This is a genomic window from Pseudomonas sp. LB3P25 (assembly GCF_054897985.1).
In genome coordinates, this window is record NZ_CM142711.1 from 6,653,400 (window position 1) to 6,884,085 (window position 230,686).

Annotated in this window: 204 protein-coding genes, 1 pseudogene and 1 riboswitch (2 of these 206 only partly in view); of the genes and pseudogenes, 101 read left to right on the forward strand and 104 right to left on the reverse strand. The window is 59.9% G+C overall.

All coding sequences use genetic code 11. The features are described 5' to 3' along the window. The 5 genes from ACYZTW_RS30695 to rarD all read left to right on the forward strand — a co-directional run. Positions 1–707: the 3' portion of a ComF family protein gene (locus tag ACYZTW_RS30695; RefSeq protein WP_462002992.1), read on the forward strand. Its footprint begins 34 nt before the window's first position; only the last 707 of its 741 coding nucleotides appear in the window; the start codon falls outside the window, past its left edge; it ends in the stop codon at positions 705–707. 184 nt (positions 708–891) lie between these two features. Beyond that, positions 892–1,656, forward strand: coding sequence for a TOBE domain-containing protein (locus tag ACYZTW_RS30700; RefSeq protein ID WP_462002993.1), 765 nt, complete (start codon positions 892–894; stop codon positions 1,654–1,656). 230 nt (positions 1,657–1,886) lie between these two features. After that, positions 1,887–3,788, forward strand: coding sequence for a PhoX family protein (locus tag ACYZTW_RS30705; protein WP_462002994.1), 1,902 nt, complete (start codon positions 1,887–1,889; stop codon positions 3,786–3,788). Between the two features lie 208 nt (positions 3,789–3,996). Next, positions 3,997–4,971 carry a serine/threonine protein kinase gene (locus ACYZTW_RS30710; protein ID WP_462002995.1) on the forward strand — a complete coding sequence of 325 codons (975 nt, stop codon included), beginning with the start codon at positions 3,997–3,999 and terminating at the stop codon, positions 4,969–4,971. Positions 4,972–5,172: 201 nt separating this feature from the next. After that, complete coding sequence (rarD, locus tag ACYZTW_RS30715) at positions 5,173–6,060, forward strand: EamA family transporter RarD (RefSeq protein ID WP_462002996.1); 888 nt, start codon at positions 5,173–5,175, stop codon at positions 6,058–6,060. A gap of 216 nt (positions 6,061–6,276) precedes the next feature. Here the strand turns inward: rarD and ACYZTW_RS30720 are convergent, their stop codons facing one another. Beyond that, positions 6,277–6,795: a glycine cleavage system transcriptional repressor gene (locus ACYZTW_RS30720; protein ID WP_046029919.1), complete on the reverse strand. Its 519-nt coding sequence runs from the start codon at positions 6,793–6,795 to the stop codon at positions 6,277–6,279. Positions 6,796–7,396: 601 nt separating this feature from the next. On the opposite strand from ACYZTW_RS30720, the gene ACYZTW_RS30725 reads away from it, so the two are divergent. Then, on the forward strand, positions 7,397–9,586 hold the full coding sequence (locus tag ACYZTW_RS30725; RefSeq protein WP_462002997.1) for a malate synthase G: 2,190 nt from the start codon (positions 7,397–7,399) through the stop codon (positions 9,584–9,586). 191 nt (positions 9,587–9,777) lie between these two features. Here the strand turns inward: ACYZTW_RS30725 and ACYZTW_RS30730 are convergent, their stop codons facing one another. After that, positions 9,778–10,224, reverse strand: a complete 447-nt coding sequence (locus tag ACYZTW_RS30730; protein WP_462002998.1) for a response regulator — start codon at positions 10,222–10,224, stop codon at positions 9,778–9,780. 252 nt (positions 10,225–10,476) lie between these two features. Between ACYZTW_RS30730 and ACYZTW_RS30735 the strand changes: the two genes are divergently transcribed. From ACYZTW_RS30735 to ACYZTW_RS30750, 4 genes and pseudogenes are all read left to right on the forward strand, one after another. Beyond that, on the forward strand, positions 10,477–12,417 hold the full coding sequence (locus tag ACYZTW_RS30735; RefSeq protein WP_462002999.1) for a putative nucleotidyltransferase substrate binding domain-containing protein: 1,941 nt from the start codon (positions 10,477–10,479) through the stop codon (positions 12,415–12,417). Continuing rightward, positions 12,414–13,121 (forward strand): 3'-5' exonuclease, encoded by a 708-nt coding sequence (locus ACYZTW_RS30740; RefSeq protein WP_462003000.1) that lies wholly within the window; start codon positions 12,414–12,416, stop codon positions 13,119–13,121. Before ACYZTW_RS30735 ends, ACYZTW_RS30740 begins: the two co-directional genes overlap by 4 nt. 277 nt (positions 13,122–13,398) lie before the next feature. Continuing rightward, positions 13,399–13,662: pseudogene (locus ACYZTW_RS30745) on the forward strand (sigma factor); the annotation flags it as partial. A gap of 369 nt (positions 13,663–14,031) precedes the next feature. Then, positions 14,032–14,661 carry a glutathione S-transferase family protein gene (locus ACYZTW_RS30750; protein WP_462003001.1) on the forward strand — a complete coding sequence of 210 codons (630 nt, stop codon included), beginning with the start codon at positions 14,032–14,034 and terminating at the stop codon, positions 14,659–14,661. A 210-nt stretch (positions 14,662–14,871) separates the two neighbouring features. Here the strand turns inward: ACYZTW_RS30750 and creD are convergent, their stop codons facing one another. The 4 genes from creD to rloA2 form a co-directional block, all read right to left on the reverse strand. Continuing rightward, positions 14,872–16,242 carry a cell envelope integrity protein CreD gene (gene creD, locus ACYZTW_RS30755; RefSeq protein WP_462003002.1) on the reverse strand — a complete coding sequence of 457 codons (1,371 nt, stop codon included), beginning with the start codon at positions 16,240–16,242 and terminating at the stop codon, positions 14,872–14,874. A gap of 276 nt (positions 16,243–16,518) precedes the next feature. Further along, complete coding sequence (gene creC / locus ACYZTW_RS30760; protein ID WP_462003003.1) at positions 16,519–17,940, reverse strand: two-component system sensor histidine kinase CreC; 1,422 nt, start codon at positions 17,938–17,940, stop codon at positions 16,519–16,521. Next, positions 17,940–18,620 carry a two-component system response regulator CreB gene (gene creB, locus ACYZTW_RS30765; RefSeq protein ID WP_462003004.1) on the reverse strand — a complete coding sequence of 227 codons (681 nt, stop codon included), beginning with the start codon at positions 18,618–18,620 and terminating at the stop codon, positions 17,940–17,942. Before creB ends, creC begins: the two co-directional genes overlap by 1 nt. A 74-nt stretch (positions 18,621–18,694) precedes the next feature. Continuing rightward, complete coding sequence (rloA2, locus tag ACYZTW_RS30770) at positions 18,695–19,201, reverse strand: retropepsin-like aspartic peptidase RloA2 (protein WP_033053442.1); 507 nt, start codon at positions 19,199–19,201, stop codon at positions 18,695–18,697. 335 nt (positions 19,202–19,536) lie between these two features. On the opposite strand from rloA2, the gene ACYZTW_RS30775 reads away from it, so the two are divergent. Next, positions 19,537–20,469, forward strand: coding sequence for an acyltransferase (locus ACYZTW_RS30775; RefSeq protein WP_462003005.1), 933 nt, complete (start codon positions 19,537–19,539; stop codon positions 20,467–20,469). On the opposite strand, the gene ACYZTW_RS30780 is transcribed toward ACYZTW_RS30775, so the two are convergent. Then, entirely contained in the window at positions 20,419–20,970 is a 552-nt protein-coding gene (locus ACYZTW_RS30780) for a DUF2780 domain-containing protein (protein ID WP_462003006.1), read from the reverse strand. The genes ACYZTW_RS30775 and ACYZTW_RS30780 overlap by 51 nt on opposite strands. Positions 20,971–21,184: 214 nt before the next feature. Here ACYZTW_RS30780 and ACYZTW_RS30785 point away from each other — a divergent pair, with 214 nt between their 5' ends. The 3 genes from ACYZTW_RS30785 to ACYZTW_RS30795 are packed head-to-tail and all read left to right on the forward strand — an operon-like array spanning position 21,185 to position 23,136. After that, a complete protein-coding gene (locus ACYZTW_RS30785) occupies positions 21,185–21,775 on the forward strand; it encodes a fasciclin domain-containing protein (protein ID WP_462003007.1) in 591 nt (196 codons plus the stop codon). A gap of 54 nt (positions 21,776–21,829) precedes the next feature. Further along, positions 21,830–22,465, forward strand: coding sequence for a sigma-70 family RNA polymerase sigma factor (locus tag ACYZTW_RS30790; RefSeq protein WP_462003008.1), 636 nt, complete (start codon positions 21,830–21,832; stop codon positions 22,463–22,465). Continuing rightward, on the forward strand, positions 22,462–23,136 hold the full coding sequence (locus ACYZTW_RS30795; RefSeq protein WP_462003009.1) for an anti-sigma factor: 675 nt from the start codon (positions 22,462–22,464) through the stop codon (positions 23,134–23,136). Before ACYZTW_RS30790 ends, ACYZTW_RS30795 begins: the two co-directional genes overlap by 4 nt. Before the next feature lie 254 nt (positions 23,137–23,390). Here ACYZTW_RS30795 and fdhA read toward each other — a convergent pair whose 3' ends face one another. The 8 genes from fdhA to ACYZTW_RS30835 form a co-directional block, all read right to left on the reverse strand. Beyond that, positions 23,391–24,590, reverse strand: a complete 1,200-nt coding sequence (fdhA, locus tag ACYZTW_RS30800; protein ID WP_007947729.1) for a formaldehyde dehydrogenase, glutathione-independent — start codon at positions 24,588–24,590, stop codon at positions 23,391–23,393. A gap of 224 nt (positions 24,591–24,814) precedes the next feature. After that, a complete protein-coding gene (gene purU, locus ACYZTW_RS30805) occupies positions 24,815–25,672 on the reverse strand; it encodes a formyltetrahydrofolate deformylase (protein WP_008147101.1) in 858 nt (285 codons plus the stop codon). A gap of 212 nt (positions 25,673–25,884) precedes the next feature. Further along, on the reverse strand, positions 25,885–26,517 hold the full coding sequence (locus ACYZTW_RS30810; RefSeq protein WP_462003010.1) for a sarcosine oxidase subunit gamma: 633 nt from the start codon (positions 26,515–26,517) through the stop codon (positions 25,885–25,887). A 148-nt stretch (positions 26,518–26,665) separates the two neighbouring features. Then, a complete protein-coding gene (locus ACYZTW_RS30815; protein ID WP_462003011.1) occupies positions 26,666–29,683 on the reverse strand; it encodes a sarcosine oxidase subunit alpha in 3,018 nt (1,005 codons plus the stop codon). Beyond that, positions 29,680–30,009, reverse strand: coding sequence for a sarcosine oxidase subunit delta (locus ACYZTW_RS30820; protein WP_046045315.1), 330 nt, complete (start codon positions 30,007–30,009; stop codon positions 29,680–29,682). The genes ACYZTW_RS30815 and ACYZTW_RS30820 overlap by 4 nt, the downstream gene beginning before the upstream one ends. Positions 30,010–30,023: 14 nt before the next feature. Further along, positions 30,024–31,274: a sarcosine oxidase subunit beta gene (locus ACYZTW_RS30825; RefSeq protein ID WP_007947735.1), complete on the reverse strand. Its 1,251-nt coding sequence runs from the start codon at positions 31,272–31,274 to the stop codon at positions 30,024–30,026. A gap of 23 nt (positions 31,275–31,297) precedes the next feature. Continuing rightward, the gene (gene glyA / locus ACYZTW_RS30830) at positions 31,298–32,551 is read right to left on the reverse strand and encodes a serine hydroxymethyltransferase (RefSeq protein WP_033053962.1); all 1,254 of its coding nucleotides are present in this window, start codon (positions 32,549–32,551) and stop codon (positions 31,298–31,300) included. A 283-nt stretch (positions 32,552–32,834) separates the two neighbouring features. Beyond that, a complete protein-coding gene (locus tag ACYZTW_RS30835) occupies positions 32,835–33,554 on the reverse strand; it encodes a TraX family protein (protein WP_462003012.1) in 720 nt (239 codons plus the stop codon). 131 nt (positions 33,555–33,685) lie between these two features. Between ACYZTW_RS30835 and ACYZTW_RS30840 the strand changes: the two genes are divergently transcribed. Next, the gene (locus ACYZTW_RS30840) at positions 33,686–34,726 is read left to right on the forward strand and encodes a threonine aldolase family protein (RefSeq protein ID WP_046045314.1); all 1,041 of its coding nucleotides are present in this window, start codon (positions 33,686–33,688) and stop codon (positions 34,724–34,726) included. A gap of 256 nt (positions 34,727–34,982) precedes the next feature. Continuing rightward, complete coding sequence (locus ACYZTW_RS30845; RefSeq protein ID WP_462003014.1) at positions 34,983–35,807, forward strand: SDR family oxidoreductase; 825 nt, start codon at positions 34,983–34,985, stop codon at positions 35,805–35,807. 236 nt (positions 35,808–36,043) lie between these two features. Here ACYZTW_RS30845 and gbcB read toward each other — a convergent pair whose 3' ends face one another. Beyond that, a complete protein-coding gene (gene gbcB / locus ACYZTW_RS30850) occupies positions 36,044–37,144 on the reverse strand; it encodes a glycine-betaine demethylase subunit GbcB (RefSeq protein WP_462003015.1) in 1,101 nt (366 codons plus the stop codon). Between the two features lie 286 nt (positions 37,145–37,430). Here gbcB and gbcA point away from each other — a divergent pair, with 286 nt between their 5' ends. Further along, the gene (gene gbcA / locus ACYZTW_RS30855; protein WP_462003016.1) at positions 37,431–38,726 is read left to right on the forward strand and encodes a glycine-betaine demethylase subunit GbcA; all 1,296 of its coding nucleotides are present in this window, start codon (positions 37,431–37,433) and stop codon (positions 38,724–38,726) included. A 108-nt stretch (positions 38,727–38,834) separates the two neighbouring features. Here the strand turns inward: gbcA and ACYZTW_RS30860 are convergent, their stop codons facing one another. From ACYZTW_RS30860 to ACYZTW_RS30910, 11 genes are all read right to left on the reverse strand, one after another. Beyond that, positions 38,835–40,085, reverse strand: coding sequence for a metallophosphoesterase family protein (locus tag ACYZTW_RS30860; protein WP_462003017.1), 1,251 nt, complete (start codon positions 40,083–40,085; stop codon positions 38,835–38,837). Between the two features lie 26 nt (positions 40,086–40,111). Then, the gene (locus ACYZTW_RS30865) at positions 40,112–41,980 is read right to left on the reverse strand and encodes a c-type cytochrome (RefSeq protein ID WP_462003018.1); all 1,869 of its coding nucleotides are present in this window, start codon (positions 41,978–41,980) and stop codon (positions 40,112–40,114) included. Between the two features lie 159 nt (positions 41,981–42,139). After that, entirely contained in the window at positions 42,140–45,592 is a 3,453-nt protein-coding gene (locus ACYZTW_RS30870) for an alpha/beta fold hydrolase (protein ID WP_462003019.1), read from the reverse strand. Positions 45,593–46,569: 977 nt separating this feature from the next. Further along, positions 46,570–47,769 (reverse strand): retropepsin-like aspartic protease, encoded by a 1,200-nt coding sequence (locus ACYZTW_RS30875; RefSeq protein ID WP_462003020.1) that lies wholly within the window; start codon positions 47,767–47,769, stop codon positions 46,570–46,572. Between the two features lie 79 nt (positions 47,770–47,848). Beyond that, positions 47,849–48,415: a GNAT family N-acetyltransferase gene (locus tag ACYZTW_RS30880; protein ID WP_462003021.1), complete on the reverse strand. Its 567-nt coding sequence runs from the start codon at positions 48,413–48,415 to the stop codon at positions 47,849–47,851. Positions 48,416–48,540: 125 nt separating this feature from the next. After that, positions 48,541–49,311, reverse strand: a complete 771-nt coding sequence (gene etfB / locus ACYZTW_RS30885; RefSeq protein ID WP_462003022.1) for an electron transfer flavoprotein subunit beta — start codon at positions 49,309–49,311, stop codon at positions 48,541–48,543. A 15-nt stretch (positions 49,312–49,326) separates the two neighbouring features. Then, a complete protein-coding gene (gene etfA / locus ACYZTW_RS30890; protein WP_462003023.1) occupies positions 49,327–50,547 on the reverse strand; it encodes an electron transfer flavoprotein subunit alpha in 1,221 nt (406 codons plus the stop codon). After that, on the reverse strand, positions 50,547–52,496 hold the full coding sequence (gene dgcB, locus ACYZTW_RS30895) for a dimethylglycine demethylation protein DgcB (RefSeq protein WP_462003024.1): 1,950 nt from the start codon (positions 52,494–52,496) through the stop codon (positions 50,547–50,549). Before dgcB ends, etfA begins: the two co-directional genes overlap by 1 nt. A gap of 171 nt (positions 52,497–52,667) precedes the next feature. Further along, the gene (gene dgcA / locus ACYZTW_RS30900) at positions 52,668–54,728 is read right to left on the reverse strand and encodes a dimethylglycine demethylation protein DgcA (protein ID WP_415765785.1); all 2,061 of its coding nucleotides are present in this window, start codon (positions 54,726–54,728) and stop codon (positions 52,668–52,670) included. A 15-nt stretch (positions 54,729–54,743) separates the two neighbouring features. Beyond that, the gene (locus ACYZTW_RS30905; RefSeq protein ID WP_008033249.1) at positions 54,744–55,274 is read right to left on the reverse strand and encodes a DUF5943 domain-containing protein; all 531 of its coding nucleotides are present in this window, start codon (positions 55,272–55,274) and stop codon (positions 54,744–54,746) included. A 169-nt stretch (positions 55,275–55,443) separates the two neighbouring features. Next, positions 55,444–56,421, reverse strand: a complete 978-nt coding sequence (locus tag ACYZTW_RS30910) for a dipeptidase (RefSeq protein ID WP_008033250.1) — start codon at positions 56,419–56,421, stop codon at positions 55,444–55,446. Positions 56,422–56,657: 236 nt separating this feature from the next. Here ACYZTW_RS30910 and ACYZTW_RS30915 point away from each other — a divergent pair, with 236 nt between their 5' ends. The 4 genes from ACYZTW_RS30915 (at position 56,658) to ACYZTW_RS30930 (ending at position 58,283) form a co-directional block, all read left to right on the forward strand. Next, complete coding sequence (locus ACYZTW_RS30915) at positions 56,658–57,059, forward strand: lysozyme inhibitor LprI family protein (protein WP_462003025.1); 402 nt, start codon at positions 56,658–56,660, stop codon at positions 57,057–57,059. A gap of 213 nt (positions 57,060–57,272) precedes the next feature. Further along, a complete protein-coding gene (locus ACYZTW_RS30920) occupies positions 57,273–57,527 on the forward strand; it encodes a type II toxin-antitoxin system RelE family toxin (RefSeq protein WP_218538403.1) in 255 nt (84 codons plus the stop codon). Beyond that, entirely contained in the window at positions 57,511–57,834 is a 324-nt protein-coding gene (locus ACYZTW_RS30925) for a helix-turn-helix domain-containing protein (RefSeq protein ID WP_462003027.1), read from the forward strand. Before ACYZTW_RS30920 ends, ACYZTW_RS30925 begins: the two co-directional genes overlap by 17 nt. A 32-nt stretch (positions 57,835–57,866) precedes the next feature. Further along, complete coding sequence (locus ACYZTW_RS30930; RefSeq protein WP_462003028.1) at positions 57,867–58,283, forward strand: DUF3010 family protein; 417 nt, start codon at positions 57,867–57,869, stop codon at positions 58,281–58,283. 138 nt (positions 58,284–58,421) lie between these two features. Here the strand turns inward: ACYZTW_RS30930 and ACYZTW_RS30935 are convergent, their stop codons facing one another. Continuing rightward, positions 58,422–59,381 (reverse strand): GlxA family transcriptional regulator, encoded by a 960-nt coding sequence (locus ACYZTW_RS30935; RefSeq protein ID WP_462003029.1) that lies wholly within the window; start codon positions 59,379–59,381, stop codon positions 58,422–58,424. A gap of 209 nt (positions 59,382–59,590) precedes the next feature. On the opposite strand from ACYZTW_RS30935, the gene choX reads away from it, so the two are divergent. The 6 genes from choX (at position 59,591) to ACYZTW_RS30965 (ending at position 65,155) form a co-directional block, all read left to right on the forward strand. Beyond that, positions 59,591–60,535, forward strand: a complete 945-nt coding sequence (choX, locus tag ACYZTW_RS30940; protein WP_462003030.1) for a choline ABC transporter substrate-binding protein — start codon at positions 59,591–59,593, stop codon at positions 60,533–60,535. Positions 60,536–60,609: 74 nt separating this feature from the next. Further along, a complete protein-coding gene (locus tag ACYZTW_RS30945) occupies positions 60,610–61,497 on the forward strand; it encodes a 3-dehydrocarnitine:acetyl-CoA trimethylamine transferase CdhC (RefSeq protein ID WP_140674841.1) in 888 nt (295 codons plus the stop codon). Positions 61,498–61,640: 143 nt separating this feature from the next. Further along, the gene (locus tag ACYZTW_RS30950; protein ID WP_462003031.1) at positions 61,641–62,606 is read left to right on the forward strand and encodes an L-carnitine dehydrogenase; all 966 of its coding nucleotides are present in this window, start codon (positions 61,641–61,643) and stop codon (positions 62,604–62,606) included. Between the two features lie 241 nt (positions 62,607–62,847). Continuing rightward, positions 62,848–63,324 (forward strand): thioesterase family protein, encoded by a 477-nt coding sequence (locus ACYZTW_RS30955; RefSeq protein ID WP_462003032.1) that lies wholly within the window; start codon positions 62,848–62,850, stop codon positions 63,322–63,324. A 14-nt stretch (positions 63,325–63,338) separates the two neighbouring features. Beyond that, entirely contained in the window at positions 63,339–64,502 is a 1,164-nt protein-coding gene (locus ACYZTW_RS30960; RefSeq protein ID WP_462003033.1) for a gamma-butyrobetaine dioxygenase, read from the forward strand. 389 nt (positions 64,503–64,891) lie between these two features. Beyond that, a complete protein-coding gene (locus tag ACYZTW_RS30965) occupies positions 64,892–65,155 on the forward strand; it encodes a hypothetical protein (protein WP_401354025.1) in 264 nt (87 codons plus the stop codon). A 106-nt stretch (positions 65,156–65,261) separates the two neighbouring features. On the opposite strand, the gene gbdR is transcribed toward ACYZTW_RS30965, so the two are convergent. Together gbdR and ACYZTW_RS30975 are read right to left on the reverse strand one after the other, a co-directional pair. After that, on the reverse strand, positions 65,262–66,365 hold the full coding sequence (gene gbdR / locus ACYZTW_RS30970; RefSeq protein WP_129440478.1) for a choline metabolism transcriptional regulator GbdR: 1,104 nt from the start codon (positions 66,363–66,365) through the stop codon (positions 65,262–65,264). A gap of 548 nt (positions 66,366–66,913) precedes the next feature. Further along, positions 66,914–68,290: an L-serine ammonia-lyase gene (locus ACYZTW_RS30975; RefSeq protein ID WP_462003034.1), complete on the reverse strand. Its 1,377-nt coding sequence runs from the start codon at positions 68,288–68,290 to the stop codon at positions 66,914–66,916. Between the two features lie 435 nt (positions 68,291–68,725). Between ACYZTW_RS30975 and ACYZTW_RS30980 the strand changes: the two genes are divergently transcribed. The 3 genes from ACYZTW_RS30980 to choV all read left to right on the forward strand — a co-directional run bounded on the left by ACYZTW_RS30980 (position 68,726) and on the right by choV (position 71,760). After that, entirely contained in the window at positions 68,726–69,673 is a 948-nt protein-coding gene (locus ACYZTW_RS30980; protein ID WP_462003035.1) for a choline ABC transporter substrate-binding protein, read from the forward strand. 66 nt (positions 69,674–69,739) lie between these two features. Further along, positions 69,740–70,585, forward strand: coding sequence for a choline ABC transporter permease subunit (gene choW, locus ACYZTW_RS30985; protein ID WP_046045293.1), 846 nt, complete (start codon positions 69,740–69,742; stop codon positions 70,583–70,585). Further along, on the forward strand, positions 70,582–71,760 hold the full coding sequence (choV, locus tag ACYZTW_RS30990; protein WP_462003036.1) for a choline ABC transporter ATP-binding protein: 1,179 nt from the start codon (positions 70,582–70,584) through the stop codon (positions 71,758–71,760). Before choW ends, choV begins: the two co-directional genes overlap by 4 nt. A gap of 285 nt (positions 71,761–72,045) precedes the next feature. Here the strand turns inward: choV and ACYZTW_RS30995 are convergent, their stop codons facing one another. After that, positions 72,046–73,995 carry a BCCT family transporter gene (locus ACYZTW_RS30995; protein ID WP_462005868.1) on the reverse strand — a complete coding sequence of 650 codons (1,950 nt, stop codon included), beginning with the start codon at positions 73,993–73,995 and terminating at the stop codon, positions 72,046–72,048. Positions 73,996–74,374: 379 nt separating this feature from the next. Between ACYZTW_RS30995 and betI the strand changes: the two genes are divergently transcribed. From betI to yccS, 9 genes are all read left to right on the forward strand, one after another. Next, positions 74,375–74,968 (forward strand): transcriptional regulator BetI, encoded by a 594-nt coding sequence (gene betI, locus ACYZTW_RS31000; RefSeq protein ID WP_462003038.1) that lies wholly within the window; start codon positions 74,375–74,377, stop codon positions 74,966–74,968. 107 nt (positions 74,969–75,075) lie between these two features. After that, the gene (betB, locus tag ACYZTW_RS31005) at positions 75,076–76,548 is read left to right on the forward strand and encodes a betaine-aldehyde dehydrogenase (protein WP_462003039.1); all 1,473 of its coding nucleotides are present in this window, start codon (positions 75,076–75,078) and stop codon (positions 76,546–76,548) included. A 155-nt stretch (positions 76,549–76,703) separates the two neighbouring features. Next, positions 76,704–78,407: a choline dehydrogenase gene (gene betA, locus ACYZTW_RS31010; protein ID WP_462003040.1), complete on the forward strand. Its 1,704-nt coding sequence runs from the start codon at positions 76,704–76,706 to the stop codon at positions 78,405–78,407. Positions 78,408–78,694: 287 nt separating this feature from the next. Next, positions 78,695–80,137 (forward strand): TldD/PmbA family protein, encoded by a 1,443-nt coding sequence (locus tag ACYZTW_RS31015; RefSeq protein ID WP_462003041.1) that lies wholly within the window; start codon positions 78,695–78,697, stop codon positions 80,135–80,137. Further along, positions 80,137–81,474: a TldD/PmbA family protein gene (locus ACYZTW_RS31020; RefSeq protein WP_462003042.1), complete on the forward strand. Its 1,338-nt coding sequence runs from the start codon at positions 80,137–80,139 to the stop codon at positions 81,472–81,474. The genes ACYZTW_RS31015 and ACYZTW_RS31020 overlap by 1 nt, the downstream gene beginning before the upstream one ends. A gap of 210 nt (positions 81,475–81,684) precedes the next feature. Next, entirely contained in the window at positions 81,685–83,112 is a 1,428-nt protein-coding gene (mdtD, locus tag ACYZTW_RS31025; protein WP_462003043.1) for a multidrug transporter subunit MdtD, read from the forward strand. A gap of 231 nt (positions 83,113–83,343) precedes the next feature. Continuing rightward, on the forward strand, positions 83,344–84,681 hold the full coding sequence (dbpA, locus tag ACYZTW_RS31030; RefSeq protein ID WP_462005869.1) for an ATP-dependent RNA helicase DbpA: 1,338 nt from the start codon (positions 83,344–83,346) through the stop codon (positions 84,679–84,681). 144 nt (positions 84,682–84,825) lie between these two features. Next, on the forward strand, positions 84,826–86,004 hold the full coding sequence (locus tag ACYZTW_RS31035; RefSeq protein WP_462003044.1) for a BaiN/RdsA family NAD(P)/FAD-dependent oxidoreductase: 1,179 nt from the start codon (positions 84,826–84,828) through the stop codon (positions 86,002–86,004). A gap of 250 nt (positions 86,005–86,254) precedes the next feature. After that, positions 86,255–88,438 carry a YccS family putative transporter gene (gene yccS, locus ACYZTW_RS31040; RefSeq protein ID WP_462003045.1) on the forward strand — a complete coding sequence of 728 codons (2,184 nt, stop codon included), beginning with the start codon at positions 86,255–86,257 and terminating at the stop codon, positions 88,436–88,438. Between the two features lie 114 nt (positions 88,439–88,552). Here yccS and ACYZTW_RS31045 read toward each other — a convergent pair whose 3' ends face one another. Further along, on the reverse strand, positions 88,553–89,290 hold the full coding sequence (locus tag ACYZTW_RS31045) for a substrate-binding periplasmic protein (RefSeq protein WP_462003046.1): 738 nt from the start codon (positions 89,288–89,290) through the stop codon (positions 88,553–88,555). 257 nt (positions 89,291–89,547) lie between these two features. Here ACYZTW_RS31045 and ACYZTW_RS31050 point away from each other — a divergent pair, with 257 nt between their 5' ends. After that, the gene (locus tag ACYZTW_RS31050; protein WP_462003047.1) at positions 89,548–90,000 is read left to right on the forward strand and encodes a GNAT family N-acetyltransferase; all 453 of its coding nucleotides are present in this window, start codon (positions 89,548–89,550) and stop codon (positions 89,998–90,000) included. Between the two features lie 222 nt (positions 90,001–90,222). Here ACYZTW_RS31050 and ACYZTW_RS31055 read toward each other — a convergent pair whose 3' ends face one another. The 3 genes from ACYZTW_RS31055 to ACYZTW_RS31065 all read right to left on the reverse strand — a co-directional run bounded on the left by ACYZTW_RS31055 (position 90,223) and on the right by ACYZTW_RS31065 (position 93,286). Beyond that, positions 90,223–90,519 carry a winged helix-turn-helix domain-containing protein gene (locus ACYZTW_RS31055; protein WP_007894945.1) on the reverse strand — a complete coding sequence of 99 codons (297 nt, stop codon included), beginning with the start codon at positions 90,517–90,519 and terminating at the stop codon, positions 90,223–90,225. Between the two features lie 106 nt (positions 90,520–90,625). Continuing rightward, entirely contained in the window at positions 90,626–91,117 is a 492-nt protein-coding gene (locus tag ACYZTW_RS31060) for a M48 metallopeptidase family protein (RefSeq protein ID WP_462003049.1), read from the reverse strand. A gap of 45 nt (positions 91,118–91,162) precedes the next feature. Further along, the gene (locus tag ACYZTW_RS31065; RefSeq protein WP_462003050.1) at positions 91,163–93,286 is read right to left on the reverse strand and encodes a putative bifunctional diguanylate cyclase/phosphodiesterase; all 2,124 of its coding nucleotides are present in this window, start codon (positions 93,284–93,286) and stop codon (positions 91,163–91,165) included. A 322-nt stretch (positions 93,287–93,608) separates the two neighbouring features. Between ACYZTW_RS31065 and ACYZTW_RS31070 the strand changes: the two genes are divergently transcribed. Continuing rightward, on the forward strand, positions 93,609–94,277 hold the full coding sequence (locus ACYZTW_RS31070; protein ID WP_462003051.1) for a polysaccharide lyase family 7 protein: 669 nt from the start codon (positions 93,609–93,611) through the stop codon (positions 94,275–94,277). A 661-nt stretch (positions 94,278–94,938) separates the two neighbouring features. After that, positions 94,939–95,232, forward strand: coding sequence for a fructose-bisphosphate aldolase (locus ACYZTW_RS31075; protein ID WP_462003052.1), 294 nt, complete (start codon positions 94,939–94,941; stop codon positions 95,230–95,232). A gap of 69 nt (positions 95,233–95,301) precedes the next feature. On the opposite strand, the gene fba is transcribed toward ACYZTW_RS31075, so the two are convergent. The 6 genes from fba to tkt form a co-directional block, all read right to left on the reverse strand. Then, entirely contained in the window at positions 95,302–96,366 is a 1,065-nt protein-coding gene (fba, locus tag ACYZTW_RS31080) for a class II fructose-bisphosphate aldolase (RefSeq protein ID WP_149416425.1), read from the reverse strand. Between the two features lie 129 nt (positions 96,367–96,495). Continuing rightward, entirely contained in the window at positions 96,496–96,828 is a 333-nt protein-coding gene (locus ACYZTW_RS31085; RefSeq protein WP_462003053.1) for an MliC family protein, read from the reverse strand. 56 nt (positions 96,829–96,884) lie between these two features. Then, entirely contained in the window at positions 96,885–97,106 is a 222-nt protein-coding gene (locus ACYZTW_RS31090) for a hypothetical protein (RefSeq protein ID WP_462003054.1), read from the reverse strand. Between the two features lie 34 nt (positions 97,107–97,140). Then, on the reverse strand, positions 97,141–98,304 hold the full coding sequence (locus ACYZTW_RS31095) for a phosphoglycerate kinase (protein ID WP_033060390.1): 1,164 nt from the start codon (positions 98,302–98,304) through the stop codon (positions 97,141–97,143). 12 nt (positions 98,305–98,316) lie between these two features. Continuing rightward, a complete protein-coding gene (gene epd, locus ACYZTW_RS31100) occupies positions 98,317–99,384 on the reverse strand; it encodes an erythrose-4-phosphate dehydrogenase (RefSeq protein ID WP_462003055.1) in 1,068 nt (355 codons plus the stop codon). Between the two features lie 151 nt (positions 99,385–99,535). Next, positions 99,536–101,533: a transketolase gene (gene tkt, locus ACYZTW_RS31105; protein WP_462003056.1), complete on the reverse strand. Its 1,998-nt coding sequence runs from the start codon at positions 101,531–101,533 to the stop codon at positions 99,536–99,538. Between the two features lie 273 nt (positions 101,534–101,806). Between tkt and ACYZTW_RS31110 the strand changes: the two genes are divergently transcribed. The 5 genes from ACYZTW_RS31110 (at position 101,807) to ACYZTW_RS31130 (ending at position 108,270) form a co-directional block, all read left to right on the forward strand. Beyond that, positions 101,807–102,802: an ArsR/SmtB family transcription factor gene (locus ACYZTW_RS31110; RefSeq protein ID WP_462003057.1), complete on the forward strand. Its 996-nt coding sequence runs from the start codon at positions 101,807–101,809 to the stop codon at positions 102,800–102,802. An 18-nt stretch (positions 102,803–102,820) separates the two neighbouring features. Beyond that, positions 102,821–104,011, forward strand: a complete 1,191-nt coding sequence (gene metK, locus ACYZTW_RS31115; protein ID WP_462003058.1) for a methionine adenosyltransferase — start codon at positions 102,821–102,823, stop codon at positions 104,009–104,011. A 512-nt stretch (positions 104,012–104,523) separates the two neighbouring features. Continuing rightward, positions 104,524–105,816, forward strand: a complete 1,293-nt coding sequence (gene ltrA / locus ACYZTW_RS31120) for a group II intron reverse transcriptase/maturase (protein ID WP_462001131.1) — start codon at positions 104,524–104,526, stop codon at positions 105,814–105,816. A 285-nt stretch (positions 105,817–106,101) separates the two neighbouring features. Next, a complete protein-coding gene (gene ligB, locus ACYZTW_RS31125) occupies positions 106,102–107,775 on the forward strand; it encodes an NAD-dependent DNA ligase LigB (RefSeq protein ID WP_462003059.1) in 1,674 nt (557 codons plus the stop codon). A 99-nt stretch (positions 107,776–107,874) separates the two neighbouring features. Beyond that, positions 107,875–108,270, forward strand: a complete 396-nt coding sequence (locus ACYZTW_RS31130; protein ID WP_282483221.1) for a DUF1090 domain-containing protein — start codon at positions 107,875–107,877, stop codon at positions 108,268–108,270. Positions 108,271–108,280: 10 nt separating this feature from the next. On the opposite strand, the gene ACYZTW_RS31135 is transcribed toward ACYZTW_RS31130, so the two are convergent. Further along, positions 108,281–108,730, reverse strand: coding sequence for a c-type cytochrome (locus ACYZTW_RS31135; RefSeq protein ID WP_462003060.1), 450 nt, complete (start codon positions 108,728–108,730; stop codon positions 108,281–108,283). Positions 108,731–108,858: 128 nt separating this feature from the next. Here ACYZTW_RS31135 and mltA point away from each other — a divergent pair, with 128 nt between their 5' ends. Continuing rightward, the gene (gene mltA, locus ACYZTW_RS31140; protein WP_462003061.1) at positions 108,859–110,031 is read left to right on the forward strand and encodes a murein transglycosylase A; all 1,173 of its coding nucleotides are present in this window, start codon (positions 108,859–108,861) and stop codon (positions 110,029–110,031) included. Between the two features lie 89 nt (positions 110,032–110,120). On the opposite strand, the gene ACYZTW_RS31145 is transcribed toward mltA, so the two are convergent. Both ACYZTW_RS31145 and ACYZTW_RS31150 read right to left on the reverse strand, forming a co-directional pair. Continuing rightward, on the reverse strand, positions 110,121–110,504 hold the full coding sequence (locus ACYZTW_RS31145) for an MAPEG family protein (protein ID WP_462003062.1): 384 nt from the start codon (positions 110,502–110,504) through the stop codon (positions 110,121–110,123). Between the two features lie 40 nt (positions 110,505–110,544). Next, positions 110,545–111,378: an EamA family transporter gene (locus ACYZTW_RS31150; RefSeq protein WP_462003063.1), complete on the reverse strand. Its 834-nt coding sequence runs from the start codon at positions 111,376–111,378 to the stop codon at positions 110,545–110,547. Between the two features lie 286 nt (positions 111,379–111,664). Here ACYZTW_RS31150 and ACYZTW_RS31155 point away from each other — a divergent pair, with 286 nt between their 5' ends. Beyond that, the gene (locus ACYZTW_RS31155) at positions 111,665–112,834 is read left to right on the forward strand and encodes an MFS transporter (RefSeq protein WP_462003064.1); all 1,170 of its coding nucleotides are present in this window, start codon (positions 111,665–111,667) and stop codon (positions 112,832–112,834) included. A 178-nt stretch (positions 112,835–113,012) separates the two neighbouring features. Here the strand turns inward: ACYZTW_RS31155 and ACYZTW_RS31160 are convergent, their stop codons facing one another. Beyond that, complete coding sequence (locus tag ACYZTW_RS31160; protein ID WP_462003065.1) at positions 113,013–113,900, reverse strand: formate/nitrite transporter family protein; 888 nt, start codon at positions 113,898–113,900, stop codon at positions 113,013–113,015. Between the two features lie 205 nt (positions 113,901–114,105). Next, the gene (locus tag ACYZTW_RS31165) at positions 114,106–114,510 is read right to left on the reverse strand and encodes an acyl-CoA thioesterase (RefSeq protein ID WP_462003066.1); all 405 of its coding nucleotides are present in this window, start codon (positions 114,508–114,510) and stop codon (positions 114,106–114,108) included. 355 nt (positions 114,511–114,865) lie between these two features. Next, positions 114,866–114,968: riboswitch (S-adenosyl-L-homocysteine riboswitch) on the forward strand. 23 nt (positions 114,969–114,991) lie between these two features. On the opposite strand from ACYZTW_RS31165, the gene ACYZTW_RS31170 reads away from it, so the two are divergent. From ACYZTW_RS31170 to ACYZTW_RS31190, 5 genes are all read left to right on the forward strand, one after another. Then, positions 114,992–116,401, forward strand: coding sequence for an adenosylhomocysteinase (locus tag ACYZTW_RS31170; protein WP_462003067.1), 1,410 nt, complete (start codon positions 114,992–114,994; stop codon positions 116,399–116,401). A 171-nt stretch (positions 116,402–116,572) separates the two neighbouring features. Then, complete coding sequence (gene metF, locus ACYZTW_RS31175; protein ID WP_462003068.1) at positions 116,573–117,418, forward strand: methylenetetrahydrofolate reductase [NAD(P)H]; 846 nt, start codon at positions 116,573–116,575, stop codon at positions 117,416–117,418. Positions 117,419–117,494: 76 nt separating this feature from the next. Further along, on the forward strand, positions 117,495–118,577 hold the full coding sequence (locus ACYZTW_RS31180) for a hypothetical protein (protein WP_462003069.1): 1,083 nt from the start codon (positions 117,495–117,497) through the stop codon (positions 118,575–118,577). Positions 118,578–118,665: 88 nt separating this feature from the next. Then, positions 118,666–119,481 carry a substrate-binding periplasmic protein gene (locus tag ACYZTW_RS31185; protein ID WP_462003070.1) on the forward strand — a complete coding sequence of 272 codons (816 nt, stop codon included), beginning with the start codon at positions 118,666–118,668 and terminating at the stop codon, positions 119,479–119,481. 222 nt (positions 119,482–119,703) lie between these two features. Next, entirely contained in the window at positions 119,704–121,578 is a 1,875-nt protein-coding gene (locus tag ACYZTW_RS31190) for a DEAD/DEAH box helicase (RefSeq protein WP_462003071.1), read from the forward strand. Between the two features lie 252 nt (positions 121,579–121,830). Here the strand turns inward: ACYZTW_RS31190 and ACYZTW_RS31195 are convergent, their stop codons facing one another. The 3 genes from ACYZTW_RS31195 to ACYZTW_RS31205 all read right to left on the reverse strand — a co-directional run bounded on the left by ACYZTW_RS31195 (position 121,831) and on the right by ACYZTW_RS31205 (position 125,023). After that, positions 121,831–122,424: a YceI family protein gene (locus ACYZTW_RS31195; protein WP_462003072.1), complete on the reverse strand. Its 594-nt coding sequence runs from the start codon at positions 122,422–122,424 to the stop codon at positions 121,831–121,833. 32 nt (positions 122,425–122,456) lie between these two features. Then, positions 122,457–123,008, reverse strand: a complete 552-nt coding sequence (locus ACYZTW_RS31200) for a cytochrome b (RefSeq protein ID WP_462003073.1) — start codon at positions 123,006–123,008, stop codon at positions 122,457–122,459. 263 nt (positions 123,009–123,271) lie between these two features. After that, on the reverse strand, positions 123,272–125,023 hold the full coding sequence (locus ACYZTW_RS31205) for a flavin monoamine oxidase family protein (protein WP_462003074.1): 1,752 nt from the start codon (positions 125,021–125,023) through the stop codon (positions 123,272–123,274). Between the two features lie 223 nt (positions 125,024–125,246). On the opposite strand from ACYZTW_RS31205, the gene ACYZTW_RS31210 reads away from it, so the two are divergent. Further along, positions 125,247–126,653: an adenosylmethionine--8-amino-7-oxononanoate transaminase gene (locus ACYZTW_RS31210; protein ID WP_462003075.1), complete on the forward strand. Its 1,407-nt coding sequence runs from the start codon at positions 125,247–125,249 to the stop codon at positions 126,651–126,653. 147 nt (positions 126,654–126,800) lie between these two features. Continuing rightward, positions 126,801–127,520 (forward strand): 16S rRNA (uracil(1498)-N(3))-methyltransferase, encoded by a 720-nt coding sequence (locus ACYZTW_RS31215; RefSeq protein WP_462003076.1) that lies wholly within the window; start codon positions 126,801–126,803, stop codon positions 127,518–127,520. A gap of 85 nt (positions 127,521–127,605) precedes the next feature. On the opposite strand, the gene ACYZTW_RS31220 is transcribed toward ACYZTW_RS31215, so the two are convergent. The 3 genes from ACYZTW_RS31220 to ACYZTW_RS31230 are packed head-to-tail and all read right to left on the reverse strand — an operon-like array spanning position 127,606 to position 130,146. Beyond that, the gene (locus ACYZTW_RS31220; RefSeq protein WP_462003077.1) at positions 127,606–128,508 is read right to left on the reverse strand and encodes a transporter substrate-binding domain-containing protein; all 903 of its coding nucleotides are present in this window, start codon (positions 128,506–128,508) and stop codon (positions 127,606–127,608) included. A gap of 27 nt (positions 128,509–128,535) precedes the next feature. Next, entirely contained in the window at positions 128,536–128,886 is a 351-nt protein-coding gene (locus ACYZTW_RS31225) for a RidA family protein (RefSeq protein WP_462003078.1), read from the reverse strand. Between the two features lie 18 nt (positions 128,887–128,904). Beyond that, positions 128,905–130,146: a D-amino acid dehydrogenase gene (locus tag ACYZTW_RS31230; protein ID WP_462003079.1), complete on the reverse strand. Its 1,242-nt coding sequence runs from the start codon at positions 130,144–130,146 to the stop codon at positions 128,905–128,907. Positions 130,147–130,253: 107 nt separating this feature from the next. Between ACYZTW_RS31230 and ACYZTW_RS31235 the strand changes: the two genes are divergently transcribed. Next, positions 130,254–131,216: a LysR family transcriptional regulator gene (locus ACYZTW_RS31235; RefSeq protein ID WP_462003080.1), complete on the forward strand. Its 963-nt coding sequence runs from the start codon at positions 130,254–130,256 to the stop codon at positions 131,214–131,216. A gap of 73 nt (positions 131,217–131,289) precedes the next feature. On the opposite strand, the gene trhA is transcribed toward ACYZTW_RS31235, so the two are convergent. Beyond that, positions 131,290–131,907, reverse strand: a complete 618-nt coding sequence (trhA, locus tag ACYZTW_RS31240) for a PAQR family membrane homeostasis protein TrhA (protein ID WP_282483202.1) — start codon at positions 131,905–131,907, stop codon at positions 131,290–131,292. 138 nt (positions 131,908–132,045) lie between these two features. Here trhA and ACYZTW_RS31245 point away from each other — a divergent pair, with 138 nt between their 5' ends. Then, on the forward strand, positions 132,046–132,966 hold the full coding sequence (locus tag ACYZTW_RS31245) for a LysR family transcriptional regulator (protein ID WP_462003081.1): 921 nt from the start codon (positions 132,046–132,048) through the stop codon (positions 132,964–132,966). A gap of 185 nt (positions 132,967–133,151) precedes the next feature. Here the strand turns inward: ACYZTW_RS31245 and madM are convergent, their stop codons facing one another. The 9 genes from madM to mdcA form a co-directional block, all read right to left on the reverse strand. Next, complete coding sequence (gene madM, locus ACYZTW_RS31250) at positions 133,152–133,916, reverse strand: malonate transporter subunit MadM (RefSeq protein WP_462003082.1); 765 nt, start codon at positions 133,914–133,916, stop codon at positions 133,152–133,154. A 1-nt stretch (position 133,917) separates the two neighbouring features. Then, positions 133,918–134,334 (reverse strand): malonate transporter subunit MadL, encoded by a 417-nt coding sequence (gene madL, locus ACYZTW_RS31255; protein WP_462003083.1) that lies wholly within the window; start codon positions 134,332–134,334, stop codon positions 133,918–133,920. Between the two features lie 65 nt (positions 134,335–134,399). Further along, a complete protein-coding gene (gene mdcH / locus ACYZTW_RS31260) occupies positions 134,400–135,311 on the reverse strand; it encodes a malonate decarboxylase subunit epsilon (RefSeq protein ID WP_462003084.1) in 912 nt (303 codons plus the stop codon). Next, positions 135,308–135,928 (reverse strand): malonate decarboxylase holo-ACP synthase, encoded by a 621-nt coding sequence (locus ACYZTW_RS31265; RefSeq protein WP_462003085.1) that lies wholly within the window; start codon positions 135,926–135,928, stop codon positions 135,308–135,310. Before ACYZTW_RS31265 ends, mdcH begins: the two co-directional genes overlap by 4 nt. After that, the gene (mdcE, locus tag ACYZTW_RS31270; RefSeq protein ID WP_462003086.1) at positions 135,922–136,725 is read right to left on the reverse strand and encodes a biotin-independent malonate decarboxylase subunit gamma; all 804 of its coding nucleotides are present in this window, start codon (positions 136,723–136,725) and stop codon (positions 135,922–135,924) included. The genes ACYZTW_RS31265 and mdcE overlap by 7 nt, the downstream gene beginning before the upstream one ends. Next, the gene (locus ACYZTW_RS31275; RefSeq protein ID WP_462003087.1) at positions 136,722–137,573 is read right to left on the reverse strand and encodes a biotin-independent malonate decarboxylase subunit beta; all 852 of its coding nucleotides are present in this window, start codon (positions 137,571–137,573) and stop codon (positions 136,722–136,724) included. Before ACYZTW_RS31275 ends, mdcE begins: the two co-directional genes overlap by 4 nt. Continuing rightward, positions 137,566–137,865 (reverse strand): malonate decarboxylase subunit delta, encoded by a 300-nt coding sequence (locus ACYZTW_RS31280; RefSeq protein WP_008026217.1) that lies wholly within the window; start codon positions 137,863–137,865, stop codon positions 137,566–137,568. The genes ACYZTW_RS31275 and ACYZTW_RS31280 overlap by 8 nt, the downstream gene beginning before the upstream one ends. Further along, a complete protein-coding gene (locus tag ACYZTW_RS31285; protein WP_462003088.1) occupies positions 137,865–138,740 on the reverse strand; it encodes a triphosphoribosyl-dephospho-CoA synthase in 876 nt (291 codons plus the stop codon). The genes ACYZTW_RS31280 and ACYZTW_RS31285 overlap by 1 nt, the downstream gene beginning before the upstream one ends. Next, positions 138,740–140,410 carry a malonate decarboxylase subunit alpha gene (gene mdcA, locus ACYZTW_RS31290; protein ID WP_462003089.1) on the reverse strand — a complete coding sequence of 557 codons (1,671 nt, stop codon included), beginning with the start codon at positions 140,408–140,410 and terminating at the stop codon, positions 138,740–138,742. The genes ACYZTW_RS31285 and mdcA overlap by 1 nt, the downstream gene beginning before the upstream one ends. 765 nt (positions 140,411–141,175) lie before the next feature. Between mdcA and ACYZTW_RS31295 the strand changes: the two genes are divergently transcribed. After that, positions 141,176–141,562, forward strand: coding sequence for a DUF6124 family protein (locus ACYZTW_RS31295; protein ID WP_462003090.1), 387 nt, complete (start codon positions 141,176–141,178; stop codon positions 141,560–141,562). 114 nt (positions 141,563–141,676) lie between these two features. On the opposite strand, the gene ACYZTW_RS31300 is transcribed toward ACYZTW_RS31295, so the two are convergent. The 6 genes from ACYZTW_RS31300 to pilG form a co-directional block, all read right to left on the reverse strand. After that, complete coding sequence (locus ACYZTW_RS31300) at positions 141,677–142,132, reverse strand: chemotaxis protein CheW (protein WP_283182021.1); 456 nt, start codon at positions 142,130–142,132, stop codon at positions 141,677–141,679. Then, the gene (locus ACYZTW_RS31305; protein WP_462003091.1) at positions 142,125–148,031 is read right to left on the reverse strand and encodes an Hpt domain-containing protein; all 5,907 of its coding nucleotides are present in this window, start codon (positions 148,029–148,031) and stop codon (positions 142,125–142,127) included. Before ACYZTW_RS31305 ends, ACYZTW_RS31300 begins: the two co-directional genes overlap by 8 nt. Before the next feature lie 37 nt (positions 148,032–148,068). Next, positions 148,069–150,126 carry a methyl-accepting chemotaxis protein gene (locus ACYZTW_RS31310; RefSeq protein ID WP_347802091.1) on the reverse strand — a complete coding sequence of 686 codons (2,058 nt, stop codon included), beginning with the start codon at positions 150,124–150,126 and terminating at the stop codon, positions 148,069–148,071. A 140-nt stretch (positions 150,127–150,266) separates the two neighbouring features. Beyond that, positions 150,267–150,815, reverse strand: a complete 549-nt coding sequence (locus tag ACYZTW_RS31315; RefSeq protein WP_462003092.1) for a chemotaxis protein CheW — start codon at positions 150,813–150,815, stop codon at positions 150,267–150,269. 10 nt (positions 150,816–150,825) lie between these two features. Next, positions 150,826–151,191, reverse strand: coding sequence for a twitching motility response regulator PilH (gene pilH / locus ACYZTW_RS31320; protein WP_007897961.1), 366 nt, complete (start codon positions 151,189–151,191; stop codon positions 150,826–150,828). A gap of 57 nt (positions 151,192–151,248) precedes the next feature. Continuing rightward, positions 151,249–151,653: a twitching motility response regulator PilG gene (gene pilG / locus ACYZTW_RS31325; RefSeq protein WP_008152601.1), complete on the reverse strand. Its 405-nt coding sequence runs from the start codon at positions 151,651–151,653 to the stop codon at positions 151,249–151,251. Positions 151,654–151,887: 234 nt separating this feature from the next. Between pilG and gshB the strand changes: the two genes are divergently transcribed. The 7 genes from gshB to ACYZTW_RS31360 all read left to right on the forward strand — a co-directional run bounded on the left by gshB (position 151,888) and on the right by ACYZTW_RS31360 (position 157,935). Further along, entirely contained in the window at positions 151,888–152,841 is a 954-nt protein-coding gene (gene gshB / locus ACYZTW_RS31330) for a glutathione synthase (protein WP_462003093.1), read from the forward strand. A 77-nt stretch (positions 152,842–152,918) separates the two neighbouring features. Further along, complete coding sequence (locus ACYZTW_RS31335) at positions 152,919–153,818, forward strand: energy transducer TonB (RefSeq protein WP_462003094.1); 900 nt, start codon at positions 152,919–152,921, stop codon at positions 153,816–153,818. A 192-nt stretch (positions 153,819–154,010) separates the two neighbouring features. Beyond that, a complete protein-coding gene (locus tag ACYZTW_RS31340) occupies positions 154,011–154,583 on the forward strand; it encodes a YqgE/AlgH family protein (RefSeq protein WP_046045231.1) in 573 nt (190 codons plus the stop codon). Beyond that, positions 154,583–155,020 carry a Holliday junction resolvase RuvX gene (ruvX, locus tag ACYZTW_RS31345; RefSeq protein WP_005792259.1) on the forward strand — a complete coding sequence of 146 codons (438 nt, stop codon included), beginning with the start codon at positions 154,583–154,585 and terminating at the stop codon, positions 155,018–155,020. Before ACYZTW_RS31340 ends, ruvX begins: the two co-directional genes overlap by 1 nt. Positions 155,021–155,131: 111 nt before the next feature. Beyond that, a complete protein-coding gene (gene pyrR, locus ACYZTW_RS31350; RefSeq protein WP_033060467.1) occupies positions 155,132–155,635 on the forward strand; it encodes a bifunctional pyr operon transcriptional regulator/uracil phosphoribosyltransferase PyrR in 504 nt (167 codons plus the stop codon). Positions 155,636–155,662: 27 nt separating this feature from the next. Next, positions 155,663–156,667 (forward strand): aspartate carbamoyltransferase catalytic subunit, encoded by a 1,005-nt coding sequence (locus ACYZTW_RS31355; RefSeq protein WP_462003095.1) that lies wholly within the window; start codon positions 155,663–155,665, stop codon positions 156,665–156,667. Further along, the gene (locus tag ACYZTW_RS31360) at positions 156,664–157,935 is read left to right on the forward strand and encodes a dihydroorotase (protein ID WP_462003096.1); all 1,272 of its coding nucleotides are present in this window, start codon (positions 156,664–156,666) and stop codon (positions 157,933–157,935) included. The genes ACYZTW_RS31355 and ACYZTW_RS31360 overlap by 4 nt, the downstream gene beginning before the upstream one ends. Positions 157,936–158,031: 96 nt before the next feature. Here ACYZTW_RS31360 and ACYZTW_RS31365 read toward each other — a convergent pair whose 3' ends face one another. Then, positions 158,032–158,463, reverse strand: coding sequence for an NINE protein (locus tag ACYZTW_RS31365; RefSeq protein ID WP_462003097.1), 432 nt, complete (start codon positions 158,461–158,463; stop codon positions 158,032–158,034). A gap of 250 nt (positions 158,464–158,713) precedes the next feature. Here ACYZTW_RS31365 and ACYZTW_RS31370 point away from each other — a divergent pair, with 250 nt between their 5' ends. Continuing rightward, a complete protein-coding gene (locus ACYZTW_RS31370; protein WP_462003098.1) occupies positions 158,714–159,334 on the forward strand; it encodes a C40 family peptidase in 621 nt (206 codons plus the stop codon). Between the two features lie 150 nt (positions 159,335–159,484). Here ACYZTW_RS31370 and ACYZTW_RS31375 read toward each other — a convergent pair whose 3' ends face one another. Next, positions 159,485–160,519, reverse strand: coding sequence for a type IV pilus twitching motility protein PilT (locus tag ACYZTW_RS31375; protein WP_462003099.1), 1,035 nt, complete (start codon positions 160,517–160,519; stop codon positions 159,485–159,487). A gap of 196 nt (positions 160,520–160,715) precedes the next feature. Between ACYZTW_RS31375 and ACYZTW_RS31380 the strand changes: the two genes are divergently transcribed. The 10 genes from ACYZTW_RS31380 (at position 160,716) to ACYZTW_RS31425 (ending at position 167,834) form a co-directional block, all read left to right on the forward strand. Next, positions 160,716–161,402, forward strand: a complete 687-nt coding sequence (locus ACYZTW_RS31380) for a YggS family pyridoxal phosphate-dependent enzyme (protein WP_462003100.1) — start codon at positions 160,716–160,718, stop codon at positions 161,400–161,402. A 33-nt stretch (positions 161,403–161,435) separates the two neighbouring features. After that, the gene (gene proC, locus ACYZTW_RS31385) at positions 161,436–162,254 is read left to right on the forward strand and encodes a pyrroline-5-carboxylate reductase (RefSeq protein ID WP_462003101.1); all 819 of its coding nucleotides are present in this window, start codon (positions 161,436–161,438) and stop codon (positions 162,252–162,254) included. 10 nt (positions 162,255–162,264) lie between these two features. Further along, positions 162,265–162,855, forward strand: coding sequence for a YggT family protein (locus tag ACYZTW_RS31390; protein ID WP_017341276.1), 591 nt, complete (start codon positions 162,265–162,267; stop codon positions 162,853–162,855). Between the two features lie 4 nt (positions 162,856–162,859). Next, positions 162,860–163,156, forward strand: a complete 297-nt coding sequence (locus tag ACYZTW_RS31395) for a DUF167 domain-containing protein (protein ID WP_033060477.1) — start codon at positions 162,860–162,862, stop codon at positions 163,154–163,156. Positions 163,157–163,443: 287 nt separating this feature from the next. Further along, positions 163,444–164,586, forward strand: a complete 1,143-nt coding sequence (gene metX, locus ACYZTW_RS31400; protein ID WP_462003102.1) for a homoserine O-succinyltransferase MetX — start codon at positions 163,444–163,446, stop codon at positions 164,584–164,586. A gap of 25 nt (positions 164,587–164,611) precedes the next feature. After that, complete coding sequence (gene metW, locus ACYZTW_RS31405; protein ID WP_008152632.1) at positions 164,612–165,232, forward strand: methionine biosynthesis protein MetW; 621 nt, start codon at positions 164,612–164,614, stop codon at positions 165,230–165,232. A 26-nt stretch (positions 165,233–165,258) separates the two neighbouring features. Next, entirely contained in the window at positions 165,259–165,693 is a 435-nt protein-coding gene (locus ACYZTW_RS31410) for a DUF4426 domain-containing protein (protein WP_462003103.1), read from the forward strand. Continuing rightward, on the forward strand, positions 165,690–166,286 hold the full coding sequence (rdgB, locus tag ACYZTW_RS31415; RefSeq protein ID WP_282382291.1) for an RdgB/HAM1 family non-canonical purine NTP pyrophosphatase: 597 nt from the start codon (positions 165,690–165,692) through the stop codon (positions 166,284–166,286). Before ACYZTW_RS31410 ends, rdgB begins: the two co-directional genes overlap by 4 nt. Continuing rightward, positions 166,283–167,488 (forward strand): radical SAM family heme chaperone HemW, encoded by a 1,206-nt coding sequence (hemW, locus tag ACYZTW_RS31420; RefSeq protein WP_462003104.1) that lies wholly within the window; start codon positions 166,283–166,285, stop codon positions 167,486–167,488. The genes rdgB and hemW overlap by 4 nt, the downstream gene beginning before the upstream one ends. Positions 167,489–167,510: 22 nt before the next feature. Further along, a complete protein-coding gene (locus ACYZTW_RS31425; RefSeq protein ID WP_046045220.1) occupies positions 167,511–167,834 on the forward strand; it encodes a DUF3392 domain-containing protein in 324 nt (107 codons plus the stop codon). A 132-nt stretch (positions 167,835–167,966) separates the two neighbouring features. On the opposite strand, the gene trmB is transcribed toward ACYZTW_RS31425, so the two are convergent. From trmB to ACYZTW_RS31445, 4 genes are all read right to left on the reverse strand, one after another. Beyond that, positions 167,967–168,692, reverse strand: coding sequence for a tRNA (guanosine(46)-N7)-methyltransferase TrmB (gene trmB, locus ACYZTW_RS31430; protein ID WP_462003105.1), 726 nt, complete (start codon positions 168,690–168,692; stop codon positions 167,967–167,969). A 9-nt stretch (positions 168,693–168,701) separates the two neighbouring features. Beyond that, positions 168,702–169,496 (reverse strand): thiazole synthase, encoded by a 795-nt coding sequence (locus ACYZTW_RS31435; protein WP_007897902.1) that lies wholly within the window; start codon positions 169,494–169,496, stop codon positions 168,702–168,704. A 60-nt stretch (positions 169,497–169,556) separates the two neighbouring features. Continuing rightward, complete coding sequence (gene thiS / locus ACYZTW_RS31440) at positions 169,557–169,757, reverse strand: sulfur carrier protein ThiS (RefSeq protein WP_007897898.1); 201 nt, start codon at positions 169,755–169,757, stop codon at positions 169,557–169,559. Between the two features lie 90 nt (positions 169,758–169,847). Further along, the gene (locus ACYZTW_RS31445; protein ID WP_462003106.1) at positions 169,848–170,219 is read right to left on the reverse strand and encodes a DUF423 domain-containing protein; all 372 of its coding nucleotides are present in this window, start codon (positions 170,217–170,219) and stop codon (positions 169,848–169,850) included. A gap of 74 nt (positions 170,220–170,293) precedes the next feature. On the opposite strand from ACYZTW_RS31445, the gene mtgA reads away from it, so the two are divergent. Next, positions 170,294–171,016, forward strand: coding sequence for a monofunctional biosynthetic peptidoglycan transglycosylase (gene mtgA / locus ACYZTW_RS31450; protein ID WP_462003107.1), 723 nt, complete (start codon positions 170,294–170,296; stop codon positions 171,014–171,016). Between the two features lie 230 nt (positions 171,017–171,246). Here the strand turns inward: mtgA and rpoH are convergent, their stop codons facing one another. The 4 genes from rpoH to ftsY form a co-directional block, all read right to left on the reverse strand. Then, the gene (rpoH, locus tag ACYZTW_RS31455) at positions 171,247–172,101 is read right to left on the reverse strand and encodes an RNA polymerase sigma factor RpoH (protein WP_007897890.1); all 855 of its coding nucleotides are present in this window, start codon (positions 172,099–172,101) and stop codon (positions 171,247–171,249) included. Between the two features lie 113 nt (positions 172,102–172,214). Beyond that, on the reverse strand, positions 172,215–173,237 hold the full coding sequence (gene ftsX, locus ACYZTW_RS31460) for a permease-like cell division protein FtsX (protein ID WP_123368502.1): 1,023 nt from the start codon (positions 173,235–173,237) through the stop codon (positions 172,215–172,217). Further along, positions 173,234–173,905, reverse strand: coding sequence for a cell division ATP-binding protein FtsE (gene ftsE / locus ACYZTW_RS31465; protein WP_008152655.1), 672 nt, complete (start codon positions 173,903–173,905; stop codon positions 173,234–173,236). Before ftsE ends, ftsX begins: the two co-directional genes overlap by 4 nt. Beyond that, positions 173,902–175,416: a signal recognition particle-docking protein FtsY gene (ftsY, locus tag ACYZTW_RS31470; RefSeq protein WP_462003108.1), complete on the reverse strand. Its 1,515-nt coding sequence runs from the start codon at positions 175,414–175,416 to the stop codon at positions 173,902–173,904. Before ftsY ends, ftsE begins: the two co-directional genes overlap by 4 nt. Before the next feature lie 344 nt (positions 175,417–175,760). Between ftsY and ACYZTW_RS31475 the strand changes: the two genes are divergently transcribed. From ACYZTW_RS31475 to ACYZTW_RS31495, 5 genes are all read left to right on the forward strand, one after another. Continuing rightward, on the forward strand, positions 175,761–177,116 hold the full coding sequence (locus ACYZTW_RS31475) for a M16 family metallopeptidase (protein WP_462003109.1): 1,356 nt from the start codon (positions 175,761–175,763) through the stop codon (positions 177,114–177,116). After that, the gene (locus tag ACYZTW_RS31480; protein WP_462003110.1) at positions 177,109–178,599 is read left to right on the forward strand and encodes a M16 family metallopeptidase; all 1,491 of its coding nucleotides are present in this window, start codon (positions 177,109–177,111) and stop codon (positions 178,597–178,599) included. The genes ACYZTW_RS31475 and ACYZTW_RS31480 overlap by 8 nt, the downstream gene beginning before the upstream one ends. Next, the gene (gene rsmD / locus ACYZTW_RS31485; protein ID WP_033060498.1) at positions 178,599–179,210 is read left to right on the forward strand and encodes a 16S rRNA (guanine(966)-N(2))-methyltransferase RsmD; all 612 of its coding nucleotides are present in this window, start codon (positions 178,599–178,601) and stop codon (positions 179,208–179,210) included. The genes ACYZTW_RS31480 and rsmD overlap by 1 nt, the downstream gene beginning before the upstream one ends. Before the next feature lie 63 nt (positions 179,211–179,273). Next, positions 179,274–180,272 (forward strand): hydrolase, encoded by a 999-nt coding sequence (locus tag ACYZTW_RS31490; RefSeq protein WP_462003111.1) that lies wholly within the window; start codon positions 179,274–179,276, stop codon positions 180,270–180,272. 4 nt (positions 180,273–180,276) lie between these two features. Next, a complete protein-coding gene (locus ACYZTW_RS31495; protein WP_462003112.1) occupies positions 180,277–181,116 on the forward strand; it encodes an AraC family transcriptional regulator in 840 nt (279 codons plus the stop codon). A gap of 209 nt (positions 181,117–181,325) precedes the next feature. Here ACYZTW_RS31495 and ACYZTW_RS31500 read toward each other — a convergent pair whose 3' ends face one another. Both ACYZTW_RS31500 and ACYZTW_RS31505 read right to left on the reverse strand, forming a co-directional pair. Next, complete coding sequence (locus ACYZTW_RS31500) at positions 181,326–182,180, reverse strand: sulfurtransferase (RefSeq protein WP_462003113.1); 855 nt, start codon at positions 182,178–182,180, stop codon at positions 181,326–181,328. A gap of 45 nt (positions 182,181–182,225) precedes the next feature. Beyond that, on the reverse strand, positions 182,226–182,897 hold the full coding sequence (locus ACYZTW_RS31505; RefSeq protein WP_134098681.1) for a TetR/AcrR family transcriptional regulator: 672 nt from the start codon (positions 182,895–182,897) through the stop codon (positions 182,226–182,228). Between the two features lie 146 nt (positions 182,898–183,043). Here ACYZTW_RS31505 and ACYZTW_RS31510 point away from each other — a divergent pair, with 146 nt between their 5' ends. From ACYZTW_RS31510 to ACYZTW_RS31530, 5 genes are all read left to right on the forward strand, one after another. Beyond that, positions 183,044–184,474, forward strand: a complete 1,431-nt coding sequence (locus ACYZTW_RS31510) for a coniferyl aldehyde dehydrogenase (protein WP_462003114.1) — start codon at positions 183,044–183,046, stop codon at positions 184,472–184,474. A 28-nt stretch (positions 184,475–184,502) separates the two neighbouring features. Beyond that, positions 184,503–185,048 (forward strand): twin-arginine translocation pathway signal protein, encoded by a 546-nt coding sequence (locus ACYZTW_RS31515; RefSeq protein WP_462003115.1) that lies wholly within the window; start codon positions 184,503–184,505, stop codon positions 185,046–185,048. 133 nt (positions 185,049–185,181) lie between these two features. Next, a complete protein-coding gene (locus ACYZTW_RS31520; protein WP_462003116.1) occupies positions 185,182–186,777 on the forward strand; it encodes a GMC family oxidoreductase in 1,596 nt (531 codons plus the stop codon). 115 nt (positions 186,778–186,892) lie between these two features. Beyond that, on the forward strand, positions 186,893–187,372 hold the full coding sequence (coaD, locus tag ACYZTW_RS31525; protein ID WP_462003117.1) for a pantetheine-phosphate adenylyltransferase: 480 nt from the start codon (positions 186,893–186,895) through the stop codon (positions 187,370–187,372). A gap of 121 nt (positions 187,373–187,493) precedes the next feature. Continuing rightward, positions 187,494–187,745, forward strand: coding sequence for a YfhL family 4Fe-4S dicluster ferredoxin (locus ACYZTW_RS31530; RefSeq protein WP_056738918.1), 252 nt, complete (start codon positions 187,494–187,496; stop codon positions 187,743–187,745). 153 nt (positions 187,746–187,898) lie between these two features. Here the strand turns inward: ACYZTW_RS31530 and ACYZTW_RS31535 are convergent, their stop codons facing one another. From ACYZTW_RS31535 to ACYZTW_RS31545, 3 genes are read right to left on the reverse strand one after another with little or no spacing between them, the layout of a single operon-like run. Next, positions 187,899–188,222: a multidrug transporter gene (locus ACYZTW_RS31535; protein ID WP_462003118.1), complete on the reverse strand. Its 324-nt coding sequence runs from the start codon at positions 188,220–188,222 to the stop codon at positions 187,899–187,901. A 52-nt stretch (positions 188,223–188,274) separates the two neighbouring features. Then, positions 188,275–189,087 (reverse strand): bifunctional DNA-formamidopyrimidine glycosylase/DNA-(apurinic or apyrimidinic site) lyase, encoded by an 813-nt coding sequence (gene mutM, locus ACYZTW_RS31540; protein ID WP_462003119.1) that lies wholly within the window; start codon positions 189,085–189,087, stop codon positions 188,275–188,277. A 28-nt stretch (positions 189,088–189,115) separates the two neighbouring features. Then, a complete protein-coding gene (locus ACYZTW_RS31545) occupies positions 189,116–189,931 on the reverse strand; it encodes an HDOD domain-containing protein (protein ID WP_462005870.1) in 816 nt (271 codons plus the stop codon). Between the two features lie 323 nt (positions 189,932–190,254). On the opposite strand from ACYZTW_RS31545, the gene ACYZTW_RS31550 reads away from it, so the two are divergent. The 6 genes from ACYZTW_RS31550 to ACYZTW_RS31575 all read left to right on the forward strand — a co-directional run bounded on the left by ACYZTW_RS31550 (position 190,255) and on the right by ACYZTW_RS31575 (position 198,681). Continuing rightward, positions 190,255–191,451: a class I SAM-dependent rRNA methyltransferase gene (locus tag ACYZTW_RS31550; protein WP_462003120.1), complete on the forward strand. Its 1,197-nt coding sequence runs from the start codon at positions 190,255–190,257 to the stop codon at positions 191,449–191,451. A 424-nt stretch (positions 191,452–191,875) separates the two neighbouring features. Then, complete coding sequence (locus ACYZTW_RS31555) at positions 191,876–192,955, forward strand: SagB family peptide dehydrogenase (RefSeq protein ID WP_462003121.1); 1,080 nt, start codon at positions 191,876–191,878, stop codon at positions 192,953–192,955. Continuing rightward, positions 192,952–193,929, forward strand: coding sequence for a diiron oxygenase (locus ACYZTW_RS31560; RefSeq protein WP_462003123.1), 978 nt, complete (start codon positions 192,952–192,954; stop codon positions 193,927–193,929). Before ACYZTW_RS31555 ends, ACYZTW_RS31560 begins: the two co-directional genes overlap by 4 nt. Further along, complete coding sequence (locus ACYZTW_RS31565; RefSeq protein ID WP_462003124.1) at positions 193,922–195,130, forward strand: MFS transporter; 1,209 nt, start codon at positions 193,922–193,924, stop codon at positions 195,128–195,130. Before ACYZTW_RS31560 ends, ACYZTW_RS31565 begins: the two co-directional genes overlap by 8 nt. 258 nt (positions 195,131–195,388) lie before the next feature. After that, positions 195,389–197,230, forward strand: a complete 1,842-nt coding sequence (ilvD, locus tag ACYZTW_RS31570; RefSeq protein WP_149416336.1) for a dihydroxy-acid dehydratase — start codon at positions 195,389–195,391, stop codon at positions 197,228–197,230. 119 nt (positions 197,231–197,349) lie between these two features. Continuing rightward, positions 197,350–198,681 carry an IS4 family transposase gene (locus ACYZTW_RS31575; RefSeq protein WP_462000820.1) on the forward strand — a complete coding sequence of 444 codons (1,332 nt, stop codon included), beginning with the start codon at positions 197,350–197,352 and terminating at the stop codon, positions 198,679–198,681. A gap of 54 nt (positions 198,682–198,735) precedes the next feature. On the opposite strand, the gene ACYZTW_RS31580 is transcribed toward ACYZTW_RS31575, so the two are convergent. Together ACYZTW_RS31580 and ACYZTW_RS31585 are read right to left on the reverse strand one after the other, a co-directional pair. Next, a complete protein-coding gene (locus ACYZTW_RS31580; protein ID WP_462003125.1) occupies positions 198,736–199,950 on the reverse strand; it encodes an SGNH/GDSL hydrolase family protein in 1,215 nt (404 codons plus the stop codon). A 178-nt stretch (positions 199,951–200,128) separates the two neighbouring features. After that, the gene (locus ACYZTW_RS31585; RefSeq protein WP_462003126.1) at positions 200,129–201,184 is read right to left on the reverse strand and encodes an HAD family hydrolase; all 1,056 of its coding nucleotides are present in this window, start codon (positions 201,182–201,184) and stop codon (positions 200,129–200,131) included. Between the two features lie 255 nt (positions 201,185–201,439). Here ACYZTW_RS31585 and ACYZTW_RS31590 point away from each other — a divergent pair, with 255 nt between their 5' ends. After that, positions 201,440–202,831, forward strand: a complete 1,392-nt coding sequence (locus ACYZTW_RS31590) for an L-cystine transporter (protein WP_462003127.1) — start codon at positions 201,440–201,442, stop codon at positions 202,829–202,831. A 117-nt stretch (positions 202,832–202,948) separates the two neighbouring features. Here ACYZTW_RS31590 and ACYZTW_RS31595 read toward each other — a convergent pair whose 3' ends face one another. Then, entirely contained in the window at positions 202,949–203,461 is a 513-nt protein-coding gene (locus ACYZTW_RS31595; protein WP_462003128.1) for a dihydrofolate reductase, read from the reverse strand. 85 nt (positions 203,462–203,546) lie between these two features. Between ACYZTW_RS31595 and ACYZTW_RS31600 the strand changes: the two genes are divergently transcribed. Both ACYZTW_RS31600 and ACYZTW_RS31605 read left to right on the forward strand, forming a co-directional pair. Continuing rightward, positions 203,547–204,926, forward strand: a complete 1,380-nt coding sequence (locus tag ACYZTW_RS31600; RefSeq protein WP_462003129.1) for a DUF2868 domain-containing protein — start codon at positions 203,547–203,549, stop codon at positions 204,924–204,926. Then, a complete protein-coding gene (locus tag ACYZTW_RS31605; RefSeq protein ID WP_462003130.1) occupies positions 204,919–206,304 on the forward strand; it encodes a GTPase/DUF3482 domain-containing protein in 1,386 nt (461 codons plus the stop codon). Before ACYZTW_RS31600 ends, ACYZTW_RS31605 begins: the two co-directional genes overlap by 8 nt. A gap of 221 nt (positions 206,305–206,525) precedes the next feature. Here ACYZTW_RS31605 and ACYZTW_RS31610 read toward each other — a convergent pair whose 3' ends face one another. The 7 genes from ACYZTW_RS31610 to ACYZTW_RS31640 all read right to left on the reverse strand — a co-directional run bounded on the left by ACYZTW_RS31610 (position 206,526) and on the right by ACYZTW_RS31640 (position 215,608). Next, entirely contained in the window at positions 206,526–207,095 is a 570-nt protein-coding gene (locus ACYZTW_RS31610; RefSeq protein WP_462003131.1) for a phosphonate degradation HD-domain oxygenase, read from the reverse strand. Beyond that, entirely contained in the window at positions 207,095–208,228 is a 1,134-nt protein-coding gene (locus tag ACYZTW_RS31615; RefSeq protein ID WP_462003132.1) for a TIGR03364 family FAD-dependent oxidoreductase, read from the reverse strand. Before ACYZTW_RS31615 ends, ACYZTW_RS31610 begins: the two co-directional genes overlap by 1 nt. 146 nt (positions 208,229–208,374) lie before the next feature. Then, entirely contained in the window at positions 208,375–209,400 is a 1,026-nt protein-coding gene (locus ACYZTW_RS31620) for a putative 2-aminoethylphosphonate ABC transporter substrate-binding protein (protein ID WP_462003133.1), read from the reverse strand. A gap of 32 nt (positions 209,401–209,432) precedes the next feature. Continuing rightward, entirely contained in the window at positions 209,433–211,157 is a 1,725-nt protein-coding gene (locus ACYZTW_RS31625) for a putative 2-aminoethylphosphonate ABC transporter permease subunit (RefSeq protein WP_462003134.1), read from the reverse strand. Next, a complete protein-coding gene (locus tag ACYZTW_RS31630) occupies positions 211,157–212,233 on the reverse strand; it encodes a putative 2-aminoethylphosphonate ABC transporter ATP-binding protein (protein ID WP_462003135.1) in 1,077 nt (358 codons plus the stop codon). The genes ACYZTW_RS31625 and ACYZTW_RS31630 overlap by 1 nt, the downstream gene beginning before the upstream one ends. A gap of 209 nt (positions 212,234–212,442) precedes the next feature. Next, positions 212,443–213,306 (reverse strand): LysR family transcriptional regulator, encoded by an 864-nt coding sequence (locus tag ACYZTW_RS31635; protein WP_123361013.1) that lies wholly within the window; start codon positions 213,304–213,306, stop codon positions 212,443–212,445. Positions 213,307–213,322: 16 nt separating this feature from the next. Next, positions 213,323–215,608: a heavy metal translocating P-type ATPase gene (locus ACYZTW_RS31640; protein ID WP_462003136.1), complete on the reverse strand. Its 2,286-nt coding sequence runs from the start codon at positions 215,606–215,608 to the stop codon at positions 213,323–213,325. A gap of 85 nt (positions 215,609–215,693) precedes the next feature. Here ACYZTW_RS31640 and cadR point away from each other — a divergent pair, with 85 nt between their 5' ends. After that, entirely contained in the window at positions 215,694–216,143 is a 450-nt protein-coding gene (cadR, locus tag ACYZTW_RS31645) for a Cd(II)/Pb(II)-responsive transcriptional regulator (protein ID WP_140675167.1), read from the forward strand. Between the two features lie 125 nt (positions 216,144–216,268). Here the strand turns inward: cadR and ACYZTW_RS31650 are convergent, their stop codons facing one another. The 3 genes from ACYZTW_RS31650 to ACYZTW_RS31660 all read right to left on the reverse strand — a co-directional run bounded on the left by ACYZTW_RS31650 (position 216,269) and on the right by ACYZTW_RS31660 (position 218,959). Continuing rightward, positions 216,269–217,240, reverse strand: coding sequence for a thymidylate synthase (locus ACYZTW_RS31650; protein ID WP_462003137.1), 972 nt, complete (start codon positions 217,238–217,240; stop codon positions 216,269–216,271). A gap of 48 nt (positions 217,241–217,288) precedes the next feature. Next, entirely contained in the window at positions 217,289–218,095 is an 807-nt protein-coding gene (lgt, locus tag ACYZTW_RS31655) for a prolipoprotein diacylglyceryl transferase (protein ID WP_462003138.1), read from the reverse strand. Between the two features lie 81 nt (positions 218,096–218,176). Continuing rightward, on the reverse strand, positions 218,177–218,959 hold the full coding sequence (locus tag ACYZTW_RS31660; RefSeq protein ID WP_462003139.1) for a sulfite exporter TauE/SafE family protein: 783 nt from the start codon (positions 218,957–218,959) through the stop codon (positions 218,177–218,179). A gap of 125 nt (positions 218,960–219,084) precedes the next feature. Between ACYZTW_RS31660 and ACYZTW_RS31665 the strand changes: the two genes are divergently transcribed. Continuing rightward, entirely contained in the window at positions 219,085–219,831 is a 747-nt protein-coding gene (locus ACYZTW_RS31665) for an NRDE family protein (protein ID WP_462003140.1), read from the forward strand. A 210-nt stretch (positions 219,832–220,041) separates the two neighbouring features. Here the strand turns inward: ACYZTW_RS31665 and ptsP are convergent, their stop codons facing one another. Together ptsP and ACYZTW_RS31675 are read right to left on the reverse strand one after the other, a co-directional pair. Further along, positions 220,042–222,321, reverse strand: coding sequence for a phosphoenolpyruvate--protein phosphotransferase (ptsP, locus tag ACYZTW_RS31670; RefSeq protein WP_462003141.1), 2,280 nt, complete (start codon positions 222,319–222,321; stop codon positions 220,042–220,044). Between the two features lie 22 nt (positions 222,322–222,343). Next, entirely contained in the window at positions 222,344–222,823 is a 480-nt protein-coding gene (locus ACYZTW_RS31675; RefSeq protein ID WP_008150514.1) for an RNA pyrophosphohydrolase, read from the reverse strand. A 143-nt stretch (positions 222,824–222,966) separates the two neighbouring features. Here ACYZTW_RS31675 and ACYZTW_RS31680 point away from each other — a divergent pair, with 143 nt between their 5' ends. Then, the gene (locus ACYZTW_RS31680) at positions 222,967–223,623 is read left to right on the forward strand and encodes a histidinol-phosphatase (protein ID WP_462003142.1); all 657 of its coding nucleotides are present in this window, start codon (positions 222,967–222,969) and stop codon (positions 223,621–223,623) included. 103 nt (positions 223,624–223,726) lie between these two features. Here ACYZTW_RS31680 and ACYZTW_RS31685 read toward each other — a convergent pair whose 3' ends face one another. Together ACYZTW_RS31685 and ilvA are read right to left on the reverse strand one after the other, a co-directional pair. After that, on the reverse strand, positions 223,727–224,152 hold the full coding sequence (locus ACYZTW_RS31685; RefSeq protein WP_462003143.1) for a DUF2269 domain-containing protein: 426 nt from the start codon (positions 224,150–224,152) through the stop codon (positions 223,727–223,729). A 39-nt stretch (positions 224,153–224,191) separates the two neighbouring features. Beyond that, positions 224,192–225,706: a threonine ammonia-lyase, biosynthetic gene (gene ilvA / locus ACYZTW_RS31690; RefSeq protein WP_462003144.1), complete on the reverse strand. Its 1,515-nt coding sequence runs from the start codon at positions 225,704–225,706 to the stop codon at positions 224,192–224,194. Between the two features lie 306 nt (positions 225,707–226,012). Between ilvA and rpiA the strand changes: the two genes are divergently transcribed. Beyond that, positions 226,013–226,687: a ribose-5-phosphate isomerase RpiA gene (gene rpiA, locus ACYZTW_RS31695; protein WP_462003145.1), complete on the forward strand. Its 675-nt coding sequence runs from the start codon at positions 226,013–226,015 to the stop codon at positions 226,685–226,687. Between the two features lie 124 nt (positions 226,688–226,811). Here rpiA and ACYZTW_RS31700 read toward each other — a convergent pair whose 3' ends face one another. The 4 genes from ACYZTW_RS31700 to ACYZTW_RS31715 all read right to left on the reverse strand — a co-directional run. Next, positions 226,812–227,729: an SdiA-regulated domain-containing protein gene (locus ACYZTW_RS31700; protein WP_462003146.1), complete on the reverse strand. Its 918-nt coding sequence runs from the start codon at positions 227,727–227,729 to the stop codon at positions 226,812–226,814. Positions 227,730–227,935: 206 nt separating this feature from the next. Continuing rightward, positions 227,936–228,865, reverse strand: coding sequence for an SdiA-regulated domain-containing protein (locus ACYZTW_RS31705; RefSeq protein ID WP_462003147.1), 930 nt, complete (start codon positions 228,863–228,865; stop codon positions 227,936–227,938). Between the two features lie 258 nt (positions 228,866–229,123). Then, complete coding sequence (locus tag ACYZTW_RS31710) at positions 229,124–229,789, reverse strand: fumarylacetoacetate hydrolase family protein (RefSeq protein ID WP_462003148.1); 666 nt, start codon at positions 229,787–229,789, stop codon at positions 229,124–229,126. Positions 229,790–229,825: 36 nt separating this feature from the next. Beyond that, positions 229,826–230,686, reverse strand: partial view of an FAD-binding oxidoreductase gene (locus ACYZTW_RS31715; RefSeq protein WP_462003149.1) — the 3' portion only. Its footprint extends 534 nt past the window's final position; only the last 861 of its 1,395 coding nucleotides appear in the window; its start codon lies beyond the right edge, outside the window; it ends in the stop codon at positions 229,826–229,828.

Genomic DNA, 230,686 nt, shown 5'->3' on the forward strand with positions numbered 1-230,686 from the left:
ACATCTGGTTAAAAAACGACCAGCCCTGTTTGCTCTGCACAGAACCCACCGATGAAAGCACACCCATCTGCATGGCCTGTGAAACGGAGTTGCCCTGGATGGGCGATCAATGCCAAACCTGCGCCCTGCCGTTGCCCGCCGCTGGCCTGACCTGCGGCCAATGCCTGAAACAACCGCCAGCCTTCGAACGGGTCGCCGCGCCCTGGGCTTACAGCTTTCCGGTGGACACGTTGATCACGCGCTTCAAACATTCTGCAAAGTGGCCGTTTGGCCGCCTGCTCGCCGAACTTCTCGCGCAATTCCTGCAAAATCGCTTCGATGAGGATCTAGAACGGCCCGACGCCCTGATCCCAGTGCCGCTGGCCACCAAACGCCTGCGCCAACGGGGTTTCAACCAAGCGGCGATGCTCGCTCGCTGGCTCAGCACCAGCCTCGACATACCGTGCGATGAAACGCTGCTGCTGAGGGTTCAGGACACCAGCGCGCAACAGGACCTGAATGCCGAGGCCCGCAAAAAGAACCTGCGTAACGCCTTCGCTCTGGCACCCGGTGCTGTCATCAATGGTCGTCACCTGGCGCTGGTGGATGACGTACTGACCACCGGCGCCACGGCCCAAGCCCTGGCTCGTCTGTTGATGGACACCGGCGCCGCTCGGGTGGACGTCTATTGCCTGGCCCGTACACCCAAACCCGGCGACTTGGTTTGACCTAAGGACACAAAGCCTGTGGGAGCGAGCCTGCTCGCGAAGACGGACTGGCTTTCAACATAGATGTCGACTGAACTGACGCCTTCGCGAGCAGGCTCGCTCCCACAGGGACATAGCCTGACTTGACTCCCACGCGCCAAGCCGCCAACGTCCTCACCATCGTCACAGCCCAAAGCGTCTTGCCATGTCCTTGCCTACGTTGTTGTCCCAGCACATCGTCCGTCGTCCGCAGCGCATCGCGTTGCTGCAACACATCGCCGAACAAGGCTCGATTACCCGCGCTGCGAAAAGCGCGGGGCTGAGTTACAAAGCAGCCTGGGACGCCATCGATGAGCTGAACAACCTCGCGCAAAAACCGTTGGTGGAGCGCAGTGTTGGCGGCAAGGGCGGCGGTGGCGCCAAACTCTCCAGCGAAGGCGAGCGCGTATTGCGCCTGTATCAAAAGCTGCAAGCCTTGCAGGCTCAGGTGCTGGAAGCCGCCGAAGATGCCAGCGATCTGGACCTGCTCGGTCGACTGATGCTCAGAACCAGCGCACGCAATCAACTGCATGGCAAGGTCGTGGCAATTGATAACCAAGGGCACAACGACTGTATTCGTCTCGAATTGGCCGAAGGCTTGAGCATCGATGCGCAGATCACTCACGACAGCACCACGCGCCTGGAGCTGGAAACCGGCACCGAAGTGGTCGCACTGATCAAGGCCGGTTGGCTGGAGTTGCTAGGCATCGATCAAGTGGCAACACCCGGCAATAATTGCCTGAAGGGCATCATCGAGGAAATTCTCGACGCTGAAGACGGCCCCTGCGAAGTGCGCATCGGTCTGCCCAATGGCCAGACACTCTGCGCGCTGGCCGAACCGCTGCACTTGAAAACCCTCGGATTGACCGCTGATAAACCGGTGTTAGTGCAGTTCGCGCCATCCAACATCTTGCTCGGCACACCGCTCTAAATCAGGTGTTCCGCAACCCGTGTAGCAGCTGCCGAAGGCTGCGTTCGGCTGCGAAGCAGTCGTAAAACCGACACCGCGATTCTGAATGGGTATTGAGTTAACCGGCTGGCGACTGCTTCGCAGCCGAACGCAGCCTTCGGCAGCTGCTACAAGGATCGTGGCGAGTGACTGCAACAAAAGCGTCATCGATGCTCATTAAGGTGACTGCAAAAACCCGCAGGGAGCCTGATGTGAGCCTATTAGAAGACAACCAATCCACCGACCTCGAGAACATGGTCGGCCTCAGCCGCCGAGGTTTCATCAGCGCCGGCGCCCTTTGTGGTGCAGCGATGTTCCTGGGTGGCAACCTGCTGAGTCGCAGCGTGCATGCCGCCAACGTCAGCGCCGGCTCCAGCAAACTGTTGGGTTTTGACAGTATTCCCGCCGCCACCAGCGACGCCATCACCCTGCCGCCAGGCTACAAATCCTCGGTATTGATCAGCTGGGGCCAACCCCTGCAGAAGAACGGCCCGGCATTCGACCCGAGTGGCAACGGCTCGGCCGAACATCAGGAAGTCCAGTTCGGCGACAACAACGACGGCATGAGCCTGTTCGAATTTCCCGGTGACCACAACCGGGCGCTGATGGCGATCAACAACGAATACACCAACTATCGCTACCTCTACGACCACGGCGGCATGCCTCAGTCGGCTGCAGACGTGCACAAGGCGTTGGCCTGTGAAGGCGTGTCGGTGATCGAAGTCCAGCGCCAGAACGGCCAGTGGCAGTTCGTCCAGGGCTCGCGCTACAACCGACGCATTCACGGCAACGCGCCGATCAGCCTGGGCGGTCCGGCCGCCGGCCACGAACTGTTGAAAACCAGTGCCGACCCACACGGCAAGAACGTCCTTGGCACCTTCCAGAACTGCGCCAACGGCAAGACGCCGTGGGGCACTTATCTGACCTGCGAAGAAAACTTCACCGACTGCTTCGGCAGCAGCAATGCCGAACAAAAGTTCGACGCCGCGCAAAAACGCTACGGCGCGGTGGCGGCCAGTAAAGAGATCAACTGGCACCCACACGACGAGCGCTTCGACCTGGCGAAAAACCCCAACGAACTCAACCGTCATGGCTGGGTGGTGGAAATCGACCCGTTCGACCCGCAATCGACGCCAGTCAAACGCACCGCGTTGGGTCGTTTCAAACATGAAAACGCCGCCCTGGCCGAAACCGGTGACGGTCACGCCGTGGTGTACATGGGCGACGATGAGCGCGGCGAGTTCATCTACAAATTCGTCAGCCGCGACAAGATCAACCATAAAAACCCCAAGGCCAACCGCGACCTGCTGGACCACGGCACCTTGTACGTGGCGCGCTTCGACGCGGGCGACGGCAATGCCAATCACCCAAAAGGCCAGGGCGAATGGATCGAACTGACCCACGGCAAAAACGGCATCGACGCCAGCAGCGGGTTTGCCGATCAAGCCGAAGTGCTGATTCACGCGCGCCTCGCGGCTAGCGTGGTGAAAGCCACGCGCATGGACCGTCCGGAATGGATCGTCGTCAGCCCCAAGGATGGCCAGGTCTATTGCACGCTGACCAACAACGCCAAGCGGGGTGAGGATGGGCAACCGGTGGGCGGACCGAACCCTCGCGAGAAGAACGTCTACGGACAGATTTTGCGCTGGCGCACTGACCGTGACGATCACGGTGCCAAAAGCTTTTCCTGGGACCTGTTTGTGGTCGCCGGCAACCCCGGTGTTCACGCCGATACGCCTAAGGGCGGCTCGTCGAACATCACGCCGCAGAACATGTTCAACAGCCCGGACGGCTTGGGTTTCGACAAGGCTGGGCGCTTGTGGATTCTCACCGATGGCGATTCGAGCAATGCCGGCGACTTCGCGGGCATGGGTAACAATCAGATGCTGTGTGCCGACCCGGTAACCGGGGAAATTCGTCGCTTCATGGTCGGGCCGGTGGGCTGCGAGGTGACGGGGATCAGCTTCTCACCCGACCAGAAGACCTTGTTTGTCGGGATTCAGCATCCAGGGGAGAACGGTGGGTCGACGTTCCCTGAGCATCTGCCGAATGGCAAGCCGCGGTCGTCGGTGATGGCCATTTCCCGTGAGGACGGTGGGATCGTCGGCGCCTGATAAGCCCCTTCGCGAGCAGGCTCGCTCCCACATGGGGTCTGCGGTGTGCACAGGATTTGTGACACACAGGAGATCCCTTGTGGGAGCGAGCCTGCTCGCGAAGGCGTCACCCCGGAAAACACTCATCTCAAGCGTTAACACTAAAGAAGCCCCGTCTGCGCTACCATGCTTGGCCGGACGCGGCAGCCTGCCGCGCGCAGGAGTCAGCATGGCCCACCCGTTTGCAACCCTCACCCCAGACCTCGTGCTCGATGCCGTCGAAAGCATCGGCTTTCTCAGCGACGCGCGCATTCTGGCGCTCAACAGCTACGAGAACCGTGTCTATCAGGTCGGTATCGAAGACTCCGAGCCGCTGATCGCCAAGTTCTACCGCCCCCAGCGCTGGACCAACGAAGCGATTCTCGAAGAACACCAATTCACCTTCGAACTCGCCGAGTGCGACGTTCCGGTGGTTGCGCCGATGATTCACAACGGTGCCAGCCTGCACGAACACAATGGTTTCCGATTTACCCTGTTCCCCCGCCGTGGTGGCCGTGCGCCGGAGCCTGGTAATCTCGATCAACTGTATCGCCTGGGGCAACTGCTCGGTCGCTTACACGCCGTCGGCACTACAAAACCGTTCGAACACCGCGAAGCGCTGGGTGTGAAGAACTTCGGTCATGACTCGCTGACGACATTACTCGAAGGCAATTTCGTACCCAAAAGTCTGCTGCCGGCCTACGAGTCCGTGGCCCGCGACCTGCTCAAACGGGTGGAAGAGGTCTACAAGGCCACGCCGCACCAGAACATCCGCATGCACGGCGATTGCCACCCCGGCAACATGATGTGCCGCGACGAGATGTTCCACATCGTCGATCTGGACGACTGTCGCATGGGCCCGGCGGTGCAGGACATCTGGATGATGCTTGCCGGTGATCGTCAGGAATGTCTCGGTCAGTTGTCGGAATTGATGGACGGCTACAGTGAGTTCCACGACTTCGATCCGCGGGAACTGGCGTTGATCGAACCGCTGCGCGCCTTGCGCCTGATGCACTACAGCGCCTGGCTCGCCCGGCGCTGGGATGACCCGGCGTTCCCGCACAGTTTTCCGTGGTTCGGTACGGAGCGGTATTGGGGGGATCAGGTGTTGGCGTTACGTGAACAACTCGCCGCACTCAACGAAGAGCCGCTAAAACTCTTCTGACCCAACAGCCCCCTGTGGGAGCGAGCCTGCTCGCGATGACGGCGACACATTCAGCACATCAGTAGCTGACACACCGCCATCGCGAGCAGGCTCACTCCCACAGTCAGGTGTTCACAATTGCCCAACCTATTCATGCAGGACACTCGTAGACAAATCTCCTTACAATCCCCTCTTTGTTAGCTGCCTAAGCAAGGATTCTGCATGCAAGCCGCCAACCCGCGTCGCGGGTACATCCTGGGCCTGAGTGCCTACATCATCTGGGGACTTTTCCCGCTCTACTTCAAAGCCATCGCCAGCGTGCCCGCCGTGGAGATCATCATCCACCGAGTGCTCTGGTCCGCGCTGTTCGGCTCCATGCTGCTGATGGTGTGGAAACATCCGGGCTGGTGGCGCGAGTTGCGTGACAACCCGAAACGCCTGGCGATCCTGGCCCTGAGCGGCACGCTGATCGCAGCCAACTGGCTGACCTACGTCTGGTCGGTGAACAACGGGCGCATGCTCGAAGCCAGTCTCGGTTACTACATCAACCCGCTGGTGAACGTGCTGTTGGGCATGCTGATCCTTGGCGAACGACTGCGGCGCATGCAATGGCTGGCGGTTGGCCTAGCGGCGGTCGGCGTCGCGCAGCAGGTCTGGCAAGTCGGCAGTCTGCCGTGGGTGTCCCTGGTGCTGGCGCTGACCTTCGGCTTCTACGGACTGATCCGCAAGCAGGCACCGGTCAAGGCGCTGCCGGGGCTGGTGGTGGAAACCTGGATGCTGGTGCCGATTGCCGTCGCGTGGTTGCTGTTCAACCCCACCGCGACCAGCGCTCAGGCCGAATTCTGGACCACGTCCGAAGCCTGGTGGCTGGTGGCCGCCGGTCCGGTGACGCTGGTGCCGCTGGTGTGTTTCAACGCCGCTGCACGGCATTTGCCCTACACGACCCTGGGATTCCTCCAGTACCTGGCGCCGACGCTGGTGCTGTTGCAGGCCGTTCTGCTGTTTGGCGAGCATTTGTCGTCGAGCACACTGGTAGCGTTCATCTTTATCTGGGCAGGCCTGGCGGTTTACAGCGTCGACGCGTGGATAAGTCTGCGCCGCCGTAGCTGATCAAAAAACGCACAAACCTCTGCAGGCCACGGCAACCGTGGCCTGCATCGATCCTTCCCAAGGTTATCCACAGCGTGATCCCCGGCGTTTGTGCGCAAGTCCCTGAAACTGCTGGTTTTTTGATCAAATCCTGAAGAACCCCGGCCGACGTGGCCTGGCGAGCTGTCTCTACAGGTTATCCACAGGCAGGTGCACGTATAACTTGGATAACCTTATTCAGGGCTCACTGCGCAGCACCAATTCGACCATCAAATCGTCCGCCAGGGTTTCCAGGCGCGATTGCAGCACGTCCAGGGACAACGTCAGAGGCACGGCCAGAATCGCTTCAGCGTGGAATAAAGGCTCGCTGCTCATCGGCGCCGGACGTACTTCGGTCACCAGACGTTCCAGGTTCACCCCCTGTTCACTCAGCAGACGCGTGATGTCGCGTACGATCCCCGGGCGGTCATTGCCTACCAGTTCCATGGCAATCGGTTTCCAGGTGCAGGATTGCTCGATACCGCTTTCGGCGATCAACACACGAATGCCTTGGGCGGACAACGCCTGTAGGGCATCGACCAGTTCATCGTAGGCCTCGGCCGGCACGCCCACGCGAAGAATCCCGGCGAACTGCCCGGCCATGCGCGACATGCGGCTCTCCAGCCAGTTGCCGCCGTGCTCGGCGATGCATTGGGCAATGCGCTCGACCTGCCCTGGCTTGTCCGGAGCGAAAACAGTGAGTACGAGGTGGTCCATGGCGCATCCCTCTTGTCATGACTTTTGTTATAGAAGACCAAGTATAGGCAAGGCGCCGGAGTCAGCTCAGTAAAGCTTTTCTGTGGCGAGGGAGCTTGCTCCCGTTCGGCTGCGAAGCAGTCGTGAATCAGCTAACGCGGTCTGTCTGAATTATGTAGGGGCCGCTTCGCGCCCCAGCGGGAGCAAGCTCCCTCGCCACAAAAGCAACTCCCCCATAGCCGTACAGCAAAGATTATGTGTACAAGTTTTTATATTTAACTGGAACAATCCAATAGTTTTTTGAGAACATCCCGTTCCCCGACGTGACTGCAATGCGTCATGGCGTCGCAGAACGACGTAATTAGTCTAATTTTCACAAGCGCAATTCATCATGTAGTATGCCGCAGCGCGCACTACATAACGTTGGATCGATGTCTGCCACAGGCACAATCGCAGCCCTGAAAGCCCTATCAGCAAGGCCTCAAAGCCGTTGATCGGTTCCATCCCAGCCGCCCGAAATGGCATGTACTGGTGGAAAGGGTTTGTGGTTTAAATAGCCAGAGGCTTCATTGTTAAATTGAAGAGCTGAAAAGCGAAATAGCTGAGCAGAGTGAGGCAAGCAATGACTGAACACGTTCAAGTCGGTGGCCTGCAGGTCGCCAAAGTCCTGTTCGACTTCGTGAACAACGAAGCCATTCCCGGTACCGGCCTCACCGCCGATAAGTTCTGGGCCGGTGCCGACAAGGTCATTCATGACCTGGCGCCGAAGAACAAAGCCCTACTCGCCAAACGCGATGATTTCCAGGCTCGTATCGATGGCTGGCACCAAGCGCGCCGAGCTCCTGAGAAAGCCCAGGTGCATGACGCCGTGGCTTATAAAGCCTTCCTGCAAGACATCGGTTATCTGCTGCCAGAAGCGGCCGATTTCCAGGCAACGACGCAAAACGTCGATGACGAAATCGCCCGCATGGCCGGTCCACAGCTTGTGGTTCCGGTGATGAACGCCCGTTTCGCGCTCAATGCCTCGAACGCCCGTTGGGGTTCGCTGTATGACGCGCTCTACGGCACCGATGCCATCAGCGAAGCTGACGGCGCGGAAAAAGGCAAAGGCTACAACAAGGTTCGCGGCGACAAGGTCATCGCCTTCGCCCGTGCCTTCCTCGACGAAGCCGCGCCATTGGCTGCCGGCACTCACGTCGATTCCACCGGCTACAAGATCGTTGACGGCAAACTGGTGGTCGCCCTTAAAGGTGGCAGCAACAGCGGCCTGCGCAACGATGTACAGCTGATCGGTTTCCACGGCGATGCAGCCGCACCGACCGCGATCCTGCTGAAAAACAACGGCCTGCACTTCGAAATACAGGTCGACGCCAGCACCCCGGTCGGCCAGATCGATGCTGCCGGCCTCAAAGACATCCTGATGGAAGCCGCGCTGACCACCATCATGGACTGCGAAGACTCCGTCGCCGCCGTCGATGCCGATGACAAAGTGGTGATCTACCGCAACTGGCTCGGCCTGATGAAGGGCGATCTGTCGGAAGAAGTCTCCAAGGGCGGTCAGACCTTTACCCGCACCATGAACGCCGACCGCACTTACACCGCCCTCGATGGCAGCGAACTGAGCCTGCATGGTCGTTCGCTGCTGTTCGTGCGCAACGTCGGTCACCTGATGACCATCGACGCGATCCTCGATAAGGATGGCAACGAAGTGCCGGAAGGTATCCTCGACGGTCTGGTCACCAGCCTCGCGGCAATCCACAGCCTCAACGGCAACAACTCGCGCAAGAACAGCCGCACCGGCTCGGTCTACATCGTGAAACCGAAGATGCATGGCCCGGAAGAAGCGGCGTTCACCAACGAGCTGTTCGGTCGCATCGAAGAAGTGCTCGGCTTGCCAGGCAACACGCTGAAAGTCGGAATCATGGACGAGGAACGCCGTACCACGGTCAACCTCAAGGCCTGCATCAAGGCAGCCAGCGAGCGTGTAGTGTTCATCAACACCGGTTTCCTCGACCGTACCGGTGATGAAATCCACACCTCCATGGAAGCCGGCTCGATGGTGCGCAAGGCGGACATGAAGGCTGAGAAGTGGATCGGCGCCTACGAGAACTGGAACGTCGATATCGGTTTGAGTACCGGCCTGCAAGGTCGCGCCCAGATCGGTAAAGGTATGTGGGCCATGCCGGACCTGATGGCAGCGATGCTCGAACAGAAAATCGCTCACCCGATGGCCGGCGCCAACACCGCCTGGGTTCCCTCGCCAACCGCTGCTGCGCTGCACGCGCTGCACTACCACAAGGTCGATGTGTTCGCCCGTCAGGCCGAACTGGCCAAACGTGCACGCGCTTCGGTGGATGACATCCTGACCATCCCGTTGGCCGTCAATCCAGACTGGACTGCAGAACAAATCAAGAACGAACTGGACAACAACGCCCAGGGCATTCTCGGTTATGTGGTGCGCTGGATCGACCAGGGCGTCGGTTGCTCGAAAGTGCCGGACATCAACGACGTCGGCCTGATGGAAGACCGTGCGACGCTGCGTATTTCCAGCCAGCACATCGCCAACTGGCTGCGTCACGGCGTCGTCACCGAAGATCAGGTTATGGAAAGCCTCAAGCGCATGGCGCCGGTGGTTGACCGTCAGAATGCCAATGACCCGCTGTATCGCCCGCTGTCACTGAACTTCGACAGCAACATCGCCTTCCAGGCGGCGGTCGAACTGGTGGTCGAAGGCACGAAGCAGCCGAACGGCTACACCGAGCCGGTTCTGCACCGTCGCCGCCGCGAGTTCAAGGCTGCCAACGGCCTGTAACCAAGTGCTGACACCGGACAAAAAAAAGCCCTGATCGAAAGATCAGGGCTTTTTAATTTGCGAATGCGATCCCTGTGGGAGCGAGCCTGCTCGCGAAGAGGGAGTGTCAGTCGATATAAACGTTTGCTGTCACACCGCCTTCGCGAGCAGGCTCGCTCCCACAGGGAATGTGCGAACCAGACAGGTCTGAACTAAGGCTCCATGCCTAATTCATGCTTGACCAGCGCCAACAGCTTGCCGGTATCGACAGGCTTGAGCAGGAAATCGACCACGCTCAAATGCATTGCAGCGATCGCATCTTTCACGTCTGCATCACCGGAAACAATGATGACCGGCATTGCCGCCCGAACCGACTCACGAACCTGGCGGATCAGGTCCAGGCCATCGACATTTCCCATCCGCAGATCGGTAATCACCAGGCCAATCGATGGCGTCGTGTCCAACAGCTTGAGTGCAGTTTCGCCACTGGCGGCGGTCATGCAGCGCACCCCGTCTAGCGCCAGAATCTCCGACAGCAGCTCACGCGCGTCTTTATCGTCATCGACGATCAGCACCCGCTGTGGCGGCAGGTCAGGCTCCAGCATGACGGCACTCAGCGCCTCGCGCTCGGCGTCACTCAAAATATCGTGGTCGGACATAGCTTTCTCTACGTTTTCAATTCAATTGCCATCACTTCCGTGTGACATCACCCAGCAGACCTTCAGGGTGCACTTCGTCGGAAAGTATTCCTATAGCCAATGTAGGAGGTTTTTCCCACAGTTGCGTCAGACATTTCCCAAATACCGACAGCTTCATTGCCTACCTAGACTTACGTCCAATGGGCACCCTGCGCGCAGGGGCCGACCATGGCTGAGTCATCCGACAACAACAATTCAAAAAAGACTGCGGTAATGGTTATGAGTAAAGCGGACGCCTTCACACAGGCAGGGAAAACCGCGGTGTTGCAGAACATCCAGGGCACTTTGCAATTCCTTCAGCGCTTCCCGCCCTTCAATCAAATGGAACACGCCCACCTGGCGTACCTGGTCGAGCAGTGTCAGCTGCGTTTTTATGCACCTGGCGAGAGCATCCTCAAGCCCGCCGACGGCCCGGTTGAGCATTTCTACATCGTCAAGCAAGGCCGGGTCGTGGGTGAGCGTCCCCACACGGCTAAGGGTGGGACCGAAACCACCTTCGAAATCACCACCGGCGAGTGTTTCCCCCTCGCCGCCCTGCTGGGTGAGCGCGCGACTCGCACTGAACATCTGGCCGCCGAAGATACCTTTTGCCTACAGCTGAACAAGCTGGCGTTCATCAAACTGTTCGCGCTTTCCAACGCGTTTCGCGACTTTGCCCTACGCGGCGTGAGCAGCCTGCTGGATCAGGTCAACCAGCAAGTCCAACAAAAAGCCGTGGAAACCCTCGGCACCCAGTACTCACTCAATACCCGCCTGGGCGAATTGGCCATGCGCCATCCGGTGACCTGCAGCCCGACCACTCCATTGCGTGAAGCCGTGACCCTGATGCATGAGCAGCAGGTCGGCAGCATTGTGGTGGTCGACGAACATAAAGCGCCGCTGGGGATTTTCACCCTGCGCGACCTACGCCATGTGGTGGCCGACGGCACTAGCGATTTCAACGAAGCCATCGAGCGCCACATGACTCAGGCGCCGTTTTTCCTGTCGCCGGACCACAGCGCCTTCGATGCGGCAATTGCCATGACCGAGCGGCACATCGCCCACGTCTGCCTGGTGAAGGATCATCGCCTGTGCGGTGTGGTCTCGGAACGTGACCTGTTTTCCCTGCAGCGAGTCGATCTGGTGCATTTGGCGCGGACTATCCGCAGCGCCCAGAAGGTGGAAAACCTGGTAGCGATGCGCGGCGAGATTGGCCAACTGGTGGAGCGCATGCTGGCCCACGGCGCTTCTTCAACCCAGATCACGCACATCATCACCCTGCTCAACGACCACACCGTGTGCCGGGTGATCGAACTGACCCTCGCCGAGAAAGGCGACCCCGGCATTCCATTCAGTTGGCTGTGCTTCGGCAGCGAAGGCCGCCGCGAACAGACGCTGCACACCGATCAGGACAACGGCATTCTGTTCGAAGCCCGGGACGCGGCCCACGCCGCCGAGATTCGCGGCAAATTGCTGCCCATTGCCCAGCAGATCAATCAGAGTCTGGCGCTTTGCGGCTTCACCCTGTGCAAGGGCAACATCATGGCCGGCAACCCTGAGCTGTGTCTGTCCCGGGCCGAATGGTCGCGACGTTTTGCGGCGTTTATCCGCGAGGCAACGCCGGAGAACCTGCTGGGTTCGAGCATTTATTTCGACTTGCGCGTGGTCTGGGGCGACGAGCACGGCTGCGAGCAGCTGCGCCAGGGGATTCTCGATCAGGTGAATGACAACCGGCTGTTCCAACGGATGATGGCCGAAAACGCTCTGCGCAACCGCCCGCCCGTGGGACGTTTCCGTGAGTTCGTACTGGCTCGCAAGAATGGCGAGAAAGCCACCCTGGATTTGAAAGTCCAAGGGCTGACGCCTTTTGTCGACGGTGCCCGACTGCTCGCGTTGGCCCATGGGATAGAGGCGAACAACACGCTGGAGCGCTTTCGCCAACTGGTGGACAAAGAAGTCATCGAACGGCTGGACGGTGCGGCGTATGAAGAAGCCTATCACTTCATCCAGCAAACCCGCATGCAGCAACATCAGCTACAGACCCGGGAGAACTTGCCCTACTCCAACCGGGTCGATCCAGACAGCCTGAATCATCTGGATCGACGGATCCTGCGTGAATCCCTGCGCCAGGCACAACGCCTGCAAAGTAGCCTGACCCTGCGGTATCAGCTATGAGCCTGTTTTCATGGCTGCGCCCGGCAGGTCCGAGCCTTCCCGGCGAACTCCAACAACGTCTGCAACGCTTGCCATCGGCGGCAGAGCTTGGCGAATGCAGCCTGCGCGAACAGCGCTGGGTCGTGCTCGACCTGGAAACCACCGGGCTGAACCTGAACAGGGATCGGGTGTTGTCCATCGGCGCGGTGGTGATCGAGGACGGGGCGATCGATTTCAGCCAGCAGTTCGAACGCACATTACAATGCGCCGACATGAAGTTGGCTCCCAGCGTGTTGATCCATGGCTTGGGGCCGAGTGCGATTGCCGCGGGCAGTGATCCGGCTCAGGCCCTGGTCGAATTTATGGAATTTGTTGGCGACAGCCCAGTGCTGGCGTTTCACGCGCCGTTCGATCAGCACATGCTCGGGCGCGCGCTGAAAGACCATCTGGGCTACAAGTTGCAGCATCCATTTCTGGATGTGGCTGATATCGCGCCGTTGCTTTGCCCTCAGGCGCACATTCGCGATGCCGGGCTGGATCAGTGGATCGACTGGTTCAAACTGGAAGTGTTCGAGCGCCACAATGCCAGTGCCGATGCGTTGGCCACCGCTGAGCTGGCATTGATTTTGTTCAGCCGGGCGCGGCAGATGCAGATTCATAGCCCGTTGAATCTGCAGCAGCGGTTGAGTCAGTGGAAGCGGCGGCAGCACGCTCCTTCGTTCTAACAGCCACCGCAATTCTTTGTAGCAGCTGCCGAAGGCTGCGTTCGGCTGCGCAGCAGTCGTCAAACCGGCCACCACGGTCTGCCTGATGCACCGCATTCACTGATTTTACGACTGCTTCGCAGCCGAACGCAGCCTTCGGCAGCTGCTACAAGGTACTGTGCGGGTCCAAAAAATCTGGTTATCCCAACCCGACCAGCGCCAATTGCTTACCTCCCCCGCCTCTGCCACAATCGCGAACAATTCTCGTTAGTTAAAACTTCCCAATCGGTGATGCTGCGTGTCGTCAGTCCAAAGCCCTCAAAGTGAGCTCGTTGGTGCGTTGTATCGCGACCATCGCGGTTGGCTATTGGCCTGGCTGCGACGCAATGTGGCCTGTCTGCAACGGGCCGAAGACCTGAGTCAGGACACTTTCGTGCGATTGCTGGGCCGTGAAGAACTGAAGGAACCGCGTGAACCGCGCGCGTTTCTGGTGGCGATTGCCAAGGGTCTGCTGTTCGACTATTTCCGCCGCGCCGCGCTGGAGCAGGCCTACCTCACCGACCCTGAGCTGGCTTGGCCTGGGCATTCCCGCAATCCTCGCCCTGCGCGGCCTGCTGCAACGCCGCTGATCCAAATCGATTAGCGGACTCCTGTAGCAGCTGCCGAGCAGCGCGAGGCTGCGTTCGGCTCGGGCCGCGTTCGGACGCAGCAGTCGTGAATCCTGCGACCAAGTTGTTTCAGACAAATCGCGTTTGCCGGATTGCGGCCGCTACGCAGCCGAACGCAGCCTCGCGCTGCTCGGCAGCCGCTACAGGGCCACAGATCGCTGCAGTCACACGACGACATCCGCTTTGGGTTCGATTGCCAACCGTTTGAGCTCCCGGACCAACGCGCTATGCTGCCCAGCACTGCCCCACACCGAGACGCTGCCATGTCCGCCCCCAGCATGACCCTGTTCCACAACTCTTTGTCGCCCTTCGTTCGCAAAGTCATGGTGCTGCTGCACGAAACCGGTCAACAGGACCGCGTGGTGCTGCAAGACTGCGTGCTCACGCCGGTCAGCCCGGACCTGATACTCAACGAAGACAATCCGCTGGGTAAAATTCCAGCCTTGCGCCTGGCCGATGGCAACGTCATCCATGACAGCCGGGTGATCCTCGATTACCTCGACCACCAGCACGTCGGCAACCCGCTGATACCGCGTGACGGCTCGGCCCGCTGGCGGCGCCTGACCCTGGCCTCCCTGGCCGACGGGATCATGGACGCTGCGGTGCTGATTCGTTATGAAGTCGCCCTGCGTGCCCCGGAAAAACACTGGGACGAATGGCTCGATGGCCAGCGCGAGAAGATTCGTCGTGGCCTGGCATTGCTGGAAGCGGATGCGATTGCCGAGCTGACCAGCCATTTCGATGTGGCGGCGATCAGTGTTGCCTGTGCGTTGGGTTACCTGGATTTGCGCCATCCGGATCTGGAATGGCGCACGACGAATCCGAAGCTGGCGAACTGGTACTTTGAGGTGAGTCAGCGGTCTTCGATGGTGGCGACTATGCCGAAGGTTTAGAACTTCGCTGACTGTCAGGACCTCTTCGCGAGCAGGCTCGCTCCCACAGTTGATCTTTGGTGTGCACAAACCTTGTGTTCACTGGAGATCCCTTGTGGGAGCGAGCCTGCTCGCGAATGCACCACACCGAATCAACTGGAAATAACCCGACTATCAGCGTCGCCAACACCTCTCCCTCCCGCTGATCCTCACGCAACCCCAACGACCGGCTCATTCCACCGCTCCAATATCAAACGCCAGCGGCTTGGCCGACTTCTGCCCAATCCCATACCAGTCCAGCTTGCGGGTCAGCACCATGAACACGCCCAGCAATCCGAACAACAGCAGCGACCCCATCAACAACGCGTAATCCTCTGCACTGAGCAAGCCATAGAGCAAGCCATACAACGCCGCCAATCCCGCCGAAAAACTCAAGCCGTGACGCACGCTGCGCAGCACATGGCAGACATAAAAACCGATCAACAACACACAGCCGCCCGCCGACAGCAGGTACGCCAGGGCAAAGCCGATGTGCTCGGACAGCGACAGCAACAGCAGGTAGAAAAACGCCAGGGCCACGCCCACCAGCGCATATTGCACCGGGTGTACCGCCAGGCTTTTCAACACTTCGAAGAGGAAGAAACCGGCGAAGGTCAGGACGATAAACAGCAATGCATATTTGATGGCCCGATCGCTTTTCAAGTACTGATCCACCGGGTCGATGAAGCTCACCCCGAAACTGCGGCCGGTGTAGGCTTCGCAGTCTCCGCCGGACACGCAACTGCTCAAGGCCTCTTGCAGGTTGGTGGAGAAAAACGAGGTCTGCCAATTGGCGGTGAAGCCCTGATCACTGACTTCACGCTGGGCCGGCAGGTAGTTGCCGATGAAACTCGGATGCGGCCAATTGGCGGCCAGCGATACGTTGCTGGTCTTGCCCACCGGTAGAATCTGCAACTGGCCAGTGCCTTGCAGTCGCAGGTCGAAACCGAAGGCCAGTTCTGTGGCTTGCTTCGCGTCGAGCGCCGGCAGGGTGACATGCACGCCCTCCCCCAACCAGCCCACCTGGCTACCGGGAACGAAGTCGAGATTCTGGCCATTGAGCTCGAGTTTCAGAGCGTTTTCGATGCCGCGAATGTCGCTGATCCCGACCGCCAAAAACGGTTGGTCGAACTGGTAATCGGCGAAATCCTCCTTGATACCCAATTGAGCCGGGATCGAAAAATGCCCGCTGATGCGGTTGTCCGCATGAAACAGACGCGCCTCATAAATGCCCCGGGAACGCAGTTCCGTCTGGACCTGGCCGTCGAGTTCGAAGCGCTCCGGGAGGAAATACAAACGACCGCGTTCTTCACCCACTTCCTGGTAACGCGCGTTGGTTTTTTCGTTGAGCTTCCAGGTGCGCACCACTTTGCGATACGGCACCACCATCAGCGGCCCGCTCAGTTGCTGGCTGTAGCTGGAACTGCGGGCGATGTCTTCGAGGACACCGTCGCGCAGTTGCTGGCGATCCTGAATCACACCGTTGATCATCAGGAGCGGGATCAGCAACAACAGAATCAGAAGGGCTATCGCCCCGAGTTTTAGGGTCAGGCTGCGGTTCATGGGACTCTCCCTGTTTGGATGGGGGAGAGTCTGGAATGGGCGTGTGGGGGTTTTGTGGGGGGAATGTGGAGAGTGTGTGAGAAGTTCAAGAACCACCCCTCACCCTAACCCTCTCCCCAGAGGGTAGAGGGGACTGACCGAGGTGTTCTTAGCGGTACATCGACCTGAAATATCGAGTCGAACTCAGGTTTTGAAAAGCATGAAGATCGGCTCCCTCTCCCCCTCTCCCCTCTGGGGCGGTCCGACGTTTCGGGAGGGCTGGGGTGAGGGGTGGTTCTAAGCAGGCACACACAATTTGACCTCTACACCGCCATCGACATTGCCAATGCTCATCCCCCCGCCATGCAGCTTCACCACTTCCTCAACAAAGTTAAGCCCCAACCCCGTGCTCTTGCGCCCGCTGTCCGGCCGCGGCAATGAGTAAAACCGCTCACTCAACCTAGGCAACGCATAGTCGGGAATCGCCTCAGCCTGATTGAACAACCTGAGCTCGATCTGCTCCCCAATGCGTTCGGCGCTGAATCGCAGCAAGCCCCGAGCCGGGGTGAAATCCAAAGCGTTCTCCAGCAGATTGCCCAGCGCCTGACGCAACAGAAACGGTTCACCGGTCATCGCAAAATCCGCTGGAAGTAATTGTTCTACGCGCAACTGCTTGCCTTCGATTCTCGCCGCCTGAGCACTCAGCAATTCATCCACCAACTTCGCCAGCGGCACCGCCACCCGCTCCTCCAGCCCCTGGCGTTGCTCGACCAGGGCCAGATTCAACAGGCGTTCGATCAACTGCTGCATCCGCGCACTTTCGCTGTCGATGTTGCTGACAAAACGCTGCTGCTGGGCCAGCGGCATCTCGCCTTGCAGCAACTCCGCCGCCCCGCGAATCGCCGCCAGCGGGCTTTTCAGTTCGTGGGTCAATGTGTGCACGTAACGCTCAACGTAGGCTTTGCCTTCGAGTTGCGTGCGCATCTGCTCCACCGCCGTCGCCAGTTGTTCCAGTTCGCCGCCACGGTAGTGCGGAACCTCGACCCGACGACCTTCACTGACTGCCTGAGCATAAGCCGTCAGCCGCCGCAACGCCGTGCTCAACCACCACGACAACAGCGCGCCGAATAGCAGACCGAGGCCGATCAGACCGGCACCCCAGGCAAGCAATCGCCGTTCAGTGCGATCAACGTATGGCTGCAGCGAGCTGTTGGGTTTGGCGACGGTGACCACGCCGATGATCTGGCCGTTGTCGCGAATCGGGGCACCGACATGCATGACCGAGGAGTTCGGATCGTTCGGATCGCTGCGGCTGGAACGAGCGCCGTATTCACCACGCAGGGTCAGGTAAACGTCGTTCCAGCGCGAGTAATCCTGCCCCACTGCCACACCGCTGGAGTCCAGCACCACGACGCCCTTGGCATCGGTGACGTAGATGCGGTGGTTGACCTGGTTCTTCGGCAATCCCCAGATGCTCGCCTTCGGTTGCCGTTCGCCATAAGCCTTGAGCAGTTCGGGCCAGCGGTTCTGATTCAGGGTGCCGGCCTTGAAGTCGTCGCGCAGGATTTCGGCCATCAGGTTGGCGGTGTCGACCAGGGTTTCTTCGGTGGATTGGCGCACGCCGGGACGAATTTCTTCCATCACGGTGTTCAGCACAAAGTAGCCGGTCAAGCCAATAAACAGCACGTAAACCAGAAAAATCCGAATCCCCAGCGGCATCAGCTACGCCCCGGGTTGTAGCTGTAACCGAGGCCGCGATGGGTCTGGATCGGTTCCGCGTCAGCCTTCACCTGACGCAATTTGGCGCGCACGCTCTTGATGTGGCTGTCGATGCTGCGCTCGTAACCGGCATCGGCGGCGACGCCCAGCGCATCGAGCAATTGCTCGCGGCTGAAGACGCGTTCGGGTTGGTCCAGCAGGCATTGCAGCAGGCGGAACTCATGGCGAGTCAGGGTTAGAAGCTCACCGCGGTAGCTGATCTGCACTCGCTCGCTGTCGATGCGAAACAGCGCCGATGACACCTCGGTGGTCGCTCGCGGCGCCATGCGTTTGAGAATCGCCCGGACCCGCGCCGCCACCTCCCGTGGGCTGAACGGCTTGACCACGTAATCGTCGGCACCGATTTCCAGGCCCACAACGCGATCGATTTCAGCATCACGGGCGCTGAGGAAGATCACCGGTACTTCGCTGAAACGCCGCAATTGCTTGCAGGTTTCGAAGCCGCTGATGTCCGGCAGACCGATGTCGAGAATGATCAGGTCAGCCGGGGTCTGGCGCTGATGCCCAAGCGCAGCGGCGCCAAGGCTCAGCCAGGTAGTGGTGAAGCCCTCACCCTGCAAGGCGAAAATCAGGGTGTCGGCAATCGCCGCTTCGTCTTCGACTATCAGGATATGAGGCATGGCGTCCGAGCCCGGGAGTTAAGTGGGCGAACGGTGCCCCAAGGCTCACGTCACGTCAATGAGACCACTTGAAATCAGCAGTCGGGTTTGTCCGCCGTAAAGCGCCGTGCCGGGTTCACCGCCGCGCCGAACTCACGCAAGGCTTTGGCACCGATCAACAAAGGGTAGTTGAAGCTGCTGCGGTCGGTGAGGTTGACCTCTACGGTGCGCTTGACGTTGCCCAGGCACAGTTCCAGATCGACCACCGGACGCTTGGTGGGTTCGACGGCTTCCTTGTCATCCTCGTCTTCTTCGGAGCGGGTCTTGATCTTGCTGATCCGCGCGACCTTGTGTTCATAGACCTTGTTACTCGCGCCTTTGGTGGCGAGGCGGAAGCGCACCCACTCGTCGCCATCGCGGGTAAAGGTTTCGATGTCTTTGGCCGACAGCGACGCGGTCAGGGCGCCGGTGTCCATCTTGGCCTTGAGGACTTCACCACCGATTTCCGGCAGCGCGATGTATTCATAGCGCCCGTACAGGGTCGGCTCAGCAGCCAGGACCGGCAGGGCTACGAGGGAAAGCAGTGCAAGGAGAGATTTCACGTAATGGGCTTCCTTGAGAAAATTGGGGCGCAGAGGCCAAATTCTAGACCGCAAAAAACAACGATAGTTGGATCAGTACAACCTTTGTGGCGAGGGAGCTTGCTCCCGTTCGGCTGCGCAGCAGTCGTAGTACGGCTCACAGGGTGTACCTGAAAAATCGAAGTGCATGGTTTTGGGGCCGCTTCGTAGCCCAGCGGGAGCAAGCTCCCTCGCCACAGAGATCTCATAACTCTGGGAGGTTAGCGGTTCGAACGTGAAACATTCGTCGTCACCGATTTGGCCTGCCGTCCGAAGCTGCTTATCATTGCGCGCCCAAATGCTTTCAAGAGTTATTTATGCGCCGCCTGCTCACCGGCTGTTTCGTTACCCTGCTGCTGTTGCTCAACACCTTGGTCCTGTTCGGGCCGCTGATGGTGTTCGCCTTACTCAAGCTGGTCCTGCCCGGGCGCTTTCGTGATTACGCCTCATGGACGGTGATGGGGATTGCCGAGACCTGGGCCGAAATCGACAAGCTGATTTTCCGCCTGTGTATCCCCACGCAATGGGACATCCGTGGCGGCGATGACCTGCGGGTCGACACGTCGTACCTGGTGATCAGCAACCATCAATCGTGGGTCGATATCCCGGCATTGATCCAAACACTGAACCGACGCACGCCGTTCTTCAAGTTCTTCCTCAAGAAAGAGTTGATCTGGGTGCCGTTCCTGGGGCTGGCCTGGTGGGCGCTGGATTACCCGTTCATGAAACGCTACACCAAGGCATTCCTGGCGAAACACCCTGAGTTGGCCGGCAAGGACCTGGAGATCACCCAAGCGGCGTGCGAGTTGTACACGCGTCAGCCGGTGACGGTGGTCAATTACCTGGAAGGCACACGCTTTACCGCTGCGAAACGTGCCCAGCAGCAATCACCCTTCACCCACCTGCTCAGGCCCAAGGCCGGCGGTGTGGCGTTTGTACTGGCGGCAATGGGCGAACAACTGGATGCCGTTCTCGATGTGACGGTGGTGTATCCGCAGCAGACGATTCCGGGATTCTGGGATTTGCTCAGCGGCAACGTGCCGAGGGTCATCATCGACATCAAGACCCGCGAACTCGACCTGGCGCTGTGGCAGGGCGATTACGAAAACGATCCGCAGTTTCGCGAAACCATCCAGAACTGGGTCAACCAGCTCTGGATCGAGAAGGACCAGCGCATTGACGCGTTGCGCGCCGCTGAATCAACTACCGGTGCCTGCGCCCCAGATCCCGCCGAGGTTTTGCAGCAGTGAACCGCCGACGCCCTGCTGACCGAAAAATTGCAGAAGCACGGGGGCAAACAGGCCGATCATGCTGGTGTCCATGCCCAATGCGCTGAAGGCACTGTTCAGGTCGTTGGCGTTCTTCACGTTGCCCAAGACGTTGTCCAGACCTGCCGCTTGACCGGACGAGCCAAGCAAGCCGCTGAGGACACCCAGTCCACCGCCACCGGACAGTAAGTCGATTCCGGGCACGCTTTTGGCCAACTCCGAGTAGTCGGTCGAACTCAGTTGATTCTTCGCCAGACCGAGCATCGCCCCGGCACCGCCAATGGCTTGTTGTGACGTCACGTTCAATTGGCTGAGCGCACTCAGCAGATCGGCCGTCTGCGCGGTCGGCGCGGCCGCGGCGGCGTCATCGCCCTGCGTGCCGGAGATGGCATTGGCCGCATCGAACAGGCTGAACTGAGCAAAGACCGGACTGGCTGCCAGACACATCAGCGAAGCCAGTGCAAAACCGCATGAAATCTTCATTCAGACATCCTCATGTGCCATGAAAACCGCCCGGCAATGGGCGGCGCAAAACCGTGTGTTGGACTGGCATCCCGGGGGATTGTTCCGAGCCTTGGCGAGCCCCCGACGAACAGCAGAAAAAGAATGGTCCGGCGCTGCATCCGGTCTGGTCCCGCCCGCGTATATCAAGCACGGACAGACATTCCTGGCCGATTCCCTTACGAGGATCATCACCATGAAACGCACTTCGATCAAAACGCCGTTGATTGCCAGCCTGCTGACCCTGGCCCTTGGCGGTGGATTCGCCCTGAACACCGTGCAAGCGGCAGACACGAGCCATGCAGTCATCGTCGGCGGCCAAAGCATGATGCCGAGCAAGGACATCATCGATAACGCGGTGAACTCCGCCGACCACACCACCCTGGTCGCCGCCGTGAAAGCCGCAGGCTTAGTGGACACCCTCAAGGGCAAAGGCCCGTTCACCGTGTTCGCCCCGGTCAACTCGGCCTTCGCTGCGCTGCCGGCCGGCACTGTCGATACCCTGCTCAAAGCCGCCAACAAGGCGACCCTGACTCACGTCCTCACCTACCACGTGGTCGCGGGGAAACTCGACATGCTGACCCTGGCCGAGAAGATCAAGGCCGGTGGCGGCAAGGCCGAACTGACCACCGTCGCAGGCGGCAAGCTGTGGGCGATGATGAACGGCCCGCACAACATCACGATCAAGGATGAAAAAGGTGACGTCGCCGACATCACCACCTATGACGTGTACCAGTCCAATGGCGTGATTCAGGTCATCGACAAAGTACTGATGCCGAAAAGCTGAGGGGTGCCGCCGACCCTGAGCATCAGGGTCGGCGGTTTTGTGAGGTGGCCACCCGTGAATGGAACAACGGCGTACCGTGAACTAACCTGTGCCTGCAACCGGCACCTCACGCAGCCCACCTCGATTGCCTGGAGAACTGCCATCCCCATCGCCGACGCCGATCAGCTCAGGCAGCTTCTGGCCCAGTGTTCACTGGGCGACCGCCGCGCTTTCGAGACGCTTTACCGCAGCGTCGGCCCACGGCTGCATGGCGTAGCGCTGCGTTTCATGGGGCGACCGGATCTGGCTGAAGAAGTGCTGCAGGAAAGCTTCGTGCGCATCTGGAACAACGCCTCGCGCTACGAGGCGCATCTGTCGGCACCGCTGACCTGGATGATCAACATCACCCGTCATCAGGCCATCGACCAGTTGCGCAAACACCGCGACCGGCCGTTAAGCGACCTTGAAGAACAGGCGCTGGTGGATGAAAGCCCATCGGCCCACGAACAGCTAAGCCGTGCCCGTGAGGCCAACGCGTTGAATCGCTGCCTGGAAAGCCTCGACGGCATGCAGCGTCAATCGATCACTGTGGCTTACTTTCAGGGGTTGTCCTGCTCTGAACTCGCCGAACACCTGGCCGCGCCGCTGGGCTCGGTGAAATCCTGGATCCGCCGCGGTATGGAGCGACTGCGCAGGTGCCTTGAATCATGAACTATCAAACCCCGACCTTGCGCCGCGCCCTCACCGCCGATTACGCCATTGGCTTGATGCCCTCTGCGGCTCGTCGGCGTTTTGAACAGTTGTTGCTGGAAGACGCGGCGCTTCGTGCGGAATTAGCGCAATGGCAAGAAAGCCTGGCCAGTTTGACCGAAGCCCTGCCCGAGCAGCCGGTGCCGGATCGCGTGTGGAAAGGCATCACCGCACGAATCGAACCGCAAGTGCTGCATGTGCCAGAGAAGCGTCCGTTCTGGAACTGGTTGCGGGTGACGGCGGCGGTTTGCTCGCTGGTGATCGCCGTGACCTTAGGCGTGTTCTATAACCACGACAATGCGCGTTACAGCGCCACGCTGCTGACTGCCGACGCGCAACCTGCGCTGAAGGTTGAGGCGCATGAGGATTATTTGAAATTTGAGCCGCTGACGCTGGCAGCGGTTGATCCGGGGCGCAGTTTGGAGTTGTGGGCGATTCCGGCGGATGGAAAACCGATTTCCCTTGGTGTGATTCCGGCGGGCGGTAAAGGCAAGGTTGAACTGAGCGACGCGCAGAAGGCGCTGATTGGCAAACCGATTGCGTTGGCGGTCAGTCTTGAGCCGACGGGTGGTTCGCCGACCGGGCAGCCAACGGGGCCGGTGTTGTATCAAGGGGCGTTGGCAGTGTTGTAAACCACCCCTCACCCTAGCCCTCTCCCAGAGGTAGAGGGGACTGACCGAGTTGTTCTTAGAGCTACATCGACCTGAAATATCGAGTCGAACTCAGGTTCTGAAAACGACGGAGATCGGCTCCCTTTCCCCTCTCCCCTATGGGGCGGTCCGACGTTTCGGGAGGGCTGGGGTGAGGGGTGGCTCTCAGACTCACCAACAATCTTAGCCATAAAAAACGGCGACCCAAGGGTCGCCGTTTTCTCTTGCCTGAAGCCTTACGCCGCACTAAACAACTTGTGCGGATCAATCACAAACTTCTTCGGCACGCCCGCATCGAACTCGCCATAACCACGTGGCGCGTCATCCAGGCTGATGACTTCCACGCCAACGATGTCGGCAATATGGATACGGTCCCACATGATCGCCTGCATCAGCTGGCGGTTGTACTTCATGACTGGCGTTTGACCAGTGTGGAAGCTGTGGGATTTGGCCCAGCCCAGACCGAAGCGGATGCTCAGGCTGCCCATTTTCGCGGCGGCATCGACTGCACCCGGATCTTCAGTCACGTACAGGCCAGGAATACCGATTTTGCCGGCAACCCGAACCACGCCCATCAGCGAGTTCAGCACGGTGGCCGGCGCCTCGTGTTTCACGCCGTCATGGCCATGACCACGCGCTTCGAAGCCCACGGCGTCGACGGCGCAATCCACTTCTGGCTCGCCAAGCAGCGCAGCGATTTGTTCGTGCAGCGGGGTGTCCAGGGACAGGTCGGCGATTTCGAAACCCTGCGCCTTGGCGTGTGCCAGGCGGACGGTGTTGACGTCGCCGATGATCACTACCGCCGCGCCCAACAGGCGAGCGGAAGCGGCAGCGGCCAGACCGACAGGACCGGCACCGGCGATGTACACGGTGCTGCCCGGGCCAACGCCGGCCGTCACTGCGCCGTGGTAACCGGTCGGCAGGATGTCGGAGAGGCAGGTCAGGTCGCGGATTTTTTCCATCGCGCGATCGCGATCCGGGAGTTTCAGCAGGTTGAAATCCGCGTACGGCACCATCGCGTATTCAGCCTGACCGCCGGTCCAGTCGCCCATGTCGACGTAACCGTAGGCACCGCCGGGACGGGCCGGGTTAACACTCAGGCAGACGCCGGTGTGCATTTCCTTGCAGGAACGGCAGCGCCCGCAAGCCACGTTGAACGGTACGGACACCAGGTCGCCGATCTGCAGGTTCTCGACGTCGCTGCCCTTCTCGATCACTTCACCAGTGATTTCGTGACCCAGGACCAGGCCGGTTTGCGCCGTGGTACGACCGCGCACCATGTGCTGATCGGAACCACAGATGTTGGTGGAAACCACACGCAGGATGACAGCATGGTTAATCTTCCTGCCGCGCGGGTCCTGCATTTTTGGATAGTCGATTTTCTGTATTTCGACTTTGCCGTTGCCGAGATACACCACACCACGATTGCCAGACATGCTTTCACCTCGCTGTTGTTTTTATGTAGCGGTCGCGTCGCCATGGAACGGCGGCGCGTTGATTGCTCGGGTTATTGCCTGTGTGTTTTTACGTTGTTTGTTATGCCGCCATCGCGAGCAGGCTCACTCCCACAGTTGAACTTTGGTGTGACTGAGATCTGTGGGCAGACACAAATCCCCTGTGGGAGCGAGCCGGCTCCGGGCGGCGTTCCGACGATAGCGATCTAAAGAACGACAGTGCGATTAGCGTTCAAGAACACTCGTCTTTCAATGTGATAACCCACGGCCCGGGCCAGGGTCAGCCCCTCGATATCCCGCCCCTTGGCGATCAGGTCTTCGGGGTAATGACTATGGTCCACAGCCTCCACACCCTGGGCGATGATCGGGCCTTCGTCCAGGTCGTTGTTGATGTAATGCGCCGTCGCGCCGACCAGTTTCACGCCCTTGTTATAGGCCTGGTGATAGGGCTTGGCGCCCTTGAAACCCGGCAGCAGGGAGTGATGGATGTTGATCGCCTTGCCGTCGAGTTTGCGGCACAGCTCTGGCGACAGGACTTGCATGTAACGGGCAAGGATCACCAGTTCGGCGCCGGACTCTTCGATCACCTGCCAGACCTGACGCTCCTGGGAGGGTTTGTCATTCGGGTCCAGCGGGAAGTGGTAGTACGGAATCTGGTGCCAGTCGGCCAACGGTTTGAGATCCGGGTGGTTGGAAACTACGGCGGCCACGTCCATGGACAATTGGCCGATGCGCTGGCGGTAGAGCAAATCGTTGAGGCAGTGATCGGCCTTGGAAACCATGATCACCACTTTCGGCCGGTAGTTCGGTGCCGTGAGTTCGAAGATCATGCCGAAGGCTTGGCCGCGTTCTTCGAGCCCTGCGCGGAAGGCTTGTTCGTCGAAGCCATCAGGCTGGCGGAATTCCACGCGAATGAAGAAACGACCGGAGAGCCGATCATCAAAGGAATGGTGCTCGGTGACGTAGCAGCCCTGCTCGAACAGAAAGCGGGTCACCGCGTCCACGGTGCCGAGAACGCTTGGGCAGTCGGCGGTCAGAATCCATGTGTCTGGGGCGCGGCTCATAGTGCGGTGACTCCTGTTCGTTGTGCTGGGTGTCAGGGAAATCCACCCCTCACCCTAGCCCTCTCCCCAAAGGGGCGAGGGGACTGACCGAGGTGCTCTTGGAGCTCCGTCGACCTGAAATATCGAGTCGAACTCAGGCTTCGGAAACGCTAGAGATCTGCTCCCTTTCCCCCTCTCCCCCGTGGGGAGAGGGCTGGGGTGAGGGGTCGATCTCAAGCCTGAACGCTAAGCCCGTATTCAGCCGCAGCATCCTGCAACCACAACCACCAGTAATCCGAGAAGCTGCGACGAATCAGCAGTTCCCAGGTGTCTTCGGCGGTATGGCGGATCACCAGTTGCGACTTGGCAAACACGGTCCCCACAGCCTTGCCCACCGGGAAGCTGTTCGGGTGCACGTCGTAGCTGGTGGACTTCATCAGCACCTGGCGCACGTTCGGGCCGCTCAGTTCGAGGAGCTGCTGGCCGCCGCTGACGTTGGTGATCGCGATGTGCAGGTCGCCCAGCGCTTCACGCAGTTTCTGCTCGGCGGCGAACTCTTCACCGGTCGGCACGATCAGCAGCCATTCATCCGGCCCCATCCATTGCAGGCTGGTTTCGCCTTTGACGACGACGGTCAGCGCGCCCGGCAATTCGATACCGAGGGCTTTGTGCACGCCGGCAGCGAACGCAGCATCATGGCCATCGCCACGAATGGTCAGGTGGCCGAGGAGTTTTTTCTCACGCACGATCACGCCGGCGCTTTTGCGGCCCTTGCCCACCAGGCTTGGCAGGCCTGCGTGATGCAGCGACGACTCGGCCTTGGCCCCAGTGGTTGGGCGTTGTTGGTAAACATTGGCTGCGGTCATAAAGCACCTGTTCTAGATTCTGTTGGTCCTGTGGAGGCAGTTCTGCCGCCTTCGCGAGCAGGCTCGCTCCCACATTTGACCGCGTTCCCCTGTGGGAGCGAGCCTGCTCGCGAAGGCGGTAGCAGGCACCCCACAAGACCCGAGGCCATTAAATGTTCTGGCGATCACCCTTTGGATCGAAGAACACCGAAGAAACGATTTCCGCCTCGATCACGCTGCCATCGGCCAGCGGTGCGAACACGCGCTCACCGATACGCTTCAAGCCGCCCTTGACCACACCCATGGCAAACGAATAGCCGAGGGAGTTGTGCAGGTAGCTGGAGGTGACGTGACCGACCATCGTCATCGGGATCGCTTGCTTGGTGTTGAACACCAGTTGCGCACCTTCCGGCAGCCATTTGGTCGGATCGATCGGCTTCAGACCAACTAACTGTTTGCGCTGATCACGCACGCAGTCTTCGCGGTTCATGCCACGCTGGCCAATCCACGAGAACGGTTTGGTGCGACCGACACACCAGCCCATGTTCAGGTCGTCCGGGGTCATCGACCCGTCAGTGTCCTGCCCAACGATGATGAAGCCCTTCTCCGCCCGCAGGACGTGCATGGTTTCGGTGCCGTACGGGGTCAGGTTGTACTTCTTCCCGGCCTCGACGATTTTCTCGAGAACGCCCATGGCGTAGTCGGCTTGCACGTTGACTTCGTACGACAGCTCACCGGTAAACGAAATCCGGAACACCCGCGCCGGCACACCGCCGACCAGACCTTCTTTCCAGGTCATGAACGGGAACGCTTCGTTGCTCAGATCGATGTCGGTGACTTCGCTGAGCAGCTTGCGGCTGTTCGGCCCGGACAGGGTCATGGTTGCCCAGTGATCCGTCACGGAAGTGAAGTACACCTTCAGGTCTGGCCATTCGGTCTGGTGGTAGATTTCCAGCCATTGCAGCACGCGTGCTGCGCCGCCGGTGGTGGTGGTCATCACGAAGTGGTTGTCAGCGAGACAGGCGGTTACGCCGTCGTCGAAGACCATGCCGTCTTCTTTGCACATCAGGCCGTAGCGCGCCTTGCCCACGTCGAGCTTGGTCCAGGCGTTGGTGTAGATACGGTTGAGGAACTCACGCGAATCCGGGCCCTGGATGTCGATTTTGCCCAGGGTCGAAGCGTCCAGCAGGCCGACGCTGTCGCGCACGGCTTTGCATTCGCGCTTCACAGCAGCATGCAGGTCTTCACCGTTTTTCGGGAAGTACCACGGACGTTTCCACTGACCGACGTCTTCAAACTCGGCACCGTTCTTCACGTGCCAGTGATGCAGCGCGGTGAAACGCACAGGCTCGAAGATGTGCCCACAGTGACGGCCGGCCACGGCGCCAAATGTTACCGGCGTGTAGTTCGGGCGGAACATGGTGGTGCCCATCTGCGGGATGGTCACGTTCAGCGAACGGGCGGCGATGGCCAGACCGTTGACGTTGCCAAGCTTGCCCTGGTCAGTGCCGAAGCCCAGTGCGGTGTAGCGTTTGACGTGCTCGACCGACTCGAAGCCTTCGCGGGTCGCCAGTTCGATGGCGGCGGCGGTGACGTCGTTTTGCAGGTCGACGAATTGCTTCGGCGCACGTGCGGTGTTCTTTTCGTGCGGCACTTGGAACAGCGCCAGTGTTGGCTCTTCCAGACGGCTCAGGGCTTTCGGCAAGGTGCCTTCGACCACACTGAAACCGGCTTCGCTGGCTGCGCGAGCGCCGCCTTCAAAACCATCGGCCAGAGAATCGCCGAGACCGTAGACGCCGTTGATGCCACCGACGCACACGCGTTTCTGCGGTGCTTCGCCCGGTACGAAACCGAGGATGTCTTCACGCCAGATCGGCTTGCCACCCAAGTGCGACGCCAGGTGAACCACCGGGCTGTAACCGCCGGAGCTGGCGACCAGGTCGCATTCAAGCCACTCACCTGGACTGGTCACGGAGTGCGCTTTGACATCGATCGCGGCAACGCGAGCGGCAGTCACGTGCTTGCTGCCACGCGCCTCGATCACGGCGCTGCCGGTCAGGATGCGGATGCCTTTGGCGCGCGCTTCTTCAACCAACGCACCGCGCGGATTGCTGCGGGCATCGGCGATGGCGACGACTTGCAGGCTGGCGTCGAGCCAATCCAGAGCAACACGATAGGCGTGATCGTTGTTGGTCGACAGCACCAGTTTTTTGCCCGGTGCCACGCCGTAACGACGCACGTAAGTCGACACAGCGCCGGCGAGCATGTTGCCCGGCACGTCGTTGTTGCCGTAAACCAGCGGACGCTCGTGAGCGCCGGTCGCCAGCACTACACGCTTGGCGCGAACCCGGTGGATGCGCTGACGCACCTGGCCAATCGGGGCGCGGTCGCCGAGGTGATCGGTCAGGCGCTCGTGAATGGTCAGGAAGTTATGGTCGTGGTAACCGTTGACCGTGGCGCGCGGCAACAGCAGCACGTCCGGGGTGTCTTTGAGCTCGGCGATGACGCTGGCAACCCATTCGGTGGCCGGTTTGCCGTCGAGGCTTTCGCGGGAATCGAGCAGGCTGCCGCCGAACTCTTCCTGCTCATCGGCGAGGATCACGCGGGCACCGCTGCGGGCAGCCGCCAGTGCAGCGGCCAGGCCAGCTGGGCCACCGCCGACGATCAGCACGTCGCAGTGCTGGTTCATGTAGTCGTAGGTGTCCGGATCGTTCTCAGTCGGCGAGCGGCCTAAACCTGCGGCCTTACGAATGTACTTCTCGTAAGTCATCCAGAACGATTGCGGGTACATGAAGGTTTTGTAGTAGAAGCCCGGCGGCATCAGCTTGCCGCCGACCTTGCCGAGAATCCCCATCATGTCGTTGTTCACGCTCGGCCAGCCGTTGGTGCTGGTGGCGACCAAACCTTGATACAGCGCTTGTTGCGTGGCGCGTACGTTCGGGATCTGCGTGGCTTCGGTCGCGCCGATCTGCAGCACGGCGTTCGGCTCTTCGGCACCGGCGGCAAAGATGCCGCGCGGACGGGAATACTTGAAGCTTCGACCGATGATGTCGACACCGTTGGCCAGCAAGGCCGCGGCCAGGGAATCGCCCTCAAAGCCTTTGTAGGTCTGGCCATTGAAGGTGAAGCTCAGCACTTTGTTGCGGTCGATCCGTCCGCCGTTGGACAGGCGATTGATCTGGCTCATACCTTCTCTCCCAGAGCCGTGGTGGCCGCTTTCGGGCTATCGGTCTTGTCGGTGAATTGTGGCTTGGTGCCGATCTTGTAAGTCTCGAGAATCTCGTAGGTCACGGTGTCACGGGTGGCGTTGAAATACTGACGGCAACCGGCGACGTGATCCCACAGCTCGTGGTGCAGACCGCGAGGGTTGTCGCGGAAGAACATGTAGTCGCCCCACTCCTCGTCGGTGCAGTTGGTCGGATCCAGAGGGCGCGGGATGTGCGCCTGGCCGGATGCGTGGAATTCCTCTTCGGAGCGCAGTTCGCCGCAGTGAGGACAGAAGATATGCAACATGGGGATTTCTCCTGTTAGTGGGCAACCGCAGCAGCGCCGTGTTCATCGATCAACGCACCGTTGTGGAAACGGTCGATGGAGAAAGGTGCAGCCAATGGGTGCATTTCACCCTTGGCCAGACTCGCGGCAAACACGTTGCCCGAGCCAGGTGTTGCCTTGAAGCCACCGGTGCCCCAACCGCAGTTGAAGAACATGTTCGGGACCGGGGTTTTCGAGATGATCGGGCACGCATCCGGCGTGGTGTCGACGATGCCGCCCCACTGACGGTTCATGCGCACGCGGGACAACACCGGGAACATCTCGACGATGGCCTGAATGGTGTGCTCGATCACCGGGTACGAACCACGCTGGCCGTAGCCGTTGTAGCCGTCGATACCGGCGCCGATCACCAGGTCGCCCTTGTCGGACTGGCTGATGTAACCGTGTACGGCGTTGGACATGATCACGCTGTCGATAATCGGCTTGATCGGCTCGGACACCAGCGCTTGCAGCGGGTGGGATTCGATCGGCAGACGGAAACCGGCGAGTTTGGCCATGTGTCCGGAGTTACCGGCGGTCACTACACCGACGCGCTTGGCGCCGATGAAGCCTTTGTTGGTTTCAACACCGATGCACACGCCGTTTTCCTTGCGGAAGCCGATCACTTCGGTCTGTTGAATCAAGTCCACGCCCAAGGCGTCAGCGGCACGGGCAAAGCCCCACGCCACGGCATCGTGACGAGCCACGCCGCCGCGACGCTGGACGGTTGCACCCATCACCGGGTAGCGCGTGTTCTTCGAGCAGTCGAGGTACGGAATCTCATCGGCCACTTGTTTGGCATCGAGCAGTTCACCATCGACGCCGTTGAGGCGGTTGGCGCTGACACGACGCTCGGAATCACGGATGTCCTGCAGGGTGTGGCACAGGTTATAGACGCCACGCTGGGAGAACATCACGTTGTAGTTCAGGTCCTGGGACAGGCCTTCCCACAGTTTCATCGCGTGTTCGTACAGGTGCGCCGACTCGTCCCACAGGTAGTTGGAGCGAACGATGGTGGTGTTGCGCGCGGTGTTACCGCCGCCCAGCCAGCCTTTCTCGACCACGGCCACGTTGGTGATGCCGTGCTCTTTGGCCAGGTAGTAGGCGGTCGCCAGACCATGCCCGCCACCGCCGACGATGACCACGTCATAGACCTTTTTAGGGGTCGGCGTGCGCCACATTTTCTGCCAGTTTTCGTGATGGCTGAGGGAGTGTTTGAAGAGGCCGAAGCCCGAGTAGCGTTGCATAGTCATTTACTCCAAAACCGCGCTCAGCGATAAACCGGGAAGTCCGCGCACAGGGCCGAAACTTGCTGGGCGACATTGGCCTCGACATCGGCGTCGCCGAGGTTGTCGAGGATGTCGCAGATCCAGCCGGCAAGCGTGACGCACTGGGTAACCTTGAAGCCGCGAGTGGTCACCGCCGGGGTGCCAATGCGCAGGCCGGAGGTCACGAACGGCGACTGTGGATCGTTCGGGACAGCGTTCTTGTTCACGGTGATGTGGGCGCGACCGAGTGCTGCATCCGCCTCTTTGCCGGTGAGGCCCTGACGGATCAGGCTGACCAGGAACAGGTGGTTGTCGGTACCGCCGGACACTACATCGTAGCCGCGTTTGATAAATACGCCGGCCATGGCCTGGGCGTTGTCGATCACTTGTTGCTGGTAAGCCTTGAAACCGGGCTCCAGCGCTTCCTTGAAGCACACCGCTTTACCCGCGATCACGTGCATCAGCGGGCCGCCCTGGGCACCCGGGAAGACTGCCGCGTTGAGCTTCTTCTCGATTTCTTCGTTGGACTTGCACAGGATCAGGCCGCCACGTGGACCGCGCAGGGTCTTGTGGGTGGTGGTGGTGACCACATCGGCGTACGGCAGCGGGTTCGGGTACAGGCCGGCAGCGACCAGACCTGCAACGTGAGCCATGTCGACGAACAGCAGCGCACCGACCTTGTCGGCGATCTGACGGAAGCGTGGGAAGTCGAGGGTCTTGGAATAGGCCGAGAAGCCAGCGACGATCATCTTCGGCTTGCACTCGACGGCCAGGCGCTCGACTTCGTCGTAGTCGATCAACCCGGTCTTGGTGTCAATGCCGTACTGCACGGCGTTGTACAGCTTGCCCGACGACGACACCTTGGCACCGTGGGTCAGGTGACCGCCATGGGCCAGGCTCATGCCGAGGATGGTGTCGCCGGCCTGCAGCAGAGCCAGGTAAACGGCGCTGTTGGCCGAGGAGCCGGAGTGCGGCTGCACGTTGGCGTAGTCGGCGCCGAACAGTTGCTTGGCGCGTTCGATGGCCAGCGCTTCAACTTTATCGACGTGCTCGCAGCCACCGTAGTAGCGCTTGCCCGGATAGCCTTCGGCGTATTTGTTGGTCAGGCCACTGCCTTGCGCTTCCATGACGCGTTTGCTGGTGTAGTTCTCTGACGCGATCAGCTCGATGTGATCTTCCTGGCGTTGCTCCTCGGCATTCATCGCCGCCAGCAGTGCATCGTCGTAACCCTGGATCTGGTCTTGCTTGCTGAACATCGCGTCTCTCCCAGCGGCGGCGGTGCGCCATTCGTCTCGGTGAGGCACGTACCTTTCGGCAGTGCCCTTTGGTTGCGATGGTATGACCGGCGCAGACAGGCCAAATGCCTACGGACGCCACGCAAAGGTGCGTTTACGACATGGCGGGAAATGGCATGCCGAACACACTCCTCAAATCAGCAAAGAACCCTGTGGGAGCGAGCCTGCTCGCGAAGGCGGTGTATCAGCAACGGTGATGTCGCCTGGCACGCCCTCTTCGCGAGCAGGCTCGCTCCCACAGGGGTTAGGCGATTGTCTGTCGCACTGCGAGCAACAATAGAAAATGCATCGGATAGAGCGCATACGCCCAGCGACGCATCGGCGGTGGAGGTTTGAACCGGCCGGCGTGGCGCAACAAAAGCAGGCCAGCCAATGGCGCGATCAGACAAGCGGCGATGCCGAGGATGGCTTCACTGTTGCGAAACTGCGCGGCGGAATACAGCACTGGCCACTGATTGGCTGCCAGACAGACCCATCCCGGCAACAGGCTGAAATACCAGGGACGCCTGATCACCAGCAACATCGCCAGCGGTAATAACACGCCGAAGAAGCCGAACATCAGGCGTTCTGGAAACAGCGCCGCCAGCAGCAAGGCGCCTGCCGCCAACAGCCGCGCTTGCAGGGTTCGGTCCTGCCAGCCACGGGCCACCAGCAATCCCAGCGCCAACGTGGGCAGCACATTCAAGGTGTCGGGATCAGGCATGTACATCCGGTAGGGCATTTCGCTGAGGGCGCTAAACAGCAGCAACCAGCCCAGATAACGCCACTGGCCGTCGGTCGTCACGGCGCGGGCCCGCGCCACGTTTGCGGCCATCGCCAGACAGAACCACGGGAACGCTAACCGACCCGGCACATACAGCAGATCGACGGAATAGCCGACATATCGCAGGTGATCGAGCACCATGCAGAGCAGCGCCAGCCACTTGAGCAGATCCAGTGCCCCATCCCTTTGCGTCATGTGCATAATTGCCCGTCGTCTTTGTATTTTTCTGACAGCATCATCGCGTGTGCTCCCCGGACGATCTTCGGTAAAGTGCGCACCATCATTGACCACGCTGCTCTTCACCATAAGAGCATCGACCACGGAAGCCGGCCATGACCGATAAGAGCCAACAATTCGCCAGCGACAACTATTCCGGTATCTGCCCTGAAGCCTGGGCGGCCATGGAACAGGCCAACCACGGCCACCAACGCGCCTATGGCGACGACGAATGGACCGCTCGCGCGTCCGACGATTTCCGCAAACTGTTCGAAACCGACTGCGAAGTGTTCTTCGCCTTCAACGGCACCGCCGCCAACTCCCTGGCCCTGTCGTCGCTGTGCCAGAGTTACCACAGCGTGATCTGCTCGGAAACCGCCCACGTCGAAACCGACGAATGCGGCGCACCGGAATTCTTTTCCAACGGTTCCAAGCTGCTCATCGCCCGCACTGAAAACGGCAAGCTGACCCCGGAATCGATCCGCGAAATCGCGCTCAAGCGCCAGGACATCCACTACCCGAAACCGCGCGTAGTCACCCTGACCCAGGCCACCGAAGTCGGCAGCGTCTACACCCCGGAAGAAATCCGCGCCATCAGCGCCACCTGCAAAGAGCTGGGCCTGAACCTGCACATGGACGGCGCGCGGTTCTCCAATGCTTGCGCGTTCCTCGGCTGCTCACCGGCAGATCTGACCTGGAAGGCCGGCGTTGACGTGTTGTGCTTCGGCGGCACTAAAAACGGCATGGCGGTGGGGGAAGCGATTCTGTTCTTCAACCACAAGCTGGCTGAAGACTTCGACTACCGCTGCAAACAGGCCGGGCAATTGGCCTCGAAGATGCGCTTCCTGTCCGCGCCTTGGGTCGGGATTCTGGAAAACGACGCCTGGCTCAAATACGCCCGCCACGCCAACCACTGCGCGCAGTTGCTGGCTGAACTGGTGAGCGATATTCCAGGCGTGGAACTGATGTTCCCGGTGCAAGCCAACGGCGTGTTCCTGCAACTCTCGGAACCGGCCATCGCGGCGCTGACGGCCAAGGGCTGGCGCTTCTACACCTTCATCGGCAACGGCGGCGCACGCTTCATGTGCTCGTGGGACACCGAAGAAGAACGCGTACGGGAATTGGCGGCGGATATTCGCGAAGTCATGTCCCGCTAAGCAGCAACCCGACCCCCTGTGGCGAGGGGATTCATCCCCGTTGGGTCGCAAAGCGGCCCCAAAACCATTCAACGTGATCTGTCAGACAGATTGAAATTGCAGGTTTTACGACGGCTTCGCCGCCGAACGGGGCGGTGCGACGTTTCGATAAATCCCCTCGCCACAAGGTTCACTTCCACCCCACCCTCCTGCGTTTGCTCCATCGTCTACATTGTTTGTCGAGCCCTCCGCTCAGATAACAATCAGGAGCGTACGCATGTCATTACAAGGCAAAACCCTGTTCATCACCGGCGCCAGTCGCGGGATTGGTCGTGAGATCGCGCTGCGGGCTGCGCGGGATGGGGCCAACATTGTGATTGCCGCTAAAAGCGCCGAGCCACACCCCAAGTTGCCGGGCACTATTTTCAGTGTGGCCAAAGAAGTCGAAGCCGCGGGCGGCAAGGCGCTGGCCTTGCAGGTAGATGTGCGTGATGAAGTCGCGGTGCGTGAGGCACTGGCCCAGGCCAACGAGCATTTCGGCGCTATCGATGCACTGATCAACAACGCCGGCGCGATCAAGTTGACTGGCGTCCAACACATCGAACTCAAGCGCTTCGACCTGATGCACCAGATCAACACCCGCGCCGTGCTCCTGTGCAGCCAGGCCGCCCTGCCCTATCTGAAGAAAAGCGGCGGGCACATTCTCAACCTGTCACCACCGCTGAACCTGGCCACCAAGTGGTTCGCCCAGTACAGCCCCTACACAGTGACCAAATACGGCATGAGTATGCTGACCCTGGGCATGAGTGAGGAATTCAAGAACTACGGCATCAGCGTCAACTCGCTGTGGCCGCAAACGATGATTGCGACGGCTGCCATCGAGTTTCAGCTGGGTTCGCGCGAGTCGTTCAAGCATGCGCGGACACCGGCGATCATGGCGGATGCTGCGTATCTCGTTCTGGACAGTGGTGGCCGCAGCATTACTGGGCGGTTGCTGATTGATGAGGAGATATTGGGGGAGCATGGGGTGGTGGATTTTGAACAGTACCGTTTCGCGCCGGATACGAGTGACGCGTTGATGCCGGATTTGTTTGTTGGTTGAGTGATTTAGGGTGTCAGTTAGATCCGCCCCTCTCCCTAACCCTCTCCCCAAGGGGCGAGGGGACTGACTGTGGATTTCTTTAGAAAATTTGCGACCTGAGATATCGAGGTGAACTCAGGTTTTGAACAGCATGAAGATCGGCTCCCTTTCCCCTCTCCCCACTGGGGCGGTCCGACGTTTCGGGAGGGCTGGGGTGAGGGGTGGATCTTGAAGTTAATTAACCTTCCAGCCTCAAATCAAAACTCGATGCGTACATCACCCTTCGGCACGCTGCAGCACGAAAGAATGAACCCTTCCGCTTCGTCTTCCTCGGTAATCCCGCCGTTGTGGTCCATCTCAACCTCCCCACCCAGCTTCATCACCTTGCACGTCCCGCAGATCCCCATCCCGCAAGCCTTCGGAATCAACAGCCCCAACTTGGCAGCAGCAGCGTGAACAGTTTCACCCGGCGCCACACGAATGCTCTTGCCGGACGCGGTGAATTCCACCTGGTGCAGGTCCGCCACGTCGATGTCCGGTGCGTCTGCTGCGATTTCGGCTTGTTCCACCGCATCGGCGCGGGCTTCCGGTGGCGTAGCGCCGAACGACTCCTCGTGATAACGCGACATGTCGAAGCCGACCGTCTCGAGCATGCGCTTGACCGCGTTCATATACGGTGTCGGGCCGCAGCAGAACACTTCGCGCTCCATGTAGTCCGGCGCCATCAGTTCGAGCATCTTCTGGTTCAGGTAACCGCGATAACCGGCCCACGGCTCGCCCAGACCATGCTTCTCGCAGATCAGGTGCAAGCTGAAGTTATCAATCCGCGACGCCATGTGTTCCAGTTCGCGGTGGTAAATGATGTCTTTGGGCGAACGGGCGCTGTGGATAAACACCATGTCGACGTTGCCGTTGGTGTCGTAGAACCAGCGAGCCATCGACATGACTGGCGTGATACCGACGCCGCCGCTGAGGTACAGCACCTTCGGCGCGGTGAAATCCATGGCGTTGAACAGCCCGACCGGCCCGTGCACCGCCAGCTCCTGGCCTTCATGCAGGGTGTCGTGCAGCCAGTTGGAGACCTTGCCGCCCGGTACGCGCTTAATGGTCACCGAAAAGCTGTACGGCACCGATGGCGAGCTGGAAATGGTATAGGAGCGCATGATCGGCACGCCTTCGATTTCCAGCTCCAGGGTGACAAACTGCCCCGGTTTGAAGAAGAACAGGATTGGCTGGTCGGCCATAAAGCAGAAGGTGCGCACATCCCAGGTTTCCTGGATGACTTTGACGCAACGGACGATGTGTCGACCATTGGCCCAGGTCTGGGTGGTTACCGGATTCAGGAAGCTGTTGGACATGCTGTTCTCCACCGCCGATGGTCGGCCTTATGTTGGCGATTCTGCGTAACGAGCGAACCACCCATTTACCTATCTGCGACATTCACATACTTATCGCGACCAGCCCGCATCTACCGGGGGTTGCGCGTCGGGAACAGATTGGGCCATGTCGCCCATGGATAAGGTTCTGGCGTGCGCCGGCCCCACACTCGCTCAATACAAAGACGATTTCTTTACACCCTTGCGTAGCAAACCGTATCAGCCACTATTTCGCCGGCCACACAGAATGGCCTTGAGGATCAAATCGATGGACGTCACCGCAAAAATTAGCCTGGGCGATCCGCTGGAACCCGCACGCAAGGCCACCGCGCAGATGCTGCAAGAGCGCGAACGCACTTTCTCGCTGCCGCAGCCGTTTTACTCTGACGAGCGGCTGTTTGATATCGATATGCAGGAAATCTTCCAGAAAGAGTGGTTGATCGCCGGCATGGCCTGCGAAATCCCGACCAAGGGCAACTACCTGACCCTGCAAGTCGGCAAGAACCCGATCATCGTGATTCGCGGCGCCGAAGGCGTGATCCATGCCTTCCACAACGTTTGCCGCCACCGTGGTTCGCGTCTGTGCACCAGTGAAAAAGGCAAGGTCGCCAAACTGGTCTGCCACTACCACCAGTGGACCTACGAACTGGACGGCCGCCTGTTGTTCGCCGGCACCGAGATGGGCGCCGACTTCGACATGAAGCAGTACGGCCTCAAACCGGTGAACGTGAAGACCGCCGGTGGCTACATCTTCATCAGCCTGTCGGAGAACCCGCCAGCCATTGATGACTTCCTGTCGACGCTGAACCATTACATGGAACCGTACGACATGGAGAACACCAAGGTGGCGATTACCACCACCTTGATGGAAAAGGCCAACTGGAAACTGGTGCTGGAAAACAACCGCGAGTGCTACCACTGCAACGCGTCGCACCCGGAACTGCTGAAAACCCTGCTGGAATGGGACGACGTCACCGACCCGCGTGCCGACCAGGCCTTCAAGGACCACGTCGCGGCCTCCGCCGCAGCCTGGGAAGCCGAGAAGATCCCTTATGCCCACGCCAGCTTCGGCCTGCGTAACCGCATCGTGCGCATGCCGCTGCTCAAAGGCACCGTGTCGATGACCCTGGACGGTAAACAGGGCTGCGCCAAACTCATGGGCCGCATCAAAAACCCGGACCTGGGCTCGATGCGCATCCTGCACCTGCCGCACTCGTGGAACCACTGCATGGGCGACCACATCATCGTGTTCACCGTGTGGCCGATCAGCGCGCAGGAAACCATGGTCACCACCAAGTGGATCGTCCACAAGGACGCCGTCGAAGGCGTGGACTACGACGTGGAGCGCATGCGCCAGGTCTGGGATGCGACCAACGACCAGGACCGTCGCCTGGCCGAAGAGAACCAGCGCGGGATCAACTCCACCGCTTACCAGCCAGGGCCTTACTCCAAGACCTATGAGTTTGGCGTGGTGAACTTTGTGGACTGGTACAGCGAGCGTTTGCTGAACAACCTGGGGGCAGAACCTGCGGCTTACCTCAAAGGTGTGCCGGTTCAAGGCTAAAAGCAAAAGCTTCGCGAGCAGGCTCGCTCCCACACTGGATCTATGTGCACTGAAGATCCCCTGTGGGAGCGAGCCTGCTCGCGATGACGGCCTACCCGTTACCACAATTCAATGGGCTGACGAAGACCACCGCACCGACCCATCCTCGCCAATAAACGTCTCTTCGATGTTCTCCCCCACCAGCCGCACCTTCACATAACCGTTCAGCACCCTGTCCGGGTATGCCTCATCCCGTGCATTTTGGGTTTCCGACCACAACACCCGCGAATGTCCGTTCAGCTGACTGGTATTGCCATAGGGAATCGCCCCGTGCCCGGCGCAACGCGCGTGCAAGCCGCCCTGAGCGGCGTAGCAGATGCCGTTGTGCAAATGACCCCAATACCAATAATCCGGCTCACGCCCCAAGGCATCGCACACCGGTTGATACAGCGCCGTCTTGTTGTGCCCGGAAATGTCGAAGCCCTGGTGATGACTGAGCACCATGATTTTCTTGCGCTGAGGCAGCCCTTTCATCCAGTCGATCTGCTCCTTGTTCAGCGCACCGTCCATGTACAGGTTAATCGGATCCGAGGCATAAGCCGTGTCGAGGCCGATTACCAACCAGTCATCGTTGTACAACGCGAAATAACTGGTGCCCTGCTGCGCCGGAAAACGCTTGGCCAATTCCTTGAAATAGCCATGGGCGCCGCTGTACATCTCGTGATTGGAGTTGAGGGTGAACGAGCCATGCTTGCCCATGGGCCAGCCGACCATGTCCACGTCTTCCTGGGAGTGGGTGCCGGCGTAATACACGTCCCCCAGGTGAACGGTGAAATCGGCCTGGGCCAGTTGCATCTGATTGGCCACCGACACCGCCGGCGCATGGCTGTCGAACGGCCCGGTGCCCCAGTCGCCGGCGATAGCCAGGGTTACGTCACTGTCCATGCGCATCAGCGCCGGGTTGGTGGCGAACGGCGCGTGATGCCGCAGATTCTCGATCCACTTGAGCAGCGCCTCGCTCCACAACAGATCCAGCAGTTCCCATTTGCGACAACCGAGCAAGGTGCCGTCCTTGAGCACCCGGGTTTGCAGCTCGTCTGCCGATTGCGGCAAGGGAGTGGCGTTACCGATATGCAGGATCGACAAACCGTGGGCCAACTCCCACGGCACACTCGGCTGATCGTCGGGCAAGTCGCCGTTTTTGAGGACGTAGTGCGCCTGATCGTGCCCCCTTTGCAGCAGCGCGACGATGGCCTCGTACTCCTTGGGTTCAAGCTCGCTGACGAGCTTCTTCCAAGCCATTTCCAGGCGAGTGAACAAGCCGTGAAAGCGCAGCTTGACCTTGTCGTACTCGTGTTCCCAATGACTGACCAATGACATGTCGTGTTCCTCCATCCGTAGTGGAATTACAGGGTTTTCATGAACTCGATGAGCGCGCGCTTATCGAGTTCCGATAGCTGCGTGCCGTACAGGTGGCCGCCGTTATGGTTGCCCTCAAGACGCGTGTCGTATTTGAAGTCCGCCGAAGCTTTCATTTGCTCGCCACTGGTGACGAAGCCAACCTTCTGCGGGTCGTACAGATCCGAGCCGGTGAAGAACACCTGCGGCCTCTGTTCCGGTGGTTGGAGCAAATCCCACAGGCTCGGCACCGAGCCGTTGTGCAAGTACGGCGCCCGCAACCAGATGCCGTCGGTGGGGGTGTTGCTGTAACTCTGGGTCTTGCGATAGGCGCCAAAGTCGAACGGCGATTTCTTGAAGCCATGGAAGGCCGTCACCAGACCTGTGGTGAACGAGTTCAACCGATGGGGATCGGTGCCCAGTTCATCAATGTTGGTGGTGACCTGACCGGTGTCGGTGCGGCCGAAATCATGGCAACCGGCGCAGTTGTTTTCCCAGACCGGCTTACCCCGGGCGACCTTGGACTGATCCAGCGCGAACGGCCAGGCCGGTGCTTTGTGGCCCAGCAGCCAGTTGGTCACCCGGTTGAAACTGGCCGGCAGCACCGACTCCGGCGTCGCGCCCACGGCCATGGCCGCCGCGTAGTTGCGCTCATGGATGTCGTTGTTGTTGCCGTCCCAGTGCAGGTACAGCGACTCCCGAGGCTTCTGGTTCCAGACTTGCGGCAAGTCGACGGTGCCGATGGTCGAGTCATCCGGGAAGCCGAACACCACCATTTTCGTCGGGTTGAACGTGTCGGTGCGCCCCGGCCCTTGCGGTGCGCGCAGCTGCTGCCAGGCGTAGGCCTGTTTCTGCTTGATCAGCGCGCTCGTAGCCATCGGGATGATCAGATAGCGGTTGTACAGGCGCTCGAAGAACCCGAGCTGGAACTTGCTGTTGATCGCGGCCATCACCGCGTCGGTGGTGAATTTCGGGTCGCTGGCGCAATCGTAGGCGAACCACTGGAAGGCCTGCAGTTGCAGGGTATTGGCCGGCGCGGAGGCCACCGGGATGGCGACGTCGCTGGCATTGGCCCGGTAGGAACCGGTGTGGCACAGGGCGCAGTTGGGCTCCACGGTCGGGTAGCCGATCTGCCGCTTGGCCATGCCGATGGGCAGGTCCTTGCCGTTCTCGTAGAGGAAACCGAAGACTTCGTAACCACCGGGTTTGGGTAGTTTCTCCGGGCACATCTGCGGTAATACGGCGAACAGGTAATAGGGAATCCGCGCTTCGATACCGAGGCCGATGGCGGCGTATTTGTAGTGATCTTCGTCAGAAGCGTATTGCTCTGCCGGTACGACCCGCAGCATCTGGTACCAGGTTTCGTAGCCGATAAACCCCAGCGCCAGTACCACGATCAGCGTGCCCACCTTGAAACTGTGGCGTTGCCAGCGCAGCGCCCAACCTGCACGCCATTGCCGCCAGCTGTCGCAGATTAACGCCAACGGTCGATTGGCCGGCGAGGTGCCGAGGTACAGCGCAATCCCGAGGATCAGGAACATGCTCAGATCGCCCATCAGCATTGGCACGAACACCTGGGCCTGGTTGCTGGTGTTGATCAGGTAGATCCAGAACGCCACGGCAACCAATCGCGACAACACGCACAGCCACGAATGCACGACGTATCGCGGTGCGTTGAAACCTGACGGCATGTAGAACAGGCTGATCCCCACCAGTAGCATGCCGGCATTTTCCAGCCAGGGATCGGAGAGTTGCGGTGGCATGCCGAGCATCGAGGTCAACAACCCCGGGGCGAAAAGCGCCGGGATCGCGAAGACCATGTTCATCACGATGCCTAGCCAGATGAAGCGTTGAAACCAGCGGATGTAACTGTCCATATCATCCTTTTCCTTTTATTCCGGAACACCATCCACTGTGGGAGCGAGCCTGCTCGCGAAGGCGGCGGCACAATCAACATTGCCGTCGCTTGGCACACCGCTTTCGCGAGCAGGCTCGCTCCCACAGGTCGTGCGACAAATCTCCAACCACCGGTGGTGCTAGCCGATGGCAGTTTTCTCCAGGTGTTGCAGGATGATCGGGTACACATCGACCACCGCGTCCTTGCCAAACATGCAGTCGATATGGCCGTACCCCGGCACCACATGCCGGCTATAGCGCTCCGGACCATGGACCTTGCACACACGCTCAAAAGTCTTGAGCGTGCTTTCCGGCAGGTAGCACTGGTTGTCTGCGCCGCTGATAAAGCAGATCGGCATGCTCAGCCGATCGAAGTGCGGCATGTAGACGTCCTCGCCCTTGAAGTCCACCAGATGCCCTTTGCGCACGATCAGCGCCAGATGCTCAAAGGTGTGCATGTTCGACTCGCCAAACAGCTCGTGCAGGTTGTCGTGCAGGGTTTCGTTGAGGGTGTCGTGGCGATACAACGATGCGTACATAAAGGTAATGCGATGGCACACCGGATTGGTGCAGTAACCCTGTGCCTCGATCCGGGCATAGCCGTTGAGGGCTTTGTCATAGAGTTTGTTGAACCAGTTTTCCTTGTTGTCGGCATACGCCGTGAGGGATTTGATGCCAATGGCGTCAAGCATGCCTGGCAGGTGCAAACCGGCCTTGAGCCCGGTCGCCGTGGCAACTACGGCATCTGCCGCGATCTGCGAGCAGACCACCGAACGCACGCCCTGCAACCCGGCCAGCAATGACATGAAGAAGGTTGTCGCGCCGTAGCAGTGCACCACGCATTGCACGTCCGCGGCCTCAGTCGCTTGCCGGATCTGCTCGATGGCAGCCTTGAAGTCGTACTGGGCGATCTGGTCGCCGTTCCATTCCTTCTTGCTCGCCGGCAGCAGAATGCTCACCCGCAAGTCCAGCAGCCAGACGTCGTACTCGTGCTTGCACAGGTACTCCAGCAGATTGGTCTGGATGGTGTCGGTGGAGAAAATGTTCGAGCCCACACCCAATCCATGAACCAACATCACCGGCCCTTTGCTGCCGCCCTGATAGCGGGTCAGGCGCAGCTCGACGTTGTCTTCGGTCTCTAAGAAATGCACCACTGGCGCTGGCGCATCGAGGGGGCGCTTCAGCCGTGGTGGTGCGTCGGGATTGAAGTAGATGTCACCCGCGAACACGCCGCCATAGCTCTCCCAGAGAATCCCGGCGAAAAACTTGCCGAACCGTGCCAGCCCTTCGATGCGTTCGCGCTCGTTGCGGGCGTTGAGCACCTTCATGGTGGTCATTTGCTTGGCGAAATCGGTCGGATGGATGTGCATCACCCCGGTGCCAATCACCTCGCCGCTCTTGTCAGACCCACGATACAGCGTCACGTAGAGGGTGCTGGTGTCGTGCCAGATGTTCAGCACGCCGTTGTCTTCGGGTACGGTTTTGAAGGCGCTGAAGTAATAGTCGTTGCCGTCCTCAGCGGTCAGCTTCATGTCGTACTTCATGTGCCGCACGCCGACCTGTTCCTGATACTGCTCGAACAGGTTGAACACGCCATTGCTTGCCACCAGCGGCTGCGGTGACAGGCTCGGTGCGCTGACAGTGCCGACCAGGGTGGCCGCATGTGCCGGTTCCTTGATCATGCGATTGAGGTCGTTGGCGGTGATGGTCAGGGTGAAGTCGATGGGCGAGTTGTCCGCCTCGCCACGCTTGGCCGCCGCTTCGTAGACCTTCAGGTCAGTGCTCTGGGCCGCCGTGAAGGCCCGGGAGAAGTAGCCTTTCATGGTTTCGGTGAATTGCACGCCAAGGGTCGGTGGTGCCACTTGTTTGCGCGGCGCCGAGGGCAGTGTGTAGTCGATCTGCCAACCGCGATCGGCGGCAAGCAGGCCCATGTTGCGCTCGCTCACCGCCGAAATGGTCAGCAGCGGATTTACGGCCAGAGACGTCGGAATCACCGCGCCGTCGGTCACGTACAAACTCGCATACACGTCGGTCCCGCTGGCCCCGCTGAACACCTGGCCCTTGTGGTTGACCACACCCTGCCCCGCGTCCTCGCCCATGACACAGCCACCCAACGGATGAACGGAAACGATGCTGTGCTTGAGCAGCGTGGTCCAGATCGGGTTCTCGACCCAGATTCCGCCCAGCGCCTTAGTGCTCAGGTGCAGACGCTCGTTGCCGATCTTCACGTTTTCCTGCTCGCCGACGCCCGGCCAGTCGATGCGCAGCTGATCCTTGCTGTCCAGCACCATGCGGCCCTTGCCGTCGTCGTGGCTCATAATCAGGTACGTCTGCATGTTGTGCAGCGCGCCGTAATACGGGCCGCGGAGGAAGCTTTCGGTTTCGCGCTCCTTGTATTTGAACTTGCCGGTAAAACTGTCGTCGGTGGGTTTGCCGATCAGCTCGGCGAACCCGGCCATGCTTGGCACCATCGGCCGGCCGAGAGCGCCGGGGATCGAACCTTCTTCGATGACCATGCGACTGCGCCAGTCGCCTTCGGTGCGCAGGTCGATGACCGAGGTGATGCAGGGGCCGACCGGGTGCAGTTCCTTGGCCGGATGGGCACCAAAACCGATGCCGTTGATCGGTTGCTCGCAGTTATGGCCGAAACCGAGGATGTCACCGTTGCCGCTCATGTTTTCACCGAGCTGGCCGGACATCGACAGGCCTTTATCCCTGGAGCGCAGGAGAATTTCAGTAGAGCCCAGGGTGCCGGCGGAGACGACCACAATGTCGGCTTTGACGAACAGCGTCGGCGCAGAAAACTTCTCGCGACCACTGTCCAGGTACTGAAAGTGCACGATCCAGCCCTCGCCGTTGCGCTCCAGATGTCGCACCTCGGTCTGACAGAAAATCTCCGCACCGTGATTCCAGGCGTCCGGCAGGTAGTTCATCAGCGTGGTGTTCTTGGCCTTGTTGTTACAGCCCGACACGCAGTCGCCGCAGTGATTGCAAGGCAGTTGCTCGACGCCGACGTGGTTGAGGTTGTTCGGCAGTTTGTCGAAGGTCACGTTGATCGGCGGCTTGTAGAAATGCGCACCTTGCTTGAGGTAATCCGCCGACTTCTTGTTGGCTTCGAGTTTCGGCAACACCGGTGAGGTGCTGGGGTACGGCGTGGGCTTGAGCATTTCTCGAGCCCGGGCGTAGCCGTCCTTGAGCAGCGTGTCGCGATGTTCCCGTACCGCCAGCGGCCAGCGCGGGTCATCGAACACACCGGGTTCCGGTTCCAGGGCGACGTTGGCGTTGATCAGTGAGGTGCCGCCCAGGCCGCAACCGACCACCACGTTCTGCTGGGCGTTGACGTGCAGGTCGAACAACCCGGTGCGCGAGCCGATGTGGCCGTCCGGGTCATGCACTTGCAACTCTTCGGTCGCCGCCAACATCGTGTTGGGGTACTCGCCGGGCTGCATTTCGCGACCGCGCTCCAGCAGGCAGACTCGCTTGCCGGCGCGGGATAGGCGCGACGCGGCAATACCGCCGCCGTAACCCGAGCCGATGACGATCACGTCGTAATGTTCCTTGATGTCGCTGATGGGTGTTGCGATCCGTGTCATGGGTCTATTCCTCTCGTCAGGCAGATGGGGCAACTCTGCGGCCTGCAATCGATGGGCGAACGAACACCTGGCCACTGAGTGAACTCAGCGGCAGTAAGCGGGTGTCATTGGAAATGGTCAGGCGCTATAGACGAGCACGCTGATTGGCGGCGTGCCGGTGAGTGCGTTTGCGCAACAAAGCCGCCGGAGTGGGCACGCAGGTTGCGCAACGAATGGGGGGCGAGCGATGTGGCTGGCTATCCATCACGCGTTCTCCCTGAACCAGATGTGGATAAGTGGCGGCTGTCCTTTTGCCCTGAGAGTGAAGACAGCGGACAGTTCGAAGTCAAGGATCGACTTAGAACTGTATGAAATCTGATCTATTCCATTCAAGCCTATATGGAGCGTGGCTTACAGGGTTTAGCGAACAAGTTATCCACACCTCCACCCACAGCAAATGGGGACAAGTGTGAGTTTGGTGAAAATTTTCTCCACAGAAAGCGAAGAAAATCCGTGACTTATCCAGAAGCAGGGTTTTCAACCGCAATTGGTTGTTTTCTGATCGAAAGCCTGTAAGGCACGGATTACATGGCTTGCAGAGGATGGCAAACACCTTACCCACAGAAGCGCCAACAGACTTTGGGGGCAACTTCGGAGGATCTGTGGAAAACCGTTGGAAGCCGCTATAAATCGGGGTTTTCGCGAGGTTTATCGATCTAAAACGATGATTTGATCAATTTTTGACCACCCGCCTGACAAGCCCGTTTTATAGGGCCTGTAGAGGACAGCGAACATCTTATCCACAGATGCGCTAACAGAGATTGGGGGCAAGTATTGGCTCGCGTGCAAAGTTATCCTCTGGAAAAAGCGTGAAAAAACCGCGAGTTAGGCTGGTTGTTTTTTGTACGAAGGGTTGCAGGGCTTGATTTGTATGGGGTGTAGCGAGGGGCGAACATGTTATCCACAGAAGCGCTAACAGGGATTGTGGGTAACCCCGATCAGATCCTGTTGAAACACGACCGGCCCGAGTCGATGTCCAGACTCAACTCATAGTCATCGAATGCACGCCATCCGAGCAAAAGCGAAGGCACGTACTGACCCAGCAACAACGACGGAGGAATCGTAAAGTCCGGGTAGTAGTTGTAGGTGATCGATTGGATATGTCCCGACAGGCTCAATTCACCCTTGTATGTTTGGGAACGCGGCTTATCTGAGACATGAATGGGTGAGTTGCCCGGCGAGGCCGACGTCAGGTAATCAGCATTGCCGGTGTCAATAATCGCCGGCGTCGCCCGACGATCCAGCCGTGCGGCAATGGTCAGTCGTTGATTGATGTCGATACGCGCATAGGTCATTTGCGAATCACATCGCGCGGGAGGTTCGGCGTTAAGCTCCAGGGTCTTTTTGGTGACCTTCAAACGCCCCAACTTACCGATCAAATCAAGCCCCAGTAAGTTATCCCGGTCGCTGACAAACACCAGGACGTTTCTGAATTCGCTTGTGCCTATCTTTAAAGACTCAAAGATCCCGAGTTTGGCAGACAGGTCACGTTCACCATAAAACGTGCTGTAGCCATAGTGAGAGTCGGTTAATAACCTGATTCCCATTAGCTTCGCGGTGTCGGTGTTGACCCGGGTTTGCGGTGCGCCGGTGTCCAGAATGAAGCGTGACGAGGAACCATTGGCCGCTTTGACATCGAGGTAGGGCAGCACCTCGTCAGTCACGTGATCGCCACTGGCATAGGGATGAATCGCGAGCACTTCGTGCCGCGTCGTTCTTTTCACCGAAAAATCGGCGAGCGACCTGAGTATCGAGAGGGATTCGTTGCCGAACATGGAAAACAATGCGTTGAGCTCAGGGGCATTCGCTATGGCCTGAGCATGACGATGTTTGATCGCCAGATAGTATTCGGGAATCTGGTTTGCGGTTTTGGCCTCGAACATTCGGGCGAGAACGGACACTGAACAATTCAGGTTTTTTTCAGCATCCAACACCTTGTCGCATTGCTGTTTCAGCTGCACCAAGGACGCTTTTTGTCCCTGTTCGGACGCTAACCATGTGTAGAAATCCGGAGCTGCCTGCCTGGTATCAGCCATCGGACTTGATGCTGCGCACACAAAAAATGCAAGCAGCACCAGAGACGACTTTGAATTCACGCCGCCGATCAGACATGTCTCACGCCGACTGACCGCTTTCATGTTCAACCCATTCTTGAAAACGAGTTTTATGAACTAGTGCTGCGGCAACCCCGCCCAGCTCATAGAAAAATGTAGCTCATCAGGGCCTATACATCAGATAGGCCTCCCCCGTGACCCGAATCATCGGATGGGGAGTGATTTGGCAGGTATCGACGATACGAAAGCCATGTCGCTCGTAAAACCGACGGGCGCCGGTGTTCACGGCATAGTCGATCAGGCTCAAGCCATTGAGCCCCAGCTGGTTGGCACGGTCGTAAGCGTAGGCGAGGAATTGCTTGCCCAGGCCCTGGTTTCGCCAGCCTTCATGCAGCGCCAGGCTGGAAATATAGAGGGTGTCGGGGATTTCCATCTTCGCGTACGGCGCCAGGACCGGGTCGGTCACGGGCGCCGCCAGTGGGTCGTGACGCATCACGTAGCTGTGCATCATGCCAATGACGTTTCCCTCGGCCTCGGCAATGAGGCAGTTCTGCCAGGAAAAATCCACGTCGTCGCGGGCGTACCGACTGGCGCCCACATCCAGTAAATCCTGACCGGGCTGTGCCAATTGGCTCCAGATGTAATCCGCAGCACCTTCTGATGAAATCTGAAACAAACGAGCAATCTCCCGCGCATCCGCGCGCAGGGCCGAACGAAATTCAACGGTCATTATTTCCCCTTGTGGGAGCGAGCCTGCTCGCGAAAGCGGTGGGTCAGTCGACATCCCCGGCGGCTGAACCACCGATTTCGCGAGCAGGCTCGCTCCCACATTTTTAGATCTGCGCTGGTGATTTGTTAGCGAACCACGCCTTCTTCGATCAACAACTTGAGAATCGCCTCGGCCCCAGCCTCGGCACTCAACCCTTTAAGCACCTGCCCGCCCCCGCCGCTGGCCTTGGCCGTCGCGGCTTTCATCCGGTCCGCGCCGCTCTTGGCCTTGATCACCTTCAAGCGTTTAGGCCGTGGCTTGGCCGGTTGCAGGGTGGCGACCGCCAGCAGTTCATCGTCGATGACTTCCACTTCATCAGCCTGCAACACGCCGCGTCGGGCCGGGCCGTAGGCGCTCTGCCGAGGTTTCGGTGCAGCGTTATCCACAGTCGCCAGAAATGGCAGCCGTACTTTCAAGCGACGGCGCTGACCGCGCGGCAAGGCTTGCAGCACCAGTGCCGAACCACCATCAATGGATTCAACTTGAGCCAGCCCCACGACCAGCGGCCAGCCCAGGCTTTCGGCCAGCAGGAACGGCAACATGCCCGAGCCTTCACCGGTTTCCGCCTGGCTACCGGTCAGCACGACCTGCGCCCCGGCGTCACGCAAATACGCGGTCAATGCCGGCAGCGCATCGGCGCCTGAAGGTTGTTCAAGTACGTGCAGCTGTTCCAGGCCCATACCCAGATAGGCGCGTAGTGCAGGTTCTGCGACGTCGCCGGCATGCAGCACTTGCAGGTTATCCCCAGCCAGTTGCAGGCCCAGTTCCACCGCCCGCGCATCCTGCTCCGCGCGACGAGGCCGGCCAGAGGTCGGGTGGGCGCCGATGGACACCAGGCTGATGATTTTCGTGCTCATAACCCTTTCCTTTCCTTAAGCCGCATCGCGCTTGGCTTCATTGCGGTAAACCTCTACCGCATCGATCAAGGCCTGAAGAATCTCTGCACTCTCGCCGATCACCGACAGGTCGGCCCGTTTGATCATGTCGCAGCCAGGGTCGAGGTTGATTGCCACCACCTTGTCGCAGGCACCGATGCCTTGCAGGTGCTGGATCGCCCCCGAAATCCCCACCGCCACGTAGACCCGTGCGGTAACCCAAGTACCAGACGCGCCGACCTGACGGTCGCGGGCCATAAAGCCATCGTCCACCGCCACTCGGGAGGCGCCTTCGGTAGCACCCAACGCTTCGGCCGTCCTGTGGAAAAGTCCCCAGTCCTTGACCCCGTTGCCGCCGGAGAAGATGAACTCGGCTTCGGCCATCGGAATGGCTGCCGGGTCCACCGCCACCGCGCCCAAATCCTCGATGCGCGAGAGACTGCGGGCCACCGCTGTGGATAACTCTACCGGCAAGGCTTCGTGACGGGTTTCACTCACAGGTTCGGCGCATTCGACGGCGGCCAGAATCAAGCGTGCGACCGGGCGCGCAAGGTCTTGCAAACCGGCACCGGCGCGGCCGATGCATTCCTGATCCTTGACCTGCCAGACCCGCGTGGCCGGGCGTTCGCCCAGTGCGGCGGCAAAGCGTCGACCCAATTCACCACCGCCGCTGCGGCTGTCCGGCAGCAACCAATGACGCGGGCTGAACTGGTTATCCACAGCCCGCAGACCCTGGACCCGTTGTTCCGGTGCATAACCGCTGAATTCGTCACCTTCCAACACCAGCAAGCGATCGACACCAGCGGTGGCGAAGGCGTTTTCCTTATGTTCACCGAAGACCACGGCCAATACTGCGCCGTCCTTGCCAGCCAATTGATGCGCCAGGCCGAGCAAGTCGCGGTCGTGGCTGCTCAAGCGGCCGCCGACCATGTCCGGCACCACGCTGATGTAAAACGCAGGTGCAGGCACTTGATGCAGTGGCAATTGCACTTCAACCGCGGCCGAGCGTTTGGTCGCCCCACCCTGTTGAGCGCCGCTGCGGTCGATCCGCTTGATGCCGTTGGGACCGATAAAACCGATGCCATGGGGATTCTTGCGGATGACGCCATTAGGCCCCATCCAGCTGTGTTGCGCCGGTTGCATGGCCGCGTGCAGCGGGTGCAGACGGTTGCGGGCGATCCATTCGGCGCGTGGGTCGCGGCGGATAATGTCGCTCATCAGTGGGCCTCCGCAGGTTCACGTTGGGCCGGTTTGGTCGGCTTGCTCGGGGCCGCGTCTTCGAGCAACGCGTCCGCCACCAGTTCGGCGATGTCCTTGATCAGCGGCCGGGGTTCGACCACGCCTTCGAGCATCGCGGTGCACTGTGGACAACCCACGGCCACCAGTTCGGCGCCGGTTTCGCGGATGTCGTCCATGCGCATGTCTGGGATCCGTTGCTTGCCCGGAATGTCGGTGATCGGCGCGCCGCCACCGCCGCCGCAGCAGCGCGAGCGGAAACCGGAGCGTTGCATTTCCTTGATCTCGATCCCCAGGGCGCGCAGCACTTCACGCGGCGCCTCGTATTCGCCGTTGTAGCGGCCGAGGTAGCACGGGTCGTGATAGGTCACGCTACTGCCTTTGTGCTGGCCGAGGTTCAGGGCGCCAGCGTCAATGATTTCGGCCATGTAGGTGCTGTGGTGCTGCACGAGGTAGTTGCCGTCGAAGGCGCCGTACTCGTTTTTCAGCACGTGGAAGCTGTGCGGGTCGCAGGTGACGATGCGGTTGAAGCTGTACTTGGCCAGGGTCTGGATGTTGCGTTTGGCCAATTGCTGGAAGGTCGCTTCGTCGCCCAGACGTCGGGCCACGTCACCGCTGTCGCGCTCTTCGAGGCCCAGCACCGCGAAGTCGACCTTGGCTGCTTTCAGCACTTTGACGAAGGCGCGCAGGGTGCGCTGGTTGCGCATGTCGAAGGCACCGTCGCCGACCCAGAACAGCACGTCGGTGGATTTTTTCTCGCTGAGCAGGTTCAGGTTCAAATCCGCCGCCCAGTTCATCCGCCCACCCGGGGCAAAGCCGCCAGGGTTATCGGTGGCGATCAGGTTTTCCAGGACTTCGGCGCCCTTGTTCGGGGTCGCGCCTTTTTCCAGGGTCAGATGGCGGCGCATATCGACGATGGCGTCGACGTGCTCGATCATCATCGGGCACTCCTCGACACAGGCGCGGCAAGTGGTGCAGGACCACAGGGTTTCAGCGTCCACCAGGCCGTTGACGATCGGCTGATGCGGGTTACCGGCGTGTTCGCCAATGGCTTTTCCTGGATACGGGCTGCCGGCGAATTTGGCATCGGTGCCACCGGCCAGGCCGACGACCATGTCCTGAATCAGTTTTTTCGGGTTCAGCGGCTGGCCGGCAGCGAACGCAGGGCACGCGGCTTCGCATTTACCGCACTGCACGCAGGCGTCAAAGCCGAGCAGTTGGTTCCAGGTGAAATCCTTGGGTTTTTCCACGCCCAGTGGCGCGTTTGGATCGTTCAGGTCCAGCGGTTTCAAACCGGTGGAACGGCCGCCACCAAAGCGTTCGGCGCGACGGTGCCAGGCCAGGTGTAAAGCACCGGCGAAGGCGTGCTTCATCGGCCCGCCCCACGTCATGCCGAAGAACAATTCGCTAACGCCCCACAGCACACCGACGCCGAGGATCGCCGCCACTACCCAACCGCCAAAATTTTCCGGGAGGATGCCAGCGACCGGCAGGGTCAACAGGAAGAAGCTCGCAGAGAACGCCAACAGGCTTTTCGGCAGGCGCATCCACGGCCCTTTGGAAAGACGAGCCGGTGGGTTGCGACGACGCAGGAACATGAAAATCGCACCGACGAACATCACCGCCGAGGCAATCAACAGGGCAACACCGAGAATGCGATTGTGCAGGCCGAAACCGTGAACCAGGATCGCCAGCACAATCGACGCCACCGCACCGCCAGCCGTGGCGACATGAGTGTTGGCGATGTATTTGTCCCGCGCGACGACATGGTGCAAATCGACCATGTAGCGTTTAGGCATGGCGAACAGGCCGCCGATCAGGTCGACTTTCGAAGCCCGGCCTCGGCGCCACATAGCCACCCGTCGCAACGCGCCCAGGACAGCGAGGCCCAGGGCTGCGAACAACAGGATTGGAAGAAGGGTGTTCAACATGGTGGAGCTCCCAAAGACCGCAGGGTCTTGCAGGCCAAACTACCTGGATGCCTTGCTCGATTCCTGTGGGAGCGAGCCTGCTCGCGAAAGCGGTGGGTCAGTCGACATCAATGTCGGCTGACAGATTGCATTCGCGAGCAGGCTCGCTCCCACAGGGTTATCCACAAGCTCTTAGAAATCCTTGCACAACCGCAGCGCGTCGTAGATCGCCGCGTGGGTGTTGCGCTGGGCCACGCAGTCGCCGATGCGGAACAGCAAGTAGCCGTCACCCGCCTGGCTCAGCGAAGGTTGCGGCTTGATCGCGAACAGGGCTTCGATGTCCATCTGGCCCTTGTTGCGCGACGCTTCCTTCAGCGCGTAGTAGATTTCTTCGTCCGGACGCACGCCGTTTTCGACGACGACCTGGTCCACCACCCGCTCCTCTTTGGCGCCGGTGTATTCGTTTTCCAGCACCGCCACCAGCTTGTCGCCTTCGCGGTAGACCTTCTCCAGCATCATGTCCCCGGTCATGATCACTTCTTTCGGGTACATGCTGCGGTAGTACGTCGGGAACGAGGTGCCGCCAATCGCCACGCCCGGTTTGATGTCGTCGGTGACGATCTCGACCTGGCTGCCCTTGTCGGCGAGGAAGTCCGCGGTGGACATCCCGGTGAACTCGCAAATGGTGTCGTAGACCAGCACATTTTTGCCAGGCGCCACCTTGCCGTCGAGGATATCCCAGCTGCTGACGACCAGGCCTTCAGCTGCGCCCCAGTGTTCGTTCTGCTCCAGGAACGGATGACCGCCGACGGCGAGTACCACCACGTCCGGGCGCAGGTCGAGAATGGTCGCCGCATCGGCCGCCACGCCCAGGCGCAGGTCGACTTTCAAACGCGCCAATTCCAGTTGGAACCAGCGGGTAATACCGGCAATCTGGTCTCGTTGCGGAGCTTTCGAGGCAGTAGTGATCTGCCCGCCGATGAATTCTTTCTTCTCGAACAGGGTCACGTCGTGGCCACGTTCGGCCGACACGCGAGCGGCTTCCATCCCGGCAGGACCGGCACCGACCACCACAACCTTGCGTTTCACACCGGTCGATTTCTCGATGATGTGCGGCACGCCCATGTATTCACGGGAGGTCGCGGCGTTCTGGATGCACAAGACATCCAGGCCCTGGTATTGACGGTCGATGCAGTAGTTGGCGCCGACGCATTGTTTGATCTGGTCAACCTGACCCATTTTGATCTTGGCGATCAGGTGCGGGTCGGCGATGTGGGCGCGGGTCATGCCGACCATGTCGACGTAGCCGCCTTCCAGAATCCGGGTCGCCTGGTTCGGGTCCTTGATGTTCTGCGCGTGCAGCACCGGGGCCTTGACCACTTCTTTGATACCGGCGGCCAAGTGCAGGAACGGCTCCGGTGGATAACTCATGTTCGGAATAACGTTGGCCAGGGTGTTGTGGGTGTCGCAACCCGAACCCACCACGCCGATGAAGTCGATCATGCCGGTGTCGTCGTAGTACTTGGCGATCTGCTTCATGTCCTCGTGGGACAAACCATCCGGGTGGAACTCGTCACCGCACAGACGGATGCCGACGCAGAAATCCGGGCCGACTTCAGCCCGCACAGCCTTGATCACTTCCAGGCCGAAACGCATGCGGTTCTCGAAGCTGCCGCCCCATTCGTCGGTACGCTTGTTGACGCGTGGGCTCCAGAATTGGTCGATCATGTGCTGGTGCACGGCGGACAGCTCGACACCGTCCAGGCCACCGGCCTTGGCGCGGCCAGCCGCGGTGGCGTAGTTGCCGATCACCCGCCAGATTTCTTCCGGTTCGATGGTTTTGCAGGTCGCACGGTGCACCGGTTCACGGATGCCCGACGGCGACAGCAGGGTTGGCCAATGCTCGCCGTCCCAGCGGGAACGACGACCCATATGAGTAATCTGGATCATGATCTTGGCGCCATGCTTGTGCATGGCATCGGCCAGGTTCTGGAAGTGCGGAATGATCCGGTCGTCGGCCAGGTTGACCGACTTCCACCAGCCTTGCGGGCTGTCGATGGCCACACTGGAGGAACCACCGCAAATCGCCAGGCCGATCCCGCCCTTGGCTTTCTCTTCGTAATACTTGACGTACCGGTCGGTGGTCATGCCGCCGTCGGTGGCATAGACCTCGGCGTGTGCGGTGCTGAGCACACGGTTGCGGATGGTCAGTTTGCCGATCTGGATCGGCTGGAACATTGCTTCGAAAGCCATGGCGGGTTCCTCGACTTACAACGGCTTGACGGTGAACAGGCCGTCGTCGTGGCCTTCTTCGGAGCCACCGTAAACCTGTTCGGCAACGGTGCGGATCTTGCTGCCGCGGGCTTGCAGGATCTGGTCCATGGCACCGGCAAACCAGCCCGTGAACATGTAGTCGACCTTGCGCCCGACCTTGCCGTACACGTAGACGAACGCCGAGTGTTCGAGCTTGACGCTGGCGGTGCCTTTGTCGAGGTCGATGTCCTGGATCTTGAACAGGCCCCAGCCGCGCTGCGACAGACGCTTCATGTAGTGCTCGAACACCGCAACGCCTTCCAGGCCGTGGCATTCAGCTTCTTTTTCACACCAGTGCCAGGCGGATTTGTAGCCGGCCTTGTAGAGGATTTCGGCGTAGGCGTCGGCGCCCAGCACTTCCTCGATGCCCATGTGGTTGTTGACGAAGAAGTGACGCGGCACGTACAGCATTGGCAGGGCGTCGGAGGTCCAGACACCGGTTTCGCTGTCGACTTCGATTGGCAATTGCGGGGCGATTTTAGCCATGGGTAAAGCTCCAGAATTCAATGTGTTGAGGCGATAGCTAGCCGTAGCAGCTGCCGAGCCTGCGAGGCTGCGTTGGGCTGCGAAGCGGCCCCCGAGGGCGGTCCTGCGGACCGCAACGCAACCTCGTGCCTCGGCAGCTGCTACAAGGATCGTTGTTTAAAAAGTGGAGTTATTCGCCCCAGACGTCCTTGAGGACGTTGACCCAGTTCTCGCCCATGATCTTGCGCACCACGCGCTCGGAATGGCCGCGTTTGAGCAGGGTTTCGGTCAGGTTCGGGAACTCGCCGACGGTGCGGATGCCCAGCGGGTTGATGATCTTGCCGAAGCTGGTCAGGCGGCGGGCGTAGCCCTTGTCATGGGTCAGGTATTCGAAGAAGTCCTGGCCATGGCCCTGGGTGAAGTCAGTGCCGATACCGATGGCGTCTTCGCCGACGATGTTCATGGTGTATTCGATGGCTTCGGCGTAATCGTCGATGGTCGAATCGATGCCCTTGGCCAGGAACGGCGCGAACATGGTCACGCCGACGAAACCGCCGTGATCAGCGATGAACTTCAGCTCTTCATCGGATTTGTTGCGCGGGTGAATTTTCAGGCCCGACGGCAGGCAATGGGAGTAGCAGACCGGTTTCTTGGATTCGAGGATGACTTCTTCGGAAGTTTTCGAACCGACGTGGGACAGGTCGCACATGACGCCGACGCGGTTCATCTCGGCGACGATTTCGCGACCGAAACCCGACAGGCCGCCATCACGCTCGTAGCAACCGGTACCGACCAGGTTTTGGGTGTTGTAGCACATCTGCACGATACCGACGCCAAGCTGCTTGAAGACCTCGACGTAGCCGATCTGGTCTTCAAACGCGTGAGCATTCTGGAAGCCAAAGAGGATGCCGGTCTTGCCCTGTTCCTTGGCCTTGCGGATATCGGCGGTGGTGCGCACCGGAATAACCAGGTCGCTGTTCTCGCGGATCAGCTTCTGGCTGGCGGCAATGTTGTTGACAGTGGCCTGGAAGCCCTCCCACACCGACACGGTGCAGTTGGCCGCGGTCAGACCGCCCTTGCGCATGTCTTCGAACAGCTCACGGTTCCACTTGGCAATAATCAGACCGTCGATAACGATGCTGTCGGCGTGCAATTCGGCTGGGCTCATCAGGCTGTCCCCTATTAGCGATTCATGCGCCGAATCGTGTGTCGGCGCTTTGGGGCCAGCATATGCCTGAGGGACGGGGCAGCCGGGTGCAAAAACGACAGGGGGTTTGCCGAAAGCGTCAATACGCGACAAAGGGTCGTCGCCAGACGTCATGGGCCACCTGTTCAAGGGCCTTCGCATGGGCCAGAATTCGCGCCACTACTGGATGCTTTACTGGAATAAGGGGCGGCGACGCAATGAAATCGATCTTCCTGGCGTTAGCACTGATAGCGACCGGCGTACACGCGGCCGAAGAGTCCGACGACAACCCCTGCGACAAAGTCGAAAACGAGGTCCAGACCCTGGAATGCTCGGCCTACAGCAGAACCACCGCCGAACAGCTGCTAAAAGACAACTACCAGGGCCTGACCGAGCGCATGCAAACGGCCTACGGCAAGAGCCCGGCGCAACTGGCCGACATCACCGGCAAGCTCAAGGCCGCACAACAGCAGTGGCTGAAGACGCGTGACGCGGATTGCGCGGTTGAAGCGTTTCCGGCGACGGCCGGTAGTAAGACGTTCACCATTGCGCAAAATGATTGCGTGGCGCGGATGAGTGACGAGCGGTCGGAGTTTTTGGAGTCGATTGGGCAGGAGTGAACCTTATCCTCCGTCGGAAGCTGGTGCTGTCGCCAGCTTTCTAACCCCAAGAAATGACCTTTCCCACAAGCAGTTTTCATCGCGCCTACAACCGCCCGTTAGTTCAATAAACGACCATTTCAGCCGGGCAACATGCCGACACGGTTCGTTTGTTTGCGACCTGGAAAATATAAGTAAAGATTCGCAAATCTTATAAAAGACTTATATCCTCCTATGAACAGCATCCACTGGACTCGAAAGGCCGTTAAGCAGCTTCTGAAATTGCATTCCGCCCATCAGATCCAGGTTCGTGATGCCATCACGGTGCTGGCTGACATGCCTGATGTGGGCAACGTCAAAGCACTGGTTGGTCATGATTACGCCTACCGTCTGCGAGTCGGCAATTATCGGATCATGTTCGACTGGGATGGCGCAATTAAAGTGATCAGTATTCAAGAGGTCAAAAAACGCGATGAGCGCACCTACTGACATTCAAATTATTAATGATGCTGACGGAAACCCCGCCTTCGTGGTTATTCCATACGCGCAATACGTGGCGCAAAAAATCGAGCCTGACCTGATCCCTCATGAGGTGGTCAGCCGTATCGTCGACGGCGCAACGCCAATTCGCGCCTGGCGCGAACATCTGAACCTTACTCAGGATGAAGTGGCCAAACGCATGGGTATCTCCCAACCGGCCTTTGCCCAGCAGGAGACCGTCGCCAAGCCTCGCAAGGCGACCCGTGAGAAAATTGCCGCGGCTTTTGGCATCAACGCCGATCAGCTTGAGCTGTAAGCTGCACGCCATCAGCCAGTTAAGGAATTCAAATGAAAATCTGCGGCATCGAAATCAAAGGCAGCGAAGCGATCATTGCCGTGGCCTCCCTCGACGATCAGGTGCTGAGCCACGTCGCGTTGAACACCAAGAAAATCGCCCTCGACGATGACGACGAAGCCGAGAACGTCAAAGTCTTTGCCGCTCAGGTAGCCTCGTTTGCGCGCGAGAACTCCATCGACCGGATTGCGATCAAGAAGCGCAGCAAGAAAGGTGAGTTCGCCGGTGGGCCGACCACGTTCAAGATCGAGGGTGTTTTCCAGTTGCTGGAAAATTGCGAGGTCACGCTGTTGTCGCCACAGACCATCAATGCGCAGAACAAGAAGTTCGACTTTGCACTGCCGGATACGCTGAACAAGTATCAGCATGAAGCCTACAAAGCAGCCTGTTCGGCATTGATGAAAAAGTAAGGCCCACAGCAGATCAAAACGGTGGGAGCGAGCCTGCTCGCGATAGCGGTGGATCAGTCGACATTAACTTGAATGACAGACCGCCATCGCGAGCAGGCTCGCTCCCACAGGGTTCTCTGGTGTTGTCAAAACTTAAGTTCAGACCAGCTCCCGTCCATCCCCCAACCGCCGGCGGTCTTCCCGCGGACACCGGGCATATTTGGCCCGATAGCTACGCGTGAAATACGACGGCGATTCAAACCCGCACGCGATACTCACTTCCAGCACACTCATATCGGTCTGGCGCAGCAACTGCCGCGCCTTCTCCAGGCGCAGGCGCAGGTAGAAATTGCTCGGCGTGTCATTCAGGTGCAGGCGGAACAGACGTTCCAGCTGACGGCGGGTGACTTTGATCGATTCCGCCAGTTCCAGCGTGCTCAGCGGCGGTTCGCTGTGCTGCTCCATCTCGCCAATTACCTGCACCAGTTTCTTGTTGCTGATGCCATAACGCGTGGCGACTTCCATGCGTTGGTGGTCTTTGCGCGGGCGGATGCGGCCGAGCACAAATTGCTCGCTGACCTGGATCGCCAGTTCCGGGCCGTGGGCCTGGCTGATGAGGTCGAGCATCAGGTCGATGGAAGCGGTGCCGCCGGCGGAGGTAATGCGTCGGCGGTCGATCTCGAACAGCTCCTGGGTGACGCTGAGCTGTGGATAGGACTCCTTGAACGCGTCGATGGCTTCCCAGTGCAGGGTCAGGCGATGGCTGTCGAGCAGGCCGGCTTCGGCGAGGACGAAGCTGCCGGTGTCGATGGCACCGAGGGTCACGCCTTCGTTGTCCAGACGGCGCAGCCAGTGCTCCAGCGCCGGGGTGGCGAATTTCAGCGGTTCGAAGCCGGCGACCACCAATAGCGTTGCGCCTTTCTTCAGCGGTTCCAGCGCCGCATCGGCGTTGACCGACATGCCATTGCTGGCCAATACCGCCCCGCCGTCCGCGCTGAGCACGTGCCAGCGGTACAACTCGCCACGAAAGCGATTGGCGACCCGCAGCGGCTCGATGGCAGAGATAAAACCAATGGCCGAGAAACCCGGCATCAACATGAAGTAGAAATCCTGGGACATGGAGCGCACTCGACTGGCAGGTAACGAGAGGGCGGGAAGCGTGTGGACGTTGATACGCCACTTGCGAGAGGCATTCAAGAGCGCAGGTCGCTGCAGTGCAAGAGCTGGTCGCCGCAGTGCGCTTTAGCGGGCTCTAAGCTGCGTAACTTGGCATCACCGGCGCACAAAGATGACCGGACCCACAATAACGAACTGCCGAGGAACCTGAGATGAAACGACTGATCAGCAGCTGTGTTCTTGCACTCAGCGGTACCGCTTTCCTGAGCGCCAGCGTCATGGCGGCCGAACCTGCTTCATGCCAGAACGTGCGCATGGGCGTTGTGAACTGGACCGACGTGATCGCCACCAGTGCCATGACCCAAGTTCTGCTCGATGGCCTCGGCTACAACACCAAACAAACCAGCGCTTCCCAGCAAATCATCTTCGCCGGGATCCGCGACCAGCGCCTGGACTTGTTCCTGGGCTACTGGAACCCGCTGATGACCCAGACCATCACCCCGTTCGTCGATGGCAAACAGGTCAAAGTGCTTGAAGCGCCAAGTCTGAAAGACGCCCGCGCCACCCTCGCCGTACCGACGTATCTCGCCGACAAAGGCCTGAAAACCTTCGCCGACATCGCCAAGTTTGAAAAAGAACTGGGCGGCAAAATTTACGGCATCGAGCCAGGTTCGGGCGCCAACACCCAGATCAAGGCGATGATCGCCAAGAATCAGTTTGGCCTCGGCAAGTTCCAGTTGGTCGAGTCCAGTGAGGCCGGCATGCTCGCAGCGGTGGATCGCGCCGTGCGACGCAATGAGGCCGTGGTGTTCTTCGGCTGGGCGCCGCACCCGATGAACGTCAACGTGAAGATGACGTACCTCACCGGCAGCGACGACGCTCTGGGCCCGAACGAAGGCATGGCCACCGTCTGGACCGTCACCGCGCCGAAATACGCCGAGCAATGCCCGAACATCGGTCGTTTGCTGAGCAACCTGACGTACACCGCCGAAGACGAGAGCCGGATGATGCAGCCGTTGCTGGATCACAAGGACGCTTTCGAGTCGGCCAAGCAATGGCTGAAAGATCACCCGCAAGACAAGCAACGCTGGCTCGAAGGCGTGACAACTTTCGATGGCAAACCCGCCGCTGAAAACCTGCAACTGACCACCAAATAAACCCGATTGAACCACCGACTCGCAGCCCGACCGGGCTGCGAACGGAATCATCACGCCTGCAAGGAACCCGCCTCATGAACCACGACGTCATCATCACCTGCGCACTCACCGGTGCTGGCGACACGACCAGCAAGAGCCCACACGTGCCGGTCACCCCGAAACAAATCGCCGCGGCCGCCGTAGAAGCTGCCAAGGCTGGCGCCACTGTCGTTCACTGCCACGTTCGCAACCCCGAAACCGGCAAATTCAGCCGTGATGTAGCGCTGTATCGCGAAGTGATGGAGCGCATCCGCGAGGCGGACGTCGACATCATCGTCAACCTCACCGCCGGCATGGGCGGCGACCTGGAAATCGGCGCGGGCGAGAACCCGATGGAGTTCGGCCCGAACACCGACCTGGTCGGCCCGCTGACCCGTCTGGCCCACGTTGAAGAACTGCTGCCGGAAATCTGCACCCTCGATTGCGGCACCCTGAACTTCGGCGACGGCGACACCATTTACGTGTCCACCCCAGCCCAACTGCGCGCTGGCGCCAAACGCATTCAAGAGCTGGGCGTGAAGGCCGAGCTGGAAATTTTCGACACCGGTCACCTGTGGTTCGCCAAGCAGATGATCAAGGAAGGCCTGCTCGACGACCCGCTGTTCCAACTGTGCCTGGGCATCCCGTGGGGCGCGCCGGCCGACACCACCACCATGAAGGCCATGGTCGACAACCTGCCTGCCAATGCGGTCTGGGCCGGGTTCGGCATCGGTCGCATGCAAATGCCGATGGCCGCACAGGCCGTGTTGCTCGGCGGCAACGTGCGGGTCGGTCTGGAAGACAACATTTGGCTGGACAAGGGCGTACTGGCGACCAACGGCCAACTGGTCGAACGCGCCTCGGAAATCCTCAGCCGTCTCGGCGCCCGTGTTCTGACACCGGCGGAAGGCCGGGCAAAAATGGGCCTGACCAAGCGCGGCTAACCCAGACATACACCTACCCCTGTGGGAGCCGAGCCTGCTCGCGAAGAGGCCGCCACATCCGACATCTCAGTCGGCTGACACTCCGCTTTCGCGAGCAGGCTCGCTCCCACATGGGGATCACCGAATTCTTTTAGGAAGTCGCCATGAGCTTTATCACCGAAATCAAAACCTTCGCAGCCCTGGGCAGCGGTGTCATCGGCAGCGGTTGGGTGTCCCGCGCCCTCGCCCACGGCCTCGACGTTGTAGCTTGGGACCCGGCGTCCGGTGCCGAAGCCGCACTGCGCAAACGCGTCGCCAATGCCTGGGGCGCTTTGGAGAAACAGGGCCTTGCGCCAGGTGCATCGCAGGATCGGTTGCGCTTTGTCGCAACCATTGAGGAATGCGTTCGCGACGCGGATTTCATTCAGGAAAGCGCCCCTGAGCGTCTGGACCTGAAACTGGAACTGCACAGCAAAATCAGCGCGGCGGCCAAGCCCAATGCCTTGATCGGTTCCAGTACTTCCGGCCTGTTGCCGAGCGAGTTCTACGAGAGTTCGACACATCCGGAACGCTGTGTGGTCGGCCACCCGTTCAACCCGGTTTACCTGCTGCCGCTGGTGGAAGTGGTTGGCGGCAAAAACACTGCGCCGCAAGCCATTCAAGCGGCAATGAAAGTCTATGAATCCTTGGGCATGCGTCCGCTGCACGTGCGCAAGGAAGTACCCGGTTTTATCGCCGACCGCTTGCTTGAAGCGCTGTGGCGTGAGGCGCTGCACTTGGTCAACGACGGCGTGGCGACCACCGGTGAAATCGACGATGCGATTCGCTTTGGCGCGGGTCTGCGCTGGTCATTCATGGGCACGTTTTTGACCTACACCCTGGCGGGTGGCGATGCGGGCATGCGGCACTTCATGGCGCAATTCGGGCCGGCGCTGCAGTTGCCGTGGACGTATCTGCCGGCACCGGAACTGACGGACAAGTTGATCGATGATGTGGTGGATGGCACCAGTGATCAGTTGGGCACGCACAGCATTTCAGCGCTGGAGCGCTATCGTGATGATTGCTTGCTGGCGGTGCTGGAGGCGGTGAAGACCACCAAAGAGAAGCATGGGATGGCGTTTGCCGACTGATAGTGATCGGCTGGAGATTCCCCCCTCACCCTAACCCTCCCGAAACGTCGGACCGCCCCAAAGGGTAGAGGGGATTGACCGTGGTGTTCTTAGAGCTACATCGACCTGAAAGTCCGAGTCGAACTCAGGTTTTGAAAAGCATGAAGATCGGCTCCCTTTCCCCCTCGCCCCTATGGGGAGAGGGCTGGGGTGAGGGGTGGATCTTCAATCAAACAAATATCCACCTGCCGGACCCCCAACCATGCCTACCCTAACCACCTACCAAACCAAAATCATCCCCGACTGGGTCGACTACAACGGCCACCTGCGCGATGCCTTCTACCTGCTCATCTTCAGTTACGCCACCGACGCGCTGATGGATCGTCTGGGCATGGACAGCAACAACCGCGAAGCCAGCGGCAACTCGCTGTTTACCCTCGAACTGCACCTCAATTACCTGCACGAAGTGAAGCTCGACGCCGACGTCGAAGTGCACACCCAAATCATCGGCCACGACAGCAAACGCCTGCACCTCTATCACAGCCTGCATTTGGTAGGCGATGACAAGGAGCTGGCGGGCAACGAGCAAATGCTGCTGCACGTCGACCTCGCCGGACCGCGCTCCGCACCGTTCAGCGAAGACACCTTGAGCAAGCTGCAAACCATCGTCGCCGAGCAAACCGACCTTCCCGCCCCCGACTACATTGGCCGAGTGATCGCGTTACCCCCTAAAAAATAACAAGGAGATCGCCATTGAACACCGCCGCCGCTTTTGCCGACTTCCGCACCTACCCGTTGATCAGCGCGTTGACCGCCGTACACACCCTGGCGGACCGAATTCAAGTGCAGTGGGCCGATGACCGCGTCAGCCCCTTTCATCATCAGTGGCTGCGGGACAACTGTCCGTGCCCGCTATGCGTCTATACCGTGACCCGCGAGCAAGTGCTGGAAATCGTCGATGTCGCAGAAGACCTGAAGCCCTCGGACGTCAGCATTGATGCCGAAGGCTGCCTGCGTATCGATTGGCAGGACGGCCATCTCAGCCGCTTCGATCCTGGCTGGTTACGGGCCCACGCCTACGATGATGAGTCCCGCGCTGAACGCCGGGCCGCCAAGCCCAAAAGCCAGCTGTGGAACAGCAACCTGACGCTGCCGGTGTTCGACTACCAGGCGTTGATGAACGACAACGCCGCCTTGCTGCAATGGCTGCTGGCCGTGCGCGATATCGGCCTGACCCAGGTCCGCGGTGTGCCGACCGAGCCGGGCTCATTGAAACTGATCGCCCAGCGAATTTCTTTCATCCGTGAGAGCAATTTTGGCGTGCTGTTCAACGTGCAATCCAAGGCCGATGCCGACAGCAATGCCTACACCGCGTTCAACCTGCCACTGCACAGCGATTTGCCGACCCGGGAGCTGCAACCGGGGCTGCAATTTCTACATTGCCTGGTCAATGACGCCGCCGGTGGCGAGAGTATTTTCGTTGACGGTTTTGCCATTGCCGAAGCCTTGCGACAGGAAGATCCCGAGGCGTTCAAAAGCCTTTGCGAAATCCCTGTGGAGTTCCGCAACAAAGACCGTCACAGCGACTACCGCTGCCTCGCCCCGATCATCGCACTGGATGCCTTTGGGCAGGCTTCGGAAATCCGCATGGCGAATTTTCTGCGCGGGCCGTTCGATGCGTCGGTCGAGCAGATGCCCGCTCTCTATCACGCCTACCGCCGTTTCATTGCGATGACCAGGGAAACGCGATTCCGCGTGATGACGCGGTTAAACCCCGGTGAAATGTGGTGTTTCGACAACCGCCGCACCCTCCACGCCCGCAACGCCTTCGACCCCGCCACCGGCGCCCGGCATTTTCAGGGTTGCTATATCGACCGTGATGAGTTGTTGTCGCGCATCCTTGTGTTGCAACGCTAGAACCGCGTCATCGTTCATCGCGAGCAGGCTCGCTCCCACAGTTGACCGAGTTCTTTCAGAGGAATGCGGTTGAATGTGGGAGCGAGCCTGCTCGCGAAGGCGCCAGCCCAGACACTACATTCCTTCCTGATTCACAGGCAAAAAAAACCCCGATCAAGCCGTGACAGGATCGGGGCAGAGGTGGGTACTGTTGAGGAGCCGTTGCGCGAGGGTGACCAAACCTTCGTGTTGCCAGCTGAGTCCAGTGTGCCCACTCCCATCCGCTGCAAGTTAGCCGAAAACGACCTGTTCATAGGTATTGCGGCCATTGCGACAATTCGCCCTTGCCGCCACCGCATCCCCCTACGAGAATCGAGCCAAGACACCGTTCCCTGAAGAAGGATTGCGTCATGATGTACGCCGATTTGATCGACCAGGAAGACCTGTTGGGCCAGCTCAAGGCGTTGGGATTTGCAGTGCCCCCTGGCGCCACCGCCGAGCAGGCCTGCGAATGTGCGGTACGGGGCTTGAACAACGAACGGGCAATGGAACTGCGGACCATGGTCAAGCAGATGTACACCAGCAGCGCGACCATCCTGCCGGCCGTGCGCCAGGCCATCGACAAGCAATTGCTGCCCGCGTTGGCGGAGTATCAACAGAGCCGTAGCGCCTGATAGACCGCCTTCGCGAGCAAGCCCGCTCCCACATTTGACCGACTCCTCTCAGAGGAACGCGATCTAATGTGGGAGCGAGCCTGCTCGCGAATGAAGGCGCCTCGGTCTAGAGCCTTACGCTGGCGAAAGTCGACTCATTGCGCGCCTGACTCAGCGCCGACAGCGGCCCGGACAACGGCGACAGCACCAGTGCTTGCGGCAGCGGCATCATCGCCACTTGTTGCGTGGTGTTGGAGCCTACGCGCTCGTCACGCGGCGGAATGCCGAAGTATTCGCGGTAGCACTTGGAGAAGTGTGGCGTGGACACGAAGCCACACACCGACGCCACTTCGATGATCGACATCGGCGTTTGTTTGAGCAGTTGCCGAGCGCGGATCAAGCGCAGTTTCAGGTAGTAACGCGACGGCGAGCAGTGCAGGTATTTCTGGAACAGCCGCTCCAGCTGACGACGCGACACGGCGACATACACCGCCAGTTCGTCGAGGTCGATCGGCTCTTCCAGGTTGGCCTCCATCAGCGCGACGATTTCCTGCAACTTAGGCTGGTTGGTGCCGAGCATGTGCTTGAGCGGCACGCGCTGGTGATCCTGCTCGTTGCGGATGCGCTCGTAGACGAACATTTCCGAGATCGCAGCTGACAGTTCACGGCCATGATCGCGGCTGATCAGGTGCAGCATCATGTCCAGCGGCGCGGTGCCGCCGGAGCTGGTGAAACGGTTACGGTCGAGGGTGAACAACCGGGTGCTCATGGCCACACGCGGAAACGCTTCCTGCATAGCGGCCAGGCATTCCCAGTGCACGCTGCAATCGAAACCGTCCAGCAGGCCGGCGCAGGCCAGGGCCCAGCTACCGGTGCAGACCGCGCCCAGACGCTTGGACTGACGCGCCTGGCTTTGCAGCCATGACACGTGTTCACGGGTAACAGTGCGTTGAATACCAATACCGCCACAGACAATGATGGTGTCCATGGGAGGCGCTTTGTGCATGGAGGCGTCGGGGGTGATCTGCAGACCGTCACTGGCCCAGACCTGACCGCCGTCGACGGTAAGCGTGCTCCAGCGATACAGCTCGCGACCGGACAATTGGTTGGCCATACGCAGGGGTTCTACTGCGGAGGCCAAAGAAATAAGCGTGAAATTGTCCAGCAGCAGAAAGCCGATGGATTGAGGCGCACGGTTCTGGGGTTGGGCCCCGGAGTTGAACGTCGTCATCGCGGTATCTCCTCACACAAAGCGGGTGATGGCCTCAGGCGGAGGCTCTTGTTATTGCCATCGTTCTCGCGTGGGAGACGGGCTTTGTAATGACAGAGCAATTGCCATGCCTAAAGTTGAATGGTCATTCAATAACTCCTGAAAACGACGTCGCGGCGCGTCTATATAAGCCGCGCCGCGAGTGGAGGTTATAAGTGCCATTATCGGCGGCAGGCGCTCTGCCCCGTTGGGCGTGAGCAAATCGGTAGCACTTGTGGGAACAGGGCTACGGGGACTTGATGGAGAGTGTCACCGCAAGCACAGGTGACAGGCGGTAATGGCCAACTTGGATCCCTGATCCGGGGCAAGTCGCTTATCTGTAAGCGACGCGCCAAAACGTGGCGCGTTTTGAATCGGGTGTTCACTTTGCGCGCAGTTTTGACTGGTCTGGCGCTATGTGCTGTGGCGAGGGGATTTATCCCCGTTGGGTCGCGAAGCGGCCCCAAAATCTTTACGACTGCTGCGTAGCCGAACGGGGATAAATCCCCTCGCCACAGGTCAACGCGGTCTCAGCACTCAACGGCGCTAACCGCCAACCCACCCCGCGATGTCTCTTTGTATTTGTCATGCATATCGGCGCCGGTATCACGCATGGTGCGGATCACCCGATCCAGCGAGATAAAGTGCTGACCGTCGCCACGCAGCGCCATTTGCGCCGCGTTGATGGCTTTCACCGCGGCAATCGCATTGCGCTCGATGCACGGCACTTGCACCAACCCGCCCACCGGGTCGCAGGTCAGGCCGAGGTTGTGTTCCAGACCGATTTCCGCCGCGTTACACAACTGCTCCGGCGTGGCACCCAGAATCTCCGCCAGCCCGGCCGCCGCCATGGCACAAGCCGAACCGACTTCGCCCTGGCAACCGACTTCGGCACCGGAAATCGAAGCGTTCTTCTTGCACAGAATCCCTACCGCCGCCGCGCTGAGGAAATAGTCGACCACATTGGCGTCGGTCACCGCCTCGCTGAACTTCATAAAGTAGTGCAACACCGCCGGAATGATCCCTGCCGCGCCATTGGTCGGTGCCGTGACCATGCGCCCGCCAGCGGCGTTTTCTTCGTTGACCGCCAGGGCGAACAGGTTGACCCACTCCATGGCGCTCAAGGTCGACCCGATTACATTGGGTTTACCCAACTCTTGCAGGCTGCGATGCAGCTTGGCCGCACGACGACGCACATTAAGTCCGCCGGGCAGGATGCCTTCGTGCTTGAGGCCTTGGTCGACGCAATCCTGCATGGCGCGCCAGAGCTTCATCAGGCCGCTGCGGATTTCCTCTTCGCTGCGCCAGACCTTCTCGTTGGCCATCATCAATTCAGCGACGCGCAAGTTGTGCTTCTGGCACAGGCTCAGCAGTTCGACCGCGCTGGAGAAATCGTACGGCAGCACGGTGCGGTCCAGATCGACCACGCCGCTGGAAGCCTGTGCCTCATCAACGACAAAGCCGCCGCCGATGGAATAGTAGGTGTCGCGATGCAGCTCGCCGTCATCGCCTTCGACGATCAGCGTCATGGCGTTGGGGTGGAACGGCAGGTTCTCGTCGATCAGGCGCATGTCCCGCGCCCAGATAAACGGGACCGACAAACGACCGTCGAGCAACAGCGTGTGGGTTTCGCGCAGGGTTTCGATGCGGATGCCGATTTGCGATGGATCGATCGCGTCCGGCCACTCGCCCATCAGGCCCATGATCACCGCGTTGTCGCTGCCGTGACCAATGCCGGTGGCCGACAACGAACCATAAAGCTGAACTTCGACGCGCCTTACTTGTTCCAAAAGACCCTGCTCACGCAAACCTTGCACGAACAGTGCGGCGGCCCGCATGGGCCCCACGGTGTGCGAACTGGAAGGGCCGATGCCGATTTTGAACAGGTCGAAAACACTGATAGCCATTACTGCCGAACTCCTGGATGTGCCAACTCCAGACGCAAAAGCGCCCAGTGACGGAGCTGCTACGCTCAAGCTGCAATCCGCCGAGATGGCCGCATCATCAGCCTTTTGTCATGTCGTTCGACGTCTCACACCGACGCACTCATGCCCACCAACGCCGCGAGGCTTTGACGCAGCGTTTTCGCCGTTTTTTTGCGGATCAGCGGGGTAAAAGGGCCTGAAAAAAGCTGTAAACGACGTCACCGACACTGGATGCGACCATCCCTGTACTGGTTACGACGCCCCCTGTAGGCGTCAGATTTTCACTGGTACATGATCGTATCGACTCGATTGCAAGGCGCCGTGGTAGAGCTGTCTCCAAAACGCCATCCAACCGCAACCTATAAGTGCGGTGGTCCAGTCGGAACACTGCCAAAAAAAACACCAAGGAGTCCATCCATGAAAGGTTCCCCGTCGTTGTTGTTGGCCGCCATGCTGAGTCTGCCGTTTCTGGCTCAAGCCGCAGAACCGGCTCAATGCAGCACCGTAAACTTCTCCGATGTCGGCTGGACCGACATCACCGCAACGACCGCCACCACCAGCGTCGTCCTCAACGCTCTCGGCTACAAGACCAAAACCACGATGATTTCCGTACCGGTGACCTACAAGTCCCTGGCCGACGGCAAGAACATGGACGTATTCCTGGGTAACTGGATGCCGACCATGGAAAACGACATCAAGGCTTATCGCGATGCCGGCACCGTCGACGTCGTGCGCACCAACCTCACAGGCGCCAAGTACACCCTCGCCGTACCTCAAGCGCTGTATGACAAAGGTCTTCACGACTTCTCAGATATTCCGAAATTCAAGAAAGAACTCGACGGCAAGATCTACGGCATCGAACCGGGTAACGATGGCAACCGTCTGATTCAGAGTATGATCGACAAGAACGCCTTCGGCTTGAAAGACGCCGGATTCAAGATCGTCGAGTCCAGCGAAGCGGGCATGCTGTCGCAAGTCGACCGCGCCCAGAAACGCGACACCGCCGTGGTGTTCCTCGGCTGGGCGCCGCACCCGATGAACAAACGCTTCAAGATCCAATATCTCACGGGTGGTGACGATTTCTTCGGCCCGGACTTCGGTGCCGCCACCGTGGCGACCAATACCCGCAAGGGCTTTGTCCAGGAATGCGGCAACGTCGGTCAGCTGCTGAAAAACCTGGAGTTCAGCGTCGACATGGAAAGCTCGCTGATGGGCAACATCCTGGACGACAAAATGAAGCCTGACGCGGCCGCCAAGGCCTGGCTGAAAAAGAATCCACAGGTCCTCGATACCTGGCTCGCTGGCGTGACCACCATTGACGGTAAACCAGGCCTGGAGGCCGTGAAAGCCAAGCTCGCGCAGTAATCGCTTACGCCGGGCGAGTTCGCTCGCCCGGGCTGTTTATTTCCTTGCATGCGGACGTTCACTACCATGCTGATTGATCAGAAAATACCTTTAGGCCAGTACATCGCGGGCTTCGTTGAATGGTTGACGCAACACGGCGCCAGCACCTTCGACGCAATCGCCGTGTCACTGGAAACGATGATCCACGGCGTGACTTTTGCGCTGACCTGGTTCAACCCGCTGGCATTGATCGGCCTCATCGCGCTACTGGCACACTTTATTCAACGAAAATGGGGCCTGACCGTTTTTGTCATCGCCTCCTTCCTGCTGATCCTCAATCTGGGGTACTGGCAGGAAACCATGGAAACCCTCGCACAGGTGCTGTTTGCCACCTTCGTCTGCGTGATCATCGGCGTGCCGTTGGGCATCGTCGCCGCGCACAAACCGATGTTCTACACACTGATGCGGCCGGTGCTCGATCTGATGCAGACCGTGCCGACCTTCGTGTACCTCATTCCTACCCTGACCCTCTTCGGGCTGGGTGTGGTCCCGGGTCTGATCTCGACGGTGGTGTTCGCGATTGCCGCGCCGATCCGCCTGACTTACCTGGGTATTCGCGATGTCCCGGAAGAATTGATGGACGCTGGCAAGGCCTTTGGCTGCTCGCGACGTCAGCTGCTCTCGCGAATCGAACTGCCCCACGCCATGCCAAGCATCGCGGCCGGTATCACCCAGTGCATCATGCTGTCGTTGTCGATGGTGGTGATCGCGGCACTGGTGGGCGCCGATGGCCTGGGCAAACCCGTGGTCAACGCACTGAACACTGCTGATATCGCCCTGGGCTTCGAAGCAGGCCTGGCGATCGTACTGCTGGCGATCATGCTCGACCGTATCTGCAAACAACCCGAAGCCAAAGTAGGGGGTGACGCATGAGCATTATTCGCTTCGATAACGTCGACGTAATCTTCTCCAAGGATCCACGCGAGGCACTCAAGCTGCTGGATCAAGGCATGACCCGTAACGAGATCCTGAAAAAGACCGGACAGATCGTTGGGGTCGAAAAGGCCAGCCTGGACGTCGAAAAAGGTGAAATCTGCGTACTGATGGGCCTATCCGGCTCCGGCAAGTCCAGTCTGCTGCGCTGCATCAACGGCCTTAACACCGTCAGCCGCGGCAAGCTGTTCGTCGAGCACGAAGGCAAGCAGATCGACATCGCCTCCTGCACCCCGGCAGAACTGAAAATGATGCGCACCAAGCGCATTGCGATGGTGTTCCAAAAGTTCGCCCTGATGCCTTGGTTGACGGTGCGCGAGAACATCAGTTTCGGTCTGGAAATGCAGGGTCGCCCTGAGAAAGAACGCCGCAAACTGGTGGATGAGAAGCTTGAGCTGGTGGGCCTGACCCAATGGCGCAACAAGAAACCCAACGAACTGTCCGGTGGTATGCAACAACGTGTGGGCTTGGCCCGCGCCTTGGCGATGGACGCCGACATTCTGCTGATGGACGAACCGTTCTCGGCCCTCGACCCGCTGATCCGCCAAGGCCTGCAAGACGAACTGCTGGAACTGCAAAGCAAGCTCAACAAGACCATCGTTTTCGTAAGCCACGACCTTGATGAAGCGCTGAAGCTCGGCAGCCGTATCGCAATCATGAAAGACGGCCGCATTGTTCAGTACAGCGTGCCGGAAGAGATCGTGCTGAACCCTGCGGACGATTACGTGCGGACCTTCGTGGCCCACACCAACCCGCTGAACGTACTGTGCGGTCGCAGCCTGATGCGCACCCTCGACAACTGCAAACGCATCAACGGTTCGGTGTGCCTGGATCCGGGCGGCGATTCGTGGCTGGACCTGGCGGAAGGCAACACCATCAAGGGCGCTCGCCAGAACGGCGCGAGCCTGGACCTGCAGAACTGGGTGCCGGGGCAAGCAGTTGAAGGTTTGGGGCGTCGGCCAACGCTGGTGGACTCGAACATCGGCATGCGCGACGCGCTGCAGATTCGATATCAGACGGGTAATAAGCTGGTGCTGCACGACAACAACGAAGTGGTCGGGATTCTGGGTGACAGTGAGCTGTATCACGCACTGCTCGGCAAGAACCTGGGGTAAGGCAACACATACAAAAACGCCGCGAGAGGATCGCGGCGTTTTTGTTAGTGCAGATATTCAGCTCTAACACGGACCACTGTGGCGAGGGGATTTATCCCCGTTCGGCTGCGCAGCAGTCGTAAAACCTGCCAACGCGATCTCCCGAAATACCGCTGTGTCTGGTTTTGGGGCCGCTTCGCGGCCCAACGGGGCGGTGCGACGTTTCGCTAAATCCCCTCACCACAGAAATCCCCTCACCACAATAAGAGCTGCGGTGCAGCTACGTGCACCGCATCACCTCAAGTCTCAGCTATAAACCCGGCCAAGGAGCTGCCGATGGCTTTCAAACTGATCGAGCACGTCACGGGTGATCTGATCCGAAGTGAAGCCCATCAAGTCGTAGTCCTGGCTGCCGTTGTGCAAGTACACCTCGGCGCGGTAGTAACGTGCGCGGGGCTCATCAGCACTTTCAGCCGAAACCCTGTCGCTCGCCGCTGCCAGATAGCCGTCCAGGCTTACTTCGTAGACAAACGGGTTGCCCTCTTCCATCTCGATCCGCAGGCCCATGCAACGCTTGGCCTTGCCCAGCAACGTTTGCACGTCCAGCCCCTTGCCACGCAATTGCACCACGGCCTCTTCCAGCGCCGGGCTGACTTGCTTGTCCATGAAGCGCTGAACAATCGACTGATTCGGCTGCAAGTCCAGCTGCGTCAAACGCTCGCTGAAACCACGACGACCGCGCGCTGCGAGCTCCGCTTGCTCCTGTTCGATCTGCACGTCCTGGCGCATCGCCTTGTGCAAGCCAAACATGAAGAACACCAGCACCACCGAGAACGGCAGACCGGCCAGCACCACCATGGTTTGCATGGCTTCGAAGTTACCGGCGAACAGCAGGCCGATGGTCACCAGCGTGATCACCGCCGACCAGAAAATCCGCAGCCAGTGCGGCGCATCTTCGTCGACGTTGCCGCCCTTGCAGGAAAGGTTGGCCATCATCACCGCGCCGGAATCCGCCGGGGTCAGGAACAGCACAAAACCGACGAAGATCGACACGCCGATCACGATCTTCGACGCGGGGTAATGCTCAAGCAATTGGTAAATCGCCATCGACGGCTGTTCCAGCGCCGTCTTCCCGAGCTCCACCGCACCATGGTTCATCACCAGGTCCAGGGCCGAGTTACCGAAGATCGACAGCCACGCCAAGGTGAAGCCCAGTGGAATCAGCAACACGCCGGCCACCAGTTCACGCACCGTGCGACCACGGGAAATACGCGCGATGAACATGCCGACGAATGGGGCCCAGGAAATCCACCAGGCCCAGTAGAACAAGGTCCACAGACCCAACCAGCGGTCAGACTTCTCATTGTCGCCTTCGTACACATAGAGGTCGAAAGTCTTCAGCACCACGCCGTTCAGGTAGTCGCCGACGTTTTGCACGAAGCCATTGAGCAGGTGCAGGGTCGGACCGAACAGCAACACGAAAATCAGCAGACCACTGAACAGCACGATGTTCAGGTTGGACAGACGGCGGATGCCGTTTTCCACGCCGGACACGGCCGCGATGGTCGCCACGGTGCTCATCATGATGATCACGATCAACAGGTTGGTGTTGCTGTGTTCCATGCCGAACAGATTTTCAAGCCCCGACGACACCTGCAGCGAACCAATCCCCAGGTTCGTCACCAGACCCAGCAGGGTCACGAACATGCCGAAGCCGTCCACCGCGTGACCGGCCGCGCCTTTGACCCAACGCTCGCCGACCAGCGGATACAGCGCCGAACGCAACGCCAGCGGCTGATTATGACGGTAGGCGAAGTACGCCACGGCCAGACCGACCAGTGCGTAAATCGCCCAGCCGTGCAGGCCCCAATGCAGGAACGTCAATTGCACCGCCTGACGTGCCGCAAGGTTGCTGCCGGCCACGCCTTCCGGCGGATTGAAGTAATGGTCCAGCGGCTCGGAAGCACCGAAGTACAGCAGCGAAATGCCGATACCCGACGAGAACAGCATCCCTGCCCAAGCGCCGTAGCTGAAGTCCGGCGTGTCGTCTTTGCTGCCCAGTTTGAGCTTGCCGTAGGACGAAAACGCCAGGCCGACCACGAAGACCAGGTAAGCGGCGATTACCACCATGTAGTACCAGCCGAAGCTGCGGGACAACCAGGCCTGGGCAATACCGAGCAATCTGCCGGCCTCTTGCGGGGCGATGATCAGAATGGCGGTCAACAACAGGATCAACGCGGTAGAGGTGTAGAACACCCAACCGTTGACCGTCACCTTCTCGGGTGGGGTCTTTATAAGAGAGGCAGAACTCATGGCACAGATGCTCCGGGCAGTGCGGGAGAAGAACACAAGGCAACGCGTTACCCGACCAATCGGTTAGTTGGCAGCCGACCAGCGGGTGATATAAAGACACCCCGAAAAAAGCCCGAAGCCCGGGAGCGCCAGTGCGCGTGGGGTTCGAGCGTTTTTGGATGTCGTTTTTCCGCCAACTACACGTAGGAAAAACCTGTAGGCAGCGACGAATTGTCGCAGATCTTATTCTTTGTTGATTGAACGTTCAATCAAAACAAAATAGACTGGCCTTCAATCCGATAGACGTTTTACGTCCGCCGGAAGGCCTAAGGAGATGTGCAAGATGCCCAAGGTCGGTATGCAACCCATCCGCCGCCAGCAGTTGATCGAAGCCACATTGCAGGCGGTCGATCAGGTCGGAATGGGGGACGCCAGCATTGCGCTGATCGCCCGTTTGGCCGGTGTCTCGAATGGCATCATCAGTCATTACTTTCAGGACAAGAACGGCCTGATCGCTGCCACGGCGCAGTATCTGATGAGTGTCCTCACCGAGAACGTCACCGCGCGCCGTCAGGCGCTGGAGGACAGCAGCCCGCGGGCCCACCTCCAGGTGATTATCGAAGGTAACTTCGACGCCAGCCAGGTCAATGGCCCGGCAATGAAAACCTGGCTGGCCTTCTGGGCCACCAGCATGCACCACCCGTCTTTGCACAGGTTGCAGCGGATCAACGATCACCGTCTGTATTCCAACCTGTGCTGCCAGTTCCGTCGTGTGTTGCCGCTTGATCAAGCGCGCAGCGCCGCCCGCGGCCTGGCAGCCCTCATCGACGGTTTGTGGTTGCGCGGCGCGCTGTCGGGAGATGCTTTCGACACCGGGCAGGCGCACCAGATCGCTTACGAATACATGGATTTCCAACTGGCCAAGCAGGTGAGTTAGAGCACACAGAACCGCTCAACCCCTGAACCGCCACTGACCAGCGTTGCCCAAGCTATAAGGCACGCCCAGTGGTCAACGCCAACCACTTATGCACTTGCGAGGACACTATGGCCCGTTTCGAACTGCAAAAACTTTACATCGATGGCGGTTACTCCGACGCCAGCAGCGACGCCACCTTCGAAGCCATCAACCCGGCTAACGGTGAAGTCCTCGCAACCGTACAGCGTGCGACCAAGGAAGACGTTGAGCGCGCCGTCGTCAGTGCTGAAAAAGGCCAGAAAATCTGGGCCGCCATGACCGCCATGGAGCGTTCGCGCATCCTGCGCCGTGCCGTCGACATCCTGCGCGAGCGCAACGATGAACTGGCCGCTCTGGAAACCCTGGACACCGGCAAGTCGTACTCCGAAACCCGTTACGTCGACATCGTTACCGGCGCTGACGTGCTGGAGTACTACGCAGGTCTGGTTCCGGCCATCGAAGGCGAGCAAATCCCGCTGCGCACCACTTCTTTCGTCTACACCCGTCGCGAGCCACTGGGCGTCGTGGCCGGTATCGGCGCGTGGAACTACCCGATCCAGATCGCCCTGTGGAAATCCGCTCCAGCCCTGGCGGCCGGTAACGCGATGATCTTCAAACCAAGCGAAGTCACTTCCCTGACCACGCTGAAACTGGCCGAGATCTACACCGAAGCCGGCGTTCCGGCTGGCGTGTTCAACGTCCTGACCGGCAGCGGCCGTGAAGTCGGTACCTGGCTGACCGAGCACCCACGCATCGAAAAAATCTCCTTCACCGGCGGCACCGACACCGGCAAGAAGGTCATGGCCAGCGCTTCCGCCTCGTCGCTGAAAGACGTGACCATGGAACTGGGCGGCAAATCCCCGCTGATCATTTTCGACGACGCCGACCTCGATCGCGCCGCCGATACCGCCATGATGGCCAACTTCTACAGCTCCGGTCAGGTCTGCACCAACGGCACTCGCGTGTTCGTGCCGAGCCACCTGAAAGCCGCTTTCGAAGCCAAGATCGTTGAGCGCGTTGCCCGTATCCGCGTCGGCAACCCGGAAGACGAAAACACCAACTTCGGCCCGCTGGTCAGCTTCGCCCACATGGAAAGCGTGCTGGGTTACATCGCCAAAGGTAAGGAAGAAGGCGCTCGCGTTCTGTGCGGCGGCAGCCGTCTGATCGAAGGCGAATTCGCCAAGGGCGCGTTCGTGGCACCGACCGTGTTCACCGATTGCACCGACGAGATGACCATCGTTCGCGAAGAAATCTTCGGCCCGGTGATGAGCATCCTGAGTTACGAAACCGAAGAAGAAGTGATCCGTCGTGCCAACGACACCGAGTTCGGTTTGGCGGCTGGCGTTGTCACCAAAGACCTGAACCGCGCTCACCGTGTGATCCATCAACTGGAAGCCGGTATCTGCTGGATCAACGCCTGGGGCGAGTCCGACGCCAAGATGCCAGTCGGCGGCTACAAGCAGTCTGGCGTGGGCCGTGAGAACGGCATCAGCTCGCTGAACAACTTCACACGCATCAAATCGGTACAGGTCGAACTGGGCGATTACGCCTCGGTTTTCTAAACCCCGGCTGAAAACCCTGTAGCAGCTGCCGAGGTACGAGGCTGCGTTGCGTGTCCGCAGGACCGCCCTCAGAGGGTCGCTGCGCGACCCAACGCAGCCTCGTGCCTCGGCAGCTGCCACAGGCGACCTGACCAACTTCAAAGAGGGTGCATTTAATGTCCCAAGAATTCGATTACATCATCATCGGTGCCGGCTCGGCCGGTAACACCCTGGCGACCCGCCTGACTGAAGACGAAGGCGTCACCGTCCTGCTGCTCGAAGCAGGCGGCCCGGACTACCGTATGGATTTCCGCACGCAAATGCCGGCCGCTTTGGCGTTCCCGCTGCAAGGCCGTCGCTACAACTGGGGCTACGAAACCGATCCAGAGCCACACATGGACGGTCGCCGGATGGAATGCGGTCGCGGCAAGGGCCTGGGGGGTTCCTCGCTGATCAACGGCATGTGCTACATCCGCGGCAACGCGATGGACTACGACAACTGGGCCAAACTGCCAGGTCTTGAAGACTGGGACTACCTGAACTGCCTGCCGTATTTCCGCAAGGCTGAAACCCGTGACATCGGCCCGAACGACTATCACGGTGGCGACGGCCCGGTCAGCGTGACCACGCCAAAAGCCGGCAATAACCCGCTGTTCCACGCAATGGTTGAAGCCGGCGTGCAAGCCGGTTACCCCGCTACCTCCGACCTCAACGGTTACCAGCAAGAAGGTTTCGGCCCGATGGACCGCACCGTGACGCCGAACGGCCGTCGCGCCAGCACCGCTCGCGGTTACCTGGACATCGCCAAGAAGCGCTCGACCCTGACCATCGTCACCCACGCCTTGACCGATAAGATCCTGTTCGAAGGCAAGCGTGCGGTCGGCGTACGTTACTTGATCGGCGCCGCTGAAGAGCGCGTTGAAGCCCGCGCCCGCAAAGAAGTGCTGCTGTGCTCCGGCGCTATCGCTTCGCCGCAGATTCTGCAACGCTCCGGCGTCGGCCCGGCCGAGCTGCTGAAAAAACTCGACATTCCGGTGGTCCACGACCTGCCGGGCGTGGGTGAAAACCTGCAGGATCACCTCGAGTTGTACCTGCAATACGCCTGCACCCAACCGGTCTCGCTGTACCCATCGCTGCTCTTGCACAACCAGCCAGCCATCGGTGCCGAGTGGCTGTTCAACGGCACCGGCATCGGCGCCAGCAACCAGTTCGAAGCCGGCGGTTTCATCCGCACGCGTCCGGAATTCGATTGGCCGAACATCCAGTATCACTTCCTGCCGGTCGCGATTAACTACAACGGTAGCAACGGTGTGAAAGAGCACGGTTTCCAGGCGCACATGGGTTCCATGCGTTCGCCGAGCCGTGGTCGCGTTCAGGCCAAGTCGAAGGATCCGCGCGAGTACCCGAGCATCCTGTTCAACTACATGGCCACCGAGCAGGACTGGCAGGAATTCCGTGACGGCATCCGCCTGACCCGTGAAATCATGCAACAGCCGGCACTGGACGCTTTCCGTGGCCGCGAAATCAGCCCGGGCATCGACGTGCAAACCGACGAGCAGCTGGACAAGTTCATCCGCGAACACGCCGAAACCGCGTTCCACCCGTCCTGCTCGTGCAAGATGGGCACCGACGAAATGGCAGTGGTTGACGCTGAAGGTCGTGTGCATGGCATGCAGAGCCTGCGTGTGGTCGATGCCTCGATCATGCCGATCATCACCACCGGCAACCTGAACGCGCCAACGATCATGATCGCCGAGAAAATCGCCGACAAGATCCGTGGTCGCAAGCCATTGCCGCGTAGCAAGGCTGCTTACTTCGTGGCCGGTGATGCACCGGTGCGGGGCAAGCCGTTGCGGGATGTGAGCCTGACTGCGCAGTAAGTCGTAACACCGAGGCGCGGCCTTCGCGAGCAGGCTCGCTCCCACAGGGGATCTTCAGTGAACACAGATTCTGTGAGCACCCAAGATCAAATGTGGGAGCGAGCCGGCTCCGGGCGGCGTTCCGACGAAGGGGCCCTACTAAACACCACACATATCCCGGTAAACCTTTCCTACACCGCTCCGCCCTTGATCCTACCCCCCGCGCAGGCCTAATCTAGCGCCACGCAAACGTTTCACCCCCCTCGCAACATCGATACACCGCCACTCCATACCAAGGAGGTTCCCGAATGTTCGATTTCCACCCCCAGCTCAAGCAGCGCTTCGCTGCCTTGCGCACGGGCGCTGAATTCTTTTCGCTGCGTTATGTGCGCGAGTCCGGCCAGTACCTTTCGGTGCGCAAGAACGTTGCCGAACCTCCCAGTCTGAGCCGTGACGAAGGCGCGATGCTGACCGTTCGGGTCAACGGCGTCGAAGCCTATGCCGCGACCAACGACCTGTCCCAGTCCGGCCTGCAAGCCGCGCTGGAGCGAGCCGAGCAGCAAGCCCGCCGACTCAAGCCCCACGCCCTGCTCGACCTGCGCGAGCAAGCCGTCTCCAGCGACCGCGCCGACTACTTTTCGCCAAACCTCGACCAGCCCTTCCCGTCCCTGAGCGATTGCTACCAACTGCTCGGCGCCGAATCCGCATCCGTGCCCAAGGACGAGCGGCTGGTGAACTGGCAGGTGAGCATCGGCATCACCAATGTCGAGCAGATCTACCTCAACAGCGCCGGCGCCGAATTGCGCCAGGCCCAGCGTTTCGTCTACCCGAGCGTGGACGTCACCGCCTACGACGGCAATGACAGCCAGACCCGTACCCTGGGCCGCGAAAATTTCGGCCAACAAGGCGGCTTTGATGTGATCAGCCGCTGCGGCCTGGTCGGTGCCGGCCCGAAAGTCGCCGATCAGGCGCTGCAATTGCTGCTGGCGCCCAACACCCCGCAAGGCCCGCGCGACCTGCTGTTGATGCCGGACCAAATGATGCTGCAAATCCACGAATCCATCGGTCACCCACTGGAGCTGGATCGCATCCTCGGTGACGAGCGCAATTACGCCGGCACCAGCTTCGTCAAGGCAGAAGACTTCGGCCGCCTGCAATACGGTTCCAAACTGCTAAACGTGACCTTCGACCCGGACATTCCCGAACAACTCGCCAGCTACGGTCATGACGACGACGGCACGGCCGCGAACAAACAATTCCTGATCCGCGAAGGCTTGCTGCTGCGTCCACTGGGCGGTGCACTGTCGCAATTCCGTGCCGGCATGGACGGCGTTGCCAACAGCCGCGCTTGCGGCTGGAACCGCCCGCCAATCGACCGCATGGCCAACCTGAACATCGAGCCCGGCGATCAACCGCTGGAGCGACTGATCGGCAACATCGAACACGGCATCATGATGTCGACCAATCGCTCGTGGTCCATCGACGATGCGCGCAACAAATTCCAGTTCGGTTGCGAATGGGCTCAGTTGATCGAAAATGGCGAACTCAAAGGCGTGGTGAAAAATCCCAACTACCGGGCGATTTCCGCACGGTTCTGGAAAAGCCTCAGTGCCGTCGGCGACGCCAGTACCTTCAAGGTCCTGGGCACACCGAACTGTGGCAAGGGCGAACCGAATCAGGTAATCCGCGTCGGCCATGCGTCGCCGGCCTGTGTGTTCAGCAACGTGGATGTATTTGGGGGAGACGCCTGATGAGCACTTCAAAAAGCCAGGCCGATTCATTCAAGGCCTTGGTCAATTGGCTGCGCGATGCGATTCGCGAGCCGGAGCAATTCACTCTAAGTTACGCCGCCGAATCCTCGGCCTTCGTGCGCTTCAACCACGCCAAGGTGCGTCAGGCCGGTCAGGTGCAGCAGGCGAGTGTCGGTTTCAAACTGATCAATGATGGCCGGCATGCCGATCTGAGCATTACCCTTTCCGGTGATGCCGAAGTCGATCTTCAGCGCCTGGCCGAAGGTCTGCAACAGTTGCGCGAAACCTTGCCGCTGCTGCCGCAGGATCCGTACCTGCTGCTCAACTACAACGGCTGGCAGAGCAAGAACGTTCAGGAGCATCCGCTACCGGACACTGAGCAGGTGGTGGCTGAAATCACCCAGGCTGCCGAAGGGCTGGACCTGGTCGGTTTCTACGCCGCCGGGCCGATCAGTCGCGGCTTCGCCAGTTCTTCGGGCGCGTTTGGCTGGCACCAGGCCAACAGCTTCAACTTCGATTTCAGCCTGTTCCATGACAACGGCCAAGCGGTGAAAGCCAGTTACGCCGGGCACGACTGGAACAGCGAAGGGTTTGCCAGACGCTTTGCGCAGGCGCGCGAGCAGTTGGCGTTTCTCGGCAGACCGCAACACACCCTGGCGCCGGGTCAGTACCGCGCCTACCTGGCGCCGGCAGCCCTGGGAGAAATCATGGACATGCTGGGCTGGGGCGGTTTCTCGGCGCAGTCGATTGCCAGCAAAAATAGCCCGTTGCAGAAGCTTTATGCGGGCGACAGTGCGTTCAGCCCATTGGTGTCGGTCGATGAAAAGGTCAGCGGTTCGTTGAGCCCGGCATTCTCCGGCGAAGGTTATCCGCGCAGCGATCTTGAGTTGATCGTCAACGGCAAGGCCGGCGCACAGATGGTCAGTTCACGCAGCGCCGCCGAGTACGGCCTGACCGCCAACGGCGCCAGCGGTGGTGAAATGCCGAGTGCCGTGAACATGGCGGCCGGTACGTTGCCTGACGCAGAAATTCTCAAGCAACTGGGCACCGGTTTGTACATCAGCAACCTCTGGTACCTGAACTACTCGGACCAACCGGCGGCACGCCTGACCGGCATGACGCGGTTCGCGACGTTCTGGGTCGAGAATGGCGAGATTCAGGCGCCGGTGAGCACCATGCGGTTTGATGACAGTGCCTACAGTTTGCTGGGTTCGCAGCTGGAGGCGTTGACCGAGGAGCGCGAATTGTTGCTGTCGGCCAGCACGTACAGCCAGCGGGCCACGGCGTCGGCGTTGTTGCCGGGGGCGTTGATCAGCCGACTGACCTTGACCCTGTAAACACAAAATCCCTGTACACAGGGGATTCTGTGGTGAGGGGATTTATCCCCGTTGGGCTGCGCAGCGGCCCCAAATTGGCAAACGCGGTTTGACAGACAGACCGCATTAGCCGGATTTACGACTGCTTCGCAGCCGAACGGGGATAAATCCCCTCGCCACAGAGTCAGTGCAGCCATGACCTTGCATTAATTTCAACCCACAAGAGGTCCCATGCCCAACCGCCCGCCTCTCGACGCTGTCACCGCCCGCTGGGTGCCGTGGGTCGTCGCCATCGCGTTCTTCATGCAATCCCTCGACGGGACCATCCTCAACACCGCCCTGCCCGCCATGGCCCGAGACCTGGCCGAAGACCCGCTGCGCATGCAGGGCGTAATCATCGCCTACATGCTCACCGTCGCCTTGCTGATCCCCGCCTCCGGCTGGATCGCCGACCGTTTCGGTACCAAGAAAATCTTCTTCGGCGCGATTCTGCTGTTCAGCCTCGGCTCGTTACTCTGCGCACTGTCGAGCACCCTGAGCCTGCTGATTGGCGCACGGGTGATCCAGGGCCTGGGCGGTGCGCTGATGCTGCCGGTCGGGCGACTCGTGGTACTCAGGGCGTACCCGCGCTCGGAACTGGTGCGGATCATGGGCTTCATCACCATCCCTGGATTGCTCGGCCCGTTGATCGGCCCGACCATGGGCGGCTGGATGGTGGAATACCTGACCTGGCACTGGATCTTCCTGATCAACCTGCCGGTCGGCGCTGTCGGTTGCTACGCCGTGTGGAAATTCATCCCCGACCTGCGCGGCACTGAACGCACCCGCTTCGATAGCCTGGGCTTTTTGCTGTTTGGTGCGGCGATGGTGCTGATCACCATCGCCATGGAAGGCCTCGGCGAACTGCACCTGCCGCACTTGCGGGTGATGTTGTTGCTGTTCGGTGGCATGGCGTGTCTGGCGGCGTACTGGTTGCGCGCCGGGCACGTCGAAAATCCGCTGTTCGCACCGTCGCTGTTCAAGACCCGGACGTTTGCCGTGGGCATCCTCGGCAACCTGTTCGCTCGTCTGGGCAGCGGCGCCCTGCCGTTTCTCGTGCCGTTGCTGTTGCAAGTGGCGCTGGGATATTCGCCATCCCAAGCCGGGATGAGCATGCTGCCGCTGGCGGCGGCAGCGATGGTCGCCAAGTCGGTGGCGCGACCGCTGATCGAACGTTTGGGCTATCGCATCGTGCTGACCGGCAACACGTTGGCGCTGGGGTTGATGCTGGCGAGCATGGGGCTGGTCAGCGAGCAAACGCCGTACTGGTTGCTGTTGGTGATGCTATCGATTCTGGGGGCGATCAACTCGTTGCAGTTCACCGCAATGAACACCGTAACCCTGATCGACCTCGACGACGCCAGCGCCAGCAGCGGCAACAGCTTGTTGTCAGTGGTCGCGCAATTGTCTTTGAGCCTGGGTGTTGCCTGTGCCGGTGCGCTGCTCGGCGGCTTCACGGCGGAGATCGGCAACGACGGCGTGGACACGGTTCTGGGCGCGTTCCAGCTGACCTTTGTGACGGTCGGAATCATGGCGATGCTGGCCGCGACGATCTTTTCCCAGCTTTCACCAAAGGATGGCCGACGGATGGTCAGCCGCGAGCACGATATAGAGCACTGACTTGTAGCAGCTGCCGAGGCACGAGGCTGCGTTGGGCTGCGCAGCGGCCCCCGAGGGCGGTCCTGCGGACACGCAACGCAGCCTCGTGCCTCGGCAGCTGCTACACGCTACTCGTCCAGAAGTTGCAGGTGGAGAGCGTGGGACTGATACACTGCGCGACATTTTGTTTTGCAGGCCAGTCCCGTGACCACCATCGCCACCGCTTTTAATACTTTGCCGCTGTCCGCCGCCATGCTGGCTAACCTCGACTCCCTCGGTTATGCCCAGATGACGCCGATCCAGGCGCAAAGCTTGCCGGTGATCCTCAAGGGGATGGACCTGATCGCCCAGGCCAAGACCGGCAGCGGCAAGACTGCCGCCTTCGGTATCGGCCTGCTGAACCCGATCAATCCGCGCTTCTTCGGTTGCCAGGCGCTGGTCATTTGCCCGACTCGCGAACTGGCCGACCAGGTCGCCAAGGAAATCCGGCGCCTGGCCCGCTCCGAAGACAACATCAAGGTCCTGACCCTGTGCGGCGGTGTGTCTTTCGGCCCGCAGATCGGCTCCCTGGAGCACGGCGCGCACATCATCGTCGGCACTCCGGGTCGCATTCAACAGCACCTGCGCAAGGGTTCGCTGGTGCTTCATGGCCTGAACACCCTGATCCTCGACGAAGCCGACCGCATGCTCGACATGGGTTTCTACGATTCCATCGAAGAAATCATCGCCCAGTGCCCGGAGCGTCGTCAGACCCTGCTGTTCTCCGCCACGTATCCGGTGGGCATCAAGCAACTGGCGTCGAAATTCATGCGCAATCCGCAGCAAGTGAAGGCCGAGGCGTTCCACGACGACACGCAGATCGAGCAACGTTTCTACGAGATTTCCCCGGAAGAGCGCATGGACGCCGTGGTCAAAGTCCTCGCGCATCATCGTCCGGCATCCTGCGTAGCCTTCTGCTTCACCAAGCAGCAGGTTCAGGAAACCGTTGATCACCTGACCTCCAAAGGCATCTCCGCCGTCGGCCTGCATGGCGATCTGGAACAGCGTGACCGTGACCAAGTGCTGGCCATGTTCGCCAACCGCAGCACCTCGGTCCTGGTCGCCACCGACGTCGCCGCGCGCGGTCTGGACATCGATGCGCTGGACATGGTGATCAACGTCGAACTGGCCCGTGATTCGGAAATCCACATCCACCGTGTTGGCCGTACGGGCCGCGCCGGTGAGAAAGGTATTGCGATCAGCCTGGTCGCACCATCCGAAGCCCACCGTGCCCAAGCCATCGAGCAACTGCAGAAGTCGCCGTTGAGCTGGGACCAGCTGGACAACCTCAAATCCCAGGGCGGCGCACCGCTGCTGCCGATGATGAGCACGCTGGTCATTGGCGCTGGCCGTAAAGACAAGGTGCGTCCGGGCGACATTCTTGGCGCACTGACGGGCGACGCGGGCATTCCGGGTGCCCAGGTGGGCAAGATCGCGATTTTCGACTTCCAGGCCTATGTGGCTGTTGAACGCGGGATCGCCAAGCAAGCCTTGCAGCGCCTGAACGACGGCAAGATCAAAGGCCGTTCGTTGCGCGTGCGCATCCTGTAAGAACAGCGTACTTCCCCCTGTGGGAGCGAGCCTGCTCGCGAATGCAATTTGTCAGTCGGCCTATATGCTGACTGACACACCGCTTTCGCGAGCTGGCTCGCTCCCACAGTTTGTTTTGTGGTGACACATCAAGAGGACACCGTTTTGCGCTCTACCGAAGTCGTGATCATTGGCGCTGGCGCCGCAGGTTTGATGTGTGCGCTGACCGCCGCCGGGCGCGGGCGCAAGGTGATGTTGCTCGACCATGCCAACAAGGCTGGCAAGAAAATCCTGATGTCTGGCGGTGGCCGCTGTAATTTCACCAACATGTACACCGAACCGAGCAATTTTCTCTCGCAGAACGAGCACTTCTGCAAATCCGCCCTGGCCCGCTACACCCAGTGGGATTTCATCGGCATGGTCGCTAAACACGGCGTGCCGTATCACGAAAAGAAACTCGGCCAGCTGTTCTGCGATAACAAATCCAGCGACATCCTTGAAATGCTGCTCGACGAGTGCAATCAGGTTGGCGTCAGCCTGCACCTGGACACTTCGATCCAGACCATCGAGAAGCTCGAAAGCGGTTACCTGCTGGACACCACGCTCGGCCAGGTCACCTGCGAATCGCTGGTGATCGCCACTGGCGGTCTGTCGATTCCAACCCTGGGCGCGACCGGTTTCGGTTATCAGGTGGCCAAGCAGTTCGGGCACGACTTGCTGCCGACCCGCGCAGGTTTGGTGCCGTTCACCATCACCGATCAGCTGAAAGAGCTTTGCACCGAGCTGTCCGGTACGTCGGTGGATTGCTTGGTGAGCTGCAACGAACAGAGTTTCCGCGAGAACATTCTGTTCACCCACCGCGGCCTCAGCGGCCCGGCGATTCTGCAGATTTCTTCGTTCTGGGAATCCGGCGATTCGGTAGAGATCAACCTGCTGCCGGATCACGACGTACCGACCTGGTTGCAACAGCAGCAAGCCGAACGCCCGAACAGCGAGTTGAAAACCCTGCTGGGGGAAATCTTCACCAAGAAGATGGCCAACCTGCTGGCGGACAACTGGTTCGTTTCCAAACCGATGAAGCAATACACCCACGCGGAAATTGCTGACATCGCCGAAAAACTGGCGAGCTGGAAAGTGGTTCCGGCCGGCACTGAAGGTTATCGCACCGCTGAAGTGACCCTGGGCGGTGTCGACACCCATGAAGTCTCGTCCAAGACCATGGAGTCGCTGAAAAGCCCCGGCCTGTATTTCATCGGCGAAGTGCTCGACGTCACCGGGCATCTGGGCGGTTTCAACTTCCAGTGGGCCTGGGCCTCCGGCTACGCCGCCGCGCAGTACGTCTAACCCGCACCGCCCCCCGCCTGTAGGAGCTGTCGAGTGAAACGAGGCTGCGATCTTTTGACTTTGCTTTTTAAAAACAAGATCAAAAGATCGCAGCCTCGTTTCACTCGACAGCTCCTACAGGGGATTTCATTTCAAGGTGATGTTCGCCAGGGAAGGAACAGATTTTGCTGTCAGATGTGATCGGCGCCATTGCGTCGGCGTCATTACTGGCTCAATTTAGCGTCATTGCCTCGGAAGGCCCTCGCACTTCATGTCATCGACCCCCTTTAGTCAGTCTCTGCGTCGCCTCTGGGCGCTGGATAAATTCAGCTACAGCGTGCGGGTGTTCATCGCCCTGACCGGCAGCATGGCGCTGTGTTGGTACAAGGATGAAATGGGGCTGCTGATCCCGCTGTTCCTCGGGATCATCGCCAGCGCCCTCGCCGAGACCGACGACAGTTGGCAGGGCCGCCTTAACGCACTGGCCGTGACGCTGGTGTGTTTCAGCGTCGCCGCCCTCTCCGTCGAGCTTCTCTTCCCCTACCCTGTCGTTTTTGTCATCGCCCTGGCCCTGGCCAGTTTCGGCCTGACCATGCTCGGCGCCTTGGGTGAGCGCTATGGCGCGATTGCCTCAGCGACGTTGATTCTGTCGGTCTACACCATGATCGGCGTGGACCAGCGCGGCGGCGAAGTCACCGATTTCTGGCACGAGCCGATGCTGCTGGTAGCCGGTGCAGCCTGGTACGGTTTGCTCTCGGTGCTGTGGCAGGCGATGTTTTCCAATCAGCCCGTGCAGCAAAGCCTGGCGCGGTTGTTCCGTGAACTGGGTTTTTACCTGAAGCTGAAATCGTCGCTGTTCGAGCCGATCCGGCAGATGGACGTGGAAGCGCGTCGACTGGAACTGGCGCAGCAAAACGGCCGAGTCGTGGCAGCACTGAACGCCGCCAAGGAAATCATCCTGCACCGGGTCGGCAACGGTCGACCCGGCTCGAAACTCAGCCGTTACCTGAAGCTGTACTTCCTCGCTCAGGACATCCACGAGCGCGCCAGCTCCTCGCACTACCCTTACAACGCCCTGGCCGATGCCTTCTTTCACAGCGATGTGATGTTCCGCTGCCAGCGCCTGCTGCGCCAGCAAGGCAAGGCCTGCCGTGCGCTAGCCGAGTCGATCCAGATGCGCCAGCCGTTCGTTTATGACGCGAGTTTTGCCGAAGCCCTGAGCGATCTGCACGCCTCCCTCGAACACCTGCGCATTCAGAGCAACCCGGCCTGGCGCGGATTGCTGCGTTCGTTGCGGGCATTGGCCGCCAACCTCGGCACGCTCGATCGTTTGCTCAGCGATGCCAGCAACCCCGACGCCCTGGCCGACGCCACCGACAGCAGCCTGCTCGACCGTTCGCCACGTAGCCTCAAAGATGTGTGGACTCGGTTACGCACGCAGCTGACACCGACCTCGTTATTGTTCCGTCACGCACTGCGTTTGCCCCTGGCCTTGAGCATCGGCTACGCGATGGTGCATTTGATCCACCCGTCTCAGGGTTACTGGATCATCCTCACCACGCTGTTTGTCTGCCAACCGAACTACGGCGCCACCCGCCGCAAACTCGGCCAGCGAATCATCGGCACCGCCATCGGCCTGACCGTGGCCTGGGCATTGTTCGATCTGTTCCCCAACCCTTTGGTCCAGTCATGCTTTGCGATCGCCGCCGGGGTGGTGTTCTTTATCAACCGCACCACCCGCTACACCCTGGCGACGGCCGCGATCACCTTGATGGTGCTCTTCTGCTTCAACCAGGTCGGGGATGGTTACGGGCTGTTCCTGCCACGTCTGTTCGATACCTTGCTCGGTAGCCTGATCGCCGGGCTGGCGGTATTCCTGTTCCTGCCGGACTGGCAGGGTCGACGCCTGAACAAAGTGCTGGCCAACACCCTGACCTGCAACAGCATTTACCTGCGCCAGATCATGCAGCAATACGCCGCTGGCAAAAGCGACGACCTGGCGTATCGCCTGGCCCGGCGCAACGCCCACAACGCCGACGCCGCACTGTCGACGACGCTCGCCAACATGCTGATGGAACCGGGGCATTTCCGTAAGGAAGCGGATGTCGGTTTCCGCTTCCTGGTGCTGTCGCACACCTTGCTCAGTTATTTGTCCGGACTGGGCGCACACCGGGAAACCCAGCTACCGCCCGACGTGCACGAGCATTTGATCGACGGTGCCGGCGTGAGACTGGCCGTCAGCATCGATGAAATTGCCCAAGGCTTGGCGAGCAAACTGCCGATTGCGATTCAAAGCGATGAGGAAGAGGCACTGGCCAATACGCTTGAACAGATGCCGGACGAAATCGATGAAGGCCAACGATTGGTGCAGACGCAATTGGCATTGATCTGCCGTCAGCTTGGGCCATTGCGGACGCTGGCGGCGCACCTCATCAAGGAAACGAGTGAGGATTGAGATCTGCGGTGGCTGGGCGGGCCTCTTCGCGAGCAGGCTCGCTCCCCCAGGGATTACCTAAATCCTGTGGGAGCGAGCCTGCTCGCGAAGGGGCCATCAGCCACACCACAAAGCTCACATCCCGTGTTGTTCCATCAACCGCTGATAACTGCCATCCACTTTCATCGCCGAGATCTCGCGGTCGAAACCGGCGACGATCTGTTCATGCTGGGGGTTCTTCAGGCTGACCAGGATGTGCAGGCTGTTCTCGCTCAATGGCTGGGGCAAAAACTCCACGGCATTGCGCACCTTGGATGACTCCCGGGCCAGGTAGTAACGCGCGACGTATTCGTCTTCCAGCGTCAATTTGACCCGGTCGGCGGCGACCATGCGCACCGCCATGGAGAAGCTGTGCACCGGGACTTTCTGCAGCGACACGTCGTCATCGAACGCCGGCGAATAGGCGTAACCGCGCACCACCGCTATCGGGTAGGTGTGCAGTTGTTGCAGGTTGTTGTATTCGATCGGTGTGTCTTTGCGCTTGAGAAAGCGCACACGGTTGAGCAGGTATTCGCTGGAAAACTGGCCAAGTTTCGTACGATCGTCGGTGTACCAGGCGTTGACCAACACGTCGTATCGACCCTCGCCAACCCCCAGCAAGGCCCGCGCCCAAGGCACTTGTTCAAAGTCACTGGCATAACCGGCCCGGGACAACGCGGTGCTGACGATGTCCGTGGCCAACCCACCGTTGACCAGCGTGGCGTCGGTAAAGGGCGGCCAGGCATCGGCCACCAATCGCAGCTTTTCCGCTGCCGCGCCTTGAGTCAGCAACAGCAATCCAATCAAAGCAAAGGCTCGATGCAATCGCGGCATGCTAGAAAATCCTTAGCGGGCGGGACGCCCGACGTGTTTTCAGCCAAAACTCCAAGGCCCCCGTACTGCCAAACCCAGGTACTAACACTAGCTCATCGAAGCCACTGCACAGCGCTTCACCTCAGATTACACAAAGAAGACAAAGCCGCGCGAAATGAATGATGGCATTTTGGCCTTTGTCACAGATTTCTCTGCCATAAAGACATCTTTCGTCTGGGCGCTTAGTATCGGAGCGACGATGTTCAAGGAGTGTGAAAATGACAATCGATTGGGTCTGCAAACACCACAGCGATCTGGGCAAGGAGCAGCTGTACGCCATTCTGCAGCTACGTGCAGAGGTGTTTGTCGTTGAGCAGAAATGCGTCTATCAGGACGTCGATGGCCAGGATCTGGAAGGTGACACCTGCCATTTAATGGCTTGGGAAGGGGATCGGTTGGTGGCGTACCTGCGGTTGCTCGACCCGGAGTTACAGGGTGGCGACGTGGTCATCGGGCGGGTGATCATCGCCCCTCAAACGCGCGGTACAGGACTTGGGCATGAGCTGATGGCACAGGCGTTGAAGCAGGCTGAAAAGCGCTGGCCTGAAGTACCGATCTACCTCTCGGCCCAGGCGCATTTGCAGGGGTATTACGCTAAATACGGATTTGTGGTGGCGGGTGAGGAGTTCGTGGAGGATGGCATTCCGCATATCGGGATGCGTCGGGTTTGAGACTTGCGGCAGGCTCTGGAATCCCCCTCACCCTAACCCTCTCCCCAAGGGGCGAGGGGACTGACCGATGTGTTATGTAGAAAATTGGCGACTTGAACTACCGAGTCGAACTCAGGATTCGAAAGGCTTGAAGATCTGCTCCCTTTCCCCCTGTCCCCATTGGGGCGGTCCGACGTTTCGGGAGGGCTGGGGTGAGGGGTCGATCTAAAGCGAACCCAACAATCAGGGGTACTCAAGCACCGCTTTGATCTGCCGAAGATTGCGCTCGATCCACCCCCGATCAATCGCCCCCCACTCGCGAATTCGATAACGCCCGGCATGATTGCGCGCACCTTCTTCCTGCTCGAACTCGCAAACAATATCCAGATCCGCCAATGCCGCGATGGTGTCCTGAGCCGTGCGCCGGGGCATGCCGGTCACTTCGGTCAGCGCCGGGACGCTACTGGCCAACCCGCTATCAATCAGGTACGCCACGTACAACCGGCGGTAGAAGCTGCTCTTGGTCTTGCTTACGTCCATCTAAACACTCCCGGCTTAAAAAGATCGCAGCCTTCGGCAGCTCCTACAGGGTGTACGCCTTCCAATGTAGGAGCTGCCGAAGGCTGCGATCGTTTGATCTTGATCTTTATTGCATATCCCGCCACGTCAGGTACACCCGCACATCGAACTCCACCTGGTGATACCCCGGCAACATGTGTTCGCAAAGCTTGTAGAACGCCTTGTTGTGATCCGACTCTTTGAAATGCGCCAGTTCATGCACCACGATCATTTTCAGAAACTCGGCAGGCGCCTCCTTGAACAACGAAGCAACACGAATTTCTTTCTTGGCCTTGAGCTTACCGCCCTGCACCCGGGATATCGCGGTATGCAGGCCGAGGGCGCGGTGGGTCAGGTCCAGGCGGTTGTCGAACAACACCTTATCGATGGCCGGTGCGTTACGCAGGTATTCCTGCTTGAGGTCCAGCGTATAGGTGTACAACGCCTTGTCGCTCTGTACCCGGTGTTTTTCCGGATAACGCTGGCTCAGGTAATCGCCCAGCCGACCGTCGGCGATCAGCTGGCGCACCTGGTCCTGCAGTGCTGCGGGATAGGCCTGGAGGTATTTCAACGTGGTCATTGGGGCGGCAACACAAGTCACGAAAAGGTCGCCAGTGTAGCGAATTCAACCGGTCAGCGTGTTCCAGTCGAACGGCTGAACAAAGTCGCCGACGTCCTCGGCCATCATCGGCCGAGCGACCAGAAACCCTTGCACGTACTCGCAACCATTGGCTTGCAGCCACTGATATTGCGCAACGGTTTCCACCCCTTCGGCAATCACCAGCATCCCGTACTGCTTGCACAGCTCGATCACATTGCGCACCAGCACCGCATCGCGTGAGGACTCCAGAAGCCGGGCAATCAAATGCCGGTCGAACTTGAGCGTGTCCAACTCCAGATCACGCAGATGAGACAGCGAGCACGGCCCGGAACCAAAGTCATCCAGGGCCACCCGCACACCCAGGTTACGCAGCAGGCGCAGCTGTTTGCGAGTTTCCTCGGGGTTTTGCATCAAGGCCTCTTCTGTGACCTCGACTTCCAGATGGCGCGCCTGCAAACCATAACGCTCCAGTACCTGGCGCAACTCGGTGACCAGATTGGGCATGCCGAACTGCGTACTGCTCAAACTGACACCCAACACCAGATCCTCGGCAAACAAGGTTTCCCAGGCTTTTCGCTGGCTCGCCACTTGTTGATAGATCCAGCTGCCCAGGCGACTGATCAACCGTGCCTCTTCCAGCAACGGCAAAAACAGCCCCGGTGGAACATCGCCGACGCTCGGGTGCTGCCAGCGCAGCAACGCCTCGAAGCCACGAATCTGCCCGCTGGCAATGGCCACCTGCGGCTGATAGGCCAAATTGAAATCCCGGTTCTCGATGGCCGCGCGCACACTTTCTTCGAGCATCAGCCGCGAGCGCGCCCGGCCGTTCATTTCGTGATCGTAGAAACGATATTGCTGACGGCCGGCGCGCTTGGCTTCGTACATGGCGATGTCCGACGCGCGCAGCAAGCCGTCGAGATTGGAACCGCAATCCGGATAAGTCGCAATGCCGATGCTGGCACCCAAAACGATATCCAGACCATCGATCTGCTGACAGATCGACACCCGCTCAATGAGTTTCTCGGCAATCTTTGCCGCTTGCTCGGGGAATTCCAGATCCAGCAAAGCAGTGAACTCATCACCGCCCATGCGCGCCAGAATGTCGAAGGGCCGCAGACAGGCCTTCAACTGCTCGGACACCCAACGCAGCGCCCGGTCGCCGGCATCGTGACCGAGGGAATCGTTGACCCGCTTGAAGCCGTCGAGGTCCAGATACAGCAGCACCCAGGCGCTGTCGGAACGGTCGCCACGAAGCAGCAGGTTTTCCGCCGTCTGGTAAAAGCCGCGACGATTGAGCAGCCCGGTCAATGGGTCAGTGACCGCCTGGAACTCCAGTTGCTGATGCAGATGGCGCACCACCGACATGTCCAGCACCGTCACCACCATCGCATGTTGTTCGCTGGGCAACGGTGCGCAAGACAGAGCCACAGGCACCTGCTGGCCGGGCGCCGTACGCAGCAATGCATCATGCAGGCGCAAGGTTTCGCCGCGTTTGTAACCGGCGAACAGCTCGGAGTCGGCCCAGATCGGGATGTGCGGATTTTGTAGGAAATCCAGGAACTCTTTGCCTTGCAGGTCTTGCACCGTGGCATTGAGCAGCCGCGACATCGCCGGATTGGCAAAGCGGATCAGACCGTCCTCACCGACCACCAGGATGCCTTCGGCGGCATTGTCCAGCACAGAGGCATTAAACGCGCGCGCGACCTCCAGATCGTGGCTCAGGCGCTGCAACGCACGGCGATTGCGCTGATGCTCGAGCAGCGCCTGGACTTTGGGCTTGAGAATTTGTGGGTCGAACGGTTTGAACAGGTAATCCACCGCGCCGCTCGCATAGCCCTTGATCACAGCGTCCTGGGACTGTTCGTTAGCCGTGAGGAAAATGATGGGGGTGAGGCAGGTTCGTTGGCTGCCGCGCATCAGGCGTGCCACTTCAAAACCGTCCATGCCCGGCATCTGCACATCCAGCAGCACCAGGTCGACATCGTGTTCGAGTAACAGACTGAGTGCCTCGAAGCCCGAGGCGGCGGTCATGACCTGCCAGTCCTGGCGCTGCAACAACGCGCGCATGCTGATCAGGTTTTCAGGGTAATCATCAACGATTAAAAGGATTGAACTGCCTTCAGCTGGCGTGGGTTGCGCGCATTCCATGCTGCTTCTCTTATGCGGGACGTCAGGCCGGTTTCTCGTGAAAACCGGACAAATACTAAGCCTTCACTCTAGACCGGGTTCCGCAAAAGCAGAAGCTATCAGTACGCCATCATTTAACTAAAGCGTCCATTTGCCGACTAACGGTCGGCGCCACAGGCCCCTAAAACCGGGAAAGATGGCCTTTTAACAGGATTTTGACGTCACCCGTTTGTCATTTACGCATTAACAAATTGAACTTCTGCGCTTATAAGGATTGCCCCAAGGCGCGTGCTAGAGCTTCTGGCACGTGCGTGCAGTAAAAAATTCGTGGAAGCTTTTGTCTATGATCGATCTCGCAACCTGGAACCTCAGTGTTCCCGTCGGCAATCCGCCGTACACCGTTGAAACGTCAAAACTGGTGGATGGCTTCAAGGATCAATACTTCCACTCCGACACCGGTACCTTGTTTTTCTGGGCCCCGGTCACCGGTTCCAAAACTGAAAATGCGAAGTACCCCCGTACCGAACTTCGCGAAACCTACAGCAATGGCACCCTGAAAAACTGGCTCTACCCGGACGCCGACAATACCCTGCGCGCCACCCTGGCAGTGAATCAGGTACCGAGTTCGGGGAAGATCGTTATTGGCCAGATTCACGCCTATGAAAGCCAGAAGCCCCTGGTGAAGCTCGAGTATCAGTACTCGACCAGCACGGAGTCGGGCAACATCGTCGCCAAAGTGCGCATGCACCCCGATGACGGCGAAGGACGGGTAATCACCATTGCTACCGGGGTGAAACTGGATCGGGAGTTTTCCTACCTCATCCACCTGAGCCCGGGCGGAGCGTTGGGCATCAGTGCGGCGGGCTACCAGTGGGACACCGAAATCAGCAAGACCTGGAGCGTCAAGCCGCTGTACTTCAAGGCGGGGGTGTATGTGCAGGACCACACCGGGTACACCAGCGAAGGCGGGAAAGTGACGTTCAGCAAGCTGGATATTGATCACGACAAGTAGCGTTTCTATCGTTTCCAAGAATACCGCAAATCCCCGTAGCAGCTGCCGAGCCTGCGAGGCTGCGTTCGAGGACGAAGTCCTCGCCAGCCCGGTGAATCCGGTCTAACTGAATAAATACGTTGTCTGATTTACGACTGCTGCGCAGCCGAACGCAGCCTCGCACGCTCGACAGCTGCTACAACCAAATGATCTGAGCCTCCGAAAACTCGTAGGACTCCTCCGACCGTGGCGAGGGAGCTTGCTCCCGCTGGGCTGCGAAGCAGCCCAAACCCCTCCCCCCAATTTCCTCAGACACACCACATCGCCCGGTTCTATTGCCCCTACGCCACCGAACGAGACCAAACCGTCTCACCACATGACCGAAAAGGCGTCCTACAGCCCGGTTGCGGCTACCCGAATCGCGGCCTAAAGTTGGCCTGTCGCTGACATCGTTGGCGATAGGGTTTCGCAGCCCTAACGATACGTGTAGTAACCTAGCGCCTCGAAAATGACGGGGCGCATCAGTACCCGTCCTCCTTTTTATGGTGGCTGTGTGTGGGAGACCTTCGGGTCTGCCGGGTTCCTTGTATCCTCGGTCTGCGAACCCGCACACAGCTACCACCCCATTCGGTTCGCAGCGAACGGCAGTAGCTCTTCTTTTCGATATAAGGAAGATTTACTTATGACAATGAACAACCCGCCCCGCCGCTTCACCCCCATGTCCCAATTCGCCACCGACTACCCCGTCCTGCTCATCGACAGCGACGCCCCGCTACGCGAACTCCACAACTGCGTCAGCGAACGCCTCAATGCCGTTCTCAAATACCTGCACCTGATGGCCTGCACCAGCTTGCCCGACTATGCCGAGAACGACATCAACACCGTCACCAACATCGCCCGGATCATGATCCAGGATGTAAGCGATGTGTTTCGGGTGATTGAGCAGCGCGGATTTGAAACGCCCAAGAATCAGTAGCCAATTTTCAGGCAATAAAAAACCCGCATCGCTGCGGGTTTTTTTAATACCGGTAATAACGTTCCAGGCTTAGTTGACCTTAGCGTTCAACTCACCCTTCAAATACCGCTGATACATCGCTTCCAACGAGATCGGCTTGATCTTAGAAGCATTACCAGCAGTACCAAACGCCTCATAACGTGCAATACACACATCACGCATGGCAGTAACAGTCGCGCCGAAGAATTTACGCGGATCAAACTCGCTCGGATTGGTAGCCATCAAACGACGCATCGCACCGGTGGAAGCCAAACGCAGGTCAGTATCAATGTTGACCTTGCGCACGCCATGCTTGATGCCTTCAACAATCTCTTCAACCGGTACGCCGTAGGTTTCTTTGATGTCGCCGCCGTACTGGTTGATGATCGCCAGCCAGTCTTGCGGAACCGAAGAAGAACCGTGCATCACCAGGTGGGTGTTCGGGATGCGTTTGTGGATTTCTTTGATGCGGTCGATGGCCAGCACGTCGCCGGTAGGCGGCTTGGTGAACTTGTACGCGCCGTGGCTGGTGCCGATGGCGATGGCCAGTGCGTCGACCTGGGTGCGCTTGACGAAGTCAGCGGCTTCTTCCGGGTCGGTCAGCATTTGGCTGTGATCCAGAACGCCTTCGGCGCCGATGCCGTCTTCTTCACCGGCCATGCCGGTTTCCAGCGAACCCAGGCAGCCCAGCTCGCCTTCTACCGATACGCCGCAGGCGTGAGCCATGGCCACGGTTTGTTGGGTCACGCGGATGTTGTAGTCGTAGTCGGTCGGGGTCTTGCCGTCTTCGCCCAGGGAACCGTCCATCATCACCGAGCTGAAGCCCAGTTGGATAGAGCGCTGGCAGACGTCAGGGCTAGTGCCGTGGTCCTGGTGCATGCACACCGGGATGTGCGGGAATTCTTCGATGGCTGCCAGGATCAGGTGACGCAGGAACGGGGCGCCGGCGTATTTGCGAGCACCGGCCGAAGCCTGGACGATCACCGGGGAGTCAGTCTTGTCAGCGGCTTCCATGATGGCGCGCATCTGCTCAAGGTTGTTAACGTTGAAGGCTGGAACGCCGTAGCCGTACTCGGCTGCGTGGTCCAGCATCTGGCGCATGCTGATAAGTGCCATTGTGTGTGTCTCTCCCGGTTGAGGGTCGTTAATCGTGCCAGCCTGCCGTAGCGGCGGCGGCTATTCAAGTTATTGCAGATCGGGGGTCAGCCCGGCCTGCCAATTCGGTGTTGCCTCAATCTTGCGGCGTTACTGCGTTTTGCAACCACGGCCGATCAAATCATTGGTGGCGACCCAGTACACCAGGCCTTCCTCACCTTTTATGTGAAACGCCAGCATGTCATTGCTGTACAGCGAACCTTCGGCGCCCGGCTCATGCTTCAAGCGGTAGACCTGGTCGGCACCGCCCAGGCGGACGTCGACTTCCTTGCGGCTGTCGTCGGTGTAGCGCCAGAGCACTTTGGCCTGGCTGTCACAGGTCCAGGTGGTCCAGTTGTCCGTCGATTCGGCAGGCTTGAACAGGTTCAAATTAGCGCAACCTGCCAGCAGAGCCAGCGCCGTAACGGCGATAAAACCTTTCATCCATGTTCCTCGACCGACAGCGCACGCCGCCAGCCCTGAGTAAAGTGTCAGACCCGTCAAGGGCAACCATGTTCCTTGGCCGGGGTCTGTGTCTCGTATTTGTCCAGGCCATCAGGCCCGGAACGCTTGTTGATCACCGGGTTGGTTTCCGCCTGCCAGTCGGCCTGGTAACAGCCTTTGTCCTGTTCAGGCGTCTCGGGTACTTTCGGGGCTTTCGGGTTACTCCCGCAAGCCGCCAGCATACCCGCGACAATCAACAGCGCTAACGTCTTGACCATCTGAACACTCCTTTGCCTGGTCAAATGAACGACCTCAGGCCTTGGCCCGGCTTTCCAGGACTTCAACGGCCGGCAGCACCTTGCCTTCGACGAACTCGAGGAACGCACCGCCGCCGGTAGAAATGTAGGAGATCTGATCGGCAACGCCATATTTATCGATAGCGGCCAGGGTGTCGCCGCCACCGGCGATGGAGAACGCCGAGCTTTCTGCGATGGCCTGGGCCAGGACTTTGGTGCCGTTACCGAACTGGTCGAATTCGAACACGCCCACCGGGCCGTTCCACAGGATGGTTTTGGAGGACTTCAGCAGCTCGGCAAAATTCGCCGCGGTCTGTGGGCCGATGTCCAGAATCATGTCGTCAGCGGCCACATCAGCGATCAGCTTGACGGTAGCGGTGGCGCTTTCAGCGAATTCCTTGGCAACCACGACATCGACCGGCAGCGGCACGCTGACCTTGGCGGCGATGGCGCGAGCGGTGTCCAGCAGGTCCGGCTCGTACAGGGACTTGCCGACCGGGTGACCGGCAGCCGCCAGGAAGGTGTTGGCAATGCCGCCGCCAACGATCAGCTGGTTGCAGATCTGGCTCAGGCTGTTCAGCACGTCGAGCTTGGTCGAGACCTTGGAGCCGGCAACGATGGCAGCCATTGGCTGGGCCGGGGCACCCAGGGCTTTGCCCAGTGCGTCCAGTTCGGCGGCCAACAACGGGCCGGCGGCCGCGACTTTGGCGAACTTGGCCACGCCATGGGTCGAACCCTCGGCGCGGTGAGCGGTGCCGAAGGCGTCCATCACGAACACGTCGCACAGGGCGGCGTATTGCTGGGCCAGTTCGTCAGCGTTCTTTTTCTCGCCTTTGTTGAAGCGTACGTTTTCGAACAGCACGATGTCGCCGGCCTTCACGTCAACGCCGCCCAGGTAATCAGCCACCAGTGGCACTTCGCGGCCCAGGGCTTTGCTCAGGTAGTCAGCGACTGGCTTGAGGCTGTTCTCGGCCGAGAACTCGCCTTCGGTCGGACGGCCAAGGTGCGAGCAGACCATCACGGCCGCGCCTTTTTCCAGGGCCAGCTTGATGGTCGGCAGCGAGGCCAGGATTCGCGCATCGCTGGTGACAACACCGTCCTTGACTGGGACGTTGAGGTCTTCGCGGATCAGTACGCGCTTACCTTGCAGATCGAGGTCGGTCATCTTCAACACGGTCATGGGTCGCATTTCCTACTGTTTTGGAGAGCAGTGTTTTGGAGAGCCAGCTGATTGCAGATAGTGTTCCGCAACATCCAGCATTCGGTTGGCAAAACCCCATTCGTTGTCGAACCAGGCCAGGATGTTCACCAGCCGTGGGCCGGAAACTCGGGTCTGACTGGCATCGACGATGGCCGAATGTGGGTCATGATTGAAATCACAACTGGCGTGAGGCAACTCGGTGTAGGCCAGAAGGCCTTTGAGCGGGCCAGTGGTGGCGGCCTCGCGCAAAATCCGGTTGATCTCGGTGGCGTCGGTGTCGCTCACGGTCTGCATCGTAATGTCGAGGCAAGACACGTTAACCGTCGGCACCCGCACGGCTTTGGCCTGAATTCTCCCGGCAAGTTCCGGTAACAGGCGTTCGATGCCGCGCGCCAGACCAGTGGACACCGGAATCACCGACTGAAACGCCGAACGGGTGCGGCGCAAGTCTTCGTGATGATAGGCGTCGATCACCGGCTGATCGTTCATCGCCGAGTGAATGGTGGTGATCGACACGTATTCCAGACCAATGGCCTGATCCAGCAGGCGCAACAGCGGCACGCCGCAGTTGGTGGTGCAGGACGCGTTGGACACCAGCAACTCATCACCGGTCAGGCAATCCTGGTTCACGCCGTAGACGATGGTGGCGTCGACATCCGCCTCGCTGGCCATCGGCTGGGAAAACAGCACACGCGGTGCGCCAGCGTCGAGGAAACGCTGGCCGTCTTCGCGAGTGTGGTAAGCGCCGGAGCACTCCAGCACCAGATCGACGCCCAACGACGCCCAATCGATGCCTTCGGGGGTGGCACTGCGCAGGACCTTCACGCAGTCGCCATTAATATGCAGACAATCGCCGTCGACCTTCACTTCCCCGGGAAAACGCCCGTGAGTGGAGTCGAAGCGTGTCAGGTACTCGATGCTGGCCATGTCAGCCAGATCGTTGATCGCAACAATTTCAAACCCGGCCTTATCGCCTCGCTCAAACAACGCACGCAAGACGCAACGACCAATCCGGCCGTAGCCGTTGAGTGCAACTTTGTAAGGACGCGGTTGAGGCATGGGGTTCTCGATTACCTGGGTGAATCCGTCATTGCAGCGTTGTCTGAGCCACCGCTTTCGCGAGCAGGCTCGCTCCCACATGGGCAATGTAGATCCCTGTGGGAGCGAGCCTGCTCGCGAAGTCGGCGGTTCAGACGCCGCGTCTTCTGGATCAGTCTTCCAACAGCTCTTCAGCCTGACCCAGGATGTTTTCCAGGGTGAAGCCGAACTCTTCGAACAAGGCTGGCGCAGGCGCCGACTCGCCGTAGGTGGTCATGCCGATCACGCGGCCTTCCAGGCCCACGTACTTGTACCAATAGTCCGCGTGCGCGGCTTCAATGGCGATGCGGGCGCTGACCTGCAACGGCAGAACCGCTTGCTTGTAGCCGGCGTCCTGAGCATCGAACACGCTGGTGCAAGGCATCGAAACAACACGTACTTTGCGACCTTGTTCGGTCAGCTTGTCGTAGGCCTGAACCGCCAGACCCACTTCCGAACCGGTGGAGATCAGGATCAACTCAGGCTCGCCGTCGCAGTCCTTCAACACGTAACCGCCACGGGCGATGTCGGCGATCTGGAACGCATTGCGGGTTTGGTGCTGCAGGTTCTGACGCGAGAAGATCAGCGCCGAAGGGCCGTCCTTGCGTTCCAGAGCCAGTTTCCAGCACACCGCCGATTCAACGGCATCGGCAGGACGCCAGGTGTCGAGGTTCGGCGTGCTGCGCAAGCTGGTCAGTTGCTCGATCGGCTGGTGAGTCGGGCCGTCTTCGCCCAGACCGATGGAGTCGTGGGTGTAGACGAACACCACGCGCTTCTTCATCAGCGAGGCCATGCGCACGGCGTTGCGGGCGTATTCCATGAACATCAGGAAGGTCGCGCCGTACGGCACCAGGCCGCCGTGCAGGGACACGCCGTTCATGATTGCGCTCATGCCGAATTCGCGAACGCCGTAGTACACGTAGTTGCCGCTGGCGTCGTCAGCCGACACGCCTTTGCAACCTTTCCACAGGGTCAGGTTGGAACCGGCCAGGTCAGCCGAGCCGCCCAGCAGTTCAGGGAGCAGCGGGCCGTAGGCATTCAATGCATTCTGGCTGGCTTTACGGCTGGCGATGGTTTCGCCCTTGGCGGCGACTTCAGCAATATAAGCCGAGGCTTTTTCAGCGAAGTCTTCCGGCAGGTCGCCACTCAGGCGACGAACCAGCTCGTTGGCCAATTCAGGGAAGGCAGCGGAGTAGGCCGCGAAACGCTGATCCCATTCGGCTTCGGCCGCACGACCGGCTTCCTTGGCGTCCCACTCGGCGTAAATGTTGGCCGGGATTTCGAACGGGCCGTGATTCCATTTCAGCGCAGCGCGGGTCAGCGCGATTTCCGCGTCACCCAGTGGGGCGCCGTGGCAGTCTTCTTTGCCTTGCTTGTTCGGCGAACCGAAACCGATGGTGGTCTTGCAGCAGATCAGGGTTGGCTGATCGCTTTTGCGCGCGGTATCGATCGCGATCTTGATCTCTTCAGGGTCGTGACCGTCGACGTTGCGGATGACCTGCCAGTTGTAGGCTTCGAAACGCTTAGGCGTGTCATCGGTGAACCAGCCTTCGACTTCGCCGTCGATGGAGATGCCGTTGTCATCGTAGAAGGCGATCAGTTTGCCCAGGCCCAACGTACCGGCCAGGGAGCCGACTTCGTGGGAAATACCTTCCATCATGCAGCCATCACCCAGGAACACGTAGGTGTGGTGGTCGACAACGTTGTGGCCCGGACGGTTGAACTGCGCCGCCAGTACTTTCTCTGCCAGGGCAAAACCCACGGCGTTGGCCAAGCCTTGGCCCAGTGGACCGGTGGTGGTTTCAACGCCTGGGGTGTAGCCCAATTCCGGGTGACCCGGGGTGCGGCTGTGCAGTTGGCGGAAGTTCTTCAGGTCATCGATCGACAGATCGTAGCCGGTCAGGTGCAGCAGCGAGTAGATCAACATCGAGCCGTGACCGTTGGACAGCACGAAGCGGTCACGGTCGGCGAACGATGGATTGCTCGGGTTGTGCTTCAGGTAGTCACGCCAAAGTACTTCGGCGATATCCGCCATACCCATAGGGGCACCGGGATGGCCGCTGTTGGCTTTTTGCACGGCATCCATGCTGAGGGCACGAATGGCGTTGGCACGCTCACGACGGCTGGGCATCGCTGTTCTCCTGCGGATATTGAATCGAGAGTGAATAAAACGAAACGGAAAAAAGGCGAGCATTTTCCCTCACCCACCCGCCTCGGGGCAATGACAGATAGTCATCTGAGGGCGTTTTTCCGGTGGATAAAGTCGCATTTGCCTGGTGAAACCTTTCCGCTGACGATTTGTAGAGTGACCCTCTCCCCAAGAAGTGCCATCTATCGAGCAATATCAAAACTTTTTGATATTGCTCTTGCGGTGTTTTCTGACCGTCACTAGACTGCTGGCCTTATGAATTTACGTGTGCCTTCCATTCAACATGACGATTGCGATGAGCTGGCGGCCCTGTGCAAGGCCGGCGGCGATCCTCTGCGGCTGAATGTATTGCGCGCGCTGGCCAACGATTCGTTTGGCGTACTGGAGTTGGCGCAGATTTTTGGCATCGGCCAGTCCGGCATGAGTCATCACCTCAAGGTATTGGCCCAGGCCGACCTCGTGGCGACGCGCCGTGAAGGCAACGCGATTTTCTACCGTCGCGCCCTGCCCCACACCGACCTGCTGGGCGGCAAGCTGCATGCCGCTCTATTGGAAGAAGTGGACAACCTGACCCTGCCTGTCGATGTGCAGTCGCGGATCGGTCAGGTCCATGGACAACGAGCGGCGGCCAGCCAGGACTTTTTCTCACGGGTCGCGGAGAAGTTTCGTGCCCAGCAAGACTTGATCGCCGGCCTGCCGCAATACCGCGAAAGCGTGGTGGCACTGCTCGACAAGCTGAGTTTCAGCGAAGGCGCCACGGCCATCGAAGTCGGCCCCGGCGACGGCGCTTTTCTGCCGGAACTGGCCCGCCGCTTCACGCAGGTCACGGCGCTGGACAACAGCCCGGCGATGCTCGAGCTGGCTCGCCAGGTTTGCGAACGTGAAAGGCTGGCTAACGTCAGCCTGCAATTGGCCGATGCATTGAACGGTGTCAGCCTCAAGGCTGACTGCGTTGTATTGAACATGGTGCTGCACCATTTCGCCGCGCCGGCCGAAGCACTCAAGCACATGGCCGACTTGCTGCAACCGGGCGGTAGCCTGCTCGTGACAGAGTTATGTAGCCACAACCAGAGTTGGGCCAGGGAGGCCTGCGGTGATCTCTGGTTGGGGTTTGAACAGGACGATTTGGCCCGTTGGGCCACCGCTGCGGGACTCGTTCCCGGGGAAAGCCTTTATGTAGGCTTACGTAATGGTTTCCAGATCCAGGTCCGCCATTTTCAGCGACCGGCTGGCGACACTCACCATCGGTAAATTCAGGAAAAAATCGAGATGAGCGAATACTCCCTCTTCACCTCCGAGTCCGTGTCCGAAGGACATCCGGACAAAATCGCCGACCAGATTTCCGATGCGGTGCTGGACGCCATCATTGCTGAAGACAAGTTCGCCCGCGTGGCGTGCGAGACCCTGGTAAAAACCGGCGTGGCAATCATCGCAGGTGAAGTCACCACGTCGGCCTGGGTCGACCTGGAAGACATCGTCCGTAACGTGATTCTCGACATCGGCTACAACAGCTCCAATGTCGGCTTCGACGGTGCGACCTGCGGCGTGATGAACATCATCGGCAAGCAGTCCCCCGACATCAACCAGGGTGTCGATCGTGCCAAGCCTGAAGATCAGGGCGCCGGCGACCAGGGCCTGATGTTCGGCTACGCCAGCAACGAAACCGACGTGCTGATGCCAGCACCGATCACCTTCTCGCACCAGCTGGTTCAGCGCCAGGCCGAAGCCCGTAAATCCGGCCTGCTGCCTTGGCTGCGCCCGGACGCCAAGTCGCAAGTGACGTGCCGTTACGAAGACGGCAAGGTTGTCGGTATCGACGCCGTTGTACTGTCGACCCAGCACAACCCTGACGTGTCCTACAAAGACCTGCGCGAAGGCGTGATGGAGCTGATCGTCAAGCACGTACTGCCTGCCGAACTGCTGACCAAAGACACCCAGTTCCACATCAACCCGACTGGCCAGTTCATCATCGGTGGCCCGGTAGGCGACTGCGGTCTGACCGGTCGCAAGATCATCGTTGACAGCTACGGCGGCATGGCCCGTCACGGCGGTGGCGCGTTCTCCGGTAAAGATCCATCGAAAGTTGACCGTTCGGCAGCCTACGCGGGTCGTTACGTGGCCAAAAACATCGTGGCGGCCGGCCTGGCCGAGCGTTGCGAGATTCAGGTTTCCTACGCGATTGGTGTTGCTCAGCCGACTTCGATCTCGTTGAACACCTTCGGCACTGGCAAAATCAGCGACGACAAAATCGTCAAACTGGTTCGCGAAGTGTTCGACCTGCGTCCATACGCAATCACCACCATGCTCGACCTGCTGCACCCGATGTACCAGGAAACCGCTGCGTACGGCCACTTCGGTCGCACGCCGGCTACCAAGACTGTGGGCGAAGACACTTTCACCACCTTCACTTGGGAAAAGACCGACCGCGCCGATTCCTTGCGCGCTGCTGCCGGCCTGTAAGACTTCCCCGGCGGTACCAAAAGCCCTGCACGGTTCGCCGTGCGGGGCTTTTTATGTGCGCCCAGCATGGGCGCAATCTTGTGGGTGAAAGTCCCGCCGTAAGCTGACCACAGCGAACGAAGTGAAGCGCAACTGCATGAGGGCGACCGAGTGTGGGGAGGAAGCGTGGATCGAAGCCATGAGCCGATGTACAAGAACCGGATAGAAGGCGAAGCCGATCAGGGCGAGCGGGCATAAAACCGCGAAGCTCTTGTGGTCAAGGATCAGGTTGCGTAAATCCGGCGGTTGTGTGGTGAAGGATTGCGTTCTTACCTGGGGAGATCTCGCCTTGTGCCTGAAAGGGCGACGGTGCAAGCCGGAGCGAGAAGTCAGCAGAGGCCGTAGTAGTCTTTTTTTTTTTTTTGACGAAGGGCCGAACGAGAGAAAGCGTTATAGGCCATGTTGATGCGAACGACCGGAAGTCAGATGCCTGCCAAACGCGGGGCGGATGTGAGGACGCGAGCGGTGAAACCGTGAGAAGCCCCATCAGCGACGAGGTCAATCGCCCGCAAGATGAATCCGACAACGCAGGGCAAGGGCTGCTGGATCGGGCCTTTGCGAGAGAAAACCTGAAGCGGGCATGGAAGCGGGTCAAGGCCAACAAGGGAGCAGCGGGCGTCGATGGTCTGGATATTGAACAGACCGCCGAACATCTACTGAGCCAGTGGGCGGCGATTCGCGAACAGCTTCTTTCAGGCGTCTACCGGCCCAGCCCGGTACGACGTGTGGTCATCCCCAAACCTGACGGCGGTCAGCGCGAGTTGGGAATTCCAACGGTCACCGATCGCTTGATCCAACAAGCGTTGCTGCAAGTCTTGCAACCAGAACTCGATCCGACTTTCAGTGAACACAGCTACGGCTTTCGCCCGGGACGTTGCGCGCAGGATGCTGTTTTGGCGGCTCAGCGCCATGTGTCTTCAGGGCGAAGAGTGGTGGTGGATGTTGATCTGGAGAAGTTCTTCGACCGGGTCGATCACGATATTTTGATTGATCGTTTACGCAAGCGGATTGCGGATCGGGCGGTTATCCGGCTGATTCGGGCGTATCTGGATGCGGGAACGCAGATCAATGGCGTAGTCGAGAAAAGCCGCTGCGGGGCGCCGCAAGGCGGCCCGCTGTCGCCGTTGCTGGCGAACGTGCTGCTGGACGAAGTGGATCGGGAACTTGAACGTCGAGGTCATTGCTTCGTGCGCTATGCCGACGATGCGAATGTGTATGTTCGCAGCAAGAAGGCCGGGCAGCGAGTGATGGCCTTGCTCAAGCGTCTGTATGAAAAGCTGCACTTGAGCGTCAACGAGAGCAAGAGTGCGGTGGCGAGTGTATTTGGTCGCAAGTTTCTGGGGTACGCGTTCTGGGCTTCTCCACAAGGCGTCAAAAGGACAGTAGCGGTCAAAGCGCGTCAGCGCTTCAAACAGTGCATCCGCTGGTTTACCCGGCGCTCAGGTGGCCGCAGCTTGCAACAAGTTGTCGACCGATTAAGGCCCTACATGCTTGGCTGGAAGGGATATTTCGGCTTGTCGCAAACTCCCAGAATCTGGCGAGAGTTAGATGAATGGATACGACACCGACTACGAGCAATCCAGCTCAAGCAATGGCGGCGTAGTTCAACGATCTATCGAGAGCTGCGCAGGTTGGGTGCAAGTGAGGCTACTGCTCGCAAAGTGGCGGGAAGCTCTCGCTGCTGGTGGCGCAATAGCGCTCTTGAACTCAACCGAGTGCTCGATATAGCGTGGTTCGACAGAACGGGTTTACCGCGTCTCTCCTGACCTCAATCTCTCGAACCGCCCGGTGCGGACCCGCATGCCGGGTGGTGTGGCAGGGGAACGGCCTATGAAGGCCGTCCCCTATGCCGATTGCGCGATAATTGAAAGATCGCAGCCTCGTTTCACTCGACAGCTCCTACAGGGATTTGTGTAGGAGCTGTCGAGTGAAACGAGGCTGCGATCTCTTGATCTTCCTGTCCCTCGAAACACACCGAAAAACATCCTCGCTACCGACGCCCGAAAGCTGACTAACCTTGAAAGCATTCTCCCTGAGCAAGGACGCTCACGATGCTTCTGCGCCTGTTTTTCTGTTTTTTCCTGACCTTTCTTTGCCTGAGTTCAAACGCTGCCGATTGCCCCGACTGGCCACCCGCACGCGCCCTGAACGAAATCACGGCACTGCAAAAACAAATCGACCTATGGGACGACCACTATCACCGCAACGGACGCTCACTGGTCGCCGACGAAATCTATGATCAATCCCGCGCGCGACTGATCGAATGGCGGAAATGTTTTGACCTGGGTTTGGCGCCCGAACCTTTGCGCACCGCCGGCGGCACGATCACCCACCCCATCGCCCACACAGGCCTGGAAAAACTCCACGATGGTCGCGCCGTCGAAGCCTGGCTAAAAGGACGGAGCGATGTCTGGATTCAACCCAAGATAGACGGCGTGGCGGTGACCCTGATCTACCGCAAAGGCCTGCTGACTCAGGCTATCAGTCGCGGTGACGGGATAAATGGCCAGGACTGGACGGCTTCGGCGCGCCAGATCGCCGCCATCCCCCAACAATTGCCACAGCCGCTGGACCTGCTGCTGCAAGGCGAGCTCTATTGGCGCCTGACCGACCACGTACAGGCCCGTGCCGGCAGCCTCAATGCACGCGCCACAGTGGCCGGTTTGATGGCCCGTAAGAAGTTGAACACAGAGCAAGCCGCCGGGATCGGCCTGTTTGTCTGGGACTGGCCCCAAGGCCCGGCCAGTTTGCCGACCCGCGTCGCGGCCCTGGATGAGTTGGGTTTCCCGAGCACCGCACCTTACAGTCACTCGATCAAGGTATTTGCCGACGCTGAACGCTGGAGAGATCACTGGTATCGTTCGCCCCTTCCTTTCACCAGTGATGGCATCGTCCTGCGCCAGGATCAGCGCCCACCCGCCGAGCGCTGGCAGGCTAAACCGCCCTATTGGAGCGTCGCCTGGAAATACCCTTTTGCCCAGGCCTTGGCCGAGGTGCGCAAGGTCCACTTCAAGATTGGACGGACCGGACGGATCACCCCGGTACTGGAACTGACACCGGTTATGCTCGATGACCGGCAGATCAAACGCGTCAGTGTGAGTTCACTGCAACGCTGGGAGACGCTGGATATCCGGCCCGGAGACCAGGTCGCCATCAGCCTGGCAGGCCTGACCATTCCCAGGCTTGACGGTGTCATGCTGCGCAGCACCCAACGCGCTGAATTGAGCGTACCGCTGGCGGAGGACTTTCATCATTTGAGTTGTTGGCAGCCGACACCGGGGTGCGAAAGCCAATTCCTCGCCCGACTGACCTGGCTCAGCGGCAAGCAGGGACTGGCGTTGCCGCATGTCGGTCCTGGCACCTGGGAGAAACTTTTCGAAACAGGCCGTCTGAATGGCCTGCTGGATTGGTTAACCCTCGACGCTCAAGAGCTTGCTAACATTAGCGGCTTCGGCGAACGCAGCAGCGCTCGTCTGTTGAACAGTTTCAACAGCGCCCGGCAACGCCCTTTCGCTCGCTGGCTCAAAGCCCTGGGTTTGCCGCCGACCGGCCAGGCACGGCTTGCCGATTCATGGCAGGAACTGGCACAACGAAATATCGAGCAATGGCAGGCAGAAGCCGGCATCGGCCCGGGGCGCGCAGCGCAACTGAGCGCATTTTTCCGCGACCCGCAGGTCCTGGCCTTGAGTGAAACATTACGTATTGCGGGGATTGACGGTTTTTAGCGGCCGGTGATGCCCGTCAACCCGGGAACCCAATGGTGCCGCTGGGCTCAAACACCCCATCGCCACATCGACCCGATTGCCTTTTCACATGGAGCCTTTATGAAACTTCTTTCACCGCTCGCCCTGTTGACCCTTTGCAGCGTGCTGGCCGCTCCACTAATGGCCGCCGAAGAAGCTCCGGGCCTGACCGGCTGCGCCGCAAAGAAGCAGGGCATCATCAACCAGATTGAACTGGCCAAGTCCCACGGCAACGCTGATCAGCAAGCCGGCCTTGAAACGGCCCTGAGTGAAGTCACTGCTCAATGCACAGATGCTTCCCTGAAGAAAGAACGGGAAAACAAGGTGCTCGACGCCAAGCACGAAGTCAGCAAGCGTCAGGCCGATCTGGACAAGGCCATGAAGAAAGGCGACGCCGAGAAGATCAACAAGCGCAAAGACAAACTCGCCGAGTCCCGCAAGGAATTGCAGGACGCACTCGATGAGCTGGATAAGTAAGCCATCCAGATCAATGATCCCGAAATTCTTTATGGCACGCACTACAGGCATCTTCGACTTTCTGCACTGCGGGGCCCAGGTTACTGGCCTTGTAAGGCTGAACCTTGCTGGCAATCACCAACTCACCGGTGGCGGCTTCAAGGGTGCTGACCATTTCCTGGAAGCGTGCCTGCTGCTGCCACACATTGTCCTTGGCGCTGGTGTGATCTTCTTCGCGCACCTGCGGAAAATGTTTCCACGGTTCACGGGACAACGCATCGAGCTTCATGGCGCCATCGGCGAATTTCGGACCGTCAAACGGGATGCGACCACGCAACATGCCGCCCAAGTCTTCGCCAGTCTTGAGCATTTGCTTGAAGATCGCCTTGCGCTGGCCCAGCGGCGAGTTGGGGTCGACACCACCGCAGGCGGACAACGCCAGGCAGGCCAGCAATACAACAGAAAGTCTTTTAAGAGTCATGGTGGCTTCAGGTCACGGGAAACGGCGGCCAGTATCCTCGCGTCATCGGCAAAGACCAATAGCCCTATTATCAATACGGGTTGTTTGAGCGCATGGAGCACTCAGGCAACCGGCAAAGGAATTACTCCATGAACAGCTGTTTCAAGGCATGGCGTCACAACCTCGCCTGGACTCTTCCGATGGTGGCCGTGCTTGCGGGCTGCACCGGTGGCGACAACAACAAACCAAAAACCCACGCCCTGGCTACCTACTCCAGCGCCACGTGGGAAGCACTTCCGACGGTGTCCGACAACGACCTGGTCGCCGGCTTCGGTTCGTGGCGCAGCGCCTGCGCCCGACTCAAAGCCGACCCGGTCTGGGGCACGACCTGCGCGGCTGCCGCCAACGTGCCGCAAACCGCCAGCGACATTCGTGGCTTCCTCAAGCAGAACCTCGACGTCTACGGCCTGCGCGCCGCCAATGACAATCCCAACGGCTTGATCACCGGCTATTACGAGCCGGTCTACCCCGGCAGCCTGACGCAGACCGAAGTGGCGAAAATCCCGGTGTACGGTGTGCCTGAGGACATGATCATCGTTTCTCTGGACAGCCTCTACCCGGAACTCAAAGGGAAACGCCTGCGAGGCCGACTCGAAGGTCGCGTACTCAAGCCTTACGACGATGCGGCCACGATTGAAACCAAAGGGGTCAAGGCTCCTGTCGTTGCCTGGTTGACCGATCCGATGAACCTGCAATTTCTGCAAATCCAGGGCTCGGGTCGTATTCAGCTCGACGACGGCCGTCAATTGCGCATTGCGTATGCCGACCAGAACGGTCATCCGTATCGACCGATCGGCCGCTGGCTGGTTGATCAGGGTGAGCTGAAAAAAGAAGAAGTGACCATGGGCGCCATCAGCAATTGGGCCAAGGCCAATCCGACGCGCATTCCGGAACTGCTGGGCAGCAACCCCAGCTACGTATTCTTCACCCGCAACCCGGACAGCAACGAAGGGCCTCGCGGCTCGTTGAACGTACCGCTGACCGCCGGCTACAGCGCGGCGGTGGATCGCAAAGTGATTCCACTGGGCAGTCTGTTGTGGTTATCGACCACCAAACCGGACGGTACCGCACTGGTGCGCCCGGTAGCCGCTCAGGATACCGGCGGCGCAATTGCCGGCGAAGTCCGTGCGGACCTGTTCTGGGGCACAGGTGAGGCGGCCGGGCAATTGGCCGGCGACATGAAACAGCAGGGGCAGATCTGGATGCTCTGGCCTAAAGGCGCGACCCTGCCTGAAGTGCCGCAAGTGACCGACAAGCTTTAAAGTCAAAAGATCGCAGGCTCCCCGCAAAATCGCGGATGAGCATCGATCCAGTAGGCGCTGGCGAAGCCTGCGATCTTTTGATCTTGCTCTTAAACAGAAACCACAAAGAAACTGACGATCAACCCCAACCCCACCAACCACATCAGCGACCGCAAAATCGCCCAGTCCGCCAAGTAGCAAATGATGTACAGCAGCCGACTGGTGATGAACAACACCGACAGCACATTGATCGTCACCAGTTCGGCATTGCCGGCCAGGTGCGCAACGATCACCGCCGCCGCGAACGCGGGAGTCACTTCAAAACTGTTCAGATGCGCCGCATACGCGCGTCGGCCCAAACCATTCAGTGACTCGAGAAAGTCACGGGGGTCATAGTTGTCTTTCAGCCTGAACCCGCCACAGGCCCTGGCGATGCCCGTGCAGATATAGGGCAGGAAAATCGCGATCAAAATGCACCACAGAGCAACCGTCATAACGCAATCCCTTTTTCAGGTTTCAAGAGTCGAGCTCCAGTCAAAACTTCATCACCAGCATGCCGATCAGCACCAGCCCACAGGCTAGGAGCCGCGGCTTGCCGAAAGGTTCTTTCAGGTAACGCATGCCGAACAGCACCACCAGAATCACGCTGATCTCGCGCAATGCCGCCGCTTCGGCAATTGAGCCCAGCTGCATGGCCCACAGCACCAGAGCGTAGCTGAACAACACGCAAAACCCGACCGCCAACCCCAGTCGCCACTGCTCACGCCAGAACAACATGAAGGCCGGTCGCTTACGCACCAGCGCCAGTAACGGGAACGGCCAGGCGCTGAGCAACGTGACCCACACCAGGTAATCCAGCGGATGCGACCAGCGCCGCAACGCCTGGCCATCGATGAAGGTGTAGCAGCCGATGCACAGGCCAATCAGCGCCACCACCGGCAGCATCGACCATGGCAGACGCGCACCGCCACCGCCCTGCCAGAGCAGACACAGCATGCCGAACGGGATGAGTAGAATTCCGAAGATCTGCTGGTTCGTCAGCACCTCCCCGGCAAAGATCAGCGTCAGGGCCAGCACCACCAGCGGCGACAAGCCACGCATCAGCGGATAGACCAGCCCGAGATCACCGACCCTATAGGCCTGGATCAGCAAATAGCGATAGAGCAATTCAAATGCCGCCGACGCCAGAATCCACGGCCAGATGCCCAGGGGTGGCAACGCCACGAACGGCAACATCAGAGCGACAAACAGCATTGCAACGCTGTCCATGCAGGCCACCACCAGCAGCCGTTCCGCACTGAATTTGATCAGGGTATTCCACGCCGCGTGCAACAGCGCCGCTACTAACACCAGTGCTGTTGCAAGCACGGCACACTCCTTTTGTTGACCGCCCCCTCCCACGCAGGAGCACGGCTTGCCGGCGATGGCGTTCTTGAGATCGCCATCGCCGGCAAGCCGTGCTCCTACATGAAGCGGGGGAGATAATTGATTCGCCATATGTCAGCAGCTGTTTATACTGTAAGCGACCACGCCGCACTCAGTTGCGCACAAACCAATTCCAATAATTTTTGCCACCGCCCGCTCTCCCCAAGAACGGTCGTCGGCATGCGTATGCCTGATCAGAGCGTCAAGACTACCGACAGAGACCTCGCGCATGCCACTCGCCTTGCTTGCCCTCGCTGTTGCCGCGTTCGGCATCGGCACAACCGAATTCGTCATTATGGGCTTGCTGCCCGATGTCGCCCGCGACCTCGCCGTGAGCATCCCCCACGCGGGCCTGCTGATCACCGGCTACGCCCTGGGCGTGGTGTTCGGTGCACCGATCCTCGCAGTCGGCACCGCTAACATGCCGCGCAAAGCCACGCTGCTGGGCATGACGCTAATGTTCATCCTCGGCAACATCCTCTGCGCCCTGGCGCCGAACTACGCCACGCTGATGGCCGCGCGGGTAATTACTGCTCTGTGCCACGGGGCGTTCTTCGGCATCGGCTCGGTAGTCGCCGCCGGTTTGGTAGCGCCGAACAAACGCGCCCAAGCAATTGCGATGATGTTCACCGGCCTGACCCTGGCCAACGTGCTGGGCGTGCCTTTGGGCACCGCGCTCGGGCAATACGCCGGCTGGCGCTCGACGTTCTGGGCGGTGTCGGTGATCGGTGTGATCGCGGCCATCGCGCAGTGGGTCTGGCTGCCGAAGGACATCGCGATGGACAAGGCCAACCTCGCCAGCGAGTTCAAAGTGCTGGGCAAAGTCAACGTGTTGCTGGCGTTGGGCATGAGTGTGCTGGCGTCGACCAGCCTGTTCAGCGTCTTCACTTACATTGCCCCCATCCTGCAAGACATCACCGGCGTCAGCCCGCATGGCGTGACCATCATGTTGCTGCTATTCGGGGTCGGCTTGACCGCGGGCAGCATGCTCGGCGGTCGCCTGGCTGACAGTCGATTGCTGCCGTCGCTGGTGGGTATGGCGCTGGCTGTACTGGTCGTGTTGGCAGCGTTCACACAGACCAGTCACTCGGTGATTCCGGCGGCGATCACGCTGGTGTTGTGGGGTATTTTTGCCTTCGCACTGTGCCCGATCCTGCAGTTGCTGATCATTGACCAGGCGCATGAGGCACCGAACCTGGGCTCAACGCTGAACCAGAGCGCGTTCAACCTCGGCAACGCGGCCGGTGCGTGGATTGGTGGGCTGGTCGTTGCCAGTGGTGCGGATCTGGCGGACTTGCCGTGGACCGGCGCGCTGGTCAGTGGATTAACGGTGCTGACGGCGCTTTTCTATATCTATCTGCAACGTCGCGGTGTTGCTGCGGTCAATGTGTCCAGCTAATAGCTGCATCGCCCATGACATTGCATTCGCGAGCAGGCTCGCTCCCACACTGAATCGTCAGTGAACACCGATTTGGTGTACGACAGAGATCCAATGTGGGAGCGGGCTTGCTCGCGAAGAAGTTGACACGGTGTAGCAGCCACTCCCTTCGCCAGCGGCACAGGCCGAGCATCACTGACTACTTTGTGGTCTTCTGCAGGTCGGGCTCCGGGCCTTGATCCGTAGACTTCTTCGGCGGCCCGCTCTCACTGCGAATCTGCGCATGGCTGATCAGCGCGAAGATGAAGCTGCCGCCGATGATGTTCCCCGCCAGCGTCGGCCCGGCGAACACCAGCCAGAAATCTTTCCACGGCAACTCGCCGGCAAACACCAGATACGAGACCTCGGCCGAACCGACCACGATGTGGGTGAAATCCCCCAGCGCCATGAGGTAGGTGATGAGGATGATAATCCACATCTTCGCGCTCTCCATGGACGGAATCATCCAGACCATGGTGGCAATCATCCAGCCCGACACAATGCCTTTGGCGAACATCTGGCTGGCGTCGTTCTCCATGATCTTGCGCCCGATATCGAGGAAGGCCAGGTCGGTCTTGCTGTCGAAAATCGGCAGATTCAGCATCACATACGCCACCAGCAATGTGCCGCAGAGGTTGCCCACCAGCACCACCGACCACAGGCGTAGCAACCGACCAAAATTGTTCAGTGTGGGTTTGGTCATGATCGGCAGCACAGCCGTCAACGTGTTCTCGGTGAACAATTGCTGACGGGCGAGGATCACCGCGAGAAAGCCTGCGCAGTAACCGAAACTGGCGATCACCTTGAAGCCTTCGCCGTCCGGCAGACGGGAATTGAGCAGTCCCATGGCCATCAGCGACAGGCCCATGGTCAGGCCGGCCGCCAGCGCCGACCACCACAAGGCGGCGACGCTGCGTTCGAGTTCCTGATCGCCCTGGGTGCGGATGATTTCGTGCAACACCGCTGCCCGCGGCGGCTGGCTCTTGTCGACGTCGTGCTGTTCTTCAGGCGAGAGGTTCGGGGTCTTGCCGTCTTTTTGCGTGTCCATAAAGCTCCTGAACCTGTGGCGTGTCATGTAGGTACGACACGCGCGGTCCGAAGCTGTTCAGTGGTCCGCCAAATCATCGTTGACCGGTAGACCGCCTTCGCGAGCAGGCTCGCTCCCACACTGAATCTCAGTCGTTTACAGAAGTTGTGTTCGCTGAAGATCAAATGTGGGAGCGAGCCTGCTCGCGAAGGGCGCGCCGCCGGCTTCACTCGTTGATACCATCATCCTGGAACTGGTCTTTGACGTATTTGATCTCGGTCCGGCCGTGCGGCGCGGGCAAGCCGTCTTCACCCAGATTGACGAAGACGATCTTCTCCACCGTCAGGATGCTTTTGCGGGTGATCTTGTTACGCACTTCGCACTTCAGGGTGATTGAGGTGCGACCGAACTCGGTAGCAGTGATGCCCAGTTCGATGATGTCGCCCTGGCGCGAGGCACTGACGAAGTTGATTTCGGAAATGTACTTGGTGACCACACGCTGATTGCCCAGCTGAACGATGGCGTAGATCGCCGCTTCTTCGTCGAGCCAGCGCAACAGGCTGCCGCCGAACAGCGTGCCGTTGGGGTTGAGGTCTTCGGGTTTTACCCATTTGCGGGTGTGGAAATTCATATTCACTCCTGAGCGTCTTGCCGAATGATGGTGGGCATCATGGCAGAGCCCGAACTAGAGCTCTATTAAGCATCGACTATGGTCTCGATTACCGTTCAGACATTGACCAACAGAAACGCTTTGGAAGTATCGCTCACACGGCTATAATCGCCACCGTTTCAAAACGGTAACGTTTCGTGGCCCGCGTGGCCTGTTTTTCAGTTCAAATTCGGATGCCAGAAGTTCAGAGCCAAGGCGCTGTGACAAGTCATAGCTCGCTATGGCGAGGAACAGCAACGCAGGATCTGGGCTTCTGGCGCCGAAGTTGAACTGAAAAACGGGCTATGCGGGCCACCCGATACCGTTTTCCCGCCACCTGTCCGAGGGGCGCTGCAGCAGGTTCGACCTGTCAGGCTCGGATGGGGCGTTGCTTGACCGTTATCGGTCAGACACTAAACGCACAACGGCGCCCATTCGCATACATTACGAATGGAGGCTCATCATGAGCGCTGTTATCACGCCTGCAGATTTTAACGATTACAAAGTTGCCGACATGTCCCTGGCTGCCTGGGGCCGTCGCGAAACCATCATCGCCGAATCCGAAATGCCAGCCCTGATGGGTCTGCGCCGCAAATACGCCGGTGAGCAGCCGCTCAAAGGCGCGAAGATCCTCGGCTGCATCCACATGACCATTCAGACTGCCGTGCTGATCGAAACCCTGGTTGCCCTGGGTGCCGAAGTACGTTGGTCGTCCTGCAACATTTTCTCGACTCAGGACCAGGCCGCTGCCGCTATCGCTGCCGCCGGCATCGCGGTTTTCGCCTGGAAAGGCGAAACTGAAGCAGAGTACGAGTGGTGCCTGGAGCAAACCATCCTCAAAGATGGCGCGCCTTGGGATGCCAACATGATCCTCGACGACGGCGGCGACCTGACCGAGCTGCTGCACAAGAAATACCCGGCGATCCTGGACCGCGTCCACGGCGTCACCGAAGAAACCACCACCGGCGTTCACCGCCTGCTGGACATGCTGGCCAAGGGCGAGCTGAAAATCCCGGCTATCAACGTCAACGACTCGGTGACCAAGAGCAAGAACGACAACAAGTACGGCTGCCGTCACAGCCTGAACGATGCGATCAAGCGCGGTACCGACCACCTGCTGTCCGGCAAGCAAGCGCTGGTCATCGGTTATGGTGACGTGGGCAAGGGCTCGGCCCAGTCCCTGCGTCAGGAAGGCATGATCGTTAAGGTTTCCGAAGTCGACCCGATCTGCGCCATGCAAGCCTGCATGGACGGTTACGAGCTGGTTTCGCCGTTCATCGACGGTATCAACAACGGTACTGAAGCAAGCATCGACAAAGCGCTGCTGGGCAAGATCGACCTGATCGTGACCACCACCGGTAACGTCAACGTTTGCGACGCGAACATGCTCAAAGCCCTGAAGAAGCGCGCCGTTGTCTGCAACATCGGCCACTTCGACAACGAAATCGACACTGCTTTCATGCGCAAGAACTGGGCATGGGAAGAAGTGAAGCCACAGGTTCACAAGATCCACCGTACCGGTCCTGGCGCATTCGACGCTCAGAACGACGACTACCTGATCCTGCTGGCCGAAGGCCGTCTGGTTAACCTGGGTAACGCAACCGGCCACCCAAGCCGCATCATGGACGGTTCGTTTGCCAACCAGGTTCTGGCGCAAATCTTCCTGTTCGGCCAGAAGTACGCCGACCTGTCGCCAGCCCAGAAAGCCGATCGCCTGACCGTTGAAGTACTGCCGAAGAAACTCGACGAAGAAGTGGCCCTGGAAATGGTCCGCGGTTTCGGCGGCGTGGTGACTCAACTGACCAAGACTCAGGCCGACTACATCGGCGTGACCGTTGAAGGTCCGTTCAAGCCGCACGCTTACCGCTACTGATCGGTTCCTGCCACTCAGGCAGGAACCACGCTGACCTGTAGGAGCAGAGCTTGCTCGCGATAGCATCACCACGGTGTTCCCCGGATACCGCGGCGCCTCCATCGCGAGCAAGCTCGGCTCCTACAATCAGCGAGGCGACTGCAAGGCTTACGTGTTTCCAAGGATATGACCATGTCCCAAGAACGTCGCTACAGCTTTGAGTTCTTCCCTACGAAGACCGACGCTGGGCATGAAAAACTGCTCGCCACTGCCCGTCAGCTGGCCACGTACAACCCCGATTTCTTCTCCTGCACCTATGGCGCGGGTGGTTCGACCCGTGATCGCACCCTCAACACCGTGTTGCAGCTCGAAAGCGAAGTCAAAGTACCTGCCGCACCGCATTTGTCCTGCGTTGGCGACAGCAAGGATGACTTGCGCGGCCTGCTGGCCCAATACAAGGCAGCCGGCATCACCCGTATCGTTGCCCTGCGCGGTGACCTGCCTTCCGGCATGGGCATGGCCAGTGGTGAAATGCGCCACGCCAATGACCTGGTTGAATTCATTCGTGAAGAAACCGGCGATCATTTCCATATCGAAGTCGCCGCTTATCCGGAGATGCATCCGCAAGCACGCAATTTCGAAGATGATCTGAATAACTTCGTGCGCAAAGCCAACGCCGGCGCCAACAGTGCGATCACCCAGTACTTCTTCAACGCCGACAGCTACTTCTACTTCGTCGAGCGTGTACGGGCGATGGGCGTGAACATCCCGATCGTTCCGGGAATCATGCCGATCACCAACTACAGCAAGCTGGCGCGTTTCTCCGATGCCTGCGGTGCGGAAATCCCGCGCTGGATCCGCAAGCAGCTGGAAGCCTACGGCGACGACACCTCAAGCATTCAGCGTTTCGGTGAGCAGGTTATTACTGAAATGTGTGAACGTTTGTTGCAAGGCGGAGCACCGGGGTTGCATTTCTATACCCTGAACCAAGCCGAAGCGAGCCTGGCCGTGTGGAACAATCTGAAGCTACCGCGCTGATAGACTCCACACCTCATGCCAAGGCCCTCTTCTGAGGGCCTTTTACATTCAGAAGCCCCATGGAATGTTGTTTTCTATGATGACTGAGTCCTCGTCACCACGCCCTCAACTGGTTTATCTGGTTTTCGGCCCCCAGACGTACCACCAGGAAGCGGTGTTCAGCATCGCCAGTGCCTTGGCCTGGCTGCGTGAAACTCCCCACGTAGAGCTCGACATCCAGGTTTTCAGTGACAACCCGCAGCCCTACGAGCACCTGCCGGTACGAGTACGCCCCCTCGACGAGCCTACTCGTCGCCGCTGGAACGAACCCCATGGCTATCACTTTCGAGCCAAGCATGTCGCGTTGCGCACGGTGCTTGAGGAGTCGGAAGTCGCATTACTGATCGACACCGACACGTTCTTCCATTGTTCACCCGTCGAACTGTTCAACCGCGTGCAACCCGGCACTCTGCTGTGCAACGACTACTACACCCAATACGGCACCAATAAGGAGAACGTGCTCTACAGTGCGCTGTCGAGTACGCTTTTGAGCAAAGGCCTGGCTGACGATCAGATGATGCTGCTCAACTCCGGCGTGATCGGGTTGCACCAGCAGGATGCGCAGGTGCTTGATCACTCCATTGCATTGATCGACGAATTGTTTCCCATGGCACAGGGGGCTTATACCCTTGAAGAGTTCTGCCTGTCGGTCGCAGCCTATCGCACGATGAAGATCAATAAGTGCCCGGACCTGATCCATCACTACTGGAGCCGCAAGCAGCTGTTCAGGGCCAAGGTTAACGCCTGGGTCGTCAAACACGCCAAGAACCCGACCAGTCAGGCGGCATTGGATGATACTCGTCGCGTGTCAGCCCACCTGCCACGACCGCCACGGGCCCAGCGAATGCTCTACAAGCTCATCACCCTGGCACTGCCCAAACATCTGCGTCAGTTCATACGCGAAATCCTCTATGGCTGCTATGAACACCACAATGAGTTCGACAAGGCCTGTGGGCCGGTGTGGTGGGACAAGGCGCTGCAAAACCAGGAAGAGCGCCTCGGCAAGCCGGTCACTCAGCACTTGCTCGAACGCTGGTTCAATAGGGAATTGGTACGACTGATCCTGGGCGGTCGACGCAAAGCTATCCATGACCACTTGCTCAATTCGCCGGATAAATAGAGGCCTTGCGCGCAATCTACCTCAAGGACAGTGCTAAACATGCTCGCCAGAGCTTCTCATTAGGCCTTTAGAGTACTAACCTCAGGCCATGCCCGTTATTGCCCAGTTGCTGACAGTTCTGCTTTTTACTTGCCTGAGCTTTACCGCTCGGGGCGAGAGGCTGCGCATTGTCACCGAACCCTGGGCGCCGTACGTGTATGAGGAAAACGGCAAATCCCTGGGGCTGGACTACGAAACCACCGCCATCGTCTTCAAACGCCTGGGCATCGAAGTGGAATGGCAGTTCCTGCCGTGGAAACGCTGCCTGTCGATGCTCGAAACGGGCCAGGCAGACGGCGCGCTGGACATCTTCCACAGCGATGAACGCGACGCCACCCTGCTCTACCCCGGCGAGCCGCTCTCGGAAGTGGAGTTCGTGATGTTCTACGCCAATGAGCGGCCCCACCCTTTTCGCACCTTGGCCGACCTGAAAGGGCTGACCATCGGCACTTCCCCGGGCTATCTGTACAGCCAGGACTTCAGCGAATCGACCCTGTTCACTCGAGAACCGGCGCCGACCCACGAAGCCAACTTCGGCAAACTGGTGCGCGGGCGGATCGACCTGCTGATCACCGATCGCAGGGTTGGTCAGCACTTGCTCGACGAATTGGGCATCCGCGACAAGATTACCGAGAATCCGACCGTCATAAGCCACCAGAGCCAGTTCCTGGCAGTACGCCGCAACGCCGGCATGGACTTGTTGGTGCAGCGCTTCGGCGCCGAACTCAAACGCTTCAAGCGCGAGCCTGCGTACGCTGAACTGAGCGCCCGTTATGGCGCCGATCCGGCGGCCGAGGTAAAAGCCACCAGAGCCACCGCCGCCAGCGGAAAAACCGTTGAGCAGCAGGAAAGCGGCGCGCAGTGATTGCTCTGTTATACTCCGGCCTTCCCGCCAGGCTCACGCCCGGACGCTCGGACTTGTTCAAGGCATCTCGACCCCGCTACAGCGCAGCTTTTCAGCCCGCGCGAGCACTCCAGATGAGCCTTCTTGGCCCAGCAGGACCGGACGGGATTGCGTCCTCTTAAACGCCATTCGCGCCAGGCAAGACTCCCATTGGGCCAAGCCCTAACTAAAACAGGATTACTCATGTCCTTTGCTTCCCTCGGTCTCTCCGAGGCTTTAGTCCGCGCCATCGAGGCAGCGGGCTATACCGAGCCTACTCCGGTGCAACAGCGGGCCATTCCCGCCGTGTTGCAAGGTCGCGATCTGATGGTCGCTGCTCAGACAGGTACTGGTAAAACCGGCGGCTTCGCCCTTCCGATTCTGGAGCGGTTGTTTCCCAACGGTCACCCGGACAAATCCCAGCGTCACGGCCCGCGCCAACCGCGCGTACTGGTCCTGACCCCTACCCGCGAACTCGCGGCTCAAGTACACGAGAGCTTCAAGGTCTATGCCCGTGACCTGAAGTTCGTCAGCGCCTGCATCTTCGGCGGCGTCGGCATGAACCCACAGGTTCAGGCCATGTCCCGCGGTGTTGACGTGCTGGTGGCCTGCCCCGGCCGCCTGCTCGACCTCGCTGGTCAAGGCAGCGTCGATTTGTCCCACGTGGAAATCCTCGTGCTGGACGAAGCCGACCGCATGCTCGACATGGGCTTTGTCCATGACGTGAAAAAGGTCCTGGCTCGTCTGCCGAGCAAACGTCAGAACCTGCTGTTCTCGGCGACCTTCTCCAAAGACATCACCGACCTCGCCGGCAAGCTGCTGCACAACCCGGAACGCATCGAAGTCACGCCACCGAACACCACGGTCGAGCGTATCGAACAGCGCGTATTCCGCCTGGCTGCCAGCCACAAGCGCTCGTTGCTGGCGCACCTGATCACCGCTGGCGCCTGGGAACAGGTGCTGGTGTTCACTCGCACCAAGCACGGCGCCAACCGTCTGGCCGAGTACCTGGACAAACACGGCCTCAGCGCCGTAGCGATCCACGGTAACAAGAGCCAGAACGCTCGCACCAAAGCCCTGGCCGACTTCAAGGCCGGCGAAGTGCGCATCCTGGTTGCCACCGACATCGCCGCTCGCGGCCTGGATATCGACCAGTTGCCACACGTGGTCAACTTCGAACTGCCAAACGTCGACGAAGACTACGTTCACCGTATCGGTCGTACCGGCCGTGCCGGTCGTTCGGGCGAGGCGATCTCGCTGGTCGCTCCGGACGAAGAAAAGCTGCTGAAAAGCATCGAACGCATGACCAAGCAGAAGATTGCCGACGGCAACCTGATGGGCTTCGATTCCAGCGCAGTAGAAGCCGAGAAGCCTGAAGTCCGCGAGCGTCCGGATGTACGTAACCCGCGCAACCCACGTGGTCCGCGCGGCGACGGTCCGAATGGCAGCGGCGGCGGTGGCGGTCGTAAAGACAAAGGCAAGGACAAGGGAGGCAAGGAAAAACCTGCAGCCACTGGCCGTGGTGATCGTCCGGCACGTGAACACAAACCACGTGAAGGCACTCCGGCTCGTGAGCAACAGCGTCCAGCGCCACGCGCTGCCGCTGATCGTGCACCGGACGAGTTCCTGGACGACGATATCGATAACTTCGGTAACCGCGTCGACTACGTTCCTCAAGCCAAACCAGCTCAGGGCCGTGGTCGCCGTCCGGGTGCTCCGGCACAAGGCACAACAGCTGGCGCAGGTGCTCCGCGCACCGGCGGCAAGCCTCAGGGTCGTCAAAGTGGCCCACGCAGCAGCGATGGCGCCACCACCGGCACGCCGCCGGCCAAGCGCAGCGGCCCACGCAATGGTGCTCCACGTGACGGCCAGGCCCGTCGCGAAGAGTCCCGCAACCGCCGCCCGGCTCGTGACGATCAGCCGCGTTCGGAACCAGCCGTGCAAAACCCGCGCGGCCCGGCACCAAAGATCATTCACAAGGAGTCGAAAACCGATCGTTTCCCGACGCCTGAACAACTTGATCAACTGCCAGGCCGTCCGCGCGGCGAGAAACCAGCGTTGCTGACCCGCAATCGCTGAGTTATCGCTGCAATAAAAAATGCCCCGGATCTCACGATCCGGGGCATTTTTTCTGGCTGACGCAAAACCCCTGTGGGAGCGAGCCTGCTCGCGAATGCGGTTGTTCATCCAGGATTAATTTCGACTGACCCACCGATTTCGCGAGCAGGCTCGCTCCCACAGGGGTTTTGCGGCGGCGGTGCGGATTTTGGCAGGCAATAAAAAACGCCCCCGATCGTGAGATCGGGGGCGTTTTTGTTTTAGCAGCGAAAGTTATTTCGCTTTCACACCTTCAAACGTCACGTACAACTCGACCGCGTCGGACTGTGGGCCCAGGTCTTTCTGCTTGCCGAAATCGGAGCGCTTGAGGTTGGTGGTGCCTTCGAAGCCGGCACGGTAGCCGCCCCATGGATCCTTGCCTTCGCCCAAGAACGTGGCCTTGACCACGATTGGCTTGGTAACGCCTGCGATAGTCAAATTACCCGCCACGTCAGCAGTGTCTTTGCCAGCGGCGTTTTTGCCGGTGGCTTTGACGCTGGTGGAAACAAACGTGGCTTTAGCGAATTTGCTCGCGTTCAGGAAATCACCGCTGGCGATGTGCTTGTCGCGCTCAGCGTTGTTGGTGAACACGCTGGCGGTGTTCACGTTGAACTCGATCTTGCTGTCTTCTGGCTTGGCAGCGTCGAAGCTGAACTTGCCGTCGATATCCTTGAAGGTACCGATGATGTAGCTGTAGCCCAGGTGGCTGATCTTGAAGTCAACGAAGGCGTGCTGGCCTTCTTTGTCGACGACGTAGTCGGCCGCCATCACGTTGGCGGACAGCAGAGCAGAGCCGATTGCCAGAGCGGCGAGAGTCTTTTTCAACATGCTTTCTATTCCTTTGGAGTCGAGATTGAACTTCAAGCTTTGCGCCCCAGCATTCGAGTGAGGGTCGCATCACGATCGATAAAGTGGTGTTTCAGTGCTGCCAACGCATGGAGGCCGGAAAAAATGACCAACACCCACGCCAGATACAGATGAATCGCACCGGCGGTGTCTGCCTGGTCCGGTAGTCCGGAAACCAATGCAGGGATTTCAAACAGGCCAAACACCGGAATCCCGACACCTTCTGCGGTGGAAATCAGGTAACCGGTAATCATCACAGCGAACAGCGCGAGGTACAGGAACGAATGGCCGAACTTGGCGCCAAGGCGCGTCATGCGGCTATAGCTTTCCAGTGCTGGCGGGGGTGGGCTGATAAGGCGCCACACAACCCGTAGAACCATGACGGCTAACAACACCAGACCAATGCTCTTGTGCAAGTCCGGCGCGTCTTTGCGCCAGGTGCTGTAGTAGTCGAGACCGACCATCCACAAGCCCAACGCAAACAGACCGAAGACTGCCAGCGCCACGCCCCAGTGCATGAAGATGCTGACCCAACCATAGCGCGAAGAAGAATTACGTAGCTGCATTGCCCAAATCCTGTGAGAACTGCGACCAAGACTATCGATTTACCTATCGAATTAAAGCGGAAAATTTCGCTTTGAAATATCGAGAAATACGATCAAGAGTCTGAAATAGGTGAGTTAAGGAAAGATTAAAGACCCATGTGTAAGAAAAGATGAAGCCCAACTAAAGAACACCTGCGCCATAAGGTTTATTCAATTCTTAATATTGGTTTTCTTCAGGCATAAAAAAACGCGGCATTTCTGCCGCGTTTCTTTAATCCCAACGCTTACTGCGCTTTGGTATCCGTTGCCGGAGTCGCAGCGGGCTTGGCCGCTGGTTTCTTCACAGGAGCTTTTGCCGGAGCCTTTTTGGCCTCGGCTTTGGTCACCGGTTTTTTCACCGCAGCCTTGGCCGGGGCTTTTTTGGCGGGTTCGGCTTTCACCGGGGCCGCTGGCTTCGGTGCTTCAACCGGCTCTGGCGCTGGGGCCGGCGCAGGTGTTGGAGCCGGTGCAGGAGCAACCGGAGCCACTGGCTCTGGCGCCTTGACTGGTGCCGGTTTGTCGTCAGAACCACCAAACAGGTTGCTGAAGAAGTTGCCTTTCTTCGCCGCCACCGCGCCGGCCGCCGCAACGGTCGCTGCCGGAACAACTTTCGCCGGTTCAAACGATTTGCCGGCCGCCAGGTCTTCTACCTGACTGGCTGCCCGCTGACCGGTGCGCAATGCGCCTTCCAGCGTGCCCGGGTACAAGGTGTCGGTGTGTTCGCCGGCAAAGGCTACACGCTGAATCGGACGTTCCCACAGACGCCAGTACTTGCTCATCTGGCCAGGACCGAAGGCCAGGTAAGCGCCGCCCATGGAGGGGTCGGTGCTGTAGCGGCGGATTTCATAACCGGTGAACGAACCGCGCGCCTGTGGATAAAAGGCGTGCAGTCGGATCAGCACCTGATCGACCATCTGCTTGTCGCCGAAAGCCTGCATCACGCGCGCGTTGTCGCCGGACAGGTTGATCACCACGTTGGCGCCGCCCTTCAGCGCCGGCTCAACCCACAACATGCCCAGACCGGCGTTGCTGTAGATCTCGCCGGTCATCCGCGCCTTGCTTTCCCACACTGGCGTCTTGAACTTCAGCATGATCTGGTCGTGCCAGCCGTAGTTGGTGCCCTTGATCGCGCCCATGTGCTGGGCATCCAGCGACGGGGTCATCTGGATCTTGTTCAGTGCGCGCAATGGCACGGCCACGACGACGTAGTCAGCCTGATAGCCGACGCTGCCGACTTTGACGGTCACGCCGTCCTTGTCCTGGGTGATCGCCGAGACCGGGGAGCTGGTCTTGATGGTTTTCAGTTGTTTGACGAAAGCCTGGGCCAACACCGGGCTACCGCCGGGCAGACGCGCAGCGCGCAGGTCACGGTCGGCAACGCCACGGTAAACGCGGCTTTGTTGTGCGAAGTACAGCAGCGACAGGCGCGATGGTTCGTCATAACGGGTACGGATCTGCTGATTCACCAATTGACGAGCCGTGGCCGGCAGATTCAGACGGTCGAGCCAGTTGGCCACGTTGATCTGATCCAGGGCGAACAGTGTGCTGTTGGCCGCCGGGTTCTGCGGGTCTTCGATCGAGCGCGCCAGATCGTCCACAGTCTTTTCGTAGCGCTTGAGCGCGTCGCTGGTGGCCGGCTGCTTGGTTGCCAGGTCAGCGGCGGTGAAATATTCACCGTCGATCAGATAGCTCGGGGTCCGTACGAACTCAGGGGCCGGCGTGGTGCTCAGCTTAAAGGTCGATACGTACTTGTTCAGAACCGGTTGGGTCTTGTCGTTGCCGATCCACTCACTGGTGGCCATGCCGGAGCGACCGCCCATGCTCGGTTTGGCTTCCAGCAGGGTGACCTGCCAGCCTTTGTTTTGCAGTTCGTAAGCCGCGGTGAGGCCAGACAGCCCTCCACCGATCACGATCGCCGTTTTATCCTTTGCCAGCGCAGACACGCTGAACAGCCCTAACATCACCAGCGCACACGCGCGCAGCCAACCAGCAGACATTCAGCGAACTCCGGAAATACACGTAGGAAAAAGTGGTTTTGTGAGTCAGACGACTCAAAGAACCGCGAAGAATACGTCAGCCATCAAAAGGCCGCCAGCGACGTCTATCCGCCTATACAAAGTAGCTCAATCCACACAATAGGTTGTCCCCAGGCGATGCATTGCATAGGCTTGCGCGATTGTTTACCCGCCTACACTGCGGGTAGCCTCGAGGAGACAGAAAATGGGCCTGAATAAACAGTGGATGGAACGCGATCTCGCGGTGTTGTGGCATCCCTGCACCCAGATGAAAGACCACGAACAGCTGCCGCTGATCCCGATCAAGCGCGGTGAAGGCGTCTGGCTGGAAGACTTCGAAGGCAAACGCTACCTCGACGCCGTCAGCTCCTGGTGGGTCAACGTGTTTGGTCACGCCAACCCGCGGATCAACCAGCGCATCAAGGACCAGGTCGATCAGTTGGAACATGTGATTCTGGCCGGTTTCAGCCATCAACCCGTGATCGAGTTGTCCGAGCGCCTGGTGAAGATGACACCGGAAGGTCTGACCCGATGCTTCTACGCCGATAACGGTTCGTCCTGCATCGAAGTCGCGCTGAAAATGAGCTTTCACTACTGGCTCAACCGCGGACAACCGAACAAGAAGCGCTTTGTCACCCTGACCAACAGTTACCACGGCGAGACCATGGCAGCGATGTCGGTGGGCGACGTGCCGCTGTTCACCGAAACCTACAAGGCGCTGCTGCTGGACACCATCAAGGTGCCGAGCCCCGATTGCTACCATCGCCCCGAGGGCATGAGCTGGGAAGAACATTCGCGCACTATGTTCGCCGCCATGGAACAAACCCTGGCCGACAATCACGACACTGTCGCGGCAGTCATCGTCGAGCCGCTGATCCAGGGCGCCGGCGGCATGCGCATGTACCACCCGGTGTACCTGAAACTGCTGCGCGAAGCCTGCGACCGCTATGGCGTGCACTTGATCCACGACGAAATTGCCGTCGGCTTCGGCCGCACCGGGACGATGTTCGCCTGCGAACAAGCCGGCATACGCCCGGACTTCCTCTGCCTGTCCAAGGCCCTGACCGGCGGTTATCTGCCGCTGGCGGCCTGTGTGACGACCGAAGATGTCTACAGCGCGTTCTACGACGACTACCCGACCCTGCGCGCCTTCCTGCATTCCCACAGCTACACCGGCAATCCCCTGGCGTGTGCAGCAGCATTGGCGACGCTGGATATCTTCGAAGAAGACAACGTCATCGAGAATAACAAGGCCCTGGCTCAGCGCATGGCCAGCGCCACCGCGCATCTGGCCGATCACCCGAACGTGTCGGAAGTGCGCCAGACCGGCATGGTGCTGGCCATCGAGATGGTCAAGGACAAGGCCACCAAGGAAGCTTATCCGTGGCAGGAACGTCGCGGTTTGAAAGTGTTCCAGCACGCGTTGGAGCGTGGTGCTTTACTTCGACCGTTGGGCAGCGTGGTGTACTTCCTGCCGCCGTACGTGATCACGCCTGAGCAGATCGACTTTCTGGCCGAAGTGGCCAGCGAAGGCATCGACATCGCGACTCGTGACAGCGTCAGTGTGTCGGTGCCGAAGGACTTTCATCCCGGTTTCCGCGATCCGGGCTAAAGCTTGTGGCGAGGGGATTTATCCCCGTTGGACTGCGCAGCAGTCCCATTTTTGGGGCCGCTTCGCAGCCCGACGGGGATAAATCCCCTCGCCACACATAGTCAGCAGCCACAAAAGCAACTCCGATCCAATTTTTTGAGACCCAGCATGAGACTGTCCCGCTTCTTTATCGACGCCCCCTTGAGCACCGGCGAACACGAGTTGCCCGAGGCCCAGGCCCATTACATCAGTCGCGTGCTGCGCATGGCCGAGGGTGATGCGCTGCAACTGTTCGACGGTTCGGGCCAGGAGTTTCGCGCCACGCTGGTGGAGGTCGGCAAGAAGCGTGTCGTCGTGCAGATCGATGAAAGCTTCGCCGGGCAGGTTGAGTCGCCCTTGCAGATCCATCTCGGCCAGGGCTTGTCCCGTGGCGAGCGGATGGATTGGGCGATTCAGAAAGCCACTGAACTGGGCGTCACTGAAATCACCCCGATCTTCAGCGACCGCTGTGAAGTGCGGCTGAAGGACGAGCGTGCCGACAAACGCCTGATGCACTGGCGCCAAGTGGCGATCAGCGCGTGCGAGCAATGCGGGCGTTCACGGGTGCCGGTGATTCACCCGCCGCTTTTGCTGGCGGAATGGTTGAAGCAGACCCAGGCAGAATTGAAGTTGGTGCTGCATCCGGTGGCCGAGCCACTGGTGAGTCATGCCAAACCCGGGACCTTGGCGTTTTTGATCGGGCCTGAAGGCGGGTTGTCGGAGGCTGAAGTGGATCAGGCCAAAGGGGCTGGTTTTCACGCCGCACGGCTTGGGCCAAGGGTATTGCGGACTGAGACCGCGCCGGTGGTGGCGTTGGCGGTTGCCCAACAGCTTTGGGGTGATTTCTAAGACTTAAAAGATCGCAGCCTTCGGCAGCTCCTACAGGGATCGTATTCCAATTGTAGGAGCTGCCGCAGGCTGCGATCTTTTGATCTTATTGCACCGGATCACTCACCGGTTTGGCGATGATCGCTTTCAGCTCGCTGGTCATCGGAAATTCCAGGTTCAGGCCTTTGGGCGGAATCGGTTGTTCGAACCAGCGCCGGTAGATGCCGTTGATCTCGCCCGAGCTGTACAGATCGGCGAGGGTCGAGTTCACCAGCTCGAGAAACTGCGGGTCGCCCTTGCGCACCATGCAGCTGTAGATTTCCCGCGATTGCTCCTCACCCACCACGACCCAGTTATGCGGATCGCGGGCCTTGGCGCGTTCGCCGTAGAGCAACGCGTCGTCCATATAGAACGCCGCCGCCCGACCTGACTGCAACATCTGGAACGCTTCGCCGTGGTCCTTGGCACTGATCACGAACATATCGATCTTGTTATCGACGTTGTAGCTCTTCAGAAACCGTTCGTTGGTGGTGCCCGCGGTGGTCACGACGTTCTTGCCGCGCAGGTCGGCGAAGCTCTTTATGCCGCTGTCCTTCGCCGTGAGCAACTGACCCTTCACGTAGATGAACCCGTAGGAAAACGCCACTTGCTGCATGCGCTCAGCGGTCACGCCGGTGGAGCCACACTCAAGGTCGACCGTGCCGTTCTGCACCAGCGGAATGCGCGTTTGTGAGGTCACCAGGTTGTACTTCACCTGCAGATCCGGCAGTTCAAGCTTTTGCTTGATGCGCTCGACAATCTTGCTCGCCAGGTCCACCGAATAGCCCATCGGCTGCCCCGTATGATCACCCACATAGGAGAACGGCACCGACGCGTCGCGATAGCCCAGCGTGATGCTCTTGGCATTGGCGACCTTGTTCAGCGTGCCGGTCAGCGGCGCTTCATTGGCCTGGACCTGGCTGGCGAGCAGCAAGCCGAGTGTGCAGCCGATCAACGTGATTTTTTGCATTGTTATTCTCCGTTGTGGGTAAGGCGATTAGCGGCGGGCGGCGATCACGGTCATTTCCACTAAAACCTCTGGACGGGCCAGCGGCGCCTGCAAGGTGGTGCGGGTCGGCGCCTTGCCCGGTGACAACCACTGCGACCAGACCTCGTTCATGGCGGCAAAGTCGCGGCCAATGTCGTTCAGGTAAATGGTCGCGTTGAGCAGATGATCCTTGTCGCTGCCAGCTTCGGCCAACAACGCATCGATTTTCGCCAGCACCTCGGCGGTTTGGCCGGTGACGTCGGGGCTGTCACCCGGAACCTGTCCCGAGAGAAACACCAGATCGCCAAAGGTCACCGCGCCAGAGAGTCGGCTGTTGCTGTTGATACGGTTGATGCTCATCGGTTTTTCCTTTTCAAGTCAGGCGACGCGCGGGGCGAGGCCCTGCATTTCGATTGAAGGTGTGCGCCGGGCGATCAATTCGCTAAGCAACCGGGCGCTGCCACAGGCCAGGGTAAAACCCAAGGCGCCATGGCCGAGGTTGAGCCAGAGATTGCGGTACGCAGTGGCCCCAATCAACGGCACGCCGCTGGGGGTGGCCGGGCGCATGCCGGCCCATTCGATGGCGGCGTCGTAATCGCCGGCATTCGGTAAAGTTTCCTGCGCCTGACGCTTGATCAGCGCCAGACGTTTTGGGTCGAGTGCCGGGTCGAAACCGACAATGTCGACCATCGCCGCCACGCGCAGTTGATCACCGATGCGGGCGTAAACGATCTTGCGGTTGTAATCGGTGATGCTCAGGTCCGGCGCGCGGTGTTCGGCGCGGATGGGCAAGGTCAGGCTGTAGCCCTTGAGCGGATACAGCGGCAGGTTCATTCCGGGCAGCGCCAGCGCCGGACTGCGATGACCGGCGGCAATCACCAGTTGTTCGACCGGCAGCACCTGCGAACCCATTTCTACGGCCTGCACCGCGCCGTCCACGTGGCGAATGCCGGTGACCTTGCGGCCGAGCAAAAACTCGCAACGCCCCGACGCCTGGAGTCGAGCCAGCAGTTGCTGGCAGAAAGCATGGCAATCGGCGACCTCTTCGTCGGGGGTATAAATCGCGCCCACAAACGGCGCCTCGGCGAGTGCAGGCTCCAACTGTGCGCATTCGGCCCGCGACAGCACGTGCTGCTGTTGCGGATCAGCCAGGCCATGGCGAGCGTGTTCGAAACTGGCGGCTTCACGAAACGTCACCAGTTTGCCGTTGCGCCGCCAGTCGAAACCGTCGAGGCGGTCTTCTTCGCGCCAGCCTTGCAGCGTGGACTGACTCAGCAGCGCCAGACGCAGCAGGTGCGCGCCGTTGCGCTGATTCACTGAACGACGGCAGGCCGCCAGGAAGGACGCCATCCAGCGCCATTGCGCCGGGTCCAGGCGCGGACGCAGCTTCAACGGCGAGTCACCGCGCAACATCCAGCCAAGCGCCTGCAACGGTACGCCGGCATCGGCCAGTGGCGCGACGTAACGGTAGGACAACTGGCCACCGTTGGCGAAACTGGTCTCGCTGCCCAGCGAATCCCGGGCCTCGATCAGCGTCACGTCGATGCCGTCGCGAACCAGGGCGTATGCCGTCGTTAGCCCGATGACGCCGCCACCGATGATGCAAACCCGCTGAGCCATGTCTGTCCTTAACCGTTGTTGAAACAGGCTTCAGGTTAGGACCAGGTGACAGCCGTTGAACAATGCATAAAGATGCCTGACCCATAAACAAAGGTTATGGACTTGCCATGCGACTGCGACACATCGAGATTTTCCAGGCCATTCGCCAGACCGGTTCGGTCAGTGGCGCCGCACAGTTGCTGCACGTATCGCAGCCGGCGGTGAGCAAAGTGCTGCAACACGCCGAACAGCAACTGGGCTTTCCGTTGTTCCTGCGGGTGCGCGGTAAATTGCAGGCGACGCCCGAAGCGCTGGAGCTTGAGCGCGAGGTCGACAAGGTCACCGAAAGCCTGCAAGGCGTGCGACGTCTGGCCCAGAGCCTGCGTCGCGAGCCGGGTCACAGCGTACGGATCGGCGCGATCCCGGCGCTGGCCCTGTCGCTGCTGCCGCCAGCCATCAACGAGTGGACGCAACGCTACCCGGACATCGTCTGCGAACTGTCCAGCGCCCACAGCCGTGAGCTGATGCAGAATTTGTTGATGCGTGAAGTGGATGTGGCGCTGACCTTGCAGCCGCCGGATCATCCGGGCCTGAAGGCGCAGGTGTTGGCCTGCGGGGTTTTGGTGGCGCTGGCGCCGTTGGGCTATTGGACCGACGACGCCTTGAGCCAACCGTTGCCGTTAAGCGAACTGGCGGGTGCGCCGCTGATCGGCCTGTCCAGCGCCGACCCGTTGGCAGCCAGACTCGACAGCTACCTTGAGGCGGTCGATCCTCCACCACGGGTACGCATCGCCGTGCAGACCTATTCGCTGGCGCGGGCGATGGTGGAATCCGGTGCCGGGCTGGCGGTGATCGATCCGTTTACCGCGCTCGGCGCGTCCCCCGCCACCACGGCGATTCGACCGCTGGCGCCAGCTCTACCGATCACCCTGTACGCGGTGACCCGCGCCGACGAACCGCCGCCCCACACCCTGAGCGACTTGTTGCAGGTGTTCAGCCGACGGGCGCAGGCACAACTGGATCACCTGTGTCCCTGTGGGAGCGAGCCTGCTCGCGAAAGCGTCAGGTCAGCCGACATCATCGCTGACTGATCCACCGCATTCGTCGGAACGCCGCCCGGAGCCGGCTCGCTCCCACAGGTTTTTCAAATAGCGGCAGTGCGATCTACAAGACATAAAACAGAATCGCCACGAAGTGCAGCAAACTCCCGGCAATCACGAACAGATGCCAGATCCCGTGGGCATGGCGCAGGCGATGATCGAGGGCAAAAAAGACAATGCCCACGGTGTACAGCACGCCGCCCGACGCCAGCCAGGCGAAACCTGTACTGCCCAACGCCGCCAGTAACGGTTTGACCGCCACCAGCACGATCCAGCCCATCACCGCGTAGATCACGATCGACAGAATCCGCGCCTCCGAACGCGGCTTGATCTCTTGCAGGATGCCGATCAGCGCCAACCCCCAGACAATCCCGAACAGCGTCCAGCCCCACGGCCCACGTAGCGTCACGAGACAGAATGGCGTGTAGCTGCCGGCAATCAGCAGGTAGATCGAAAAGTGATCGACCTTCTGCATGATCGCTTTCTTGCGCCCACGCACGCTGTGATACACGGTCGACGCGCTGTAGAGCACCAGCAAGGTGAACCCGTAAATCGCCACGCTGACGATCTTCCATGGGCTGCCGTCCATGCCGGCGATCACCAGCATCCACACCACCCCGACAACCGCTGCCACCGCCCCGACCAAATGCGTCCAGGCGTTCAATCTTTCCCCGTGATACATGCGTTGCTCACCTCAAGATTCGTTGCAACATCGCGTAAGGCTCAGGCCTGAAGGTTAAAAGCGCAATGTTTCAGAACACACCCCCCCCAAGACCCCACATACGTGCACAATCGAGCCATTCCAAAAAGAGTCTGCATCATGCTGATCGATGAAGAGTTGACCCTGAAAAAACTCGAGGTGTTCCTGGCCTTCATGCGCACCGGCAACCTGGCCCGGGCCGCCGCCGAATTGCAGACCAGCAACGTCAGCGTGCACCGGGCGATTCATTCCCTGGAAAGCGCCCTGCGCTGCCCGCTGTTCAAGCACGAAGGCCGCAATCTCACGCCGCTGGAGAGCGCTTATGTGCTGGAAGAACGGGCGCAGAAGTTGATTCAGGACGTGGTCGAAACCGTGCGACTGACCCGCGAAGCGGCCGGGTACTCCGCCGAGCGCTTCAAGCTCGGCTCGCTGTATTCGCTGACGGTGAAGACAGTGCCGCAGCTGATCATGGGCCTGAAGATCCGTCGCAGCGAGCTCAACATCGACCTGATCCTCGGCTCGAACTTCGACCTGCTGTACAAGCTCAAGAACATGGAAGTCGACGCGATCCTGGTGTCGCTGGACGAGAGCGTCAACGACCCGGACTGCGAGCAGATTCAGCTGTTTTCCGACGACATCTTTCTCGCCACACCGGCGGATTCAAAGTTTGCCCAACGGACCGAAGTCGACCTTGCCGAAGTGCGCGATGAGACATTCATTACCCTGACCCAGGGCTTTGCCACGCATCAGGACGGTAATCGGGTGTTCAAGCAGGCGGGGTTCGAGCCGAAGGTGGCGATGCAGGTCAACGACATCTTCACCCTGCTGAGCATGGTCAGCTCGGGCGTGGGTTATGCGTTGCTGCCGGGGCGGATTGCGGCGGTGTATGAAAACCGGGTGAAGCTGATTCCGCTGCAGGAAAAGTATCGGTTGCAGCAGCACATCGGGGTGGTGTTTTTGAAGGCCAAGGAGCGGGATCCGAATCTGTTGGCGTTGTTGGCTGAGTGTCGGATGTATGCCAATCGCAATGCTGCGGTGTGACTAAGAACCACCCCTCACCCCAGCCCTCTCCCAAGAGGGGAGAGGGGGAAAGGGAGCAGATTGGGGGCCTTTCAAGACCTGAGTTCGACTCGGGATTTTCAGGTCGCTGTATTCAGCACAAACACCTCGGTCAGTCCCCTCGCCCCCTTGGGGAGAGGGTGAGGGTGAGGGGTGGTTCTTGACCTTTACCCCACAATCCCACGAACAATGAAGTACAACAACGACGGCCCAAGCAAGCACCCAAGCCCGGTGTGGAACGTCGCGGTCAACGCGCCATAAGGCACCAACCGCCGATCCGTCGCCGCCAACCCGGCCGTCACACCGCTGACAGTGCCAGCCAACCCACCAAACACCATCGCCGAGCGCGGGTTATCCAGCCCCATCCAGCGCGCCGCCATCGGTGTGCCAACCATCACCAGAATCGCCTTGATCAACCCGGTGGCAATCGACAACGCCACCACATCCGAACTCGCGCCAATTGCCGCCCCGGTCACCGGCCCGACGATGTACGTCACCGCGCCAGCACCGATGGTGGTCATGCTGATCGCATCGCGGTAACCGAACGCCCAGGCCATGCTTGCGCCGACAATGAATGGCAGGATCGTGCCCAGCAGCAGCGCAATCACACCGATCAAACCGGCCTTTTTCGCTTCGGTGGCTTGCACTTCGAATGCCGTGGCGACGATCGCAAAGTCCCGCAGCATGGCGCCGCCCATCAGACCGATGCCGGAAAACAGCGTAAGGTCCGCCAGACCTTTTTGCCCGCCCGTCATGGTGCCGCCGACCCAGGCCAGTACCAACCCGATGACGATGGCAATCGCCGAGCCGTGAATCCGTCCGAACGTCAGGCGCTTGGACAACACCACCGACACCCACATGATCACGCCGATAAAGGCAAACGCGGTGATTAGACTGTTATTTGTCAGGCCCTTCTGGATGAGTTCCCACATATCAGCGGCCTCCTACTGGGGTGCCGACCGGTGTGATGTCCACCGGTTCATCGGGCAACGGTTCGCCTTTGTGCGTCCGGCTGATCAAGGCAATGGTGCAGCCGCAAATCACTACCGAACCGATGGCCGCCAGCACCGCCACCGGGCCACCGTGGAGGGCGGCGACGACGTTCTGTTGCGCGGCCATCGCGACCACCACCGGAATGTACATCGCGCCCCAGAAACCGACGCCCATCTCGCAGTCCTTGGTCATGCCGCCGCGCTTTTGCATCCACAACCGCGCGCAGATCAATAGGATCATCGCGATCCCGACGCCGCCGACGTTTGATTTCACGCCCAGCAACACGCCGAGCATGTCTCCCAGGATCACCCCTGCCAGCGTACAAATCGCCAACAGCGCCACACCGTAAATAATCATTGTTGTCGTCCTCAAAGTGCATCGTCGAATGTTGTTTTTGTTGTTCGAAGGCCTGAGTCGGTGTTCTAGGGTTGGCGACGTCCCTCCTCAAGTAACAGCGCCTGCAAGGTATCGAGCCGCGCACCGTCGAAGGCAATCACGGTGCCCTGCTCGAACACCCGGCGCGCCAGCCCGGTCAGCACCGCACCGGGCGGCAGTTCGATCTGTAGACGTACGCCGCGCTCGTAGGCGCTTTGTACCGTGCCGCGCCAATCCACCACGCGGCACATGTTGAAGGCCAGGTCGTCGCGCAAGGCTTCAGTGTTGATGACGGGCCGGGCGCGACTGCCGCTCAGATAGCCCAGCGTCGGTGTTTTCAGCTGCACCTTGGCGAAGGCTTCGGCCAAAGTTTTCGCAGGTGTTTCCAGCAGCGGGCAATGGGACGGCACGCTGACGGCTAGACGTTTAGTCAGGCCTGCACCGCGACCTTTCGCCAACGCGGCGACCGCTTTCATCGCGCCATCGCTGCCAGCAATGACCACTTGGTTATCGGCGTTGATGTTGGCCAGGTAAACCGGTGAATCGGCGCTGTGAACCTGTTCCAGCAAACCCTCAACAGCGGCGAGATCCAGCCCCATGATCGCGGTCATGCCGTAACCCTGTGGATAAGCCTGCTGCATCAATTCACCGCGCAGGCTGACCAGATGCAGCGCATCGCTGAAGCTCAAAGCGCCGGCGACCACCGCTGCCGGATAGGCGCCGATGGACAATCCCGCCACGTAATCCGCCGTCATTAACAACTGGCGGGAAGCCGCGACGCCGGCAATCAACAGGCAAAGCTGAACAGCCCTTGTCGACTTCAGCGCCTCGGCAGAATCCAGCAGCAATGTATCTTCGCCAAGCACTTCACTCGCCTCGATCACCGTCTCGCGAAGCAAACGATGGAGCATGCCCGGCTGCTGCGCGCCCTGGCCGGGGAACACCAGCAAGCTGCTCACGCTGCTTGCTCCTGTGGATTCCACGGATCAATAACCAGAACAGCCTGGCTCGCATTTTTCAGCAAAACCCGGCGTGCAGAGCCGGCCCATTCGCGCAAGGCGACTGCACCGAATGGCGTCTGCAACTGCATGTCCACCTGGCAGACAGCCGCATCGAGAAGCTTCACCAGTGCCTGCGCCCGCACACGATCCAACGGCTGCGGTGTACGCAGGATCAAGTCAAGATCGCTGCCCTCATGCAATGCCTGAAAACCGCTGGCCAATTCAAACCCGGCGCTGCCGCTGACACCCCACACCCAACCACTGGCGTCGAGGATCGGCTGCAGTTGATTGAGGGCGCGCACTGCCGGCAAATCCCGATCGATCGAGACATGACAAAGCGCTTCCGGCCGTACTTGACGCTGGATCGCATCGATCGCCATCGACGTTGCATACCGCTGCTCACGCAAGCGTCCACGCACGCCGACCGCGATGTGATCCGCCGCGCTCAACGCACGCCGAACCACCACCGGTTGACCCGCACTGATCGACTCGATCACCCACGAAGGTGCATCCGCAGGCAACTGCTCCGGGGTCAGCCCCCAGAGCAGGTCGTGGGCCAGAAGTGTGTTCACCACTGCGCTCTCAACAGTTGGCGAACCTGGCTCGACGCCGCACGGTTGGTCGCGCCCAAGCGGCTACTCAGGTCGCGCCCTTTCGCGGCGACATCGCCGATTGCCTGGTTCAGGCATTCAGTCACGCGCGACAGATCCGCTGCCGTCGGCTGCTCGATCTGTTCCACCGACAAGGTTTCCCAGAGCAACCCAAGGCTCGCGTAACTGTCGATGTCATACGCCATCGGCGGCACGCTGGCGGCCAGCGCTTCGAGTTCTTCAACACTGCGCAAGGTCACCCGCGCGGCCGAAGCCTTGCCCATCGCGTGAACCATCACGCCCGGATCGCGCAGGGCGATCAGCCGATTGGCCTGATACCCGTGAGCGAGAAACGCCCCGGACATCGCCTTGCCCACCAGCAAACCGATCACGGCATGGCCGGCCAGTCGGGCGCGGGCATAACTGTCTGCTGCGCCGGCCAAGGCCTGATGAATGCCGAGTGCTTCTTCGCGCCGACCGTAAGCCTGACTCGGCACATCGACGATGGCGATCAAGGCGCGTTTCTGTGGTTTATCCAGATCCGCTGCGATGACTTCATCCACAGCCTTCGCCAAGCCCCAACCTTCCAGCAGACCGACCTCGCCATTGCGGGCGCGGACGAAGCGGTTGTCGGGATCAGCCACCACGGCGATAAAGCGAACGGGCTGGTCACCCAATACACCGTCGGCGACCTTCAATGAAGCGGGCAAACCTTCAACCGGTTTCGCGCCCGCACTCAAGGCGTTGAACCAGTTCAAACCTCTCAGGGAATACGAACTCATGAGCGCTCTCCTTGATACAGATCGCGAACCGTTGACGGCTCGATTTGCGGCTCGGCGTCCAGACGGGCCAACCGTTGCAGGAACAGCTCGGCCTGACGGCTGCGTTGTAGCGCAGGCATACCTTGCTTGAGCAATTCGCCGACCTGCTGCTGAACCTGTGCCACGTCGTCATCGACAAAACGATCCACCAAACCACTGGCGAAACGTTGCTCGCCACCGGTCAGGCTCCAGATGAAGGGACGATCACGGGAGTCGTATTCCTCAAGCCCGGCTTCCTGTTCGATCACTTGCGGACCGTTCAGGCCAAGCCGCGCTTCCTGAGTCACCAGCAAATAGCTGCACAACCCGGCAGCAATCGACATCCCGCCAAAGCAGCCAACGGTGCCGGCCACGACGCCGATCACTGGCTGGTACTGGCGCAGATCGACAATCGCCGCATGAATATCAGCAATCGCCGCCAGCCCGAGGTTGGCCTCCTGCAAACGCACGCCACCGGTTTCCAGCAGCAACACGGCGCGCGTGGGAATGCCATTGCGGTTGTCTTCGGCCGCCAGTTCCAGCGCACCGGCAATCTTCGCCCCGCCGACTTCGCCGAGGCTGCCACCCTGAAACGCACCTTCGATGGCGGCGATCACCACCGGAAAACCACCGATGCTGCCCTTGGCGATCACCACACCGTCATCGGCTTGCGGCACCACGCCCTGGCGCGAGAGCCACGGCGACATGACGCGTTGAAACGGGTCGAGCAATTCGCGGAAGGTGCCGGCGTCGAGCAAGGCCTTGGCACGTTGCCGGGCGCCGAGTTCGACGAAGCTGTGTTTGTCGAGGAGCGCTGCATTGTCAGTCATGGCCGATCTCCTCAAAACCTTGTTCCAGCCGCAAGCGCACCACACCCGGCGTTGCGCCGAAATCGTGGATATCGATGGCCATCGCGGGTGGAGTCTGACCGTCGAACATCCGCGCGAACAGATGCTGCCAGCGTTGTTCGGCGCCGTTGACCGAGGTCTGCACTTTGATCGTCAGCTTGCCGGCCTGACCCGGTTCGATCAGCACTTCCAGATCGCCCGAGCCGACACAGCCCACCAGCGTCCGGCCGCGTGGCGGCTGTCCGGCGGGGAATTCAAAAGATAAGGTTTCCATCAAAAAGCTCCCTGGATGATGCCGTCAGCCGACTCGATGCGGTCGATGAACAGGCAGGCTGCGAGCAAGTCCGCAGCGCCGCCGGGCGAGGCATTCAACGCGATTAGTTGTTGGTCCAGCGCATGCAAACGGCGGCGACCGGCGAGGCTGGCGCTGCCGCCGGCGTCGAGCACGGCTTGGGCGCCGAGTTGCATGGTCTGCAGGCCTTGTTCGCCCGCGCGGTAGAGCACGCAAGTGTCGGCAAGCGCCGCCATGATCGCCAGCAAGGCATCGAGCCGGGCATTCTGCTCGCCATGACCGGCGGCGCGGCTGCTCTTGAGTTGTGGCAGCGCGCGTTGAATGACAGCAGGGAACCCGAGTTGCGCTTCTTCACGGGCACCTCGGGCGCCGTAACGCTGGGCAACTTGCGCGCCGTGGCTCAGAGGACGCGGCGCGTAACGGTCGTCGAGCAAGGCCAGGCGTGCGGCGCGCAAGGTAATGGCGCCTGCGCCAGTGGATTCAGGTTCCAGCGCAGTCGCCGCGACCAACAGACCCAAGGCCCAGATGGCGCCGCGATGGGTATTCACGCCGCCCGTGGTGGCGAGCATCACTTCCTCGCCTTCACGACCGATCAGGCCAATGGCTTCGCGCAGCGGTAAACCGACTTCGCCGAACTCGATGGCGGCCTCCGCCATTTCCTTGAACGCCGGCCACAGGGATAGCGCCGAGGCGTGCATCAGCCCCAAGTGTAAATCGGTGTGAGCGCCATTGCCGCGACGGTCGACCAGCGCCGGTTTTGGCGACAGGTCCGCTTCGTCGATCAGCGCGTCCACGGCCAGATCCGCCAGCCGCTCAGCCAGGGACAGGGATTTCGGTTGCAGGTTAAATGCGTGCATTACCAGCTCCTGAACTTGGCGGGCGGGTTGTAGAGGCCACCGGACCACTCCACCAGATCAGCCACGCTTTTAGCCGCCAGCAGTTCGCGGGTGGCGTCGGTGCGGCGGATGCCGAGGTCTTCGGGCAAGGCGATCAGGCCTTCGCGGCGCATGCGCGCGGTGTCTTTCGGGTTGTGGCGAAGGCCGATGACGGTCACCCCGGCCACAGCGGCGATCATCGCCTGGCGCTCTTCCAGCGAACGCGCCTTGTACAAATAGGCGATGCCTTCTTCGGTCAGCAGGTGAGTCACGTCGTCGCCGTAGACCATGATCGGCGCCAGCGGCATGCCGCTTTTCTTTGCCACGTCTATCGCGTCGAGGGTTTCGACGAAGGTGGGTTTGCCGCCCTCCTGGAAGGTCTCGACCATTTGCACCACGAGTTTTTTGCCCCGCTCCAGCAGTGCTTCGGGCGCATCGTCGTGACGCATGTCGAGCCAGGCCGGCGTGCCGTGACGGCGACCGCGCGGGTCGTGGCCCATGTTCGGCGCGCCACCGAAACCGGCCAGCCGTCCGCGCGTTACGGTGGAGGAATGGCCGTCGCCGTCGACTTGCAGCGTGGCGCCGATGAACAGGTCTACCGCGTATTGCCCGGCCAGTTGGCAGAACATTCGGTTGGAACGCAGAGAGCCGTCGCGCCCGGTAAAGAACACGTCGGGCCGCGCGGCGATGTAGTTTTCCATGCCCAATTCGGTGCCGAAGCAATGCACGCTTTCGACCCAGCCACTTTCGATGGCAGGGATCAGGGTTGGATGGGGGTTGAGGGTCCAGTTACGGCAAATTTTGCCCTTCAGGCCGAGGGATTCGCCGTAGGTCGGCAGGATCAATTCGATGGCAGCGGTGTTGAAACCGATGCCGTGGTTCAGGGACTGGACGTTGTGTTTTTCGTAGATCCCGCGGATCGCCATCATCGCCATCAACACATGCACAGGCTTGATGTGCCGCGGGTCGCGGGTGAACAGCGGTTCGATGTAAAACGGCTTGTCGGCCACCACCACAAAGTCGACCCAGGAGGCCGGGATGTCGACGCGAGGCAAGTCGCTGACGTCGTCCACCAACTGATTGACCTGAACAATGACAATGCCGTCGCTGAAGGCGGCTGGCTCGATCAATGCGGGGGTGTCTTCAGTGCTCGGGCCGGTGTAGATGTTGCCGGCGCGGTCGGCCATGAAACCGGCCGAGAGCACGACGTTGGGAATCAGGTCCACCACCAGCCGAGCATAGAGTTCGATGTAGGTGTGAATCGCGCCGATTTCCAGCAGGCCGTCTTCCAGCAGCTGGCTGATTCGCAGGCTTTGGGTGCCAGCAAAGGAGAAGTCGAGCTTGCGGGCGATGCCGCGTTCAAACAGGTCCAGGTGTTCGGAGCGACCGACGCTGGGCATGATCATGTGCAGGTCATGCAGCTTCGCGGGATCAGCCTTGGCCAGGGAGCGGGACAGGAAATCCGCCTGCTTCTGGTTATTGCCCTCCAGCACCACACGGTCGCCGGGCAGAATCAAAGCCTCCAGCGCCGCAACGATTTTATCGGTGGGCAACACCACACCATCGGCGAGACCCCGTACCAGCTCGAGACGCCGCTGCTTTTCGCTGCGCCGCCGCGTCCATCGCGAGTCGGGGGATATTGTTGTTGTCATGACCACTCCACGGGTTCGCTGTCGTGGGAGTCACCTTAGGAGTGTTGGGTGGGGGCATCAATCAAGCAGAGCGGTGGATTGTTACGGTCAGGGTAATGGTTTGAGATCGCCCCCCTCACCCTAGCCCTCTCCCCAAGGGGTAGAGGGGACTGACCGAGGTGTTCTTGGAGCTACATCGACCTGAAATATCGAGTCGAACTCAGGCTTTGAAAAGCATGGAGATCTGCTCCCTTTCCCCCTCTCCCCTGGGGAGAGGGCTGGGGTGAGGGGTGGATTTCGAACACACCTAGTTTTTGTGTTGAAACATCTGTCCTGAGCAAGCTCCACAGCAATCATCGACAAGTCCCAAAAAAGGACCAATCAGTCCCTTTTTGGGACTCTTCAGCCCTCGCCAGCCAAATGGGGATTTGTGTTTAAAAGTTTCTCCGCAGGAAGGGTGAGCGGCTACGCAGCCTGGCGTCGCTGCCTACAGCAATGCCGGAACCCGCCGACTGGCAGGCTTTTGCGCCGACCTTTATCGTTTACGGGTCGCTGCAAATTCAGCGATAGGGGCTGGAAACCCCATAAGTAACGGGGCGCAAAAGCGTCCTTCATAACGTATGCTTGCGCACTTTTATTGTGTGCACTCCGTTATGGCGGCTGTGCGCGGGAGACTTAACTGTCTGCCGGGTTTCTCCGTTACCCCGGGTTTCCAGCCGCGTACAGCTGCCACCTATTCGCTTGGAAACCGAATAGGTCAGCTTCAACCCAGCACGGAGACTCACTATGTTCAAAGCTACTCCCAACCCCCCGGAATCCGACACCGATTCCCAAGAATCCCTCGAAGCCGAGAAATTCAAGGAAGCCGCCGACCGCGCCTTCTCCCATTACTTCCCGCCACCCCACGAAAAACCGGCCAAGCGCCGTAAATACCACCTCTTCGCCGTTGCCCCGGGTGTCGACGATCCCGAGGCTCTGCTGGCCAATGCTTCCGAAGACTTGCTGTCCATCAGCGCGATTGCTGCTGACTTGGCGGACGATGTCGAAGGCTCACGCCGCTCTGTAGCCTTGGCGATCAGCCGTTTGACGGACGGTGTGCAGTTATTGGTGGAGCGGACGCTGGATCACTATGAGGCGTTGCAGATGCAGTTGCGGGATCAAGCCAAGGTTTAGCCGTCAGGTTTGAGGTGAATTGACGGCCGCCATCGCGAGCAGGCTCGCTCCCACAGGGGTTTTGTGTACGACGCAGATCCAATGTGGGAGCGAGCCTGCTCGCGAAGGGGCCCGTCAGGTCAATCCGGCATTCACAAGCAACTCCTCCAGCGCCAACAAATCCGGCACCTTGGCCACTTGCTCCCCCACCTGCACCGCCGCCTGTTCCAGTGAACACAACGGCACATCCACATAACTCAACTGACTGTCGAGCTTGTACGACCGTGGAATCCCCTGCACCAGCAAGGCGATGAATTTCAAATCGGGCCGCCCACCGAGAGCATTGAGGATGACAATCCGCGCCCGCTCACCGATAACGATTTTCTGCCCACACGCCGACTCAAAACTCAGCAACGGAATCTGCCGGTTCCGCCACATTACCCGCCCGAGGTACCACGGCGGCGTGTCGAGGTCGAAGGCGCTGGGTTGGTAATCGATAAGCTCCGCCACAGCGACGTTGGGCAGGATCAGGTTGCGATCGGCCAGGGGCAACAGCAGCCCGGTGAGGTTGCTGGTGCGATGCTCAAGCATGGGTTTTGCTCCACAGGGCGATGCTTTCGAGCAGCACCGTTTCCTGGTATGGCTTGCCGAGGTAGTCGTTGACGCCGATGGCCATGGCACGGTCGCGGTGTTTCTGCCCGGTGCGGGAAGTGATCATGATGATCGGCAGGTGCTGCAGACGTTCGTCGGCGCGTACCTGGGTCGCGACTTCGAAGCCGTCCATGCGCGGCATTTCGATGTCCAGCAGCATCAGGTCAGGCATGTGTTCTTCAAGCAACAGCATGGCATCGACACCGTCCTTGGCGGTCAGCACGTTCATGCCGTGGCGTTCCAGCAGACGGCTGGTGACCTTGCGCACCGTCACCGAGTCATCGACCACCAACACCAGCAATGGCTTGTGCGGCTCGATCTCCGCCTCCTGAGTCACTGACTGTTGCGGCACACGGGCCTGCATCGCGCGGATCGGCGCCAGCAAATCGAGAATCAGCACCACCCGCCCATCGCCGAGAATCGTGGCTCCGGACAAACCCTGCACCGCCGCAAATTGCGGGCCGAGGCTTTTGACCACGATCTCGCGAGTGCCGGCCATGGAGTCCACTTGCACAGCGATGTGACGCTCGTTGCACTGCACCAGCAACACCGGCAGCGGTAGGCTCTGGCCCAGCAGTTTCGGGCGGTGGCTGGTTTTCAGCAGTTCGCCGAGGTAGCACAACTCATAGTGTTGCCCGGCGTATTTATAGGTCGGCGGATCGAGCCGGTAATGCCCTTCAAGTTCGTTGGGCAGCACGCGAACGATGCCGTCGATGGTGTTCAGCGGGATCGCGTACTGATCATCAAAGCACTGCACCATCAGCGCCCGGTTGACCGACACGGTAAACGGCAGGCGAATGCGAAAGTGCACGCCCTGCCCCGGCACAGAGTCGATGCTCATGCTGCCGCCGAGCTGCCGGACCTCTTCATGCACCACGTCCATGCCGACGCCGCGCCCGGAAATCTGGGTGATTTTCTCGGCGGTGGAGAACCCCGGTTGCAGGATGAATTGCAGCACGTCGCGGTCGCTGATGTCGCTGTCCGGGGCCAGCAACCCGCGTTTGATCGCCTTGCGCCGCACTGCATCCAGCGGCACACCGGCCCCGTCGTCGCGGATGTCGAAAATGATGTCGCCGCCCTCCCGCGACAGGTCGAGGGTGATTCGACCCTGAGCCGGTTTACCCGCCGCGATACGCACCTCGGCGGATTCCAGGCCATGATCCACGGCATTTCGCAGCATGTGTTCCAACGGCGCGGCCATGCGTTCGAGGACGTTGCGGTCCATCTCGCCTTCGGCATTGCCGACGATGAATTCCACATCCTTGCCCAGTTCGCCGGAGACCTGACGGACGATCCGCTTCAAGCGTGGCAACATCCGCTCGAACGGCACCATGCGTGTGCGCATCAGGCCTTCCTGCAATTCGGTGTTGATGCGGCCCTGCTGTTGCAGAAGGTTTTCCGCGTCCTGATTGCGTCGGTCGAGGGTTTCCTTGAGGTCGAGCAAGTCGGAGGCGGACTCGAACAGCGCGCGTGACAGTTGCTGCAACTGTGAGTGGCGATCCATTTCCAGCGGATCGAATTCTTCGTAGCCCAGGCGTTCGGCTTCGACTTGCTGGCGGCTGAGAATCCGCCCCTGGGTTTCCGTGTCGAGCCGGCGCAATTGGTCGCGCATGCGCTCGATGGTGGTGTCCATCTCGCTCAGGGTCACCCGCGCATCATTGACCTGTTGTTCGATCCGACCACGGAAGATCGACGTTTCGCCGGCCAGGTTGACCAGGTCGTCGAGCAGTTCTGCCGAGACCTTGACCATGTCCGCGCCAGCATCGGGTTGCGGTGCGGGCGTCTCGACTTTCGGCGTCGCGGGCACCACGACCGGTGCCGGTGTTTCGGGCACTGCCGGATGACTGAAATTCTTGATCGCGTCGATCAGTTGATCGGCGGGTGGCAAAGGCTGACCGGCACGAGTCGCGTCGAGCATCTGTGCCAGTCGGTCGTGGCTGCTTTGCAACAAGCCGAACAAAGCGGCGGTGGGTTGCAGCACGCCAGCCGACAGGCCTTCGTAGAGGAATTCCAGCTCATGGGCGAGGTCGCCAATCGGCGCGATTTCCACCATCCGCGCGCCACCCTTGAGGGTGTGCAGGTCACGCAGCAGGGTTTCCACTTCCTGACGATTCGAAGGCTCGGCCTGCCAGCGCACCAACGCCGCGCCGGAGTTTTCGATGATGTCGAAACCTTCCTCGAGGAAGATGTCCAGAAGCTCCGGATCATGTCCCGGAGAATCCTCGGACCGCGCCGGTTCGACTGCCTCAGCAGCGCTGGCATTGCCCTGGCGAAACTCGCGAATGGCCTCGATCAGCTCACCCGGATCGCCCAATGGCTGCTGGTTTTGCAACTGATCAAGCAGCTGTGCGAGTCGGTCATGGCTGTGTTGCAGCAGGTGCGCCAAGGCTTCGCTGTAGGCGTAACGGCGGTCCACCAGCCCTTCGTAAAGGCTTTCCAGTTCATGAGCCAGTTCACCGACCGGCTCGACCTCAGCCATCCGCGCGCCACCCTTGAGGGTGTGCAAATCTCGCTGTAACGACAACAACGGCGCGGAGTTGTCCGGGTCACTCAGCCAGCGCTGCAACGCCTGGCCGGCGCTTTCGAGGATATCCATCGCCTCTTCGAGGAAGATCGAAACGATCTCATCGTCCAGCTCAACCTGGGTCGCGGTCTGTTCCAGTTCGGCCGTGGCACTGCCCAGTTCCCGAATGCTCAACGTGCGGCTGCCATCGCTGCGAATCAGCCCCATCGCCGACGGGTCAAGGCTCTCATCGAGCAGTCCGCGCAAGGCCCGGATGCGTTCCGGTTGCGGGCTGACTTCCTGGCCGGCGGCCAGTTCGTCGAGCATGTTGATCAGCGCTTCGTGGGCACTTTGCGCCTCATGGAAAAACGCCTCGCTGACCGCCAGGCTGCTTTCTTCCACCGCACCGTAGAGATCGAGCAAGGCTTCGCAGAGTTCATCCACCGGATGCAGATCAGCCAGGTGGGCGCCTTCGCCGAGGGTGGTCAACTCATCCAGCAATGCGCTGAGTTCCTGACGCTCGCCGGGATGTTGCTGCCAGCGTTGCAACAGGCTTTCGGCGTCCAGCAGGATGTCCATGCCTTGCGCGAGGAAGCTATTGATCAGTTGCGGATCGCGCTTGATGCGCAACCTGGTATTCGGTGCACTCAGGAGCGTTTCCAGACGCTCGGCCAGCAACGCCTGGGTTCGCTCGATCAACGAACGGGCACCAGGAATTTCCGCCAGCGGGTCGGCTTTGAGCTGACGCAACCCGAGACGGAACAAGCCTTCGGCTTCCAGTAACAGTTCGACTTCGTCCAGGTCCAGGGCGATCAGGTGCGCCTTGTACTCCCGGGCCAGTTGATCCAGCGGTGTCGCCAGCTCGGCGATCGGCAATACGCCAGCCATGGAGGCGCTGCCCTTGAGGGTGTGCAGCGCACGCTGCAACTCGTCGCTGGCCTGCAATGGCACGTGCTCGGCGGCTTGATCGAGGAAACGGTTGAGGCTGCCCAAATGGGTTTCGGCTTCGTTGCGGAAGATCTCAAGCAGCAGCGGATCGAGGGCGGCGACGTCCTGTGCGTCCTCGTCGGGTATCGGCTCATTGCCCTTGGCCAAGGCGTGGGCGCGTGCGGCCAATTGGTCGACATCGTTGCGCTGGCGCTGGGCATGGTTGGCAAACTCGGCCACCAGTTCCGGCAGCAGATTCAGCGCATCGCCCAGCAGTTGTTGCACCGCCGGCCCCGGCGGAACGCTGCGTTCCAATACGCGATTGAGCAGGTTTTCCACCGCCCAGGCCAGTTCGCCCAGCACCAAAGCGCGGACCATCCGGCCACTGCCCTTGAGCGTATGGAAGGCCCGGCGCAGTTCGCTCAGGGCCGACTTACTCTCGGGATCGGCCGACCAGCGCGGCAGGTACTCCCGGAGGACTTCCAGGACTTCATCGGTTTCTTCGAGGAAGACTTCCCGCAGCTCATCGTCCACCGGTTCTTCACCGGTGGGTGGCGGTAACAGGCTTCCCGGGGTGGTCAGGGCGGGCGGGTTGACGGAGGACACGGGGCTGGCCAACACATCGGCCAGTGACTGGACGGTCTCAGGGTCGTCCAGTTCCTGCAAATCCTGCATGACCTGCGCTTCACTCGGGCTGAGCACATCTTCAAGCACCGGCACCTGCTGCTCGCTGGGAAAAAAGCCGAGTGCGGCCAGGCTTTTTTCCGCGACGTCGAGCAACTTTTCGCCCGGCGCTTCGGGGTCGTCGCTGAGGCGCTCCAGGTAATACTCGATGCTGGTGACGACGTCGGCCAGGCTGTCCAGTTCCTGCCAGCCGGGGTGATCCGGATCCAGCAGCAGGTGCTCGCGGATGAAGTGGTTGCACGTTTCGATCAGGCTCGCCGCACGGCTCAACGGAATCATCGCCAGCGCACCGCGCACCTGGGTCAGCAAGGCCGGCAATGGCTGCAAGTGCTGGCGGTCCCAGTCGGCGTCGATGTAGTCGACGATCATGTCCTTGGCCTGTTGCAGGCAGATGCGCGCTTCCTTGATCACGATCTGATGGATCTGTGTCAGGTCGGTGGTCGGCAGGCGGCTTTCTTCCTGGCTTTCCGGCTCGACGGTGCCGACCATGCCAGCAAGGGTCGCTTCGACGTAGAGCAAGGCACCGGCGACGTCCATCAGGATCGCGTCGTTGGGCTCACGCTGGCCCTGGGCGAGGCTCAACACCACCGCCAGTTGATCGATGATGACCTTGCGTGGCTGGCCAAAACCGAGCACCGCCAGGGTGTCGGCGATTTGCCGCAGTGGCGCCAGCAGGCTTTCGAGGTCCGAGGTGTGTTGGCGGTCGCTGCGCACGAACAGGTCCAGGCGCTCCTTGACCCGCACCAGCTCTTCACACAATGCGGCCAGCACCGAGCGCATGGCATCGCGGTCGGGGCCGACCAGCCGTGCCCGTTCTTCGTCGACCATCGCGCTGTCAGGTAGCGCGTCGTCCAGTCCGTAGCGATCTTTCATGGTCAGCATCTGCCCGGTGGGATGTTCGGCCTTGGCAATGTAGAACAGCAAACTCTTGAGCAACTCCAGCGGCGCTGGCTGATTGATTCCGGGCATGCCCTGTTCGAGCAGGCGCTTCAGTTCTTTGTCGGCCTCCTTAAACAGACTGCGCAACGCCGGACTGTTAGCGATCGAGCCGCTGTGTATACCTTCGACCAGCGCCGAGGCAACTTGCCACAACGGGCTCAGGGGCGCATTGCCGCACAGGCCTTCGAGACGCGTAAAAACTCTGGTCAGATAATCGAGGTTGGTTTCGCCGTCCTGCTCACGCAGCAATCCGACCAGGGCCATCTGCAACATCTGCCGCAACTTGCGCAACACGTTCGGTAAATCCGCCGGCTCCAGCAGCGCCAGCGACTCTTTGTCCAGGGGCGGCAGGTCCGGCAATTGCGGTGTGAACAGGCTGGTTTCCGACAACAGGCTTTCGCCACGGGCGCTGCGCAGATCGTTGATCAGCGGCAGCACCACCAGCGGCAGATCGCGACGGGCGCCTTGCACCCGGTCGAGGTAAATCGGCAGCTGCCCAAGGGCTTGCAGCAACAGGTGGAGCGCCTCATCGCGATGACTGACGCGGTTCTGCTGCAAGGCGGTGGTCAGCTGTTCCATCTCCTCGGCGAGCAGCGCCGCGCCGTAGAACTCGACCATCTGCAAACTGCCGTGAACCTGATGGACGCATGCCAGGCATTCACTGAGGGCGTGTGTCGCCTGCGGGTCATCAAGCTGGGTTTCGATGGCCTGATGAGCCACTTTCAGCGTTTCGGCAATTTCGCCTTTGACCCACTCGAGGGCCACATAGTCGTGCCGATCACCCATAACCACTCCACTCATCATTCGCACGCCTCAAGGCGCATCACACTTTATCCGCAGCCGCAGCCTTCGCGGCCGGCAAGGTGAAACCGGACACCGAACGCCGCAGCTGGCTGGCCATTTTCGCCAGGTTGCCAATGCTCTCGGCGGTGGCGGTGGAGCCGGACGAGGTCTGCGTAGTGATCTGCTGGATCACGTTCATCGTCAGGGAAATCTGACCGGCCGAAGACGTCTGTTGCTGCGCCGCATTGGAAATACTCTGGATCAACGCGGCGAGGGTCTTCGACACGCCTTCGATTTCTTCCAGGGCCACTCCGGCATCCTGCGCCAGACGCGCGCCACGCACCACTTCGGTGGTGGTCTGTTCCATGGAAATCACCGCTTCGTTGGTGTCGGTCTGAATCGCCCGCACCAGGGTTTCGATCTGCCGGGTGGCAGCGGACGAGCGCTCGGCCAGCCGCTGGACTTCATCGGCGACCACCGCAAAACCGCGCCCGGCATCACCGGCCATGGAAGCCTGAATCGCCGCGTTGAGCGCAAGGATGTTGGTCTGGTCGGCAATGTCATCGATCAGGCTGACTATGTCGCCGATTTCCTGAGAAGACTCGCCGAGACGTTTGATGCGTTTGGCGGTGTCCTGAATTTGCTCGCGAATATTGTCCATGCCGTGGATGGTGTTGTGCACCACCTCATTGCCCTTGTTGGCGATTTCCACCGAACGCTCGGCGACCGCCGACGATTCGGCGGCGTTGGCCGAGACCTGATCGATGGACTGGGCCATGTCGTTGATCGCGGTGGAAGCTTCGGCAATCTGCTGCGCCTGATGCTCCGAAGCCTGCGCCAGGTGCATGGCGGTGGCCTGGGTTTCCTGCACGGCGGCAGCGACCTGGCCAGCGGTGAGGTTGATGGTCGCCACCAGATCGCGCAGTTGGTCCACGGAGTAGTTGATCGAGTCGGCGATGGTCCCGGTGAAGTCTTCGGTCACCGAGGCGGTCACGGTCAGGTCGCCGTCCGCCAGGTCTTCGATCTCGTCGAGCAGGCGCATGATTGCGTTCTGATTACGCTCGTTCTTCTCGGCCGTTTCACGCAGCTGACGATTGGTTTCACGGACCATCACCAGGCCAATGAGGATGATCGACATCAGTGCCAACAGCCCCAGCACGTAGCCGCCAATGGTGTCGGTGTTGCGCCCGCCGGCCAGGTTTTCGAAACCGCCGGCCAAGTGCGAGGCTTCCTCGAGCAGGGTCTGCGACAGGGTAAAAATATTGGTCGCCGATTCGCGGACCTTGAACAGCTCCGGCGAGGTTTCGAGGATTTCATCCACCGAACCCGAGACGAATTCGAACAGCTCGGAAATCTCGATCAACCGCGCACGAGCGTCGCGGTCTTCAACCTGGCTGACTTTCAGTGACGGATTGCCCTGGAGCATGCCGTTGAGCACCTGGCCGAATCGCGCAGCATCACGACCGAAGGCGTCGGCGGCCTGCTGCGAATTTTCATCACCGGACAGCACGGTGTTCACCGCACCGAGAATCCGCTCAGCCAATAACGACTGGCGCTGGGCCATGGCTACCTGCGCGGCCGGGGCACCGCGCTGGAGGAGAGTTTCGACGACTTTTTCGTACTCGACCTGCAACTGCGGCACGGTTTCGGCCAGGGTCGCGGCGACTTGATGCAGCGACAGCACGGTCTGTTCGCTGGAGAGGATCGCGTCGGTGTTTTTCAGCAAGCGTTCCCAGTCCAGTTGCACGGCACGCATTTCCGGGCGCACGGTGGACGGCGCCGGCGGCAGGCCGGTGGCGGGATCACCTTTCTTCAGATAGCCCCAGCGTTGGGCAAAGTCATTGCGCGCATCGCTCAGCAGTTTGAACGCCGCAGCCTTGCCGGCAGCGGCTTCAGTGGCGTTCTTGGCAATGCGCTGGGACAGCACGCGCAGCTCACCGGCGTGGCCGATGTACTGTTTGTCGTACGTGGCCTGGGTGTTGAGGTACGCGAAGTTGGCGAACAGCAGCATGATGAAGACGATCAGCGCGATGAACAGCGCGATGATCTGAGACCGGCTGCGTGACCCTTCTGGCTTGCCTGTTTTTGCTTTTATCATCGGTCCTCGCCTGTTAGCCAACCTTTAGAACCCACCGAAGATCCCTTGTGGGAGCGAGCCTGCTCGCGAAAGCGGTGTGTCAGTCGACATCAATGTTGAATGAGCAATCGCTTTCGCGAGCAGGCTCGCTCCCACAGGGGTTACAGCGCGACGTGCATAAAGCTTTGTGACTGCGCCAATGCAAACGGGCTGAACACCTGCCAGGTCTGCTCACGCTGAAACTGGCCTTGGATGAATGGTGCAATCGCGCCGCTCAAGCTATCTACCGGTTCCAGACTGTCCTGGGCAAAGTGCTGCAAGCCGAAAACCTCATCGACCATCAACCCGGCAAACACGTCGTTATGCTCCACCACCAAGACCCGGCGCTGCTTGCGCGCTGCTGACAGCTCATGCCCAGGCTCATTACCAGAAAAGAAGCCGCACAAGTCGATGATCGGCAACAGACGCCCGCGCAGGTTGGCTACGCCCTTGACCCAGGGTCTGACCCCCGGCAGCTGGGTACACCTCGGCTCGTGCAGGACTTCGCTGACTTCACCCATGGGCGCGACGTACCAGTGCTCGCCCAGACGGAAGCCGATGCCGCTCCAACTGTCTTGTCGGGTCGGCTGGGACGGCAAATCCGCCGCGAGCAGACGACAGCGCTGGTCGATCTGCAGCAGCAGTTCGAAAGCCGTCAGCGACTCGGTCATGGCCGGACGATCAACCAGCCAGCACGTTGTTCAGGGTCTTGATCAGGGTGTCTTCGTCGACCGGTTTGGTCAGGTAGTCCTTGGCGCCCTGGCGCGTGCCCCAGACCTTGTCGGTTTCCTGATCCTTAGTGGTGATGATGATCACCGGGATGTGCCCGGTTTCCGGGTCTTTGGTCAACTGGCGAGTCGCCTGAAAACCATTGAGGCCGGGCATGACGATGTCCATCAGCACTGCGTCGGGTTTTTCCTGACGGGCCAGAGCCACGCCGTCGGCGCCGTTTTCGGCTTTCAACACTTCATGACCGTGCTTTTCCAGCATGCCGGTCAGTTTGTACATTTCAGTCGGCGAATCATCGACGATCAGAATACGTGCCATGGTCTTCCCCATTCTTGTCGACGCCGGGCCCGCTGGCCGAGCGTCACTGTGCGTGTCCTACTGCGGCAAAACGGCGGCGAAGCCCGGTACATGGGCCTGGATCGCGTTCAGCAGTTCTTCCTTGCTGAAAGGCTTGGTCAAAAACTGGTCGGAGCCGACGATACGCCCCTTGGCCTTGTCGAACAGCCCGTCCTTGGACGACAGCATAATCACTGGCGTGGACTTGAACGCACTGTTGTTCTTGATTAAAGCGCAGGTCTGATAACCATCCAGACGCGGCATCATGATGTCGACAAAGATGATGCCGGGGTGATTGTCGGCAATCTTGGCCAGGGCATCGAAACCATCGATGGCCGTGATCACTTCACAACCCACGTTTTTCAATAACGTTTCGGCGGTGCGGCGAATCGTTTTCGAATCGTCGATCACCATGACCTTCAAGGCGCTGGAATGCTGTTCCATAAATGCTCTGCCGTCGCCTTTGCGAATCAAATTGTCCATTTCCGATAACCGGAGGCTCGAAACCCTTGATGTTCAAGGGCCAGCGCGATATGGCAGCCTTTTTAGCACAGTCTCCAAAACCAATCTATCGGCCGACCTTGGCGGTGGTTTTTCCTTGACCGGGAACACACTCAGCGCCACTCTGACGCCACTTTTGCAGGTCACTGCGACCCACCCAATTTCGAGGAAAAACCCATGAGCGTTCGTGTCGGGATTGTCATGGACCCTATCGCCAGCATCTCCTATAAAAAGGATAGCTCGCTGGCCATGCTGCTGGCCGCACAGAAGCGCGGCTGGGAACTGTTCTATATGGAACAGGGCGATTTATACCAGGCCGAAGGCGAGGCGCGGGCGCGGATGCGTCCGTTGAAAGTCTTCGCCAACCCGCAAAAATGGTTCGAACTGGAAGCCGAGACCGACGCGCTGCTGAGCGATCTGGACGTGATCCTGATGCGCAAGGATCCGCCGTTCGACATGGAGTTTGTCTACTCCACGTACCTGCTGGAACAAGCCGAGCGTGCTGGCGTATTGGTGGTCAACAAGCCGCAAAGCCTGCGTGACTGCAACGAAAAGCTGTTCGCCACGCTGTTCCCGCAGTGCACGCCGCCGACCATCGTCAGCCGTCGCCCGGATGTACTGCGTGAATTCGCCGATCACCACGGCGACGTGATCCTCAAGCCGCTGGACGGCATGGGCGGTTCGTCGATCTTCCGTCACACTGCCGGCCACCCGAACCTGTCGGTGATCCTCGAAACCCTGACCCTGCACGGCAAACAGCAGATCATGATTCAGGGTTATCTGCCGGCCATCGTTGATGGTGACAAGCGCATTCTGATGATCGACGGCGAGCCGGTGGATTACTGCCTGGCGCGGATTCCTGCCGCTGGTGAAACCCGTGGCAACCTCGCCGCCGGTGGCCGTGGCGAAGCCCGACCGCTGACCGAGAAAGATCGCTGGATCGCCGCACAAGTCGGCCCGACCCTGCGCGAAAAAGGCCTGCTGTTCGTCGGTCTGGACGTGATCGGCGAGCACCTGACGGAAATCAACGTCACCAGCCCGACCTGTATTCGCGAGATTGATAATGCGTTTGGCACCGACATCGGCGGCCTGCTGATGGATGCCATCGATCAGAAGCTCAAGGCTCGTTGATAGAGAACAGCCAAGAAACGACCAACATTGCGTTATCATCCGCGGCCTGTGAAAAACGCGATGTTGGTTTTTTTGTCATGACGCTCCCGTCCGATCTGCCCGCTGAACTCGCCCATCGTGGCGTGCGCCCGGCTGATCGCCTCGGTTTTACCCTGTTTCTCGCGGCGCTGATTCACCTGGCCTTGCTGTTGGGCGTCGGCTTTACGATGGTCGAACCCAAGCAAATCAGCAAAACCCTGGAAATCACCCTCGCCACCTTCAAAAGCGAAAAAAAGCCTGAAAAAGCCGATTTCCTCGCTCAAGAGAATCAGCAAGGCAGCGGCACCCTGGATAAAAAGGCGATTCCCAAGACCACCGAGGTCGCGCCCTTCCAGGACAACAAGGTGCAGAAAGTCACGCCACCGCCGGCAGTCAAGCCTGAAGTGCAGGAAGCCGCACCCAAGGCAGCCGTGACGACCGTCGCGCCGAAGCCAAAAAAGGCCGCGGCCAAAACCGAAGAACTCAAGACCGTCACCAAACCCGCAGTCGCCGCGCCGACGTTCGACAGTGAACAGCTGTCCACCGACATCGCCAGCCTGGAAGCGGAACTGGCCAACGAACAACAGTTGTATGCCAAGCGCCCACGCATCCACCGCCTGAGCGCCGCGTCGACCATGCGCGACAAGGGCGCCTGGTATAAGGACGAGTGGCGCAAAAAGGTCGAGCGCATCGGCAACCTGAATTACCCCGACGAAGCGCGACGCAAGCAGATCTACGGCAATTTGCGCCTGATGGTTTCGATCAACCGCGACGGCTCGCTCTATGAAGTGCTGGTGCTGGAGTCGTCCGGGCAACCGCTGCTGGATCAGGCCGCCCAGCGCATCGTACGGCTGGCGGCGCCGTTTTCACCGTTTACCGGAGATTTGTCGGATATCGATCGGCTGGAAATCATCCGGACCTGGAAGTTTGCCCGTGGGGACAAGCTCTCCAGCAACTGACACCCCACAAATCCCCCTTGTGGGAGCGAGCCTGCTCGCGTATGCGGGTGCCAGACAACATTAATGTCACTGACACTCCCTCTTCGCGAGCAGGCTCGCTCCCACATTTGATCCCGGTTGATTACAGGATTGGGGCATTTCCTGTGCATCCTCAGCTTGTCAGTTTGCCCCTCCAACGCCACACTAGCGCTCATGAAGAACGTCAGCCCGAGCTACCTCAAGCATCAGTTCCTGATCGCCATGCCTCACATGGTCGACCCGAACTTTGCGCACACCTTGACCTACATCGTCGAGCACACGGCCAATGGTGCCATGGGTCTGGTGGTCAATCGTCCGCAGGACCTCAACCTGGCCGATATCCTCGAACAACTGCGCCCTGACATCGAACCGCCGGTGCTCTGCCAGCATGTGCCGATCTTCATCGGCGGTCCGGTGCAGACTGATCGCGGTTTTGTTCTGCACCCCTCGGGGCAGAGTTATCAGGCCACCGTTGAGCTCGATGAGAAACTGGCCCTTTCGACCTCCCAGGACGTGCTGTTCGCCATCGCCGACGGCGTCGGTCCGGCGAAAAGCCTGATCGCCCTCGGATACGCTGGCTGGGAAGCCGGGCAGCTGGAAGCCGAACTGGCCCAGAACGCCTGGCTGACTTGCCCGTTCGATGCCGATATTTTGTTCAACACCAGCAGCGAACTGCGCCTGGAAGCAGCAGCCAAGCACCTGGGCGTCAATCTTAGCCTGCTGACCAGCCAGGCGGGGCACGCCTGATGGCCCTGCGCCTGATTTTGGGTTTCGATTACGGCACCAAACAGATCGGCGTGGCGGTCGGCCAGGTGATTACCGGCCAGGCCCGCGAGCTGTGCACCTTGAAGGCACAAAACGGTATTCCCGACTGGAATCAGGTCGAAGCCCTGATTAAAGAGTGGAAACCCGACGCCGTGGTGGTTGGTCTGCCCTTGAACATGGACGGCACGCCGAGCGACATGTGCCTTCGCGCCGAGAAATTCGCCCGTCGCCTCAACGGCCGCTACAACCTGCCCTTCTATACCCACGATGAACGCCTGACCACGTTCGAAGCCAAGGGCGAGCGCCGTGATCGTGGCGGACAAAAGGGCAGCTACCGCGACAACCCGGTCGACGCCATCGCCGCCGCCCTGCTGCTGCAAGGCTGGCTCGATGAAAACACCGCACTGTTCGAGTCCTGACTGCATCCAATTCTGAAGAGCCGCTGCAAGCGACTCTCTATAGCGAAAACCCGAGCCACCCCTTAAGCGCTTTACCCCAAAAGCAGGGCTCGGGCCCAAGAAGGAGCAACCATGAGCCTGCCCAATCCCGTTGAACTGATCAGCCAGATGGCGACCCGGCTTGACGCCTATCTGGCCAAACGTGGCATCAGCGAACCGCGCTACATCGGTATTCGTACCGGTGGCGTCTGGGTCGCCCAGGCGTTGCTCGATGAACTGGGCAGCGACTCGCCCCTCGGCACCCTGGACGTCTCCTTCTATCGCGACGACTTCAGCCAGAACGGCCTGCACCCGCAAGTGCGCCCGTCCGCCCTGCCGTTCGAGATCGAAGGCCAGCACCTAGTGCTGATCGATGACGTGCTGATGAGCGGCCGGACCATCCGCGCCGCCCTGAACGAACTCTTCGACTACGGTCGCCCGGCCAGCGTGACGCTGGTGTGCCTGCTGGACCTGGACGCCGGCGAGCTGCCGATCCGCCCGAACGTGGTCGGTGCAACCCTGTCGTTGGCAGCCCACGAACGGGTGAAACTGTCCGGCCCGGAACTCAAGCTCGAACTGCAAGACCTCGCCCTTTAATTCGCCCTATTGAGAGTCCCCCTCGCGATGACGCCTCTAGAAACCAAGCGCCCGCTGCAGCTCAATGATCAGGGCCAGCTGCGCCACTTCCTCTCGCTCGACGGTTTGCGCCGCGAGCTGTTGACGGAAATCCTCGACACTGCCGACTCGTTCCTCGAAGTCGGCGCCCGGGCGGTGAAGAAAGTCCCGTTGCTGCGCGGCAAGACCGTGTGCAATGTGTTCTTCGAAAACTCCACCCGCACCCGCACCACCTTCGAACTGGCGGCCCAGCGGCTGTCAGCGGACGTGATCACGCTGAACGTGTCCACGTCGTCGGCGAGCAAGGGCGAAACCCTGCTCGACACCCTGCGCAACCTGGAAGCCATGGCCGCTGACATGTTCGTCGTGCGTCACGGTGATTCCGGCGCAGCACACTTCATCGCCGAACATGTCTGCCCGCAAGTGGCGATCATCAACGGCGGCGACGGCCGTCACGCCCACCCGACCCAGGGCATGCTCGACATGCTCACCATCCGCCGGCACAAGGGTGGCTTCGAAAACCTTTCGGTGGCCATCGTCGGCGACATCCTGCACTCGCGGGTCGCGCGCTCGAACATGCTGGCGCTGAAAACCCTCGGTTGTCCGGACATCCGCGTGATCGCGCCGAAAACCCTGCTGCCGATTGGCGTCGAGCAATACGGCGTGAAGGTTTACACCGACATGACCGAAGGCCTGAAAGACGTCGACGTGGTGATCATGCTGCGCCTGCAACGTGAACGCATGACCGGCGGCCTGCTCCCGAGCGAAGGCGAGTTCTACCGCTTGTTCGGCCTGACCACTGCGCGCCTGGCCGGGGCCAAACCGGATTGCATCGTCATGCACCCGGGACCGATCAACCGCGGTGTGGAAATTGAGTCGGCGGTGGCCGACGGCCCGCACTCGGTCATCCTCAATCAAGTCACCTACGGCATCGCGATTCGTATGGCCGTGCTGTCCATGGCCATGAGTGGGCAAACTGCCCAGCGCCAAATCGAGCAGGAGAACGCCCAGTGAAGCTCAGCATTCTCGGCGCCCGCGTCATCGATCCGGCCAGCGGCCTGGATCAAGTTACCGATATCCATATTGAAGCCTGCAAGATCGTCGCCCTTGGCGCCGCACCGGCCGGTTTTGTCGCCGTCGACACCCTCGACGCCAAAGGCCTGATCGCCGCCCCTGGGCTGGTTGACCTGAACGTCGCCCTGCGCGAGCCGGGCTACAGCCGCAAAGGTTCAATCGTCAGCGAAACCCGCGCCGCCGCGGCCGGTGGCGTCACCAGCCTATGCTGCCCGCCGAAAACCAAACCGGTGCTGGACACCTCGGCCGTGGCCGAATTGATCCTCGACCGCGCCCGCGAGGCCGGCAACACCAAAGTGTTCCCGATAGGCGCCCTGAGCAAAGGCCTGGACGGCGAACAGCTGGCCGAACTGGTCGCCTTGCGCGATGCCGGTTGCGTGGCCTTCGGCAACGGCCTGGACAGCTTCCGCAACACCCGCACGCTGTGCCGGGCGCTGGAATACGCCGCAACATTCGACCTGACGGTGATTTTCCACTCTCAGGACCATGACCTGGCCGAAGGTGGCCTGGCCCACGAAGGCCCGACCGCCAGCTTCCTCGGTTTGCCGGGCATTCCCGAAACCGCCGAAACCGTGGCTCTCGCGCGGGATCTGCTGCTGGTCGAACAAAGTGGCGTGCGTGCGCACTTCAGCCAGCTCACCAGCGCCCGTGGCGTGGCGCTGATCGCTCAGGCCCAGGCTCGCGGACTGCCGGTGACCGCCGATGTGGCGTTGTATCAGCTGATCCTGACCGACGAAGCGCTGATCGACTTCAGCAGCCTCTATCACGTCCAGCCGCCGCTGCGCACCCGCGCCGACCGCGACGGCCTGCGTGCAGCAGTGAAATCGGGTGTGATCTCGGCCATCTCCAGTCATCACCAACCCCACGAGCGGGACGCCAAACTGGCGCCGTTCGGGGCCACCGAACCGGGCATCAGCAGCGTTGAACTGCTGCTGCCGCTGGCGATGACGCTAGTGGAAGACGGTTTGCTGGATCTGCCAACGTTGTTGGCGCGCTTGAGCGCCGGACCTGCCGAGGCGTTGCGCCTGCCGGCGGGCAAACTGGCGGTAGGTGGACCGGCGGACATCGTGCTGTTCGATCCGGCAGCTTCGACCGTGGCCGGTGAGACCTGGCTGTCCAAAGGCGAAAACTGCCCGTTCATTGGCCACAGCCTGCCGGGGGTGGTGCGTTACACCCTGGTGGATGGACGCATTAGCCACCAGGCTTAAGACTGTGGCGAGGGAGCTTGCTCCCGCTGGGCTGCGCAGCAGACCTGTTTTGGGGTCGCTTCGCGACCCAGCGGGAGCAAGCTCCCTCGCCACAACTTACTGGAAAGCACCTCTGTTCTGCGCATTGCGAATCGACACCTGGTCATTCAGCGTCCAGAAGTCATACAGCACCCCAAGAAAAAACAACCCGCCCGTCACCAGGTACAGCAATCCGCTGATCCACTTTCCCTGATACATCCGGTGTACGCCGAATACCCCAAGAAACGCCAGCAGAATCCACGCCACGTTGTACTCGATAGGTCCGGCGGTGAAACGCAGGTCCGCTTCACGGTCCATGGCCGGGATCAGAAACACGTCGATCAGCCAACCGATACCCAACAAACCCAAGGTGAAGAACCAGATCGTCCCCGTCACCGGCTTGCCGTAATAGAAGCGGTGAGCGCCGGTAAAACCGAAAATCCACAGCAGGTAACCAATCACTTTGCTGTGCGTATCTTGATGCGGAACGGGCTGTTGATAGGTGTTCATGAAGGACCTCGATTCACACGATAGATAAATATTCTTTAAATCTTTGTGACTTTTTTACAGGTTGCCGACGTATGGCAAATGCTACTGTCTCTCCCGTCAAAGCCTTATAACACCTGACTTGTGTCCGACAATCGCGTCCATTTTCTGCTTATTTGGTTCCGTTGACCCCAAGGTTGAATCGACCAACGGCCTCGGAAGGGGCAAAAAAGCTGTTATAAAGTTGCGCGCTAACTTATATGAGCCTTGCCTAATGCGTCCATTTTTCAAGACATGGCTAACCATTTGCCTTTTGATGCCACTGGCCGCCCACGCCACCAATCGTGAGCAACGTCTTCCTAACGTTAATGGTTACACCCAAAAATCCCATGTTTCTGCTCCTTCGAGCAAAAACAAACAGACCGTAAAACGCGCTCCCCAGCTGAGCAGCAACAAAAGCAGCCTGATACCGCCAATGGCGGCCAAGGAAAGCAGCAACGTGCTGAGCCGCGCAGTCAACGTCCTCGGTACTCCTTACCGTTGGGGCGGCAGTAGCCCAAGTAAAGGGTTCGACTGCAGTGGCCTGGTGAAATACGCGTTCAACGACGCCACGTTTGACCTGCCGCGCACCTCTAACGCCATGGCCAGCGGTCATGGGGAGAAAGTCGATCGCAAGGATCTGAAGCCTGGCGACCTGATTTTCTTCAACATAAAGAGCCGTCGGGTCAATCACGTTGCCATCTACCTGGGCAACGACCGCTTCATCCACGCACCCCGTCGTGGCAAGTCGGTGAGCATCGACACGCTGAAGAAACCCTACTGGGAAAGCCACTACGTGGTTGCCAAGCGGGTTATGCCGAAAGAGAAGAACGCCATACAGGTTGTTCAACGCTGATTTGAAATCCCGGGTTTGACCCGGGATTTTGCTTTGAACATGATGCCCTCTTCGCGAGCAGGTCGAATCGTCGCTCCCACACTGGAATGCGTACCCCTGTGGGAGCGAGCCTGTTCGCGAAGGCGTCTTTGAATTCGATACAAGTCCCCCTCAGAAGTTATCCGGCGAACGCGCCTTCTCCCGTGCGTGCTCGCGACTGATCAACCCCTTGGTCACCAGCTCCTTCAAGCACATATCCAGCGTCTGCATCCCCAGCCCTCCCCCGGTTTGAATCGACGAGTACATCTGCGCCACCTTGTCTTCGCGGATCAAGTTACGGATCGCTGACGTGCCGAGCATGATTTCGTGGGCCGCGATCCGCCCACCGCCGATCTTCTTGACCAACGTCTGCGACACCACCGCCAGTAACGACTCGGACAGCATCGAACGGACCATCGACTTCTCGTCCCCCGGAAACACGTCCACCACCCGATCGATGGTTTTCGCCGCCGATGTCGTGTGCAGCGTGCCAAACACCAGGTGACCGGTTTCGGCGGCGGTTAATGCCAGGCGAATGGTCTCGAGATCCCGCATCTCCCCCACCAGAATCACGTCCGGGTCCTCCCGCAGGGCCGAGCGTAGAGCCGTGGCGAAACTGCGTGTATCGCGATGGACTTCACGCTGGTTGATCAAGCATTTACGCGACTCGTGGACGAACTCGATCGGGTCTTCGATGGTGAGGATGTGGTGATGGCGATGGGTGTTCAGGTGATCGATCATCGCCGCCAGGGTGGTGGATTTTCCGGAACCGGTCGGCCCGGTCACCAGCACCAGCCCCCGCGGCGCTTCGGTAATCTTGCGAAACACTTCCCCCATACCAAGGTCGTCCATGCTCAGGACCTTGGACGGAATGGTCCGGAACACCGCGCCAGCACCACGATTGTGGTTGAACGCGTTAACCCGAAAACGCGCCACGCCGGGCACGTCAAAGGAGAAGTCGGTCTCCAGGTGTTTCTCGAAGTCCACCCGCTGAGTGTCGTTCATGATGTCGTAGATCAGCGCCTGCACCTGTTTGTGGTCCAGGGCTGGCAGATTGATACGCCGCACATCGCCGTCGACCCGAATCATCGGGGGCAGGCCGGCAGACAGATGCAAGTCGGATGCGCCCTGTTTCGCGCTGAAAGCCAGCAGCTCAGTGATATCCATAGCGTTCCTCAATTCCAGTAGAATGCCGCGAACCTTCAGACCGCCGGCGCCTGATCCTCGCCTGATAAAGTCGCCGAGCGATGATCAGGCAAGGCAAAAGTCGGCGAAGAAGCGGAGTTGACGTCAGTCAATGAGCATTCTGAGTCGACTTTTAACGCCGCATGATCGAGTGCAGGCACTTTTCAGGCAGGATTTGATGTCCACGATAGCAGACAACATTGCTCAGGTTAGTTCACGCATCCACGCTGCCGCCCTCGCTGCACAGCGCGACGAAGACAGCATCCAGCTGCTGGCCGTGAGCAAGACCAAACCCGCCGAAGCCCTGCGCGAAGCGTATGCCGCGGGGCTGCGCGACTTTGGCGAGAACTACCTGCAGGAAGCCCTGAGTAAACAGCTCGAATTGGCCGACCTGCCCTTGATCTGGCACTTCATTGGCCCCATTCAATCGAACAAGACTCGCGCTATCGCCGAGCACTTCGCTTGGGTGCATTCCGTGGATCGTTTGAAAATCGCACAACGCCTGTCCGAACAACGTCCTGCCGATTTGCCCCCACTGAACATTTGCATCCAGGTCAACGTCAGCGGTGAAGACAGCAAGTCCGGCTGCACCCCGGACGACCTGCCGGCCCTGGCCAATGCCATCAGCGAACTGCCTCGCATCAAGCTGCGCGGGTTGATGGCAATTCCCGAGCCGACCGAAGATCGCGCCGCCCAGGATGCCGCTTTTGCTGCCGTGCAGCGCCTGCAAACCAGCCTGAACCTGCCGCTCGACACACTTTCCATGGGCATGAGCCACGACCTTGAGTCGGCCATCGCCCAAGGCGCCACCTGGGTCCGCATCGGTACGGCCCTGTTTGGCGCCCGCGACTACAGCCAGCCATAACATGGCTGACTCACCACTCTATAAGGACCTGACATGAGCAAAACTCGTATTGCCTTTATCGGTGCCGGCAACATGGCCGCCAGCCTGATCGGTGGCCTGCGCGCCAAAGGTCTGGACGCCGCGCAGATCCGCGCCAGTGATCCCGGCGCTGAAACCCGCGCTCGCGTGAACGCTGAACACGGTATCGACGTGTTCGCCGACAACGCCGAAGCCATCCAGGGCGCCGAAGTTGTCGTACTGGCGGTCAAACCCCAAGCGATGAAGGCCGTCTGCGAAGCGATTCGCCCAAGTCTCAAGCCGAATCAACTGGTGGTCTCGATTGCTGCTGGCATCACCTGCGCCAGCATGAACAACTGGCTCGGCGCCCAACCGATCGTGCGTTGCATGCCCAACACCCCGGCGCTGCTGCGTCAGGGCGTGAGCGGTTTGTTCGCCACGGCTCAAGTGACTGCCGAACAACGCCAGCAAGCTGAAGCGCTGTTGTCGGCCGTCGGCATTGCCCTGTGGCTGGACGAAGAACAGCAACTGGACGCAGTCACCGCCGTTTCCGGCTCTGGCCCTGCGTACTTCTTCCTGCTGATCGAAGCCATGACCGCCGCGGGCGTGAAACTTGGCCTGCCACCGGAAACCGCTGCACAACTGACCCTGCAAACCGCTTTGGGCGCTGCTCACATGGCCGTGGCCAGTGACGTCGACGCTGCGGAACTGCGCCGCCGCGTGACGTCGCCTGCGGGCACGACGGAAGCGGCGATCAAGTCGTTCCAGGCCGGCGGCTTCGAAGCCCTGGTAGAAAAAGCACTCGGCGCCGCGGCGCACCGCTCGGCCGAGATGGCCGAACAATTGGGTCAATAAGGAGCCTTACATGATTGGATTGAACACTGCAGCGGTCTACGTGCTGCAAACCCTCGGCAGCCTGTACCTGCTGATCGTGCTGCTGCGCTTCGTGCTGCAACTGGTACGCGCGAACTTCTACAACCCGCTCTGCCAGTTCGCCGTGAAAGCCACCCAGCCGCTGCTCAAGCCACTGCGCCGGATCATCCCGAGCATGTTCGGCCTGGACATGTCCTCGCTGGTACTGGCGATCCTCGTGCAACTGGCGCTGATGGCCCTGACCCTGCTGCTGACTTACGGCACCACCGGTAACCCGCTGCAATTGCTGATCTGGTCGCTGATCGGCGTGACCGCGCTGTTCCTGAAGATTTTCTTCTTTGCCCTGATCATCAGCGTGATTCTGTCGTGGGTCGCACCGGGCAGCCACAACCCTGGCGCCGAACTGGTGAACCAGATTTGCGAACCGGCCCTGGCGCCTTTCCGCAAAATCCTGCCAAATCTTGGCGGCCTGGATATTTCGCCGATCCTGGCATTCATGGTGCTCAAGCTGATCGACATGCTGGTGATCAACAACCTCGCGGCCATGACGATGATGCCGGAAATCCTCCGCCTGCTGATCTGACCCGGTGAGCTACTTTCGCTGGGACGGTGACGACCTGATTCTGGAATGTCACCTGCAACCGGCGGCCCGCAGCGATGATTTCTGCGGGCTGCATGGGGATCGATTGAAGATTCGCCTGACGGCGCCGCCGGTTGAAGGCAAGGCCAATGCGTATTTGATGGCGTTTCTGGCCAAGGCGTTTGGGGTTTCCAAGAGCCAAGTCAGTTTGATTAGCGGCGAGTTGAACCGGCAGAAACGGGTGCGGATTTGCTCGCCGAAGAAGCTGCCGGATTTACCGGGTTTGGTGCAGCGTTCGCTTTGATTGGGTATCGCTTCATAAAGCCACCCCTCACCCCAGCCCTCTCCCCATAGGGGAGAGGGGAAAGGGAGCAGATCGGGGACTTTTCAGAGCCTGAGTTCGGCTCAATATTTCAGGTCGATGTAGCTTGGCCAAACACCTCGGTCAGTCCCCTCTACCCTCTGGGGAGAGGGTTAGGGTGAGGGGTCGATCCAACGCCGAGCACCCATTTCCCAAACACCTCGGCCTTAGCTTGCTGCTAAAGGCAGCGGTCTTTAGACTTACGCCTCATTTCAACGAGAGCAGGGTCGATGCCAGCTGCCTTCCCCCCCGATTCTGTTGGTTTGGTGACGCCGCAAGTGGCGCACTTCAGCGAACCCCTGGCCTTGGCCTGCGGCCGTTCGCTCCCAGCTTATGACCTAATCTACGAAACCTACGGCACGCTGAATGCCGCGGCGAGCAACGCCGTGCTGATCTGCCACGCCTTGTCGGGTCACCATCACGCTGCCGGTTTCCACAGCCCCGACGACCGCAAACCCGGTTGGTGGGACAGCTGCATCGGGCCTGGCAAGCCGATCGACACCAACAAGTTCTTCGTGGTCAGCCTGAACAACCTCGGCGGTTGCAACGGCTCTACCGGCCCGAGCAGCCTCAACCCGGAAACCGGCAAGCCATTTGGCGCCGACTTCCCTGTGTTGACCGTGGAAGACTGGGTTCACAGCCAGGCGCGCCTGGCTGACCTGCTCGGCATCGGCCAATGGGCCGCCGTGATTGGCGGCAGTCTCGGTGGCATGCAGGCCATGCAGTGGAGCATCACCTACCCGGATCGCATTCGTCACTGCCTGGCCATCGCCTCGGCCCCCAAGTTGTCGGCACAGAACATTGCCTTCAACGAAGTGGCGCGCCAGGCAATCCTCACCGACCCCGAATTCCACGGCGGTTCGTTCCAGGAAGCGGGCGTGATCCCCAAGCGTGGCTTGATGCTGGCGCGGATGGTCGGGCACATCACGTACCTGTCCGACGACTCCATGGGTGAGAAATTCGGCCGGGGCCTGAAGAGCGAAAAGCTCAACTACGACTTCCACAGCGTCGAGTTCCAGGTCGAAAGCTACCTGCGTTATCAAGGCGAAGAGTTCTCCGGGCGTTTCGACGCCAACACGTACCTGCTGATGACTAAGGCGCTGGACTACTTCGATCCGGCGGCGAACTTCGACGATGACCTGGCGAAAACCTTCGCCAACGCCCAGGCCAAGTTCTGCGTGATGTCCTTCACCACCGACTGGCGCTTCTCCCCTGCCCGCTCGCGGGAACTGGTGGACGCGCTGATGGCGGCCAAGAAAGACGTCTGCTACCTCGAGATCGATGCTCCGCAAGGCCACGACGCCTTCCTGATTCCGATCCCGCGCTACTTGCAGGCGTTCAGCAACTACATGAACCGAATTTCGCTTATATGAGCCGTTATCACTTGGGGAGAAAGCCATGAGAGCCGATCTGGAAATCATCCAGGAATGGATCCCCGCCGGCAGCCGCGTGCTCGACCTCGGTTGCGGTGATGGCGAGCTGCTGACCTGGTTGCGCGATAATAAGCAAGTGACCGGCTATGGCCTGGAAAACGACCCGGACAACATCGCCGAGTGCGTGGCCAAGGGCATTAACGTTATCGAGCAGGACCTGGACAAGGGCCTGGGTAACTTTGCCAGCAACAGCTTCGACGTCGTGGTCATGACCCAGGCGCTGCAAGCCGTGCACTACCCGGACAAGATCCTCGACGAAATGCTGCGGGTCGGTCGCCAATGCATCATCACCTTCCCCAACTTCGGTCACTGGCGCTGCCGCTGGTACCTGGCGAGCAAGGGCCGGATGCCGGTGTCCGATTTTCTGCCGTACACCTGGTACAACACGCCGAACATCCATTTTTGCACCTTCGAAGACTTCGAAGCGTTGTGTCGCGAACGTGAAGCCAGGGTCATTGATCGGCTTGCCGTGGATCAACAGCACCGTCACGGGTGGGCCAGTAAGCTATGGCCTAATCTATTAGGTGAAATCGGTATTTACCGCGTCAGCAGCCCCGGGCTGCAAGACCACAAGGTCGCGGTCTGAGTCACGACACTTCGAGGAGAACGATCATGGGTCGTCTAGCGCTGTTTGTACTTACTGCCTGCCTGAGCGTCACCGCCATGGCCGCCGACGTCATCAAAGGCGAGCGCAAAGAAACCTTTGGCGATGTAACGGTGCACTACAACACCTTCAACTCCACCTTCCTGACACCGGACATCGCAAAAGCAGCGGGACTGACACGCAGCAAGAACCAGGGCGTGATAAACGTCTCCGTGCTCAAGGATGGCAAACCACTGACCGCTGACGTCAGCGGATCGGTGAAGGACCTGACCAGCCAGACCGTGCCGTTGAAGTTCAAACAGATCACTGAACAAGGCGCGATCTACTACATCGCCCAGTTCCCGGTCGATCAGCAGGAAGTCCGCACCTTCGACATCAAGGTGCAGAACGGCGATAAAATCAACACCATCAATTTCAACCAAGAGCTCTTCCCCGGCGAATGATCAACTTCACGCAACTCGTACTGGCCAGCCACAACGCCGGCAAACTCAAGGAACTTCAGGCCATGCTCGGCGAATCGGTGCAACTGCGCTCGATCGGCGAGTTCAGCAGCGTCGAACCTGAAGAAACCGGCCTGTCGTTCGTCGAAAACGCCATCCTCAAGGCCCGCAATGCCGCGCGCATCTCCGGCTTGCCGGCGCTGGCCGACGATTCAGGGTTGGCAGTCGATTTCCTCGGCGGTGCGCCGGGTATCTACTCGGCTCGTTATGCCGACGGTCAGGGCGATGCGGCGAATAACGCCAAACTGCTCGATGTGTTGAAAGACGTGCCGGAAGCCGAGCGCGGTGCGCAGTTCGTCTGTGTGTTGGCGCTGGTGCGTCACGCCGACGATCCATTGCCGATCCTCTGCGAAGGTCTGTGGCACGGCCGCATCCTGACCCAGGCCAGCGGTGAACATGGGTTTGGCTACGACCCGCTGTTCTGGGTGCCGTCGCGCGATTGCTCCAGCGCCGAGCTAAGCCCGAACGAAAAGAACCTCATCAGCCACCGCGCCCGTGCAATGGATCTGCTGCGCCAGCGTCTAGGCCTGATATGACCCATGAATCATCCGCGTCGCCGCTGATCTTCGGCGGCGACGCCCAATCGCCTCGGGCCGCCCTGCCTGTGCTGCCGCCCCTGGCGTTGTACATCCACATCCCGTGGTGTGTGCGCAAATGCCCTTATTGCGACTTCAATTCCCACACCGCCAGCCCGGTGTTGCCGGAAGAAGAGTATGTGGACGCGCTGCTGGCCGACCTCGATCAGGACCTGCATGCCGTCTACGGCCGTGAGCTGAGTTCGATCTTCTTTGGTGGCGGCACGCCGAGCCTGTTCAGCGCCGAGGCTTTGGGCCGTTTGCTCAAAGGCGTCGAGCAACGCATTCCGTTCGCCAGCGACATCGAAATCACGCTGGAAGCCAATCCGGGGACGTTTGAACAAGAGAAGTTCGTCGCCTACCGGGCGCTGGGCATCAATCGCCTGTCGATTGGCATCCAGAGCTTTCAGGAAGAGAAACTCAAAGCGCTGGGGCGGATTCACAACGGTGACGAAGCGGTACGTGCCGCCGGCATGGCCCGTCAGGCCGGGTTCGACAACTTCAATCTGGACCTGATGCACGGTTTACCCGATCAGTCCCTGGACGACGCCCTGAGCGATCTGCGCCAGGCCATCGCCCTGAAGCCGACGCACTTGTCCTGGTATCAGCTGACCCTGGAGCCGAACACGGTGTTCTGGAACCAGCCGCCGACGCTGCCGGAAGACGACACTTTGTGGGACATTCAGGAGGCCGGTCAGGCGCTGTTGGCCGAGCACGGTTACGCGCAATACGAAGTTTCGGCCTATGCCCAGTCCGGTCGCCCGGCGCGGCATAACCTCAATTACTGGAGTTTCGGCGATTTCATCGGCATCGGCGCCGGGGCTCACGGCAAACTCAGCCATCCGGACGGGCGCATCGTCCGTACCTGGAAGACCCGTCTGCCGAAGGACTACCTCAACCCGGCCAAAAGCTTCAAGGCTGGGGAGAAAGCCCTGACCAATGAAGAACTGCCGTTCGAGTTCCTGATGAACGCCTTGCGCCTGACCGAGGGCGTGGAATCGCGACTGTACCCGGAACGCACCGGGCTGAGCCTGGAAAGCCTCGCCGAAGGCCGCCGGGTCGCCGAACAAAGTGGCTTGTTGCAGGTCGAACCGTCACGTCTGGCGGCCACCGAACGCGGGCAACTGTTTCTCAATGACTTGCTGCAGACATTTCTGAGCTGATTTCAGCCTTAAGGGAAAACGAATGGATTTGATACTCGACCTGCTCGCCACAGCGTCCCGCTGGAGCCGTAGCAATCTGTCTGAAATCGCTCTGGCACTGGTGGGCTGCCTGCTGGTGTTGTTTGGCGCCGATATCAAAGGCTGGGTCGACCAACGCCTGGGCAGCATCGCCGGCGCCTTGCGCGTCCCGCTGATGGCCCTGCTGTGCATGATCGGCAGCGGCGTCGCGCTGATCTACGCCACGCCGTGGATCATCAAAGGCCTGAGCCAGTTCAACAACTACAGCCTGGCGCCGGTGTTGTTGGTGGTGCTGGTGCTCATCGGCGTTGTCGCCGACCGCCGCTGAATGTCGAAACACCACAAAACAACTGTGGGAGCGAGCCTGCTCGCGAAGGCGTCATAACATTCAACATCATCGTTGAATGTCAGACCGCTTTCGCGAGCAGGCTCGCTCCCACAGTTTTTATTGCGTTATGGCTTAGGACTGTTTTTCGAACTTCAGGTCCCACACGCCATGCCCAAGACGTTCGCCGCGGCGTTCGAACTTGGTGATCGGGCGCTCGGCCGGGCGCGGGACGCATTTGCCGTCTTCGGCCAGATTGCGATAACCCGGCGCAACGTTCATCACTTCCAGCATGTATTCGGCGTACGGTTCCCAGTCGGTGGCCATGTGTAGCACGCCGCCGACCTTCAACTTGCTGCGCACCAGTTCAGCGAACGACGCCTGAACGATACGGCGCTTGTGGTGGCGACTCTTGTGCCACGGGTCCGGGAAAAACAGCATCAGGCGATCGAGGCTGTTGTCGGCCACGCAGCGGTTGAGCACTTCGATCGCGTCGCAATCGTAGACGCGCAGGTTGGTCAGCCCCTGAGTCAGCACGCCATTGAGCAGCGCGCCAACACCCGGACGGTGTACTTCCACGCCGATGAAATCCTGCTCCGGCGAAGCCGCGGCCATTTCCAGCAGCGAATGGCCCATGCCGAAACCGATTTCCAGCGAGCGCGGCGCCGAGCGGCCGAACACCTGGTCGAAGTCCACCGGCGAATTGGCCAGAGGCAGCACGAACAGCGGTGTGCCCTGCTCCAGACCGCGTTGCTGGCCTTCGGTCATGCGCCCGGCGCGCATCACGAAACTCTTGATGCGGCGGTGTTGGCGCTCGTCGCCTTCTTCCGTCTGGATAGGCGTGTCGTTTGATTCAGTCATCAATGGCTCTTACTTGATCAGACCATCCAGCGGCGAGGAGGCGCTGGCATAGAGTTTTTTCGGCATGCGGCCGGCGAGGTAGGCCAAACGACCTGCAACGATGGCGTGCTTCATGGCTTCAGCCATCATGATCGGCTGCTGGGCGTGGGCGATGGCCGAGTTCATCAGCACCGCTTCGCAACCCAGCTCCATGGCGATGGTGGCGTCGGAAGCGGTACCGACACCGGCATCCACCAACACAGGAATCTTGGCTTCTTCGAGTATGATCTGCAGGTTGTACGGGTTGCAGATCCCAAGGCCTGTACCGATCAGACCGGCCAGCGGCATGACCGCGATGCAGCCGATTTCCGCCAATTGACGGGCGATGATCGGGTCATCACTGGTGTAAACCATCACATCGAAACCTTCCTTGACCAGCACTTCGGCGGCCTTGAGGGTTTCGATCACGTTAGGGAACAGGGTTTTCTGGTCCGCCAGCACTTCCAGCTTCACCAGGTTGTGGCCGCCGAGCAGCTCACGGGCCAGGCGGCAGGTGCGCACAGCCTCTGTAGCGTCGAAGCAACCGGCGGTGTTAGGCAGGAAGGTGTAGCGATCCGGCGACAGGACTTCGAGCAGGTTCGGTTCGCCCGGATTCTGGCCGAGGTTGGTGCGGCGCACGGCGAATGTGACGATCTCGGCACCCGAGGCTTCGATGGCCAGGCGGGTTTCTTCCATGTCGCGGTACTTGCCGGTGCCTACCAGCAAACGCGACTGGTAAGTACGACCGGCCAGGACGAAGGGCTTGTCGCTACGAACGATGCTCATGGGAAATCCTCTGTAGGGGTGAGGTTCTTGCAGAATTCTATGCCCTTATGGGCCGGGCGACTAGCCGCCGCCGATGGCGTGAACGACTTCGACTGAATCGCCGTCGTTCAGCGTGGTTTCTGCGTGCTGGCTGCGCGGGACGATATCCAGATTGAGTTCGACCGCCACCCGGCGTCCGGTCAGTTCCAGACGGGTCAGCAGGGCCGCAACGGTTTCACCGTCGGGCAGTTCAAGGGATTCGCCGTTCAACTGAATGCGCATGCCGCAAGCCACCATCATTTTTAGGGGCTGGCATTCTAGCCCGATCAGTCTTGGCGACCCAAGCCATTCGTCATGAAATGGACCACCCGGTCAGCTCAACCGCCAGGCGGCAAGCCCCAGGCAGAACCAGCCGACCAGAAAAGCCAGCCCGCCGAAGGGGGTGATGATCCCGAGCTTGCTGACGCCAGTGATGGTCAGCAGGTACAGACTGCCGGAAAACAACAGTATGCCAATGACAAACGATGCACCCGCCCAGGTGATCAGGCGACCGGGAATCTGCGTGGCCAGCAGTGCAATGCCCAGCAAGGCCAAGGTGTGCACCAATTGGTAGGTCACGCCGGTGTGGAAAATCGCCAGGTACTCGGGCGTCAGACGGCTTTTCAAGCCGTGGGCGGCGAACGCGCCAAGGGCAACGCCGGTGAAGCCGAAGAAAGCGGCCAGCATCAGAAAGCCACGCAGCATGAAGAACTCCAGTCAGACTCGATCCACAGGGTCTGTATAATGGCCCGCTCAACGGGTTCGGCCAAGCCATCTCTATGCTGCGTTTATTTTTGCGACGATTCACGAAGGCCCTGCTCTGGTTCGCGGGCGGCAGCGTATTGCTGGTGCTGATCTTTCGCGTGGTACCGCCACCGGGAACGGCGTTGATGGTTGAGCGCAAGGTCGAATCCTGGTTCGACGGCGAGCCCATTGACTTGCAACGCACCTGGAAGCCTTGGGATGAAATCTCCGATGACCTGAAAGTTGCAGTGATTGCCGGCGAAGATCAGAAATTCCCGGAGCATTGGGGTTTTGACTTTGGCGCGATCCAGGCCGCATTGGCTCACAACGAGCTCGGCGGATCGATTCGCGGTGCCAGCACCCTGAGCCAGCAGGTCTCGAAGAATTTGTTCCTGTGGTCCGGCCGCAGCTGGCTGCGCAAAGGCCTGGAAGCCTGGTTTACCGGGCTGATCGAAGTGCTCTGGCCCAAGCAGCGAATTCTCGAGGTGTATCTGAACAGCGTCGAGTGGGATGACGGGGTGTTTGGCGCCGAAGCAGCGGCTCGGCATCACTTTGGCGTCGGCGCTCGTTCGCTGTCCCGGCAGCAGGCCAGTTTGCTGGCTGCGGTGTTGCCTAACCCGCGGGTGTGGAGCGCCAGTCATCCAACCAGCTATGTCGCACGGCGAGCGGGATGGATTCGACAGCAGATGAGTCAGTTGGGTGGGGACAGTTATCTGGCAGGGCTCAATGATTCGCGCCGCGCACCTTGGGCCCAATAGCCGATCACCATCTCCCGAACGAATGAAGATCCCCTGTGGGCGCGAGCCGGCTCCGGGCGGCGTTCCGACGAAAGCGGTCGGTCATTCAACCTATCTATATAGCGACTGGCCTGACGACTTCGCGAGCAGGCTCGCTCCCACATTTGGTTTTGCGGTGGGGCAGGAATAGTGGGCACAAACAAAAACGCCCCGATCAATGATCGGGGCGTTTTTTTATGCCTGCGCGCAGGTTATGCGGCAATCGACAGCTTGAGCTTGTTCATCGCGCTCTTCTCGAGCTGACGAATACGCTCGGCCGACACGTTGTACTTCTGCGCCAGGTCGTGCAGCGTGGCTTTTTCTTCTGCCAGCCAGCGCTGGTAGAGGATGTCACGGCTGCGGTCGTCCAGCACTTCAAGCGCTTCGTGCAGGTTGTGGTTCGAGTTGTCGCTCCAGTCAGCATCTTCCAGTTGACGGGCCGGGTCGTACCGGTGGTCTTCCAGGTAGTTGGCCGGCGATTGGAAAGCACTGTCGTCGTCCGCTTCCGCGGCCGGGTCGAAGGCCATGTCATGGCCGGTCAGGCGACTTTCCATCTCACGCACTTCCCGAGGCTCTACACCGAGGCTTTCCGCCACACGGTGGACTTCCTCGTTGTTCAACCACGCCAGACGTTTCTTCTGGCTGCGCAGGTTGAAGAACAACTTGCGCTGAGCCTTGGTGGTCGCGACTTTCACAATGCGCCAGTTGCGCAGGATGAACTCGTGGATTTCCGCCTTGATCCAGTGCACAGCGAACGAAACCAGACGCACACCCATTTCCGGGTTGAAGCGCTTCACGGCCTTCATCAGGCCGACGTTGCCTTCCTGGATCAGGTCAGCCTGAGCCAGACCGTAGCCGGAATAGCTACGGGCGATATGTACGACAAAACGCAGGTGGGCGAGCACCATCTGCCGAGCCGCCCCCAAATCCTGCTCATAATAGAGACTCTCGGCCAGTTCACGCTCCTGCTCCGGCGTCAGCAATGGAATGCTGTTCACCGTGTGCACATAGGCCTCCAGGTTCGCACCCGGGACCAGAGCATATGCAGGTTGCAAAGAATTGGTCATACGAAAAAACCTCCGACTTACATAACTCGTGCAGTTCAGCACTGCGAAAATTGACCGGAAACCGAAAGACAAGTTCCCATAAACGCTGAAAGGTCAATACGAGCAAAATGATACTACTTAGGCGCAAGCTCCCTCAGGTGGCGTGCGACTGCAATCCATGCACCGATATACCCCAACAGCACCGCGCCAAGCAAGAGCGACAGACCGTCGGCAACTGGCACTCCGGCCAGCGCAAAATCACTGCCGTACAAACCGGCCAGCCCCACCACCGCGTCGTTCAGCCAATCAAGGCCGAACGCCAATACGCCCCAGGAAAGAATCCCCGCACCGAAGCCATAAAGCGCGCCCATATACAGAAAGGGCCTGCGCACATAGCTGTCAGTGCCGCCGACGAGTTTAATCACTTCTATCTCTGTGCGGCGGTTTTCAATATGAAGACGAATGGTATTGCCTATCACCAAAAGTAATGCAGAAACCAGAAGCACGGTCAGACCGAAGACAAAACGGTCACCCAACTTGAGGATGGCTGCCAGACGCTCGACCCAGACTAGATCAAGTTGCGCCTGTTGTACCTTGGGCAACTCGGAAAGTTTTTGTCGTAATGCTTCAAGCGCGGGCTTGTCGACTTCGTTCGGGGTGACCAGAACCACGCCCGGCAGCGGGTTTTCCGGCAGCTCCTTGAGCGCCTCGCCCAGACCGGACTGCTGCTGGAACTCTTCCAGCGCCTGATCGCGGCCGACATATTCAGCATCAGCGACACCAGGCATGCCTTTGATCTGCTCACGCAGCGACTCACCCTCAGCAGGGCTGGCCTCGATTTGCAGGTACAGGGAAATCTGCGCCGCACGCTGCCAGGAACCGCCGAGACGCTCGACGTTACTTAGCAAAAGTGACAGCCCCATCGGCAAACTCAGGGCAACCGCCATCACCATGCAGGTGAAGAAGCTACCGATGGGCTGCTTGCCCAAACGACGCAAGCTATCGAGCAGACTGGCGCGATGACTCTCGACCCAGGCACGAAACAGTGTGGCGAAGTCCGGACCGTCATCATCGTCGCGCTTTTTCTTCTGCGGCGGCTGGTCGGCGGCTTTGGGGGCCACGCGCTCGGAAACCTTGGGGCTGCGTGTCGCACTCATACGCCAGCCTCCCCGTCACCGATCAATCGGCCGCGTTGCAAGGTCAGCATGCGGTGGCGCATGCGGGCGATCAGTGCCAGGTCGTGACTGGCAATCAGCACGCTGGTGCCCAGACGGTTGATGTCTTCGAACACGCCCATGATTTCTGCCGCCAGACGTGGATCGAGGTTACCGGTCGGTTCGTCCGCCAGCAGCAACGCCGGGCGGTGAACGATGGCGCGGGCGATGCCGACGCGCTGTTGCTGACCGGTCGACAGGTCGCCGGGGTACAAATCGGTTTTGTCCGACAGCGCCACGCGCTCCAGCGCCGAATCCACGCGCTTGGCGATCTCCGCTTTGGACAGCCCAAGGATCTGCAAGGGCAGCGCGATGTTGTTGAACACCGTGCGATCGAACAGTAACTGGTGGTTCTGGAACACCACGCCGATCTGCCGGCGCAGGTAAGGAATCTGTGCGTTGCTGATGGTGCTAAGGTCTTGCCCGGCCAGCAGCAATTTGCCGGTGGTCGGACGCTCCATCGCCAGCAGCAGACGCAATAAGGTGCTTTTACCGGCGCCAGAGTGGCCGGTCACAAACAAAAACTCGCCCCGACGGACTCGAAAGCTCAGCTCATGCAAGCCGACGTGACCGTTCGGGTAGCGCTTACCGACCTGTTCGAAACGAATCATGAACGCTCCCGCTCGGCAAACAGTGCCTGGACAAAGGGTTCTGCTTCAAAAGTACGCAAATCATCGATGCCTTCACCGACGCCGATGTAGCGAATCGGCAAGCCAAACTGCTTGGCGAGGGCGAAAATCACCCCGCCTTTGGCGGTGCCGTCGAGCTTGGTCAGCGCCAGGCCGGTCAGTTCGACGGTCTGGTTGAATTGTTTGGCCTGGTTGATCGCGTTCTGGCCCGTACCGGCATCGAGCACCAACAGCACCTCGTGAGGCGCGTCGGCGTCGAGTTTGCTGATCACCCGGCGAACCTTCTTCAGCTCTTCCATCAAATTGTCTTTGGTGTGCAGACGACCGGCGGTGTCGGCGATCAGCACGTCGATGCCACGGGCCTTGGCCGCTTGCACGGCATCGAAGATAACCGAAGCCGAGTCAGCGCCGGTGTGCTGGGCGATGACCGGGATCTTGTTGCGCTCGCCCCAGACCTGCAATTGCTCGACGGCGGCAGCACGGAAGGTATCGCCGGCCGCGAGCATGACTTTCTTGCCTTCGAGCTGCAGCTTCTTCGCCAGTTTGCCGATGGTAGTGGTCTTGCCGGCGCCGTTGACGCCGACGACCAGAATCACGAACGGCTTGTTCTGCGAAGCGATTTTCAGCGGCTGCTCGACCGGCTTGAGCATGGCCGCCAGTTCCGCTTGCAGGGATTTGTACAGCGCGCCGGCATCAGCCAGTTCTTTACGGGCGACCTTCTGGGTCAGATGCTGAATGATCACCGAAGTCGCCTCGACGCCCACATCGGCAGTCAGCAGGCGGGTTTCGATGTCTTCGAGCAGCTCGTCATCGATGATCTTCTTGCCCAGGAACAGGCTGGCCATGCCTTCGCCGATGCTGGCGCTGGTCTTGGACAAGCCTTGTTTCAGGCGGGCGAAGAAACCGGCTTTGGTTTCTTCGGTACGCACAGGCTCGGCAGGCACTTCGACGGGAACGACAGGTGCGGCGGCAACGGGAGCAACGACCGGGGCCGGCGCATGAACAACAGGGGCAGCCGGGGCAACGTATGCGGGCACCACAGGTTCTGGAACAACCGGTTCAGGCTCGGCCACCACCACTGGCGCGACAACCGGCTCAACCACGGGTGGCTGAACGGGCTCAGGAGCAAACGCAATCGGCGCCGGAATCGGCGGCGTTATATGGGGCGCCAGCTCATCTTCGACCAATGCCACAGGCTCTTCTGCCACTGGCAACGTCAGCCATGGCTCGGCAACGGGTGTCAGCGGCACCTGGGCCACGACTTCGGCGACAACATCAGGCTCAGGCTCGGTGACCGGTTGCAGCACCGGCTCGGCGATCGGCAGGACTATCGGCGCAAGCTCTTCTTCTATTACCGGCGCAGGCGTGGGCTCAGGAAGTGGCTGTGGCTGTTCGACGACGGGTTCCTGCGGCTTTTTGCGCAGCCATCCGAACAGGCTTTTCTTCTCACCAGCCGCAGCTGGGGCTTTCTTGTCGTCGTTGGAACCAAACATGGATGACGGCTATCTCACGGTAGCGACGCGCCAAAGGGCGCCTCGGCAAATAAATATTCGATGCAGAACAGACTGCGATTGACCCAGCTTGTTCACGCGCAACATTTTGTCGAGGTGCAAACAGCACCTCAAAGGTCGACTAATACGAAGGACTGGAACGGCATCGTCGGCGAAAACGCAGAGTTTAGCTGACAAACTCAAAGCTTCCGCCGTAAACCCAAACAACCTGCTGACCGATCAAAGGCCTGATAGGCGTGGCCGCCAGTAAAACGGATCAGTATCCTAGCACCCTCTCGCCCGCCGACGCTAAGACCAAGCGGGCAGCCCCAAAGGTTTAAAAACGAATGAATGCTCTAGCCCGCCGCGCTGCAGGCCTGCTGCTCAGCACAGTTTGTCTGCCCCTCTCGGCCCTGGCTGCCGATCCACAACCCACCCACGAATTCACCCTCGATAACGGCCTGAAGGTCGTCGTGCGCGAAGACCATCGTGCGCCGGTGGTGGTTTCCCAAGTCTGGTACAAGGTCGGCTCTAGCTACGAGACCCCGGGTCAGACCGGTTTGTCCCACGCGCTGGAACACATGATGTTCAAGGGCAGCGAGAAAGTCGGCCCCGGCGAAGCTTCGCTGATCCTGCGCGACCTCGGCGCCGAAGAGAACGCGTTCACCAGCGACGACTTCACGGCTTATTACCAAGTGCTGGCCCGTGACCGTCTGGGCGTGGCCTTCGAGCTGGAAGCCGACCGCATGGCCAGTCTGCGTCTGCCGGCTGACGAGTTCGCCCGCGAGATCGAAGTCATTAAAGAAGAACGTCGCCTGCGCACCGACGACAAGCCGATGTCCAAGGCTTACGAACGCTTCAAGGCCATGGCCTACCCGGCCAGCGGTTACCACACGCCGACCATCGGCTGGATGGCTGACCTGGACCGCATGAAAGTCGAAGAGCTGCGCCACTGGTACCAATCCTGGTACGTGCCGAACAATGCCACGTTGGTGGTGGTGGGCGACGTGACCCCGGACGAGGTCAAAGCCCTGGCTCAGCGCTACTTCGGCCCGATCGCCAAACGTGATGTGCCGCCAGCGAAAATCCCGCTGGAACTGGCCGAACCCGGCGAGCGGCAGATCACCCTGCATGTGCAGACCCAACTGCCGAGCCTGATGCTGGGTTTCAACGTACCAAGCATCGCCACCGCCGAAGACAAACGCTCGGTCAACGCCTTGCGCCTGATCTCCGCCCTGCTCGACGGCGGCTACAGCGGCCGTATCCCGACGCAACTGGAGCGCGGCGAAGAGCTGGTGTCCGGCGGCTCATCGAGCTACGACGCCTACACCCGGGGCGACAGCCTGTTCACCTTGTCGGCAACGCCCAACACCCAGAAAAACAAAACCATGGCCCAGGCTGAAGCTGGCCTGTGGAAGCTGCTCGAACAGCTGAAAACCACCGCGCCGTCCGCTGAAGAACTGGAACGCGTGCGCGCACAGGTCATTGCCGGCCTGGTTTACGAGCGTGACTCGATCACCAGCCAGGCCACCGCCATTGGCCAACTGGAAACTGTTGGCCTGTCGTGGAAGCTGATGGACACCGAACTCGCTGACCTGGAAAGCGTGACCCCGCAAGACATCCAGAAAGCCGCCAAGCTGTATTTCACCCGCGAACGTCTCAGCGTCGCCCATGTATTGCCGGAGGAGACGACTCATGAGTGAGCATAAAAAACCGCGCCTGGCGCTGATGGGCCTGATCGCCGTCGCATTGATCGGGTCTGCCGCGTTTTACTTTTCAAAGACCGACGAATCCAAGGCCAGCGAAGCCCTCGACAAGGCCAAGGCCAGCCAGAAACTGCAATCACTGGCCGAACTCGACGGTAAAGCGCCAAGCCACCGCACCCTGGACGTGCAGACCTGGAAAACCGCCGAAGGCGCCAAGGTGCTGTTCGTTGAAGCCCGCGAGTTGCCGATGTTCGATATGCGCCTGATCTTCGCCGCCGGCAGCAGCCAGGATGGCGACGCACCTGGCCTCTCCGTGCTGACCAACGCCATGCTCAACGAAGGTGTGGCCGGCAAAGATGTTGGCGCCATCGCTCAGGGCTTCGAAGGCCTGGGCGCAGACTTTGGCAACGGCGCATTTAAGGACATGGCATTGGCGTCCCTGCGCAGCCTCAGTGCCGCGGACAAACGCGAACCGGCCCTGAAGTTGTTCTCCGAAGTCGTCGGCAAACCGACCTTCCCGGCCGATTCCTTTGCGCGCATCAAGAACCAGATGCTCGCCGGTTTCGAGTACCAGAAGCAGAACCCGGGCAAACTCGCGAGCCTGGAGCTGATGAACCGTCTGTACGGCGACCACCCGTACGCGCACTCCAGCGACGGCACGGCGAAAACCGTTCCAGCCATCACACTGGCTCAACTGAAGGCGTTCCATGAGAAAGCCTACGCGGCCGGCAACGTGGTGATTGCACTGGTGGGCGACCTGTCTCGCTCCGAGGCTGAGGCGATTGCTGCGCAAGTCTCCAGCGCGCTGCCAAAGGGCCCGGAGCTGGTGAGAATCCCGCAACCGGAGGAACCGAAAGCCAGCATCGGCCACATCGAGTTCCCATCCAAGCAGACCAACCTGATGCTCGCGCAATTGGGCATCGACCGTGACGACCCGGACTACGCGGCACTGTCCATGGGCAACCAGATTCTTGGCGGCGGTGGCTTCGGCACCCGGTTGATGAGCGAAGTGCGCGAGAAGCGTGGTTTGACTTACGGCGTGTATTCGGGCTTCACCCCGATGCAGGCTCGCGGCCCGTTCATGATCAACCTGCAAACCCGCGCCGAGATGAGCGAAGGCACGCTGAAACTGGTGCAGGACGTGCTCGCCGACTACCTTAAAACCGGCCCGACCGAGAAGGAACTCGACGACGCCAAGCGTGAACTGGCCGGCAGCTTCCCGTTGTCCACCGCCAGCAACGCCGATATCGTTGGCCAACTCGGCGCCATGGGTTTCTACAACCTGCCGCTGAGTTATCTGGATGACTTTATGCGTGAGTCCCAGAGCCTGACGGTCGAGCAGGTCAAAACTGCACTGAACAAACACTTGAGCACGGACAAAATGGTCATCGTCAGCGCTGGCCCGACCGTGCCGCAAAAGCCGTTACCGGCCCCCACTGATAAACCTGCCGAGCAACCGCTCGGGGTTCCGGAGCATTAATGGCCACTCGTCCTAAAAAACCCGTTCACAACGTCCATAACGGCGTGAACCAATTGCGCATCATCGGCGGTGAATGGGGCAGCCGAAAGCTGAGTTTCCCGGATGCACCGGGCCTGCGTCCGACGCCGGACCGGGTGCGTGAAACCCTGTTCAACTGGCTCGCGCCGTATGTTGCGGGCGCCAAGGTGCTCGATCCGTTCGCCGGCAGCGGGGCGTTGTTCCTCGAAGCCTTGTCCCGTGGCGCGGCGATGGGTCAGGCGTTGGATGCCAGTAACATCGCGGTCGCCAGCATCAAGGAACATCTGGGCACGCTGCGCTGCACGACCGGCCAGATTCAGACCGCCGATGCCCTGCGCTACCTGGAAACCCAGACAGCGACTGCTTACGACCTGGTGTTCCTCGACCCGCCCTTCAACCAGAACCTGTTGCCGGGCGTTTGCGCATTGCTCGAAGAGCGTCAGTGGCTGGCCGACGAAGCGTGGATCTACACTGAAAGCGAGAATGCGCCATCGAGCCTTGGCTTGCCAGGCAACTGGCGCCTGCACCGGGAGCAGAAATCCGGGCGGGTGTATTACGCGTTGTGGCAACGTATGGCAGAGATTGCCGGTTAATCAACCGGCCTGAAAAAGGTGCGCGCCTCAAACGAGGCTCGCACCGCTGCATCGAGAACCATCGTGCCCCATCCGCCAGAACGCTTCACCCCCGCCTTCGGCCTCGGCAACCCGCACTTGCAAACCTTGTGGGGACCGCTGTGGCGCAAAACCACGCACATCGAACGCCAGCGCGAACGCTTGTGGCTTGAGGATGGAGACTTTCTCGATCTCGACTGGCACGGCCCGCACAGCGCCGATGCGCCACTGGTGCTGGTGTTGCACGGCCTGACTGGTTCTTCCAATTCGCCTTATGTGGCCGGGGTGCAGAAAGCACTGGGTGCCCAAGGCTGGGCCAGCGTCGCGCTGAACTGGCGCGGCTGTTCGGGCGAGCCGAATCTGCTGCCACGTAGCTACCATTCCGGTGCCAGTGAAGACCTGGCCGAAACCATCAAACACCTGCGGGCCCAACGACCGCTCGCGCCGTTGTATGCGGTCGGTTATTCCCTGGGTGGCAATGTCTTGCTCAAGCACTTGGGCGAATCCGGCAGTAATAGTGGCGTGGTCGGTGCGGTGGCGGTGTCGGTGCCGTTTCGTCTCGATCAATGCGCCGACCGTATCGGCCAGGGTTTCTCCAAGGTTTATCAAGCGCATTTCATGCGCGAGATGGTGGCCTACATCAAGAACAAGCAGCGACAATTCCAGCATGACGGACGCGAGGATGGACTGGCGGCATTGACCGCGCTGGGCTCGCTGGAGAACATGCGCACGTTCTGGGATTTCGATGGCCGGGTCACCGCGCCGCTGAACGGTTTTGCCGATGCCGAGGATTACTATCGCCGCGCTTCGAGTCGCTATTTCCTGGGCGAGATTCGTACGCCGACTCTGATCATTCAAGCGGCCGATGACCCGTTTGTATTTCCTCATAGCCTGCCGCAAGCCGACGAATTGTCTGCCTGCACTCAATTCGAGTTACAGACCAAGGGTGGGCATGTCGGCTTCGTCGAGGGTTCGTTCAAGCAACCGGGTTACTACCTGGAACGTCGCATCCCACAGTGGCTGACCGCCGTGGGTCGCCAGTAAAGCCATGGACGTCGATCAGGGCGAGTCGATCCGATTCTGGCAAACAGCGCCGTTGGCCGGCGTCGAGTTATTGTCCGCGCGCTACATCGAACACCGTTTCGCGCCCCATGTGCATGACGGTTACGTGATCGGCATGATCATGGCCGGCGCCCAGCGCTATCGCTACCGCGGTGCCGAACACCTGGCGGGCAGCGGCACGCTGGTGTTGATCAATCCGGACGAACTGCACACTGGCCATAAAGGCACGGAGGATGGTTGGTTGTATCGGGCGTTTTATCCCGACACCGGGCAGATTCTGTCGCTACTCGATGAACTGGAACTACCCACCAACAACTTGCCGGCGTTCGGTGCGACGTTGTATCGCGATCCAGATCTGGTGAAGGGTTTCTGCCAGCTGCATCGTCTACTGGAAAGTCCATCCACTGCCCTGCAACAACAAACGGTCTGGCGGGAAATGATGCTGTCGCTGTTGCAACGGCACGCGACCGTGCCGATTGCCGGCAAGCCGGGCAAAGAACATCGGGCGGTGACACTGGCCAAGGATCTGCTGCAAGCACAATTGGCGACGCCCCCCTCGCTGGAAGAACTGGCAGCGGCGGTCAACCTTTCGCCCTTCCACTTCGCCCGGGTGTTCCGCCGCGCTACGGGCATGCCGCCGCACACCTGGCTGATGCAGCAGCGCCTCGCTCGGGCGCGGGCGCTGTTACAGAGCGGTTGCTTGCCGCTGGAAGTGGCGACGCAGTTGGGGTTTGCTGACCAGAGTCATCTGAGTCGGCAATTCAAGCAGGTTTACGGCGTCGGGCCGGGCGCGTATCGCAGCGCCCGGCAACTCCCCGGAAGTTGAGGTCGACACAGGTCCAAATGTGGGAGCGAGCCTTTGTGGCGAGGGGATTTATCCCCGTTCGGCTGCGAAGCAGTCGTAAACCATTGTATGCGGTGTACCTGACACACCGCGGTTTTCGATTTCGGGGCCGCTTCGCAGCCCAACGGGGCGGTGCGACGTTTCGATAAATCCCCTCGCCACAAAGGCTCGCTCCCACATTGGATCTGTGTTTACTCGCCCTTGGCGATGCCGTGTGCGGGATCGTTGATCCACTCACTCCACGAGCCGGCATACAACGATCCCAACGGATAACCCGCCAGACACAGCGCGAACAGGTTGTGGCACGCCGTCACGCCAGAACCGCAGTACGCCACCAGATCGGTCGGCGAACGATCACCAAGCTTCGCAGCAAAGCGCTGCTTGAGCTGATCGGCCGGCAGAAAACGCCCGTCGCTGCCCAGGTTGCCGGTGAACGCCGCGCATTGCGCGCCGGGGATGTGCCCGGCAATCGGGTCGATCGGTTCTACTTCGCCCTTGAAACGCGGCAAGGCGCGGGCATCGAGCAAGGTCAGCGCGGGCTGGCCGAGACGTTGCTGAAGTTGTTCGGCGCTCAAGATCAGCGCGTTGTCCGGCGTCCCCGTGAAGGTGCCACGCTCAATTTCAGGCGCATCAAGACTCAGGGGCAAGCCGGCCGCATGCCAGGCCTTGAGCCCGCCATCCAGAATGAACACGCCGTCACGTTTGCCCAGCCAGGCCAGCAACCACCAGGCCCGCGCCGCGTAGGCACCCGGACCGTCGTCGTACAAAATCACATCGCTGTCGGCGTTAACGCCCCAGGCTTGCAGACGTTCGATCAAGTCTTCAGGTTCAGGCAACGGATGGCGCCCGGTCACACCCTTGACCACTGTCCCGCTCAAATCACGCTCAAGATCGGCAAAGCTCGACCCGGCAATATGCCCTTCGGCATAGCTGCGCTGACCGTAATCCGGGTCTTCGAGGGCAAAACGACAATCCAGAATCACCAGCCCCGGCTGCTCCTTTTTCAGGTCCAACGCTTGCGGGCTGATCAGTTGCGCAATGGGCATAACGGGCTCCTGCGATTTTGGCGATGGTTGATCCTACTGCACTTTCTATCCCACTTCTTCCAGCGCTTGGGCCAGCGGCACGTAAAACTCCTCGAACAACGCATTCACCGCATCGCGAGACTGATCCGTGACAAAACCGGCCTCAAGCACCAGCACCTGATACACCCCACGTTTAATGGCCTGTTCGCTCAGGTGATTGGAATTTTCACGTGTGGTGCACAGAAAACGCACCCAGGACGTCAGGATGATCCAGGCATTGAGCGTCAGGGATTCGATCTGAACCTTGTCCATTTGCAGGATGCCGGCCTCGACGAAGCCCGCGTAGATGTGCGTGCCATGGATCAGACAGCGTTGGGAAAAGCGCCGATAACGGGCGGCCAGCTCTGGATCACTGTCGAGCAAATGTTCCAGATCGCGGTGCAAAAACCGGTAGCGCCACATGGCGGCCAGCAATTCCTGGAGGTAGAAACGCTTGTCTTCAACCGTGGCGGCGCGGCCCTGGGGCGGGCGCAGGAAGCTGTCCACCAGGCTTTCGTACTCACTGAACAGCACGGCGATGATCGCCTGCTTGTTGGGGAAGTGGTAGTACAGGTTGCCCGGGGAAATTTCCATGTGGGCCGCAATGTGGTTGGTGCTGATGCTGCGTTCGCCCTGCTGATTGAACAGCTCCAGGCTGTTCTGCACGATGCGCTCGCTGGTTTTGATCCGAGGGGCCATGGCTTGGGCTTTAATTCAGAATGCGTTGACGAGCATCTTACGACCTAACCGCGAGCGGATAAAACAAAGCTGCACCATGGTGTCATTTGACCTTATAGAGCATAGACTCTAAAAAGTTCCTCATTACAATAAATCCGGAGCCTACCATGACTGCTGACATCACCTACCTGCAGAACCTGCAGCAGCCCCTGGAAGAGCTCCAGACCCTGTTCGACGCCCAACGCGCGGCGTATGCCGCCAACCCGATGCCGCCCGCAGCCCAGCGCCAGCAATGGCTAAAAGCCCTGCGGGATCTGTTGAGCAATGAGCGTCAGGCACTGATCGATGCCATCAGCCAGGATTTCAGCCATCGCAGCGCCGATGAAACCCTGCTCGCCGAACTCATGCCCAGCCTGCACGGCATTCACTACGCCAGTCAGCACCTCAAAGGCTGGATGAAGGCGTCGAAGCGCAAGGTCGGGGTTGCCTTTCAACCCGCGGCGGCCAAAGTCGTTTATCAACCTTTGGGTGTGGTCGGGGTGATCGTGCCGTGGAACTACCCGCTGTATCTGGCCATCGGGCCATTGGTAGGTGCGTTGTCGGCAGGCAATCGGGTGATGCTCAAGCTCAGCGAGTCGACCCCCGCCACCGGTTTGTTGCTCAAGGAACTGCTGGGCCGAATCTTCCCGCAAGACCTGGTCTGCGTGGTACTGGGCGAAGCCGATATCGGCGTAGCGTTCTCTAAATTGCGTTTCGATCACCTGCTGTTCACCGGCGCCACCAGCATCGGCAAACACGTGATGCGTGCGGCGGCCGAGAACCTGACCCCGGTGACCCTCGAACTCGGCGGCAAATCCCCGGCCATCGTGTCGCGCGACGTGCCGCTCAAGGACGCTGCCGAACGCATCGCCTTCGGCAAGACGCTCAACGCCGGACAGACCTGCGTGGCCCCGGACTATGTGCTGGTGCCGGAAGATCGCGTAGGCGCTTTCGTCGAAGCCTATCGTCAGGCGGTTCGCGGGTTTTATCCGACTTTGACCGATAACCCGGACTACACAGCGATCATCAATGACCGGCAATTGGCGCGCCTCAACGGCTACATCAGCGACGCTACCAGCAAGGGCGCGCTGCTGATTCCGTTGTTCGACAAGGGCCAGGGCCGCCGCATGAGTCACAGCCTGCTGCTCAACGTCAGCAACGACATGATGGTGATGCAGGACGAAATCTTCGGCCCGCTGTTGCCGATCGTTCCCTACAAGGATCTGGATCAGGCCTTTGCCTACATCAACCAACGACCTCGCCCACTGGCCCTGTATTACTTCGGCTACGACAAGCGTGAGCAACACCGCGTACTTCACGAAACCCATTCCGGCGGTGTGTGCCTGAACGACACCCTGCTGCACGTCGCTCAGGACGACATGCCATTCGGCGGTATCGGCGCCTCCGGCATGGGCCATTACCACGGCCACGAAGGTTTTCTGACCTTCAGCAAAGCCAAAGGTGTGCTGATCAAACAGCGGTTCAATGCGGCGAAATTGATCTACCCGCCGTACGGCAAATCCATTCAGAAGCTGATTCAGAAGCTGTTTATCCGCTAACGATCACCACCACCGGGTAATAACAATAATGAGCCCAAGTCTGTCCGACACACCCGCGCTGTCACGGCGCGGCTTGCTTAAATTCAGCCTGGGAGCCAGCGCTTTTCTCGTCACCGCCGGTTTGGGAGCGAGCCTCAGCGGCTGCTCATCGAGCCTGCCGGCCAACGGTTTCGCGATTCTGCGCAGCGGTGACTTGCTGTTTCTGCGGGCACTGATTCCGGTGATGCTCGACGGCGCTGTGGCCGTCGAAAAAATGCCGTCGGCCGTCGCTGAAACCCTGCACTGCCTGGATAACGGCCTGAATCATCTGTCGCCGGAAATGCTCAAGTTGACCCGGCAGTTATTCGATGTGCTGGGAATGAGCATCACCCGCGGCCCACTGACCGGGATCTGGGGCAGTTGGGAAAATGCCAGCAGTGAGGAGATCAGGCACTTTCTGGATCGCTGGGAAAACAGCTCGTTAAGTCTGCTGCGCATGGGCCACAGCTCGCTGCAGCAGTTGGTAATGATGGCGTGGTACAGCCGGGCGGAGTCGTGGGCGCATTGCGGGTATCCCGGACCGCCTACGGTTTGAAACCGTGTCGCACCCTTCGCGAGCAGGCTCGCTCCCACAGGGGGCTCGCGATCCATGTGGGAGCGAGCCTGCTCGCGAAGGCGCCAGCCGCCTCACCACTGCACCCAAACCATAACAACAAGAGAGCCTGAAGATGCCCGTACCCGATCCGTTCCGCGAAGGTCTGGCCCGTGGCTGGAAAACCTACAACGGTTCACACCTGACCCGGGACCTGACCGTCGAAACGGACGTGGCGATTATCGGCAGCGGCGCGGGCGGCGGCACCACCGCCGAAATTCTCAGCGCAGCGGGCTACAAGGTATTGCTGATCGAGGAAGGCCCGCTCAAGACCAGCAGCGACTTCAAGATGCTCGAAGACCAGGCCTACACCAGCCTCTATCAGGAAGGTATCGGTCGCATGAGCAAGGACGGCGCGATCACCATCCTTCAGGGCCGGGCGGTGGGCGGCACCACGCTGATCAACTGGACCTCAAGCTTTCGCACGCCGGACCCGACCCTCGACCACTGGGCTAAAGAACACGACGTCAAAGGCCACACGCCGGCCGAGATGGCGCCGTGGTTCGAGAAAATGGAACAACGCCTGGGCGTCGCCCCTTGGTTGATCCCGCCCAACGCCAACAACGACGTGATCCGCAAGGGCTGCGAAAAACTCGGCTACGCCTGGCATGTGATCCCGCGCAACGTGCGTGGTTGCTGGAACCTCGGCTACTGCGGCATGGGTTGCCCGACCAACGCCAAGCAATCGATGCTGGTCACGACCATCCCCGCGACCCTGGAAAAAGGTGGGGAGTTGCTCTATCTGGCTCGCGCCGAAAAGCTCTTGATCGCCGGCGACAAGGTCACAGGCTTGAACTGCGTAGCGATGGACGACCGCTGCGTCGCGCCTACCGGACACACGATCACGGTCAAGGCCCGGCATTACGTGCTGGCTGGCGGCGGGATCAACAGCCCGGCGCTGCTCATGCGCTCCGAGGCACCGGATCCGCACAAACGGCTGGGTAAACGGACTTTTCTACACCTGGTGAACATGTCCGCCGGGTTGTTCGACGAGGTGATCAACCCGTTTTATGGCGCGCCACAGTCGATTTATTCCGACCATTTCCAATGGCAGGACGGCACCACCGGAAAAATGTCTTACAAACTCGAAGTGCCGCCGCTGCACCCGGCGCTTGCGACCACTCTGCTCGGAGGCTTCGGCAAGGAAAATGCCCAGCACATGGAAAACCTGCCCCACACCCACGCCATGTTGGCGTTGCTGCGGGACGGCTTTCACCCGGACAGCCCCGGCGGCAGCGTCGAGTTGCGCGGTGACGGCACGCCAGTGCTCGACTATCAGGTGTCATCTTATGCTTGGGACGGATTGCGTCGGGCGTTCCACAGTATGGCCGAAATCCAGTTCGCGGGCGGTGCCAAAGCGGTGATGCCAATGCACGCCGATGCTCGCTACGTGAAAACCCTGGCCGAAGCGCGCACGCTGATCGACGGCCTGAGCCTTGAGCTGTATCGCACACGCCTGGGCAGCGCCCATGTGATGGGCGGTTGTGCCATGGGTGAAGAGCCGAAAAATGCCGTGACCGACAGCCTCGGCCGGCATCACCAACTCAGCAATCTGTCGATCCACGATGGCTCGCTGTTCCCCACCAGCATTGGCGCAAACCCGCAATTGTCGGTCTACGGGCTGACGGCGCAGCTGGCAACTTCTTTGGCCGAACGTTTGAAAAACCCATGAAAATGGAGAATATTCCAATCGTCTATAGTGCTTTCTTACCCAAAAGGCGACTTGGCCGACCGGGAAGGCTGCGATACCATCCGACTCCCCAACGGACTCCTGCCAGGACGACGCGATGAACCGAGTGTTGTACCCAGGTACCTTCGACCCTATTACCAAGGGCCATGGCGATCTGGTCGAACGCGCCTCGCGCCTGTTCGATCATGTGATCATCGCCGTCGCCGCCAGCCCGAAGAAAAACCCGTTGTTTCCCCTGGAACAGCGTGTGGCGCTGGCCCGCGAGGTCACTAAACATCTGCCCAACGTTGAAGTCGTCGGCTTCTCGACGCTGCTGGCACACTTTGCCAAAGAGAAGAACGCCAATGTGTTCCTGCGTGGTTTGCGTGCGGTGTCGGACTTCGAATACGAGTTCCAGCTGGCCAACATGAACCGTCAGCTGGCGCCGGATGTGGAAAGTCTGTTTCTTACCCCGTCCGAGCGTTATTCGTACATTTCCTCGACGCTGGTGCGTGAAATTGCAGCCTTGGGCGGCGATATCACCAAGTTTGTCCACCCTGTGGTGGCGGACGCCCTGACCGAACGCTTTAAAAAGTAGGGGCTGCGCAGGCTGCGATCTTTTCCCTTGATCGCGCCCGCGTGCACTGCGGGCGCCAATGCGGCACAATTGTGCGCATTGGTTTATTGCGCCCGGGCCTTCCGCCCTGGCTGGAGTTAGCATGTCCCTGATCATTACCGACGATTGCATCAACTGCGACGTCTGCGAACCCGAGTGTCCGAACGCCGCCATCTCCCAGGGCGAAGAGATCTACGTGATCGACCCGAACCTGTGCACCCAGTGCGTCGGCCACTACGACGAACCTCAGTGCCAGCAAGTGTGCCCGGTGGATTGCATTCCGCTGGACGAGGCGCACCCGGAGACTGAAGAACAGCTAATGGAGAAGTACCTGAAGATTACCGGTAAGGCTTGAGTATTCCGCTGCCTGTCCGGACGCCTTCACGAGCAGGCTCGCTCCCACATTGGAATTCCTGCGCCCACACCATTTGATTAACAACACATATCCACTGTGGGAGCGAGTTTGCTCGCGAAAGGGCCATCAGCCACACCGAAGATGTAACTGAATTCACTCCCGTTGCTCAAACCCTTCCCCGACACACCCCAGACACCGTACGAACGCCGCTTTCGCCGGGTCGACCACCAACGCCTGCCCTGCATCGCCAACGCCGCCGCCCAACGCGGTAAACGGCAACGACACCACAAACACCCCGGCGCCGATCACTGTTGCCGCAACCAACAAAGGTCGGGCAATCAGCAAATCGCCGATCATGGCGTACGCCGGCGGGTTCTGGATGGTGTAGCGCGGGTCGCCGCTGCCGGTGTTTGCCGCCAGCACTGGCGCGCCGACACTCAGCAGCAACACGACGACAAGGGTTCGAAACAGGTTCATGACACGGTCCTTCGGCTAGGCAGTGAGCACTGACTATAGACCGTATGAGGTATCAACTCTGACAGCGCGGGCAAAAGACGCTGGCGCGCTGCCCGAGCTTCACTTCCCGTAGCTCCGTGCCACAGACCTTGCAGTGCGCACCGCCACGGCCGTACACGAACAGCTCCTGCTGGAAATAACCCGGCTGACCGTCACCGCCGATAAAGTCCCGTAGCGTGGTGCCGCCGCGTTCGATAGCGGCCGCCAGGATGCGTTTGATCTCGATTGCCAGTTTCAGATAACGCGCCCGAGAGATGCTCTTGGCTTCACGACGCGGGTCGATACCGGCGGCGAATAACGCTTCGGTGGCGTAGATATTGCCCACGCCGACCACCACCGCGTTGTCCATGATGAACGGTTTGACCGCCATGGATCGCCCGCGGGACTGCTGGAACAAGCGCTCACCGTCGAACAGGTCGGTCAACGGCTCCGGCCCCAGGCGAATCAACAATTCGTGGTTGAGCGGGTCGAGGCTCCAGAGCATCGCGCCAAACCGTCGCGGGTCGGTATAACGCAAGGCCAGGCCGGATTCCAGTTCGATGTCCACATGCTCATGCTTGGCCACCGGTGTGCCGACCTCCACCAGACGCAGATTCCCCGACATCCCCAAATGGCTGATCAGCGTGCCAACTTCGGCATTGATCAGCAGGTACTTCGCGCGTCGCTCCACCAGCACGATGCGTTGGCCAGACAGCCGCACATCCAGGTCTTCGGGAATTGGCCAGCGCAAGCGGCGCTCACGCACGATCACCCGGCTGACGCGCTGGCCTTCCAGGTGCGGCGCAATTCCGCGGCGGGTGGTTTCGACTTCAGGCAGTTCCGGCATGGTGCTCTCGAATCAGGCTGTGCAACGTTCAGCGGTGAGCGCCAAGGTCGCGAATCGTTTGTTTGAGGGTCTCGAAGTCGTAGTCTGAGAGGCCGACATAATCGAGAACCAAAGGCCCGATGCTGTTCCACTCATGATCCTCGGTCTGGTTGCCCAGCACCCGGTAGGACGCACAAATGTGCTCGGCCATCTTCAGGATCGCCAGCAGGTTTTTCAGCTGACTGTTGCGCGACGACTCATCGCTGAAGATCGCCAACGCATTGTGGTGATTGGCGATGGCGGCGGTCACATGCTCCGGCAGGCGCCAGGATTTGGCGGTGTAATAACCCACCACCGCGTGGTTGGTATTGAACACCCGATTCTCGGTATCCACCACCCGGCATTCGGCGCTGGCACTGGAGTAGGCCTCTTCCAGAACGGTCATGTAGTTGGGGAAGCGCTGGAGCATCAGCGGCACGCCGCAGTCATGGAACAGACCCAGGGCGTACGCTTCATCGCCGGCCTGGGCGCCGATGCGCTTGGCCAGGGTCAGGCAGGTCATCGCCACATCCTGAGCGGTATCCCAGAAACGATTCAAGGTGACGATGGTGTCGTCGTTCATCTCGCCCTTGATCGACTGCGCGTTGATCAGGTTGATGATCGAGCGGCTGCCCAGCAGATTCACCGCGCGCTGAATCGAGGCGATCTTGTTGCTCAAGCCGTAATACGGCGAGTTGACGATTTTCAACAAGGCGCCAGAGAGGCCCGGGTCCTGGGAGATCAGCTTCGCGATCACCTCCAGATCCGGATCGGGCATGTACTGTTCCATCTGCAAATCCACCATGATTTGCGGCTGGGCCGGCACGCTGATGCCTTGCAGGGACTGTTGAATCTGTTCGGAAGTCAGCTCTGGGGACATAAGTACACACTCTGGGTCAGGCGGCGATTCTAACCCTTATAAAGTTGGATCCGACACACCGGCCGGCACATCAGCGAAAGTTTCATTGTTGGCGCTGCATTCAAAATCGCCTTCGCGAGCAGGCTCGCACAGGTCATGCGCTAACCCCGTGGGAGCGAGCCGGCTCCGGGCGGCGTTCCGACGAAAGCGTCATCAGCGTTTCATCGCCCGCCCAGCCCGCCGCAACACTCAACACGCTATACTCCCGCTCTTTTTTCCGGAGCGACGTCATGTCCCTGCCTAGCCTGCGCCTCAAAGCCAACGCCGACCGTCGCCTGCGAAACGGCCACTTGTGGGTCTATAGCAACGAAATCGATGTAGCCGCTACTCCTTTGCACGGCTTCAAGGCCGGCGACCAGGCGATCCTCGAAGCGGCCAGCGGCAAGCCGCTGGGCATCGTTGCCATGAGCCCGAACAACCTGATCTGCGCCCGCCTCTTGTCGCGCGACATCAAGTTGCCGCTGGACAAGTCGCTGCTGGTACATCGCCTGAACGTCGCGCTGTCCCTGCGTGATCGCCTGTTCGACAAGCCGTTCTATCGCCTGGTCTACGGCGATTCCGACCTGCTGCCAGGTCTGGTAGTCGACCGTTTCGGCGACATCCTGGTGGTACAGATCGCTTCGGCAACCATGGAAGCCCATAAAGAAGACGTGATCGCAGCGCTGACCCAAGTGCTCAAGCCTAGCGGCATTCTGTTCAAGAACGACTCCGCTGCCCGTGACGCCGAAGGCCTCAATCGCTACGTCGAAACCGTGTTCGGCCTGGTGCCGGAGTGGGTTGCGCTGGAAGAGAACGGCGTGAAATTCGAAGCGCCTGTCATCCAGGGACAGAAAACCGGCTGGTTCTACGACCACCGCATGAACCGCGCACGCCTGGCACCTTATGCCAAAGGCAAGCGCGTTCTCGACCTGTACAGCTACATCGGCGGCTGGGGCGTGCAAGCGGCCGCGTTCGGCGCCAGTGAAGTGTTCTGCGTCGACGCTTCGGCCTTCGCCCTCGACGGCGTCGAGCGTAACGCCGCACTGAACGGTTTCGCCGACAAAATGACCTGCATTGAAGGCGACGTGTTCGAAGCCTTGAAAGAACTGAAAGCCAGCGAAGAGCGCTTCGATGTGATCGTTGCCGACCCTCCGGCATTCATCAAACGCAAGAAAGACATGAAAAACGGTGAAGGCGCCTACCGTCGCCTGAACGAGCAAGCCATGCGCCTGCTCAGCAAGGATGGCATCCTGGTCAGCGCTTCGTGCTCGATGCACTTGCCCGAAGACGATCTGCAGAACATCCTGCTGACCAGCGCCCGCCACCTGGACCGCAATATCCAGATGCTGGAGCGCGGCGGTCAGGGCCCGGATCACCCGGTTCACCCGGCCATCGCCGAAACCCGCTACATCAAGAGCATCACCTGCCGTCTGCTGCCAAACAGCTGATTTCGCCGGTTTGACGGGGGGCCAATCGGCTCCCCGTTCTATTTTCTGTTATTGAACTCTCCAACTTCCTACTCCCGCAGTCTTACTGACTTGCAGGACGTTTCGCGCTGTCTTTTATTTTAGCGGACAGAACTTACAATATTCATTCAACCCCAAGATCGATCCGACAAAATTACTGGAACATTCCTACCAAATCTCCCCTTGATAAGAACTCATTACAAACTATGATTAAGTTGTCACAAAGGAGTGACACTCACTATCAATTACAAGGAGTTCAAAACATGAAAGCAATTACTCTGGAAGCAAACAAAATCGCCAACCTGTCTTTTCTGGTTGCTCCAAAAGCCCGTTAAATGAATGAAACGCTGGGGAGTGCCGGCTACCCAGCGTTTTCTATGGCAAAGACCAGAGTGAGTCGCCGATCATGCAGATAAACCCTTATATATTCTTACTTCCTCGTCCGCCCGGGCAAATAGTCTGGGATTACAAAAACCACAAACAGTTTGAATTGAATCTTGAATATTCAACCCGTCTCGCACACCTTATCGACAACCCTGAAAAGTTTGATAACAACAATGTAATAGACACACAATTTCTGAACGCTGGAATACTCACAACTTCAATACAAGACACCCTTGAATGGGGCTGGGATGAACTGTCGAAAATATTTCATATCGGCACCAAGAACATCCCTTGTGAATATGTCCCCCAAGATATTAATGAATGGTCGAGACACTATCTGGACCATTGCGCAGAAGTACTGGCCACCCCTGCCCCGGAGGCCAGACGCACAGAGCACCCGACAAGCGAACGGATAGCCCTGCCTCAACCTTCCTGTCTGCCACAAAACGCACTTGCAAAGACGTTGATCGACCGAAAGACCTGTCGCTCCTTCACGGGTGAAGGGGTTTCTCTCGAGGATGTGAGCACCCTTCTGTATTTGTCCCTTGGCTATCTGCGTGAGCGCGACAACGACATCGACGAAACCATCGCTGAAGGTCTCGGCGCCCGGCGAAGCAGCCCATCCGGTGGCGGGTTGAATGCCTGCGAAGGTTTTCTTCATGTTCAAAACGTCTGCGGCCTGAATCCCGGGCTCTATGCCTACCACCCCGACGAACATGCGTTGAGCTTCGTCAATCCGGTACCTGACTTGCCCTTGGGCCAATTGTTGTGTGGCCAGCATTTCATCAACAACCTGCCAGTCGGCCTGTTCATCACCGCTCGCTTCGACAAACTGTGGTGGAAATATGAACACTCGCGGGCCTACCGAATGGCCTACGTGGAAGCAGGTCATATTTCCCAGACCTTTCAACTGGTGGCCACCGCACTTGGGTTAAGCACCTGGCTGACCGGTGCGTTGGCGGACGATCAGGTCGAAACGTTGCTGGGGATCGAGGACAGCGCCGAACAGCCGTTGTTTTTTGTGGGCTGCGGCCAGAGTGACGGGCAAGTGATGTGCAAGGAATTGAAAGCACTGCTGAACAGCCGAGGCTCACAACAATGACCGAGCCCCGCCCAAACGACCAGTCACTGCCCGACGCCTGGGCACAGCGTTTCACCCTCGGCGACTGGAACACCCGAGCATCGGTACGCACCAGCGAGCACACCTATCTATTGCCACCTGATCTGGAACGGCAACTGGAAACACGACACTGGTTCCCACCGGCCTTCCTGCCCTACCTGACTCACCCCGCCATCGAAGCAGCCGGCAGCGCGATCACCCATCGATTATCGGCCAACCATCTGGTGTATTTCCTCGACTACACCACCCGGCTCGAACATCGGATCGTCAACCGCTCCGTGGAAACCATCGTCCACGATGAACTCGGTGCGTCCATCCCCCGACGAATGAAAACGGCCGCCCTCCAGCTTTATACCGATGAGGGTTATCACGCCCTGTTCTCCAATAGTCTCGCCGAGCAGATAGCCGACCTCTACGGCATGACCCAACGCCCAGTGATGCCGCACCGCATTACCCGATTGAATGCCGTGATGGACGACGCGCCTGACAGGCATAAGGCACTGGCCTGGTTTCTCGTTGGCTTCGTGTCCGAGACCATCATCGCCAGGGAACTGCTCGAGGTTTGCCGCAACGTGCTGGTCTCCAGCGTCCAGGAAATGCTCAAGGACCACCTCACCGACGAGGCCCGACACAGTCGCTACTTTTGCGAAGTGTTCCATTATCTGTGGCTGACCCTGAACAGTAACCAACGCACGTTCGCCGCGAAACTGCTCGTGGACATCATCCTGGTTTTCTTTGAGGTCGATGAGCGATGGCTGAAGGAAAGCCTGAACAGCGTGGGCCTGCGCGAGAACTCCGTCGCGCAAATCCTCTGTGCCCTGACAGGCCCGCAAGCCTGCCTTCAGCGCGCCCGGTCGGGTGCAGGCGCGACGCTACAGGCGATGAAAAAGGCAGGTTTTTTCGACCTGCCTTTTAACCAGCAGCTCTTCACACAGGCAGGGCTTGTCGATGTATAAAGGAAAATCCGCAGTCAGTGTCAAACACCGCTGGGCTACGGTCATTTTGTTGATGACCATGACGCTGCTCGGCGTCTTCCCCCTCGATGTGGTGCTCCCGTCCTTTCCCAATCTTGCTGATTACTTTCAGACCTCACCGTCCGAGATTGCCCTGTCCGTCAGCGTGTTCGCCATGGGTCTGGCATTGTCCGTGGTGCTGGTCGGACCGTTATCAGACTTGTGGGGGCGCAAGAAGCTGCTGCTGGCAGGTATCGCAATCGCGGTGGTCGGTGCGACGGGTTGCCTGGCTTCTAGCGAATACGGCTGGTTTCTGTTCTTCCGCGTGATCCAGGCGGTTGGTTGTGGATCATTCGTGCTGTCACAGGCACTGGTTCAGGACTTGTTCGTAGGCAAGGAACAGGAACTGATCAGAATCTGGATGGTGACGGGCGGCGGGGTGTTCATATCGATTTCGCCCCTGCTGGGGGCCTGGTTGCAATCGCAGCTAGACTGGCAGGGCAGCTTTTATGTGTTTATAACGCTGGCCGTCATTGTCTGGCTTAAAGCCTGCTTTCTGCTCAAGGAAAACCCGCACCGTCATCCGGCGTCGCACGGACGATTTTTCAGTGCCTATTGGCGGGTATGTTCGGATATACGCTTCATGGGTTACTGGCTAATTTCAGCGTTGGCCTTTGCCTGCCATTTTTCGTTCATCGTCATTTCACCGATTATTTTCATGGAACGTCTGGCGTTTTCGTCGTACGAATTTGCCTGGGCGTTATTGCTGTATGGCGTGGCCTATGTGCTCGGCGGGATTGTCGCCAGCGCCCTGCATCGGCACCTGCAAGCCAACACGCAGATAGCTATCGGTCTGGGTCTGATCGCGTTGTCAGGGTTGATCATGCTGTGGTTGGCGAATCAGTTCGGCCTCTCTGCGACCGCGATTCTGGCACCCATGCTGATGTGTACAGCAGGCACCACCATTGCCAGACCTATCGCCAATTCCAAAGCCATGAGTCTCTACCCACAGAACGCCGGAACGTCTACCTCGGTCGGCGGCGTGCTGATTTTCATGTTCGGTGGCGTGATCAGCGTGGTGATCAATCTCGCGAACGACGACCTGACCACAGCGCTTGCCTTGTGTTTCCTGGCCTTGAGTGCCGCGGGTCTAGGCTTGAATGAACTGATCACACGGCGGCAACTGGCGCTGAAGGTGGGCTGATACCTGCCGATCGTCACCCCGTACGTTGTGTCAGTACCGGATCAACACTTCCCGGCATTCCCTCCTGACGCCAGCCGTGTAGAATCGCGACATTCATCGCCAGTCATCCCCCGGCGGGTTTATGAGCTCAAGCTGAAGCGCGCGGCGATCCCGCAAAGTTATCGGCAACTTCCGGACACGCGGCCATTTCTGAGTGTTCCAGACGTCAATAGAAGCTCACTTCCCTTTTGATACCTGATTAGCCGCCCGGAGTGCTTCATGCCTGATTACCGCTCGAAAACATCCACCCACGGCCGCAACATGGCCGGCGCCCGCGCGCTGTGGCGCGCTACGGGGATGAAAGATGACGACTTCAAAAAGCCGATCATCGCCATTGCCAACTCCTTCACCCAGTTCGTACCGGGCCACGTCCACCTCAAGGACCTGGGCCAACTGGTCGCCCGCGAAATCGAACGCGCCGGCGGTGTAGCCAAAGAATTCAACACCATTGCCGTGGATGACGGCATCGCCATGGGCCACGACGGCATGCTGTATTCGCTGCCGAGCCGCGAGATCATCGCCGACTCCGTCGAATACATGGTCAACGCCCACTGCGCCGACGCCATCGTTTGCATCTCCAACTGCGACAAGATCACCCCAGGCATGCTGATGGCCGCCCTGCGCCTGAACATTCCGGTGATCTTCGTCTCCGGTGGCCCGATGGAAGCCGGCAAGACCAAACTGGCCAGCCACGGTCTCGACCTCGTCGACGCCATGGTGATCGCCGCCGACTCCAGCGCTTCTGACGAGAAAGTCGCTGAGTACGAGCGCAGCGCCTGCCCGACGTGCGGTTCGTGCTCCGGTATGTTCACCGCCAACTCGATGAACTGCCTGGTCGAAGCCCTCGGTCTGGCATTGCCGGGCAACGGTTCGACTCTGGCCACCCACAGCGACCGCGAGCAGCTATTCCTGCAGGCTGGTCGCACCATCGTCGAGCTGTGCAAGCGTTACTACGGCGAGAACGACGAGTCGGTATTGCCGCGTAACATCGCCAACTTCAAGGCGTTCGAAAACGCCATGACGCTGGACATCGCCATGGGCGGTTCCACCAACACCATCCTGCACTTGCTGGCCGCGGCCCAGGAAGCCGAGATCGATTTCGACCTGCGCGACATCGACCGTCTCTCCCGTCACGTGCCGCAACTGTGCAAAGTTGCGCCGAACATCCAGAAGTACCACATGGAAGACGTGCACCGCGCCGGCGGGATCTTCAGCATCCTCGGCTCGCTGTCCCGTGGCGGTCTGCTGCACACCGACCTGCCGACCGTGCACAGCAAAACCCTGGCCGAAGGCATCGCCAAGTGGGACATCACCCAGACCAACGACGAAGCGGTGCATCACTTCTTCAAGGCCGGCCCTGCGGGCATTCCGACGCAAACCGCGTTCAGCCAGTCGACCCGTTGGGAAACCCTGGACGACGACCGTGAAAACGGCTGCATCCGCAGTGTTGAACACGCTTATTCGAAAGAAGGCGGCCTGGCCGTTCTGTACGGCAACATCGCACTGGACGGCTGCGTGGTGAAAACCGCCGGCGTCGATGAGTCGATCCACGTCTTCGAAGGCAACGCGAAGATCTTCGAAAGCCAGGACAGCGCCGTACGCGGCATCCTCGCTGACGAAGTAAAGGCCGGCGACATCGTGATCATTCGTTACGAAGGCCCGAAAGGCGGCCCGGGCATGCAGGAAATGCTGTACCCGACGTCATACCTGAAATCCAAAGGCCTGGGCAAAGCGTGCGCCCTGCTCACCGATGGCCGTTTCTCCGGCGGCACCTCGGGCCTGTCCATCGGCCACGCTTCGCCAGAAGCGGCGGCGGGCGGCGCGATTGGTCTGGTGCAGGATGGCGACAAAGTGCTGATCGACATTCCGAACCGCTCGATCAACCTGTTGATCAGCGACGAAGAAATGGCCGGTCGTCGTGCCGAGCAGGACCAGAAAGGCTGGAAGCCTGTGGAAAAACGTCCACGCAAGGTGACCACCGCGCTGAAAGCCTACGCCCTGCTGGCGACCAGCGCCGACAAGGGTGCTGTGCGTAACAAGGCAATGCTCGACGGTCTGTAAACGTCGATCACCGCTATAAGAATGCCCCGCCAAGTGCGTAATGCTGTTCACTTAAGCATTTGAGTCCTAGCTGGGCTTATCCGAAAATCCGATGCCAGACCTCTGGCATCGGATTTTTTATGTCTGTTCAACAGGACCTGCTCGACCTCGGCGACCTTTTCAACTTCTGCGACCTGAGCACCTTTACCCAAAACATCCCCATTGAGTGGGTAGCCTCTGCGCTGGATCTTTCCAGTCAGGCCACCATTCGCCGACGTCGCTTGCCTGCTGACCAGGTGCTTTGGCTGGTGCTCGGCATGGCGCTGTTTCGTGACGAACCCGTTCACGAGGTGGCCAGACGCTTGAACATTTGCGCCCAAGGCCTGGCCTCCGACCACCTGTTGGCCCGTAGCGGTGTAACCGAAGCTCGAAAGCGGCTCGGCGCCGATCCTGTTGAGTGGTTGTTCCGCAAGACGGGTACCCAATGGGGTGCAGAGCGCTATAGCGGTGACGCCTGGCACGATCTGCAGGTGTTCGCGGTAGACGGTGCGCTCTTGCGCACTGCGGATACGCCCGAGCTTCGGGATCACTTCGGCTCGGGAAATACTTCGACCGACCGCCAGACACCGTTTCCCATGATGCGTCTTGTGGCGTTGATGAATGTACGCTCGCACTTGATTCTGGATGCGCAATTGAGTCCCTACCGGCGCAGTGAAATGCGCTTGGCCGATGAGTTCCTGCAACAGATCCCCAACCACTCGGTGACGCTGTTCGATAAAGGGTTCTGGGGGGCTGAAATGCTGTCGAGCCTGAGCAAAGCCGGGATCAACCGTCATTGGTTGATCCCGGCCAAAAAAGGCATGGTCTGTGAGGAAGTGGCCCGTTACGGCCAGCACGACCGTTTGGTGCGCATGAAAGTCTCGCCGCAGGCTAGAAAGCGCATTCCGACTCTTCCAACGCACTGGGAAGCCCGCGAAGTCAGCTATGAAATTCAAGGCAAGCTAAAAACCGTCATGACGTCGTTGCCGGCCGATACCTACAACACCAAGGCGGTTGCCAGGCTTTATCAGGAGCGCTGGGAAATTGAATTGGGCTTCAGGGACATCAAGAGCTCGATGCAACAGAACGCAGTGACCTTGCGCAGCAAAAAAGTCGATCTGGTCTATCAGGAGGTATGGGGACTCTTGCTGGCTTACAACGTAATTCGTCGGGAAGCCAGTCAGGCGGCGGTGGCGTTTGGTCGAGCGCCATCGGACATCCGTTTCAAACCGGCCTGCCAGTACATCGCAGTCCAACTGATCGTCATGGCAGCGGCTAACCCGGTTTCAGCGACCGGGAGACGATTGGCAGAGTTGAGGGCAGGTATCGGAGGATTGTTTCTGGACCACCGCCCCAGGCCTTCGAGGCCAAGGACGGTGAAGATCTCAAAGACCCGGTTTCCAGTGGACCGTAAGGCTGCTCCGCTTAAGTGAACAGCATTACGCCAAGTGCGGGGCTTTTTTATGGGCCGATGATGAGATCTCGCTTTACGGCCCCACCAGCCGGGCTTGCAGATAATCATAAAGTTCGCCGGCGCTTTTTTTATAACCGTCACCATTCAGGTGAATCAGATCATTTTGAGCCAAATGCGCTGCCTGCCAGCGCTCAATTGAACAGGCGCCGCCCATGTAAGCTTGCCAGTCCCAGAACAAGGCTGCGGCCTTCAGTGCTGCTTGCCTTTGAATTTGAATGATCTGAGCCAGTTTTGCCGGTTGGCGCCCGGCGCATGAGTCGGCGGACCGTTGTTTTATCGAGTCTGCTGGCCCGACCAGCAAGATCACGATATCAGGCAAGGTGCGTCGCAACAGGACAAGCTTCTCGCTCAGGTCAGCCTCATAAAGTGTCAGATCCAGATCGTCGTCAAATGCTTCATTACCCCCATACGCGAGTACCAGCAAGTCAGGGCGCAAGGCTTGCAGGGTGCTTTGCCAGCCGTCTTGCCACCTATCGAGAATCTTCAACATCGCACCATTAACACCCAATGCAGAGTACGTCACTCCAATCTCTGTCAAAGACTCGATGTTCCAGCCTCCCAGTTCTACGGTCTGATTCGAGGCTATCACCAGATCCACCGGCAGGCTTACGGGTTGGATAGCCGGGCTGAAACGCCACTGTCCAGATGTTGGCAACAGCTCGACACTGGCAGATTCCCCTCCAGCACTGGCGGTCAGGCGGCTATTGAAGAGCGCACGGTACAGCGCCGATATTCGATATATGCCGTCATTCGATGCTCGTGATTCGATATGCACCCCTGCGCCCGGGCTCATGGGCAGCGACAGATAGCCCCCCAATGGAAACTCGCCGCTGTACTGATTGCGACTGGAAACCAGACGCCATTGCCCATCTACCGTCGACAGAACAACCTGATCGTAACGAGTGCCTGGTACAGGCATCGCCGCGATGAAGCCAATGCCGCCGGCGCCGTATTGTTTCTGGAACAGTCGGCGCATTTCGCCTGTGAACAAATCGGCAGCCGTGTGAGAGTCGCCCAGTTGCACAATACTGACCGACGTGCTGCGCGAGGCTTTTAATTTGCCCACCAGCTTACTCAAGTTCAGGGTCGAGGCCCCTTGAGGCACGTCTGGTGAAATGACTTGATCATTTCGCGGCATCAACTCAGCCGCCGCACTCGTGCAAAGCCAGCCGTATCCGCTCAGCGTGGCGATCATCCACGCCATAAAGACCCGATGTAATCGTCGCATGCCCCCGTTCCTTCGGTCGTTGCCCGAGCCAACTGCCCAGCGCCGTATCACCCAATGATTAACCAATGAATATAGGCAGCAGACAGCCACTGCGCGTCGTTATTCCGAACAAAAAAAAGCCCCGCATTTGCGGGGCCGGTCGCGCCCACACACTGTGCGGGTGCGATTATCGTGGCATTTACTGAATCTCTTCCGGCTTCACAATCACCCAGTTCTTGTCCGCCGTAACCTCAAGCCCTTCCTTGGCCTGAGCCGCGGCGTGCTTGGCCATCATGCCGTTAATCTGGGTCATGTATTTGTCTTTGCGGTTGACCCACAAATGGATGCCGCCCTTGGCCACGTCGACATCGTGGAACAGCATGTAACCGTCGCTGGTCGGCGTATCGCCGCCCACCAGTACCGGTTTTTTCCACTCATCGATGTAGGTCAGGATCGCCGCGTGCTTGCCGGCCATCCAGGTCGCCGGAGTCCACAGGTAGGGGGTCAATTCAAGGCCGAGGTTAGCCTTCTCGTCATACTTGCCGGCGGTGATCTGCTTGCGCGCCGTAGTCAGCTCGCCGGTCTTGCGGTCCTTGAGCAGCGTGGTCACGCCGATTACGTTCTGCGGTTTGACGTTGTAGCCGTACTTCGGATCGGCGGCGACCATGCGCACCAATTCTTCGGAGGCGGCGGTCATCACGTAGACCTCGATGCCGTTCTCCATCAGCTTGTTGTACAGCTCTTTCTGGCCGGTGAAGATTTTCGGCGGGTTGACGTCGAGGTTCTTGACCACGTCGCCTTCGTAATAAGTCGCCGGCACCGGTTTACCGGAAGCCATCATCTCATCGACGTAGCCTTTGAGTTCCTGGAGGGTGAAGCCGGAGAACACTTGCGCGACCCATGGATAACAAACCATGTCGTCAACTTCGCAGAGGCGATAGTAGTAGCTGAACAAGCTTTCCTTGTGGTCGGCGGTGTCTTTGAACGGCATCAGTTTCAGGGAGGGGTCGAGTTTCTCGCGGGTGATCAGGCCCTTGTTTTCCATGAATGGCAGCAACGACTCTTCGAGGTCGTAGCGGTAACTGGTGTTGTCCATGTCGAACACCGCGTAGTTACCTTTATTGGCGTTGGCGGCAATCATTGCATCCAGCGCCTTGGCCTGATCGGCCGGCCAATGCTTTAAATCCGTGGCGAATACCTGGCTGGCGAGGCCCAAGCAGAGTGCTGCGGCCAGAAATTTCGGTGCGAGCTTCATCGGCATGCTTCCCTTATTAAAAGACCCTGATTCAAAGAGATCGACGCTATCAAATTAATATGACAGCCCTCGTCTGCCCGCGACCGCCTGCGTCCCTATTGCGCCAGCTGCATCTCTGTCAGCGACACTCGCTTATTCCAAAAACGACAGTATCCAGATGTTTTTGATATTAATTCATTAGATATCAAACTGTTAGGCTTGCCGGTTCGCGGCTGCCCCGGAAGGTAGCCGGCACAAGTCTCAATCGGAGTTCCAATGAATCTGCCGCTGATCCTCAATCTGCTGGTGTTCCTCGCCCTGCTCTTTGGCTTGGCGCAAACCCGTCACACCACGTGGAGCCTGGCCAAAAAAGTCCTGCTCGCGTTGGTGCTGGGCGTGGTGTTCGGTGTGGCTCTGCACACCGTTTACGGTGCCGGCAACCCGGTACTGAAAGCCTCGATCGGCTGGTTCGATCTGGTGGGCAACGGTTACGTGCAGTTGCTGCAAATGATCGTGATCCCGCTGGTGTTCGCCTCGATCCTCAGCGCCGTGGCCCGTCTGCACAACGCCTCGTCGCTGGGCAAGATCAGCTTCCTGACCATCGGCACGCTGTTGTTCACCACCGCCATCGCGGCGCTGATCGGCATCGGCCTGACCAACCTCTTCGGCCTGACCGCCGAAGGCCTGGTGGCCGGCACTCAGGAAATGGCCCGTCTGCAAACCATCCAGACCGACTACGCAGGCAAGGTCGCTGACCTGAATGTGCCGCAGCTGTTGCTGTCGTTCATTCCGCAAAACCCCTTCGCCGACCTCGCTCGCGCGAAGCCGACCTCGATCATCAGCGTGGTGATTTTTGCTGCGTTCCTTGGGGTCGCGGCCCTGCAACTGCTGAAAGATGACGTCGAGAAAGGTCAGAAAGTGATCAACGCCATCGACACCCTGCAAGCCTGGGTGATGCGTCTGGTGCGTCTGGTGATGAAGCTGACCCCGTACGGCGTATTGGCGTTGATGACCAAAGTGGTCGCGGGCTCCAACCTGCAAGACATCATCAAGCTCGGCAGTTTCGTGGTGGTTTCCTACATCGGGCTGGGCCTGATGTTTGTGGTCCATGGCTTGCTGGTGTCGGCCGCCGGGATCAACCCGCTGCGCTTCTTCCGCAAGATCTGGCCGGTGCTGACATTTGCCTTCACCAGCCGCTCCAGCGCCGCGACCATTCCACTGAGCATCGAAGCCCAGACCAGCCGTTTGGGTATTCCACAATCCATCGCCAGTTTCGCCGCGTCGTTCGGCGCGACCATAGGCCAGAATGGCTGTGCCGGTCTGTACCCGGCGATGTTGGCGGTGATGGTCGCGCCAACCATGGGCATCAACCCGCTGGACCCGCTGTGGATCGCGACGCTGGTGGCGATTGTGACACTGAGTTCGGCGGGTGTGGCCGGCGTGGGCGGTGGTGCGACGTTTGCCGCGTTGATCGTGCTGCCAGCGATGGGCTTGCCGGTGTCACTGGTGGCGTTGCTGATTTCGGTTGAGCCGCTGATCGACATGGGCCGTACGGCGTTGAACGTCAGCGGTTCGATTACGGCGGGTGCGATCACCAGCCAGATCATGCAGCAGACGGATAAAGAGCTGCTGGATGCGGATGAGCATGGTGAGTTGGCTCACGCGTAAGTAGCGTCAGTTAGACCGCTTTCGCGAGCAGGCTCGCTCCCACAGGGTTCGGCGGTGTTCACACAATGTGAGCCTCACCTCAAAACCACTGTGGGAGCGAGCCTGCTCGCGAAGCTTCTAGGCCTTTTCCCACACCTCAAAGTTGTAAGCCGGCTTATCACCTTCGGCCGGATTCTCGGTGTTCGACACCAACGTCCACTCCTTCAAATCAAACTCCGGAAACCACGCATCCCCTTCCGGGCTCAGCGCCACGCGGGTCAAATACAACCGATCAGCCTGCGCCAACCCTTGCGCATACAACTGCGCCCCGCCAATCAGCATCACCTCATCGACGCCCTGCGCGTTCGCCCATTCCTGCGCCCGAACCACCGCCGCTTCAAGCGACGGATAAACCTCCGCGCCTTCGAGTTGCAGATCCGCCTGACGGCTGACCACGATGTTCAACCGGCCCGGCAACGGACGACCGAGGGAATCCCAAGTCTTGCGACCCATGATGATCGGCTTGCCGAGGGTAGTGGCCTTGAAGTATTTGAAGTCCCCCGGCAAGTGCCAGGGCATGCTGTTGTCGACGCCGATCACACGGTTTTCACCGAGGGCTGCAATCAGGCTGAGAGGGAGTGATTTAGTCATGCCGGCGAGGATACCAGAGCCTCCCGTACCCCGATAAGCGCCACAGCGGTTATGCTCACCGTTCAATTGAGCGACGGGATGCCGCGTGACTGAACTGACTCCACTGCAAAACCTCTGGCTGACCGAGACGGTGCGCCTGCGTGAAGAACACGCCGGTCCCCTGGATGATCTGGAAGCCAACCGACTGGCCCGCAGCGCGGGTGGCGATCTGCCGACACGTATTCAGCGCCGCGCCCTGTGGCTGGCCGAGCGCGATGGGCTGGTCAGTGCCCTCAAACATTGGCTGCAAGGAGCTCGGCTGGCTCTGTTGGTGCTGGCTGTTCTCGCCGTCGCCAGTGGCGCCGGCCTTGCGTTTACCGCACTGGGCGACGGACAAACCCCGGTGAATGTGTTTTGGGCCCTAGGCAGTTTGCTTGGGCTGAACCTGATTTTGCTGCTGAGCTGGGCGTTGGGCCTGATCTTCGCTGGCGAACACGGCGCCACCCTCGGCCGCTTGTGGTTATGGCTCAGCGAAAAACTCGCTCGCGATGCCAAAGCCGCGCAAATGGCCCCGGCCCTGCTGCTATTGCTGCAACGACAGAAACTCAATCGCTGGGCAGTCGGCGTACTGGTCAACGGCTTGTGGTTGCTGGCGATGCTCAGCGCGCTGGTGATGCTGTTGATGCTGATGGCGACCCGGCGTTACGGCTTCGTCTGGGAAACCACGCTCCTCGGCGGCGACACCTTCGTCGCCATGACTCAGGCCCTTGGCGCCCTGCCGGCCCTGCTGGGTTTCAACGTTCCGACCGTGGAAATGATCCGCGCCAGCGGCGATGCCGCATTGAACATCGAAAGCGCCCGTCAGGCCTGGGCAACATGGCTGGTCGGTGTGCTAGTGGTCTACGGTGTTATGCCACGAGCGTTGCTGGCGCTGTTCTGCCTGTGGCGCTGGAAAACCGGGCAAGCGGCATTGCGTCTGGATTTGAACCTGCCCGGTTACGCCCAACTGCGTGAACGGCTGATGCCCACCAGTGAACGCCTTGGCATCAGCGACGCGGCGCCAAAGCAACTGCACCGTATCGAAAACGGTGTCAGCGATCTGCCAAGCAATGGCGCACTGTTGGTGGCCATCGAGCTGGACGATCAACGCCCCTGGCCGCCGCCACTGCCGAAAACCGTGAGCAACGCCGGCATCCTCGACAGTCGCGAATCGCGGCACAAACTCCTCGAACAACTGAGCCGCTTCCCCCCGGCCCGCCTGGCCATCGCCTGTGATCCGCGACGTTCGCCGGACCGCGGCAGTCTGGCACTGATCGCCGAACTGTCTCGTAGCGCCAGCGCCACCCGCGTCTGGTTGCTGCAAGCGCCGCCGGGCGAAGCGCTGGATGCCGAAAGGCTGGGCGACTGGCACGTGGCGCTGCAACAGCTGGACCTGCCGTTCGCCGATTGCGCGCCGCTGAACTGGCTGGAGACCGGCCATGACTAATCCATGGAAAGCGCCCTTGAAGCTCGCGGTAGTCGGCCACACCAACGTCGGCAAAACCTCATTGCTGCGCACCCTGACCCGCGATGTCGGTTTCGGTGAAGTGTCTCATCGCCCCAGCACCACACGACACGTCGAAGGCGCGCGATTGTCGGTGGACGGCGAGCCGTTGCTCGATCTCTTCGACACGCCGGGCCTGGAAGACGCCATCGCCCTGCTCGACTACCTCGAACGTCTGGAACGCCCCGGCGAACGCCTCGATGGCCCGGCACGACTGGCGCGATTCCTTGAAGGCAGCGAAGCCCGGCAGCGTTTCGAACAGGAAGCCAAGGTGCTGCGGCAACTGCTGACCTGCGACGCCGGCCTCTACGTGATCGACGCCCGGGAACCGGTGCTGGCCAAGTACCGTGACGAACTGGAAGTGTTGGCCAGCTGCGGAAAACCGCTGCTGCCGGTGCTGAATTTCGTCAGCAGCGCCAACCACCGCGAGCCGGATTGGCGCGAGGCGTTGGCACGTCTGGGGTTGCACGCCTTGGTGCGTTTCGACAGCGTCGCACCGCCGGAGGACGGCGAACGTCGACTGTATGAAAGCCTCGCGCTGCTGCTGGAAAACGCCCGCCCGCAACTGGAACGCCTGATCGCCGATCAGCAAGCCCAACGCCAGGCCCGACAACAGAGTGCGGCGCGGCTGATTGCCGAATTATTGATCGACTGTGCCGCCTGCCGACGCAGCGTGGTCAGCGAAGCCGAGCAAGAACAGCAGGCCATCAACGAACTGCGCAAAGCGGTTCGACAGCGGGAACAACGCTGCGTCGAAGCCCTGCTCAAGCTCTACGCCTTCCGTCCACAGGACGCGGCGGCCAGTGATCTGCCACTGCTCGATGGCCGCTGGGGTGACGACCTGTTCAACCCGGAAACCCTGAAACAGCTCGGCGTGCGGGTCGGTGGCGGTATCGCGGCCGGCGCGGCAGCCGGGGCCGGGGTCGACTTGTTGGTGGGCGGGCTGACCCTTGGCGCAGCGGCACTCGCCGGCGCAATTGCCGGCGGCGCCCTGCAAACCGCCCGCAGTTACGGCAGCCGCTTGCTGGGCAAGATCAAAGGCCAGCGAGAGCTGACCGTCGATGACAGCGTGCTGAGGCTATTGGCGTTGCGTCAGCGGCAACTGCTGCAAGCGCTCAATGCGCGTGGGCATGCGGCGATGGACAGCATTCAAGTGGCCACGCCCCAGGACAAATCCTGGCGCGAAGGCAAACTGCCCGAGGCACTGAACAAGGCGCGGGCGCATCCGCAGTGGTCGTCGCTTAATCCACATCCGAAGTTGAATCAGGCGGAAAGGCAGGAGCAGGTTGAGGGGTTGGCTGAGAAAGTGATTGTGCTTTAGAACCACCCCTCACCCCAACCCTCTCCCGGAGGGAGAGGGGGCTGACCGAGGTGACTTGCGCTATCCGTCGACCTGAAACACCGAGGCGAGCTCAGGCTTGAAAAGTGCGATGCAATATCGAGTGAGATGACATTTTCGAAACCTACAGAGATCTGCTCCCTTTCCCCCTCTCCCCCGTGGGGAGAGGGCTGGGGTGAGGGGTCGATATCACGCCGGACAAATCACCCCCGGTTCACGCCAGACAACAGCACTCCCGCTTTAAGCTTCAAAACCTGAAGATCAATCACCGGCACGCCCATGTCCTTGGCCTGCTCATCCCACTGGCGCATCCGCAAACTCACCGCACACAACGGGTCCTGCTCGAAGGCTGCAGCCTCGGCTGCGGTCATCACCCCACCCTGATACTCCAGCGTCCGACGACTGGCTTCGCTCAACCTCTCGTAATACCCAGGCTCTTTGAGCGTCAGATAACGCTTAGCCTGAACGTGGTATTCCACAAGCCGCGCCATGCGCTCGCTGAAACCTGCGCGGCGTAAATAATCCGCGCCCAACCGCTCGTGACTGACCACGCCGAAGCCGCCCATGTTCTCGGCACTCTCAACGCAGATATGGCCGATGTCGTGGAAGAACGCCGCCAGCACCACTTCGTCATCGAAACCCTCGGCCATGGCCAGTTCGGCCGCCTGTGACATGTGCTCGATCTGCGACACCGGCTCGCCGATGTAATCGCTGTCGCCAAAGCGTTCGTACAGTGCGAACACCTCGGCAATCACTTGCGCATTGCGGTCCATCAACGCTCTCCCAACAGAGTTGCGACGTTACGTTCGGCCATCGCCGGCCCGACGCTCATGCCGACACCGGTGTGCATCAGTGCCACGCTCACTCCCGGCATCGGATGCAGGAACGAGAACGGCCCCGATCCACGAGAACCATAGACACCCTGCCAGCGTTCCACGACTTGCACCTTGCAACCCAGGGTGTGTTCCGCGAGCTCAATCATCCAGTTGTCCACCTGCTCGGCGTTGAATGGCGATGGGTCGCCGCCGTAATGGTGGGAGTCGCCGATGATCAACTCACCGTGAGGTGTCGGGCTGATCAGCAGGTGAATGCCGTTTTCATGCAGATGCGGTTCCTCTCGCAGGATTTGCGCTTGCACCGCCGCCGCCTCCGGCAGATCGGCGAAGGCGCCGTAGTGCACACAGCTCAAACCGGTGAGCAACGCGTGTTGCAAATTGAGGTTGATTTGCGGTCGAGCGCGAAGCATTTGCAGGCGGCAGATTTGCGGGTTGAGTTCGGCGATCGGCTCGGCCAGCAGCGTCTGATAATCGTGACCGGAACAGACGATGATCTGTTCGGCGCTGAAGCATCCGGCGGTGCTGTGCAAACGCCCCGGCTCGATGTCACGCACCAGGGTGGAGAAGTGAAACGCGACGCCGAGTTCGCGGTGCAGGTAGTCGATCAGCGCTGGAATGGCTTCACGGGAATACAGTTGCTGATCGTCCATCCCGTGCAACGCGGCGCGGTGATGGTTGAACTGGCCGCCATACAAATCACGCAACGCCGCGCCGCGCAGCAGGTCGACACGGTAACCGTGTTCCACGGCGCGACCGGCGCAGAAGGCTTCCAGCAGGTGTTCTTCCGCTTCGCTGCGGGCGAACAGGTACGAGCCGTTGCGCTTGAGTTCCAAGCCGGCCAGTTGCGCCCATTGGCCCCAGATCTCGCGGCTGGCTTTGGCCAGCTCGAGCATCGGGCCCGGCGGTTGGCCGGTAACCAGGGCCTGACCGAAGTTGCGTACCGATGCGCCTAAGGGCGTTTCGCTGCGCTCGAAAACAGTGACTTTCAAACCGCGCTTGGCGGCGGCGTAGGCGTGGGACAGGCCGAGGATGCCCGCGCCGACGATCAGCATGTCGTTGTGTTGTGTCATTGAGTTTTTGCTCTGAATTCGAGACCGCTATCGCGAGCAGGCTCGCTCCCACACTTGATCGGGGATAACCCCAAATCTCCATCCACTGGAGATCTACTGTGGGAGCGAGCCTGCTCGCGATGGGGCCCTGTCAGCCTACGAAGAAGTTACTTGGCAACCACTTTCTCGGACTTGCCGTCATAGCGCTTGCGCCACTCGGTCAGGATTTCATCGCGATTCTTCGACGCCCAGGCGAAGTCGTTCTTGATCAAACGCTGCTCATAATCCGCCGGCAATTCGGTCTGCGGCTTGGCGATACCCGGTTGCGCGAGGACGGCGAAGTTCTCTTTATAAAGCTCCATCGCTGCCGGGCTGGCGGAGAAGTCAGCCAGTTTTTTCGCCGCCTCTTCATGCGGTGTGCCCTTGATCACAGCGGTGGCTTCGATCTCCCAGCCCAGGCCTTCTTTTGGCAAGATGATGTCCAGCGGCGCGCCTTGGCGCTTCAACTGAACGGCTGGGTATTCAAAGGAAATACCGATCGGAAATTCACCCGCCGCCGCCAGTTTGCAAGGCTTGGAACCGGAGTGAACGTACTGGCCGATGTTCTGGTGCAGGTCGTCCATGTACTGCCAGCCCTGCTTCTCGCCGAAAGTTTGCAGCCAGGCGCTGACGTCGAGGAAACCGGTGCCGGACGAAGCCGGGTTCGGCATCACGATCTTGCCTTTGTACTCAGGCTTGGTCAGGTCCTGCCAGCTCACCGGTTTGGTCAGGCCCTGCTTTTCAGCTTCGACGGTGTTGAAGCAAATGGTCGCGGCCCAGACGTCCATGCCGACCCAGGCTGGCGGGTTGGCGGCGTCGCGGTAGTTGCCGCCGATCTTGCCCAGGTCCTTCGGCGCGTAGCTTTGCAGCATGCCTTGCTGATCGAGAATCGCCAGGCTCGAGGCCGCCAGGCCCCAGACTGCATCAGCCTGCGGGCGGGCTTTTTCGGCCAGCAGTTTGGCGGTGATGATGCCGGTGGAGTCGCGCACCCACTTGATCTCGACATCCGGGTTGGACTTTTCGAAGGCTTCTTTATAGGTCTTCAATTGTTCGGCTTCGAGGGCGGTGTACACCGTCAACTCTGTTTTCGCAGCGTAAGCGTTCAGGCTGAAAGCGGTGAGGGCAGCAGCGGCGAGGGCCATAGGCTTGAACATGGTCTTTTCCTGTTTTGAGTTGAGGGGTTGAATCAATGACCAGGCGCGGTCTGCCGCCAGGCCTGGGAGCGACGCAGCAAACCGCGCGACGCCCAGGCCAGCAGCAGGGACACGCCCGCCGAGGTGAACAGAATCAGAGTCGACATCGCTGCCGCGCCGCCGACGTTGCCGGCATCGTCCATGTTCAGCACCGCCACCGCCGCGAGGAGGGTGTCGGGGCTGTAGAGGAAGATCGCTGCCGACACGGTGGTCATGGCCGAGACGAACAGGTAGCGCACGATGTCCAGCAGCGCCGGCAGGCAGATCGGCACGGTGACGCGCAGGTAGTGCCGATACAGCGGCGCCTTGAGCGACAGCGCGGCGGCTTCGAACTCGGCATCGAGCTGGCGCAGCGCGGTGGTGGCGGTCATTTGCGCAGTGGTCAAATAGTGAGCAATGGTGCAAACCACCAGCAGGGTCATGGTCCCGTAGAGTACATGCAGCGGGTTGCCGGTAAGGTTGAAGAAGAAGACGTAACCCAACCCCAGCACCAGACCCGGCACCGCCATCGGTACGAAACTGAGCATGCGCAGTGTCAGATTCAGTCCGCGCTGGCCTTTGGTTTTTTCCATCAGGTAAGCGCCGGTGAAGATCAGCACACTGCCGATCAATGCCGTACACAGCGCCATTTTCACGCTGTTGCCGTAGGCCAGCCAGCCGCCGCCCGCCGTGTCGTTGAACTGGTAATGGTTGAGCGAGAGCGACAGGTTGTACGGCCAGAACTTCACCAGCGACGAGTACACCGCCATGCCAAACACCAGCAGCAACACCGCGCAAATCAGCAGCACGATGGCCAGGTAGCAACCATCCCGCCGTTTCGACGGCGCCGGTTGAAAGACCTGTGCCCGACCGCTCATGGAATCGCCGTGACGCCGACGCAGCCAGGCGTCGACACCGAAACTGAACAGCGCCGGCAACAGCAGGACCATGCCGATCAACGCACCGCGACCAAATTGTTGCTGGCCGACCACGGCTTTGTAGGCTTCCAGCGCCAGTACCTGATAATCGCCACCGACCACCACGGGCACACCGAAGTCAGTGATGGTCAGGGTGAACACCAGACAGAACGCCGCGAACACAGCCTGACGAGTCGCCGGCCAGGTGATGCTACGGAAAGCTTTCGCTGGGCTGGCGCCCATGCTGGAGGCGGCATCGAACAGTCGCGCATCCGCCAGGGACAACGCCGACAGCAGAATCATCAACGCGTGTGGGAAGGTGTAGATGGCCTCGCCCAGAACTATGCCCCAGAAGCCGTAGATATTGTCCGAGAGCAAACCGCGCAGCATGCCCTGGTTGCCGAACAGATAAACCAGCGCAATGCCCGGCAACATCGACGGCGCCATCAGTGGCAACAGCGACATGCCGCGCCAGATGCCTTTGCCGGGAATCAACGTGCGTTGCAGCGCGTAGGCAAACAGGTAAGCCAGCGGTACGACAATCGCCGCGACGCTGAGGGACACTTTCAAACTGTTGCCGAGCAACCAGTGGAAATTCGCACTGGTCACCAATTCACGGGCGGCCACCAGACCGCCGCCCTGCCCGGCTTCAGCGCTGAACCCGCGCCAGAAGATCGCCAGCAACGGCATCAGTACCGCGACGCCGAGCAACACCAACAACAGGACCTTGCCGCCGGCCACGAACACCCGGTCGCCGATTTCGGCACGAGAGGTCTGCCGAACCTGCTTGTGCGGTATCGGCAGCGCGAGGTTCGCGCTCATCAGGCAAACACCTGCAGACTACGCGGTGGCAAGGCGACCATGATCTGCTGCGCGCCGAGACGCGGCATGGCTTCCGGCGCCAGTTCCGCGAGCAGCGCATGCCCTGGCAATTGATCGAGTTCGAAGCTCATGCGGCAGCGGTTGCCGAGGAAGGTGATCTCACGAACCTTGGCCGGGAACAGGTTTTCTTCATGCACGGGCGGGTTGACGTTGATCGCTTCCGGGCGACAGAACAAACGTCCGGACGCGGTTTTGGCGCTGCCGTCGGCCAGACGCATGTTCATCCCGCCGACCTGGGCGTGGCTGTCGCTGCTACGGCGGAACGGCAGCCAGTTGCCCTGACCGACGAACTCCGCCACAAACGGTGTGGCCGGGCGGTCGTAGATTTCCTGCGGCGTGGCGTACTGCTCGACCTTGCCGTTGTTCATCACGGCAATACGGTCAGCCATCAGCATGGCCTCGTCCTGATTGTGGGTGACCATCAGGGTGGTGATGCCGAGGTTGCGCTGCAGTTGGCGCAGTTCGGTGCACAGATGCTCGCGGACCCGGGCGTCGAGGGCCGACATCGGTTCGTCCAGCAGCAGCAACGATGGTGCCGGCGCCAGGGCCCGAGCCAGTGCGACGCGCTGCTGTTGGCCGCCGGACAATTGACCGGGGTACTTTTTCTCACTGCCGATCAGGCCGACCAGCTCCAGCATCTGACCGACGCGCCGGCGCACTTCATCGCGACCACTGCCAGCGAGGCCGTAGGCAATGTTCGCTTCAACGGTGAGATTGGGGAACAGCGCGTAGGACTGAAACAGAATGCCGTAGTCCCGAGCCTGAGGGGCCAGGTGGGAAACGTCGCGAGCGCCGAGGTACAACTCGCCGCTGTCCTGCTTCTCCAGACCGGCGATGCAGCGCAGCAAGGTGGTTTTGCCGCAGCCCGATGGACCGAGCAGACACACCAGCTCGCCGGCCGCCACGTCGAGGGAAACGTTATCCAGCGCGGTGAAGGCGCCGAAGCGCTTCTGCACGCCACGCACTTTCATCGGCGTGCCGGGGTTGGTCAGGGCAGTTGCGATCGAGTGGTTCATGGACAGGCCTCATCAAGCAGATGAGAGCCATCCTAGGGATGTAATGCGTACGTCATGTGGCAGTGAGGCAAAAACGGCTGATAGTGGTATTCAGGGATTTTGGTTGCCTGTCGTGGCGAGGGGATTTATCCCCGTTGGGCAGCGAAGCGGCCCTGAAATCTGCGACTGCTGCGCAGCCGAACGGGGATAAATCCCCTCACCACAGGGATCTATGCGGGAGCCATTTCCTGCGCCAACCCCAGAAACGCCGCCGGCAGTCGCGCGCCTTTTCGCTCCTTGAGGCAGTACAAATACTCGGGAATCTGCGGCGCATTCTCGATGGTCAGCACGCGCAATTGCGGATCATGCGGCACTTCCTGCCGGGCAATGATGCTGATGCCGATATTGCGCAACACTGCCTCACGGATCGACTCACGGCTGCCAATTTCCAACAGAGGCCCGAAACTCACCCCGGCGCTGGCCAGCAATTCCTCGGTCAGACGTCGAGTGGTCGAGCCCGACTCGCGCATCAATAACGTATGCCCGGCCAACGCACTGAGCGGTACATGGTCGTGGACCGCCAGCGGATGATTGCGATGCACCGCCAGCACCAGCGGATCGCTGCCGAGCACCCGGCGAATCAGCCGTGCATCGTCGAGCAACTGCGACGACGCCGCGACGTCCACCCGGTAATCCTCCAGCGCTTCAAGCACCTGCTGGGAGTTGCCGATCTCCACTGACACTTCCACCTGCGGCAAGCGTTCGCGGAAGGTCTTCACCAGATCGAGGATGTAGTAAGGCGCCGTGGCCGCGATGCGCAACGTGCCCTGGACCTGACCGCTGTTACGCAGAAAAAACTCGATGTCGGCTTCCTGCTGCAACAACGCCTTGACCATCGGCAACAGCCGCGCGCCTTCATCGCTGACGCTGAGGCGGCGGCCGCCACGGTAGAACAGCTCAACTGAGTACTGACTCTCCAGATGCCGAATCTGGGTCGTCACTGTGGGTTGGCTCAGGCCGAGCTTTTTCGCTGCCAGGGTAATGCTGCCCAGGCGGGCAACCATGTAAAACGCCTTCAGCTCGGCACTCAGCACACCCTTCCCTCATCGTCTATTTGCGCAACAGGCGCAAACCGTTGAACACCACCAACAGGCTCACGCCCATGTCGGCGAACACCGCCATCCACATGGTGGCGATCCCGGCGAAGGTTACCCCAAGAAAGATCGCTTTGATGACCAATGCCAGGGCGATGTTCTGTTTGAGGATGCTTGAGGTTTGCCGTGACAGCCGGATGAAGGTTGGGATCTTGCGTAGATCGTCGTCCATCAAGGCGACATCGGCGGTTTCGATGGCGGTGTCCGTGCCGGCCGCCGCCATGGCAAAACCAATTTCGGCTCGCGCCAGCGCCGGAGCATCGTTGATGCCATCGCCGACCATGCCGACGATATGGCCCTGTGCATAAAGGGCGTCGATGGCTTGCAGCTTGTCGGTCGGCAGCAGATCGCCCTTGGCCTCGTCGATGCCGACTTGCGCGGCAATCGCCTGTGCCGTGTGGACGTTGTCGCCGGTCAGCATCAGGGTTTTGATGCCCAGGTCGTGCAATTGCAGGATCGCCTCGCGGCTGGACTCTTTCACCGTATCCGCCACGGCGAACAGTGCCAGCGGGCCGGATTTGTCGAGCAGCAGCACCACGGACTTGCCCTGTTTCTCCAGGGCAAACAGCTTTTCCTCCAGCGCAGGCGAGCACAGGTTCAGTTCTTCCACTAAGCGGTGGTTACCCAAGTGGTAAACCTGACCGTTAATTTCGCCGCGTACACCGCGACCGGCCAGCGCTTCGAAGTTATCCACAGTCAGTGGTGCGAGTTGTTTATCCACAGCCGCGTTGGCAATGGCCAAGGACACTGGGTGATCGGAGCGACCGGCAAGCGCCGCCGCAATGCCTGGGGCCGATTCGTCGGCAGTTGGATCAAGAGACAAGTAATCCGTCTGCACCGGTTTGCCGTGTGTGATCGTGCCGGTCTTGTCCAAGGCCAGATAGTCGAGCTTGTAACCGCCTTCCAGATAGACGCCGCCCTTCACCAGAATCCCTTTGCGCGCCGCCGCTGCGAGGCCGCTGACGATGGTCACCGGGGTGGAAATCACCAAAGCGCATGGGCAAGCGACCACCAGCAACACCAGCGCCCGGTAGATCCAGTCAAACCATACGGCGCCCATGAACAGCGGCGGAATCACTGCAACGGCGAGCGCCAGGATAAACACCGCTGGCGTATAGATTTTCGAGAAGCTGTCGACGAAACGCTGGGTCGGCGCCCGCGCGCCCTGTGCCTGCTCCACGGCGTGGATGATCCGCGACAGGGTCGAGTTGTTGGCCGCTGCGGTTACCGAGTATTCCAGGGAACCGGCCTGATTGATGGTGCCGGCGAACACTTTGTCGCCGAGCGTTTTCTCAACCGGCAGGCTTTCACCGGTGATCGGCGCCTGATCGATGGTTGAACTGCCCGCCACCACTTCACCGTCCAGACCAATCCGTTCACCGGGACGCACCCGTACCCGCGCGCCCAGCTCGATGGTTTTGACGTCCCGCTCAATCCAACTGCCGTCGGCCTGCTGCACCGTGGCTTGTTCGGGGGTCATCTGCATCAGGCCGCCGATGGCGTTGCGCGCCCGGTCCAGTGACTTGGCTTCGATCAACTCGGCCACGGTGAACAGGAACATCACCATCGCCGCTTCCGGCCACTGGCCAATCAAAATTGCACCGGTCACCGCGATGCTCATCAGCGCGTTGATGTTCAGGTTGAGGTTTTTCAGGGCAATCCAGCCCTTTTTATAAGTGCCGAGGCCGCCGCTGAGGATCGAAATCAGCGCAATGACCGCTACAACCCAGTTCGGCGCAGCGTTGGTGAAGTGGATCACTTCGGCGGCCAGCGCACCAACGCCAGACAGCGCCAATGGCCACCACGGCTTTTTTTCAGGCGCCGGAGCGGGCGCTTCGACGCCCTGCTCCAGGGGCTCGGCCTGCATGCCGAGGGACTTGATCGCGTCGATGATCGGCGCGGTGCTCGGCAAGTCGTGGGTGACGCCCAGCACGCGGTTGATCAGGTTGAATTCCAGTTGCTGCACGCCCACGAGTTTGCCGAGTTTGTTCTCGATCAGCGTTTGCTCGGTCGGGCAATCCATGGCGTCGATGCGGAAACTGCTCAGTCGCGCACCGGCAGTCGGCGTTTCGCTGAGTTTGATCAGCGACGGTGCCGCCACTTTGGACGAACAGCAGGAATCCCCGTGACTGCCATGCTCATGTTTCTGTACAGGCTGCAGCTTGTGGCTGTGATCGTGATCGTGATCGTGATCGTGATCGTGATCAGCCTCGGGTTTGTGCGTGTGAAGGGAATCGCTCATTGGGTCGCGTCCAGAAAGGTGCCTGTTGCCAAGTAAAGACCCTGTAGCCACTATAGGGTCAAGCACCCACTTGGAGATTGCCGTCATGAAGATCGGAGAACTGGCAAAACTCACCGACTGCGCCGTAGAAACCATTCGTTACTACGAGCGCGAAAACCTGCTGCCGGAGCCGGCCCGCAGCGACGGCAACTACCGCGTCTACACCCAGGCCCACGCCGAACGCCTGACCTTCATCCGCAATTGCCGAACCCTCGACATGACGCTTGAGGAAATCCGCAGCCTGCTGGCCCTGCGCGACAGTCCACAGGATCAGTGCGAAAGCGTGAATGCGCTGATTGACGAACACATTCATCACGTCAAAGCGCGGATCGATGGGTTGATGGCGTTGCAGGCACAACTGCTCGACCTGCGCCAACGTTGCAGCGAAGGGCCGGATATTGATCAGTGCGGGATTTTGCAGCGGTTAGAGGTCAGTGGCGGGGTTGTGGCAACGGAGGTTGAGCATTCCCATGTCGGCCGAAGCCACGGCCACTGAAAACACCACAAAACCAAATGTGGGAGCGAGCCTGCTCGCGAATGCGGCTAGTCACTCAACATTGATGTCGACTGACCCACCGCTTTCGCGAGCAGGCTCGCTCCCACAGGGTTGTGCGCTAAGGCTTAAACCGCCATCGGCGCGGTCATTGGCGCGTGGTGTTCGTAACCCTCAAGCGAGAAATCGCTCGGCTCGATCAACTCCAGCCACTCCGGCTGATACACACCCGTCTTGGCAAACTCCGGCACACGGTCACTAATCACCAGTTTCGGCATCGGGAACGGCTCGCGCGTGAGCTGTTCATTCAGCATGTCCAAATGGTTTTCGTAGACGTGCGCATCACCGATGAAATAGGTGAACCAGCGCGGCGTGTAGCCGGTCAGGCGACCGATCAGGCTCAGCAGCGCGGCGCCTTCGGTGAGGTTGAACGGCGTGCCCAGGCCCAGGTCGTTCGAACGGATGTAGAGGGTCAGGGAGATTTCCTTCGTCTCGACATTCGGGTGGAACTGGTACAGCAGATGGCACGGCGGCAGTGCCATTTCGTCGAGCTGGGCGACGTTCCAGCCGTGGAACAGGATGCGGCGGCTGCCCGGGTCTTTGATGATGGTGTCGACGCACTGGCGGATCTGGTCGATCGCCTTGTACAGCACCACGTAGGCTTGACCGTCTTCTTCGCCTTCGGCGATTTGGCGGTAGCCCTGACTCAGGGTCTGTTCGATGGCGGCCTGATTGCTGACCGGAATCTGCTTGTACGCCGGCCATTTGCGCCATTGCACGCCATAGATCTCGCCGAGGTCGTCCTCGCCCTGACGAAACGGGTTGGCCAGCCACTGGGCGTTTTCGTTGGCGTTCTGATCCCAGACCTTGCAGCCCAGCGCACGGAATTCGGCGGCGTTGTTCACCCCGCGCAGAAAACCACACATCTCGCCGATGGCCGATTTGAAGGCCATCTTGCGGGTGGTGATCGCCGGGAAACCTTCCTTCAGGTCATAACGCAACATCGCGCCAGGGAAGCTGATGGTGTTCACGCCAGTGCGGTTGGCCTGTTTGGTGCCGTTCTTGATGACGTGGGCGACCAGTTCGAGATATTGCTTCATGAGTTACCTGTGTCCTTGAACCCGGGACCAAAGCCCCGGGGTTCGAATTTATACGGCCGCCGCTGGAGCCGCCGGTGCACGGTGATACGCCAGCCAGATCAGGAACAGACCGCCGACGATCATCGGTACGCAAAGCACCTGACCCATGGTCAGCCAGTTCCAGGCCAGATAGCCCAGTTGCGCGTCCGGCACCCGGACGAATTCGACGATGAAACGGAAGATGCCATAGAACAACGCGAACATCCCGGACACTGCCATGGTCGGCCGCGGCTTGCGCGAGAACAACCAGAGAATGGCGAACAGCGCCACGCCTTCGAGCGCGAACTGGTACAGCTGCGACGGGTGACGCGCCAGTTGCGCCGGATCGGTCGGGAAGACCATCGCCCACGGCACATCGGTTGCCTTGCCCCACAATTCGGCGTTGATGAAGTTGCCAATACGTCCGGCGCCCAGACCGATCGGCACCATCGGCGCGACGAAGTCCATCAGCTGGAAGAACGACTTGTCGTTCTTTTTACCGAACCACAACGCGGCCAACATCACGCCGATGAACCCGCCGTGGAACGACATGCCGCCCTTCCACACTTCAAAGATCAACATCGGGTTGGCGAGATAAGCACTCAGATCGTAGAACAGCACATAGCCCAACCGGCCGCCGACAATGACCCCCATCGACATCCAGAACACCATGTCGGAGAGTTTCTCTTTACTCCAGGTCGGGTCGAAGCGGTTCAACCGGCGCGACGCCAGCAGCCAGGCGCCACCGATGCCGATCAGGTACATCAAGCCGTACCAGTGGATTTTCAGCGGACCGATGGCCAATGCCACCGGGTCGATCTGCGGGTAAGGCAGCATTGCGACTCCTCGTTAGAGTTGAAACTTTCAAAATTCCCGGGCGACGCTGTCACGCCAGGATTAAGTCAGGATTGCGCTGCGTCAGAGCAGGAAATTCAGGCCCACGCAGAACAACAAAGCGGCGAACAGTCTTTTCAGCAACTTCGGCGACAGGCTGTGGGCCAGTCGTGCGCCGAGACGGGCGAAGAACATGCTGGTCAGGGCGATCCCCAGCAGCGCCGGCAAATAAACAAAACCGAGACTATGGGCCGGCAGCAATGGATCGTGCCAGCCCAGAATCATGAAAAATAATGCACTGGACAAGGCAATCGGCAGACCGCAGGCGGATGAAGTCGCCACCGCTTGCTGCATCGGCACGCTGCGCCAGGTCAGGAACGGCACTGTCAGCGAGCCGCCGCCAATCCCGAAAATTGCCGAGGCCCAGCCAATCACACTACCGGCCACGGTCAAGCCGACTTTACCTGGCACCGTTCGACTGGCCTTGGGTTTGAAATCCAGTGCCAGTTGCGCGGCGATGACCAACGCGAAGACGCCAATGATTTTCTGCAGGTTGGGCCCGGAAATCGCCTCCGCCGTCAGCGCCCCGAAACCGGCGCCGATGAGAATACCGAGGGTCATCCACGCAAAAATCGGCCAACGCACGGCACCGCGACGGTGATGTTCGCGAATCGCATTGAACGAGGTGAAGATAATCGTCGCCAGGGAAGTGCCGACCGCCAGGTGCGTGAGGATCGACGGATCGAACCCTTGCAGCTTGAAACTGTAGACCAGCACCGGAACGATAATGATCCCGCCGCCGACCCCGAACAGCCCGGCCAGCACGCCTGCACAGGCGCCCAGCGCCAGATAGAGCAGAAATTCCATGGCCGCATCCCCAAATAAGTGGCGGCATGGTAACGGATGCAGGGCCCAAGGCTCCACTGTGGATGGTGATGGATCGACAGGCGACGACTGAGTAGAGTGGGCAGAAAACACACAAGGACTACCTTATGTGCCTGATTGTTTTCGCTTGGCGACCGGGTCACGCCCAGCCGCTGATCGTGGCGGCCAACCGCGACGAATTCTATGCCCGGCCCAGCCTGCCGCTGGCGCAATGGCCCGAAGCACCGCACGTGCATGCCGGTCGCGACCTGGAGGCCAGAGGCACCTGGCTCGGGGTTGGCGCCCATGGACGCTTCGCCGCGCTGACCAATATCCGCGATCCGCACCAGCCGCCCGCACGCAAGTCGCGAGGTGAACTGGTGGCGCGATTTCTGATCGGTGAAATGTCGATAGATGACTACTTGGCGGACGTTATCGGACGTTCGCTGGAATATGCCGGATTTAACCTGCTGGTCGGCAATGCCAACGAACTGTGGCACTTCAATGCTCGGGAGACTGAGGCGGTGATGTTGCAGCCTGGTGTTTATGGGTTGTCGAACGCCGGGCTGGATACGCCATGGCCGAAACTGCTCAAGGCGCGGGCAGCGCTGGAGGAAGTGCTGGACGATCCGCAACCCCAGGCTTTATTGGCGTTGCTGAATGATCCGCAGACGGCGCCGTTTGCCGAACTGCCGGATACCGGAGTCGGGTTGGCTACCGAGACGTTGTTGTCCAGTGTGTTTATTGCCAGCCCGACTTATGGGACGCGGGCGAGTACGGCGTTGATTGTTCAGGCGGATGGGACGCGGTGGATGGTTGAACGGAGTTTTGGGCCGTATGGGGGGCATTTGGGGGAGGTTGAGGTGCGGGTTTAGTTTTGTGGGGTGTCAGTTGGGGCCACCCCTCACCCTAACCCTCTCCCCAAGGGGTAGAGGGAACTGATCGAGGTGTCTTGCGCTATCCATCGACCTGAAATATCGAGTCGAACTCAGGCTTTGAAAAGCATGAAGATCAGCTCCCTTTCCCCCCTCTCCCCTCTGGGGAGAGGGTTGGGGTGAGGGGTGGCTTCTGAATCCACCGCAGATCTAGAGGGTTTTAGCCGAAGCCGGATTAATCATCCGCGCCAACCCAAGGTTCTTCAGCGCCAGTTGCAGCGAGCTGTGGATAACTTGCGGGTTGTCGATGGTCATCAGTTCGGCGAGCAATTCCTTGGCCTTGCTCAGGTTGATCTGACGCAGCATCCACTTCACTTTGGGCAGGTTGGTGGCGTTCATCGACAGGCTGTCGAAGCCCATCGCCATCAACAGCACCGCCGCCGCCGGATCGCCGGCCATCTCACCGCAGATGCTCACTGGCTTGCCTTCGGCATGAGCGTCACGCACCACGCTCTGAAGGGCTTGCAGCACCGCTGGGTGCAGGTAGTCGTAGAGGTCGGCTACCCGCGGGTTGTTTCGATCCACGGCCAGCAGGTACTGGGTCAGGTCGTTGGAGCCGACCGACAGGAAGTCCACTTGCCGCGCCAGTTCCTTGGTCTGATAAACAGCCGCCGGAATTTCGATCATCACGCCGATCGGCGGCATAGGCACGTCGCAGCCTTCGTCGCGGACTTCGCCCCAGGCCCGGTGAATCAGGTGCAAAGCTTCTTCCAGCTCGTGGGTGCCGGAGATCATCGGCAGCAGAATCCGCAGGTTGTTCAAGCCTTCGCTGGCCTTGAGCATGGCGCGGGTCTGGACCAGGAATATTTCCGGGTGGTCGAGCGTGACGCGAATGCCGCGCCAGCCGAGGAACGGGTTGTCTTCCTTGATCGGGAAGTACGACAGTGACTTGTCGCCGCCGATGTCCAGGCTGCGCATGGTCACGGGTTGCGGGTGGAACGCGGCGAGTTGCTCGCGATAGATCGCCAGCTGCTCTTTTTCACTCGGGAAGCGCTGGTTGATCATGAACGGCACTTCGGTGCGATACAGACCGACGCCTTCAGCGCCACGCTTTTGTGCCCGAGCCACATCCGCCAGCAGACCGGTGTTGACCCACAACGGCATGCGGTGGCCATCGAGGGTCACGCACGGCAAGTCCCGCAACGCATCCAGCCCGAGGGCCAGTTGCTTCTCTTCCTCGACCACTTCGGCGAATTGCTTGCGCAGCACTTCGCTGGGGTTGGTGTAGACCTCGCCGTGGTAGCCGTCGACGATCATCTGGATGCCGTCGACCTTGGAATACGGCAGATCGACCAGGCCCATCACCGTCGGGATACCCATGGCTCGCGCCAGGATCGCCACGTGGGAGTTGCCGGAACCGAGTACCGACACCAGACCGACCAGCTTGCCTTCCGGCACCTCGCCAAGCATCGCCGGCGTCAGTTCTTCGCTGATCAGAATGGTGTTGTCGGGATAAACCAGGGTCTGCTGACGCTCTTCCTGCAAGTAGGCCAGCAAGCGACGACCAAGGTCTTTAACGTCCGAGGCGCGCTCACGCAGGTAGGCGTCGTCCATCAATTCGAAACGGTTGACGTGTTCGGTGACCACCTGACGCAACGCGCCCTGGGCCCACTGGCCGGTCTTGATCACGGTGGTGATTTCGCTGCCCAGCGACGCATCGTCGAGCATCATCAGGTAAACATCGAACAGCGCGCGCTCTTCCGGGCGCAACTGGTTCGCCAGTTTGGCGGACAAGGCGCGCATGTCGGCACGCACGCCTTCGATGGCGGTCTTGAACAACCCGAGTTCGGCGTCGATGTCGGTGATGGTTTTGTCGGGCACCACATCCAGATCGGCCGGCGGCAGCATGACCACCGCCGTACCGACGGCCGCACCCGGCGAACCCGGTACGCCGATGAACTTGGCTTCCTGAATGCCCTTGCCCTGACGGCCCAGGCCACGGATCGAACCGGTGGCTTCGGCGTGGGCGATAACGCCGGCGAGCTGCGCGCTCATGGTCACGAGGAAGGCTTCTTCACCTTCATCGAACTGGCGACGTTCCTTTTGCTGAATGACCAGCACGCCGACGACGCGGCGGTGGTGAATGATCGGCGCCCCGAGGAACGAGGCGTAGCGCTCTTCACCGGTCTCGGCGAAGTAGCGGTAGCGCGGGTGATCCGCGGCGTTTTCGAGGTTCAGGGGTTCTTCACGCGTGCCGACCAGGCCGACCAGACCTTCGTTGGGTGCCATGCTGACTTTGCCGATCGAGCGCTTGTTCAAGCCCTCGGTGGCCATCAGCACGAAGCGGTTGGTCTCAGGGTCAAGCAGGTAGACCGAGCAGACCTGGCTGCCCATGGCCTCTTTGACGCGCAACACAATAATCCCCAACGCCGCCTTGAGATCCTTGGCGGAGTTAACTTCCTGGACGATCTTGCGCAGCGTATTGAGCATGGCTCGGGGTCGAACTCCGTCGTCAGTCGCGCGATAAAAGGCGCGGGGCAAGCTCTTTGAGAGCGCGTCGATACACTTCGCGCTTGAATGTCACCACCTGGCCCAACGGATACCAATAGCTGACCCAGCGCCAGCCATCGAATTCCGGTTTACCGGTCAAATCCATCCGCACCCGCTGCTCGTTGGAGACCAGGCGCAGGAGAAACCATTTCTGTTTCTGGCCGATGCACAGCGGTTGGCTGTGCGTGCGGACCAGACGTTGCGGCAAACGATAGCGCAACCAGCCCCGGGTGCAGGCGAGAATTTCAACATCTTCACGCTCAAGGCCCACTTCTTCGTTCAACTCGCGGTACAAGGCGTCTTCCGGCGTCTCCTGGGGGTTGATCCCGCCCTGTGGAAACTGCCAGGCATCTTGATTGATACGGCGAGCCCATAGCACCTGTCCGGCATCATTCGTGAGAATGATCCCGACATTGGGGCGGAAACCATCGGGGTCGATCACGGCAACAACCTCGCAAACGCATGTCGCCGCATTGTTCCACAAAGGTTGTGATAGCAGCAACGAGCCGGTCTACCTTATGTGCACTCTTGTGAAAAGTCCGTATTCTGGACGCCTTTCTACAGACTTTTCAGCGAGTAACTGCAATGCGGCTGGCTTTATTCGACTTGGACAACACGCTCTTGGGCGGTGACAGTGACCACGCCTGGGGCGATTACCTGTGCGAACGCGGCTTCCTCGACGCCGTCGCCTACAAGGCACGCAACGATGAGTTCTATCAGGATTACCTGGCCGGCAAGCTAGATAACGATGCCTACCTGAACTTCTGCCTGGAAGTGCTCGGCCGCACTGAAATGGCCACACTGGATCAATGGCATCTGGATTACATGCGCGATTGCATTGAGCCGATTGTGTTGCCCAAGGGTCTTGAACTGCTGGCCAAGCACCGCGAGGCGGGTGACAAGTTGGTGATCATCACCGCGACCAACCGTTTTGTTACCGGGCCGATTGCCCAGCGTCTGGGCGTCGAAACCCTGATCGCCACTGAATGCGAGATGGTTGATGGCCGCTATACCGGGCGCAGCACCGACGTCCCGTGCTTCCGGGAAGGTAAGGTGACGCGGTTGAATCGTTGGCTGGAAGAAACCGGGTATTCGTTGGAGGACAGCTATTTCTACAGCGACTCGATGAATGATTTTCCGCTGCTGGAACAGGTGACGCATCCGATCGCTGTCGATCCAGACCATAACTTGCGCGCCGAGGCTGAGAAACGTGGCTGGCCGGTGATTTCGTTGCGCGACTGACATCGCCATCGCGAGCAGGCTCGCTCCCACAGGGATTTGCGTCGATCACAAATCCAATGTGGGAGCGAGCCTGCTCGCGATTGGGTCGACTCGGTCTAAAGCATTAAACCGGTTTGGCGCCCATCAACCCCGCAATCGCGATAAAACAAACAAAACTGAACAGTGCGAGGGCGAAGGTGAACTTGCCGTTGCCTCCCGGAACAGTGCGCAACTTGTTAAGCCGCACCAACAACCAGAACCAGCCCAACGCCGCGACGGTGTAAAGCACGCTGGACGCCAGCAACCAGGTCTGCCCCAACGGCCAGCCCACCAGATGCACCATCCACCAGCCGGTAAACGGCATGCTCAGCAGCGCCAGCCCCATCACCAACCAGATAAATACGCGCGGCCGTTGCAACGTGCGCGCGTGAGCCGTCGCGTCTCCGTTACGGCGCGTATGCCAGACCCAAATCGCCAGACCCAGTGCGCTGACCAGCAGCAACACCGTCGCCACCATATGAGCGACCTTCAGGGCGGTTAACGTTTCCATTGTTCGATTTCCTTATGGCTTGCCCATCAGCGTAGCCGCTCAGCCGAGAAACAGCAGATAGGCCGGGTTGTCGCTTTCGTCCCAGTACGGGTAGCCGATTTCTTCCAGCGCTGCGGGCACCAGGTGACGTTCCTCGTGAGGCACTTGCAGGCCCGCGACCACGCGACCATCCGCCGCGCCATGGTTGCGGTAGTGGAACATCGAGATGTTCCAGCGCCCGCCGAGCTTGTTGAGGAAGTTGAACAGCGCGCCCGGACGCTCCGGGAACTCAAAGCGCAGCACCACTTCATCGACCACATGAACAGCACGCCCACCGACCATGTGACGGATGTGCAATTTGGCCAACTCGTTGTCGGTCAGATCGAGTACCGGAAAACCCTGCTCGGTCAGGCTGGCAAGCAGCGCACTGCGCGGATCATTTTCCGGGTGCGTCTGCACGCCAACAAAGATGTGCGCCTCGCTGCCGGTGTTGTAGCGGTAGTTGAATTCGGTGATCTGACGCTTGCCGATGGCTTCGCAGAACGCCTTGAAGCTGCCCGGCTTCTCGGGAATCGTCACGGCGATAATCGCTTCGCGGCCCTCACCCAGTTCAGCGCGCTCGGCAACGTGGCGCAGACGGTCGAAGTTGACGTTGGCGCCAGAGTCGATGGCCACAAAGGTGTGCCCGGTGACACCGCGTTGCTCGACGTACTTCTTGATCCCGGCCACGCCCAAGGCGCCGGCAGGTTCAGTGATCGAGCGGGTATCGTCGTAGATGTCCTTGATCGCCGCACAGATTTCATCGGTGCTGACGGTGATCACTTCATCGACATAGTCTTTGCAGATCTCGAAGGTGTGCTGGCCAATCTGCGCCACAGCGACGCCGTCGGCGAAGAGGCCCACGGTCGGCAGGATCACGCGTTCGCCAGCAGCCATGGCGGCTTGCAGGCAGTTGGAATCGTCTGGCTCGACGCCGATGATTTTGATTTCAGGCCGCAGGTACTTCACGTACGCCGCGATCCCGGCGATCAATCCGCCACCGCCCACCGGGACGAAGATCGCGTCGAGACGGCCAGGGTGCTGGCGCAGAATCTCCATCGCCACCGTGCCCTGCCCGGCAATGGTATGGGGATCGTCGTAAGGGTGGATGTAGACGTAGCCCTTTTCGTCGACCAGTTTCAGCGAGTAGGCCAGGGCTTCGGGGAACGAATCCCCGTGCAGCACCACTTTGCCGCCGCGTGAACGCACACCTTCGACTTTGATTTCCGGGGTGGTCTTGGGCATCACGATGGTCGCTTTCACGCCCAACACTTTCGCCGCCAGGGCCAGGCCCTGCGCGTGATTACCCGCCGAAGCGGTGACCACGCCGCGAGCGCGCTCTTCATCGCTCAGTTGAGTCAGCTTGTTGTAGGCGCCGCGAATCTTGAACGAGAACACCGGCTGCAAATCTTCGCGCTTGAGCAAAATACTGTTGCCCAGCCGCTCGGAGAGCTGGCGGGCAGTCTGCAATGGGGTTTCTACGGCAACGTCATAAACGCGCGAGGTGAGGATCTTTTTGACGTACTGTTCGAGCATCGGAAAGCATCACTGAGCGGGTTGGGCAGGGTCAACGAGTCTAACCCGGCTTTCGGGCGGGCGACCACACGAATCAAGAGGTTTTAGCCCGATTCAGGAAGAGGATATACATTGTGGCGAGGGGATTTATCCCCGTTCGGCGGCGCAGCCGTCGCAAGACCAGAGAATACGGTAGAGCCCAAAGGAATGCTGGGGAGTGCTTCGCACTCCAACGGGGATAAATCCCCTCGCCACAGGAGGTTTTAGCCCGGCATGGAGCTATAATGCCGGCCTTTCCGTTCTTCCCTTGCCCGCTTCGGAGCCCGCATGACCCAGGATCAACTCAAACAGGCAGTGGCTCAGGCCGCCGTCGACTTCATCCTCCCGAAACTCGACGACAAGAGCATCGTCGGGGTCGGCACCGGCTCCACCGCCAACTGTTTCATCGACGCACTGGCCCAGCACAAAGGCGCCTTCGACGGCGCGGTCGCCAGTTCCGAAGCCACCGCTGCCCGCCTCAAGGGCCACGGCATTCCGGTGTATGAGTTGAATACCGTTAGCGACCTGGAGTTCTATGTCGATGGTGCCGATGAAAGCGACGAGCACCTGAACCTGATCAAGGGCGGCGGCGCAGCCCTGACCCGCGAGAAGATTGTGGCGGCCGTGGCCAAGACCTTCATCTGCATCGCCGACGCCAGCAAACTGGTGCCGGTGCTCGGTGCGTTCCCGCTGCCGGTCGAAGTCATCCCGATGGCCCGCAGCCACGTGGCCCGCGAGCTGGTGAAGCTGGGCGGCGACCCGGTTTACCGTGAAGGCGTGTTGACCGACAACGGCAACATCATCCTCGACGTGTTCAACATGCAGATCACCAACCCGGTGGAGCTGGAGACGCAGATCAACGCCATCGTCGGCGTGGTCACCAACGGTTTGTTCGCGGCACGTCCGGCGGATTTGCTGCTGCTGGGCACCAGCGAAGGTGTGAAAACCCTGCGCACCCAGTAAGACAAACACAAAACCCTGTGGGAGCGAGCCTGCTCGCGAAGGCGGTCTGTCAGCCGACATTTCCATCGGCTGACAGGGCCTCTTCGCGAGCAGGCTCGCTCCCACAGTTGTTTTGTGGTGTTGGTTAGGGTTGTGCTGGTTTTTTGAAGACGTAAAACAGGTTCGGCTCGCTCACCAGGTACATCGTGCCGTCGTCATCCATGGCGATCCCTTCCGCTTGCGGCACTGTCTTCTGCAACCCCTGACGCCCCTTGCTCAGTGATAGGGTACTCAGCGGTCGCCCATCCACATCCAGTTCCAGAATCAGCCGCGACTCATCCGACAACGCCAGCAGATGGCCGCTGCGCTCGTCGTATTGCAGGCTCGACAGGTCCGTCACGAACATCCCGGCATCGCGCTTGGGATTGTTCACTACGTGCACCGCGTAGGATTTTTCCGGGTTGTAATGCGGAAAGCCCTGCACTTCGTAGATCAGCATCGGGTCGCGCTCCTTGGCGACAAACAACCGTTTGCCCACCGAGTCGTAAGCCAGGCCTTCGAAACCCTTGTTGCCACTCATGTGCACGCCAAGGGTCATCTGCTCCGCATCTGCTGCGTCGAGGAACGTTGTGTCTTTCTCCAGATGAATCTTGATCAGCCGCTGCTGATGCTCGTCAGTGATCACGTAAGTGTCGGCACTGATGAACTCCACGGCTTCCGGATCGCCAAACCCGACCAGCGCAATGCGTCGAATAATCTGGCCGTCCAGCGACAGCTCGATCAGCTCGGTGTTTTTGTTGGTGACGGTGAACAGGCTTTTACGCACCGGATCGAAGGTCAGCGCCGACACATCGTCGGCCAGCCCATCAATGACTCGCGCCTCGACCGCTATCTGGTACTGATCCAAAGAGATGGACTGCCCGTTCACTGGCTGCCAAAGGGTGTGCAGGTTGAACCAGGCGCGCTCGAACAGGCGCTGGTATTGGCCGACCGCAATCAGAGTGATCAGGGCAATCACCGACAGGATCAAAAGCAGAAGCTTGGGGCGGGCAGGTCGACGCATTCAGGCGGGCTCGGAAACAAAAACAGGCGGATGAAATATCACGCCTGTATGAATTCAAGCTTAATGGCCAGTGGCCGCGAACCACAACTGGCGGATGCGATCAGTGTAGGAGCTGCCGCAGGCTGCGATCTTTTGATCTTGATCTGCTAGCGATAGTGAATCCGCCGAAGATCAAAAGATCGCAGCCTGCGGCAGCTCCTACAGGGTCAGCGTTGTTTTTCGAAGCGGTAGAACAGGTTTGGTTCACTCACCATGTACAGCGTACCCGCCTCGTCCATCGTCACGCCTTCGGCGCGAGGAATGGTCTTCTTCAAACCATTGAAGCCGCCCAGCAAGGTCATGAAGCTGACCTGCTCGCCCTTCTCGTCCAGTTCCAGCAACAGGTGGGAATCGGCGGACAGCACCAGGGTATGGCCCGTGCGCGGGTCGATGGCCAGCGCCGAGAGGTTACGGATGTCCAGTTCATCATTGGCGAGCTTTTGCTTGTCGCCCTTGAGGATCTGGCTGCCGTCGCTTTTCCAGCTGAACAGCGCCGGCGGGCGTTCCTCTCCCAGCAGGATTTGCTGATTGCGCGCGTCATAGACGACGGCTTCGAAGGCCTTGTTCTGGTCTTTCGAAGGGCCGAGGTCGTATTTCGGGAAGTTGGCGATGTTCAGCTCGCGGGTAGCGGCATCGACCTTGACGATGGAGAGCATGTGTTCGCGCTCATCGACGATGGCCAGCAGGCCATTACCCATCACGGTCACGCCTTCCGGGTTGCTCCAGCCCACCAGCGGCATTTTGCGCAGCACGTCGCCTTGCAAGGTCAGCTCGACGAGGAACGGGTTCTTGCCCATGACCGAGAACAGGGTTTTGGTCTGTGGGTCGTAGGCTAGGTCCGAGGCCTCGTCCTTTTCCATGCCCGGCAGCAATTTGCCGTCGATCACCGCCCGGTAGTCCGGCAGCCAGATACTGGCCTGACGCTCGGCGGGGCTTTCAAAACGTTCACGCAGCCAGAGCATACCGCGATCATCCCAATGCATCGCAAAGGCAAGGCCATATGCAGCGGCGGCCACCAGCAAAAGCCAGAAATACCAACGTATGACAAAGCGCGAGCGGCGGGCAGTTTTAAGCTTGGGCAGTGGTTGGGTGACCATCGAGGGATGCGTTCCAGAAATTCAGGCTAGGGGTAATAGCACAATTGGGACCGGCTCAGACGCCGCAAGTCCCGGAATTATCCGGACAAGATGTGAAAAAAACGGGAAATGGCGGGATTGCCCTTCCATTGCCCATCACAGAAACCAAATGTGGGAGCGAGCCTGCTCGCGAAAGCGGAGTGTCAGACAACATAGATGTTAACTGACACACCCTCTTCGCGAGCAGGCTCGCTCCCACAGGGTTTTGCGGTGTTTCGGTTAGCGCACGCTGCTGGTGAAGCGGCTGGCGCCTGGCAATTCCAGCACCAGTTCGTCACCGACATTCAGCGGACCAACACCCACTGGCGTACCCGTCAGGATCACGTCACCGGCCTGCAGCGAGAAGCATCCGGCCATGTGCTGGATCATCGGCACGATCGGGTTGAGCATTGCGCTGCTGTTGCCATCCTGGCGCACTTCGCCGTTGATGGTCAGGCGGATGCCGATGTCGGTCAGGTCAGCGAAGGTGCTGCCGGACACGAACGGCGCAATCACCGCTGCACCGTCGAAGGACTTGGCGATTTCCCACGGCAGGCCCTTGGATTTAAGCTCGGCCTGCTTGTCGCGCAGGGTCAGGTCCAGGGCCGGAGCGAAGCCGGAGATAGCATCGAGCACTTCTTCACGGCTCGGTTTGGTCGACAAAGGTTTACCGATCAACACCGCGATTTCCGCTTCGTAATGCACCGAACCACGTTCGGTCGGAATGCTGAAACCATCTTCCAGCGGCACGACGCAACTGCCCGGCTTAATGAACAGCAGCGGTTCTGTAGGCACCGGGTTGTCCAGTTCCTTGGCGTGTTCCGCGTAGTTACGGCCGATGCACACCACTTTCCCCAGCGGGAAGTGAATACGCGTACCGTCGACATACTGGTGCTGATAGCTCATTACCGACTCCTGTTTCGTAGCTCTTAAATTCAAAAGTCAAACAGCGAAAATTTTGCCCGGGTTCATGATGCCGTTCGGGTCGAATACCGCTTTGACGGCTTTCATGTACTCGATCTCAACCGGCGAGCGGCTATAGGTCAAGTAGTCCCGCTTGGTCATGCCCACGCCGTGTTCGGCGGAAATCGAGCCGTTGTACTTCTCGACGGTTTCGAACACCCACTTGTTGACGGTCGCGCACTTGGCGAAGAACTCATCCTTGCTCAGGTTTTCCGGCTTGAGGATGTTCAAGTGCAGGTTGCCGTCGCCGATGTGGCCGAACCAGACGATTTCGAAATCCGGGTAGTGTTCGCCGACGATCGCATCGATTTCCTTCAGGAAGGCCGGGACTTTCGACACAGTGACCGAAATGTCGTTCTTGTACGGCGTCCAGTGGGAAATGGTCTCGGAGATGTATTCGCGCAGCTTCCAAAGGTTTTGCAGCTGGGTTTCGCTCTGGCTCATCACGCCGTCCAGCACCCAGCCCTGCTCGACGCAGTGCTCGAAGGTTTCCAGGGCGTGGTTGGCCACCTCTTCGGTGGTCGCTTCGAATTCCAGCAGCGCGTAGAACGGGCAATCGGTTTCGAATGGCGCCGGGACATCGCCACGGGCCATGACCTTGGCCAGGGCTTTGTCGGAGAAGAATTCGAACGCAGTCAGGTCGAGTTTGCTCTGGAACGCGTGCAACACCGGCATGATCGAGTCGAAATCGGCAGTGCCAAGAACCATGGCGGTGAGGTTTTTCGGGGCACGGTCCAGACGCATGGTGGCTTCGACCACAAAACCCAGGGTGCCTTCAGCGCCAATAAACAGCTGACGCAAGTCGTAACCGGTGGCGTTCTTGATCAGGTCTTTGTTCAG

Bases quoted from the DNA above. Each gene is read 5' to 3' on its own strand.
- ACYZTW_RS31595 (WP_462003128.1), bottom strand. From the start codon at position 203,461: ATGACTAAATCACTCCCTCTCAGCCTGATTGCAGCCCTCGGTGAAAAC.
- ACYZTW_RS30925 (WP_462003027.1), top strand. From the start codon at position 57,511: ATGAGCGCACCTACTGACATTCAAATTATTAATGATGCTGACGGAAAC.
- gbdR (WP_129440478.1), bottom strand. From the start codon at position 66,365: ATGACGACGTTCAACTCCGGGGCCCAACCCCAGAACCGTGCGCCTCAA.
- ACYZTW_RS31060 (WP_462003049.1), bottom strand. From the start codon at position 91,117: ATGACCACGTTGAAATACCTCCAGGCCTATCCCGCAGCACTGCAGGAC.
- ACYZTW_RS31520 (WP_462003116.1), top strand. From the start codon at position 185,182: ATGCCCGTACCCGATCCGTTCCGCGAAGGTCTGGCCCGTGGCTGGAAA.
- pyrR (WP_033060467.1), top strand. From the start codon at position 155,132: ATGAGCCTGCCCAATCCCGTTGAACTGATCAGCCAGATGGCGACCCGG.
- ACYZTW_RS31515 (WP_462003115.1), top strand. From the start codon at position 184,503: ATGAGCCCAAGTCTGTCCGACACACCCGCGCTGTCACGGCGCGGCTTG.
- ACYZTW_RS30720 (WP_046029919.1), bottom strand. From the start codon at position 6,795: ATGGACCACCTCGTACTCACTGTTTTCGCTCCGGACAAGCCAGGGCAG.
- ACYZTW_RS31185 (WP_462003070.1), top strand. From the start codon at position 118,666: ATGCCCGTTATTGCCCAGTTGCTGACAGTTCTGCTTTTTACTTGCCTG.
- trhA (WP_282483202.1), bottom strand. From the start codon at position 131,907: ATGTATCACGGGGAAAGATTGAACGCCTGGACGCATTTGGTCGGGGCG.
- ACYZTW_RS30820 (WP_046045315.1), bottom strand. From the start codon at position 30,009: ATGTTGCATATCTTCTGTCCTCACTGCGGCGAACTGCGCTCCGAAGAG.
- ACYZTW_RS31505 (WP_134098681.1), bottom strand. From the start codon at position 182,897: ATGGCCCCTCGGATCAAAACCAGCGAGCGCATCGTGCAGAACAGCCTG.
- ACYZTW_RS30910 (WP_008033250.1), bottom strand. From the start codon at position 56,421: ATGAGCCCAGCCGAATTGCACGCCGACAGCATCGTTATCGACGGTCTG.
- ACYZTW_RS30835 (WP_462003012.1), bottom strand. From the start codon at position 33,554: ATGCACATGACGCAAAGGGATGGGGCACTGGATCTGCTCAAGTGGCTG.
- ACYZTW_RS31045 (WP_462003046.1), bottom strand. From the start codon at position 89,290: ATGCCGCGATTGCATCGAGCCTTTGCTTTGATTGGATTGCTGTTGCTG.
- ACYZTW_RS30840 (WP_046045314.1), top strand. From the start codon at position 33,686: ATGACCGATAAGAGCCAACAATTCGCCAGCGACAACTATTCCGGTATC.
- glyA (WP_033053962.1), bottom strand. From the start codon at position 32,551: ATGTTCAGCAAGCAAGACCAGATCCAGGGTTACGACGATGCACTGCTG.
- gbcA (WP_462003016.1), top strand. From the start codon at position 37,431: ATGGACGTCACCGCAAAAATTAGCCTGGGCGATCCGCTGGAACCCGCA.
- ilvA (WP_462003144.1), bottom strand. From the start codon at position 225,706: ATGCTCGAACAGTACGTCAAAAAGATCCTCACCTCGCGCGTTTATGAC.
- ACYZTW_RS30975 (WP_462003034.1), bottom strand. From the start codon at position 68,290: ATGGCTATCAGTGTTTTCGACCTGTTCAAAATCGGCATCGGCCCTTCC.
- etfA (WP_462003023.1), bottom strand. From the start codon at position 50,547: ATGAGCGACATTATCCGCCGCGACCCACGCGCCGAATGGATCGCCCGC.
- ACYZTW_RS31055 (WP_007894945.1), bottom strand. From the start codon at position 90,519: ATGGACGTAAGCAAGACCAAGAGCAGCTTCTACCGCCGGTTGTACGTG.
- ACYZTW_RS31110 (WP_462003057.1), top strand. From the start codon at position 101,807: ATGAATTTACGTGTGCCTTCCATTCAACATGACGATTGCGATGAGCTG.
- mdcE (WP_462003086.1), bottom strand. From the start codon at position 136,725: ATGAGTTCGTATTCCCTGAGAGGTTTGAACTGGTTCAACGCCTTGAGT.
- ACYZTW_RS31555 (WP_462003121.1), top strand. From the start codon at position 191,876: ATGCAGATAAACCCTTATATATTCTTACTTCCTCGTCCGCCCGGGCAA.
- gbcB (WP_462003015.1), bottom strand. From the start codon at position 37,144: ATGTCCAACAGCTTCCTGAATCCGGTAACCACCCAGACCTGGGCCAAT.
- gshB (WP_462003093.1), top strand. From the start codon at position 151,888: ATGAGCGTTCGTGTCGGGATTGTCATGGACCCTATCGCCAGCATCTCC.
- ACYZTW_RS31375 (WP_462003099.1), bottom strand. From the start codon at position 160,519: ATGGATATCACTGAGCTGCTGGCTTTCAGCGCGAAACAGGGCGCATCC.
- dbpA (WP_462005869.1), top strand. From the start codon at position 83,344: ATGCTGGCTAACCTCGACTCCCTCGGTTATGCCCAGATGACGCCGATC.
- ACYZTW_RS31585 (WP_462003126.1), bottom strand. From the start codon at position 201,184: ATGAAGCTCGCACCGAAATTTCTGGCCGCAGCACTCTGCTTGGGCCTC.
- ACYZTW_RS30935 (WP_462003029.1), bottom strand. From the start codon at position 59,381: ATGTCCCAGGATTTCTACTTCATGTTGATGCCGGGTTTCTCGGCCATT.
- ACYZTW_RS31660 (WP_462003139.1), bottom strand. From the start codon at position 218,959: ATGGAATTTCTGCTCTATCTGGCGCTGGGCGCCTGTGCAGGCGTGCTG.
- madL (WP_462003083.1), bottom strand. From the start codon at position 134,334: ATGATTATTTACGGTGTGGCGCTGTTGGCGATTTGTACGCTGGCAGGG.
- ACYZTW_RS31285 (WP_462003088.1), bottom strand. From the start codon at position 138,740: ATGCACGCATTTAACCTGCAACCGAAATCCCTGTCCCTGGCTGAGCGG.
- ACYZTW_RS31475 (WP_462003109.1), top strand. From the start codon at position 175,761: ATGAATGCTCTAGCCCGCCGCGCTGCAGGCCTGCTGCTCAGCACAGTT.
- ftsE (WP_008152655.1), bottom strand. From the start codon at position 173,905: ATGATTCGTTTCGAACAGGTCGGTAAGCGCTACCCGAACGGTCACGTC.
- cadR (WP_140675167.1), top strand. From the start codon at position 215,694: ATGAAGATCGGAGAACTGGCAAAACTCACCGACTGCGCCGTAGAAACC.
- ACYZTW_RS31085 (WP_462003053.1), bottom strand. From the start codon at position 96,828: ATGAAAGGTTTTATCGCCGTTACGGCGCTGGCTCTGCTGGCAGGTTGC.
- ACYZTW_RS31620 (WP_462003133.1), bottom strand. From the start codon at position 209,400: ATGTTCAAGCCTATGGCCCTCGCCGCTGCTGCCCTCACCGCTTTCAGC.
- rdgB (WP_282382291.1), top strand. From the start codon at position 165,690: ATGATCAACTTCACGCAACTCGTACTGGCCAGCCACAACGCCGGCAAA.
- ACYZTW_RS31180 (WP_462003069.1), top strand. From the start codon at position 117,495: ATGATGACTGAGTCCTCGTCACCACGCCCTCAACTGGTTTATCTGGTT.
- ACYZTW_RS30875 (WP_462003020.1), bottom strand. From the start codon at position 47,769: ATGAAAGCGGTCAGTCGGCGTGAGACATGTCTGATCGGCGGCGTGAAT.
- ACYZTW_RS30795 (WP_462003009.1), top strand. From the start codon at position 22,462: ATGAACTATCAAACCCCGACCTTGCGCCGCGCCCTCACCGCCGATTAC.
- ACYZTW_RS31530 (WP_056738918.1), top strand. From the start codon at position 187,494: ATGTCCCTGATCATTACCGACGATTGCATCAACTGCGACGTCTGCGAA.
- ilvD (WP_149416336.1), top strand. From the start codon at position 195,389: ATGCCTGATTACCGCTCGAAAACATCCACCCACGGCCGCAACATGGCC.
- ACYZTW_RS31315 (WP_462003092.1), bottom strand. From the start codon at position 150,815: ATGACCGAGTCGCTGACGGCTTTCGAACTGCTGCTGCAGATCGACCAG.
- ACYZTW_RS31145 (WP_462003062.1), bottom strand. From the start codon at position 110,504: ATGACGGTTGCTCTGTGGTGCATTTTGATCGCGATTTTCCTGCCCTAT.
- ACYZTW_RS31065 (WP_462003050.1), bottom strand. From the start codon at position 93,286: ATGGAATGCGCGCAACCCACGCCAGCTGAAGGCAGTTCAATCCTTTTA.
- fdhA (WP_007947729.1), bottom strand. From the start codon at position 24,590: ATGTCTGGCAATCGTGGTGTGGTGTATCTCGGCAACGGCAAAGTCGAA.
- choW (WP_046045293.1), top strand. From the start codon at position 69,740: ATGCTGATTGATCAGAAAATACCTTTAGGCCAGTACATCGCGGGCTTC.
- creB (WP_462003004.1), bottom strand. From the start codon at position 18,620: ATGCCTCATATCCTGATAGTCGAAGACGAAGCGGCGATTGCCGACACC.
- ACYZTW_RS31280 (WP_008026217.1), bottom strand. From the start codon at position 137,865: ATGGAAACCTTATCTTTTGAATTCCCCGCCGGACAGCCGCCACGCGGC.
- ACYZTW_RS31590 (WP_462003127.1), top strand. From the start codon at position 201,440: ATGAATCTGCCGCTGATCCTCAATCTGCTGGTGTTCCTCGCCCTGCTC.
- dgcB (WP_462003024.1), bottom strand. From the start codon at position 52,496: ATGTTGAACACCCTTCTTCCAATCCTGTTGTTCGCAGCCCTGGGCCTC.
- ACYZTW_RS30860 (WP_462003017.1), bottom strand. From the start codon at position 40,085: ATGTCATTGGTCAGTCATTGGGAACACGAGTACGACAAGGTCAAGCTG.
- ACYZTW_RS31625 (WP_462003134.1), bottom strand. From the start codon at position 211,157: ATGAGCGCGAACCTCGCGCTGCCGATACCGCACAAGCAGGTTCGGCAG.
- ACYZTW_RS31480 (WP_462003110.1), top strand. From the start codon at position 177,109: ATGAGTGAGCATAAAAAACCGCGCCTGGCGCTGATGGGCCTGATCGCC.
- ACYZTW_RS31310 (WP_347802091.1), bottom strand. From the start codon at position 150,126: ATGATAAAAGCAAAAACAGGCAAGCCAGAAGGGTCACGCAGCCGGTCT.
- ACYZTW_RS30785 (WP_462003007.1), top strand. From the start codon at position 21,185: ATGAAACGCACTTCGATCAAAACGCCGTTGATTGCCAGCCTGCTGACC.
- choV (WP_462003036.1), top strand. From the start codon at position 70,582: ATGAGCATTATTCGCTTCGATAACGTCGACGTAATCTTCTCCAAGGAT.
- ACYZTW_RS30725 (WP_462002997.1), top strand. From the start codon at position 7,397: ATGACTGAACACGTTCAAGTCGGTGGCCTGCAGGTCGCCAAAGTCCTG.
- mdcA (WP_462003089.1), bottom strand. From the start codon at position 140,410: ATGACAACAACAATATCCCCCGACTCGCGATGGACGCGGCGGCGCAGC.
- ACYZTW_RS30825 (WP_007947735.1), bottom strand. From the start codon at position 31,274: ATGCAACGCTACTCGGGCTTCGGCCTCTTCAAACACTCCCTCAGCCAT.
- ACYZTW_RS31685 (WP_462003143.1), bottom strand. From the start codon at position 224,152: ATGGAAACGTTAACCGCCCTGAAGGTCGCTCATATGGTGGCGACGGTG.
- ACYZTW_RS31340 (WP_046045231.1), top strand. From the start codon at position 154,011: ATGAAGAACGTCAGCCCGAGCTACCTCAAGCATCAGTTCCTGATCGCC.
- ACYZTW_RS31680 (WP_462003142.1), top strand. From the start codon at position 222,967: ATGCGGCTGGCTTTATTCGACTTGGACAACACGCTCTTGGGCGGTGAC.
- ACYZTW_RS31575 (WP_462000820.1), top strand. From the start codon at position 197,350: ATGTCTGTTCAACAGGACCTGCTCGACCTCGGCGACCTTTTCAACTTC.
- metF (WP_462003068.1), top strand. From the start codon at position 116,573: ATGTCCCAAGAACGTCGCTACAGCTTTGAGTTCTTCCCTACGAAGACC.
- ACYZTW_RS30740 (WP_462003000.1), top strand. From the start codon at position 12,414: ATGAGCCTGTTTTCATGGCTGCGCCCGGCAGGTCCGAGCCTTCCCGGC.
- ACYZTW_RS31700 (WP_462003146.1), bottom strand. From the start codon at position 227,729: ATGCGTCGACCTGCCCGCCCCAAGCTTCTGCTTTTGATCCTGTCGGTG.
- ACYZTW_RS31500 (WP_462003113.1), bottom strand. From the start codon at position 182,180: ATGCCCATTGCGCAACTGATCAGCCCGCAAGCGTTGGACCTGAAAAAG.
- mutM (WP_462003119.1), bottom strand. From the start codon at position 189,087: ATGCCGGAACTGCCTGAAGTCGAAACCACCCGCCGCGGAATTGCGCCG.
- ACYZTW_RS31565 (WP_462003124.1), top strand. From the start codon at position 193,922: ATGTATAAAGGAAAATCCGCAGTCAGTGTCAAACACCGCTGGGCTACG.
- ACYZTW_RS31235 (WP_462003080.1), top strand. From the start codon at position 130,254: ATGCGACTGCGACACATCGAGATTTTCCAGGCCATTCGCCAGACCGGT.
- ACYZTW_RS31050 (WP_462003047.1), top strand. From the start codon at position 89,548: ATGACAATCGATTGGGTCTGCAAACACCACAGCGATCTGGGCAAGGAG.
- metX (WP_462003102.1), top strand. From the start codon at position 163,444: ATGCCAGCTGCCTTCCCCCCCGATTCTGTTGGTTTGGTGACGCCGCAA.
- ACYZTW_RS31160 (WP_462003065.1), bottom strand. From the start codon at position 113,900: ATGGACACGCAAAAAGACGGCAAGACCCCGAACCTCTCGCCTGAAGAA.
- ACYZTW_RS31155 (WP_462003064.1), top strand. From the start codon at position 111,665: ATGCCACTCGCCTTGCTTGCCCTCGCTGTTGCCGCGTTCGGCATCGGC.
- thiS (WP_007897898.1), bottom strand. From the start codon at position 169,757: ATGCGCATTCAGTTGAACGGCGAATCCCTTGAACTGCCCGACGGTGAA.
- ACYZTW_RS30930 (WP_462003028.1), top strand. From the start codon at position 57,867: ATGAAAATCTGCGGCATCGAAATCAAAGGCAGCGAAGCGATCATTGCC.
- ACYZTW_RS31445 (WP_462003106.1), bottom strand. From the start codon at position 170,219: ATGCTGCGTGGCTTTCTGATGCTGGCCGCTTTCTTCGGCTTCACCGGC.
- ftsX (WP_123368502.1), bottom strand. From the start codon at position 173,237: ATGAGTGCGACACGCAGCCCCAAGGTTTCCGAGCGCGTGGCCCCCAAA.
- ACYZTW_RS31605 (WP_462003130.1), top strand. From the start codon at position 204,919: ATGACTAATCCATGGAAAGCGCCCTTGAAGCTCGCGGTAGTCGGCCAC.
- ACYZTW_RS31535 (WP_462003118.1), bottom strand. From the start codon at position 188,222: ATGAACCTGTTTCGAACCCTTGTCGTCGTGTTGCTGCTGAGTGTCGGC.
- ACYZTW_RS30775 (WP_462003005.1), top strand. From the start codon at position 19,537: ATGCGCCGCCTGCTCACCGGCTGTTTCGTTACCCTGCTGCTGTTGCTC.
- ACYZTW_RS30965 (WP_401354025.1), top strand. From the start codon at position 64,892: ATGATGTACGCCGATTTGATCGACCAGGAAGACCTGTTGGGCCAGCTC.
- ACYZTW_RS31195 (WP_462003072.1), bottom strand. From the start codon at position 122,424: ATGTTGAAAAAGACTCTCGCCGCTCTGGCAATCGGCTCTGCTCTGCTG.
- ACYZTW_RS31075 (WP_462003052.1), top strand. From the start codon at position 94,939: ATGACAATGAACAACCCGCCCCGCCGCTTCACCCCCATGTCCCAATTC.
- ACYZTW_RS31610 (WP_462003131.1), bottom strand. From the start codon at position 207,095: ATGGACCGCAATGCGCAAGTGATTGCCGAGGTGTTCGCACTGTACGAA.
- ACYZTW_RS31710 (WP_462003148.1), bottom strand. From the start codon at position 229,789: ATGAGCTATCAGCACCAGTATGTCGACGGTACGCGTATTCACTTCCCG.
- ACYZTW_RS31615 (WP_462003132.1), bottom strand. From the start codon at position 208,228: ATGACACAACACAACGACATGCTGATCGTCGGCGCGGGCATCCTCGGC.
- mdtD (WP_462003043.1), top strand. From the start codon at position 81,685: ATGCCCAACCGCCCGCCTCTCGACGCTGTCACCGCCCGCTGGGTGCCG.
- ACYZTW_RS30730 (WP_462002998.1), bottom strand. From the start codon at position 10,224: ATGTCCGACCACGATATTTTGAGTGACGCCGAGCGCGAGGCGCTGAGT.
- lgt (WP_462003138.1), bottom strand. From the start codon at position 218,095: ATGCTGCCTTACCCGCAGATCGACCCGGTGGCATTGGCCATCGGTCCG.
- ACYZTW_RS31640 (WP_462003136.1), bottom strand. From the start codon at position 215,608: ATGAGCGATTCCCTTCACACGCACAAACCCGAGGCTGATCACGATCAC.
- ACYZTW_RS31225 (WP_462003078.1), bottom strand. From the start codon at position 128,886: ATGAGCATCAACCGTATCAACAGCAACAGCCGACTCTCTGGCGCGGTG.
- ACYZTW_RS31015 (WP_462003041.1), top strand. From the start codon at position 78,695: ATGTTCGATTTCCACCCCCAGCTCAAGCAGCGCTTCGCTGCCTTGCGC.
- ACYZTW_RS31200 (WP_462003073.1), bottom strand. From the start codon at position 123,008: ATGCAGCTACGTAATTCTTCTTCGCGCTATGGTTGGGTCAGCATCTTC.
- ACYZTW_RS31215 (WP_462003076.1), top strand. From the start codon at position 126,801: ATGAGACTGTCCCGCTTCTTTATCGACGCCCCCTTGAGCACCGGCGAA.
- ACYZTW_RS30845 (WP_462003014.1), top strand. From the start codon at position 34,983: ATGTCATTACAAGGCAAAACCCTGTTCATCACCGGCGCCAGTCGCGGG.
- ACYZTW_RS31095 (WP_033060390.1), bottom strand. From the start codon at position 98,304: ATGACCGTGTTGAAGATGACCGACCTCGATCTGCAAGGTAAGCGCGTA.
- ACYZTW_RS31135 (WP_462003060.1), bottom strand. From the start codon at position 108,730: ATGACTCTTAAAAGACTTTCTGTTGTATTGCTGGCCTGCCTGGCGTTG.
- rpoH (WP_007897890.1), bottom strand. From the start codon at position 172,101: ATGACCAATTCTTTGCAACCTGCATATGCTCTGGTCCCGGGTGCGAAC.
- ACYZTW_RS31380 (WP_462003100.1), top strand. From the start codon at position 160,716: ATGTCCACGATAGCAGACAACATTGCTCAGGTTAGTTCACGCATCCAC.
- ACYZTW_RS31580 (WP_462003125.1), bottom strand. From the start codon at position 199,950: ATGCGACGATTACATCGGGTCTTTATGGCGTGGATGATCGCCACGCTG.
- ACYZTW_RS30700 (WP_462002993.1), top strand. From the start codon at position 892: ATGTCCTTGCCTACGTTGTTGTCCCAGCACATCGTCCGTCGTCCGCAG.
- fba (WP_149416425.1), bottom strand. From the start codon at position 96,366: ATGGCACTTATCAGCATGCGCCAGATGCTGGACCACGCAGCCGAGTAC.
- ACYZTW_RS31355 (WP_462003095.1), top strand. From the start codon at position 155,663: ATGACGCCTCTAGAAACCAAGCGCCCGCTGCAGCTCAATGATCAGGGC.
- ACYZTW_RS31365 (WP_462003097.1), bottom strand. From the start codon at position 158,463: ATGAACACCTATCAACAGCCCGTTCCGCATCAAGATACGCACAGCAAA.
- ACYZTW_RS31370 (WP_462003098.1), top strand. From the start codon at position 158,714: ATGCGTCCATTTTTCAAGACATGGCTAACCATTTGCCTTTTGATGCCA.
- ACYZTW_RS30915 (WP_462003025.1), top strand. From the start codon at position 56,658: ATGAAATCGATCTTCCTGGCGTTAGCACTGATAGCGACCGGCGTACAC.
- rsmD (WP_033060498.1), top strand. From the start codon at position 178,599: ATGGCCACTCGTCCTAAAAAACCCGTTCACAACGTCCATAACGGCGTG.
- hemW (WP_462003104.1), top strand. From the start codon at position 166,283: ATGACCCATGAATCATCCGCGTCGCCGCTGATCTTCGGCGGCGACGCC.
- ACYZTW_RS31190 (WP_462003071.1), top strand. From the start codon at position 119,704: ATGTCCTTTGCTTCCCTCGGTCTCTCCGAGGCTTTAGTCCGCGCCATC.
- pilH (WP_007897961.1), bottom strand. From the start codon at position 151,191: ATGGCACGTATTCTGATCGTCGATGATTCGCCGACTGAAATGTACAAA.
- betB (WP_462003039.1), top strand. From the start codon at position 75,076: ATGGCCCGTTTCGAACTGCAAAAACTTTACATCGATGGCGGTTACTCC.
- ACYZTW_RS31210 (WP_462003075.1), top strand. From the start codon at position 125,247: ATGGGCCTGAATAAACAGTGGATGGAACGCGATCTCGCGGTGTTGTGG.
- ACYZTW_RS31305 (WP_462003091.1), bottom strand. From the start codon at position 148,031: ATGGGTGATCGGCACGACTATGTGGCCCTCGAGTGGGTCAAAGGCGAA.
- ACYZTW_RS31205 (WP_462003074.1), bottom strand. From the start codon at position 125,023: ATGTCTGCTGGTTGGCTGCGCGCGTGTGCGCTGGTGATGTTAGGGCTG.
- ACYZTW_RS31510 (WP_462003114.1), top strand. From the start codon at position 183,044: ATGACTGCTGACATCACCTACCTGCAGAACCTGCAGCAGCCCCTGGAA.
- metW (WP_008152632.1), top strand. From the start codon at position 164,612: ATGAGAGCCGATCTGGAAATCATCCAGGAATGGATCCCCGCCGGCAGC.
- dgcA (WP_415765785.1), bottom strand. From the start codon at position 54,728: ATGGCTTTCGAAGCAATGTTCCAGCCGATCCAGATCGGCAAACTGACC.
- choX (WP_462003030.1), top strand. From the start codon at position 59,591: ATGAAACGACTGATCAGCAGCTGTGTTCTTGCACTCAGCGGTACCGCT.
- ACYZTW_RS31070 (WP_462003051.1), top strand. From the start codon at position 93,609: ATGATCGATCTCGCAACCTGGAACCTCAGTGTTCCCGTCGGCAATCCG.
- ACYZTW_RS31020 (WP_462003042.1), top strand. From the start codon at position 80,137: ATGAGCACTTCAAAAAGCCAGGCCGATTCATTCAAGGCCTTGGTCAAT.
- ACYZTW_RS31275 (WP_462003087.1), bottom strand. From the start codon at position 137,573: ATGACTGACAATGCAGCGCTCCTCGACAAACACAGCTTCGTCGAACTC.
- ACYZTW_RS30870 (WP_462003019.1), bottom strand. From the start codon at position 45,592: ATGACACGGATCGCAACACCCATCAGCGACATCAAGGAACATTACGAC.
- ACYZTW_RS31705 (WP_462003147.1), bottom strand. From the start codon at position 228,865: ATGGTCACCCAACCACTGCCCAAGCTTAAAACTGCCCGCCGCTCGCGC.
- metK (WP_462003058.1), top strand. From the start codon at position 102,821: ATGAGCGAATACTCCCTCTTCACCTCCGAGTCCGTGTCCGAAGGACAT.
- ACYZTW_RS30980 (WP_462003035.1), top strand. From the start codon at position 68,726: ATGAAAGGTTCCCCGTCGTTGTTGTTGGCCGCCATGCTGAGTCTGCCG.
- ACYZTW_RS31170 (WP_462003067.1), top strand. From the start codon at position 114,992: ATGAGCGCTGTTATCACGCCTGCAGATTTTAACGATTACAAAGTTGCC.
- ACYZTW_RS31090 (WP_462003054.1), bottom strand. From the start codon at position 97,106: ATGGTCAAGACGTTAGCGCTGTTGATTGTCGCGGGTATGCTGGCGGCT.
- ACYZTW_RS31300 (WP_283182021.1), bottom strand. From the start codon at position 142,132: ATGCTTGAGCATCGCACCAGCAACCTCACCGGGCTGCTGTTGCCCCTG.
- ACYZTW_RS31550 (WP_462003120.1), top strand. From the start codon at position 190,255: ATGTCCCTGCCTAGCCTGCGCCTCAAAGCCAACGCCGACCGTCGCCTG.
- ACYZTW_RS30945 (WP_140674841.1), top strand. From the start codon at position 60,610: ATGAACCACGACGTCATCATCACCTGCGCACTCACCGGTGCTGGCGAC.
- yccS (WP_462003045.1), top strand. From the start codon at position 86,255: ATGTCATCGACCCCCTTTAGTCAGTCTCTGCGTCGCCTCTGGGCGCTG.
- ACYZTW_RS30865 (WP_462003018.1), bottom strand. From the start codon at position 41,980: ATGGACAGTTACATCCGCTGGTTTCAACGCTTCATCTGGCTAGGCATC.
- ACYZTW_RS30950 (WP_462003031.1), top strand. From the start codon at position 61,641: ATGAGCTTTATCACCGAAATCAAAACCTTCGCAGCCCTGGGCAGCGGT.
- ACYZTW_RS31335 (WP_462003094.1), top strand. From the start codon at position 152,919: ATGACGCTCCCGTCCGATCTGCCCGCTGAACTCGCCCATCGTGGCGTG.
- creC (WP_462003003.1), bottom strand. From the start codon at position 17,940: ATGCCGCTGGGGATTCGGATTTTTCTGGTTTACGTGCTGTTTATTGGC.
- ACYZTW_RS31390 (WP_017341276.1), top strand. From the start codon at position 162,265: ATGATTGGATTGAACACTGCAGCGGTCTACGTGCTGCAAACCCTCGGC.
- ACYZTW_RS31435 (WP_007897902.1), bottom strand. From the start codon at position 169,496: ATGAGCATCGTTCGTAGCGACAAGCCCTTCGTCCTGGCCGGTCGTACT.
- ACYZTW_RS31665 (WP_462003140.1), top strand. From the start codon at position 219,085: ATGTGCCTGATTGTTTTCGCTTGGCGACCGGGTCACGCCCAGCCGCTG.
- rarD (WP_462002996.1), top strand. From the start codon at position 5,173: ATGCAAGCCGCCAACCCGCGTCGCGGGTACATCCTGGGCCTGAGTGCC.
- betI (WP_462003038.1), top strand. From the start codon at position 74,375: ATGCCCAAGGTCGGTATGCAACCCATCCGCCGCCAGCAGTTGATCGAA.
- proC (WP_462003101.1), top strand. From the start codon at position 161,436: ATGAGCAAAACTCGTATTGCCTTTATCGGTGCCGGCAACATGGCCGCC.
- ACYZTW_RS30710 (WP_462002995.1), top strand. From the start codon at position 3,997: ATGGCCCACCCGTTTGCAACCCTCACCCCAGACCTCGTGCTCGATGCC.
- ACYZTW_RS30815 (WP_462003011.1), bottom strand. From the start codon at position 29,683: ATGAGCCAGATCAATCGCCTGTCCAACGGCGGACGGATCGACCGCAAC.
- ACYZTW_RS31560 (WP_462003123.1), top strand. From the start codon at position 192,952: ATGACCGAGCCCCGCCCAAACGACCAGTCACTGCCCGACGCCTGGGCA.
- ACYZTW_RS30955 (WP_462003032.1), top strand. From the start codon at position 62,848: ATGCCTACCCTAACCACCTACCAAACCAAAATCATCCCCGACTGGGTC.
- purU (WP_008147101.1), bottom strand. From the start codon at position 25,672: ATGAGCCGCGCCCCAGACACATGGATTCTGACCGCCGACTGCCCAAGC.
- tkt (WP_462003056.1), bottom strand. From the start codon at position 101,533: ATGCCCAGCCGTCGTGAGCGTGCCAACGCCATTCGTGCCCTCAGCATG.
- trmB (WP_462003105.1), bottom strand. From the start codon at position 168,692: ATGACTGAATCAAACGACACGCCTATCCAGACGGAAGAAGGCGACGAG.
- ACYZTW_RS31630 (WP_462003135.1), bottom strand. From the start codon at position 212,233: ATGAACCACTCGATCGCAACTGCCCTGACCAACCCCGGCACGCCGATG.
- epd (WP_462003055.1), bottom strand. From the start codon at position 99,384: ATGCCTCAACCGCGTCCTTACAAAGTTGCACTCAACGGCTACGGCCGG.
- ACYZTW_RS30780 (WP_462003006.1), bottom strand. From the start codon at position 20,970: ATGAAGATTTCATGCGGTTTTGCACTGGCTTCGCTGATGTGTCTGGCA.
- ACYZTW_RS31495 (WP_462003112.1), top strand. From the start codon at position 180,277: ATGGACGTCGATCAGGGCGAGTCGATCCGATTCTGGCAAACAGCGCCG.
- ACYZTW_RS31130 (WP_282483221.1), top strand. From the start codon at position 107,875: ATGAAACTTCTTTCACCGCTCGCCCTGTTGACCCTTTGCAGCGTGCTG.
- ACYZTW_RS31425 (WP_046045220.1), top strand. From the start codon at position 167,511: ATGGATTTGATACTCGACCTGCTCGCCACAGCGTCCCGCTGGAGCCGT.
- ACYZTW_RS30920 (WP_218538403.1), top strand. From the start codon at position 57,273: ATGAACAGCATCCACTGGACTCGAAAGGCCGTTAAGCAGCTTCTGAAA.
- ACYZTW_RS30735 (WP_462002999.1), top strand. From the start codon at position 10,477: ATGGTTATGAGTAAAGCGGACGCCTTCACACAGGCAGGGAAAACCGCG.
- ACYZTW_RS31245 (WP_462003081.1), top strand. From the start codon at position 132,046: ATGCTGATCGATGAAGAGTTGACCCTGAAAAAACTCGAGGTGTTCCTG.
- pilG (WP_008152601.1), bottom strand. From the start codon at position 151,653: ATGGAACAGCATTCCAGCGCCTTGAAGGTCATGGTGATCGACGATTCG.
- creD (WP_462003002.1), bottom strand. From the start codon at position 16,242: ATGAACCGCAGCCTGACCCTAAAACTCGGGGCGATAGCCCTTCTGATT.
- ptsP (WP_462003141.1), bottom strand. From the start codon at position 222,321: ATGCTCAATACGCTGCGCAAGATCGTCCAGGAAGTTAACTCCGCCAAG.
- ligB (WP_462003059.1), top strand. From the start codon at position 106,102: ATGCTTCTGCGCCTGTTTTTCTGTTTTTTCCTGACCTTTCTTTGCCTG.
- ACYZTW_RS31650 (WP_462003137.1), bottom strand. From the start codon at position 217,240: ATGAAGCAATATCTCGAACTGGTCGCCCACGTCATCAAGAACGGCACC.
- ACYZTW_RS31410 (WP_462003103.1), top strand. From the start codon at position 165,259: ATGGGTCGTCTAGCGCTGTTTGTACTTACTGCCTGCCTGAGCGTCACC.
- ACYZTW_RS31165 (WP_462003066.1), bottom strand. From the start codon at position 114,510: ATGAATTTCCACACCCGCAAATGGGTAAAACCCGAAGACCTCAACCCC.
- coaD (WP_462003117.1), top strand. From the start codon at position 186,893: ATGAACCGAGTGTTGTACCCAGGTACCTTCGACCCTATTACCAAGGGC.
- ftsY (WP_462003108.1), bottom strand. From the start codon at position 175,416: ATGTTTGGTTCCAACGACGACAAGAAAGCCCCAGCTGCGGCTGGTGAG.
- ACYZTW_RS30810 (WP_462003010.1), bottom strand. From the start codon at position 26,517: ATGACCGCAGCCAATGTTTACCAACAACGCCCAACCACTGGGGCCAAG.
- mtgA (WP_462003107.1), top strand. From the start codon at position 170,294: ATGCTGCGTTTATTTTTGCGACGATTCACGAAGGCCCTGCTCTGGTTC.
- ruvX (WP_005792259.1), top strand. From the start codon at position 154,583: ATGGCCCTGCGCCTGATTTTGGGTTTCGATTACGGCACCAAACAGATC.
- ACYZTW_RS31295 (WP_462003090.1), top strand. From the start codon at position 141,176: ATGTTCAAAGCTACTCCCAACCCCCCGGAATCCGACACCGATTCCCAA.
- ACYZTW_RS31230 (WP_462003079.1), bottom strand. From the start codon at position 130,146: ATGGCTCAGCGGGTTTGCATCATCGGTGGCGGCGTCATCGGGCTAACG.
- madM (WP_462003082.1), bottom strand. From the start codon at position 133,916: ATGTGGGAACTCATCCAGAAGGGCCTGACAAATAACAGTCTAATCACC.
- ACYZTW_RS30905 (WP_008033249.1), bottom strand. From the start codon at position 55,274: ATGGCTAAAATCGCCCCGCAATTGCCAATCGAAGTCGACAGCGAAACC.
- etfB (WP_462003022.1), bottom strand. From the start codon at position 49,311: ATGAGCACGAAAATCATCAGCCTGGTGTCCATCGGCGCCCACCCGACC.
- mltA (WP_462003061.1), top strand. From the start codon at position 108,859: ATGAACAGCTGTTTCAAGGCATGGCGTCACAACCTCGCCTGGACTCTT.
- ACYZTW_RS30750 (WP_462003001.1), top strand. From the start codon at position 14,032: ATGTCCGCCCCCAGCATGACCCTGTTCCACAACTCTTTGTCGCCCTTC.
- ACYZTW_RS31220 (WP_462003077.1), bottom strand. From the start codon at position 128,508: ATGCAAAAAATCACGTTGATCGGCTGCACACTCGGCTTGCTGCTCGCC.
- ACYZTW_RS30880 (WP_462003021.1), bottom strand. From the start codon at position 48,415: ATGACCGTTGAATTTCGTTCGGCCCTGCGCGCGGATGCGCGGGAGATT.
- rpiA (WP_462003145.1), top strand. From the start codon at position 226,013: ATGACCCAGGATCAACTCAAACAGGCAGTGGCTCAGGCCGCCGTCGAC.
- betA (WP_462003040.1), top strand. From the start codon at position 76,704: ATGTCCCAAGAATTCGATTACATCATCATCGGTGCCGGCTCGGCCGGT.